General features: G+C 63.6%; 203 protein-coding genes, 5 tRNA genes, 1 other RNA gene and 2 pseudogenes (1 of these 211 running past the window's edge). 99 read left to right on the forward strand and 112 right to left on the reverse strand.

Translation table 11 applies throughout. From position 1 onward, the window contains the following. Positions 1-55: 55 nt before the first annotated feature. Genes CCD76_RS01940 through CCD76_RS01950 form a run of 3 tightly spaced genes read right to left on the reverse strand, consistent with a single transcriptional unit; the run spans position 56 to position 913 of the window. Positions 56-241, reverse strand: coding sequence for a tautomerase family protein (locus tag CCD76_RS01940; protein ID WP_087717880.1), 186 nt, complete (start codon positions 239-241; stop codon positions 56-58). An 11-nt stretch (positions 242-252) separates the two neighbouring features. Beyond that, positions 253-669, reverse strand: a complete 417-nt coding sequence (locus CCD76_RS01945) for a hypothetical protein (RefSeq protein ID WP_087717881.1) — start codon at positions 667-669, stop codon at positions 253-255. After that, positions 629-913, reverse strand: a complete 285-nt coding sequence (locus tag CCD76_RS01950) for an FAD assembly factor SdhE (protein WP_087717882.1) — start codon at positions 911-913, stop codon at positions 629-631. Before CCD76_RS01950 ends, CCD76_RS01945 begins: the two co-directional genes overlap by 41 nt. 193 nt (positions 914-1,106) lie before the next feature. Here CCD76_RS01950 and CCD76_RS01955 point away from each other — a divergent pair. The 3 genes and pseudogenes from CCD76_RS01955 to lapB form a co-directional block, all read left to right on the forward strand. Beyond that, positions 1,107-1,418: pseudogene (locus CCD76_RS01955) on the forward strand (integration host factor subunit beta); the annotation flags it as partial. Positions 1,419-1,514: 96 nt separating this feature from the next. Next, positions 1,515-1,820, forward strand: coding sequence for a LapA family protein (locus tag CCD76_RS01960; protein WP_071232838.1), 306 nt, complete (start codon positions 1,515-1,517; stop codon positions 1,818-1,820). Then, entirely contained in the window at positions 1,821-3,008 is a 1,188-nt protein-coding gene (lapB, locus tag CCD76_RS01965) for a lipopolysaccharide assembly protein LapB (protein ID WP_087717883.1), read from the forward strand. 5 nt (positions 3,009-3,013) lie between these two features. On the opposite strand, the gene pyrF is transcribed toward lapB, so the two are convergent. Then, complete coding sequence (gene pyrF, locus CCD76_RS01970) at positions 3,014-3,718, reverse strand: orotidine-5'-phosphate decarboxylase (RefSeq protein ID WP_087717884.1); 705 nt, start codon at positions 3,716-3,718, stop codon at positions 3,014-3,016. 229 nt (positions 3,719-3,947) lie between these two features. Here pyrF and CCD76_RS01975 point away from each other — a divergent pair, with 229 nt between their 5' ends. From CCD76_RS01975 to CCD76_RS01995, 5 genes are all read left to right on the forward strand, one after another. After that, positions 3,948-4,211, forward strand: coding sequence for a ComEA family DNA-binding protein (locus CCD76_RS01975; RefSeq protein WP_087717885.1), 264 nt, complete (start codon positions 3,948-3,950; stop codon positions 4,209-4,211). A gap of 100 nt (positions 4,212-4,311) precedes the next feature. After that, positions 4,312-4,794, forward strand: coding sequence for an FxsA family protein (locus tag CCD76_RS01980; RefSeq protein WP_087717886.1), 483 nt, complete (start codon positions 4,312-4,314; stop codon positions 4,792-4,794). A 204-nt stretch (positions 4,795-4,998) separates the two neighbouring features. Next, positions 4,999-5,292 (forward strand): co-chaperone GroES, encoded by a 294-nt coding sequence (locus CCD76_RS01985; protein WP_071232843.1) that lies wholly within the window; start codon positions 4,999-5,001, stop codon positions 5,290-5,292. Between the two features lie 75 nt (positions 5,293-5,367). Further along, a complete protein-coding gene (groL, locus tag CCD76_RS01990) occupies positions 5,368-7,011 on the forward strand; it encodes a chaperonin GroEL (RefSeq protein WP_087717887.1) in 1,644 nt (547 codons plus the stop codon). Between the two features lie 159 nt (positions 7,012-7,170). Further along, entirely contained in the window at positions 7,171-7,896 is a 726-nt protein-coding gene (locus CCD76_RS01995; RefSeq protein ID WP_087717888.1) for an RNA methyltransferase, read from the forward strand. 100 nt (positions 7,897-7,996) lie between these two features. Here CCD76_RS01995 and rpsA read toward each other — a convergent pair whose 3' ends face one another. The 7 genes from rpsA to CCD76_RS02030 all read right to left on the reverse strand — a co-directional run bounded on the left by rpsA (position 7,997) and on the right by CCD76_RS02030 (position 18,433). Continuing rightward, positions 7,997-9,673, reverse strand: coding sequence for a 30S ribosomal protein S1 (gene rpsA / locus CCD76_RS02000; RefSeq protein ID WP_071232846.1), 1,677 nt, complete (start codon positions 9,671-9,673; stop codon positions 7,997-7,999). Between the two features lie 225 nt (positions 9,674-9,898). Beyond that, entirely contained in the window at positions 9,899-10,594 is a 696-nt protein-coding gene (cmk, locus tag CCD76_RS02005; RefSeq protein ID WP_087717889.1) for a (d)CMP kinase, read from the reverse strand. Beyond that, a complete protein-coding gene (locus CCD76_RS02010; RefSeq protein ID WP_087717890.1) occupies positions 10,591-12,771 on the reverse strand; it encodes a bifunctional prephenate dehydrogenase/3-phosphoshikimate 1-carboxyvinyltransferase in 2,181 nt (726 codons plus the stop codon). The genes cmk and CCD76_RS02010 overlap by 4 nt, the downstream gene beginning before the upstream one ends. 58 nt (positions 12,772-12,829) lie before the next feature. Beyond that, the gene (gene pheA, locus CCD76_RS02015) at positions 12,830-13,930 is read right to left on the reverse strand and encodes a prephenate dehydratase (RefSeq protein ID WP_087717891.1); all 1,101 of its coding nucleotides are present in this window, start codon (positions 13,928-13,930) and stop codon (positions 12,830-12,832) included. A gap of 34 nt (positions 13,931-13,964) precedes the next feature. Further along, the gene (serC, locus tag CCD76_RS02020; protein ID WP_087717892.1) at positions 13,965-15,047 is read right to left on the reverse strand and encodes a 3-phosphoserine/phosphohydroxythreonine transaminase; all 1,083 of its coding nucleotides are present in this window, start codon (positions 15,045-15,047) and stop codon (positions 13,965-13,967) included. A gap of 87 nt (positions 15,048-15,134) precedes the next feature. Continuing rightward, entirely contained in the window at positions 15,135-17,840 is a 2,706-nt protein-coding gene (gene gyrA, locus CCD76_RS02025; RefSeq protein WP_087717893.1) for a DNA gyrase subunit A, read from the reverse strand. Positions 17,841-18,001: 161 nt separating this feature from the next. Then, a complete protein-coding gene (locus CCD76_RS02030; RefSeq protein ID WP_087717894.1) occupies positions 18,002-18,433 on the reverse strand; it encodes an acyl-CoA thioesterase in 432 nt (143 codons plus the stop codon). A gap of 175 nt (positions 18,434-18,608) precedes the next feature. On the opposite strand from CCD76_RS02030, the gene CCD76_RS02035 reads away from it, so the two are divergent. From CCD76_RS02035 to CCD76_RS02045, 3 genes are all read left to right on the forward strand, one after another. Continuing rightward, positions 18,609-19,535, forward strand: coding sequence for a recombination-associated protein RdgC (locus CCD76_RS02035; RefSeq protein WP_087717895.1), 927 nt, complete (start codon positions 18,609-18,611; stop codon positions 19,533-19,535). After that, a complete protein-coding gene (locus CCD76_RS02040) occupies positions 19,532-20,791 on the forward strand; it encodes a 1-acyl-sn-glycerol-3-phosphate acyltransferase (RefSeq protein WP_087717896.1) in 1,260 nt (419 codons plus the stop codon). The genes CCD76_RS02035 and CCD76_RS02040 overlap by 4 nt, the downstream gene beginning before the upstream one ends. Positions 20,792-21,118: 327 nt before the next feature. Next, on the forward strand, positions 21,119-21,901 hold the full coding sequence (locus tag CCD76_RS02045; RefSeq protein WP_087717897.1) for an RIO1 family regulatory kinase/ATPase domain-containing protein: 783 nt from the start codon (positions 21,119-21,121) through the stop codon (positions 21,899-21,901). A gap of 35 nt (positions 21,902-21,936) precedes the next feature. Here CCD76_RS02045 and CCD76_RS02050 read toward each other — a convergent pair whose 3' ends face one another. After that, positions 21,937-23,388 (reverse strand): TrkH family potassium uptake protein, encoded by a 1,452-nt coding sequence (locus CCD76_RS02050; RefSeq protein ID WP_256961040.1) that lies wholly within the window; start codon positions 23,386-23,388, stop codon positions 21,937-21,939. Positions 23,389-23,767: 379 nt separating this feature from the next. On the opposite strand from CCD76_RS02050, the gene CCD76_RS02055 reads away from it, so the two are divergent. After that, positions 23,768-24,052 (forward strand): hypothetical protein, encoded by a 285-nt coding sequence (locus CCD76_RS02055; protein WP_071232855.1) that lies wholly within the window; start codon positions 23,768-23,770, stop codon positions 24,050-24,052. An 85-nt stretch (positions 24,053-24,137) separates the two neighbouring features. Here the strand turns inward: CCD76_RS02055 and CCD76_RS02060 are convergent, their stop codons facing one another. Further along, positions 24,138-24,755, reverse strand: a complete 618-nt coding sequence (locus CCD76_RS02060) for a pilin (protein WP_218776947.1) — start codon at positions 24,753-24,755, stop codon at positions 24,138-24,140. A gap of 350 nt (positions 24,756-25,105) precedes the next feature. Between CCD76_RS02060 and pilB the strand changes: the two genes are divergently transcribed. The 5 genes from pilB to yacG all read left to right on the forward strand — a co-directional run bounded on the left by pilB (position 25,106) and on the right by yacG (position 30,239). Then, positions 25,106-26,833 carry a type IV-A pilus assembly ATPase PilB gene (pilB, locus tag CCD76_RS02065; RefSeq protein WP_087717898.1) on the forward strand — a complete coding sequence of 576 codons (1,728 nt, stop codon included), beginning with the start codon at positions 25,106-25,108 and terminating at the stop codon, positions 26,831-26,833. A 116-nt stretch (positions 26,834-26,949) separates the two neighbouring features. Beyond that, on the forward strand, positions 26,950-28,203 hold the full coding sequence (locus CCD76_RS02070; protein ID WP_087717899.1) for a type II secretion system F family protein: 1,254 nt from the start codon (positions 26,950-26,952) through the stop codon (positions 28,201-28,203). A gap of 199 nt (positions 28,204-28,402) precedes the next feature. After that, positions 28,403-29,275 carry a prepilin peptidase gene (locus CCD76_RS02075; RefSeq protein WP_373419396.1) on the forward strand — a complete coding sequence of 291 codons (873 nt, stop codon included), beginning with the start codon at positions 28,403-28,405 and terminating at the stop codon, positions 29,273-29,275. Further along, positions 29,272-29,913, forward strand: coding sequence for a dephospho-CoA kinase (gene coaE, locus CCD76_RS02080; protein WP_256961042.1), 642 nt, complete (start codon positions 29,272-29,274; stop codon positions 29,911-29,913). The genes CCD76_RS02075 and coaE overlap by 4 nt, the downstream gene beginning before the upstream one ends. 44 nt (positions 29,914-29,957) lie before the next feature. Further along, positions 29,958-30,239 carry a DNA gyrase inhibitor YacG gene (gene yacG / locus CCD76_RS02085; RefSeq protein ID WP_087717900.1) on the forward strand — a complete coding sequence of 94 codons (282 nt, stop codon included), beginning with the start codon at positions 29,958-29,960 and terminating at the stop codon, positions 30,237-30,239. Positions 30,240-30,376: 137 nt separating this feature from the next. On the opposite strand, the gene CCD76_RS02090 is transcribed toward yacG, so the two are convergent. The 4 genes from CCD76_RS02090 to CCD76_RS20300 all read right to left on the reverse strand — a co-directional run bounded on the left by CCD76_RS02090 (position 30,377) and on the right by CCD76_RS20300 (position 35,866). Continuing rightward, positions 30,377-31,327 carry a Nudix family hydrolase gene (locus CCD76_RS02090; protein WP_087717901.1) on the reverse strand — a complete coding sequence of 317 codons (951 nt, stop codon included), beginning with the start codon at positions 31,325-31,327 and terminating at the stop codon, positions 30,377-30,379. A gap of 96 nt (positions 31,328-31,423) precedes the next feature. Continuing rightward, positions 31,424-32,632 carry a bifunctional glutamate N-acetyltransferase/amino-acid acetyltransferase ArgJ gene (gene argJ / locus CCD76_RS02095; protein ID WP_087717902.1) on the reverse strand — a complete coding sequence of 403 codons (1,209 nt, stop codon included), beginning with the start codon at positions 32,630-32,632 and terminating at the stop codon, positions 31,424-31,426. Between the two features lie 48 nt (positions 32,633-32,680). Beyond that, positions 32,681-35,422: a preprotein translocase subunit SecA gene (gene secA, locus CCD76_RS02100; protein WP_087717903.1), complete on the reverse strand. Its 2,742-nt coding sequence runs from the start codon at positions 35,420-35,422 to the stop codon at positions 32,681-32,683. Between the two features lie 99 nt (positions 35,423-35,521). Further along, a complete protein-coding gene (locus CCD76_RS20300; RefSeq protein WP_256961043.1) occupies positions 35,522-35,866 on the reverse strand; it encodes a hypothetical protein in 345 nt (114 codons plus the stop codon). Between the two features lie 146 nt (positions 35,867-36,012). On the opposite strand from CCD76_RS20300, the gene CCD76_RS02110 reads away from it, so the two are divergent. Further along, positions 36,013-36,411, forward strand: a complete 399-nt coding sequence (locus tag CCD76_RS02110) for a DUF721 domain-containing protein (RefSeq protein ID WP_306298781.1) — start codon at positions 36,013-36,015, stop codon at positions 36,409-36,411. Positions 36,412-36,573: 162 nt separating this feature from the next. Here the strand turns inward: CCD76_RS02110 and lpxC are convergent, their stop codons facing one another. From lpxC to rsmI, 16 genes are all read right to left on the reverse strand, one after another. Then, on the reverse strand, positions 36,574-37,485 hold the full coding sequence (gene lpxC / locus CCD76_RS02115) for a UDP-3-O-acyl-N-acetylglucosamine deacetylase (protein WP_087718107.1): 912 nt from the start codon (positions 37,483-37,485) through the stop codon (positions 36,574-36,576). Between the two features lie 114 nt (positions 37,486-37,599). Then, the gene (ftsZ, locus tag CCD76_RS02120) at positions 37,600-38,769 is read right to left on the reverse strand and encodes a cell division protein FtsZ (protein WP_087717905.1); all 1,170 of its coding nucleotides are present in this window, start codon (positions 38,767-38,769) and stop codon (positions 37,600-37,602) included. Between the two features lie 30 nt (positions 38,770-38,799). Next, positions 38,800-40,071 carry a cell division protein FtsA gene (ftsA, locus tag CCD76_RS02125; RefSeq protein WP_087717906.1) on the reverse strand — a complete coding sequence of 424 codons (1,272 nt, stop codon included), beginning with the start codon at positions 40,069-40,071 and terminating at the stop codon, positions 38,800-38,802. 337 nt (positions 40,072-40,408) lie between these two features. After that, a complete protein-coding gene (locus CCD76_RS02130; RefSeq protein ID WP_087717907.1) occupies positions 40,409-41,128 on the reverse strand; it encodes a cell division protein FtsQ/DivIB in 720 nt (239 codons plus the stop codon). A 91-nt stretch (positions 41,129-41,219) separates the two neighbouring features. After that, a complete protein-coding gene (murC, locus tag CCD76_RS02135; RefSeq protein WP_256961070.1) occupies positions 41,220-42,629 on the reverse strand; it encodes a UDP-N-acetylmuramate--L-alanine ligase in 1,410 nt (469 codons plus the stop codon). A gap of 34 nt (positions 42,630-42,663) precedes the next feature. After that, positions 42,664-43,749, reverse strand: a complete 1,086-nt coding sequence (gene murG, locus CCD76_RS02140) for an undecaprenyldiphospho-muramoylpentapeptide beta-N-acetylglucosaminyltransferase (RefSeq protein WP_087717909.1) — start codon at positions 43,747-43,749, stop codon at positions 42,664-42,666. Continuing rightward, positions 43,746-44,960 carry a putative lipid II flippase FtsW gene (gene ftsW / locus CCD76_RS02145; RefSeq protein ID WP_256961044.1) on the reverse strand — a complete coding sequence of 405 codons (1,215 nt, stop codon included), beginning with the start codon at positions 44,958-44,960 and terminating at the stop codon, positions 43,746-43,748. Before ftsW ends, murG begins: the two co-directional genes overlap by 4 nt. Then, positions 44,954-46,336, reverse strand: a complete 1,383-nt coding sequence (murD, locus tag CCD76_RS02150; RefSeq protein WP_087717910.1) for a UDP-N-acetylmuramoyl-L-alanine--D-glutamate ligase — start codon at positions 46,334-46,336, stop codon at positions 44,954-44,956. Before murD ends, ftsW begins: the two co-directional genes overlap by 7 nt. A 34-nt stretch (positions 46,337-46,370) precedes the next feature. Further along, the gene (mraY, locus tag CCD76_RS02155) at positions 46,371-47,453 is read right to left on the reverse strand and encodes a phospho-N-acetylmuramoyl-pentapeptide-transferase (protein ID WP_087717911.1); all 1,083 of its coding nucleotides are present in this window, start codon (positions 47,451-47,453) and stop codon (positions 46,371-46,373) included. 9 nt (positions 47,454-47,462) lie between these two features. Beyond that, positions 47,463-48,818: a UDP-N-acetylmuramoyl-tripeptide--D-alanyl-D-alanine ligase gene (locus CCD76_RS02160; protein WP_179208817.1), complete on the reverse strand. Its 1,356-nt coding sequence runs from the start codon at positions 48,816-48,818 to the stop codon at positions 47,463-47,465. Then, positions 48,815-50,347, reverse strand: coding sequence for a UDP-N-acetylmuramoyl-L-alanyl-D-glutamate--2,6-diaminopimelate ligase (locus CCD76_RS02165; protein ID WP_087717913.1), 1,533 nt, complete (start codon positions 50,345-50,347; stop codon positions 48,815-48,817). Before CCD76_RS02165 ends, CCD76_RS02160 begins: the two co-directional genes overlap by 4 nt. Continuing rightward, positions 50,344-52,074, reverse strand: coding sequence for a peptidoglycan D,D-transpeptidase FtsI family protein (locus CCD76_RS02170; protein WP_087717914.1), 1,731 nt, complete (start codon positions 52,072-52,074; stop codon positions 50,344-50,346). Before CCD76_RS02170 ends, CCD76_RS02165 begins: the two co-directional genes overlap by 4 nt. Continuing rightward, complete coding sequence (gene ftsL, locus CCD76_RS02175) at positions 52,071-52,403, reverse strand: cell division protein FtsL (RefSeq protein WP_087717915.1); 333 nt, start codon at positions 52,401-52,403, stop codon at positions 52,071-52,073. The genes CCD76_RS02170 and ftsL overlap by 4 nt, the downstream gene beginning before the upstream one ends. A gap of 8 nt (positions 52,404-52,411) precedes the next feature. Then, positions 52,412-53,413 carry a 16S rRNA (cytosine(1402)-N(4))-methyltransferase RsmH gene (gene rsmH / locus CCD76_RS02180; protein ID WP_087718109.1) on the reverse strand — a complete coding sequence of 334 codons (1,002 nt, stop codon included), beginning with the start codon at positions 53,411-53,413 and terminating at the stop codon, positions 52,412-52,414. Positions 53,414-53,449: 36 nt separating this feature from the next. Continuing rightward, positions 53,450-53,800, reverse strand: an RNA gene (gene rnpB / locus CCD76_RS02185) — RNase P RNA component class A. Positions 53,801-53,964: 164 nt separating this feature from the next. Further along, positions 53,965-54,819 carry a 16S rRNA (cytidine(1402)-2'-O)-methyltransferase gene (gene rsmI, locus CCD76_RS02190; RefSeq protein ID WP_087717916.1) on the reverse strand — a complete coding sequence of 285 codons (855 nt, stop codon included), beginning with the start codon at positions 54,817-54,819 and terminating at the stop codon, positions 53,965-53,967. A 240-nt stretch (positions 54,820-55,059) separates the two neighbouring features. Here rsmI and CCD76_RS02195 point away from each other — a divergent pair, with 240 nt between their 5' ends. Genes CCD76_RS02195 through CCD76_RS02210 form a run of 4 tightly spaced genes read left to right on the forward strand, consistent with a single transcriptional unit; the run spans position 55,060 to position 58,504 of the window. Next, positions 55,060-56,940 carry a penicillin-binding protein activator gene (locus tag CCD76_RS02195; protein WP_087717917.1) on the forward strand — a complete coding sequence of 627 codons (1,881 nt, stop codon included), beginning with the start codon at positions 55,060-55,062 and terminating at the stop codon, positions 56,938-56,940. Next, positions 56,924-57,328 (forward strand): YraN family protein, encoded by a 405-nt coding sequence (locus tag CCD76_RS02200; RefSeq protein WP_087717918.1) that lies wholly within the window; start codon positions 56,924-56,926, stop codon positions 57,326-57,328. The genes CCD76_RS02195 and CCD76_RS02200 overlap by 17 nt, the downstream gene beginning before the upstream one ends. Before the next feature lie 22 nt (positions 57,329-57,350). Beyond that, on the forward strand, positions 57,351-57,944 hold the full coding sequence (locus tag CCD76_RS02205) for a phosphoheptose isomerase (protein ID WP_071232878.1): 594 nt from the start codon (positions 57,351-57,353) through the stop codon (positions 57,942-57,944). 5 nt (positions 57,945-57,949) lie between these two features. Beyond that, on the forward strand, positions 57,950-58,504 hold the full coding sequence (locus tag CCD76_RS02210; protein WP_087717919.1) for a BON domain-containing protein: 555 nt from the start codon (positions 57,950-57,952) through the stop codon (positions 58,502-58,504). Between the two features lie 122 nt (positions 58,505-58,626). Here CCD76_RS02210 and CCD76_RS02215 read toward each other — a convergent pair whose 3' ends face one another. The 5 genes from CCD76_RS02215 to zapE form a co-directional block, all read right to left on the reverse strand. After that, positions 58,627-59,124 (reverse strand): ClpXP protease specificity-enhancing factor, encoded by a 498-nt coding sequence (locus tag CCD76_RS02215; RefSeq protein ID WP_087717920.1) that lies wholly within the window; start codon positions 59,122-59,124, stop codon positions 58,627-58,629. Between the two features lie 36 nt (positions 59,125-59,160). After that, entirely contained in the window at positions 59,161-59,787 is a 627-nt protein-coding gene (gene sspA, locus CCD76_RS02220) for a stringent starvation protein SspA (RefSeq protein WP_087717921.1), read from the reverse strand. A 177-nt stretch (positions 59,788-59,964) separates the two neighbouring features. Next, positions 59,965-60,354 (reverse strand): 30S ribosomal protein S9, encoded by a 390-nt coding sequence (gene rpsI, locus CCD76_RS02225; protein WP_087717922.1) that lies wholly within the window; start codon positions 60,352-60,354, stop codon positions 59,965-59,967. An 11-nt stretch (positions 60,355-60,365) separates the two neighbouring features. Further along, positions 60,366-60,794 (reverse strand): 50S ribosomal protein L13, encoded by a 429-nt coding sequence (gene rplM, locus CCD76_RS02230; protein ID WP_087717923.1) that lies wholly within the window; start codon positions 60,792-60,794, stop codon positions 60,366-60,368. Positions 60,795-61,147: 353 nt separating this feature from the next. Beyond that, positions 61,148-62,329 carry a cell division protein ZapE gene (gene zapE, locus CCD76_RS02235; RefSeq protein WP_087717924.1) on the reverse strand — a complete coding sequence of 394 codons (1,182 nt, stop codon included), beginning with the start codon at positions 62,327-62,329 and terminating at the stop codon, positions 61,148-61,150. A gap of 187 nt (positions 62,330-62,516) precedes the next feature. Between zapE and CCD76_RS02240 the strand changes: the two genes are divergently transcribed. After that, positions 62,517-62,969, forward strand: a complete 453-nt coding sequence (locus CCD76_RS02240; protein WP_087717925.1) for a YhcB family protein — start codon at positions 62,517-62,519, stop codon at positions 62,967-62,969. An 87-nt stretch (positions 62,970-63,056) separates the two neighbouring features. Here the strand turns inward: CCD76_RS02240 and CCD76_RS02245 are convergent, their stop codons facing one another. Next, on the reverse strand, positions 63,057-63,815 hold the full coding sequence (locus tag CCD76_RS02245; protein WP_087717926.1) for a Nif3-like dinuclear metal center hexameric protein: 759 nt from the start codon (positions 63,813-63,815) through the stop codon (positions 63,057-63,059). Between the two features lie 283 nt (positions 63,816-64,098). Here CCD76_RS02245 and CCD76_RS02250 point away from each other — a divergent pair, with 283 nt between their 5' ends. Next, positions 64,099-65,394: a Do family serine endopeptidase gene (locus CCD76_RS02250; RefSeq protein ID WP_087717927.1), complete on the forward strand. Its 1,296-nt coding sequence runs from the start codon at positions 64,099-64,101 to the stop codon at positions 65,392-65,394. Between the two features lie 70 nt (positions 65,395-65,464). On the opposite strand, the gene hisD is transcribed toward CCD76_RS02250, so the two are convergent. The 9 genes from hisD to CCD76_RS02295 form a co-directional block, all read right to left on the reverse strand. Then, entirely contained in the window at positions 65,465-66,775 is a 1,311-nt protein-coding gene (hisD, locus tag CCD76_RS02255) for a histidinol dehydrogenase (protein ID WP_087717928.1), read from the reverse strand. A 75-nt stretch (positions 66,776-66,850) separates the two neighbouring features. Then, the gene (hisG, locus tag CCD76_RS02260; RefSeq protein WP_087717929.1) at positions 66,851-67,498 is read right to left on the reverse strand and encodes an ATP phosphoribosyltransferase; all 648 of its coding nucleotides are present in this window, start codon (positions 67,496-67,498) and stop codon (positions 66,851-66,853) included. Positions 67,499-67,516: 18 nt separating this feature from the next. After that, the gene (gene murA, locus CCD76_RS02265) at positions 67,517-68,779 is read right to left on the reverse strand and encodes a UDP-N-acetylglucosamine 1-carboxyvinyltransferase (protein ID WP_087717930.1); all 1,263 of its coding nucleotides are present in this window, start codon (positions 68,777-68,779) and stop codon (positions 67,517-67,519) included. 57 nt (positions 68,780-68,836) lie between these two features. After that, on the reverse strand, positions 68,837-69,091 hold the full coding sequence (locus tag CCD76_RS02270) for a BolA family protein (protein WP_087718110.1): 255 nt from the start codon (positions 69,089-69,091) through the stop codon (positions 68,837-68,839). A gap of 141 nt (positions 69,092-69,232) precedes the next feature. Further along, the gene (locus CCD76_RS02275) at positions 69,233-69,598 is read right to left on the reverse strand and encodes an STAS domain-containing protein (protein WP_087717931.1); all 366 of its coding nucleotides are present in this window, start codon (positions 69,596-69,598) and stop codon (positions 69,233-69,235) included. Beyond that, complete coding sequence (locus tag CCD76_RS02280) at positions 69,595-70,287, reverse strand: MlaC/ttg2D family ABC transporter substrate-binding protein (RefSeq protein ID WP_373419397.1); 693 nt, start codon at positions 70,285-70,287, stop codon at positions 69,595-69,597. The genes CCD76_RS02275 and CCD76_RS02280 overlap by 4 nt, the downstream gene beginning before the upstream one ends. Positions 70,288-70,313: 26 nt before the next feature. Further along, a complete protein-coding gene (gene mlaD, locus CCD76_RS02285; protein WP_087717932.1) occupies positions 70,314-70,775 on the reverse strand; it encodes an outer membrane lipid asymmetry maintenance protein MlaD in 462 nt (153 codons plus the stop codon). After that, positions 70,772-71,554, reverse strand: coding sequence for a lipid asymmetry maintenance ABC transporter permease subunit MlaE (gene mlaE, locus CCD76_RS02290; RefSeq protein ID WP_087717933.1), 783 nt, complete (start codon positions 71,552-71,554; stop codon positions 70,772-70,774). Before mlaE ends, mlaD begins: the two co-directional genes overlap by 4 nt. After that, a complete protein-coding gene (locus CCD76_RS02295; protein ID WP_071232894.1) occupies positions 71,551-72,366 on the reverse strand; it encodes an ATP-binding cassette domain-containing protein in 816 nt (271 codons plus the stop codon). Before CCD76_RS02295 ends, mlaE begins: the two co-directional genes overlap by 4 nt. Positions 72,367-72,567: 201 nt before the next feature. Between CCD76_RS02295 and CCD76_RS02300 the strand changes: the two genes are divergently transcribed. From CCD76_RS02300 to CCD76_RS02350, 11 genes are all read left to right on the forward strand, one after another. Next, positions 72,568-73,578, forward strand: a complete 1,011-nt coding sequence (locus CCD76_RS02300) for a KpsF/GutQ family sugar-phosphate isomerase (RefSeq protein WP_087717934.1) — start codon at positions 72,568-72,570, stop codon at positions 73,576-73,578. 183 nt (positions 73,579-73,761) lie between these two features. Then, the gene (lptC, locus tag CCD76_RS02305) at positions 73,762-74,388 is read left to right on the forward strand and encodes an LPS export ABC transporter periplasmic protein LptC (RefSeq protein ID WP_087717935.1); all 627 of its coding nucleotides are present in this window, start codon (positions 73,762-73,764) and stop codon (positions 74,386-74,388) included. Beyond that, positions 74,385-74,927 (forward strand): lipopolysaccharide transport periplasmic protein LptA, encoded by a 543-nt coding sequence (lptA, locus tag CCD76_RS02310; protein WP_087717936.1) that lies wholly within the window; start codon positions 74,385-74,387, stop codon positions 74,925-74,927. The genes lptC and lptA overlap by 4 nt, the downstream gene beginning before the upstream one ends. Positions 74,928-75,027: 100 nt before the next feature. Continuing rightward, entirely contained in the window at positions 75,028-75,753 is a 726-nt protein-coding gene (lptB, locus tag CCD76_RS02315) for an LPS export ABC transporter ATP-binding protein (protein WP_087717937.1), read from the forward strand. 149 nt (positions 75,754-75,902) lie between these two features. Then, positions 75,903-77,336: an RNA polymerase factor sigma-54 gene (locus CCD76_RS02320; RefSeq protein WP_087717938.1), complete on the forward strand. Its 1,434-nt coding sequence runs from the start codon at positions 75,903-75,905 to the stop codon at positions 77,334-77,336. Positions 77,337-77,464: 128 nt separating this feature from the next. Beyond that, positions 77,465-77,773 carry a ribosome hibernation-promoting factor, HPF/YfiA family gene (gene hpf / locus CCD76_RS02325; protein ID WP_071232900.1) on the forward strand — a complete coding sequence of 103 codons (309 nt, stop codon included), beginning with the start codon at positions 77,465-77,467 and terminating at the stop codon, positions 77,771-77,773. 9 nt (positions 77,774-77,782) lie between these two features. Beyond that, complete coding sequence (gene ptsN / locus CCD76_RS02330) at positions 77,783-78,262, forward strand: PTS IIA-like nitrogen regulatory protein PtsN (protein ID WP_087718112.1); 480 nt, start codon at positions 77,783-77,785, stop codon at positions 78,260-78,262. Between the two features lie 17 nt (positions 78,263-78,279). Beyond that, positions 78,280-79,236 carry an RNase adapter RapZ gene (gene rapZ, locus CCD76_RS02335; protein ID WP_087717939.1) on the forward strand — a complete coding sequence of 319 codons (957 nt, stop codon included), beginning with the start codon at positions 78,280-78,282 and terminating at the stop codon, positions 79,234-79,236. After that, positions 79,223-79,492, forward strand: a complete 270-nt coding sequence (locus CCD76_RS02340; RefSeq protein ID WP_087717940.1) for an HPr family phosphocarrier protein — start codon at positions 79,223-79,225, stop codon at positions 79,490-79,492. Before rapZ ends, CCD76_RS02340 begins: the two co-directional genes overlap by 14 nt. A gap of 108 nt (positions 79,493-79,600) precedes the next feature. Continuing rightward, positions 79,601-80,956, forward strand: coding sequence for a magnesium transporter (gene mgtE, locus CCD76_RS02345; protein ID WP_071232903.1), 1,356 nt, complete (start codon positions 79,601-79,603; stop codon positions 80,954-80,956). A gap of 72 nt (positions 80,957-81,028) precedes the next feature. Beyond that, complete coding sequence (locus CCD76_RS02350) at positions 81,029-81,418, forward strand: acyl-CoA thioesterase (RefSeq protein ID WP_087717941.1); 390 nt, start codon at positions 81,029-81,031, stop codon at positions 81,416-81,418. Between the two features lie 133 nt (positions 81,419-81,551). Here CCD76_RS02350 and pmbA read toward each other — a convergent pair whose 3' ends face one another. Next, a complete protein-coding gene (gene pmbA / locus CCD76_RS02355; protein WP_087718113.1) occupies positions 81,552-82,892 on the reverse strand; it encodes a metalloprotease PmbA in 1,341 nt (446 codons plus the stop codon). A 183-nt stretch (positions 82,893-83,075) separates the two neighbouring features. On the opposite strand from pmbA, the gene yjgA reads away from it, so the two are divergent. Continuing rightward, positions 83,076-83,591, forward strand: coding sequence for a ribosome biogenesis factor YjgA (gene yjgA / locus CCD76_RS02360; protein WP_256961046.1), 516 nt, complete (start codon positions 83,076-83,078; stop codon positions 83,589-83,591). Positions 83,592-83,654: 63 nt separating this feature from the next. Here the strand turns inward: yjgA and tldD are convergent, their stop codons facing one another. The 7 genes from tldD to CCD76_RS02395 all read right to left on the reverse strand — a co-directional run bounded on the left by tldD (position 83,655) and on the right by CCD76_RS02395 (position 94,130). Next, positions 83,655-85,109, reverse strand: a complete 1,455-nt coding sequence (gene tldD, locus CCD76_RS02365; RefSeq protein WP_087718115.1) for a metalloprotease TldD — start codon at positions 85,107-85,109, stop codon at positions 83,655-83,657. An 11-nt stretch (positions 85,110-85,120) separates the two neighbouring features. Then, positions 85,121-89,101: a YhdP family phospholipid transporter gene (locus tag CCD76_RS02370; protein WP_179208818.1), complete on the reverse strand. Its 3,981-nt coding sequence runs from the start codon at positions 89,099-89,101 to the stop codon at positions 85,121-85,123. 28 nt (positions 89,102-89,129) lie between these two features. Continuing rightward, positions 89,130-90,605: a ribonuclease G gene (gene rng, locus CCD76_RS02375; protein WP_087717943.1), complete on the reverse strand. Its 1,476-nt coding sequence runs from the start codon at positions 90,603-90,605 to the stop codon at positions 89,130-89,132. Between the two features lie 257 nt (positions 90,606-90,862). After that, a complete protein-coding gene (locus CCD76_RS02380) occupies positions 90,863-91,477 on the reverse strand; it encodes a Maf family protein (protein ID WP_087717944.1) in 615 nt (204 codons plus the stop codon). A gap of 104 nt (positions 91,478-91,581) precedes the next feature. Beyond that, the gene (gene mreD, locus CCD76_RS02385; RefSeq protein ID WP_087717945.1) at positions 91,582-92,061 is read right to left on the reverse strand and encodes a rod shape-determining protein MreD; all 480 of its coding nucleotides are present in this window, start codon (positions 92,059-92,061) and stop codon (positions 91,582-91,584) included. 2 nt (positions 92,062-92,063) lie between these two features. Further along, the gene (gene mreC, locus CCD76_RS02390; RefSeq protein WP_256961047.1) at positions 92,064-93,035 is read right to left on the reverse strand and encodes a rod shape-determining protein MreC; all 972 of its coding nucleotides are present in this window, start codon (positions 93,033-93,035) and stop codon (positions 92,064-92,066) included. A gap of 57 nt (positions 93,036-93,092) precedes the next feature. Then, a complete protein-coding gene (locus CCD76_RS02395) occupies positions 93,093-94,130 on the reverse strand; it encodes a rod shape-determining protein (RefSeq protein WP_087717947.1) in 1,038 nt (345 codons plus the stop codon). A gap of 270 nt (positions 94,131-94,400) precedes the next feature. Here CCD76_RS02395 and gatC point away from each other — a divergent pair, with 270 nt between their 5' ends. From gatC to CCD76_RS02450, 11 genes are all read left to right on the forward strand, one after another. After that, positions 94,401-94,691, forward strand: a complete 291-nt coding sequence (gene gatC, locus CCD76_RS02400; protein ID WP_087717948.1) for an Asp-tRNA(Asn)/Glu-tRNA(Gln) amidotransferase subunit GatC — start codon at positions 94,401-94,403, stop codon at positions 94,689-94,691. A 186-nt stretch (positions 94,692-94,877) separates the two neighbouring features. Continuing rightward, positions 94,878-96,335: an Asp-tRNA(Asn)/Glu-tRNA(Gln) amidotransferase subunit GatA gene (gene gatA, locus CCD76_RS02405; protein ID WP_087717949.1), complete on the forward strand. Its 1,458-nt coding sequence runs from the start codon at positions 94,878-94,880 to the stop codon at positions 96,333-96,335. Then, positions 96,335-97,786, forward strand: a complete 1,452-nt coding sequence (gene gatB, locus CCD76_RS02410; protein WP_087717950.1) for an Asp-tRNA(Asn)/Glu-tRNA(Gln) amidotransferase subunit GatB — start codon at positions 96,335-96,337, stop codon at positions 97,784-97,786. The genes gatA and gatB overlap by 1 nt, the downstream gene beginning before the upstream one ends. Positions 97,787-98,181: 395 nt before the next feature. Further along, positions 98,182-99,060, forward strand: a complete 879-nt coding sequence (locus CCD76_RS02415; protein ID WP_256961048.1) for an FAS1-like dehydratase domain-containing protein — start codon at positions 98,182-98,184, stop codon at positions 99,058-99,060. Continuing rightward, positions 99,057-100,244 (forward strand): acyl-CoA dehydrogenase family protein, encoded by a 1,188-nt coding sequence (locus CCD76_RS02420; RefSeq protein ID WP_256961049.1) that lies wholly within the window; start codon positions 99,057-99,059, stop codon positions 100,242-100,244. Before CCD76_RS02415 ends, CCD76_RS02420 begins: the two co-directional genes overlap by 4 nt. 24 nt (positions 100,245-100,268) lie before the next feature. Continuing rightward, positions 100,269-101,618 (forward strand): MmgE/PrpD family protein, encoded by a 1,350-nt coding sequence (locus tag CCD76_RS02425; protein WP_218776948.1) that lies wholly within the window; start codon positions 100,269-100,271, stop codon positions 101,616-101,618. Positions 101,619-101,667: 49 nt separating this feature from the next. Beyond that, on the forward strand, positions 101,668-102,867 hold the full coding sequence (locus tag CCD76_RS02430; protein WP_071232918.1) for a CaiB/BaiF CoA transferase family protein: 1,200 nt from the start codon (positions 101,668-101,670) through the stop codon (positions 102,865-102,867). 70 nt (positions 102,868-102,937) lie between these two features. After that, positions 102,938-103,762: an HpcH/HpaI aldolase/citrate lyase family protein gene (locus CCD76_RS02435; protein ID WP_087717952.1), complete on the forward strand. Its 825-nt coding sequence runs from the start codon at positions 102,938-102,940 to the stop codon at positions 103,760-103,762. 478 nt (positions 103,763-104,240) lie between these two features. Next, positions 104,241-105,272: a TRAP transporter substrate-binding protein gene (locus CCD76_RS02440; RefSeq protein ID WP_071232920.1), complete on the forward strand. Its 1,032-nt coding sequence runs from the start codon at positions 104,241-104,243 to the stop codon at positions 105,270-105,272. Between the two features lie 12 nt (positions 105,273-105,284). Then, positions 105,285-105,926 carry a TRAP transporter small permease gene (locus CCD76_RS02445; protein ID WP_071232921.1) on the forward strand — a complete coding sequence of 214 codons (642 nt, stop codon included), beginning with the start codon at positions 105,285-105,287 and terminating at the stop codon, positions 105,924-105,926. Further along, positions 105,923-107,206, forward strand: a complete 1,284-nt coding sequence (locus CCD76_RS02450) for a TRAP transporter large permease (protein WP_087717953.1) — start codon at positions 105,923-105,925, stop codon at positions 107,204-107,206. Before CCD76_RS02445 ends, CCD76_RS02450 begins: the two co-directional genes overlap by 4 nt. Positions 107,207-107,312: 106 nt before the next feature. Here CCD76_RS02450 and CCD76_RS02455 read toward each other — a convergent pair whose 3' ends face one another. Then, the gene (locus tag CCD76_RS02455) at positions 107,313-109,031 is read right to left on the reverse strand and encodes a bifunctional protein-serine/threonine kinase/phosphatase (RefSeq protein WP_087717954.1); all 1,719 of its coding nucleotides are present in this window, start codon (positions 109,029-109,031) and stop codon (positions 107,313-107,315) included. A 189-nt stretch (positions 109,032-109,220) separates the two neighbouring features. Between CCD76_RS02455 and ppa the strand changes: the two genes are divergently transcribed. Then, positions 109,221-109,751, forward strand: a complete 531-nt coding sequence (ppa, locus tag CCD76_RS02460) for an inorganic diphosphatase (RefSeq protein WP_087717955.1) — start codon at positions 109,221-109,223, stop codon at positions 109,749-109,751. A gap of 128 nt (positions 109,752-109,879) precedes the next feature. Here the strand turns inward: ppa and CCD76_RS02465 are convergent, their stop codons facing one another. Continuing rightward, on the reverse strand, positions 109,880-110,920 hold the full coding sequence (locus tag CCD76_RS02465) for a DUF2333 family protein (RefSeq protein ID WP_087717956.1): 1,041 nt from the start codon (positions 110,918-110,920) through the stop codon (positions 109,880-109,882). 331 nt (positions 110,921-111,251) lie between these two features. On the opposite strand from CCD76_RS02465, the gene dsbD reads away from it, so the two are divergent. From dsbD to purH, 8 genes are all read left to right on the forward strand, one after another. Further along, positions 111,252-113,324 (forward strand): protein-disulfide reductase DsbD, encoded by a 2,073-nt coding sequence (gene dsbD, locus CCD76_RS02470; RefSeq protein WP_179208819.1) that lies wholly within the window; start codon positions 111,252-111,254, stop codon positions 113,322-113,324. A gap of 250 nt (positions 113,325-113,574) precedes the next feature. Then, positions 113,575-114,018 (forward strand): type II 3-dehydroquinate dehydratase, encoded by a 444-nt coding sequence (gene aroQ, locus CCD76_RS02475; RefSeq protein ID WP_087717958.1) that lies wholly within the window; start codon positions 113,575-113,577, stop codon positions 114,016-114,018. A 103-nt stretch (positions 114,019-114,121) separates the two neighbouring features. Beyond that, positions 114,122-114,589: an acetyl-CoA carboxylase biotin carboxyl carrier protein gene (gene accB / locus CCD76_RS02480; RefSeq protein WP_071232928.1), complete on the forward strand. Its 468-nt coding sequence runs from the start codon at positions 114,122-114,124 to the stop codon at positions 114,587-114,589. 35 nt (positions 114,590-114,624) lie between these two features. Next, positions 114,625-115,968: an acetyl-CoA carboxylase biotin carboxylase subunit gene (accC, locus tag CCD76_RS02485; RefSeq protein ID WP_087717959.1), complete on the forward strand. Its 1,344-nt coding sequence runs from the start codon at positions 114,625-114,627 to the stop codon at positions 115,966-115,968. Between the two features lie 182 nt (positions 115,969-116,150). Continuing rightward, positions 116,151-117,050, forward strand: a complete 900-nt coding sequence (gene prmA, locus CCD76_RS02490) for a 50S ribosomal protein L11 methyltransferase (RefSeq protein WP_087717960.1) — start codon at positions 116,151-116,153, stop codon at positions 117,048-117,050. 194 nt (positions 117,051-117,244) lie between these two features. Continuing rightward, positions 117,245-118,279 (forward strand): tRNA dihydrouridine synthase DusB, encoded by a 1,035-nt coding sequence (gene dusB, locus CCD76_RS02495; protein WP_087717961.1) that lies wholly within the window; start codon positions 117,245-117,247, stop codon positions 118,277-118,279. 59 nt (positions 118,280-118,338) lie between these two features. Continuing rightward, positions 118,339-118,584 (forward strand): DNA-binding transcriptional regulator Fis, encoded by a 246-nt coding sequence (gene fis / locus CCD76_RS02500; protein ID WP_071232932.1) that lies wholly within the window; start codon positions 118,339-118,341, stop codon positions 118,582-118,584. Positions 118,585-118,785: 201 nt separating this feature from the next. Beyond that, positions 118,786-120,417, forward strand: a complete 1,632-nt coding sequence (purH, locus tag CCD76_RS02505; protein WP_087717962.1) for a bifunctional phosphoribosylaminoimidazolecarboxamide formyltransferase/IMP cyclohydrolase — start codon at positions 118,786-118,788, stop codon at positions 120,415-120,417. 136 nt (positions 120,418-120,553) lie between these two features. On the opposite strand, the gene CCD76_RS02510 is transcribed toward purH, so the two are convergent. From CCD76_RS02510 to CCD76_RS02530, 5 genes are all read right to left on the reverse strand, one after another. Further along, positions 120,554-122,068 (reverse strand): NAD-dependent succinate-semialdehyde dehydrogenase, encoded by a 1,515-nt coding sequence (locus CCD76_RS02510; RefSeq protein WP_179208820.1) that lies wholly within the window; start codon positions 122,066-122,068, stop codon positions 120,554-120,556. A gap of 270 nt (positions 122,069-122,338) precedes the next feature. Next, on the reverse strand, positions 122,339-122,785 hold the full coding sequence (locus CCD76_RS02515) for a hypothetical protein (RefSeq protein WP_087717963.1): 447 nt from the start codon (positions 122,783-122,785) through the stop codon (positions 122,339-122,341). 93 nt (positions 122,786-122,878) lie between these two features. Then, positions 122,879-123,436 (reverse strand): GTP cyclohydrolase I FolE, encoded by a 558-nt coding sequence (folE, locus tag CCD76_RS02520; RefSeq protein WP_071232936.1) that lies wholly within the window; start codon positions 123,434-123,436, stop codon positions 122,879-122,881. Positions 123,437-123,672: 236 nt separating this feature from the next. Further along, a complete protein-coding gene (locus CCD76_RS02525; RefSeq protein WP_087717964.1) occupies positions 123,673-124,659 on the reverse strand; it encodes a serine/threonine protein kinase in 987 nt (328 codons plus the stop codon). A 41-nt stretch (positions 124,660-124,700) separates the two neighbouring features. Then, positions 124,701-125,456: a ComF family protein gene (locus CCD76_RS02530; RefSeq protein ID WP_256961054.1), complete on the reverse strand. Its 756-nt coding sequence runs from the start codon at positions 125,454-125,456 to the stop codon at positions 124,701-124,703. A gap of 155 nt (positions 125,457-125,611) precedes the next feature. On the opposite strand from CCD76_RS02530, the gene CCD76_RS02535 reads away from it, so the two are divergent. Next, positions 125,612-125,696: transfer RNA gene (locus CCD76_RS02535), tRNA-Leu, on the forward strand. A gap of 229 nt (positions 125,697-125,925) precedes the next feature. Here the strand turns inward: CCD76_RS02535 and CCD76_RS02540 are convergent. Next, positions 125,926-126,597, reverse strand: coding sequence for a hypothetical protein (locus CCD76_RS02540; RefSeq protein WP_087717965.1), 672 nt, complete (start codon positions 126,595-126,597; stop codon positions 125,926-125,928). Between the two features lie 988 nt (positions 126,598-127,585). Between CCD76_RS02540 and CCD76_RS02545 the strand changes: the two genes are divergently transcribed. The 3 genes from CCD76_RS02545 (at position 127,586) to CCD76_RS02555 (ending at position 129,876) form a co-directional block, all read left to right on the forward strand. Beyond that, positions 127,586-128,368 carry an amino acid ABC transporter substrate-binding protein gene (locus tag CCD76_RS02545; protein ID WP_087717966.1) on the forward strand — a complete coding sequence of 261 codons (783 nt, stop codon included), beginning with the start codon at positions 127,586-127,588 and terminating at the stop codon, positions 128,366-128,368. 90 nt (positions 128,369-128,458) lie between these two features. Then, on the forward strand, positions 128,459-129,133 hold the full coding sequence (locus CCD76_RS02550; protein ID WP_087717967.1) for an amino acid ABC transporter permease: 675 nt from the start codon (positions 128,459-128,461) through the stop codon (positions 129,131-129,133). Continuing rightward, positions 129,130-129,876: an amino acid ABC transporter ATP-binding protein gene (locus CCD76_RS02555; RefSeq protein WP_087717968.1), complete on the forward strand. Its 747-nt coding sequence runs from the start codon at positions 129,130-129,132 to the stop codon at positions 129,874-129,876. The genes CCD76_RS02550 and CCD76_RS02555 overlap by 4 nt, the downstream gene beginning before the upstream one ends. A gap of 99 nt (positions 129,877-129,975) precedes the next feature. Here the strand turns inward: CCD76_RS02555 and CCD76_RS02560 are convergent, their stop codons facing one another. Both CCD76_RS02560 and CCD76_RS02565 read right to left on the reverse strand, forming a co-directional pair. Then, positions 129,976-131,460, reverse strand: a complete 1,485-nt coding sequence (locus tag CCD76_RS02560) for a sodium:solute symporter family protein (RefSeq protein WP_087717969.1) — start codon at positions 131,458-131,460, stop codon at positions 129,976-129,978. Then, on the reverse strand, positions 131,450-131,680 hold the full coding sequence (locus tag CCD76_RS02565) for a hypothetical protein (RefSeq protein ID WP_087717970.1): 231 nt from the start codon (positions 131,678-131,680) through the stop codon (positions 131,450-131,452). The genes CCD76_RS02560 and CCD76_RS02565 overlap by 11 nt, the downstream gene beginning before the upstream one ends. A 257-nt stretch (positions 131,681-131,937) precedes the next feature. Between CCD76_RS02565 and CCD76_RS02570 the strand changes: the two genes are divergently transcribed. Continuing rightward, the gene (locus tag CCD76_RS02570; protein ID WP_087717971.1) at positions 131,938-132,756 is read left to right on the forward strand and encodes a DUF1206 domain-containing protein; all 819 of its coding nucleotides are present in this window, start codon (positions 131,938-131,940) and stop codon (positions 132,754-132,756) included. 161 nt (positions 132,757-132,917) lie between these two features. Here the strand turns inward: CCD76_RS02570 and CCD76_RS02575 are convergent, their stop codons facing one another. The 14 genes from CCD76_RS02575 to CCD76_RS02640 form a co-directional block, all read right to left on the reverse strand. After that, a complete protein-coding gene (locus CCD76_RS02575; protein ID WP_087717972.1) occupies positions 132,918-133,523 on the reverse strand; it encodes a HupE/UreJ family protein in 606 nt (201 codons plus the stop codon). 32 nt (positions 133,524-133,555) lie between these two features. Next, on the reverse strand, positions 133,556-134,218 hold the full coding sequence (ureG, locus tag CCD76_RS02580; protein WP_087717973.1) for an urease accessory protein UreG: 663 nt from the start codon (positions 134,216-134,218) through the stop codon (positions 133,556-133,558). Between the two features lie 86 nt (positions 134,219-134,304). Continuing rightward, positions 134,305-134,955 (reverse strand): urease accessory protein UreF, encoded by a 651-nt coding sequence (locus tag CCD76_RS02585; RefSeq protein ID WP_087718121.1) that lies wholly within the window; start codon positions 134,953-134,955, stop codon positions 134,305-134,307. 45 nt (positions 134,956-135,000) lie between these two features. After that, positions 135,001-135,561 (reverse strand): urease accessory protein UreE, encoded by a 561-nt coding sequence (gene ureE / locus CCD76_RS02590; RefSeq protein ID WP_087717974.1) that lies wholly within the window; start codon positions 135,559-135,561, stop codon positions 135,001-135,003. Positions 135,562-135,656: 95 nt separating this feature from the next. Next, positions 135,657-137,363: an urease subunit alpha gene (gene ureC, locus CCD76_RS02595; protein WP_087717975.1), complete on the reverse strand. Its 1,707-nt coding sequence runs from the start codon at positions 137,361-137,363 to the stop codon at positions 135,657-135,659. Next, a complete protein-coding gene (locus CCD76_RS02600) occupies positions 137,363-137,749 on the reverse strand; it encodes an urease subunit beta (protein ID WP_087717976.1) in 387 nt (128 codons plus the stop codon). Before CCD76_RS02600 ends, ureC begins: the two co-directional genes overlap by 1 nt. A 182-nt stretch (positions 137,750-137,931) precedes the next feature. Continuing rightward, the gene (locus tag CCD76_RS02605) at positions 137,932-138,234 is read right to left on the reverse strand and encodes an urease subunit gamma (RefSeq protein WP_087717977.1); all 303 of its coding nucleotides are present in this window, start codon (positions 138,232-138,234) and stop codon (positions 137,932-137,934) included. A 127-nt stretch (positions 138,235-138,361) separates the two neighbouring features. After that, positions 138,362-139,300, reverse strand: coding sequence for an urease accessory protein UreD (locus tag CCD76_RS02610; RefSeq protein WP_087717978.1), 939 nt, complete (start codon positions 139,298-139,300; stop codon positions 138,362-138,364). Continuing rightward, positions 139,297-139,992, reverse strand: a complete 696-nt coding sequence (gene urtE / locus CCD76_RS02615) for an urea ABC transporter ATP-binding subunit UrtE (RefSeq protein WP_087717979.1) — start codon at positions 139,990-139,992, stop codon at positions 139,297-139,299. Before urtE ends, CCD76_RS02610 begins: the two co-directional genes overlap by 4 nt. Beyond that, a complete protein-coding gene (urtD, locus tag CCD76_RS02620) occupies positions 139,992-140,849 on the reverse strand; it encodes an urea ABC transporter ATP-binding protein UrtD (RefSeq protein WP_087717980.1) in 858 nt (285 codons plus the stop codon). Before urtD ends, urtE begins: the two co-directional genes overlap by 1 nt. Then, a complete protein-coding gene (gene urtC, locus CCD76_RS02625; protein WP_179208821.1) occupies positions 140,846-141,937 on the reverse strand; it encodes an urea ABC transporter permease subunit UrtC in 1,092 nt (363 codons plus the stop codon). The genes urtD and urtC overlap by 4 nt, the downstream gene beginning before the upstream one ends. Continuing rightward, positions 141,934-143,568, reverse strand: coding sequence for an urea ABC transporter permease subunit UrtB (gene urtB / locus CCD76_RS02630; protein WP_256961055.1), 1,635 nt, complete (start codon positions 143,566-143,568; stop codon positions 141,934-141,936). Before urtB ends, urtC begins: the two co-directional genes overlap by 4 nt. A gap of 92 nt (positions 143,569-143,660) precedes the next feature. After that, positions 143,661-144,980, reverse strand: coding sequence for an urea ABC transporter substrate-binding protein (gene urtA, locus CCD76_RS02635; RefSeq protein WP_087717981.1), 1,320 nt, complete (start codon positions 144,978-144,980; stop codon positions 143,661-143,663). A gap of 506 nt (positions 144,981-145,486) precedes the next feature. Further along, on the reverse strand, positions 145,487-147,289 hold the full coding sequence (locus CCD76_RS02640) for an acyl-CoA dehydrogenase C-terminal domain-containing protein (protein WP_087717982.1): 1,803 nt from the start codon (positions 147,287-147,289) through the stop codon (positions 145,487-145,489). Positions 147,290-147,711: 422 nt separating this feature from the next. On the opposite strand from CCD76_RS02640, the gene CCD76_RS02645 reads away from it, so the two are divergent. After that, complete coding sequence (locus CCD76_RS02645; protein ID WP_087717983.1) at positions 147,712-149,343, forward strand: BCCT family transporter; 1,632 nt, start codon at positions 147,712-147,714, stop codon at positions 149,341-149,343. 97 nt (positions 149,344-149,440) lie between these two features. Here the strand turns inward: CCD76_RS02645 and CCD76_RS02650 are convergent, their stop codons facing one another. The 5 genes from CCD76_RS02650 to serS all read right to left on the reverse strand — a co-directional run bounded on the left by CCD76_RS02650 (position 149,441) and on the right by serS (position 155,967). Beyond that, a complete protein-coding gene (locus CCD76_RS02650; RefSeq protein ID WP_087717984.1) occupies positions 149,441-150,163 on the reverse strand; it encodes a 3'-5' exonuclease in 723 nt (240 codons plus the stop codon). Continuing rightward, a complete protein-coding gene (locus CCD76_RS02655) occupies positions 150,163-152,124 on the reverse strand; it encodes a DUF294 nucleotidyltransferase-like domain-containing protein (protein ID WP_087717985.1) in 1,962 nt (653 codons plus the stop codon). The genes CCD76_RS02650 and CCD76_RS02655 overlap by 1 nt, the downstream gene beginning before the upstream one ends. Positions 152,125-152,260: 136 nt before the next feature. Further along, positions 152,261-153,190: a 2-hydroxyacid dehydrogenase gene (locus CCD76_RS02660; RefSeq protein ID WP_087718124.1), complete on the reverse strand. Its 930-nt coding sequence runs from the start codon at positions 153,188-153,190 to the stop codon at positions 152,261-152,263. 79 nt (positions 153,191-153,269) lie between these two features. Then, the gene (gene cobA, locus CCD76_RS02665; protein WP_256961073.1) at positions 153,270-154,121 is read right to left on the reverse strand and encodes a uroporphyrinogen-III C-methyltransferase; all 852 of its coding nucleotides are present in this window, start codon (positions 154,119-154,121) and stop codon (positions 153,270-153,272) included. A gap of 568 nt (positions 154,122-154,689) precedes the next feature. Then, the gene (gene serS, locus CCD76_RS02670) at positions 154,690-155,967 is read right to left on the reverse strand and encodes a serine--tRNA ligase (RefSeq protein WP_087717986.1); all 1,278 of its coding nucleotides are present in this window, start codon (positions 155,965-155,967) and stop codon (positions 154,690-154,692) included. 321 nt (positions 155,968-156,288) lie between these two features. Here serS and ydiJ point away from each other — a divergent pair, with 321 nt between their 5' ends. The 3 genes from ydiJ (at position 156,289) to CCD76_RS02685 (ending at position 161,853) form a co-directional block, all read left to right on the forward strand. Then, positions 156,289-159,507 carry a D-2-hydroxyglutarate dehydrogenase YdiJ gene (ydiJ, locus tag CCD76_RS02675; RefSeq protein ID WP_087717987.1) on the forward strand — a complete coding sequence of 1,073 codons (3,219 nt, stop codon included), beginning with the start codon at positions 156,289-156,291 and terminating at the stop codon, positions 159,505-159,507. 15 nt (positions 159,508-159,522) lie between these two features. After that, positions 159,523-159,966 (forward strand): thioredoxin TrxC, encoded by a 444-nt coding sequence (trxC, locus tag CCD76_RS02680; RefSeq protein WP_087717988.1) that lies wholly within the window; start codon positions 159,523-159,525, stop codon positions 159,964-159,966. An 87-nt stretch (positions 159,967-160,053) separates the two neighbouring features. Further along, positions 160,054-161,853: a cation:proton antiporter gene (locus CCD76_RS02685; protein WP_087717989.1), complete on the forward strand. Its 1,800-nt coding sequence runs from the start codon at positions 160,054-160,056 to the stop codon at positions 161,851-161,853. A 182-nt stretch (positions 161,854-162,035) separates the two neighbouring features. On the opposite strand, the gene trpC is transcribed toward CCD76_RS02685, so the two are convergent. The 6 genes from trpC to CCD76_RS02715 all read right to left on the reverse strand — a co-directional run bounded on the left by trpC (position 162,036) and on the right by CCD76_RS02715 (position 166,495). Further along, positions 162,036-162,851 (reverse strand): indole-3-glycerol phosphate synthase TrpC, encoded by an 816-nt coding sequence (gene trpC, locus CCD76_RS02690; RefSeq protein WP_373419394.1) that lies wholly within the window; start codon positions 162,849-162,851, stop codon positions 162,036-162,038. A gap of 75 nt (positions 162,852-162,926) precedes the next feature. After that, a complete protein-coding gene (gene trpD / locus CCD76_RS02695) occupies positions 162,927-163,946 on the reverse strand; it encodes an anthranilate phosphoribosyltransferase (RefSeq protein WP_087717990.1) in 1,020 nt (339 codons plus the stop codon). Between the two features lie 36 nt (positions 163,947-163,982). Further along, complete coding sequence (locus CCD76_RS02700) at positions 163,983-164,570, reverse strand: anthranilate synthase component II (protein ID WP_087717991.1); 588 nt, start codon at positions 164,568-164,570, stop codon at positions 163,983-163,985. Between the two features lie 317 nt (positions 164,571-164,887). Next, positions 164,888-165,646, reverse strand: coding sequence for a Crp/Fnr family transcriptional regulator (locus tag CCD76_RS02705; protein ID WP_087717992.1), 759 nt, complete (start codon positions 165,644-165,646; stop codon positions 164,888-164,890). A gap of 118 nt (positions 165,647-165,764) precedes the next feature. After that, positions 165,765-166,121, reverse strand: a complete 357-nt coding sequence (locus CCD76_RS02710; protein WP_087717993.1) for a hypothetical protein — start codon at positions 166,119-166,121, stop codon at positions 165,765-165,767. Between the two features lie 298 nt (positions 166,122-166,419). Then, positions 166,420-166,495 (reverse strand) — tRNA-Ala (locus CCD76_RS02715). A 366-nt stretch (positions 166,496-166,861) separates the two neighbouring features. On the opposite strand from CCD76_RS02715, the gene CCD76_RS02720 reads away from it, so the two are divergent. The 7 genes from CCD76_RS02720 (at position 166,862) to dusA (ending at position 172,076) form a co-directional block, all read left to right on the forward strand. After that, positions 166,862-167,509: a response regulator gene (locus CCD76_RS02720; protein WP_087717994.1), complete on the forward strand. Its 648-nt coding sequence runs from the start codon at positions 166,862-166,864 to the stop codon at positions 167,507-167,509. 80 nt (positions 167,510-167,589) lie between these two features. After that, complete coding sequence (gene uvrC / locus CCD76_RS02725; RefSeq protein WP_087717995.1) at positions 167,590-169,431, forward strand: excinuclease ABC subunit UvrC; 1,842 nt, start codon at positions 167,590-167,592, stop codon at positions 169,429-169,431. Between the two features lie 61 nt (positions 169,432-169,492). Beyond that, entirely contained in the window at positions 169,493-170,041 is a 549-nt protein-coding gene (gene pgsA / locus CCD76_RS02730) for a CDP-diacylglycerol--glycerol-3-phosphate 3-phosphatidyltransferase (protein ID WP_087717996.1), read from the forward strand. Positions 170,042-170,104: 63 nt separating this feature from the next. After that, positions 170,105-170,179: transfer RNA gene (locus CCD76_RS02735), tRNA-Gly, on the forward strand. 85 nt (positions 170,180-170,264) lie between these two features. Beyond that, positions 170,265-170,338: transfer RNA gene (locus CCD76_RS02740), tRNA-Cys, on the forward strand. Between the two features lie 99 nt (positions 170,339-170,437). After that, positions 170,438-170,524 (forward strand) — tRNA-Leu (locus CCD76_RS02745). A 526-nt stretch (positions 170,525-171,050) separates the two neighbouring features. Further along, positions 171,051-172,076, forward strand: coding sequence for a tRNA dihydrouridine(20/20a) synthase DusA (gene dusA / locus CCD76_RS02750; RefSeq protein WP_087717997.1), 1,026 nt, complete (start codon positions 171,051-171,053; stop codon positions 172,074-172,076). Between the two features lie 71 nt (positions 172,077-172,147). On the opposite strand, the gene CCD76_RS02755 is transcribed toward dusA, so the two are convergent. Next, positions 172,148-173,170, reverse strand: a complete 1,023-nt coding sequence (locus CCD76_RS02755; RefSeq protein WP_087717998.1) for a succinylglutamate desuccinylase/aspartoacylase family protein — start codon at positions 173,168-173,170, stop codon at positions 172,148-172,150. Positions 173,171-173,343: 173 nt separating this feature from the next. Continuing rightward, positions 173,344-174,033: a CDP-alcohol phosphatidyltransferase family protein gene (locus tag CCD76_RS02760; protein ID WP_179208822.1), complete on the reverse strand. Its 690-nt coding sequence runs from the start codon at positions 174,031-174,033 to the stop codon at positions 173,344-173,346. A gap of 436 nt (positions 174,034-174,469) precedes the next feature. Between CCD76_RS02760 and CCD76_RS02765 the strand changes: the two genes are divergently transcribed. From CCD76_RS02765 to CCD76_RS02785, 5 genes are all read left to right on the forward strand, one after another. Then, a complete protein-coding gene (locus tag CCD76_RS02765) occupies positions 174,470-175,441 on the forward strand; it encodes a zinc-dependent alcohol dehydrogenase (RefSeq protein ID WP_087718000.1) in 972 nt (323 codons plus the stop codon). Between the two features lie 168 nt (positions 175,442-175,609). Further along, the gene (locus tag CCD76_RS02770) at positions 175,610-176,008 is read left to right on the forward strand and encodes a 6-pyruvoyl trahydropterin synthase family protein (protein ID WP_087718001.1); all 399 of its coding nucleotides are present in this window, start codon (positions 175,610-175,612) and stop codon (positions 176,006-176,008) included. Then, complete coding sequence (locus CCD76_RS02775) at positions 176,005-177,069, forward strand: glycosyltransferase family 4 protein (protein WP_087718002.1); 1,065 nt, start codon at positions 176,005-176,007, stop codon at positions 177,067-177,069. Before CCD76_RS02770 ends, CCD76_RS02775 begins: the two co-directional genes overlap by 4 nt. Further along, positions 177,069-178,025 (forward strand): class I SAM-dependent methyltransferase, encoded by a 957-nt coding sequence (locus CCD76_RS02780; RefSeq protein ID WP_087718003.1) that lies wholly within the window; start codon positions 177,069-177,071, stop codon positions 178,023-178,025. Before CCD76_RS02775 ends, CCD76_RS02780 begins: the two co-directional genes overlap by 1 nt. Continuing rightward, positions 178,022-179,029 carry a lysylphosphatidylglycerol synthase transmembrane domain-containing protein gene (locus CCD76_RS02785; protein WP_087718004.1) on the forward strand — a complete coding sequence of 336 codons (1,008 nt, stop codon included), beginning with the start codon at positions 178,022-178,024 and terminating at the stop codon, positions 179,027-179,029. The genes CCD76_RS02780 and CCD76_RS02785 overlap by 4 nt, the downstream gene beginning before the upstream one ends. 8 nt (positions 179,030-179,037) lie before the next feature. On the opposite strand, the gene CCD76_RS02790 is transcribed toward CCD76_RS02785, so the two are convergent. Beyond that, positions 179,038-179,937, reverse strand: a complete 900-nt coding sequence (locus CCD76_RS02790; protein WP_256961056.1) for a RibD family protein — start codon at positions 179,935-179,937, stop codon at positions 179,038-179,040. A 173-nt stretch (positions 179,938-180,110) separates the two neighbouring features. Here CCD76_RS02790 and ribA point away from each other — a divergent pair, with 173 nt between their 5' ends. After that, positions 180,111-181,250: a GTP cyclohydrolase II RibA gene (ribA, locus tag CCD76_RS02795; protein ID WP_087718005.1), complete on the forward strand. Its 1,140-nt coding sequence runs from the start codon at positions 180,111-180,113 to the stop codon at positions 181,248-181,250. A 43-nt stretch (positions 181,251-181,293) separates the two neighbouring features. Here ribA and CCD76_RS02800 read toward each other — a convergent pair whose 3' ends face one another. The 4 genes from CCD76_RS02800 to recC are packed head-to-tail and all read right to left on the reverse strand — an operon-like array spanning position 181,294 to position 191,949. Then, positions 181,294-182,103, reverse strand: coding sequence for a creatininase family protein (locus CCD76_RS02800; protein ID WP_087718006.1), 810 nt, complete (start codon positions 182,101-182,103; stop codon positions 181,294-181,296). Then, positions 182,100-184,178 carry an exodeoxyribonuclease V subunit alpha gene (gene recD / locus CCD76_RS02805; RefSeq protein ID WP_087718007.1) on the reverse strand — a complete coding sequence of 693 codons (2,079 nt, stop codon included), beginning with the start codon at positions 184,176-184,178 and terminating at the stop codon, positions 182,100-182,102. Before recD ends, CCD76_RS02800 begins: the two co-directional genes overlap by 4 nt. Further along, positions 184,175-188,143 carry an exodeoxyribonuclease V subunit beta gene (recB, locus tag CCD76_RS02810; protein WP_087718008.1) on the reverse strand — a complete coding sequence of 1,323 codons (3,969 nt, stop codon included), beginning with the start codon at positions 188,141-188,143 and terminating at the stop codon, positions 184,175-184,177. The genes recD and recB overlap by 4 nt, the downstream gene beginning before the upstream one ends. Continuing rightward, positions 188,140-191,949 carry an exodeoxyribonuclease V subunit gamma gene (recC, locus tag CCD76_RS02815; protein WP_087718009.1) on the reverse strand — a complete coding sequence of 1,270 codons (3,810 nt, stop codon included), beginning with the start codon at positions 191,947-191,949 and terminating at the stop codon, positions 188,140-188,142. Before recC ends, recB begins: the two co-directional genes overlap by 4 nt. Before the next feature lie 231 nt (positions 191,950-192,180). Between recC and CCD76_RS02820 the strand changes: the two genes are divergently transcribed. From CCD76_RS02820 to CCD76_RS02830, 3 genes are all read left to right on the forward strand, one after another. Continuing rightward, positions 192,181-193,023 carry an EamA family transporter gene (locus tag CCD76_RS02820; protein ID WP_087718010.1) on the forward strand — a complete coding sequence of 281 codons (843 nt, stop codon included), beginning with the start codon at positions 192,181-192,183 and terminating at the stop codon, positions 193,021-193,023. 163 nt (positions 193,024-193,186) lie between these two features. Then, entirely contained in the window at positions 193,187-194,191 is a 1,005-nt protein-coding gene (locus CCD76_RS02825; RefSeq protein ID WP_087718011.1) for an amidoligase family protein, read from the forward strand. After that, the gene (locus CCD76_RS02830) at positions 194,191-195,000 is read left to right on the forward strand and encodes a gamma-glutamyl-gamma-aminobutyrate hydrolase family protein (RefSeq protein ID WP_087718012.1); all 810 of its coding nucleotides are present in this window, start codon (positions 194,191-194,193) and stop codon (positions 194,998-195,000) included. The genes CCD76_RS02825 and CCD76_RS02830 overlap by 1 nt, the downstream gene beginning before the upstream one ends. On the opposite strand, the gene CCD76_RS20305 is transcribed toward CCD76_RS02830, so the two are convergent. From CCD76_RS20305 to CCD76_RS02860, 7 genes are all read right to left on the reverse strand, one after another. Continuing rightward, entirely contained in the window at positions 194,975-195,334 is a 360-nt protein-coding gene (locus CCD76_RS20305; protein ID WP_256961057.1) for a hypothetical protein, read from the reverse strand. The genes CCD76_RS02830 and CCD76_RS20305 overlap by 26 nt on opposite strands. Positions 195,335-195,343: 9 nt before the next feature. Next, positions 195,344-195,880 (reverse strand): cation transporter, encoded by a 537-nt coding sequence (locus CCD76_RS20310; RefSeq protein WP_256961058.1) that lies wholly within the window; start codon positions 195,878-195,880, stop codon positions 195,344-195,346. An 83-nt stretch (positions 195,881-195,963) separates the two neighbouring features. After that, positions 195,964-197,268 (reverse strand): MFS transporter, encoded by a 1,305-nt coding sequence (locus CCD76_RS02840; protein ID WP_087718013.1) that lies wholly within the window; start codon positions 197,266-197,268, stop codon positions 195,964-195,966. Between the two features lie 102 nt (positions 197,269-197,370). Beyond that, on the reverse strand, positions 197,371-198,678 hold the full coding sequence (locus tag CCD76_RS02845) for an MFS transporter (RefSeq protein WP_087718014.1): 1,308 nt from the start codon (positions 198,676-198,678) through the stop codon (positions 197,371-197,373). Positions 198,679-198,924: 246 nt separating this feature from the next. Then, a complete protein-coding gene (locus CCD76_RS02850; protein ID WP_087718015.1) occupies positions 198,925-199,356 on the reverse strand; it encodes an OsmC family protein in 432 nt (143 codons plus the stop codon). Positions 199,357-199,493: 137 nt separating this feature from the next. Continuing rightward, positions 199,494-199,997, reverse strand: coding sequence for a thiol peroxidase (gene tpx, locus CCD76_RS02855; protein ID WP_087718016.1), 504 nt, complete (start codon positions 199,995-199,997; stop codon positions 199,494-199,496). 129 nt (positions 199,998-200,126) lie between these two features. Then, positions 200,127-200,765 carry a DUF1415 domain-containing protein gene (locus CCD76_RS02860; RefSeq protein ID WP_256961060.1) on the reverse strand — a complete coding sequence of 213 codons (639 nt, stop codon included), beginning with the start codon at positions 200,763-200,765 and terminating at the stop codon, positions 200,127-200,129. 159 nt (positions 200,766-200,924) lie between these two features. Here CCD76_RS02860 and CCD76_RS02865 point away from each other — a divergent pair, with 159 nt between their 5' ends. Further along, positions 200,925-201,842 (forward strand): aldo/keto reductase, encoded by a 918-nt coding sequence (locus CCD76_RS02865; protein ID WP_087718017.1) that lies wholly within the window; start codon positions 200,925-200,927, stop codon positions 201,840-201,842. 42 nt (positions 201,843-201,884) lie between these two features. Here the strand turns inward: CCD76_RS02865 and nfi are convergent, their stop codons facing one another. Further along, complete coding sequence (gene nfi, locus CCD76_RS02870) at positions 201,885-202,616, reverse strand: deoxyribonuclease V (protein ID WP_087718018.1); 732 nt, start codon at positions 202,614-202,616, stop codon at positions 201,885-201,887. A gap of 226 nt (positions 202,617-202,842) precedes the next feature. On the opposite strand from nfi, the gene CCD76_RS02875 reads away from it, so the two are divergent. Together CCD76_RS02875 and CCD76_RS02880 are read left to right on the forward strand one after the other, a co-directional pair. Then, positions 202,843-204,108 (forward strand): exonuclease SbcCD subunit D C-terminal domain-containing protein, encoded by a 1,266-nt coding sequence (locus CCD76_RS02875; protein WP_087718019.1) that lies wholly within the window; start codon positions 202,843-202,845, stop codon positions 204,106-204,108. Beyond that, positions 204,105-207,437: an AAA family ATPase gene (locus tag CCD76_RS02880; protein ID WP_087718020.1), complete on the forward strand. Its 3,333-nt coding sequence runs from the start codon at positions 204,105-204,107 to the stop codon at positions 207,435-207,437. Before CCD76_RS02875 ends, CCD76_RS02880 begins: the two co-directional genes overlap by 4 nt. A gap of 65 nt (positions 207,438-207,502) precedes the next feature. Here the strand turns inward: CCD76_RS02880 and CCD76_RS02885 are convergent, their stop codons facing one another. Beyond that, positions 207,503-208,693, reverse strand: coding sequence for an ROK family transcriptional regulator (locus CCD76_RS02885; protein WP_087718021.1), 1,191 nt, complete (start codon positions 208,691-208,693; stop codon positions 207,503-207,505). Positions 208,694-208,884: 191 nt separating this feature from the next. On the opposite strand from CCD76_RS02885, the gene CCD76_RS02890 reads away from it, so the two are divergent. From CCD76_RS02890 to CCD76_RS20320, 3 genes and pseudogenes are all read left to right on the forward strand, one after another. Then, positions 208,885-209,619, forward strand: coding sequence for an SDR family NAD(P)-dependent oxidoreductase (locus CCD76_RS02890; RefSeq protein ID WP_087718022.1), 735 nt, complete (start codon positions 208,885-208,887; stop codon positions 209,617-209,619). Positions 209,620-209,667: 48 nt separating this feature from the next. Further along, positions 209,668-210,276: pseudogene (locus tag CCD76_RS20315) on the forward strand (MFS transporter); the annotation flags it as partial. Positions 210,277-210,304: 28 nt separating this feature from the next. Beyond that, positions 210,305-211,060, forward strand: a complete 756-nt coding sequence (locus CCD76_RS20320; protein WP_256961062.1) for an MFS transporter — start codon at positions 210,305-210,307, stop codon at positions 211,058-211,060. A gap of 209 nt (positions 211,061-211,269) precedes the next feature. Here CCD76_RS20320 and CCD76_RS02900 read toward each other — a convergent pair whose 3' ends face one another. Further along, a complete protein-coding gene (locus tag CCD76_RS02900; protein WP_087718023.1) occupies positions 211,270-213,000 on the reverse strand; it encodes an SWIM zinc finger family protein in 1,731 nt (576 codons plus the stop codon). Between the two features lie 60 nt (positions 213,001-213,060). Further along, complete coding sequence (wrbA, locus tag CCD76_RS02905) at positions 213,061-213,666, reverse strand: NAD(P)H:quinone oxidoreductase (protein ID WP_087718024.1); 606 nt, start codon at positions 213,664-213,666, stop codon at positions 213,061-213,063. A gap of 291 nt (positions 213,667-213,957) precedes the next feature. Here wrbA and argE point away from each other — a divergent pair, with 291 nt between their 5' ends. Beyond that, complete coding sequence (gene argE / locus CCD76_RS02910; RefSeq protein WP_087718025.1) at positions 213,958-215,118, forward strand: acetylornithine deacetylase; 1,161 nt, start codon at positions 213,958-213,960, stop codon at positions 215,116-215,118. Between the two features lie 41 nt (positions 215,119-215,159). Further along, positions 215,160-215,552, forward strand: a complete 393-nt coding sequence (locus CCD76_RS02915) for a gamma-glutamylcyclotransferase family protein (RefSeq protein WP_087718026.1) — start codon at positions 215,160-215,162, stop codon at positions 215,550-215,552. 12 nt (positions 215,553-215,564) lie between these two features. On the opposite strand, the gene qhpR is transcribed toward CCD76_RS02915, so the two are convergent. Then, positions 215,565-216,635, reverse strand: a complete 1,071-nt coding sequence (gene qhpR, locus CCD76_RS02920; protein ID WP_087718027.1) for an AraC-like transcriptional regulator QhpR — start codon at positions 216,633-216,635, stop codon at positions 215,565-215,567. A gap of 174 nt (positions 216,636-216,809) precedes the next feature. Further along, positions 216,810-217,865: a phosphotransferase enzyme family protein gene (locus CCD76_RS02925; RefSeq protein WP_087718028.1), complete on the reverse strand. Its 1,056-nt coding sequence runs from the start codon at positions 217,863-217,865 to the stop codon at positions 216,810-216,812. A gap of 290 nt (positions 217,866-218,155) precedes the next feature. Between CCD76_RS02925 and CCD76_RS02930 the strand changes: the two genes are divergently transcribed. Both CCD76_RS02930 and eat read left to right on the forward strand, forming a co-directional pair. Beyond that, positions 218,156-219,478: an aspartate aminotransferase family protein gene (locus CCD76_RS02930; RefSeq protein WP_087718029.1), complete on the forward strand. Its 1,323-nt coding sequence runs from the start codon at positions 218,156-218,158 to the stop codon at positions 219,476-219,478. Positions 219,479-219,522: 44 nt separating this feature from the next. After that, positions 219,523-220,902, forward strand: a complete 1,380-nt coding sequence (gene eat, locus CCD76_RS02935) for an ethanolamine permease (RefSeq protein WP_087718030.1) — start codon at positions 219,523-219,525, stop codon at positions 220,900-220,902. Positions 220,903-221,095: 193 nt separating this feature from the next. On the opposite strand, the gene CCD76_RS02940 is transcribed toward eat, so the two are convergent. Then, entirely contained in the window at positions 221,096-221,851 is a 756-nt protein-coding gene (locus tag CCD76_RS02940) for a FadR/GntR family transcriptional regulator (protein ID WP_087718031.1), read from the reverse strand. A gap of 365 nt (positions 221,852-222,216) precedes the next feature. On the opposite strand from CCD76_RS02940, the gene CCD76_RS02945 reads away from it, so the two are divergent. The 8 genes from CCD76_RS02945 to CCD76_RS02980 form a co-directional block, all read left to right on the forward strand. Beyond that, positions 222,217-222,957: an SDR family oxidoreductase gene (locus tag CCD76_RS02945; RefSeq protein WP_087718032.1), complete on the forward strand. Its 741-nt coding sequence runs from the start codon at positions 222,217-222,219 to the stop codon at positions 222,955-222,957. A gap of 182 nt (positions 222,958-223,139) precedes the next feature. Next, positions 223,140-223,982, forward strand: a complete 843-nt coding sequence (locus CCD76_RS02950; RefSeq protein ID WP_087718033.1) for a fumarylacetoacetate hydrolase family protein — start codon at positions 223,140-223,142, stop codon at positions 223,980-223,982. Between the two features lie 117 nt (positions 223,983-224,099). Further along, positions 224,100-225,155, forward strand: a complete 1,056-nt coding sequence (locus CCD76_RS02955) for a zinc-binding alcohol dehydrogenase family protein (RefSeq protein ID WP_087718034.1) — start codon at positions 224,100-224,102, stop codon at positions 225,153-225,155. After that, positions 225,152-226,804 (forward strand): UxaA family hydrolase, encoded by a 1,653-nt coding sequence (locus CCD76_RS02960; protein ID WP_087718035.1) that lies wholly within the window; start codon positions 225,152-225,154, stop codon positions 226,802-226,804. Before CCD76_RS02955 ends, CCD76_RS02960 begins: the two co-directional genes overlap by 4 nt. Continuing rightward, complete coding sequence (locus CCD76_RS02965; RefSeq protein ID WP_087718036.1) at positions 226,801-227,943, forward strand: mannitol dehydrogenase; 1,143 nt, start codon at positions 226,801-226,803, stop codon at positions 227,941-227,943. The genes CCD76_RS02960 and CCD76_RS02965 overlap by 4 nt, the downstream gene beginning before the upstream one ends. Positions 227,944-227,990: 47 nt before the next feature. Beyond that, entirely contained in the window at positions 227,991-228,986 is a 996-nt protein-coding gene (locus CCD76_RS02970; RefSeq protein WP_087718037.1) for a C4-dicarboxylate TRAP transporter substrate-binding protein, read from the forward strand. Between the two features lie 197 nt (positions 228,987-229,183). Continuing rightward, on the forward strand, positions 229,184-229,720 hold the full coding sequence (locus tag CCD76_RS02975) for a TRAP transporter small permease (protein WP_087718038.1): 537 nt from the start codon (positions 229,184-229,186) through the stop codon (positions 229,718-229,720). Between the two features lie 5 nt (positions 229,721-229,725). Beyond that, positions 229,726-230,686, forward strand: partial view of a TRAP transporter large permease gene (locus CCD76_RS02980; protein WP_087718039.1) — the 5' portion only. The gene runs 323 nt beyond the window's last position; only the first 961 of its 1,284 coding nucleotides appear in the window; it begins with the start codon at positions 229,726-229,728; its stop codon lies beyond the right edge, outside the window.

A 230,686-nucleotide genomic window follows, 5' to 3' on the forward strand; every position in this document is an offset into this window, starting at 1 on the left:
CGATTCGAGAGTCGGGTACCCCACTGCCTGGTAGACGCAGGACAGCCTCTCAGGCTCAGGTCTGGTCCACTCCCAGACGACCGCCTCTTGCCCAATCTTCCTGCTCGGTTTCCTGAAAAAATATCTGCACCGACTCGGGCGACTGACCGTATGCCTGCACGAAAGCATCGGTGATTCGCTCGGCAAGCTCGCGCTTCTGCTCGACGCTACGGGGGAACTGCTGGATTGTCACAATGGGCATGAAGGACTCCTTCAGGATGAGAAATCGGCACGTTCGATCTGTTCGGCCAAGGCTTCGCGCAAATGGCGTAACGAATCCACATCGCTGCTGTCAGGCCAGAGCCACACTCGTCGCCCCGAAAGATCGATAGCGGAGAGCAGCGGACCCAGCCGAATCAGGCGACACGTCTTCGTTTGCCAGGTACGGGCATCGACCGAGCTTTCCCAGACCGGTCGTTCCCGTTCGTATGCGCAGCGCAGGTACAGCTTCTGCGGCGCCTCGAGATGCTGGCGATACCCCGCCACAATGGCCACCATCGCAATGATGGCAGCAATCCGATAATCGACCCACCAGCTCGCATAGAGTGCCAGTCCCCCTCCCAGCAGGAGTTGAAAGCCCAGCGATAGCCTAGAGCGCTTGATGACGACTGCGGTCAGTGGTTTCGGCATGTTCGACGATCATCTGGACGAGGCGACGCATCTCCGGATCCTGCGGCCATTCGCGACGCATCAGCCAGGTAAAGAGATCCTGGTCTTCCTGGGCCAGCAGCTCACGATAGAGCTCCTTGTCCCCGGCGGGCAGTCCGTCGTAGCAGGCCTCGAGAAACGGCATCAGAAGCAGGTCCAGCTCCCACATGCCGCGTCGGGAATGCCAGTAAAGCCGTCGACGCGTGACATCTTCGTTGTCTGACATGGACTATCCTCGATCCCGTGTACTGAATGAATGTGTCGCGCTGCATTATACCCAAGGGAATCCCCCACCACTATTCGGGAACGCGCGGTGACCGGCTAATGCGTTGTTTTCTCGAAAGTTGCGAAGTATGCTGAGACGACAATAACAGACGTCGGACGCCCATTGTGCGGTCTCCCACCGCCAGGCCGAGGCCTTACGGAGAATGTCGATGACCAAGTCTGAATTGATCGAGCAGATTGCCGCCCGCCGGTCGGAACTGTCGGCGAAGGAGGTCGAAGCCGCGGTGCGTGTCATCCTTGACGACATCACCAACGCCCTGGCAGAGGGCGGGCGCGTCGAAATTCGCGGATTCGGCAGTTTTTCCCTGCATTTTCGCGAGCCCCGCACCGGACGCAACCCAAAGACCGGCGACCCCGTCGATCTCGACGGAAAGTACGTCCCGCATTTCAAACCGGGAAAGGAACTACGCGAACAGGTCAATGCCAGCCGCGCGCTCGGCTATTGATCTTCCCAGTCACTGCAGCCGGCGCAGAGTCGGCGGCTGCCACCGCAATATGTAACGACGGCATGAGCCGTCGGCGGTGCGTCACCAGGAAAACCTATGCGCTGGCTCAAAGGCGTCATTCTCGCCATCATCTTGATCGTCGTGTTGCTGCTGGGCATTCTTTTTGCCGTCAATAACCAGCAGCCGCTGCCTCTGGATCTGATCTGGGTACAGCTGCCCCCGGCTTCGCTGTCGTTGTGGCTTCTGGTCGCTCTCGCCTGCGGCGTCATCCTCGGCATGCTCGCCATGACCGGCATGTATCTGCGGCTGCGAACCCTGCTGACTCGTGCACAACGTCACAACCAGCAACAACGCAAGGAACTCGATCGTCTCCGGACGCAGGAGTTCAAGGAAAGCCCCTGAATGAGCGATGTTCTGCTACTGGCGTTGCTGGTGGCAGCCATCGCCATCGGCTGGTTTCTGGGGCGATGGGAGTCCGGCCGGTTCCGGTCTCGTCCACAGCCGCCGCGCGGTTCGTTGCCGAGGGACTACTTCGTCGGCCTGAACTACCTGCTCAACGAGCAGCCCGATCGCGCGATAGAGACTTTCACCCAGGCCCTGGAAGTCAATAGCGACACGGTCGAAACGCACATCGCGCTAGGCAACCTCTACCGCTCACGGGGAGAAGCCGATCGGGCGGTGCGCATCCATCAGAATCTTCTCGCCCGCCCTGCCCTGACGCCCTCTCAGAGCGGGCAGGTACAGCTCGAACTCTCCCGCGACTTTCTCAATCTCGGCCTGCTGGACAGGGCGGAACGGCTGTTGCTGGCCCTGCAAAAAAGCCATGTCGACGACTCGCAGAAGCTCGCCGCCAAACGCCTGCTGGTCGATCTGTTCGAGCGAGAAAAGGAGTGGGCACAAGCTCTGGAGACCGCCCAGCCACAGCTGGTGCGCCAGGATGCCGATATCCGTCGAGCCGCCGCGCACTGGCATTGCGAACTGGCGAGCCAGCATCGCAACAACAGCAGCCCATCCTTGGCACGCAAGGCGTTGAAGCAGGCTCTGGGTATCGATGACCGCTGCGTTCGGGCCAACTGGATGCTGGGCCAGCTCGAATGGGACATCGGCCAGTATCGTGATGCAGCGCGGTTCTGGCAGCGCGTCCCCGAACAGGACGCCAGCTTCACCGCCATCGTGCTTGAGCCGTTGCGGGATACGTATCGCCTGCTCGACGACGACAACGGCTGGTGGCAGTTTCTGGAAAGGCAATTGCAGCACAACCCGCAGACCACGGTAGTCATGATGGCGGCGGACACACTGAGACAACGACAAGGCGCCGATATCGCCTGCGCCTTCGTCAGCGATCAATTGCGCGAGCATCCCAGCCTGCGCGGGATCGACTATCTGATGGATCTCTATCTCGACGACAGCGATCCTGCAGAGCGCGATCGCCTGGAGCTGCTCAAGCAACACACCCGCCAGTTGCTGAGCATCCGGCCTCGCCACCGCTGCCAACGCTGTGGTTTCGGTACCGAACAATTGCATTGGCAGTGCCCTCGCTGCCGCAGTTGGGGCACCACCAAGCCGGTCGCCGGTCTGGAAGGCGAATGATCACGCTACTGCCAAGAGAGTGAACGCTCGATCTCCGTCAGCGCCGACATCGGGTCTGCTGCCTGAGTGATCGCCCGTCCAATGACCAGATGCGTACTGCCGGCAGCCATCGCGGCCTCCGGCGTCATTACGCGTCGCTGATCCCCCTGCTCGGCCGTCGCGGGACGGATCCCCGGCGTCACCTTGAAAAAGGCCTCGCCACAGAGTTCCGTCAGCCTCGCGCTTTCACGTGCCGAGCAGACGACGCCATCCAGCCCGCTCTCCCGTGTCAGTCTGGCCAGCCGTTCGACCTGGGCCAGCGCATCGCCCGATACGCCTATCTCCTGCAGCTCGTCGTCCGACATGCTGGTCAGCACGGTGACCGCGATGAGATGAGTTTTCAGCCCTCGCTGCGCCAGCCGCTCGGCACTCGCCTCCATCATTCTACGGCCACCGGAGGCATGGACATTGACCATCCATACCCCCAGATCCGCCGTCGCCTCGACGGCACCGGCCACAGTATTGGGAATATCATGAAACTTGAGATCGAGAAAGACCTCGAACCCCCGTTGATGCATGGCCTCGACGGCTGCCGGCCCCGCCCGAGTAAATAGCTCCTTGCCGATCTTGACGCGGCAACGGGCCGGGTCGAGCGCATCGACCAAGGGCAACGCCTGCGACAGGTTGGAATAGTCGAGCGCAATGATGAGCGGCGAGTTCGGGGAAGGCATGAATCGTCTCCGGCATTCGAGTTCGAGCGGAGTATACCGAATGGAAGGCATCTGCGGGGCAGAAGCGAACCGAAGCGCCGCCTGGTACCGTCATGTAGCCATTGTCTTACAATAATCTGCGATATTTACCCATTAATTCCCGAGAACAGCCGTCGATACACAGAGTGAGGGCCGGCCAGAAGCATGACCGGCCTTCATTCATCTTCCTGTTCCGATCAAGGAAATCGATATGAAGACTTTGATTCACGCAGCACTCTTCTCGCTTCTCAGCTTCAGCGCCCTTCCCGCACTGGCGCAGGACGCCCCGGTCAATATCAACGAAGCGTCGGCAGAAGAACTGGCCACCCTCCCCGGCATCGGCGAAGTCAAGGCACAAGCCATCGTCGATGACCGGGAGGCCAACGGCGATTACAAGAGCCTCGAGGACCTGACTCGCGTCGACGGCATCGGTGAAACAACCGTCAGCAACCTGGCCGAAGAAGCGACGCTGTAATCAGCTCCGGGGTCGCCGACGGCCCCGGAACGTCAGTACTTGTAATCCTGTCGATCGTCTCCATCTTGGCTGAACAGGCAGCGTCAACGACGGAGACACCATGCCCCTGCTATTCCTACTGGCGCTTTTCGCTATTGCGGATTTCGCCTTGCTGTTCACCATTGGCGCCAAGATCGGTCTGCTGGCAAGTCTGGCATGGATCATCGTGAGTGCCGCCTTCGGTATTCATCTCATTCGCCGCGAGAGCCTGCTTACGCTTCAGAGAGCTCGTGAACGCATGGCCGCGGGCGAAATTCCCTCTGACGAACTGATGGCCGGCGCCTCGTTCCTGCTCGCCGGCATCCTGTTGATAGCGCCCGGTTTTCTTTCGGACATCGTGGGCCTACTATGCCTACTCCCCGGCAGCAGCCAGTTAATGCGCCGGTGGTCCGGACGCGGCACGCGACATGCTGGTGGAAGCGGACAGAAGATGCCCGGCGACTGGGACGTTCGCCGACACAAACCCGAGAGCGCTTCCCACCATGAGCAAGCTCCACATGGGAGCACGCCGATCGAAGGGGAGTATCTGGGCAAGGATCGCTGATCCGATCGTCTGCCACACAGACGACACCAGGCGAGAAAATTTTTGGCCCGCCCCTTGAAACCGACCGGCAAGGCCCAATCAAGGCAACAGCGATAGCTTTAGGCCATCAGGCCCATTAACCGGAAGGCTAAGCCTTCACCCCTTGAGCCTCGCTCATGTGGGAACGTGCATTTGCAACATGCAACCATCAGGAGAACGTGAGCAATGAAAATCCGTCCCTTGCACGATCGCGTCATCGTACGTCGCAAAGAAGAAGAGCAGAAAACTGCTGGCGGCATCGTGCTTCCGGGCAGTGCCCAGGAAAAGCCGACCCGCGGTGAAGTCTTGGCCGTGGGCAACGGTCGCATCCTCGAAAGCGGCGAAGTCCGCGCACTGGACGTCAAAGTTGGCGATACCGTGATTTTCAAGGAAGGTTTCGGCGTCGAGAAGCAGAAGGTCGACGGTGAAGAAGTCCTGATCATGAGCGAAAGCGACATTCTGGCCGTCGTCGAAGGCTAATCGTCGCATCGCTCGACGCTTCATTACGATTTCACGTATTACATATTTCACGTATTACATTAGGAAGATCGAACAATGGCAGCTAAACAAGTCAAGTTCTCTGATGATGCTCGCAAGCGCATGGCGCGTGGCGTCAACGTTCTCGCCGATGCCGTCAAGGCTACGCTGGGCCCGAAAGGCCGCAATGTCGTTCTGGAAAAATCCTTCGGCTCACCGACCGTGACCAAGGACGGCGTTTCTGTCGCCAAGGAAATCGAACTGAAGGACAAGTTCGAAAACATGGGCGCACAGATGGTCAAGGAAGTCGCTTCCAAGACCTCCGACGCTGCCGGTGATGGCACCACCACCGCAACCGTCCTGGCACAGGCCATCGTCAACGAAGGTCTGAAGGGCGTTGCTGCCGGCATGAACCCGATGGACCTGAAGCGCGGCATCGACAAGGCCGTCGTCGAGGCTGTCAAGCACATCCAGTCGCTCTCCGTGCCGTGCACCGACTCCAAGGCTATCGCTCAGGTCGGCACGATCTCCGCCAATGGTGATGCTCGCATCGGTGAGATCATCGCGGAAGCAATGGAAAAAGTCGGCAAGGAAGGCGTCATCACCGTCGACGAAGGTCGCGGCTTCGAAGACGAGCTGGAAGTCGTCGAAGGCATGCAGTTCGATCGCGGCTACCTCTCCCCCTACTTCGTGACCAACCAGGACACGATGGCGGTCGAGCTCGAAGATCCGTACCTGCTGCTGGTCGACAAGAAGATTTCCAACATTCGCGAACTGCTGCCGGTTCTGGAAGCCGTCGCGAAATCAGGCAAGCCGCTGGCCATCATCGCTGAAGACATCGAAGGCGAAGCGCTGGCAACACTGGTCGTCAACAACATGCGCGGCATCGTCAAGGTCGCTGCGGCCAAGGCGCCCGGCTTCGGCGATCGCCGCAAGGCCATGCTGCAGGACATCGCCATCCTGACCGGTGGCACCGTGATTTCCGAAGAAGTCGGTCTGAGCCTTGAGCAGGCCAACCTCGACCACCTGGGCAGCGCCAAGCGCATCACCATGTCCAAGGAAAACACCACCATCATCGATGGTGCTGGCGTCGAGTCCGACATCGAAGCCCGTGTCGCCCAGATTCGTGCCCAGATCGAAGAAACCTCTTCCGATTACGATCGCGAAAAGTTGCAAGAGCGTGTTGCCAAGCTGGCAGGCGGCGTTGCGGTCATCCGTGTCGGTGCTGCTACCGAGTTCGAGATGAAAGAGAAGAAGGCTCGCGTCGAAGACGCGCTGCACTCGACTCGTGCCGCTGTCGAAGAAGGTGTCGTGCCTGGTGGCGGTACCGCCATGGTTCGCGTCCTGACGCTGATCCAGGGTCTGACCGGCGACAACGAAGACCAGACTCACGGTATCGCCATTGCGCTGCGCGCCATGGAAGCGCCGCTGCGCCAGATCGTGACCAACGCTGGCGAAGAAGCTTCCGTCGTCGTCAATCGCGTCAAGGATGGCGAAGGCAACTTCGGCTACAACGCACAGACCGGCGAGTACGGCGACCTGTTCGAAATGGGCGTTCTCGATCCGGCCAAGGTCACGCGTACCGCACTGCAGTCCGCAGCTTCCGTTGCCGGTCTGATGATCACCACCGAAGCCATGGTGGCCGAAGATCCGGAAGACGCACCGGCAGGTGGCGGCGCACCGGACATGGGCGGTATGGGTGGCATGGGCGGCATGATGTAAATCATCGCCCCGCCATCACCTGATTTTTCAGACTGTTGAAAGGTTCAGGTATCATGGAAAGCCCCGCCATTGGCGGGGCTTTTTTTGTTCTCGAGCCGAGCGTTCGAGGCTACATGATCGTGCCTTTTCTCGCCCTTTTGCCTGCAGGAGTTTTCGCGCATGCTGAATCGCATCCGCATCGTTCTCGTCCAGACTTATCATCCTGGCAATATCGGTGCCAGCGCGCGCGCCATGAAGACCATGGGTTTGAGCGATCTGGTACTGGTCGCACCCCGCCAGTTTCCGGCCGAGGAAGCCACTCGGCTTGCCGCTGGCGCTACCGACCTCCTCGACAGCTGTCGCGTCGTCGGTTCTCTCTCCGAGGCCATCGGTGATTGCGTTCAGGTCATCGGCGCCAGCGCCCGCCTACGCAGCCTGCCATTGCCCTGCTATCACGCGCCGGATCGAATGGCCGCCGAACTCTGGCAGCGATTGCCGGAAGGGCCGGTTGCCATCGTCTTCGGGCGGGAGCGCTACGGATTGACCAACGAGGAAATCGGTCACTGTACCCACCAGTTGAACATCCCCGCCAATCCGGACTATGGCGTGCTCAACCTCTCCCAGGCGGTGCAGATCGTCGCCTACGAGACGTTCCGACAGTCTCGAACCCAAGAAGCATATCAAGCTCCCAGAGCCAATGGCCCCTACCCGACAGTGGAACAATTGGAATACTTCTACGATCACCTGCATCGCGCCTTGGATAGCGCCGGATTTCTGACACAGCCTCACGCCAAGACCGAATCTCATCTGCGCGCCCTGTTTACTCGCGCCGAACCCAGCCGCAAGGAGCTGTCGATTCTCCGCGGGGTACTCAATGCCCTGGAGAGCCGTAACCCATCCGAATGAAACCCGACGACAAAGGTCCTCGGCTCGCGCACAAAAAGCGCCCATAAAAAAACAGCGCCCGGAGGCGCTGTTTTTCATGAGAGAGAACGGATTCGGAGAATCAGTCCTGGCCCATCTGCTGCTTAATCAGATCACCGATGGTAGTCGGGCCGTTCGGCTCAGCTTCCTGATCCCGCTTGCCACCAGTACTGCGACGCGGCTCGACCTGATCCTTCGCCTTGATGGACAGGTTGATGACGCGGCTCTTACGATCGACGTTGACGATCTTGGCTTCGACGCTGTCGCCTTCGTTCAGCACGTTGCGAGCGTCTTCGACGCGGTCAGCGCTGATCTCGGAAGCCTTGAGCACGGCCACGACATCAGTCGCCAGCTCGACATGGGCTTCCTTGGCGTCGACTTCGACGATGCGGCCCGTGACGATGGAGCCCTTGTCGTTGACGGCCAGGAACTCGGAGACCGGGTCGGACTCGAGCTGCTTGATGCCCAGCGAGATGCGCTCGCGCTCCGGATCGATCGAGAGGATGACCGCTTCCGCTTCGTCGCCCTTCTTGAACTGACGAACGGCTTCTTCGCCGGTCTCGCTCCAGGAGATATCGGAGAGGTGAACCAAGCCGTCGATGCCGCCTTCCAGACCGATGAAGATACCGAAGTCGGTGATCGACTTGATGGTACCGGCAACGCGGTCGCCCTTGTTGTAACGAGCGCTGAAGTCTTCCCACGGGTTGGTGGTGCACTGCTTGATACCCAGGGAAATACGGCGACGCTCTTCGTCGATGTCCAGAACCATGACTTCGACTTCGTCACCGACCTGAACCACCTTGGACGGATGGATGTTCTTGTTGGTCCAGTCCATTTCGGAAACGTGAACCAGACCTTCGACACCCTCTTCCAGCTCGGCAAAGCAGCCGTAGTCGGTCAGATTGGTGACGCGGGCGTTGACTTTCATGCCTTCCGGATAGCGGTCGACGATATTGACCCACGGATCTTCGCCCAGCTGCTTCAGACCCAGCGATACGCGGTTGCGCTCGCGGTCGAACTTCAGCACCTTGACATTGATCTCGTCGCCAACGGCCACGATTTCGCTCGGATGCTTGATACGCTTCCAGGCCATGTCGGTGATGTGCAGCAGGCCGTCGACGCCACCGAGATCCACGAACGCGCCGTAGTCGGTCAGGTTCTTGACGATACCATTGATCTGCTGGCCTTCCTGCAGGGTGGCAAGCAGTGCTTCACGCTCGGCACTGTTCTCGGCTTCGAGAACGGCACGGCGGGAAACGACGACGTTGTTGCGCTTCGGATCGAGCTTGATGACCTTGAAGTCCAGCTCTTTGTGCTCCAGGTGCGCGGTATCGCGAACCGGACGCACGTCGACCAGTGAACCCGGCAGGAAGGCACGGATGGAGGCGACATCGACGGTGAAACCGCCCTTGACCTTACCGTTGATCACGCCCTTGACGATCTCGTCCTTCTCGAAGGCCGCTTCCAGTTCCTTCCACGCTTCGGCACGCTTGGCCTTCTCGCGTGACAGGCGGGTCTCACCGAAGCCATCTTCCACGGCTTCCAGCGCGACCTTGACTTCATCACCGATCGCGATGGTCATTTCACCATTGTCGTCGCGGAACTGCGCGACGGGGATCTGCCCTTCGGACTTCAACCCGGCGTTGACGGTGATCCAGTCGCCTTCGATGTCAACCACGGTTGCCATGACGATGGCACCGGGTTCCATGTTGATGTCCTGGAGAGACTGTTCAAACAACTCAGCAAAGCTTTCGCTCATGTGATTCCTACGTGATCAACGTTGATGACGGTCATACCGTCTTCCTCCGTACCACCAGCGAGCACGGGCCTTATCGACATATCCCTGGGGATGTTGGCGCTGGTTCGACCTGCAACGACTTGTCAGTCGGATCATTGCACGTCATGACATCTTGCCAGGGTCCCCGGTAGCGGAAGTGCGTCGTCGGCTTTTGCCACGAACCGGATGTCAGACCAAAAATTGGCGCTAGACCAGGTTTCGTTCGGCGAGCAGCGTCTCGATACGCTCCACGACTTCCGGTATATCCAGCTGCGTCGTGTCCAGCTCTACCGCATCTTCGGCGGGTTTGAGCGGGGCCACGGCGCGCTGCATATCACGCGCATCGCGCGCTTTGATTTCTTCCAAAAGGGTCGAGAGTCTAGCATCTTCACCCACCTGCTGCAATTGCAGCAGGCGTCGCCTGGCACGCTCTTCGGCGGAAGCGGTGAGATAGATCTTGAGCGGCGCATCGGGAAAGACCACCGTCCCCATATCGCGACCATCGGCCACCAGCCCCGGCGCCTGATAAAAATCGCGCTGACGCTGCAGCAACGCATTGCGTACCGGTGGCAGCGCCGCCACTTGGGAAGCGGCGTTGCCGACCCCCTCGCTGCGAATCGCCGTGGTCACGTCGTCGCCTTCCAGCAGGATCCGCATCGCGCCATTCTCGACCGCGAACACCACATCGAGATTCTGGGCCTGCTCGGAGAGCGCCTGCGCATCATCGACGGCGATGCCATGGCGCAATGCCGACAGCGCCGTCAAGCGATAGAGCGCGCCGGAGTCCAGCAGATGCCAGCCCATGTGCTCGGCAATCATCCGGCTGATGGTGCCTTTTCCGGCCCCGCCCGGACCGTCGATGGTCAGAACCGGTGCTAGCTGGGTCGGTGCTAGCTGGGTCATGTCGATGTCTCCGTCAGTTCCAGCCCCACCTTGTTGGCCAGCGCGACGAAACCCGGGAAGGAGGTCGCCACGTTGGCACAGTCATCGATCACCACAGGCTCGCTGGCACGCAGTGCGGCAACGGCGAAAGCCATGGCGATACGGTGATCGCCCAGGCTATCCACCTGTCCGCCACCGTAGTTGGCACCATCATCGGCCCGGCCGACGACATCGATGCCGTCTTCGTAGACCGTCGTGTCGACGCCGAGAACGGTAAGGCCGTCGGCCATCGCCTGGATCCGGTCGGACTCCTTGACGCGAAGCTCTTCGGCGCCACGCAGCCGCGTCGTGCCCTCGGCGTTGGCCGCCGCGACGAACAGCGCCGGAAACTCGTCGATTGCCAGCGGCACCTGATCGAGCGGGATATCGATACCCTTCAGCGGTGCGTAGCGGATGTGCAGGTCGGCGACCGGCTCGCCACCGACCTCACGCGGATTCTCCAACTGTAGATCGGCTCCCATCGCCTTGAGGATGTTGATCACGCCGATACGCGTCGGATTGACCCCGACATGCTCGAGCAAGAGATCCGATCCCGGCGTAATGGCCGCTGCTACCAGGAAGAAGGTCGCCGAGGAAATATCCGACGGCACATCGATGGGCGCACTGGTCAGCTCGCCTCCGCCCTGCAGCGTCGCCAGGTCGCCGTCGCGGACGACCTTGTAGCCGAAGCCATTGAGCATGCGTTCGGTATGGTCACGCGTCGGCGCCGGCTCGCGCACGCGCGTTTCGCCCTCGGCATAGAGACCCGCCAGCAGCAGGCAGGATTTGACCTGCGCGCTGGCCATCGGCATGTCGTAATGGATGCCTTTCAGCGGCTGCCCACCGTGGATCCGGAGCGGGGGACGCCCCCCTTCCGCGGTATCGATCTTCGCCCCCATCAGGCGCAGCGGATCGGCCACCCGGGCCATCGGCCGCTTGGTCAACGAGGCATCGCCGGTCAGCTCGGTATCGAAGGCCTGGCCGGCCAGCAGACCGGCAAACAGACGCATGGCGGTACCGGAGTTGCCTACGTAGATCGGCCCGGCCGGCTTTTTCAGCCCGTGCAGACCCACGCCATGGATTGTCACTCTACCCTGATGCGGACCTTCGATGGCGACACCCATGTCGCGGAAGGCTTGCAGCGTTGCCAGGCTATCCTCGCCCTCGAGAAAACCCTTGACCTCGGTGACGCCACTGGCCAGTGCGCCGAGCATGATCGAGCGGTGAGAGATAGACTTGTCGCCGGGAACGCGAATCCGGCCATTGACCGAACCGCCGGGCGACACCCGGTACTGAACCTGTCGTGCTTCCATGGTCTGATAACTCGTCTGATTCAACAGCGTTTCAAAATAGTGTCTGGCGTGACTGGCACGGTCGAACGTACCCAGCATGGCGTCGCTGTCGCCCTGCTCCACCGCCGTTCGCAGCCGGGAGAGCCCGGCCTCGAAATCGTCCAGCGCCGCCAGCAACGCACTGCGATTGGCGGTGAAGATATCGCGCCACATGACCGGATCACTGCCGGCAATACGGGTAAAGTCGCGGAACCCGCCGGCGGCATAGCGAAAGATCTCCAGCCGTTCGTCCTGCCGTGCCAGCGTATCGACCAGCGAAAACGCCAACAGGTGCGGCAGGTGGCTGGTTCTCGCCAGGACCTGATCGTGCCGGTCCACCGGCATTTCCAGCACGTCGGCACCGCAGCGTTGCCACAGCGCACGCACCGCAGCAACGGCTGTCGGCGCCGTGCCAGCCTCCGGTGTCAGGATGACCTTGTGATGACGATAGAGCGCCGGATTGGCCGCAGCCACGCCACTTTTCTCGGAGCCGGCGATGGGATGGCCAGGAACGAAATTGGTCGGCAGATGGCCGAAGGCTTCCCGTGCGGCATCGCAGACGCGACGCTTGGTACTGCCGACATCGGTCAGGATCTGCTCGTCGATCAGCGGCGACAGCTGCGCGAAGACCTGCTTCATGGCCAGCACCGGCACCGCCAGCACGATGATGTCGCTCCGAGCGACCAACGGCGCCAGTTCGCCACCGCCCTCGTCGATCACGCCCAGCTCGAGTCCGGTCGCGATCTCGTCCCGATCACGGTCACAAGCCAGGATGCGCCCGGCATAGCCGTTGGCCTTGAGCGCCGCGGCCAGCGAACCGCCGATCATGCCCAGCCCCACGATCAGCAGCGTCGCCTCTCCTGTTGGCGTATCTCCGGCCCGCACCTTACAGCACACCTACCGGGTAGGAGCCCAGCACTTTCATGTCCTGGGCACAGTTGCGCACTTCATCCAGCACACGGGCGATCTCGGGCTGATCGACATGTCCCTTGAAGTCGATGAAGAACACGTAGTTCCAGGCCCCGGTACGGGACGGACGCGTTTCCAGCCGCGTCATGTCGACACGGTGGCGATGGAACGGCTCGAGCAGATCGTGCAGCGCGCCCGGCTCGTTACGCATGGCGACCACGATGGAAGTCTTGTCGGTGCCGGATGGCGGGACCAACTCATTGCCGATGATCAAAAACCGCGTGGAGTTGTCCGGCCGATCCTCGATCTTCTCGGCGACGTGGTCGAGCCCGTAGAGCTGGGCGGCCATATCGCCCGCGATGGCGGCGCTGTGCCATTCGGTCTTGACCAGCCGCGCGGCCTCCGCGTTGGAGGATACCGCCACACGCTCGGCGTGCGGATAGTGCGCGTCCAGCCACTTGCGGCACTGGGCAAAGGATTGCGGATGCGAGTAGATGCGCGAGATCTTGTCCTGGCGCGTAATGCTCGATATCAACAGGTGATGATGGATACGCAACACGACCTCGCCGCTGATATGCAGACCGGAATCCATGAACGAATCCAGCGTGTTGTTGACCACGCCCTCGGTGGAGTTCTCCACCGGCACCACGCCATAGTTGACCGCGCCCGCCTCGACCTCGCGGAACACTTCGTCGATCGCGGCCATCGGCAGGCTGATCGCGCTATGCCCGAAATGCTTGAGCGCCGCCTGCTGGGTAAAGGTCCCCTCCGGGCCGAGATAAGCCACCTTGATCGGCTTCTCCAGCGCCAGGCAGGCCGACATGATCTCGCGGAACAGGCGTGCCATTTCCTCGCTGTGCAGTGGCCCGGGATTGCTTTCCATCACCCGGCGCAGGACCTGAGCCTCGCGCTCCGGCCGATAGAACACGGCGTCCGGATCATCCGCCGTCTTGACGTGGGCGACCTGCTGGGCGCAATCGGCGCGCTCGCTGATCAGCCGCAGCAGTTCGCTGTCGATGGTATCGATACGTTGCCGCAGGGCTGCAAGGTCCAGCGGCGAATTCGAGGAGTCACTCATGACCGTATCCTGAAGGAGGTGGGTGACGCCCCGCTTAACCGCGGCGGCGCTCGAAATCCTGCATGAACGTGGTCAGCGCCTGCACGTCGGCTTCGCTGACCGCATTGTAGAGGCTCGCACGCATGCCGCCGACGCTGCGGTGCCCCTTGAGATTCAGCAACCCTTCCGACTCGGCCTCACTGAGAAAGACCGAATTCAGCGACTCGTCCGCCAGCGTGAACGGCACGTTCATGATCGAGCGGTTGGTCGGGTCGATCGGGTTGGCATAGAAATCGCTGTTATCGATCATCGAATAGAGCGCCTCGCACTTGCGGCGGTTGATCGCCTCCATCTCGGCCAGGCCACCGATATCCTGCTTGAGCCAGTGAAATACCAGGCCGGCCAGATACCAGGCGTAGGTGGGCGGCGTGTTGATCATCGAGTCGTTTTCGGCGTAGACCTTCCACCCCAGCAGCGACGGCGTCTGCGGCAGAGCGCGCTCGAGCAGGTCGTCGCGGACGATAACCACGGTGATACCGGCAGGGCCGATGTTCTTCTGCGCGCCGGCATAGATGACGCCATAGCGGCTCACATCCAGCGGCGCCGACAGGATCGACGACGACATGTCGCACACCAGCGGCACGGAAACCTCTGGCGTGTAGTCGTATGCCAACCCGCCGATGGTCTCGTTGTGACAGTAGTGCAGGTAGGCGGCATCGCTCGAGAGCGAAATGTCATCCGGGCGCGGCACGTGGACGTAACCGTTGTTGCGCGTCGACCCGGCGATATGGGAAGCGGCGAGGTGATCCGCCTCCTTGATCGCCTTGGACGACCAGATGCCGGTATCCAGATAGTTGGGCGTACCGCCCTGCCCGAGCAGGTTGAGCGGCACGCAGGCAAACTGCATGGTGGCGCCGCCCTGCATGAACAGCACGCGGTAGTTGTCAGGAATCGCCAGCAGATCGCGCAGGTCCTGCTCGGCCTGAGCAGCGACTGCTTCGAACGTCGGGCTGCGATGACTCATTTCCATCACCGATAGCCCCTGGCCCCGATAGTCGAGCAACTCTTCGCGGGCGCGTTCCAGAACGGCGGTCGGCATCGCCGCCGGGCCAGCACAGAAATTATGCAGACGTGTCATCGTCAAGGTTTCCCGATTCAAGCCTAAAAGCCACTTACACCACTACTCAGAAACACGCCCCGGAGACGCTCTCGGGGCACCAGCTGCCTACTCGCGTTCGTCACCGGGCTCGGCAGCGTCCGCATCGGCAGGCGGCGTCTCTTCCGCCAGATCCACGGCGACCTCGTCTTCCGCCAACTCCTCCTCGCTCGGTTCGTCTACGCGAACCGTCTTCACCAGACGCTCGTCGTCGCCGGTGCGAATCAGAGTGACACCCTGGGTGTTACGCGAGCTGATCGAGACTTCGGAGACACGGGTACGCACCAGCGTGCCTCGATCGGTGATCAGCATCATTTCGTCGCTGCTGCGAACCTGCATCGCCGCGACCAGCGCACCGTTGCGGGCCGTGGCCTGCATCGCGATCACGCCCTGACCGCCGCGTCCACGGATCGGGAACTCCTCGAGCCGGGTGCGCTTGCCATAGCCGTTTTCCGAAGCCGTCAGGATATAGATCTGCTCGTCATTGACGCTGCCGCCTTCACCGTCATTGGCGTCGGCCTCGTTATCCGCATCCGCATCGATGGTCTGGCTCTGCGGAATGATCAGACTGATCACCTCGGCCCCATCGAGCAGGCGCATGCCGCGCACGCCGCGAGCGGTACGGCCCATCGGACGAACATTGCCCTCTTCGAAGCGGATCGCCTTGCCATTGGAGGACAAGAGCATGACATGATCCGAACCGGAGGTGATCGCCGCACCGACCAGACGATCGCCCTCGTCGAGATCCAGCGCAATCAGGCCCACGCTACGCGGCCGGGAGAACTGATCCAGCGTTGTCCGCTTGACCGTACCGTTAGCGGTAGCGAAGAAGATGTAGCTGTCTTCCCGATACTCGCGCACCGGGAGGACCGCACTGATCGACTCGCCGGCATCCAGCGGCAGCAGGTTGACCAGCGGCTTGCCGCGGGAGCCTCGGCTGGCATTGGGCATCTCGTAGGTCTTGAGCCAGTACACCTTGCCGCGGCTGGAGAACAGCAGCATGGTGTCGTGGGTCGAGGCCACTACCAGATGCTCGATGACGTCTTCGTCCTTCATGCTGGTCGCCGACTTGCCGCGACCGCCCCGTTTCTGCGCCTGGTAATCGGAGATCGGCTGCGTCTTGGCATAACCGCCACGGGACAGCGTGACCACCATGTCCTCCTCGGCGATCAGATCTTCCATGGACAGGTCGAGACGGCTGGTGTGAATCTCGGTCCGGCGCGCGTCGCCGTACTGGTCGCGGATCGCTTCCAGTTCCTCGCGGATCACCTCCAGCAGACGATCCGGCGAGGCGAGAATGTGATTGAGCTCGGCGATGCGTTCGAGAATGCTCAGGTACTCGTCGAGCAGCTTCTCCGTCTCCAGGCCGGTCAGGCGATGCAGGCGCAGCTCCAGAATGGCCTGCGCCTGGGCTGGCGAGAGCCGATAGAGCTGGCTGTCGTCGGTCAGGCCATAGCCTTCCTCGAGATCCTCCGGCTTGCAGGACGTCGCGCCGGCGCGCTCGAGCATGCCGGTCACCTGCCCCGGTTGCCAGTCGCGGGCGAGCAGCTTTTCCTTCGCTTCGGCAGCGTTCGGCGAGGCCTTGATCAGTTCGATCACCTCGTCGATGTTGGAGATCGCGACCGTCAGGCCTTCGAGAAGATGCCCACGCTCGCGGGCCTTCTTCAATTCGAACAGCGTGCGCCGCGTCACCACTTCGCGGCGATGCCGCACGAACGCTTCCAGCAGCTGCTTGAGGTTCAGTGTCTTGGGCTGACCATCGTCGAGGGCGACGATGTTGATCCCGAACACGTTCTCGAGCTGGGTATGGGCGAACAGGTTGTTGACGACGACATCGCCGGATTCGCCGCGCTTGACCTCGATCACCACGCGCAGCCCTTCCTTGTCGGACTCGTCGCGCAGCTCGGCGATGCCCTCGATCCGCTTCTCCTTGACCAGTTCGGCGATCTTCTCGATCAGCCGCGCCTTGTTGACCTGGTAGGGAAGCTCGGTGATGACGATATGGTCACGACCGCTCTTCTTGTCGAACTCGACGGTATGCTTGGCGCGCACGTAGATGCGCCCGCGGCCGGTGCGGTAGGCCTCGAGAATACCGGCGCGGCCGTTGATGATACCGGCGGTCGGAAAGTCCGGGCCGGGGATGTACTCCATCAGGTCATCGACCGTCAGCGTGTAATCCTCGATCAGCGCCAGACAGCCGTTGATCACCTCCACCATGTTGTGCGGCGGAATATTGGTCGCCATGCCGACGGCGATGCCGGAGGCACCGTTGATCAGCAGATTCGGCACCTTGGTCGGCAGCACCTCGGGGATCCGCTCGGTGCCATCGTAGTTGTCGACCCAGTCGACGGTATCCTTTTCGAGATCGGCGAGCAGTTCATGCGACAGGCGCGCCATGCGCACTTCGGTATAACGCATTGCCGCCGCGTTATCGCCGTCGATGGACCCGAAGTTGCCCTGCCCATCGATCAGCACGTGGCGCATCGAGAAGTGCTGTGCCATGCGGACGATGGTGTCGTAGACCGCACTGTCACCGTGGGGATGATATTTACCGATCACATCGCCGACCACGCGCGCCGACTTCTTGTATGGCTTGTTCCAGTCGTTGCCGAGCTCGTGCATCGCGTAGAGCACACGACGATGGACCGGCTTCAAGCCATCGCGGACGTCGGGCAGCGCGCGCCCGATGATGACGCTCATCGCGTAGTCCAGATAGGACTGCTTGAGCTCGTCCTCGATGTTGACTGGCAGAATTTCTCTGGCGATATCACCCATGGGTCGTCAAATCCTTTGCACCGCTGCCACGCCCGGAGTCCGGCCGTGGCAGCGTTAATAAAGCCCTGGCTAGGCGGCCAAGTGGCTCAGCCACACAATCACGGGATCATACCATTTCAGGGACTTCAAAGGCAGGCGTTGACGCGCTTTGACCCGGTTTTCTACTTCGTTTCAGCCACATCGACGACCAAGGGTCCCAATCGCTCCGCCCATTCCCCTTCCATCGGAATCACCTGGCCGCTTTGCTGGTCCAGCAACACGAAGGTCAGCTTAGCCGATGCGACCAGCTCACCGCTGCCGACATGGGTAATGCGATGGCCGACCACCCCGCTGCGCCCGCCAAGCCGGGTCAGGCAGGTCTCGACCTCGAGGTCGTCGTTCATGACGGCCGCGCGCCGGTAATCGATATTGAGATTGACCGCGACCAGCGCCACGCCTCTTGCCAAGCCTTCGGCAAACTCCGGGTGCGCGTCGACATAGGCCCAGCGCCCTTCTTCCAGAAACTCCAGATAGCGGGCGTGATTGACGTGGCCGTAGCCATCGAGATGAAAGCCGCGAACGCGCACGGCAGTCACGGTAGTGCGTGAATCCATGGTATCTCTCCTGTTGATGCAAAGTCTCGTCGTAGCTCGTAGCTCGTAGCTCGTAGCTCGTAGCTCGAAAACATACGCCCGTTTGAAACAGACGCGCAAATATCGACGCGCAACCTTGGTGGTAACACCTGGGTCGTTTCGCCATAATATGCCTCCTTTCAAACGGATCGGGCGCATGTGGTTCAAGCATTGTCATCTGTATCGCTGCCATGACACCGAGGTTCTCTCCGTCGAGGATCTGGAAACCGCGCTGGCAGAATTTGCGTTTCGCCCCGTCTCCCCGCGTGAAGCACGCCGGGTTGGCTGGAGCGCACCGGCCGGCCGCCGCAGCGAACAACGCGTACACGAAATTCAGGGGCATCGACTGCTGTCGATGCTGCGCCAGGAGCGTCTGCTGCCGGCCGCGGTCGTCAATGACGAAGTCAACGAGCGTAGCGAGGCACGCGAGCAGGCCGAAGGGCAGCCACTCTCGCGCCGGGAGCGCCAACTGCTCAAGGAGCAGGTGATGGAGGAACTGCTGCCGCAGGCCTTCACCCGGACGCAGCGCGTCGAACTGTGGTGGGACACCCGCAAGCAGCTGATCGGCATCAACGCCTCCAGCCGCAAGCGTGCCGAAGAAGTGCTCGATCTGCTGCGTCAGACGCTCGGCTCGTTGAAGGTGACACCGCTGGCGACGAAAACGCCGCCCTCTCGCGGCATGACCCAGTGGTTGAGCGACCCCGCCAGCCGCCCCGCCAGCTTGCTGCTCGGCGATCAGGTCGAGCTGCGCGCCGCCGAGGACGACGGCGTGCTGCGCGCGCGCCAGGTCGACCTCGACAGCGAAGAGATCCAGTCGCTGCTCGAGAACGGGCGCCAGGCGAGCCAGCTCAGTCTGGGCAGCGAAGGTCAGCTCCGCGTGATGCTGCATGACGACCTGGCGCTCAAGTCGCTGCAGTTCGACGACGCCCTGCTGGACGAAGCCAGCCAGAGCGACGACGGTGAAGATCCGATCATCAGTCTGGAGACGGACTTCGCCTTGATGTCCCAAACCTTGGCTACCTTCGTCACCCAACTGATCGAATGGCTGGGTGGCGAAGCCGACCCGGCAGCCCCGACACCATGACGCTCCGTTTCGATACCGACAAAGGCGCAGCCCCCTCCCAGGGCACCGCGGCCGGCAATTCGCATGGCAACCCGCACAGCGCCGAAGCGGCCATCGATCTCGATCGCTTTGCCGATATCCGCCCCTATCACGACGAAGAGGTAGCGGCGGTACTGGCCCGGCTGGCGCACGACAGCGAACTGCTGGATGCGATCACCCGGTACCGGCTGCCACGGCTGTCGCGCTTCGCCCCGCCGCTGGCGCGCAAGCTGGCCAGCTTCCGGATCCAGCGCGAGGTCCGCAACGTCTCGACGGTGCGCGACTTCCAGTTGCGCATCGCCGAATACATGGCGCACATGATCGCCAGCACCACCCGAGGATTCGAAGTCAAAGGTCTGGATCGACTGTCGTCGGATCAGGCCTATCTGTTCATCGGCAACCATCGCGATATCGCCCTCGACCCGGCCTTCGTCAACTACGCGCTCTATACGGAAGGGCATGACACCGTCCGTATCGCCATTGGCGACAACCTGCTGCAGAAGCCGTTCGTGACCGACCTGATGCGGCTCAACAAGAGCTTCATCGTGCCGCGCTCGGTCAAGGGCAAACGGGCGATGCTGGCAGCGTATCAGTCACTATCCGGTTATATCCGTCTCTCGATCACCGACGACAATCACTCGGTCTGGCTGGCCCAGCGGGAAGGCCGGGCCAAGGATGGCGTCGACCGCACCGACAGCGCCATCGTCAAGATGCTGGCCATGGCACGGCGCCTGGAAGAAGGCGACAGCGATATCGGCGCCGCCGTGCGCGAGCTCAAGATCGTGCCGGTCTCGATCAGCTACGAGTACGACCCCTGCGCCATCAACAAGGCCCGCGAGCTGCATGCCAAGGAGACCGACGGCGCCTACAAGAAGGTGGAATTCGAGGACATCCTCTCCATCGTCGCCGGGATCACCGGCGACAAGGGACGCGTCAAGCTGGTGTTCGGCACGCCGCTCTCGGCGGATTTCGACAACGCCGATGACGTCGCCGCAGAGATCGACCGTCAGGTGCTGGAAAACTACCCGATCTTCCCCAGCCATCGGCTCGCGCTGGCCGAAACCGGACTGGCTCCGGATCTGGTCGACCTTTCCGGCGTGACAGCGGGCGATCGCGAGCGTTTCCAGGCGCAGCTATCCCAAGTGCCGGACGAACTGCGGCACTGGTGGCTGATGCAGTACGCCAACCCCATTCTGAACCGCGCCGGCCGAGCCCACGGCCGGGAAGCCCAGTCCTGACACCCGCATACCGTTGACCCAACCGCCATCGCTCCTTGCGATGGCGGTTTTCCTGATGCCTCACCCCTTTTCCGCGCCCGCTACCCAGCCTTTCTCTTCTATCGAATCGAATCGAATCGAATCGAACCAAACCGAACCAAATCGAACCGAACCAAATCGAACCGTATCAAGCTCGGCTCGGCTCGGCTCGGCTCGGCTTGGCCAAAAACAGCTCCCCTGAGCTGACTTTATCGCTGCCCATCGATCCCGTGCTGGCGTGATCGCAGGAAATTTCTTAAAATACGCTTAAATTTAGCCAGCTAATTAGCATCTTTAACGTTTCCAGCCATGAATGCTCCTCTCGATTCCGCCACCACTTCCCCGGCCGAGGCCAGAACGCTCGATGCCGACAGCGTGCTTTCGGCAACCCAGCCGCCGCCACCGTCATCAACCTCATTTCCAACGATCCTGACGCCACCGCTGATCACGCCAAGGACACTGCAACGCGGCGAAGGTCTGCTCAAAGCCGATGTCGTCCTCAAGACCCATGCGGGCCAGCCCGTGATCTGCAAGGACTACGGCCGCTACGCCGGCAGCTGGCTGGCAGTTCCCGCACGCCTGCTGCTGCGCCACGAGGCACGCATTCTGGAACGCCTGCGCCACTGGCCTCACGCGCCCAAGGTGGTCGGTCAGGTCGGCAAGCTCGCGTTATTGCTGGAGTACGTGCCCGGCGAGATGCTGAGCGAAGCGGCAGATCCCACGAGCCCGATCTACTTCGCCCAGTTGATGACCGTGCTGACCTCCCTGCACCGCAGCTCGATCGTGCATAACGACATACGAGGTTCCAACATCATCGTGAGCCGGGGTCGCGTGGTGCTGATCGATTTTGCCTCGGCGATCTATCTGCCCGGCGGGCGACTGCTGCGCTTTCTGCTCCGCCCCCTGCGGCGCAGCGACCTCGCCGGCGGGCTCAAGCTCAAGGCCCGGCTGACTGGCGAAGCCCTCACGCCGGAGGAGGCTCGCCTGCGTCGCAAACCGGCCTGGATCAGAGGTCTCCAGCACGCCTGGAAACGCCGCTTGCTACCCCGGCTCAAGCGCCATTCGCGAGCGCAGCACGACGAAACACGGTGAGGCCATCTTATCGTTGATACTCGACGCTCTCCTGCCTACTTGCGCCAGAAGAACGGCATCAACAGCACCAGCACGGTGAGGATCTCGAGACGCCCCATCAGCATGCCGAGGGAAAGCAGCCATTTGGCGGCAGCCGGCAGCGAGGCGAAATTGCCGGCCGGCCCGATCGTCTCCCCCAGCCCCGGGCCGACATTGGCCAACGCCGTGGCCGCGCCGGTAACCGCCGTGACCATGTCGAGCCCCAGCACGGCCAGCGCCAGCGAGAGGACGGCCACGGTAAGAAAGAAGAAGAACGAGAACGCGATGACGGCGCGCACCACCTCGTCGTTGAGCCGCCGGCCGTTGTAGCGCTGGGCGAACACGCCGCTCGGATGGACCAGATAGCGCAGCTGATTGACCAGCAGCAGGCCGCCGATCTGGAAGCGGAAAATCTTCATGCCACCGCTGGTCGAACCGCTACAACCGCCAATGAAGGTGATGAAGAAGAACGTGGTGACCGCCAGCGGCCCCCATAGCGAATAGTCCTCGCTGGCGTAGCCGGTGGTCGTCACCACCGAAATCACATTGAAAGCGACTGCCGTCAGCGCCTCGAAGGGCGCTTCGGAAAACGCCAGGACCCGATAGGTCGTCAGCGCCATGATCACGACGACCAGCAACCCGACCAGCCCTCGCACCTGCTGGTCCTGCCACAGCGCGCCACGACTATCGCGCAGCAGCCGGATGTAGAGCACGAACGGCAAGGCTCCGGCCAGCATGAAAGCACAGCCCAGCCACAGGATCAGCGGCTGGTCATGATAGATACCGAACGAGGCGTCGTAGTTGGCGAAGCCGCCCGTGGAGACCGAACTCATCGCGTGCACGATGGCATCCAGCGTCCCCATGCCGGCCAGCCGGTAGCTCAGGATCGCCACCAGCGTGAATCCGAGGTAGATGATGGTGGACGCCTTGGCGATACCGCCGGCCCGAGGCAGCACCTTGTCCGACCAGTCCGAGGATTCGGTCTGGAACAGCCGCATGCCGCCGACCTTCAGAAACGGCAGGATCGCGATCGCCATCACGATGATGCCGATACCGCCCAGCCACTGCATCAGCCCGCGCCACAGCTTGAGCCCATCGGACAGATTCTCGATACCGACGAGCACGGTGGAACCTGTCGTGGTGATCGCCGACACCGATTCGAACACCGCATCGGTGAACGACAGCTGCGGCGCTCCCAGCACCAGCGGCAGGCTGGCGAAGGCGCTGATCACCGCCCAGCTCGACGTGGTCAGGATGAACATGTGGCGCGTCTTCAGTTCCACCGGCGTACGCCAGGTCCACGCCAGCAGCGATAGCGACACCACCAGCGCGAGCGCCATCGACTCGAGAAACGCCCACAGGTCCGGATCGTTCTCGAGCCCCAGCAGCACCACCGGTGGCACCATGAACAGCGACAGCACGATCAACAGCAGCGCCAGAATCTTGAAAATTGGCTTGGCGTCTTGCAAGACTTCCTCCCGGTCTTCGTCACGCGAGCTCGACTGGCGCTATCCGACCGCACTGCGGCCGAGTCCAACCCTACTGCATTCGCTATTGTCATTCGGCCGACGCCATCCCCGCCGAACGAATCGGAGCGATGATAGGCCATCCCGCCGTGCAAGACACGACTCGGCCTGCATTTCGCATCCGCTGTTCTCGCCCGGTCCATGAACGATGGTTCATCGACCGCACCGACTCTGGCCGCGCAGCGAGATATGCTATGGTGGCGCCATCGCAACGCAGGCGCGCCGGCCCGGCGTTGAAAGCTACGACGAACATTCATCTCGACGACGAGCCGGCGCCGAGACAGGCCGAATATTACAAGCTAGTCACTGGAGGAAAGCCCCCATGAGTTCCGCCTCGGAAATGCAGAAGACTCGCGTCATTCAGGAGCTTCGCGCCTTTATCAAGAAACTGCTGCAGGAGCCCGGCATTCTCGAGAGCTCTCTGGCCATCGCCAAGCGCCACTCCGACGGCAGCAACGACGCCCAGGCCTGGGCGACCATCGCCAACGAGATTTCGGATACCACCAGCGTGCATATTCCGGAAGACCCGGCCGAGCATTCGGAAGCGGATCGGCTGTTTCTGGAGGTGTTGCGGGAGGTCGTGGGGGAGGAGAAGGCACTTTATTAGAGCTGTAAGCTTTAAGTAGGAAGCTGTAAGAAGGAAGAAACAAAATGGGCCGGCGAATGCCGGCCCTGAAATACTGCGGGAGAGGTTACTTACAGCTTGCAGGCAAATACTGTTCAGGAACCCCACTGGAACTCCCAGTTTTACATTGCCACTCTTTGATTGGCTTGCTGCCAGTAAAGTCAGCCGCCTTCATAGGAGTACCACTGGTTGTGTCCGTACTCACTGTAGAGTGAGGCACAAAGTCAATTGTCGTGTTATCGACATTCGTAGCGATATTCTGCGCTGTAATAGTGATCACACCGTCTGCGCTAGAAGTGATTGACTTGACGTATTGAGACACAGCCTCATCAGTGGTGTTCTGATCGCAATTGAAAGCATCGGTGCCACTAGGCTTCTCGCTCAGTCCTACCATCGCCGCTTCGCTGATTGCAGTCTTACAACTTGAGGCGGCCAGAATCACTTCGGACATCTTGGCCCTGGCCGTGTAGTTCTGGTACTGCGGAATCGCGATGGCGGCGAGGATGCCGATGATCGCGACGACGATCATGAGTTCGATCAGGGTGAAGCCGCCCTGGCGGTGTGAAACGGGTTTGCGCTGCTGTTGCATCGTGGTTCCCTGCCTTGCCGATGTTGAAGCCGTTATTGAGCCGGTTGGCATGATGGTTTCCATCGTGCCGCCGGTCGTTTCTCTCTTTATGCTCATGCTATCGTTACGCTCACGCTGTTTTTGCGTTCACGCTATCGTTACATTCGTTCTATCCTTGCATTCCTTCCGCTTGCTTCCCGAGCGCTACGTCGGGTGTTCGGACGGTGCCGAAGCCTGTCGAACCCTGCCGAACCGCTCGCAAGCTCGCGCCTGCGAGGATACACAAATTTACCGTAGATGACATTCGACTGCTTTATCGGCAGATTGCCAAGAATACTTAAAGAAAAAAAGGCGTCAGCCGATAACGGATTCGTCGATCGAACCATTCGTGCCGGTGAACGCGGGGCTCCACGGGGCCGCTCCCCCGCCATCCGTTCGCCAGCCAGCTAGCCGGGGCTCTCATCTCCATGTCGGACGTCACCACATCGCGTACGCAAAGCAGTCTTGCCCAGCGCTTCATCGAACACGGACTGATCAGCGCGGAGGCGTGCGAGCAGGCGATCCGCGACGCGTCGGACAAGCAACTGACGCTACTGGAGCTGGTGGTCCGTGAAGGCAGGGTCGATGCCCGCGAAGCCGGCGTGCTGGCAGCGCGCGAGTATGGCCTGCCATTCATGGATCTGGAGCATGTCGACTGGGACAAGCTGCCGATCATCGAGCCGGTGGCGGACAAGGTCATCCGTCGCTTTCAGGTGCTGCCGCTGGCCCGCGACGATCGCCGTCTCACCGTGGCGATCGCCTTCCCGGTCACGCTGGCACAGCTGGACGAGCTGCAGTTCACCACTGGGCTTGCGATCGAGGGCGTCCTGGTGCCGTTCGATCAACTGGAGCGGGCGCTGGCTAGGCGTTACCAGCGCCATGAAACCTCCGGCATGCTGGAAGCGCTGGGGGAAGCCAGCGAGGCGCTGACGCTGGACACCAGCGAGGCCGATCTGGCCAGCGAAGCGGCCGCGCTCGACCAGATCGGGGAAGACGACGAGCCCGTGGTGCGTTTCGTCAACAAGATCCTGCACGACTCCATCCAGCGCGGCGCGTCCGACATCCACTTCGAGCCCTACGAGTCGAGCTACCGGATTCGCTTTCGCATCGATGGGTTGCTGCTCGAGATCGCACGGCCGCCGCTGAGCTTGCGCACCCGCCTCGCTGCCCGGCTCAAGGTCATGGCGCGACTGGATGTTTCGGAGCGCCGCCTGCCCCAGGACGGCTCGATGAAGATTCGGCTCGACAGCCAGCGTGCCATCGATTTTCGCGTCAACACGCTGCCCACCGTGTTCGGCGAGAAAATCGTCCTGCGACTGCTGGACGCCCGAACGGCCAGCTTCGGCATCGATGCGCTGGGCTTCACCCCGGAGCAGCGTCAACTGTTCGAGGCCGCGCTGGCCGAGCCCCAGGGGATGATTCTGGCCACCGGCCCCACCGGTAGCGGCAAGACGGTAACGCTCTATACCGGCATCAATCTGCTCAATACCGAGGAGCGCAATATCTCGACGGCGGAAGATCCGGTGGAACTCAAGGTGCCCGGCGTCAACCAGGTCAACGTGCAGCCGCGCATCGGCCTCGATTTCGCCAGCGCGCTGCGCGCCTTTCTGCGCCAGGACCCGGACGTGGTGATGGTCGGCGAAATCCGGGATCTGGAAACGGCCGAGATCGCGGTCAAGGCAGCCCAGACCGGCCACCTGGTGCTATCGACGCTGCATACCAACTCCGCCGCCGAAACCCTGACGCGCCTGCGCAACATGGGCGTTGCCAGCTTCAATATCGCCAGTTCGGTATCGCTGATCATTGCCCAGCGGCTGGCGCGCATGCTCTGCCCACGCTGCAAGGCGCCGGCGGAGATTCCCGAGGACGTGCTACGCCACGAAGGCGTCTCGCCGGAAAGACTGGCAAACGCCACGCTCTACCGCGCCGTGGGCTGCGATCAATGCACGCTGGGCTACAAGGGGCGCATCGGGATCTACGAGGTGGTGCCGGTGGACGATGCCATGAGCCGGCTGATCATGGCCGACAGTCACGCGCTGGAACTGGCCCGCGCGGCACGCGATGCCGGCTTCCCAGGGCTGCGCCAGAGCGGTATCGACAAGGTACTCCAAGGCGTGACCAGTCTCGAGGAGATCAACCGCGTGACGATCGACTGACGGCGATCCATCCGTTTTCGCTTGGACTCTGGCACAATCCGTGGTTCGCGGTTCGGGCCAATCTTCGATGCCACTCACGCTCGACGCCTCGTCGACTCATTGTCAGGAAAGCGATCATGGCGACCAGCCGGAAGTCAGCCAAGTCACTGAAGCCACCCAAGCCGCCTCGGCGGGTGGTCATGCACCGCTGGCAGTGGCGCGGCAAGAACCTGCGTGGCGAAGTCGTCTCCGGGGAACTCGTCGCCAGCGAGATCGACGAGGTGCGCAAGGAGCTGACCCGCCAGAAGATCATCGTCAAGCGCATCACGCGCAAGACCGGCATCTTCGGTCTGGGCCGAGTCAAGTCTCGGGACATCACCCTGTTCTCGCGTCAGCTGGCCACCATGCTCCGGGCCGGCGTTCCGCTACTTCAAGCCTGCAAGGTCGTCGCAGAGACGCTCAAGAACCCGGCCATGCGCAATCTGGTCGAGACACTGGCCAACGACATCAGCGCCGGCTCCAGTTTTTCGGAAGCGCTGGCCAAGCATCCATCCCGTTTCGATCGCATGTTCGTCAACATGGTCGCGGCCGGCGAGCAGGCCGGGGCACTGGACCAGATGCTCGAGCGCGTCGCCAGCTACCGCGAGAAGGTCGAAACCCTGAAGGGACGCGTCAAGAAAGCGCTCTACTATCCAACGGCGGTAGTGCTGGTCGGGATCGGCGTCACCGCGCTGCTGCTGGTCAAGGTCGTGCCCCAGTTCGAGAGTCTGTTTCAAGGGTTCGGCGCGGAGCTGCCGGTCTTCACCCAGTTCACCGTGCATTTGTCCCAGTTGACTCAAGCCTACTGGTGGCAGGCCATGCTGGCGCTCGTGGTGACGATCCTCGGCGTACGCCAGGCCATGAAGCGCTCGCCGGCATTCGCCTATCGCGCCCATCAGCTGGTGCTCAAGCTGCCGGTGATCGGCAATATCATCGACAAGGGCTCGATCGCCCGCTTCTCGCGCACCCTCGCGACCACGTTCAATGCCGGCATTCCGCTGGTCGAAGCGCTCGATACCGCCGCCGGCGCCACCGGCAACCAGGTTCATCAGCGCGCCATCGCCGAGATTCGCGAAGACGTCGCCACGGGGCAGCAGCTCAACTTCGCCATGCGTCGCACCAAGGTCTTCCCGGTGATGGCCGTGCAGATGGTCAGCATCGGCGAGGAAGCCGGCGAGCTGGACACGATGCTGGACAAGGTGGCGGAATTCTACGAGGAAGAGGTCGACAGCCAGGTCGACGCGCTGACCTCGCTGCTGGAGCCGTTCATTCTGGTGGTGCTCGGCACCATGGTCGGCGGATTGGTGGTGTCGATGTATTTGCCTATCTTTCAGATGGGTTCCGCCATATAGATGTCATTCAAGGCTGCGCGCGTCTGCCGCGTTGTTGTCCGCCACCTCGAAATCCTCACGGAACAACCACGTCCGCCCCGGGTTCTCGGTGGCGGGCGCCTGGCGGCAAAAGCGCTCGCCGATGAATCTCGACGTCAGTGCTCTCAAAAACCAGCTCTTATGTGCGTTACCCTTGGCGCTATCTTTCTATCCGATGTTCATGGAGCTTCCGTTGTCCGATCTTTCCCCTCTGCTCGTCTGGCCGCTGGCGTTCCTGTTCGGCGCGGCACTGGGCAGTTTTCTCAATGTCGTCATCGTGCGGCTGCCGGTAATGCTGATGCAGCGCTGGCGAGCCGAGGCGCTGGAAGCGCTGGAGCAGCCGGTGGAAGCCAGCCCTGCCTACAATCTGGCGACGCCACGCTCGCACTGCCCCGGCTGCGGACACTTCATCGCCTGGCATGACAACCTGCCGCTGGTCGGTTGGCTCAAGCGTCGCGGCCGCTGTGCCGCATGCGGTACGGCGATCAGTGTTCAGTACCCGCTGATCGAACTGGTCTCGGCTTTGCTGACGGTGGCGGTCGTGGCGCTGCATGGCGTGAGCTGGCAAAGCCTGTGGCTGGTCGGCGCCTGCCTCTGCCTGCTGGCGCTGGCGGTGATCGACTGGCGTACCCAGTTGCTGCCGGATGCGCTGACCCTGCCGCTACTCTGGGCCGGCCTGCTCTATCAGTGGCTGTTCACGCCATTGATGCTGGAAAGCGCCGTGCTGGGCGCCGTCGCCGGGTATCTGTCACTGTGGTCGGTCTACTGGCTCTTCAAGCTGGCGACCGGCAAGGAAGGCATGGGTTACGGGGATTTCAAGCTGATGGCGGCACTCGGCGCCTGGCTCGGCTGGCAGAGCCTGCCGCTGCTATTGTTGCTCTCGGCAGGCGTGGGCGCCGTGGTCGGCCTGATACTGATCGCCCTGCGCCAGCAGGATCGCAACCAGGCAATGCCCTTCGGCCCCTATATCGCCCTGGCCGGATGGATCGCCCTACTGATCGGCGCCCCGCTGCTGGCCGGCTATCAGGCACTGTTACTGGGAGGCTGGGGATGAACACGAACGTCACCAAGACGGAAGGCGAGCGCGGCACCTTGGTCGTGGGCGTCACCGGCGGGATCGGCTCGGGCAAGAGCGCGGTGGCGGATGCCTTCGGTGCCCTGGGCATCGGCTGGGTCGATGCCGATCACGTGGCGCGGGAAGTCGTGATGCCCGGCGAGCCGGCGCTGGCGGCCATTGTCGAGCGCTACGGCCCGGAGATACTCGACGACGACGGGACACTCGACCGGCGCGCGCTCCGGGCGCGGATCTTCGACGACGAAACCGAACGCCGGTGGCTGGAACGAGAGACGCACCCGCGTATTCGCCAACGGCTGCTGATGCATCTGGAGCGACTGCGCAACGCCGACGCCCCCTACTGTCTGCTGGTGTCACCGCTGTTGATCGAGTCGGGGCAGCTCGAGCTGGTCGATCGCGTTCTGGTGGTCGATGTGCCGCCGGAGATCCAGATTCAGCGCACCCTCGCGCGGGACGGGGTCGACCGGCGTCAGGTGGAGTCGATACTGGCGGCCCAGCTTCCCCGGGAACGTCGCCTTGCAGCCGCCGACGACGTCATCGACAATAGTCGCGACCGACAACACCTACTCGACCAGGTTGCCCGGCTGGACGCCCGGTATCGCCAACGGGTCTTCTGACCCTCGCGCCTGATGCAACGATCACCGACACGATACCCCTCGCCATGACTCGACGTAACGACCCAGACCGTCATCCGGACGCCAGTGCCGATAGCGGTGCCAGCCAGAATGCGAACAAACCCGGCCTGACCGTGCCCTGCCCCCAGTGCAAAAAATCCGTCGCCTGGACATCCGAGAACCCCTACCGCCCCTTCTGCTCGAAGCGCTGCAAACTGCTGGACCTGGGCGCCTGGGCCGACGGCTCCCACCGTATTGCCGGCGAACCCCATATGGACGAAACCGAACTCGACGAGCTGATCGACCGGCTCGAGCGCGGTCAGGAATAGCGGAAACCGCGAGCCGCGAAATTCAGCATGTGCTTGTAGCGAAGAAAAGGGCCAGCGATGTCAGTCGCTGGCCCTTTTCGTAGCTCGTAGCCACTGTCCACAGCGCCCCGAAGCCGGCGCTAGTCGTAGCCCGTGGCTCAGGCGTCGTCGCGCCAGAAATCCCGAATCGACGCGATTCCCTGGGCACCGACACCACGCGCCTGATTGGCATGATGCCGGGTCATGCCACCCAGCGCGAAGACCGGCATCGCGGCCGTTTCTACCATCTGCTGGAAATCGTGCCAGCCGATGGTCACCGCATCCGGATGCGACGGCGTCGGCGCCAGCGGCGACAGCGTAACGAAATCACAGTCGATCTGACCGGCCTGAGCGAGCTGCTCATCACCGTGAGTCGACGCTCCCAGCCACTTGTCGGCGGGAATGGGCCGGTGCTTGAGCTCCATGAGCCGCGCGCTGGTCAGATGGATGCCATCAGCATCGACGCGCTGCAGCCACTCGGGATCCGCATTGAGCAGCAGCCGGGCGCTATAGCGTCGGCACAGCGCCAGAGTCTTCTCCGCCCGCGCCTGGTAGGCGGCGTCATCCAGCTCCTTGGCACGCAACTGTACCAGGCGGACGCCGTCCTCCTTCAACGCCCGCTCGAGCCGCGCCAGGAAAACATCGTCGTCCGCTTCGGCGGTAATCAGATACTCCTGAGGCAGCGCTACCGCACGGAGAATCGGCATATTGGCTGCCGGGAACGGGTAATTGGGCAGATCGTCGACCTCGACCCAACGTACCGGCTGACCTTCCCGGCCGTACGGATCACCGTCGTATTCCCGCACCTGCCAGACGTCCAGCAGAATGTGCTTGTCGGCATATTCGTGATGAACGCGGATCAGCGGCTGAGCGCGCACGATCTGGATACCGAGCTCCTCGTTCAGCTCCCGCTTGAGCGCCTCGAGCCCGGTTTCGTAGGGTGCCAGCTTGCCCCCCGGGAATTCCCACAGACCGCCCTGGTCGACAGTCGCCGGGCGTCTGGCGATCAGCACTCGGCCGTCGCCGCGAATGACGGCGGCTGCCGCTACGTGGACCCGTCTTTTGATCATCTTGCTAAGTCTCTCGTACCACTGCAGTGTTTAACCTTGACGCGCGAGGTCGAGATAGCGCGCGACGTCTGGATAGCGTTCAACGTCTGAATTTCGTTAACTACGATAATCCGCGTTGATCGATACGTAATCGTGGGACAGATCCGATGTCCAGACCGTGGCGCTGGCGTCGCCACGACCGAGCTGAATGCGGATGACGATCTCTTCCTGAGCCATCACCCGGGCGCCAGCCTCTTCCGTGTAGCCGTCTGCGCGCCCGCCGTGCTCGACCAGACGCACGTCGCCGAGATCGATGACGATGCGCTCGACATCGAGCTCGTCGACCGGTGCGCGGCCCACGGCGGCCAGAATGCGCCCCCAGTTGGCATCGCTGGCGTAGAGCGCCGTCTTGACCAGCGGCGAATGGGCCACCGTGAACGCCACCGCCCGCGCTTCGTCGACACTGGTCGCCTGCTCGACCTGCAGCGTGACGAACTTGGTCGCTCCTTCGCCATCGCGAATGATCGCCTGGGCCAGGTCGGTCAGCACCGTCGTCAGCGCCTCGCGAAACCGCTGCTCGTCCTCGGGCGACTCGACCTTCGGCCCGCGTCCGGTGGCGATCAGGGTGCAGGCGTCATTGGTGGAGGTGTCGGAATCCACGGTAATGGCATTGAACGACACCCGCACAGCGTCGCGTAGCCATTGCTGAAGCCGGGCTGCGTCGATTGCCGCATCGCAGGCGACGAAGCCGAGCATGGTCGCCATGTTGGGCTGGATCATGCCCGAGCCCTTGCTGATGCCGTTGATGGTAACGGTACCGTCGCTCAGTTCGACCTGCATCGAGGCACCCTTGATACGGGTGTCGGTGGTCAGGATACCCTCGGCGGCCATCTCCCAGCCCGCTTCGCTCAACGACTCCAGCGCTGCCGGCAGGCCGGCGGCAATGCGCTCTACCGGCAGCGGTTCGCCGATCACGCCGGTCGAGAACGGCAGCACCTGATGTGCATCGACGCCAGCGAGGTCCGCCAGCGAGTTGCAGCAGCTCTCGGCATCCTGGCGGCCACGGGCACCGGTACCGGCATTGGCGTTACCGGTATTGACCAACAGATACCGTGGCGCCGTGTGCTGCAGGTGATCCCGGGCGACATGCACCGGGGCGGCGCAAAAGGCATTGCGGGTGAACGTTGCCGCGACCGTGGCGCCTTCCGGCACTTCGATCACCACCAGATCACGCCGATCGGGTTTCTTGATCCCAGCCTTCGCCGTGCCCAGACGCACGCCGTCAATGGCCGGCATTTCCGGGAATACTGACTTACCTACCGCCATCTCGATTCTCCTTGGCGGACTCGAGCCCGGCCCGAGTCCGAAGCCAACTCAACTCAGCGTGCCGTGGCACTGCTTGTATTTCTTGCCGGAACCGCAGGGACACGGGTCGTTGCGCCCGACCTTGGGGCCCTCGCGTCGAACCGGTTGCGCATTGTCATCACCGGACTCGGGGGCGGGTTCTTCCCCTTCGGCGGTCTGCTGCGCGGCGGCCACGGCATCTTCGTGCACCGACTGACTGGCAGCCTTCTCGCGCTCCAGCGCCTCGCGACGCTGACGTTCGAGATCCTCGACCTCTTCCTGGCGACGGACCTGAACGTGGCTGAGGATACGCGTGACATCATGCTTGATGTTGTAGAGTAGCGACTGGAACAGTTCGAAGGCTTCGCGCTTGTACTCCTGCTTCGGGTTCTTCTGCGCGTAGCCCCGCAGGTGAATGCCGCGACGCAGATGGTCCATCGACTGCAGATGTTCCTTCCAGCGGGTATCCAGCACCTGGAGCATCACCTGCTTCTCGAAGCGACGCATCATGTCGGCGCCGATCGCTTCGACCTTGGCCAGATACTGTCCACGATGCTGGTCCAGCAGACGCTGACGCAGCACTTCTTCGTTGAAGTTGTCGTCTTCTTCCGCCCACTGCACCAGCGGCAGATCGAGATTGAACTCCTGCTTGAGCTGATCCTGAAGCCCGGCGAGCTCCCACTGTTCCGGCAGGCTCTGCGGCGGTACGTAGTCGGAAATCGTCTGCTCGAGAACCTCGTCGCGAATGCTGGCGATATTATCGGAGATCTCGTCGGCCGCGAGAATATCGTCGCGCTGTTCGTAGATGACCCGACGCTGGTCGTTGGAGACGTCGTCGTACTCCAGCAATTGCTTGCGAATGTCGAAGTTGCGCCCTTCGACCTTCTTCTGCGCCCGCTCGACCGCATTCGAGACCATCTTGTGCTCGATCGCTTCACCCTCTTCGAGGCCCAGCGCGCCCATCAGACGCTGGACGCGATCCGAACCGAACAGCCGCATCAGGCTGTCTTCCAGAGACAGGAAGAAGCGCGTCGAGCCGGGATCGCCCTGACGCCCCGCGCGACCGCGCAGCTGGTTGTCGATACGACGAGACTCATGACGCTCGGAGCCGATCACGTGCAGACCGCCGGCTTCGAGCACCGCATCATGACGCTGTTGCCACTCGGCCTTGATGGCCGCGATCTGCTCCTCGCTCGGGTTCTCGAGCTTGGCGGCCTCGGCTTCCCAGTTGCCGCCGAGCACGATGTCGGTACCACGGCCGGCCATGTTGGTGGCTAGCGTCACAGCGCCGGGACGACCGGCCTGAGCGATGATCTCGGCCTCCCTGTCGTGCTGCTTGGCGTTGAGCACGTTGTGCGGGATGTTCTTCGCCTGCATCAGCTTGGAGAGATATTCCGAGGTCTCGATCGACGCGGTACCGACCAGCACCGGACGGTTGGCCTCTCGCTGGGTGTTGACGTCCTCGATGATCGCGTTGAATTTCTCCTTGGCACTGAGATAGACCAGATCGTTCAAGTCTTGACGCGCCAGCGGCCGATTGGTCGGGATGACCAGCACGTCGAGTCCGTAGATGTGGTTGAACTCGAAGGCCTCGGTATCGGCGGTACCGGTCATCCCCGCCAGCTTCTCGTAGAGACGGAAGTAGTTCTGGAAGGTAGTGGAAGCCAGCGTCTGGCTCTCGCGCTGAATCGGCACGCCTTCCTTGGCCTCGACCGCCTGATGCAGGCCCTCCGACCAGCGCCGCCCCGGCATGGTACGGCCAGTATGCTCGTCGACGATGACGACATTGCCGTCGGAGACGATGTAATCGACGTCACGGTGATAGAGGCAACGAGCGCGCAGCGCGGAATGAATATGCTGCAACAGGCCCAGATTCTGCACCGCGTAGAGCGAATCTTCCGACTTCAGCAACCCGGCTTCACGCATCAACTGCTCGACCTGCTGGTGCCCTTCTTCCGTCAGCTCTACCTGCTTCTGCTTCTCGTCGATAAGGAAGTCGCCGGTAGACGGATCCTCTTCATCGGTGCACTGCTTGAGCTGCTTCGAGAGCGCGTGAATCGTCCGGTAGAGCTCGACGTTCTCTTCGACGGGACCCGAAATGATCAGTGGCGTACGCGCTTCATCGATCAGGATCGAATCGACCTCATCGATGATCGCGTAGTGCAGCGGCCGCTGAACCTTGTCCTGCAGCGAGAACGCCATGTTGTCGCGCAGGTAGTCGAAGCCATACTCGTTATTGGTGCCGTAGGTGATGTCGCAGGCGTAGGCCTGCCGCTTCTCTTCGTTGGGCTGCCCGGAAGCGATGACACCGACACTCAGACCGAGAAATTCGTAGAGCGGGCGCATCCAGTTGGCGTCGCGGCTGGCCAGATAGTCATTGACCGTAACGACATGAACCCCCTTGCCGGATAGCGCATTGAAGTACACCGCGAGGGTGCCGACCAGGGTCTTGCCCTCGCCGGTCTTCATCTCTGCGATCCGGCCTTCGTGCAGCGCCATGCCGCCGACCATCTGGACGTCGAAGTGACGCATGCCCAGGACGCGCTTGCTCGCCTCGCGAACCGTGGCGAAAGCCTCCGGCAGTAGCGCATCGAGCTTCTCGCCGTCGGCAAGGCGCTGGCGAAACTCGACTGTCTTGGCCTGGAGCGATGCATCATCCAGCGTCTCGAAACTGGCTTCCAGGTCGTTGATCGCCGCCACCTGCTTGCGCATGCGCTTGACGTCGCGGTCGTTCTTGGAGCCGACCAATTTGTGTAGCAATCCGTTCAACATGATCCGTTTCCTGCCTGACTCTGTTCCTGCGTAGTACCAAGGCGAAGATGCGACAAAAAGCCGGCATCGACCACCGATAAACTGAGCTTCTGACGATGATCAGGCAGGAACGGGAGGACCACGACGGGAAATGACATCCAGCGCGGCACTGGCGGCGATAAGAGGCGGGGAATAACCCGGCGACTGGATAAAGGCAGCTGCCGCTTGCGGGTATACGGGACGCTTGGCAGCGACTCGAGCGACGCGTCGGGACTCGGCACGAATGGCCTCCGGGGCCATCAAGTAGACCTGGGTGAGCCGCTCGGCCAGCCGCATGGCTTCGGCATGCATCAATCCTGCAGGCAGCAGGCAACCGACCAGCACACTGGCCAACCACCAATGGGCTCGCTGCCGGGGGCGCCACACGGCACCACGCTGACCGGACTGCGCTTTGGCCGAAGTCATGCTGTCGACGAACTCCGCGTCGTGATAGGTTTAGCGGGTCTATCCCCACTGCGTGCAAGCCGATGAGTATAAAGGCTAAGCGTTTGCGAGCCCAGCCCGTTTCCCGACTCCTGGAACAACCAGGAGGGCTGGGTGACGTCATGCGCATGGCAACGCTGATCGAACGTGCCCAGAATCACCTGAGACGCCAGTTGCCGCCGGACGTTGCCGAACATCTCTATGTCGGCGGCTATCGCAATGGTGTATTGACGCTGATCACCGATCGCGCCGCCTGGCTGACCTGGCTGCGCTACGAGCAGCCGCGCCTGCTCAAGCTGCTGCATCAACTGCCGGGATTCGAGGCAGTCATGAAATTCTCGTTGAAGGTACGCCCGATCCGGCCGGTCAAGGCGATTCCGCGACAGACGCGGCGCCTGTCGCCGGCCGGCGCCGAGGCACTCACCCATTGCGCGGAAGGCCTGGAGGATTCGCCGCTCAAGCGTTCACTGAATCGGCTGGCATCACACGCCGATGCTACCGCAGAGCCCAGCGACGACCCCGCCTGACGATAACGGCCAATCCCGTCTCGACGACGCGCGCTCCGACCGCGGTAGCGCGGCCATTGGCATCGTTCAGACACGAAAACGCCGATCACAAGATCGGCGTTTTCTCCATCTAATCTCTCACGATCATCAGATCGTCACGACATCAATCGATGCTGGTCCATCTCAGGCCATTGCAGGCGCCGCATAGGAGATCGGTGCAGGCTGAGTCGCTTCTTCGAAGGTCACGATTTCGTATGCCTCCGGATGAGCGAGCAGCTCGCGGCAAAGCTGGTTATTGAGGCCGTGACCGGACTTGTAACCTTTGAACTCGCCGATCAAGCTGTGACCCAACTGGTACAGATCGCCGATGGCGTCCAGCATCTTGTGCTTCACGAACTCATCGTCGTAGCGCAAGCCATCCTGGTTCACGATGCGATAATCGTCGACGACGATGGCGTTATCGAGGCTACCGCCCAATGCCAGATTCTGCGACCGCAGAAATTCCAGATCGCGCATGAAACCGAAGGTGCGAGCACGAGAGACTTCCTTGACGAAGGAAGTGGTCGAAAAATCGACGCTGGCCGTCTGCTTCTGCTGCTCGAAGACGGGATGGTCAAAATCGATCGCGAAGCTGACCTTGAAGCCGTTATGCGGCAGAAACGTCGCCTGCTTGCCGTTATCATTGACGGTGACTTCGCGCTTGATACGAATGAACTGCTTCGGCGCGGCCTGCTCGGCGATACCTGCCGATTGGATCAGGAACACGAACGGGCCTGCGCTGCCATCCATGATCGGCACTTCGGGCGCGCTCAACTCGACATAAGCGTTGTCGATCCCCAGGCCAGCGAACGCCGACATTAGATGCTCGACCGTGGCGACCTTGACGCCATCCTTGGATAGCGCGGTGCATAGATTGGTGTCGGTCACGCTCTCTGCGTGCGCCGGGATATGCACTACCGGGTCGAGATCGGTACGCACGAACACGATGCCCGTATTGGGCGCCGCGGGCCGCAGCGTCAGATACACTTTTTCTCCGGAGTGGAGTCCCACGCCTGTTGCGCGGATCGTGTTCTGCAACGTTCGTTGTTTGATCATGAGCATCGACCTGACAGTCAAATGGTTTGGAAACGGTGTTCACTATAACACCAAACCACCGTTTCACCAATCATATTGACGTTACAGAATGATGACGGGCAGTTTAAAGCGCTATCAGTCAGCCTGACGACGCAGGAACGCCGGGATGTCCAGATAGTCATCCATGTCGGAGGTCTTGCGCTTCTCCTGCTGCGACTTCTTCGCTGCGGCTTCCTGCTCGGCGCGCGCCGCCTGCTGACGCATGACCGCCGGCTGCTGCAGTTTGCGATAATCGGTCGTTTCCGGACGGGCAGCCACGGTTTCACGCGGGATCGCCTTCTCTTTCTGCGCATCCAGCCCCGCAGCAACCACGGTCACGCGCAGTTCGTCGGACATTTCCATGTCGATGGCGGTACCCACCACGATGGTCGCATCCTGGGAAGCGAACTCCTGAACCGTCGCACCGACATCATTGAACTCGCCGATGGAGAGATCCGGACCTGCAGTGATGTTGACCAGGATGCCCCGGGCGCCATGCAGATCGATATCCTCGAGCAGCGGGCTGCGAATGGCCTTCTCGGCAGCTTCGCGAGCGCGGTTCTCGCCGGTCGCGGCGCCGGTACCCATCATCGCCATGCCCATCTCCGACATCACCGTGCGCACGTCGGCAAAGTCGACGTTGATGATGCCCGGACTGGTGATCAGTTCGGCGATCCCCTGAACGGCGCCCAACAGCACGTCGTTCGCGGCACTGAACGCAGTCAGCAGACTGGCGTTCTTGCCCAGTACCGACAGCAGCTTTTCGTTGGGAATGGTGATCAGGGAGTCGACATACTCGGAAAGCTCCTTCATCCCCTCTTCCGCTGCGCGCATGCGCTTCGGTCCCTCGAACGGGAACGGGCGCGTCACGACCGCGACGGTCAGAATACCGAGTTCCTTGGCGACCTGAGCGACGACAGGCGCCCCCCCCGTGCCGGTGCCACCGCCCATGCCGGCGGTGATGAAGACCATGTCCGCGCCTTGCAGCATGTCTGCGATGCGATCGCGATCTTCCATCGCGGCCTGACGCCCCACGTCCGGGTTCGCCCCCGCTCCCAGCCCTTTGGTGATCTCGCCACCCAGCTGGAGAACGGTCTTGGCCGCCACGCGCTTGAGCGCCTGGGCATCGGTGTTGGCGCAGATGAACTCGACGCCTTCGATGTTACTCTCGACCATGTGGTTGACGGCGTTGCCGCCGCCGCCGCCGACACCGATGACTTTGATGATTGCACTACTAGAAGGTGCATTATCTACTAGTTCGAACATTGCCCCGTCTCCAAGACCGCTTGCGGCCTGTCAGAAATTTCCTTTAAACCAGCCTTTGAGTCGCTCCAGCGCCGAAACCTCATCCCTGGTTGCGCGCCGGGGAAGTGAGTCTTCCCGTTGAGGCTGGGCTGATACTGCGCGAGAGTGCTTGGCGTCTTTCATACCGTAGAGTAGCAAACCTACCCCGGTCGAATAAATCGGGTTGCGCACCACGTCCGCCAAGCCGCGGACATTGTACGGACAAGCGATGCGAACCGGCATGTGGAATATCTCCTCGGCCAGTTCCACGACCCCCTCCATCCGGGAAGTGCCCCCTGTCAGCACGATCCCGGCTGCTACCAGATCCTCGTAACCGCTGCGGCGCAATTCCTCGCGTACCAGCGTGAAGAGCTCCTCGTAACGGGGCTCGACGACTTCCGCCAACGCCTGACGAGAGAGATCCCGCGCCGGCCGATCGCCGACGCTGGGAACCTTGATCATCTCGTCGCTGCTCGCCAGCTGCGTCAGCGCACAGGCGTATTTGACCTTGATCTCTTCGGCGTACTGAGTCGGCGTACGCAGCGCCATGGCGATATCGTTGGTCACCTGATCGCCGGCGATCGGGATCACCGCGGTATGACGAATGGCGCCTTCGGTGAACACGGCGATGTCCGTCGTCCCGCCACCGATATCGACCATGCAGACGCCGAGCTCACGCTCGTCTTCAGTCAGCACCGCGTGACTGGAGGCCAGCTGCTCGAGAATGATGTCGTCGACTTCCAGACCACAGCGTCGCACGCACTTCTCGATGTTCTGAACGGCATTCATCGCCGCCGTCACCAGGTGCACGCGGGCTTCGAGACGCACGCCGGACATGCCCAGAGGCTCGCGGATGCCCTCCTGGGTGTCGATCGCGAACTCCTGGGGAATGACGTGAAGTACCCGCTGGCCTTCGGAGATGGCTCGGGCGCGGGCGGAATCGATGACGCGGTCGATATCTGCGGGCGCGACCTCGCGCTCCTTGATCGCCACGACACCGTCGGAATTCATGGAGCTGATATGGCTGCCGGCGATGCCGACATAGACAGAGTGGATATCGCAGCCTGCCATCAGTTCGGCTTCTTCGACGGCGCGCTGAATCGACTGAACGGTTGATTCGATATTGATCACGACACCCTTCTTCATGCCACGAGAAGGATGCGAGCCGATCCCGGCGATTTCCAACCCGCCATCATCAGTGGGCTGCCCCACGATGGCAACCACCTTGGATGTTCCGATATCCAGCCCGACCACCATATTGGAAGCGTTGGATTGTCCTGCCATAGGTCGGGGTCGCTCCTCAAACTTCACCGATAAATCGGATAAAAATGGGTCAATAAAGATTCGGGCTTATTATAGGAACAAGACGACCTTTTTCACCAGCCCATCGTGAAAACAAAAGCCACAGTAAGCCCTTTTTCTTTGAAAAGGAAATAGGAAGGAAGCTTTACCGCTATTTAAGTAACGCTGGCATAACAGAATGCGCCGATAGTCGAGGCCAAGAACGGCGGTCAGCGAGCAAATGCCATCCGTCGTCGGTCGGACTTCTTGCCGGATGAGCCGCGCCGAGATGCCGCCAACCGCGGGACTCAGGCTTGTTTAACTGCCAATGAGTTTCAGACTAATCACTGGAGACCGCGGCCGTTTCACCATGCCTTGCCACCGAAACACCATTGGGATAACGAAGATCGATGTAGCGAATCTGCGACGCCTCTTCACCCAACTGTCGCTTCCACGCGGCAATAAAGCGAGCCAATCGCGCATCCAGGTCTGCACGCCCGAGAATGACCCAGACTCCGTCATTGACCTGAAAGCGCCAGGCACCGCGAGGCTCCAATCTCAATTGCGTTATGGAAAGCCCCAGCCCTGACAGCGCGCGACGCAGTGAATCATAGTAACCGAGCACTTCTCGTCCCGACCCGGCAGGGCCGCCAAGGTCAGGCAGGCGACGACCGAAATCGGTCACCGGTCCAGGCGAAAAAGGCTGTCCCCGAGTATTGAGTAGAAATTCATCGTTCCAGCGCGCGACCGGCTCCTGTTCGTAAAGCACGAATCGTAGGGTATTGGGCCATTCCCGAGAAACGGTGACCTCTCGCAGCCACCCGATCTCGCGCGCCTCGTTACGCAGGTCGGACAACGACAAGGAAAGCCAGGTGTGACCGCGAACCAGGGGCGCCAATTCCTTCTGCAGGTAATTCGCACTCACGTAGTTCAAGTCGCCACTGATCGACACGCGAGCGATGGGCTTGTCCAGCCACAGCCACAGCGCTCTGCCGCCGGCGCCGAGGAGCACCACGATCATGAGTATACCGAGCAGCGTTCCCCGCGCACTGGAATTCATGACGTCCGCCCTGCCCTCGAGCTGCCATGAAGCCGACCGACGGCTCCGAACCTCTTAGCCAGACGCGCGCCTTTGGACAGGATCGCCACACTCAAAGGACCACCTCGTCGAGTCTCAGCGCACTGTGTGCCAGCGCCTGCGCAATGCCGCCGATATCGCCGGCGCCCTGGGTAATCAGGATATCTCCGGGGCGCAGCACCCGCGCGAGAATATCCGGCAGGGCCGATTTTTTCTCGATGAACAGTGGGTCGACCTGGCCGCGCTGGCGAATCGACCCTGCCAGCATCTTGCCTTCGGCACCCGGAATCGGTGCTTCACCAGCGCTATACACATCGAGCAGCAATAGCGTATCGACCCCGGAAAGCACCCTGACGAAATCTTCGTAAAGATCCCGGGTCCGGGTATAGCGGTGCGGCTGATAGACCATCACCAGGCGTCGTTGCGGCCAGCCGGCGCGCACCGCACGGATGACCATCTCCACCTCCCGCGGATGATGGCCGTAGTCGTCGACGAGCATCACCTCGCCACCCTGCGGAAGCGAGTAGTTTCCATGAACCTGAAACCGTCGACCAACGCCCCCGAACGACGCAAGACCCTTGATGATATCGTCATCGCTGACACCGGCATCCGTAGCGACGGCAATCGCAGCGAGAGCGTTCAAGGCATTGTGAGTGCCGGGCATGGCCAGCGTGATGGTCAGCGGCTCGAATCCCTCGGGCCGTTCGGCGACGAACCGGATGACCCCCGCCGTCTGCTGGAAATCCCGCACGCGAAAGTCGGCCTCTTCACTGAAGCCGTAGGTCACGAACTGGCGCTGAACCTGGGGCAGCAATTCACGCACGTGATCGTCGTCGAGGCACAGCACGGCGCGGCCGTAGAAAGGCAAATTGTGCAGGAATTCGACGAAGGTCGTCTTCAATCGCGTGAAGTCGCCATCGTAGGTCGCCATGTGGTCGGCGTCGATATTCGTGACGATCGCCGTCATCGGTTGCAGGTGCAGAAAGGACGCATCCGATTCATCGGCCTCGGCAACCAGAAAGTCCCCGGACCCCAGCCGTGCATTGGTACCCGCGCTGGTCAGCTTGCCGCCGATCACAAAGGTGGGATCGAGTCCCGCCTCGGCGAACAGCGTCGACAGCAGGCTCGTAGTCGTGGTCTTGCCGTGGGTACCGGCAACCGCGATACCGTGACGAAAGCGCATCAACTCGGCCAGCATTTCGGCTCGCCGCACCACCGGCACGCGATGCTCGCGCGCCCACTGGATTTCCGGATTGGTCAGATCCACCGCCGTCGACACCACGATGACATCGGCCCCTTCGGCATTGACCGCCGCGTGACCGATGGCGACCCGAATGCCGCACTCGCGCAGATGATGAGTGACGGTCGACTCACGCAGGTCACTGCCGCTGACCTCGTAGCCTTCGTTGGCCAGGACTTCGGCAATGCCGCACATGCCGGCACCGCCGATCCCGACGAAATGAATGCCTCGAATGCGTCGCATGCCGAGATGCGAGCGCGCGGGACGCGTCTGAATGCTATCGCTCAAAACCGATCTCCATGCAGCCGTCGACCAGACGTTCGACGGCATCGAGGTGGGCTACCCGGCGTGCCTGACTCGCCATCCGCGCCAGCACGTCCGGCTGCAAAAGTGACTTAAGCGCCGCCTCCAAACGTTCAGGAGTGAGCTCGGCCTGCTGTATCAATTGCGCGCCGCCGGCCTCGACCAGATGACGCGCATTATGTGTCTGATGGTCATCCACCGCGTGGGGGAAAGGCACCAGCAAGGAAGGCTTGGCTGCCGCCGAGAGCTCGGCAATGGTGAGCGCGCCGGCCCGGCACACGATGATATCTGCCCAGTCGTAGGCGGCAGCCATGTCATCGATGAAAGCGCTGACCTCCGCCTCGACACCCGCCGAGCGATAGCCTTCCCGCGTGACCTCGTCCTTGTCGCGGCCGGCCTGATGGCGAACCTGCGGACGGCTCGAGGCGTCCAGCGCCGACAGCGCGACCGGCAGCTTCTGATTGAGCGACTGCGCGCCCAGCGACCCCCCGAGCACCAGCAAGCGCAGGGCGCGATCGTTCATCTGCTCCGCCGTTCTGGGATGCTCGCCCAGTGCGGCGATATCCGCACGCACCGGATTGCCGACCACCTCGGCCTTTCCGTCGGGGAAAGCACCGGGGAACGCGGCGTAGACTCTGGTCGCCAGACGCGCCAGCGACCGATTGGTCAAACCGGCAATGGCGTTCTGCTCATGAACGATTAGCGGCTTGCCGGCCAGGCGTGCCGCCAGCCCGCCGGGACCGCTGGCAAACCCGCCCAGACCGACCACCAGTTGTGGGTCGAAGCGCCGGATCACCTGACGCGACTGCCGGATGGCTCGCGTCAGTCGCCACGGGATCGACAGCCAGCCAGCCAGCCCATTGCCCCGCAGGCCGGACACGTCGATTCGGTTCAGCGCGATGCCGGCCTCGGGAACGAGGCGGTTTTCGATTCCCCTCGGACTCCCCAGCCACTCCACCGCCACGCCGCGCTCGATCAGCGCCTTGGCCAGCGATAGCGCCGGGACGACATGCCCTCCCGTACCGCCAGCCATGATCAGTACACGTTTCAGTTCGCTCATAAAGTCGGTTCCACCGCTTCGCTCGTGGGCTTGGCCTCGCCGCTTTCCTTCGCGGGCTTCGGCCGCCGCTGCAGTCGCCTGATCTCCACATCGACGCGGAACAGAATCGCCATCATGATCCCGCTGATGATGAGACTCGAGCCGCCGTAACTCAGAAGGGGTAGCGTCAACCCCTTGGTCGGCAGCATGCCGGAACTGACCGAGATGTTGATGAATGCCTGCGCACCAATGACGAGCGCGATGCCGTAGCAGAGGTAGGCCGCAAACGGAATGCCGGCCAGCTCCGCCTTGCGCCCGATGCGAAAGGCACGGAACACCAGCAGCGCGAACAGCAGGATCACGCCCACGGCGCCGAACAGCCCCAGTTCCTCGGCCAGCACGGCGAACACGAAGTCGGTATGTGCTTCGGGCAGATAGAACAGCTTCTGGACACTGTTACCCAGCCCCAGGCCGAACCAGTGGCCGCGACCGAAGGCGATCAGCGCCTGGGTCAGCTGGTAGCCGGTGTTGTACTGGTCCGCCCAGGGGTTGGCGAAGCTGGTGATACGCTGCAGGCGATAGGGTTCCGCCACGGCCAGCATGACCGCGCCCGACCCGACGACGACCAGGATCAGCAGGAACCGCCACAGCGGCGCCCCGGAAAGCAGCAGCATCCCCATGACGCAGCCGGTCAACACCACGACGGCACCGTAGTCGGGTTCGAGGATCAGCAGAAAGCCGATCAGCGCCATCACCGCCAGCGGGCGCATGAAGGCGCCCCAGCTTCGGCGCACCTCGGGCAGGTAACGCTCCAGATAGCCTGCGATGTAGACGATCAGGCACAGCTTGGCGACTTCCGAGGCCTGGATATTGATGATGCCGAGCGGAATCCAGCGCCGACTGCCGTTGATCTCGCGACCGACGACCAGGACCACGAACAGTAGCAGCAACGCCACGATCAACATCATCGGACCTTTCTGACGCCACCAGTCCAATGGCAAACGCACGGCAAACAGCCCCACCCCGATCGATGCGAGCACGAAAATGCCATGTCGGATGCTGAAGTAGTAAGGGTTGCCGGTCAGGCTTGCAGCGATTTCGGTGGAAGCGGAAGTCACCATCACCCAGCCGATCAACATCAACGAAAGCGTCGCCAGCAGCAGCCAGCCATCGAACGCCTGATGCCGCGTGGTCAGTCGCTCCTGCGAGGTCTTCAACATCGCCTTCAGCATGCGGCTTCCTGCCCTGGTTCGAGCGGTCCTTGATCAAGAAAGGCGCGGAACGCCTCGCCACGCGCCAGATAATTGGGAAATTGATCGAGACTGGCACAGGCCGGCGACAGCAGCACGCAGTCCCCCGCCTCGGCGATCGAGGCCGCCCGCTGCATGGCCTCGGCCAGGGTATCGACGCGATGTGTCGCCACATGTGGGGCCAACGCCGCCACCAGTTGCGGCGCATCCTGACCGAAGACGATCGCCTCGCGGGCATGCCGGGCCAGCGGTGCGGCCAGCGGTGTGAAATCCGCCCCCTTGCCGACGCCGCCCCCCAGCCAGATCAGTCTCCCAGCCAAGGTCTCGCCCAGTCCGGCGATGGCCGCCAACGTCGCGCCCACGTTAGTGCCTTTGGAATCGTTGACCCAGCGAACGCCACCGCGCTCGGCAACTACTTCGCCGCGATGCGGCAATCCGGCAAAGTGCCCGAGTACCTGGCGCATGACCGCCAGCGGCAGTCCGATGACATGCCCGATCGCCATCGCGGCCAGCGCGTTGGCCTGATTGTGACGCCCCGCCAGACGCAGCTCGCTGACCGGCATCAGCGGCTGCTCGCCGTGGCACAGCCACTCGCCGGCCTTGAGAGGCGAGATGCCCCACATCCCGTCCGCGGGGGCCTTCGTCGTGAAGCACTCGCAGGGTATCGACGTATCCTCCGGCCATGTTGCCTCGTCTTCGGCATTGACCACGACGTGCCTGGCCTTGTCGAAGATTCGCGACTTGACTTGCCGATAGCCGGCCATGTCGCCATGCCGGTCGAGGTGGTCGGAGGACAGGTTGAGGAAGGCAGCGCACACGGCGCCCAGTCCCTTGAGCGTCTCGAGCTGGAAACTTGACAGTTCCAGCACGAACAGTTCGGCATCGGGATGATCGATCAGTAGATCGAGCGCAGCGTCACCCAGGTTGCCTCCCACGGCGACCCGCTTGCCGGCCTGCCGCGCCATGTCGCCGACCAGCGTGGTCACCGTGGACTTGGCGTTCGATCCGGTGATGGCGACTATCGGCGCCTTGCAGTGACGTGCGAACAGCGCGATCTCGCCGATGACGCGCTCCCTCACCGCGGCCAGCCCGGACTTCTGCAGATCCACGCCGGGGCTGACGACGATCTCGGAGAACGCCTGCAGATCCAGCGCCTCGAGATCGCCCAGATGGATATCTACCGTCGGGAATGCCTCGCGGAAGGCCTCGATCCCCGGCGGAGCGGTGCGGGTATCGGCCACCACGAAGCGCTCCCCCCGGTGCTGCAGAAAGCGGGCGATCGCGCGGCCGGAGATCCCCAGCCCGACGACCAGCCACGGAGCCCCATCTCGACGATGAGGCTCCGGCGGGCGATGCATTGACGGGGTGGAATGCACGGAATCGCTCATGGCATCAACGCAGCTTCAAGGTTGCCAGGCCCAGCAGGACCAGCATGACGGTAACGATCCAGAAGCGCACGATCACTCGCGGCTCCGGCCAGCCTTTGAGCTCGAAGTGGTGATGCAGGGGCGCCATGCGGAAGATGCGACGCCCGGTCAGCTTGTAGGAGCCGACCTGGAGAATGACGGAGACCGTTTCCATGACGAAGACGCCACCCATGATGAACAGCACGATCTCCTGGCGCACGATGACCGCGACGATACCCAGCGCCGCGCCGAGCGCCAGCGCGCCGACATCCCCCATGAAGACCTGGGCGGGATAGGTATTGAACCAGAGGAATCCGAGCCCCGCGCCGGCGATGGTGCCGCAGAATACCGCCAGTTCGCCGGCGCCCGGCACCTCGGGAATATGCAGGTACTCGGCGAAAACGGCGTTACCGCTGGCATAGGCGAAGACCGCCAGCCCCATCGCAACGAGCACGGTCGGCATGATCGCCAGGCCATCGAGGCCATCGGTCAGATTGACCGCGTTGGAGCTGCCGACGATGACCAGGTAGCTCAGCACGATGTAGAACAGGCCCAGCGGAATCACCACGTCCTTGAACAGTGGCACGATCAGGCTGGTCTCGACCGGGCTCGCCGCGGTGAAATAGAGAACCAGCGAGGCGCCGAGGCCGATCACCGACTGCCAGAAGTATTTCCAGCGCGCCGGCAGCCCGCGAGGATTCTTTTCCACTACCTTGCGGAAGTCGTCGACCCAGCCGATGGCACCGAACCCCAGCGTGACCGCCAGCACCACCCAGACGTAGTGGTTGGTCAGGTCGCCCCAGAGCAGCGTGCTGACGGCGATGGAGATCAGGATCATGGCGCCGCCCATGGTCGGCGTGCCTGCCTTGGACAGGTGTGATTGGGGGCCGTCGTCGCGCACTGCCTGGCCGATCTGGCGTTCGACCAGACGGCGAATCATCTGCGGTCCCATCCACAGACTCAGGAACAGCGCGGTCAGCGTCCCCAGAATCATGCGCAGGGTCAGATACCCGAATACGTTGAAAGCACTATGGAAATGGGTCAGCAGTTCAGCCAGAAAAAGCAGCATGAGTCGGATTCACCTTGAGGCATCATCACGCAGTGCGGCGACGAGTCGTTCCATGCCGGCGCTGCGCGATCCCTTGACCAGCACGCTGGCCCGGGAAGGAAGCTGATCCTGGGCAAAGCGCACGAGCGCTTCCCAGTCATCGAAATGATGACCTTCGTCACCGAAGGCCGCGGATGCGGCACGCGCGGGCTCGCCGTACGTGCCCAGAAAATCGAGTCCGAGGTCGCGGGCCGAACGGCCGACCTCAGCGTGCAGACGCTCGCTGGCCTCGCCCAGTTCCCCCATCGCGCCGAGGAAACACCAGCGCGGCGACGGCAGCGACGACAACGCCTCGAGCGCCGCTCGCATCGCGCCGGGGTTGGCATTGTAGGTATCGTCGATCAAGCAACTGCCGCGAATGCCGCCGACCACCTGCATTCGCCCCGCCATGCTGCGGCAGGCTTCGAGTCCGGTCGCGATTTCCGCCGCGCCGAAACCCAGCGCATGCGTGGCCGCCGCCGCCGCCAGCGCATTGCGTACGTTGTGACGCCCCATCAGCGACAGCCCGACGCGTACCGATGCCTCGCCCGGCAGGCAAAGCGTAAAAGCATAACGCCCGGCCGAGTCGCAGACCAGATCACGGGCGGTGACACTGGCACCGTCATCGATGCCGTAGTCGACGACCCGGGCGCGCCCGGCCAGCGCCCGCCAGACGGAAAAATAGGCTTCGTCCCGATCGAGAACGGCATAGCCATCGCTGGAGAGACCCGCCAGGATTTCTCCCTTGGCCTGGGCTATCTGTCCCATGCCGCCGAACTCGCCGACATGCGCCCCCGTGACGTTGGTGATGATCGCCACCTGCGGTTTGGCCAGCGCCGTCGTCCAGGCGATCTCTCCCAGATGGTTGGCCCCCAGCTCGATCGCCGCATAGCGATGCTCGGCGGCGAGTTCGAGCAACGTGAGTGGCGCGCCGATGTCATTGTTCAGATTGCCCCGCGTGGCCAGCGTCGGCGCCCGCCGGCTCAGTATCGAAGCCAGCATCTCCTTGACCGAGGTCTTGCCACTGTTGCCGGTCACCGCGATCAGTTGTCCGTCCCAGTCGAGCCGATGCGCGCGGGCCAGCAGACCCAGCGCCAGGCGTGTGTCGGGCACGACGATCTGTGCCAGCGAATCGGTTACCGGATGATCGACGACGGCGCCGACCGCGCCTTTTTCCCGCGCCTGGGCCAGGAATTCATGGGCATCGAACCGCTCCCCCCGCAGCGCGACCAGCAGATCGCCGGGGCGGAGCGCTCGCGTATCGGTGACGATTCGCGAGACCGCGGTATCCGACCCTTCGAAAGACGCACCGAGCCGCGCAGCAACGGTGCTCAACCCCTCGCTCATGCGGTTTTTCCCTTTGCCCGGCATAGCGCCGTCGCGATGTCGATGTCACTGAACGGGTGGCGCACGCCGTCGATCTCCTGATAATCCTCGTGGCCCTTACCGGCAATCAATATGATGTCGTCGGCGCCGGCAGCCTCGATGACGCGCTCGATCGCCTGCCGTCGGCCATCGACGGACCAGGCCGTCTCTTTTGCCGAAAGCGACAAGCCGGCCACGATCTGGTCACGAATGCGGCTCTGATCTTCGCTGCGCGGGTTGTCGTCGGTGACGACGATTCGATCGGCGAGCGTTTCGGCCACGGCAGCCATTAGCGGGCGCTTGCCGCTGTCGCGATCACCGCCGCAGCCGAACACGCACCAGAGCTGGCCGCCTTTCCGGCTCGGAAGATGTGCGCGCAGTGCCGAGAGCGCATTCTCCAGGGCATCAGGGGTATGAGCGTAATCGACCACCACGACAGGCCCATCGCCATCGGCCGCCCCCGGCAGCCGCTGCATGCGCCCCGGCACCGGCTGGAGCCGGGACGCGGCTTGCCATAGCGAGTCCAGCGAATAGCCCAGCCCATAGAGCGTGGCGATCGCCGACAGCGCATTGTCGAGATTGAAACGCCCCATCAACGGCAATTCGAGGACGCCTTCGTTCTCCGGCGTCGCGACGATGGCGCGCAGTCCATCGGGCAACGCCTCGCAATCGACGACCCGCAAGGTCGTCGCCTCGCTGCTGCCGGTGGCCAATACCCGGACGCCGTCCGGTAGCCCCGCCAGCATCAGCCGCGCGAGCGGGTCGTCGCCATTGACGATCGCCAGCTTCAGCCCGTCGCGCTTGAACAGCCTGGCCTTCGCCGCCGCGTAAGCCGCCATGCTGCCGTGGTAATCGAGATGATCGCGGCTCAGGTTGGTAAAGACCGCCGTATCGATTCGCGTATCGCCCAGCCGCTCCTGCACCAAGGCATGCGACGACACCTCCATCGCCACGACTTCGACGCCCTCGCTCGCCAGTTCGCCGAGCATCTGCTGCAGCGCCAACGGCCCCGGCGTGGTCTGCAGCGCGGAACGCACAGCACCGGGCCGGCCATACCCCAGCGTACCGATGACGCCGGCCGGCGTACCCAGCGCCTCCAGCAACGCGGCGATATAGTGAGTCACCGAACTCTTGCCGTTGGTGCCGGTGACGCCGATCACCGTCAACGATGCCGGCACGTCGAACAATCGACGGCCCAGCGCAGCCAACTGCCGTCTCAAACCCGGCAGCGCGAGGATTCGTTCGTCACCCTGCCATTGCGGATCGAGCCCGTCGGCCTCGCACAACACGCCCGCGGCACCGGCCCCGAGCGCATCGGCGATGAATTGTCGCCCGTCCGCGCTGACGCCCGGCACCGCCAGGAACAGATCGCCCTCCTGCAGTTGCCGGCTGTCGAGGCACAGGGTCGAATCGGCAGCGGCAGGAAGCCAGGACGCCGACCGCTCGGGGCGAGCGATCTCCGGCCATAGCGAGGTCAGCGCGTCGGCCAGTCTTGCGGTATCGATCTTCATGGCGAGGACTCCTGTTCCGCCGCCTTGGGCGGCGCATCGGGAGGCACGTCCAGCAGGCGCAGGGCACTACCGACGACGCGACTGAACACGGGGGCGGCGACCAGGCCACCGTAGTAATCCCCCTTCTTGGGGTTGTCGATCATCACCACCGTGACGATACGCGGATTGGAAGCCGGGGCAATACCGGCGAACAACCCGCGATATTCGACTTCCTGATAGCCCGTGCTGGTCACCTTGCGTACCGTGCCGGTCTTGCCCGCGATCTGGTAGCCCGGCACCATCGCCAGATGCCCACCAGCGTTGGGCTGGACGATCTTTTCCAACATCGCCAGCAATTCATGGGCGATACGCGGCGGCATGACCTGCTCGCTATCCGGCTCGCCATTGAGCTTGAGCAGCGACGGAGACAGGCGCTTGCCATCGTTGGCGATGGCCGTATAGGCGCTCGCCAGTTGCAACGGCGTCACGGCGACGCCGTAACCGTAAGCCATGGCCGCCTGGGCGCTGCGTGGAAGGTTGATCATGGAGGGCAGGCTGCCGCTGTTTTCACCGGGGAAGCCGGTCCCGGGCGACTGCCCTAGGCCCAGTTCGCGATAGCGATTCCAGATGGCATCCTGGGGCAGCGACAACGCGATATGCGACATGCCGATATTCGATGAGTGAAGCAGGATGCCTCCCGGCGTCAGCTTGCCGTAGTTGCGGAAGTCCCGAATGGTATAGCCATCCACGACCATCCAGCCCGGCGAGGTGTCGATGATGCTCTCCGGCGAGAACTGGTCGGACGCCAGGGCCGCCGACATGGCCAGCGGCTTCATCACCGAACCGGGCTCGATGGCGTCGGTAATCGCCTGGTTGCGTAACCCGCGCACGTCGACGTCGCTACGGTTGTTGGGGTTGTAGGATGGCAAATTCGCCATCGCCAGCACCTCGCCGGTCCGCGCATCCAGCATCACCAGCGAACCGCCGTCGGCATCGTTCTTGCGAATTCCCGCTGCCAGTTCGCGGTACGCCATGTACTGCAGACGCAGATCGATCGACAACGTCAGATCGCCGCCCGGCTTGGCTTCCTCGATCAAGTGCAGGTCCCGAACCAGCCGCCCTTTTCGATCCTTGAGCACACGCCGTTTGCCGGGCTGGCCGGTGAGATAGCGGTTGTAGGCGAGCTCGAGCCCTTCCTGCCCCTTATCGTCGACATTGGTCACGCCGACGAGCTGCGCCGCCACTTCCCCCGCCGGATAGTAGCGCTTGTATTCATCGCGGGCGTAGACGCCGGGCATCTGCAGATCGAGCACCGGCTTGGCCGCGGCTGGCGTGAGCTGACGCCGCAGATACATGAATTCGTGATCCGAGTAACGCGCTATGCGTGCTTCCAGTTGCTGAGGGTCGACCTTCAGCGCCTTTGCCAGCAACGTCTGCTGGATGGGATCCTGGGGAAGTTCCTGCGGATTGGCCCACAACGTGATTACCGGCGTCGAGATCGCCAGGGGATCGCCGTTGCGATCGCTGATCATTCCGCGATGAGCGCCAATGGACTCGACACGCAGCGTGCGGGCGTCACCCTGATTCTGGAGGAAACTGCGGTCGATCACCTGAAGATAGACAACCCGTCCCACGAGGGCGGATAGCGCCACCAGGATGATGAACAACATGAACCAGTAGCGTCCCGCCCCCAGTGGTGCATTCGGCCGGCGTCTCCTGTCCGTGGCAGCGCGTCTCGCCGCACTCATGGATGGATCACCTTGACTTCATCGACGCTCGGTACGCGCATGTTCAGACGCTTGCTGGCCAACGACTCGATCCGTGCCGGCGACGACCAGGTACTCTCCTCGAGCAGCAGGCGCCCCCACTCCGTCTGCAGGGAATCCCGCTGATTCTCCAGCTTCTGCAACCGTGCATACTGTACCCGGGTCAAGTGAGACGTGCTGATGATGGCCAGCGCCGTCACCAGCACGGCGATGGTCACGATGCCGAGCAGTGTGGCGCGGAACCCCGGACGCCGGGCGAACGGCCAGTCACCGGTCTCCAACAGGCTGCGTCGTCGTCCTTGAACGGCCATGTTGCTCCTTATCTCAACTTCTCGACGGCAGGTCCCAGCTTCTCGGCGATGCGCATGACTGCGCTGCGCGCGCGCGGGTTCGCATCGACCTCGCTCTCACTGGCACGCATTGCCTTGCCTACCGGTTTGAGCCGCTTGTTGAGTTGATCCTCGCGAATGGGCATGCCACGAGGCAAATGCGTATCCCCGCGAGACTGATCGCGAATGAAACGCTTGGCCAGTCGGTCTTCCAGCGAGTGAAAACTGATCACTACCAGGCGTCCTCCCGGCTCCAGCGCATCCAGAGCGACCGACAGGGCACGTTCCAGCTGGCCCAGCTCGTCATTGAGATGGATACGAATGGCCTGGAAGACCCGCGTGGCGGGGTGCTTACCCTTTTCCCAGGCGGGATGCGCCGCCTTGACGACCTCGGCGAGTTGATGGGTCCGTTCGATCGGAGCCTCACGACGGGCCGCGACGATGGCCCGCGCGATTCGCTTGGCGAAACGCTCTTCTCCGTAGGTCTTGAAGATCCGCGCCATTTCCTGGTCGTCGGTGCGCGCGACCCATTCGGCAGCGCCAATGCCCGAGGTCGGATCCATGCGCATGTCCAGCGGACCATCCCGCAGAAAGCTGAATCCGCGTTCGGGGTCGTCCAACTGCGGGGAAGAAACACCGACATCAAGAAGAATGCCGTTCAAACGGCCATGGACACCGCACGCCTCGGCATGGCGGTCCAGTTCGCCAAATACGCCACGGCATACCGTCAGTCGCGAGTCGTCGATCTCGGCGGCAACTGCCAGCGCGGCAGGATCGCGGTCGATCGCGATCAGGCGCCCATCCTCGTCGAGACGGGAGAGAATCGCTCGAGAGTGACCACCACGGCCAAAGGTGCCATCGAGATAGACACCGGAGGGGGACTGCACCAACGCCTCCACGGCTCCGTCGAGCAGCACGCTGGTATGGCGAAAATCGGCGCGATTCGCCGCACCGCCTTGGGGTGCTTCTGGAGCGTTGTCGCGGTGCTGCATGAAGATCTCGGTGTCGAACGGCGGAAATCGAAAGAAAGAGGGAGCCGGCCGATAAGCCGGGTTCTGTCTAAGACAGTCATTCATCTAGGAAACGCGTCGCCACGTTTCTCAAGCAACCTACCCGGATCCAGCGCGGGCCGCGCCAAAGGATCCCTATTTGGTCTTGCTCCAGGTGGGGTTTACCGTGCCACGCACTGTTACCAGGCGCGCGGTGCGCTCTTACCGCACCCTTTCACCCTTACCGGCAGCGAATCGCTGCTTAGGCGGTCTACTCTCTGCTGCACTAGCCGTCGGCTTGCGCCGCCCAGGCGTTACCTGGCACCTTGCCCTATGGAGCCCGGACTTTCCTCCCCCGGCAATGCCGGCGGCGACTGTCTGGCCGACTCCCAAGCGCGCAAGAATAGCAGCCCCCCGTGACCCTCTCAAGACAGCATTGCCGCGTTGAGCAAAAGCCGTTGTCATCGGCACGAAAACGTCGCGTAATGCCGACAGTTTCAGACCCGCGGCAGCCCGAAACTCATCTGTGGAAACGTGGCAGATCGACCGTCGATCTAGGCGCCGGGCTTCTGAGTCAGCGCCATCTGATACCAGTGCTTGCGACGCCCGCCCAACAGGCGCACGACGACCGCCGCCGCGCTCTTGACCGCCACGCCCTCGGCCAGCATCGCCCGGAGCAGCGCTTCGCCCTCGGCGTCGTCGGCGGCTTCTTCCCGGCGCGGCGCACCGGCCAGCATGACCACGAACTCCCCCCTCGCCTGATCGGGATCTTCGTCCATGATGCTCAGCAGTTCGGCCGCGGAACCGTCGAGCAGAGTCTCGAAGGTCTTGGTCAGCTCCCGTGCGAGCACCACCTGGCGCTCGCCGACCACGGCGGCCAGATCCGCCAGCAGATCGCGAATCCGGTGAGGCGACTCGTAGAACACCCGCGTTTCTTCCCGCGATGCGCCGGCCTCCAGCTGCTTCCGGCGCGCGCCGGACTTGGCCGGCAGGAACCCTTCGAAAGTGAAGCGATCCGTCGGCAACCCGGCAGCGCTCAGCGCCGCGATCAGTGCGCAAGGCCCCGGGATCGGCACCACGCGACACCCGGCTCGACGCAGCTCTCGCACCAGGACGAAGCCAGGGTCGGAGATCAATGGCGTACCGGCATCGCTGACCAGCGCCAGCTGCGCGCCATCGGCCAACCGTCGGCGCAGCTGCTCGACGCGCGCCGTTTCATTGTGTTCGTGCAATGAAATCAGCGGCCGCTCGATACCCAGGTGCCGAAGCAGACGCTGCGTATGCCGCGTGTCCTCGGCAGCGATCGCATCGACCTCCGAGAGAACCCGACCCGCCCGGGCACTCAGGTCCTCAAGATTCCCAATCGGCGTAGCGACCACGTACAATACGCCTTCCTTTGTCTCGCTCATTCGGTACCATCCGGATTGACATGCATTCACATCGACGACCACCACTGGCAGACTCGATGTTCAGTTCGGCAAGGAAGCCTCCGCAAGGCCGCGATGGACGACCACAGGCCATCGATCGACAGACGCCTTCTAGCGGAACGGGTAAGGGTCAATGCTTCGGGCTACGATTTATCGCGGCGGTTTCATCGGCGATTCGTGTCCCGGGCGCAAGACCTCTCAACAAGTAAAGGGAAAGACACTATGTGCAACGCGCTGCGGCGACTCCTCCTGCCATTGGTGGCAACTCTGACACTGGCAGGCTGTGCGGGCCAGAGCATGATGCAGGGCATCAGTGGCCCGAGCGCCCAGGAGTTACTCCAGCAGGCCAATACCCAGAGCGGCCAACAGGCTGCCACTTCCCGCCTCGAGGCGGCGGATATCCTAGCACGCCAGGGCGACACGGCGCAGGCACTCCAGGTCGCTAGCCAGATCGACAGCACCCAGCTCGACGGCACCCAACGAATCCGCTGGGCCATGGTGCTATCCGACAGCGCGCTAGCCGAGGAAGATGGTCAGAGCGTGATTCGCGCCACCGACATTCTCGATAGCACGACCGAGCTCTCGACCGGCGATCGACAGACATTGCGCTATCGCCGCGGCCTTGCCCTGAACATGATCGGTGAACCGGAGGCGGCTGCCCGCCTGCTGATCGGCCTGCAGCGCGACAATGCCCCTTACGAGCTGAACGACGATATCTGGAAGCCGCTGTCGAGCCTCAGTCCCACCGCGCTGAATGCCCTGGCTGCGACGGATGGCGACCCGGTCACGCAGGGCTGGGTGGATCTCGCCCGCCTTTACCGTACCAGCGGCGGTGATATCTCCAACCTGTTCGATCGCCTGGATCAGTGGCGTAGCCGCTATCCGAACCACCCGGCCAATCGACGACTCCCGCAAGACCTGTCGACGCTACGTCAGCTCGAAGGCAATGAGGTCGACCAGATCGCCGTACTCCTGCCCGACAGCGGCCCGCTGGCCAACATTGCCTCGGCTATCCGCCAGGGTCTCGAAGCCCGCGCCAGCGACGCCGAAAGCCAGGGGGAACGCATCCCTCGACTGACCTTCATCGATTCCAGCCAGCAAAATCTCGACGCCCTCTACGCCCAGGCGACGATGAACGGCGCCCAGGCGGTGATCGGCCCGCTCGACAAGGACAAGGTCAGCGAACTGGAAACCCGCGGCAGCGTGCCTCTGCCCACGCTCGCGCTGAACTATGGGCAGCATGCACACAATCAGGCAACCAACCTGTTCCAGTACGGTCTGTCGGCAGAAGACGAGGCACGCCAGGTCGCCCATCGCGCGTATCTCGACGGTCATCGCCGGGCCGGCATCATGGTGCCGGATAACGAGTGGGGCTCACGTATTCTGGCGGCGTTCCACAACGCGTGGGAGGCCGAGGGCGGCAACGTCGATTCGGTGGTCAGTTACGATCCGTCGGGATCCGTGGCCACGGCGGTACGCAATCTGCTCGACAGCGACCCTTCGAGCATGGACATGCTGTTCCTGCTCGCACTGCCCAGCTACGCCCGCCAGGTACCACCAACTCTGGAGTTCTATTACGCCGGCGATCTGCCTGTCTACGCCACCTCTCACCTCTACGAGGGCACGCCACAGCCTCGCGCCGATCATGACCTGAACGGCGTACAGTTCCTCGACATTCCATGGATGATTCCGGATGCGGCCGTCGGCGGTGTCGACGCCCTGCCTTTCGTTTCCACCTTCCGCCGACTATCGCAGGAAGACAGCGACCCCGGCTTGCTCAAGCTCAACGCCATGGGCGTCGATGCCTACGAGCTCGCCCGCCGCCTGCCGCTGATCCAGGCATTGCCGAACACGCAGATCTTCGGCGCCACCGGGACGTTACAGGCGCGCGACGATGGCCGCATCCAGCGCACCCTACCCTGGGCGCTGTTCCAGTCCGGCACGCCACAACCGTTACTGATGGCACCGGCAGCCACGCCGACTCACTCGCCCTCGAATCCTGACGGCGCCGCCGGCAGCACATCGCAGGAAGAATCACGAAACTCGGCCAACAGCGATCTCAACGGATTCGCACTCGATACCGACGATGTCAACGCCAACTGATCGACCGAAGCCAGCCAACCAGGCAGCGCCCACTAGTCGGCGCCAACTCGGGCAGCAGGTCGAGCAGGCTGCTGCCCGCTGGCTCGCGACACAGGGTTTGACGCTGGTTGCCAGTAATCAGCACGCCAAGGGCGGCGAGATCGATCTGGTGATGCGCGACGGCGAGGATCTCGTGTTCGTCGAGGTGCGTCACCGCCAACGCAGCGACTACGGCAATCCGCTCGAAACGATCACGCCAGCCAAGCAGCGACGCATCATCAAGGCCGCGCGTTTTTATCTTCATGCGCAACAGCTATCATGCCCCTGCCGCTTCGACGTCGTGGGCGTGACCGGAAGCCCTCCCCTGCTCGAATTCGACTGGATTCGTGCAGCCTTCGACGCATATTGACCCAGGCCCTAATAGGCAGCCCATGGATTTTCAAACACGCATACTCGACCTGTTCAACGCCAGTATCGATACCAAGACCTACGCCAGCGAAGTCTTGCCACCTTTCATCGAAGTCGCCAGCCAGATGATGGTCCAGTGCCTGGTCAGCGAAGGCAAGATCCTGGCCTGCGGAAATGGGGGGAGCGCCGGTGATAGCCAGCACTTTTCCTCCGAGCTGCTCAATCGCTTCGAGCGCGAGCGGCCGAGCCTGCCGGCGCTGGCCTTGACGACCGACACCTCGACCCTGACCTCGATCGCCAACGATTACAGCTACAATGATGTTTTCTCGAAGCAGATCCGGGCCCTGGGCCAGCCAGGCGACATCCTGCTGGCGATCTCGACCAGCGGCAATTCAGCCAACGTGGTCCAGGCCATCCAGGCCGCGCATGATCGGGAAATGAGCGTCGTTGCCCTGACAGGACGCGACGGCGGAGACATGGCCTCGCTATTGGGTCAGGAAGATTGCGAAATCCGCGTCCCGGCAACCTCCACCGCACGAATCCAGGAAGTTCATCTCCTGGTCATTCACTGCTTGTGTGATCTGATCGACCAACAGCTATTTGGCAGCAACGAGTGAGACCCATGAAGAAGACACTGATCGTTTCCTCCTGTCTGATCGGCCTGCTGGCCCTTGGCGGATGCGCCACCGGAAGCCAGGAAGAGAACTACGCCGAGCGCACGCCCGGCGCCAAGGTCGAAGACAGCAGTATCCAGAGCAAGATTTTCGACGCTCTCAACGCCGCGGACGCTCGTTACGGCGACGCCCATGTCAACGTTGACAGCTACAACAGCAATGTCCTGTTGACCGGCCAGGTGCCCAGCGACGAGCTCAAGCAGCGCGCCACGGAAATCGCCCGAAACGTGCGCAGCGTTCGCCAGGTTCATAACGAGCTGATGGTATCGGCCAATACGCCGGTCAGCCAGCGCATGACCGACACCTGGATCACCGGGCGCATCAAGGCCAATCTGGTCGCCAACGAGGACCTAGACGCCAATTTGATTCGCGTCATTACCGAGAATGGCACGGTCTATCTGATGGGGCTTGTCACGCAACAGCAAGCCAGCCAAGCAACCGGCGCCGCCTCCGGCGTGGGCGGTGTCCAGCGCATCGTCAAGGTGTTCGAATACCTCAACTAATCACCCGGGCGCAGGTCCGTGACGAAAAAGCCGCTGCCGAATCTGATTCGGCAGCGGCTTTTTATGATTCCTCACTTGTCACTGGCATGAAGGCAGGCCCAGCGACAAATGCAAACGCCAGCCTACTTCACGATACGCAACGACGGCTTGCCCTTTTCGGGCCGGTTTGGCGCTTCGTCACTTTTCTTCTCGTCGGCAGGTTCGGACAACTTCGAAGAGGTATTTTCCGAGCGGTTCTCGACGCTTTCCAGCGTCGGGCGTCCCTCCTCCTCCAGCTCTTCCTCCTCTCCACCAGAGAAGTTCGGCATGACCGGCTCCTGGCCGAAGACCATACCCACACCATTTTCGCGAGCATAGATAGCGATCAAAGCGTCCATCGGCACGACGACCTGCATCGGCTGACCGCTGAAGCGCGCCCCGAAAGTGACCGCCGCATTGTCGATCATCAAGTCGCGCACGGCTGCCGGCGCGATGTTCAACACGATCTGACCATTCTGCACGAACTGTTGCGGCACCTTGACGTCGGGCTTCCCGGCATCGACCACGATATACGGTGTTTGCTCGTTATCCAGCAACCACTCATAAAGAGCTCTTGCCAGATAGGGACGGCTAGTCAGCATGTCATCTCCTTTCAGGCAGCTTACGACAGGCGCCGTTCAGCTACGCATCTCACGTTCGGATTCGGATAGCGCCACCTTGAAAGCGTCACGCGCGAAGACCCGCTCCATGTAGCTCATCAACGGAGCGACCTGCTTCTCCGGCAACTCGACGCCCAGCGCCGGCAGACGCCACAGGATCGGTGCAATGCAGCAATCCACCAGGGTGAACTCTTCACTCATGAAAAACGGCATGTCTTCGAAGATTGGCGAGATCCCGGTCAGACTCTCACGCAGTTCCTTACGCGCCTTGTCGGCATCCTTCTTGGAACCCTGCTGGATCTGCTCCACCAGCGGACACCATTCACGCTCGATGCGATGCATCCACAGACGACTCCGCGCACGCGCTACCGGGTAGACCGGCAACAGTGGCGGATGCGGGAAACGCTCATCGAGATACTCCATCATGACTTTGGACTCGTAGAGCACCAGATCACGATCCAGCAGCGTAGGCACGCTGTTGTAAGGGTTCAGATCCGCCAGCTCAGCGTTATGCTCGTCGGCCGAGACGTCCAGGATATCGACAGCCACGCCCTTTTCCGCCAGCACGATTCTGACGCGATGGCTGAAATGATCTTCACTGCCGGAGTAAAAGGTCATCGACGATCGCTTGGCCACTACACCCATGAAACTTTCCTCGCATTAATTCAACGACCATGATAACACGACGGGCAACCCGGCCGGGCGCCTCGCCGACCACGGGGAGCTAGAATGCACACCCGCCACGCACCAACAGCCATATACCAACAGCAAAACGCCCGACTGAATAAGTCGGGCGTTGAGCGCAGAGGCGATCCTGCAGGATCAGCGCTTGGAGAACTGCGGACGACGACGAGCTTTGCGCAGACCCACTTTCTTACGCTCGACTTCACGAGCATCGCGGGTCACGTAGCCAGCCGCACGCAGCGGACGACGCAGTTCCTCGTTGTATTCCATCAGCGCGCGCGTGATGCCGTGACGAATCGCGCCGGCCTGAGCGGAACCACCGCCGCCCTTGACCGTGACGTAGACGTCGAACTGGCCGGTCGTTTCGGTCAGTTCCAGCGGCTGACGCACGACCATCTGTGCCGTGACGCGACCAAAGAACTCGCCCAGTTCGCGATCGTTGACGGTGATCTTGCCGGTGCCCGGCTTGAGAAACACACGAGCGGTAGAGGTCTTGCGACGCCCGGTGCCGTAATACTGTTGTGCCATGACGGTTACCCTCAGATGTTCAGTTCTTGCGGCTGCTGCGCGGCGTGCGGATGCTCGGTACCGGCATACACCTTGAGTTTGGCGTGCATGGCACGACCCAGCGGGCCTTTGGGCAGCATGCCCTTGACGGCGCCTTCGATGATTCGCTCCGGCGCATGGTCGATCAACTTCTCGAACGACATGGTACGGAGACCGCCCGGATACCCGGTGTGACGGTAGTAATTCTTGGCTTGCGCCTTGTTACCGGTCACGTGCACTTTCTCGGCATTGACGACGATGATGTAATCGCCAGTGTCGACGTGCGGGGTGTATTCCGGCTTGTGTTTGCCACGCAGGCGGCGAGCGATTTCTGTCGCCAGACGACCGAGCGTCTTGCCCGATGCATCAACGACATACCAATCGCGCTGCACGGTATGCGGCTTGGCACTGAACGTCTTCATGAGTGTTTCACCAAATAAGCGTATTTGGGCGTCGAAGCGGATGCTTCTCGGCCATCCCTATTTTTCTTGGGTTACTCGCCCACCGAAGGCTGCAGAACAGCTCCCGTTCAGACGGTAACGAATCGAAGAGCGCGCATTGTACACGAGCCCTCTGGGCGGCGAAAGAGGTAGACGAGCCTGTCTCGCGCCACCCCGTCATGCCCTGCCTTCAGAGGGTGTTTACAAATTCGGCGAGCGAAGACAAGACAAGGCGAAATCGGCCGAAAAAGCGGAGTTTACAAGGGCTAAATGAGTATTTTGAGACCGATTTCAACGCCGTATTGTCGAGCGCAGGCATTTTGTAAACAACTCTCTCAGGGCTTGTGCGCCAGCGCCAGATAGTCACGGGATTGCATTTCCTGAAGGCGCGACAGCGTACGCTCGAATTCGAAACTGAGGTTGCCCCCTGTGTAGAGCGACTCGACCTCGGTCTCCGCAGAGAGCAGCAGCTTGACCGCGCGATCGTAGAATTCATCGACCATGCTGATGAAGCGTCGCGCCTGATCGTCATTACTCCCGCCCATGCGCGGCACATCCGACACCAGCACCGTATGGAATTCCCGCGACAGCTCGATGTAATCGTTCTGGCTGCGCGGTCCGTCGCAGAGCATCTTGAAATCGAACCAGACGACGCCTTCATGGCGACGGCGCGCTTTCAGCTCGCGATGGTTGACCGTCAGCGTCTCCTCGCGCCGCCCCTCGCTACCGGCCACTGAACGGAAGCTCCTCGCCAGCTGCTTTTCGGCATCGGCATCGAGCGGAGAATGGAATATCTCGACCTGCTCGAGTGCCCGCAGGCGATAGTCCACGCCGGAATCGACATTGACCACCTCGCAGTGGCGCTTGAGCAGATCGATTGCCGGAAGAAACCGGCTCCGCTGCAGGCCGTCCTTGTAGAGATCGTCAGGCACGATGTTGGAAGTCGCCACCAGCACGACACCCTGCGCGAACAGCGCCTCCATGAGATTCCCCAGGATCATCGCATCAGTGATGTCCTTGACGTAGAACTCGTCGAAACAGATCACGCGCGCCTCTCCGGCGAACTTGGCCGCGATCTGCGTCAGCGGGTTCTTCTCGCCCTTGTGCACCTCGAGCTCACGATGCACGCGCTGCATGAACCGGTTGAAGTGCGTGCGCATCTTGCGATCGAACGGCAACGATTCGTAGAACACATCGACCAGGTAGGTCTTGCCGCGGCCGACACCGCCCCAGAAGTAGAGCCCCATCACCTGCGGCTTCTCGGGTGCCTGGGGCTCCGACGCCTTGCGCTTGCCGAACAGCCCCGCCACCTTGGAAAGCTTCGACTCCCCGGAGACAGCCGCGGACGGCTTGGGAGCCGGGCTTCGCTGGAGATCGTCATACAGGCGCTGCAGATGTTTGACGGCATTCTCCTGCGCGGCGTCGTAGCTGAAGTCATCACGTTCCAGATCGGCACGGTAGCGTGACATCGGCGTCATGGCGTTCGGATTTGACGTCGCAGACTGGGGAGAACTCATGGCGGTATCGTGACCTCACGTCGAAACAGGTGGCGGCATTATAACCTCCGACGAAAGTCTTGACAGTGGCAATCAGACAAGGAAGGTTTGACCCGGTAGCCGAGCGGGTCGATATAATGGCCCCGCACCGACCCCGAGAACGGTCTATGAGAAAGGTCGTGCCCAGCACGACGACGAGGAGCGCATTGTGAACGAAAGCAATATCGACTGGATTCTGGCAATCGCCTGCTTCCTGGCGGGCATCGGTATCGGCGCCCTTTGTTATCATCTGCTGAATGCCAACGTGGCCCGCAACCAGAAAGTGCGCCAGCGCTTGGCCGAGACCGAACTGGAACTCAATCAGGTCAAGGATGCCTTGAACGATCACTTCGCCAAGGTAGCCGATCTGGCTTCCAGCATTCAGCGCCAGAGCCATGATCTCGAGCAGCATCTGATCAATGGCGCGGACAAGCTGGTCGATGACCTAAAACTGAAACGCCGGCTGCACGGCACTCAGGACGAAAGCGAAGACGTCGATGCGCCGCAGGTACCGCGTGACTACGCCGACGGCACAGGCGGCACGCTAGCCGAGGATTATGGCGTTCGTCAGCGCAAGACGGCAGAGCAGCAGGAGAACACTCCCCAACCGCCTCGCTATTGATGTCTTTCACTCCCGTCGGCAGTCGAAATCCGGCTTCCGACGGGTCGTCCCTTCTATTTTTTCTCCCTTCACGCCGGCCTTCTTCCTTCACGCCGGATTGTCGATATCCACGAAACGGTGCTCGACGTCGAAACGGCTCTTTAGCCACTCGCCCAGAGCCTGGATACCGTCTCTTTCGGTGGCATGATGCCCCGCCGCAAGGTAGGTAATACCCATTTCGCGCGCCATGTGCGTGGTACGTTCGGAAACCTCGCCGGAAATGAAAACGTCCGCTCCCGCCTCGGCCGCCAGTGGCAGCATGTCCTGCGCACCGCCGGTACACCAGGCCACGTTTCGGATGGTACCGGAATGCCCTTCGATCAATAGAGGCGTGCGGCCCAGCGCCTGTTCGATGCGAGCCGCAAGCGCCCGGCTATCCAGTTCGGTGTCGGGCTTACCCATCCACAGCAGCCCCTGCCCGAGCTCGCCATCGAGACAGCGTTCCACCTCGAAGCCCAACCGCCGCCCCAGGCAGGCGTTATTGCCCAGCGTGAGGTGTGCATCCAGCGGTAGATGATAAGCCAGCAGGTTGAGATCGTTGCTCAATAAGGTGGCGAAACGGCGGCGCTTCATCCCCGTCACGCTGACCGGCTCGTTCTTCCAGAAATACCCGTGGTGCACCAGTACGGCATCGGCTCCCCACGCGACGGCCTCGTCCAACAGCGCCTGGCAGGCCGTCACTCCGGTCAGAACCCGACCGATCGACTCCCGTCCCTCTACCTGCAACCCATTGACCGTGTAATCCTTGAACGCGTCGGTACGCAGCTCCGTATCGATAGCCGCCTGTAGCGTCTGCCGCGAAATCATACTGTCTCCCAGCGGAAAGCCTTGGTGAATGTTACACTTATGTCACTTGTCGCCATGGCCTCGTCCACGTTGCGAGATGTCATGACGGACGTCGTTTCTCTCTCGTCTCCTCTCGATCGACGAGCCTGATGTGATTGCGTATCCGATCGCTTGCCGCAGTCGACGAGGCTTCGATAAACCGCCTTGCGGCATCATCAAGTCACGAGGATGACATACCGACTCGATGACGCGGCAATACGGATTTAACGAGACCACCCGGGTTTTCAGTCTAAGGACTCAGCACATGCGCCGCCACCTAGCCGCCTATCTGTGGCCCGCCCTTTGCGGCATTCTGCTTGCCGTCGTCTTGCTCTACGCGTTTCCATCACTGCTGGGACGAGACACACCCGACGAGACCTCCCGGCCAACTGGCATCGCCACCACGACCGGCTCGCAGAACGCCGACCGGCCGCCACCCGATGTCGTCGACGCGCCGGCACTGGATCGTCACGAAGGCCCGGTCAGCTACGCCAGGGCCGTCAATCGCGCCGCCCCCGCGGTCGTCAACGTCTACTCGTCGCGCGTCGTCGACACCAACCAACACCCATTGATGTCAGACCCCTTCTTCCGCCAGTTCTATGGCAAGAACATGCCGCAGCGCCAGCGCATGCTGTCGAGCCTCGGCTCCGGCGTGGTAGCCAGCGAAGAAGGCTACATCCTGACCAACAACCACGTCATCAACGACGCCGACCAGATCCAGGTCGCGCTGCGAGACGGGCGCGAAGCCATTGCTCGGGTCATCGGGACCGATCCGGACAGCGACCTGGCCGTACTCAAGATCGACATGGAAAACCTGCCGGTCATTCAACTGAGCAACTCTGAAGACATCGCCATCGGTGACGTCACGCTGGCCATCGGCAATCCTTTTGGCGTCGGCCAGACCGTGACCATGGGCATCATCAGCGCCACCGGGCGCGATCACCTCGGCCTGAGCCGTTATGAAGATTTCATCCAGACCGATGCTGCCATCAACCCGGGCAATTCCGGCGGCGCGCTGGTGGATGCCAACGGCTCTCTGATCGGTATCAATACGGCGATCTTTTCCCGCTCCGGCGGCTCGCAGGGCATCGGCTTCGCGATTCCGGCCAATCTGGCACGCGGCATCCTCGACGACATCGTGACCCACGGACGTGTCATCCGCGGCTGGCTGGGCATCGACGCCCAGCAGATGACCCCGGACCTGGCCGCCTCGTTCGGCCTCAAGACACTGAGCGGAGTCATCATCGCCAATGTGGTGCCCGGCGGCCCTGGAGACGAGGCTGGGCTAAGACCCGGCGATATTCTGCTGGCGATCGATGGCAAGCCGATCCTCGACCCGCGGGAAACCCAGGTCGACATTGCCGAAATTCCGCCCGGCGCCCAGCTCCCGCTGACCATCGTCCGGGGCGGTGAAAAGCGGGAGATCACCTTGACCGTCGGCGAGCGCCCGCAACCTGTCGAGCCCGGCCACGATGCCGCCCGTCAAGCCAATGCACCGGCGGACGCCGATGATTCAGCCTCCCCTGCCCCAGGCACCGACACGGAAGGCACCTCTCCATAGCATCATAGGCCAGAAACGACATCGCCGCCCCGGCAAGGGCGGCGATCGAACCGGTCCGAACGGTGGCTGCTCAGCGCTTCAGGCGATTCTCCGCCGAGCGCGCGTGCGCCGTCAGCGACTCCCCTCGCGCCAGCACGGAGGCGGTCCGGCCCAGCGTATCGGCCCCTTCCGGGGAGCACTGAATCAGTGAAGAGCGCTTCTGAAAATCGTAGACACCCAGTGGCGACGAAAAGCGTGCCGTGCCGGAGGTCGGCAGTACGTGGTTGGGGCCGGCGCAGTAGTCGCCCAGCACTTCCGCGGTGTAGCGCCCCATGAAGATGGCGCCGGCGTGGCGCACCTTCTCTGCCATCGCCTGTGGCGCCTCCACGGAAAGCTCCAGGTGCTCGGGGGCGATCCGATTGATCAGCTCGACCGCCTGCTCGGGACCGTCGCACAGCACCAGCGCACCGCGCCGCGCCAGCGATTCGCGGATGATCGCCTCGCGCTCCATGGTCGGCAGCAGCCGCTCGATGGAGGCCTGAACTGCCTCGAGATGCCCGGCGTCCCAGGTGACGAGAATCGCCTGCGCATCTTCATCGTGTTCGGCCTGCGAGAACAGATCCATTGCCAGCCAGTCGGGATCGGTCCCGCCGTCGGAAACGACCAGGATCTCGGAGGGGCCGGCGATCATGTCGATGCCCACCTGCCCGAATACCGCGCGCTTGGCCGTCGCCACATAGATATTGCCCGGCCCGACGATCTTGTCGACCCGAGGAACGCTCCGAGTGCCATAAGCCAGCGCCGCCACGGCCTGGGCACCGCCCAGCGTGAATACCCGGTCGACCCCGGCAAGATGCGCCGCAGCCAGCACCAGTTCGTTGACGATGCCATCCGGCGTCGGCACGACCATGATGATTTCGCGCACACCGGCCACGTGCGCCGGCACGGCATTCATCAGTACCGACGAGGGATAGGCGGCCTTGCCGCCGGGTACGTAGATACCGACCCGATCGAGCGGCGTCACCTTCTGGCCCAGCACGGTGCCATCCGGCTCGCTGTACTGCCAGGATTCCGGCTTCTGGCGCTCGTGATAGAGCCGGATGCGCTCGGCGGCATGACGCAGCGCCTCGCGCTGTTCCGCCGGCACGCCCTCGAATGCCGCCTCGAGACGTTCCGGGCCGATCACCAGCTCGGCCATGTCGGTAGCGGACAGACGGTCGAAGCGGTTGGTGTACTCGATCACGGCGTCGTCACCGCGCTGGCGAACGGCGGCGATGATCTCCGCGACCCGCCCCCCGACCTCATGGTCGGAGACACCTTCCCAGGCCAGCAGTGAATCGAGACGCGTATCGAAATCGGCATCCCGCGTGGTGAGGCGGGCAATGGTAGTCGTTTGGCTCATCTTTGCATTCTCTCTACGTTCGGCCGATCGCCGTCCACCGACCGGCACGCCATTCACGCTTGACGGATCGACGTCTCAGGCGGCTGGAAGACGCGTTGCCACGGCTTGACGCAGGCGCTCGATCAGCGGCCTCAGCCGCTCGTGCTTCATCGTCATCGACGCCTTGTTGACCACCAGTCGCGTGCTGATGTTCTCGATCAGCTCACGCGGTTCCATGCCGTTGGCCCGCAGGGTATTGCCGGTATCCACGATATCGACGATTTCGTCCGCCAGGTTCATCAGCGGCGCCAGTTCCATCGCCCCGTAGAGCTTGATCACCTCGGCCTGGATGCCCTGCTCCGCGTAATAGCGGCGCGCCACATTGACGAACTTGGTTGCGACCCGCCGCTTGGCATGCGCCGGCTGCGCGCCCACGATGCCCGCCGTCATCAGGCGGCAGCGTGAAATTCCCAGGTCGAGCGGCTCGTAGAGCCCCTCGGCGCCATGCTCAAGCAGAACGTCCTTGCCGGCTACCCCAAGGTCGGCTGCACCGAGCTGGACATAGGTCGGCACATCCACCGCGCGAATGACCACCAGCTTGACGTCGGGCAGGTTGGTATCGAACAGCAGCTTGCGGCTCTTGCCGAAATCGTCCGCCGGCGTGATACCCGCATCCGCCAGTAGCGGCAGTGTCTCTTCGAGAATACGGCCCTTGGACAGGGCCAGAATCAGTTGGTTGCTCATGTTCTCTCTTGCCGTCACCTAACTCGGCACGCGACGAATGCGCGCGCCCAGTAGCTGCAATTTCTCTTCGATGCACTCGTAGCCGCGGTCGATATGATAGATCCGGTCTACCATCGTCTCCCCCTGGGCTACCATCGCCGCGATGACGAGACTTGCCGAGGCACGCAGATCGGTCGCCATCACCGGCGCGCCGGACAGCTTCTCGACGCCAGTGACTACCGCCGTGTTGCCCTCGAGAGCGATATGCGCCCCCATGCGGTTGAGCTCCTGCACGTGCATGAAGCGGTTCTCGAAGATCGTCTCGACCACCGTGCCGGTTCCTTCGGCCACCGCATTCAGCGCCACGAACTGCGCCTGCATGTCGGTGGGAAAAGCCGGATAGGGCGCGGTACGAAGGTTGACGGCCCTGGGCCGGCGCCCACCCATGTCGAGCTCGATCCAGTCCTCGCCGGTGGTGATGGTCGCCCCGGCTTCCTCGAGCTTGGCCAGCACCGCCTCCAGTATGTCCGCACGGGTCTTGCGCACGCGAACCCGCCCACCGGTCGCCGCGGCGGCGACGAGAAACGTCCCCGTTTCGATACGGTCAGGCATCACATCGTAGTGGCAGCCGTGGAGACGCTCGACACCTTCGATGGTGATGGTATCGGTGCCCTGCCCACGAATGTTGGCACCCATGGCGATCAGGCACTCGGCCAGATCGACCACTTCCGGCTCGCGCGCGGCGTTCTCGAGGATCGTCGTGCCCTCAGCCAGAGTAGCCGCCATCAACAGATTCTCGGTGCCGGTCACGGTCACGGTATCAAAGAAGATCGTGGCCCCCTTGAGCCGACCGTCGACACGGGCGCGAATATAGCCCCCCTCGACGGTAATATCGGCACCCATCGCCTCAAGCCCCCGGATATGCAGATCGACCGGCCGCGAGCCGATGGCGCACCCTCCCGGCAACGACACATCAGCGGTACCGAAGTGCGCCAGCAGCGGGCCGAGCACCAGGATCGAGGCGCGCATCTTCTTGACCAGTTCGTAGGGGGCGTGACAGTCACGCACCTGCGAACCGTCGATCTGGATGCTCATTTTTTCGCCCATGACCGGCTCGATGCCCATTCGGCCGAGCAGCTCGAGCGTCGTGGTGATGTCCTGAAGATGCGGCAGGTTACCGATGGTAACGGGCTCGTCGGCGAGCAGCGTCGAAGCCAGAATCGGCAGCGCGGAATTCTTCGCCCCGCTGGCCCAGACCTCGCCGTCGAGCGGTCCATTACCGGTGATGATCAGCTTGTCCATGAAGGTTCGCTATAGAATCGAATAGAGATGACCGGCCCGAGAGGCCCGGAAGAAAGATCAGACGCCGGGATTCTCGGGCGCCGTTTCCCACTGGGCAGGCGTAAACGTCTTGATGCTGATGGCATGCAGCGCGCCGGAAGCGATCTCGTCGGCCAAGGCACCGTAGATCAGTTGCTGGCGCTTGACGGGACTCATGCCCTCGAAAACCTCGCCCACGGCAATGACCTGGAAGTTGCAGCCTTCGCCCTGGATATGAAACTCACAGCCATCGATCTGGTTCTCGAGACGGCTTTTGACATCGCTGGGTTGCATGACGATCGGGCTCCCTTGTGACTGCTGCGCCGGATGCGCAGGGAAAGCGCCACATGGTAGCGGAAAGCGCCCCTTCTTGGCGATCTTGGCCGCATGCAAAAACATCGCAAGCGTTCGCCAAGACGGGACGATGGAAGCAGGTTAGTCGTGGCGGGGTGGCGTCGACTCGACGCAAGTGGTTTCGACCGCGGGCAGCAGCGGTGCCAGCTCGGTGATATCCATCAGCCGCTTCAACGCCGATGACAGCGACACCCGCTGCAGGCTCAGCGAGTGGCGCTGCACGCTGCGCACCCACACCAGCAGCACGCTGAGCACCGCGCTGCTGGGAATCTGCACGCCGGTTAGGTCGAAGGAGACCTTGGCATTTTCCGGCTGATCCGCCAGCCAGTGACGCCCCGCCTGGGCCAGCGGGCCGGCGCTGTCGAAGTCCGCCTCGCCGCGAATCGTCAGCACGTTGCCGTCGACGACTTCCAGCGTGGCGTCCTCTCGTTCGAGCAGCAGACTCACGCGTCGCCGCCCTTTTCGAGCTCGTCGGTACCGACTTCCGGCGCCCAGTTGTTGATCACGGTCTCGATGTCACGATTGTTGTCCCGCATTGATTGATCGAACTGATTACGGAACGTCAGACCGAGGTTAATACCATTGACGATCACGTTGATCACCTTCCACTGCCCATCATTCTGACGCAGCGTGAAATTGACCGGAAAGATTTCACCATTGGTGGAAACCACCTCCATGGGAACCGATGCCTGATCCTCGTAGCGTCCGGCGTTCTCGCTCTCCTTCACCCGGAGCGTCTGGTAGTCGAACGTCACCAGCCCCTTGGCATAGGTGTCGATCAATGTCTTGCGGAAGACGTTGACGAACCGAGACCGCTGCTCCGGCGTGGCACCACGGAAATAGCGCCCCATGACGCTGGCGCCGATGTAACGGAAATCGGCCACTTCCGCCATGTTGGTATCGACGAGCTTGGCGAGCTCACCATCGTGCTGAGCATAGTAGTCCTTCTTGCCCTCCAGCTCGGACATCAGCGAATCGACACTCTGCTGAATCACCTGGGTCGGCGATTGCTGGGCCTGGGCCACCGGCGCGACGCTCGCCAGACACATCGCAACGAGGGCAACACCCGCCATCCAGGCCCTGCTCAGGCCTGAGACGCGCTTCGGCGCCGCCGAGTCATACCGCGCAAAACTCATTTTCATCATCGACTCCTCGTCTGAAATCAATTGGCCATGTTCGACACGAACTGCTGGATGAGTTCCTCCAGCACCAGCGCCTGCTGGGTGTCGTGGATGACATCACCGTCATGCAGCATCTCCGGCGCCCCGCCCACGGTCAGGCCGATGTACTGCTCGCCCAGCAGGCCGGAGGTCAGAATGGCCGCGGTGGTGTCATTGGAAAGCTTGCCTTCGTATTCCGAATCCAGCTCCATGGTGACCTTGGCATCGAACCACTTGGGGTCGAGCTGGATATTGGTCACCTTGCCGACGCGCACACCGGACATAGTGACCTTGGATTGCGGCCGCAACCCGCCAATGTTGGCGAAATTGGCCGTCAGCGTGAAGGTGTCGTTGGGCACGCCAACGCCCAGACCGCTGACCCTGAGCCCGAGGAACACCAGCCCCAGAATGCCTGCCAGCATGAAAATGCCGACGCCCAGTTCCAACAAGTTGTTGCGCTTCATCCGAGGTCTCCAAACATCAGCGCGGTGAGCACGAAATCGAGGCCCAATACCGCCAGCGAGGCGTATACCACCGTGCGGGTGGTCGCGCGCGAAATACCTTCCGAGGTGGGAATCAGGTCATAGCCCTGGAAGACCGCGATCCAGGTCACGACCAGCCCGAACACCAAGCTCTTGATCATGCCGTTGAGCACATCGTCGACGAAGTCGACGCTGTCCTGCATGTTGCTCCAGTAGGAGCCCTCGTAGACGCCGAGCCAGTCGACGCCGACCAGATACCCGCCCCAGATGCCGACCACGGCGAACATCACCGTCAGAATGGGCAACGAGACGAAACCGGCCCAGAGTCGAGGCGCCACGATGCGACGCAGCGGATCGACGCCGATCATCTCCATGCTGGTGAGCTGCTCGGTGGCTTTCATCAGGCCGATTTCGGCGGTCAGCGCCGATCCCGCACGGCCGGCGAACAGCAGCGCGGCGACCACGGGAGCCAGCTCACGAACCAACGACAACACCACCATCTGCCCCAGCGCCTCGTCGGCGCCAAAGCCGACCAGGATGGTAAAGCCCTGTAGCGCCAGCACCATGCCGATGAACAGCCCCGACACCAGCACGATCGCCCCCGACATCACGCCGACAAAGTGCATCTGTCGGACCCAAAGATGAAAGCCCTCGCGAGACGGCAGGCAAACGATCGACTGGATCAGAAACAGCCCGGCCCGGCCGATCGAACTCACGATATCGAGCGTCGCCCGCCCAAGCGCATGGATATGTCGCATCATGAGAACTGCCCCGCCGGCGCCAGGATGTCGTCGAAGAAATCCGGTGCCGGGTAATGGAACGGCACCGGGCCGTCGGGTTCGCCATGCACGAACTGTTTCACATGGGCGTCATCATTGACGTCCAGCGTCTGCGGAGTGCCGTGCGCCATGACCTTGCCATCGGCGATGATGTAGACGTAGTCCGCGATCGACAGCGTCTCCTTGATGTCATGGGAGACCATCACGGCGGTCAGCCCAAGCGCCTGGTTGACCTTCTTGATCAACTGCACCAATACCCCCATCGAAATCGGATCCTGGCCGACGAAAGGTTCGTCGTAGAGCACCAGATCCGGATCCAGCGCCACCGCGCGAGCCAGCGCCACCCGTCGAGCCATGCCGCCGGACAGTTCGGATGGCATCAGGTGGCGTGCGCCACGCAACCCGACCGCCTGAAGCTTCATCAGCACGATGTCACGCACCATGGCGTTCGGCAGCTCGGTATGTACACGCAGCGGAAACGCGACGTTCTCGAACACGTCGAGGTCCGAAAACAGTGCGCCGCTCTGAAACAGCATGCCCATGCGACGGCGCAGCTTGAAAAGCGAACGCCGCGATAGCTGGTGTACGTCCTGGCCGTCGATCAGAACCTGCCCCCTGTCCGGCACCAGCTGACCACCGATCAACTTCAGCAGTGTCGTCTTGCCGGTTCCGCTGGGCCCCATGATGGCAGTTATCTTGCCAAGCGGAATCTGCAAGTCGACACCACGGAAGATATCCGTGTTGCCGCGGGAAAAATGCAGATCCTTGACCTCGACCATAATCGGATCATCCATGCAGCATCCACCAATCCAGTGAGATCAATTATCGAACATTGTATCTTAACCTAGATGGTACCGACCAGCCGTCACTGATCAGCCGTCACACCTGCTATCCTGCAAAGGGACGAATCGCCGGACGATCGAAGGTATACTCTTGCGTATCGCGCCGCGCCGAAATCGCCCAGCGCCCACCATTCCACGACCGACATTCATGCCATGACCGATCCCCGAGTCGCTTCCGCCGTGCCTCAGAGTGAACCCGCTACGCTAGACTTCCGCGCCAGCGCCAGACGCACGCTGACGCTGGAACAGCAGGCCATTGGTGAGCTCGTCGAGAAACTCGACGACTGTTTCGACGCTGCCTGCAGACTGCTGCTCGACTGTCGTGGCCGCCTCATCGTGACCGGCATGGGGAAATCCGGCCATGTCGCCCGCAAAATGGCAGCCACCCTGGCCAGCACCGGCTCGCCGGCCTTCTACGTGCACCCCGGCGAAGCCAGCCACGGCGACCTCGGCATGATCACCGGGGACGACGTGGTCATCGCCTTGTCCAATTCGGGCGAAACCCAGGAAATCACCGGTCTGCTCCCGCTGTTCAAGCGCCTCGGCGCGCCGCTCGTCAGCCTGACCGGCCGGCCCGCATCCACTCTGGCACGGTACAGCAATGTACACATCGATGTCGGCGTCTCTCGCGAAGCCTGTCCGCACGATCTCGCGCCGACCTCTTCCACCACCGCCGCACTGGCGATGGGCGACGCGCTGGCGCTGGCGCTGCTCGAGGCGCGCGGTTTCAGCGCCGACGATTTCGCCCTGTCGCATCCGGGCGGCACGCTCGGCAAACGCCTGCTGCTGCGCGTCGCCGACCTCATGCACGAGGGCAGCCGGCTCCCCAGCGTCCCGACCGGCAGCCCGTTGCGAGAGGCGCTGCTGGAGATGACGCTCAAGGGCATGGGGTTCACCTGCGTCGTCGATGAACACGGCCTGCTGGTCGGTGTCTATACCGACGGCGATCTGCGCCGAACGCTCGACCAGCGTGGCGATTTCAGCCTGCTTCGTGTCGATGACGTCATGACTCGGGGTGGCAAGACGGCAACGCCGGACATGCTGGCCGCGGAAGCGGTACGGATCATGGAGGACAACCGAATCACCGCACTGGCCGTGATCGAAGATGGCGTCCCCGTGGGGGCGCTGCACATGCACGACCTGCTGAGAAGCGGAGTCATCTGATTCGTCGTCGAACATCCGATTCATCGTCGAAGTTGTACCCTGATGGCATCGTCTCAATGAAATGGCCATGTCGTTTCCAGCACCGGAATCCAGCACTGGAATAACGATGCGGTTCGAGCCGCCAGAGCCCATATTCATCAACGCCAGTTCGATCAAGGCTTTCGTTCAAGACAAGGAGCAACCGTGGCCAAGACAGCCGGATTTCAGTCACCCTGGTGGAGGCGCCTCGGCCTGTTGGCACTACTGCTGATTCTGGGTGGCGGGCTGACCTATCTGGATCAGCGTGGAGAAAACCAGCAGGAGTCCGCAACCAGCAACATGACTGGCGAGCCCGACTACTACCTCGAAGAGGCCAGCATGACGCGCTTCGATGCTCAGGGGCGCGCCTATCAACGCCTGGATACGCCGCGGCTGGTACACACGCCCGCCGACGATGTCATTCGTACCGAGACACCCCACGGCTACCTCATCGACGACGAGCAGCGCCAGTGGCAGGTGACCAGCGACACGGGGGTAATGGATCGCAGCGGCGAGCAGTTGACCCTGGAGGGCAATGCGCGCCTGATACAACCGGAGCAGGCGTGGAGCCTGGAAACGCAGACACTGCATTACGATAATCGCGAAGCCCATGCCTGGAGTGACACACCCGCCGTGTTGCGTCAGCATGACCAGCGCATGCGTGGTGATCACTTCGATGCCTGGATCAACGAAGACCGTATGCGCCTGACCGACAACGTGCAGGGGCACCTGCCACAGCAACCCCAATCACAGCAATCCCAGTCACAGCAATCTGAGGATCAAGGATCATGAGGCGAGAACTCGGCCAACTCCTGGTGCTTACCGCACTGGGCTTCACCAGCCTTCCGACCATGGCACTGGAAAGCGATGCCAGCTCGCCGATCGAGATCGCCGCCGATCAGTTCGAGCTCGACGACCGCCAGGGCACTGCCGTCTACACCGGCAATGTCGACATGCAACAAGGCAGCATGAAACTGAAGGCTGCACGCGTCGACATCCAGCGGGGTAACAACGGCGAGGTCAACCAGGTCACCGCCAAAGGTGGGGGCGGAGAGCGCGCCTACCTCGAACAGAAACCGGCGCCCGACGAAGAGATCGTCAAGGGCTGGGGCGACACCGTCGTCTATCACGCCGCCGAGCGCCGCGTGGAACTGGTCGGCAACGCCGAGCTGCATCAGGCCGGCGATACCTTCGATGGCGCCTACGTCGAATACTATCTCGACTCGCGCCGCGTCCAGGCTCGTTCCAGCCAGGACGGCGACGGCAGCGGCGACGGTCGCGTTCGCATGACCCTCACGCCGCGCAACGCTTCCGAGCAGCCGTCCCAATAGTTCTTACAGTCATGACTCCAGAGAAGATTCGGGCTCTGTTTCCGACCATGCCCACCGGGCCCGAATCGCTCTGCGCCGCGTCGCCACAAGGACCGTATCCATGAAAACGCTAACGGCCGCCAATCTGGCCAAGAGCTACAAGGGACGTCGCGTCGTCCACGATTTCAGCCTGACCCTGCGCCAGGGCAGCATCGTTGGCCTGCTCGGCCCCAACGGCGCCGGCAAGACCACCTCCTTCTACATGATCGTCGGCCTGGTCAAGGCCGATGCCGGCAGCGTTCATATCGACGACCACGACCTCAGCCGTGCACCGATGCATGACCGGGCGCGAGCCGGGATCGGCTATCTGCCCCAGGAAGCCTCGATCTTTCGCAAGCTGAGCGTCGCCGACAACATCATGGCCATTCTCGAGACGCGCAAGGATCTGGACCGCGCCGGGCGACGCGAACAGCTCGAGCGGCTGCTCGCCGATTTTCACATTGACCACATTCGCGACAACCTCGGCATGAGCCTGTCCGGCGGCGAACGCCGGCGCGTCGAGATCGCACGCGCGCTGGCCACGGAGCCGGCCTTCGTCCTGCTCGACGAACCCTTCGCCGGCGTCGACCCGATTTCGGTCGGCGATATCAAGAGCATCATCCGCCAGCTACGCGACCGGGAGATCGGCGTCCTCATCACCGATCACAACGTGCGCGAAACGTTGGATATCTGCGACAACGCCTATATCGTCGGTGACGGACAGATCATTGCCGAGGGTCGCCCGGAAGCCATCCTCGACAACCAGCGCGTTCGCGACGTCTATCTTGGCCACGAATTCCGGTTATAATCCGATCTCCCGCCCCACCAGGTTGCTTTCCAGCGGCCAGCCTAGGCTAGGCCGCCTTGAGTGGCATGTTTCTTGCATAAATCGTTGCATGTCGCCAGATCAATGAGTAACGTGGTTATTCCCTCGTTGATTGTGACGACCGTTTCGCCATGTCCATGAAGCCTTCGCTGCAACTCAGACTCGGCACGCAGTTGACCATGACGCCTCAGCTTCAGCAGGCGATTCAACTGCTGCAGCTGTCGACGCTCGACCTGTGCCAGGAGATCCAACAAGCGCTCGAATCCAACCCGATGCTGGAGCTGGAAGAGCAGTACTCGGAGCAGGAGACCCAGGAAACCCCGGAAGACGACTGGCCCAGCGACATCCCCGATGAACTGGCGCTCGACAGCGACTGGAGCGACACCTACCAGGACGCCACCGCCGGATCGCTCGGCAGCAGCAGTGGCAGCGAAGAGGCGCCGGATTTCGATCGCAACGCCGCTGTCACCAGCCTGCACGATCATCTGCTGTGGCAGATGGCGATGGGCGATTTCGACGACCGCGAGCGCGAGCTGGGCGAATGCCTGATCGATGCGATCAATGACGACGGCTACTTCACCGGCTCGCTCGACGAACTGGCCCTCAGCCTCCGTGCCCAACGCAGCGACCGCGTGACCACGGCGGATCTCGAACGCGTGCTGATGCGCCTGCAGCAGTTCGACCCCACGGGCGTCGGCGCCCGCGACCTGCGCGAATGCCTGCTGCTCCAGCTCGGCACGCTGGACCCGGACACCCCGCTGCTGCCACAAGCCAAACGTCTGGTACGCCAGTTTCTCGAGGCCCTGGCCGGCGATGATCGTCGACTGCTCAAGCGCCGGCTGCGGCTCGAGGACGACGAACTCGACAGCGTCATCGCGATGATCCGCATGCTCGAACCACGCCCCGGGCAACGCTTCGATACCAGCCGCGACGACTACGTGATTCCCGACCTCGTCGCCACGCCCTCTCCCGACGGCTGGCGCATCGAGCTCAACGCCGAGGCGCTGCCACGTCTGCGCATCCAGCCCGACTACGCCGCCCTGATCAAGCGCGCCGACAAGAGTGACGACAACACCTTCCTGCGCCAGCATCTGCAGGAGGCCCGCTGGCTGCTCAAGAGTCTTTCGAGCCGCAACGACACGCTGCTGCGTGTCGGCAGGGAGATCATGTCGCGCCAAGTCGATTTCCTCGAGCGCGGCGAAGAGGCCATGAAGCCGCTGATCCTGGCCGATATCGCCGGCAGCGTCGACATGCACGAGTCGACGATTTCCCGTGTCACGACACAGAAGTACATCCACACGCCTCGCGGCGTGTTCGAGCTCAAGTACTTCTTCTCGAGCCAGGTCGGCGGTCAACGCGGGGAAGGTGACAGCTATTCGAGCACCGCGATTCGCGCCCGGATCAAGAAGTTCATCGGCGAAGAGCCCCCCAGAAAGCCGCTCTCGGACAGCAAATTGGTCGAATTGCTCGCCCAGTCCGATATCTGCGTTGCCAGGCGTACCGTGGCCAAATACCGGGAAGCCATGGGCATTCCTTCATCCAGTGAGCGCAAGCGCCTTTCCTAACGGTGCGGCTGCACGAGGCAAAATCAATCCAGGGCTCGCCAAACCGGGCGATATCGATCACGATGCCTTTGCAGTGACCTGAAAAGGGTTACAATCAAAAGTGCCATCTGCCGCAACAGGAGTGTGTCATGCAAGTGAACGTTACCGGCCACCATGTCGAGCTGACCGATGCCCTCCGGGACTACGTCGGAGAAAAACTCGTTCGTTTGGAGCGTCACTACGACAACATCACCAATGTTCAGGTCACCCTGAGTGTCGAGAAGGAGCGCCAACAGGCAGCCTGTACCCTGCATGCCGCAGGCGGCGATCTACACGCCGAAGCCAGCGATACCGACATGTATGCCGCCATCGATTCACTGGCCGACAAACTCGACCGCCAACTGGTCAAACACAAAGAGAAGGCACAAGCCCGCGCCCAAGGCGCCGGCGCCCGTTAACGCCTGATGATGACACTGGAAAGCATTCTGCCCCCCGAACGCATCCTCTACGGGGTCACGGGGGGCAGTAAAAAACGTCTGCTGGAATTCTTCAGCACCTTCATCGCCCAAAACACACCCAGCCTGGATAGCCAGGAAGTCTTCAGCCGTCTGATCGGACGTGAGCGACTGGGCAGCACGGGGATCGGCAACGGCGTTGCCATCCCTCACGCGCGCAGCCCTCACTGCAAGGGGCCGATCGCGGGATTCATGCGCCTGAAGGACGCCATCGACTTCGACGCGATCGACGGTGAACCGGTGGATCTGGTATTCGTGCTGCTGGTACCGGAAGAAGCGGACGATACCCACCTTTCGCTACTGGCCGAGGTCGCCGGCGTCATGAATCAGGGCAGCGTCAGACAGCAGTTGCGTCACGCGGAGACTCAGCAGGCGCTGCACGACGCGCTGATCGATGCCATTCGTCATCATCAACCCAACGACGACGACTGAACCAGGACACACTAGGCATGCAACTCGTCATCATCAGCGGCCGCTCCGGCTCGGGAAAATCGATCGCCCTGCAGGCGCTGGAAGATCTGGGCTACTACGCCATCGACAACCTCCCGGCCAATCTGCTGGCACCGCTGATCGACGAACTGCGCAGCGCTCCGCCCACGCGCCCCAACGTGGCGGTCAGCATCGATGCACGCAACCTGCCGGAATCGCTCGAACGCTTCCCGGTCCTGCTGAATGCGGTGCGAGAGCGCAGGATCGACACGCAGGTCGTCTATCTCACCGCCGACGCCAAGATTCTGCTGGAGCGCTACTCGGCCACCCGCAGGCGTCATCCGCTGACACGCGGCAACGACATGACGCTGGCCGAGGCGATCGATCACGAGCAGGAATATCTCGCACCGATTCGCCGCATGGCCGACCTGGTGATCGATACCCAGGGGCTTTCGGTACACGAACTGCGGGCGCGGATCGGGGAACAGGTCGCCAAGCACACCGGCGGCCGTCTGACGTTGACCTTCGAGTCCTTTGGCTTCAAACGCGGCGTGCCGCTGGACGCCGACATGGTCTTCGACGCGCGCTGCCTGCCCAATCCGTTCTGGGACCCCGGCCTGCGCGCCTATGACGGCCGCGATGCCCAGATCGTCGAGTTTCTGGAATCCTACCCCGACGTCCACGCCATGGCGGGCGATATCCACGCCTGGCTGACTCGCTGGCTGCCCGCCTACCTGGCCAGCCATCGTAGCTACCTGACGGTGGCGATCGGCTGCACCGGCGGCCAGCACCGCTCGGTCTACCTGATCGAACGCCTGGCTCGCCACTTCCATCATGAATCCACCGACATTCGACTTCGCCATCGCGAACTCGGTATTCAGACCGCGCTCCCGCAGGATTCGGAACCGCGCGAGCCGGCGCCGCAGGATGCACCAACAAAAGACGCAGGATCACTCAAGCGCGATGCCGACACGTGAACTTCGCCTGACCAATCGTCGTGGGCTGCACGCCCGCGCCGCCACCAAACTGGTCCAATGCTGCCAACCCTTCGACGTCCGTGTGGCGATTCAACACCGTGAGCGGCAGGCCGATGCCGCCAATATCATGTCTCTGCTGATGCTAGCCGCGCCTTGCGGCACCGAGTTGACCGTGACTACCGAGGGCGACGATGCAGACGCCGCCATGGACGCGATCGCCGAACTTTTCGAAGCGCGTTTCCACGAAGACGAGTAGCTCCCACTCTCTTCACACCGTTCGTGAACAGCGTTTTCCATCCTCGTCATTTTGCTCGACGATGGTAGAATGCTCATCCCGCCAGTCGTTCAAGGATGACCGTTCAGGATGAGCAACAATCCCGAAAAGCTGCAGCCACGGCTGGCCAAGCTCAACGAAGCTCTCGAAAGCGGCGCACTGGATCAGGCGCGGCGCATGCTCAATCGCGGCCTGGCGCCGGTGGATGTCGCCCACCTGCTCGAGTCCAGCCCACCCAAGGAGCGCGAGATTCTCTGGGGCCTGCTGGACCCCGAGCTGCATGGCGACGTGCTGCAGTATCTGGGCGATGACGTCCAGATCGAATTCCTCAACCGCATGGATGCCGAGCAGCTGTTGACGGCGACCGAGGGTCTCGATGTCGACGACCTCGCCGACCTGCTGCAGCAGTTGCCCAATACCGTCATCCAGGAAGTCCTCCAGTCGATGGAGGCGCAGGAACGCCAGCGGGTCGAAGCGGTCCTCTCCTACCCGGAGGATACCGCCGGCGGCCTGATGAACCCGGACGCGATCACCATCCGCCCGGATATCACTCTGGATGTCGTCCTGCGCTACCTGCGCCGCCACGAGCGCCTGCCGGATGCCACCGACACCCTGCTGGTCGTCACGCGTCGTGACGAGCTGATCGGCATCCTGTCGCTCAACCGCCTGCTGGTCTCGGATGTCTCGGTGCTGGTGCGCGAGGTCATGGAGACCGACTTCCACTCCATTCAGGCCACCGCCTCGGACAGCGACGTCGCGACGCTGTTCCAGAAGCATGACCTGATCTCGGCGCCGGTAGTCGGCATCGACGGCAAACTGCTCGGCCGCATCACCATCGACGACGTGGTCGACGTCATCCGCGAGGATGCCGAGCATCAGGTCATGAGCATGGCCGGTCTCGACGAGGACGAAGACACCTTCGCCCCGGCGCTGCGAACGAGCCGTCGCCGGGCATTCTGGCTCGGTATCAATCTGATCGCGGCAACGATCGTCTCTATCGCCATCGGGTTCTTCGAGGACACCATTCAGCAGATCGCGGCTCTCGCGGTGCTGATGCCGATCGTCTCCAGCATGGGCGGCATCGCCGGCTCGCAAACGCTGACCGTGCTGATTCGCGGCATCGCGCTGGGCCACGTTTCCGGCGCCAACGTGCGATGGCTATTGATCCGCGAACTGCTCGTCGGCATGACCAACGGTCTGATCTGGGCCGTGGTGGTGGGCACCATGTCGGTCTTCCGCTTCGACGACATCCGGCTGGGGCAGATCATCGCCATGGCGATGGTCATCAACCTGACCGTCGCCACGATGGCCGGCACCCTGATTCCGGTACTGCTCAAGAAGTTCAAGATCGACCCGGCGCTGTCCGGCGGCGTGCTGCTGACGACCATTACCGACGTGGTCGGCTTCGTCGCTTTCCTGGGTCTGGCGACTGCCTTTTATCTGTAACGACCCGGCAGGCCCGACCACCGAACGCCAGGGCGGGCCACGACGCCGGGTGATGCCAACGAGGAGCAGCGGATGAACTTTCATACCCGCAAATGGATCAAGCCCGAGGATCTCAATCCCAACGGTTCACTGTTCGGTGGAAGCCTGCTGCGCTGGATCGACGAGGAAGCGGCGATCTACGCCATCATTCAGTTGGGTAACGCCCAGGTCGTGACGAAGTACATCTCCGAGATCAACTTCGTCTCCAGCGCCCGTCAGGGGGACATCATCGAGCTCGGCATTACGGCCACGCACTTCGGCACCACCTCGATCACGCTGGAATGCCACGTGCGTAACAAGATCACCCGCAAGAGTATCCTGACGATCGACAGAATGGTCTTCGTGAATCTCGGCGACGACGGGACCCCCGCGCCCCACGGCCGCACCGAGATTACCTATATCAAGGACCGCTTCGAGGGCTGAAGCCGTAAGCCGTAAGCCGTAAGCCGTAAGCCGTAAGCCGTAAGCCGGGATGCAACCATTTACCTGCATAACCAATCGGCTTACGGTTTTACTTACAGCTTAAAGCTCACAGCTCCGGGCGAAGCCCGGGCAACTACTGCCCCGCAATCGTCATCGAATCGAGCAGCCAGCTGCCGGTCTGGATGCTGCCGCGTCGGTCGATGTCATCGCCGATTCCCCGCAGGCCGGCAAACATGTCGCGCAGGTTGCCCGCCACGGTGAACTCTTCGACCGGATGGGATATCTGGCCATTCTCGATCCAGAAGCCCGCAGCGCCCCGCGAGTAGTCCCCGGTCACCGGATTGAGCCCCTGGCCCATCATTTCGGTCACCATGATGCCCGTTCCCATCTGCTGCATCAGGTCCTCCAGCGAGGTCGTCGGCGCCTGAATGCGCACGTTGCGCGCGCCACCGGCGTTGCCGGTGGTCTGCAGTCCCAGTCGCCGAGCGCTATAGGCGGCCAGCATGTAGCTCGCCAGCTTGCCTCGATCGATGAAGACATTGTCGCGCGTGGCCACGCCGTCGCCATCGAACGCGGCGCTCGCCATGCCACCGATCTCGCGCGGATATTCGCCCAGCGAGAACCACTCGGGAAACAGCGTCTCGCCCAGCTGGTCACAGAGGAAAGAAGACTCGCGATAGAGCGCTCCGCCGGCAATGCTGTTGAGCAGGTTGCCGACCAATCCGCGAGCCATGTCCGGCGCCAGCAGCACCGGCAATCGGCCGGTCTTCGGGCGCTGACCGCCCAGCCGGCGCAGCGTGCGCTCGGCGGCGCTGATGCCCACCGATTCCGGGCTGGCCAGATTGCTGGCCCGGCGCGCCGTGGTGAAATCATGATCGCGCTGCATGCCATCGCCACTGCCCCCGATCAGCAGGCACGAAAGCGAGTGCCGCGTGCCACGCTTGCTGCCCAGGAAGCCGTGACTGTTGGCGTAGACCGTGACCACCTCGGAAGAAGACAGGCTCGCTCCCTCCGAGTTGGTGATGCCCGCCTGCTCGCGGCCGGCCGTTTCGCAGCGTAACGCCAGCTCGATCGCTTCGTCCGTGCTCAACGCCCAGGGATGATGCAGATCCAGATCCGGCAGATCGGTCGCCATCAGTTCGGCGTCCGCCAGCCCCGACGCCGGGTCCTCGCCGGTATATCGCGCGATCGAAATGGCTTTCTCGACCGCGGCACGAATGGAGGCATCGCCCGCATCCGACGAGGAGGCGTTGCCTTTGCGGTTGCCCACGTACACCGTGACCGCAATGCCTTGATCGCGGGAGAGTTCCACGGTCTCGGTCTCGCCGAGCCGCACGCTCACGCCCAGCCCCTGGTCGACGCTGGCACCCACCTCGCAGGCGTCCGCTCCCAGTCGTTTGGCGAGCTCCAGCGCCATGCCGGCGCGCTCCTCGAGACGCGACTGCTGCGCCTCGGCATTGAAAGCTTGACTCATCTCGGACTCCTGATTCATGAAACTCGGATCGTGGACATTCGGATCACAGCCCGGGGTTGCCGGTAACGCAGGCCATCGAAGCGGCCTTGCGGCCCGGCTTCACACGCATGATGCACCCCATGCGTTGGCGTGCGGGTTCACGCTGATATACTGCGGCCTTCATTCGTCGCTTGGGGTAACAACATGGGCAAGGGTTCGGACAACGACATGGCTTTCGAGGACGACGCGCCTCCCAGCAAGAGCCAGCTCAAACGCGAAATGCAGGAGCTGCAGGCACTGGGCGAGCGCATCATCGCGCTGGACCCGGCCGTGCGCGCTCGACTGCCGCTCTCCGACGACATGCGTGACGCCGTCGAAGAAACCGGACGCATCCGTTCCCACGAAGGCCGCCGTCGCCACATGCAGTACGTCGGCAAGGTCATGCGCAAGGAAGATCGCGAAGCGATCCGAGCCGCCTTCGAGGAGATCGACCAGGAGCATGCCCAGCGCAACGCGGCTTTCCACCGGCTCGAGCAGCTCCGCGATCGATTGATCGACGATGACGAAGCACTGGAGCCGTTCATCGAAGCGCACCCCCAGGTCGACCGCCAGGCACTGCGCCAGCTGATTCGCAACGCTCGCAGCGAGAAGCAGCGTGCCAAGCCGCCCGCCAGTTCGCGCAAGCTGTTCCAGCTGCTCCGCGATACCGTCGGGCTCTGAGCGCCAGCCACGACGACCCGGCACCGGCAAACGGTCGAGTTACGCATCCTCTGCACTCGTGGCCTAGGATGCCGTACCACCGACCGTGATCTCGTCCAGCTTCAGCGTCGGCTGGCCTACGCCAACCGGCACCCCCTGCCCCTCTTTTCCGCAAACCCCGATGCCGCTATCCAGCGCCATGTCGTTGCCGATCATCGAGACATGCGACATGGCCTCAGGACCATTGCCGATCAGCGTGGCGCCCTTGACCGGCGCCGTGATCCTGCCGTCCTCGATCAGATACGCCTCGGAGGCGGAAAACACGAACTTGCCGGACGTGATGTCCACCTGGCCGCCGCCGAAGCTGACCGCATAGATGCCGCGCTTGACGCTCTTGACGATCTCTTCCGGATCGTCCTGGCCCGCCAGCATGTAGGTGTTGGTCATGCGCGGCATGGTGACGTGGGCGTAGGATTCGCGGCGCGCGTTGCCGGTGGGTTTCATGCCCATCAGCCTGGCGTTGAGCTTGTCCTGCATGTAGCCGGTGAGAATGCCATCCTCGATCAGCGGCGTGTACTGACCCGGCGTGCCCTCGTCGTCGATGCTGAGCGACCCGCGGCAGTCGGTGAGCGTGGCGTCGTCGACCACCGTGACGCCCTTGGCGGCGACCCGCTCGCCCAGACGGCCGGCGAAGGAGGAGCTCCCCTTGCGGTTGAAGTCGCCCTCGAGCCCGTGGCCCACCGCTTCATGCAGTAGAATGCCCGGCCAGCCATTGGCCAGCACCACCGGCATCTGGCCCGCGGGCGCGGCCACCGCGTCCAGATTGACCAGCGCCTGACGAACCGCTTCGCGAGCGTACTTGTCGGCCACGTTCTCGTCGCGCAGCCGCTCCATGGAATAACGGCCGCCGCCGCCGGCACTGCCCCGTTCACGCTTGCCGTCCTTCGCCACGATCACGTTGACGTTGAAGCGCACCAGCGGACGGATGTCGGCCGCCAGCGTGCCGTCGCTGGCGCACACCAGCACCACCTCGTGAACACCGGTCAACGACGCGCTGACCTGCGTCACGCTGGGGTCCGCCGCCCGCGCCACGCGATCCGCCTGCTTGAGCATGGCGATCTTGTCCTCGGCACTCAGCCCGCTCAGCGGATCGATGCCCTGATAGCGAGAGGCCGCCGCGGCGACCTGGATCGACTTCGGGGCGCGCCGATCGCCGCTGCGGGCGATACCGGAAGCCGTGCGCCCGGTATCCAGCAGCGCGTCCTGGCTGATCTGGCTGGAGTAGGCGAATCCGGTCTTCTCGCCGGAGAGCGACCGCACGCCGACGCCGCCATCGATGCTGTAGCTGGCGTCCTTGACCTCCCCATCCTCCAGCACCCACATCTCGTGCCAGGTGCGCTGGAAAAAGAGATCGGCGTAATCGATCCCGACGCCCATGGCGTGGCCGAGGCCGACATTCAACGATTCCACGTCCAGCCCACCCGGGGTCAACAACAGCGTCGACGCCTGCTTCAGGGCATCATCACTCGTTTGTCTCATCGGACTCAGTGTCATTGGGCACTTTCCAGGTTGATGTTCGGCGAGGACCAGGGGCCCTCGATGCGATAGTAAATCTGCGTTGCCCGATCCAGCCAGCGGCCGAACAGCTGGTCGAAGACGAATAGGCCAACGCCGACCTGCGGCGCGCCGGCCATGACCGCGACAAGCGGCAGATTCTGGCTTACGGGAACGGTGATCCCGAGGCGCTGATCCAGCGTCTGGCGGTTGAGATCGACGCTGCCGGCCAGCGTGAACCGCGTCGCGGTGCCATCGATCACGATCGGCCCTTCGGTCTGCAGACGCCCGTTGTACAGGGTAGCGCTGCCCTTGAGGCCATTGAAAGAGGTACCGCCGCTGGTGACGTCGGAGAAGTCCAGTTGCAGGCGCCGCAGGATATTGTCGAGGTTGAAAAGCCCCACCAGCTTGGCCCCGGACGAATGGATCTGACGCAGCCGCCCGTTGCTCATCGTGGCCTGGACCCGCCCCGTCGACAGCGGCAGGGCAAACTGCCAGGGCGCGCCCGGCCAGGATAGCTGGAGATCGACCTTGGCGCTTTCACTGGTGATCGGCACCTGCTGATCCAGCACACGGAACACGCTCCCGACATCGCCGCCGTTGGCCTGCAACCGGGCCCGGCTCAGGCTCGCGCTCCCGGCGGCCTCCCAGTCGAGCGATCCCGACAGATCCAGCTCGCCCAGGGAAAGCGTCAATGGCTCGACGGTCAGGCGTTGCTCGTCGGCCCGCCAGGTCGCTTCCAACGGCCCGAATCGCTGCCCCTGACGCTCGAGCTCCGCGATACGCACGTGGCCCGCCGGTGCCTTGGCCAGTTCCGCAGGCAGCGCAATCGGATGAGGTGCGGTTTCGATCGCCTCCATCAGGCTAGAGGAATCCTCCGCTCCCTTGTCGTCGGGCGTCAACGCATCGAGATTGAGCCGCTGCAGATCGACATCGATCGGCATCGCCGACTCCGACTGCCAGCTTGCCTCGCCAGCGGCGATGCCGCCATCGAGCGAAAGCCGCCAACCATCGGAAAGCGGCGCGGCGTCGACCTGCAAGCCCCCGAGACAACGGCCTTTTACTAGGACGCATGGCGTCGACAGTGCCACCCGTTTGAGCCCGCCACCATCGCTCACAGGCTGGGCGTCTGGGTTGTCGGCGTCGTTTTCGAGCGTGGTCTCGAGGCGGTTTTCTGGCGCCGAAGCCGCATCGGTAGCCTCCAGTTGGGTCAGCGCCTGAACCCACCGCTGCGTATCTACGCGGTCCGGACGCCACAGCACATACCAGCCCGGCTCGCTGGGCCAGGCCGCCTGTTTGCCCGGCCACCCTTCCAGCCATACCTGCCCCTGGGCCTGATCCTCGATCGTTCGCCAGCGCGCACGCCCCCAGCTCCCTAGCGTCACGCTGCCGGTACCCGCGGCGATATCGGCATCGATTGTCAGGGCTTCTTCGGACTTGGGCACTTTACCGAATGGCGGCGGCAGCGCTATTTCCAGCCCCTGCAGATCGCTACGCAGTGTCAGGCTGGCACCGTTCTTGGAGTCGCCCTGATCGTCGAAGTCCATGCTGGCCTGATAGGGGAAGGAACCGCTCAGCAGACCGTCGACACGGCCCAGACCGGCCCACTCGAGTAGCCCGCCCCCCTGAACCTCTCCTTCGAACGCAATACCGCTGGAGCCATTCTGGTAGCCACCGATGTTGAAGTGAGCCTGGGTCGGCCCATCGAAAGCCCGGGCGTTCAGATTCCCCGTGACGTAGTCCTCGCCTTTTTCACGACGATAACGCAAGTCGCCGCCGATATCGGCCAGCGTCAGTTGCAGCTCGGGAAAGGTCAGCCTCTTCGCGTCGATCTGCCCCTGGATGTCGACTGCCATGTCGGTCTCGGCATCGCTCCCGTCGGTCATCGGCATGGCGACATGGAGCCTCGCATTGACCGCGCCCTCGCTCTGCCAGCGTCCAAACGTTTCGCTCATCGATTCCAACGGTGCGTGAGCCAGAAAATCGAGCACGCCGCCGCTACTGCCATCGACGTCGCCATCGATGGTCAGCTGCTTGTCGGCCAGCTTGACCACGGCGTTTCGCGTCGTCAGGCCATGGCTGGTGGCGTGCTCGATATCGGCATCGAGATTCATGTTTTCCATCTGCAGGTGGCCGTAGACCCGCTCCAGCGCCGGCCACTCCGGTGCGTACTGCAGTCGCCCGTCGGCAACGTCCAGCGACAGCGTGAAGTAGTCGTCCGGGTTGACGAACATCTTCCCTTCCGGCGCCTCCTTGTCGCTCAAGGTGACCGATAGCCCCAGCTTTCCCTGCTTGACGATGCCGCCGATATCACCGCCGAACCACTCGCGCAGCTGCTCGTCGTCGATCACTCGCGTCGGCAGCCACGACAGCACTCGCGAGTTTCGTGCATCGGCATTGGCAAAGGCGAGATCGAGGAGGAAGGTGCCGGGCTTGTCCTGGGCATCGTAGAGCGTCAGTCCGAATCGCCCCTCGGCACTGGCGCCACGCCACCCCGCCTCGAGATTCTCGCCGCTGATGACGGCGCCCTGCTGCGTCAATTCGAAGTCGATCTGACCACTGGCATGAGAGAGATCCAGAGGGTCGGCGTAGACGATGGGGATCGAGAACTGCGTCGAGTCATTCCCGGCAAAAGAGACCGTGCCGCCACGCCCGCGAAAGGTGACCCACGCATCGACAGGGCCGCCGCCGGGGATCTCGTTCCAGGCCGTTACCGAGGCCCCCTCGAGGGCACTCTGCGCGTACCACTCTCCCTGATCCTGCCCCACTTCGAAGCCGGCAACGTGACCGCGCGGGTCGAGCTGTATCAAGGTCTGGGAAAGCTCGAAAGGCAGCGGCAGATAGCGCAGGTAATCCGTCATGCCCGCCAGGTCGAAAGGTGCGCTGCGCAGCCGCCAGCCGCTGTCGGTGGACCGCGCCTGCAACTGCTGCGGCCAATCGATCGCCGCCAGCCCGGCGTGGGAGAGTTTCAGGCCATCCAGCCAGGCCTGCCAGTGACCGTCCGCTCGCCGCTGTAGTCCGGCATCGAGGCCCAGCTGCGTCAGCGTCTCGGAGATTTCATTGCTGGTGTCGACCACTCGGAGGGTTGGGATATCCATGGACAGACGACCATCGCGCAGCCCGCCATCACGCCATGCGCCCGTCACGGACGCCTGCCCGTCGATCAGGCCCAGCGCCTTCGGCCAGCCCGAACTCGCCACCGCCAGCGCCGGCGACAGTGCAGCCAGATCGAGCTTTCCGGCGAAGCGCGCCTCGGGATGGCTGGCGCCGCCGGGCGTATCCGCTCCAGTGCCCGTCTCCTGGTCGCCGCTCTCGATCGTCAGATGCAGCTGTCCGGCGTTTTCGTCACTGGCATTCAGCGAGGCCTGAATCGACGCCTGACTGCCTCGACTGGCCAGCGTCAGCCGGGATACCGCCACCCGCGCCTGCTCGCGCTGTCCATCCTGCTCGCGCGGCCCATGCAGCACCAGCGTGACATCCTCGAACGTCGCCTGCTGGCGCATCAGCGTGCGCAACCAGCCATCGACGCCGAGTGACGATGAGGACTTCGAATCGTCGGGCCCGCCGAACCAGCGGCTGCCCGCGCCATCCGGCCACGCCCACTGGCCATCGGCGGTCTGGTAGAGATGCAGCGTCATGCCGGCGACCTCGCCTTCCCGAATCACCGGCGCGCCCAGTTGCCAGCTCGCCAGCGTCTCGAGACGACCTGCCGCGTGGTTGATACTGAGCAGTGGCCGTCCACTTTCGCTCGTCAAGCGGAGATCGTCGACTGCCAGGCGGGGATTCCAGTGGCGAACTGCCAGCGACAGCCGGCCGAGTTCGGCCTGGGCATCGAGCTGATGTTCCAGCGTCGAGGCAAGCCAGGGACTTAGCCGGTCGATCTGCCACGCCGCCAGTCGAACGCCGGTCGAGAGCACGGCGACGACGATGGCGACGAGAGCGACCAGCATCAGCAGCCAGCGCCATGTCAGTCGCAAACGAGTGATCCACGGACGGCTCATCGGCTCACATCAGTACGATGTCGTACTGTTCCTGGGAATAGTGGGCCTCGACCTGAAAGCGGATGGTCTTGCCGATGAAGGACTCGAGATCGGCCACGGCGGCGGACTCCTCGTCCAGCAGACGATCAACCACGGATTGCGATGCCAGCACCATGTAGGTTTCCGGCGAATAGGCACGCTCTTCGCGCAGAATCTCGCGGAAGATTTCGTAGCAGACCGTCTCCGGCGTCTTCAGCGAGCCGCGCCCCAGACAGGTCGGACAGGGTTCGCACAACGTCTGCTCGAGGCTCTCTCGGGTGCGCTTGCGGGTCAGCTGCACCAGGCCCAGTTCGGTAACGCCGGTCAGCTTGTTCTTGGCGTGATCCCGCTCCAGCGACTTCTCGAGCACGCGCAGCACCTGACGCTGATGCTCCAGCTCTTCCATGTCGATGAAATCGATGATGATGATGCCGCCGAGGTTGCGCAGCCGCAGCTGGCGGGCGATGGCGGTGGCCGCTTCGAGGTTGGTCTTGAAGATGGTCTCTTCGAGATTGCGATGGCCGACATAGCCGCCGGTATTGACGTCGATGGTGGTCATCGCCTCGGTCTGGTCGATGACCAGATATCCTCCGGACTTGAGCTGCACCTTGCGCCCCAGTGCCTTCTGGATCTCGTCCTCGACGCTGTAGAGATCGAAGATCGGCCGCTCGCCGGGATAGTATTCGATGCGCGACTCCATCGTCGGCATGAACTCCCGGGCGAACTCCTTGAGCTTGAAGTAGTTCTCGCGGGAGTCGATGCGCACCTTCTCGATCTGGTCCCGCATCACGTCGCGAAGAGTGCGAATGAACAGCGGCAGATCGTCGTAGATCGGCGTCGCGACCGGCGCCGTGGTGCGTCGCTCGGCGATCTTCTGCCACAGACGCTGCAGAAAGACCATGTCGGCGAACAGCTCTTCCTGGCCGACGCCTTCGGCGGCGGTGCGAATGATGAAGCCACCGCAGCCCTCGTCCGGCAGCTCGGCCTTGCCACTCTCGACCAGGGCCTTCAGTCGCTCGCGCTCGGTATCGTCCTCGATGCGCTGCGACACGCCGACATGGGGCGAATCCGGCATGTAGACGAGATAGCGGGAAGGAATGGAGAGATGGGTCGTCAGCCGCGCGCCCTTGGAACCGATGGGGTCCTTGGTGACTTGGACCACCAGCGGCTGCCCGGCGTGGAGCAGATGACTGATGGAGGCCGGCTCATCGCGCACCGAATCGTGCGGCGCATCCGGCGGCAGCACTTCGTTGACGTGGATGAACGCCGCGCGTTCGAGTCCGATATCGATGAAGGCGGCCTGCATGCCCGGCAACACGCGAACGACCTTGCCCTTGTAGATATTGCCGACGATACCGCGGCGTCGGCTGCGTTCGATGAAGGCTTCCTGCAGCACGCCGTTTTCCACCACGGCAACCCGCGTCTCCATCGGCGTCAGATTGATCAGTACTTCACCGCTCATGCGGGCATCCTTGTCAGAACCTGCCTACGATCTGCTGCGCGTCGGCCAAACATTGTTGAGTCGGAGCTTCGCGGAGACAACAGCCGGAGGCTGGCCCGTAGGGCGAGCGAAGCGAGGCAAACACTTTCGGAATGCTCATTTAACCCCATGTAAACTCCGCATCCTAAAGTGTTTTCGCCCCGAATTATCCAGAATCGAGACTCTAGCTCGCGAGATCGTAAACAGATTCTTGCGAGTTGTTGGGGCCATGCTCGAGATTATGACACAGCCCCGACACCATCCCACAAGGCGATGCCCTGAGCGCGCAGGAGTCCCGCCGTCTCGTAAAGCGGCAGCCCGACGACCGCGGAATAGCTTCCCTCCAGCCGTTCGACGAAGATGGCCGCGTGTCCCTGGATCGCGTAGCCGCCGGCCTTGTCCGCCGGCTCTCCCGTCGCCCAGTAGGCGGCCATTTCCGCCTCGTCGATTCGGCGCATGGATACGCGAGTGGCAACGAGACAGTCACGCATGCCGTGGGCGCCGATCACCGCCACGGACGAGAGTACGCGATGGGTCCGCCCGGACAGCGTCGCCAGCATCTCGCGGGCGTGCGCCTCGTCGTTCGGCTTGCCGAAAATGGCACCATCGCAGACCACCACGGTGTCCGCACCCAGCGTCGGCAACGAACTGCCGACATGGCCCGCCTTGGCCTTCTCGCGGGCCAGCCGGGAAACGAAGTCCTCGGGCGATTCACCCTCGCGGCGCGACTCGTCGATATCCGCGGGTGAGACCTCGACGGCAACACCGATCGAGGCCAGCAGCTCGCGCCGACGCGGCGAGGCCGATGCCAGGCGCAGGACAGCCCGGGAAGTGGATTGAAGAAAGGAGGCCATCGTGATTCCTCGTCGGAAACCTGAGAGTTTTCGGGCCGCGGCGGCACCGCAGCCGAGAAACGCCGATCGGGCCGGAGGCGCCTCGACAGCGCCGATTGCCGAACCTAACCGATACCCAGCCGGCGCCTCACCGCCTGCATCATGGTGAAGAGCCACGGCCACAGCAGAGACCCGATCAGCGCCGGCAGCAGGAATTCCAGGCTGACGGAGATCGGCCCGAAGATCGTGCGCAGCCACTGTTCCACCAACTGCGCGATACCCAGGAGGATGAACACCAGCACCGCCTGCTGCCAGATCGAATAGACCCGAAAGCGCTGATAGAGCAGCAGGAAAAGATAGGCCAATAGCGAGAGCACCAGTGCATTCTGCCCCAGCGGCGCGCCCTCGATCAGATCGAGCATCAGGCCCAGCACGAACCCATGCAGCACACCGACCCGCTGCGGCGTGGCGACACACCAGTAGGCCAGCAGCACACCCAGCCAGTCCGGACGCCATACCAGCCAGGCATCCGGCAGCGGCATCACCTGCAGGCAGAGCGCCAGCAGCAGCGTGAACCAGACGAAGAGATAACCGAAAGGCCCCATGCTCACTCCTGCTCCGTCGACTGCAGCATCAGCGCGGCGGTCAACGCCGCTTCACTGATACGATTGGCGTCGGGGTGCGCCGGATCGCCCGGCCAGACCACCTGCCGCGCCATGCGCTCCGGTCCGCTGAGGTTCTCGTCGGGACGCTCGGGGGGAAACAGCAGCAGGAAGTAGCGCGATCGCTCCGGCTGGGCAATCGGCTCGGCCGACACCTCCATGAATGCCTGGCTCGACTCGCGCTTGACCTCGTCGACTCGAGCCACCGGATATCCCTGCGGGAAACGCCCTCCTAGACCGGAAGTCACCAGCAAATCGCCTTCGCGAATGTCCGCCGTGGCCGGCACGCTGGGAATATTGAGCGTATCGAGTTGGCCGGTGCCCTGAGCGATGAAGCGCAGACCGTTACGATTGATCTCCACCGGCACGGCGTGGTTGGCATCGGCCACCATCAGCACGCGACTGGTATAGGCGGATACCGATACCACCTGACCGATCAGTCCAGAGGCGTCCATCACCGGCTGGCCGATGTAGACGCTGTCGCGGCGACCGCGATTGATCACCATCTGCTGGGTGAACGGATCGGAGTCCAGCGACAGCAGCTCGGCAGTGATGTAGGGCACATCGGCAGGATTGGGCGCGTTCAGCAGCTCGCGCAGGTGGATGTTCTCGGCGGTCAGGCTCGCCATGCGCTGCACGCGGTTGGAGAGCGTCAACAGCTGCTCGCGCAGCCGCCCGTTCTCGTCGATCAGCGCCTGCTGATCGGAGATCGCCATGGCGCTCCAGCGCATACCCTCACTCGGCAGCGCCACCAACCACTGAATGGGCGCCACGACCGTGGTCAAATGAGAACGCGCCGTCTCCACCGCACTGAAGCGATGTTCGGCAAACATCAGCCCGAATGCCAGCACCGCACACAACAGCATGCGGTACGTCGGTATCGGGCCGTAGGAAAACAGCGGTTTGATAGGCCTCACCCCCACCTACCGTGGACGGATGGCGCCACCCGGCGGCTTCATCCGTCGCGGCTGGCCTCAATCGCTGGAGAGCAGTTCGAAGGTATGCTGATCGATCATCTCGAGCGCCTTGCCGCCACCGCGTGCCACGCAGGTCAGCGGATCCTCGGCGATGATGACCGGCAGGCCGGTTTCCTCGGCAATCAGCTTGTCGATATCCCGCAGCAGGGCCCCGCCACCGGTCAGCACCAGGCCACGTTCGGCGATATCCGAAGCAAGCTCCGGCGGTGACTGCTCCAGCGCGCTCTTGACCGCGGTCACGATGGACGCCAGCGGCTCCTGCAGCGCATCGAGAATCTCCTGGGAGTTGAGCGTGAAGCTGCGCGGAATGCCCTCGGCCAGATTGCGGCCGCGCACATCGATCTCGCGCAGCTCGCCACCCGGATAGGCGCAGCCGACCTCTTCCTTGATCCGCTCCGCCGTGGCTTCGCCGATCAGGCTGCCGTAGTGACGGCGCACGTAGGAGGTAATTGCCTCGTCGAAACGGTCGCCACCCACACGCACGGATTCGGAATAGACCACGCCGTTGAGCGAGATGATCGCGATCTCGGTCGTGCCACCACCGATATCGACGACCATCGACCCCTGAGCCTCCTCGACCGGCAGACCGGCACCGATCGCGGCAGCCATAGGCTCCTCGATCAGATAGACATCACGCGCTCCGGCGCCCTCGGCGGACTCCTTGATCGCGCGGCGCTCGACCTGCGTGGACATGCAGGGAACGCACACCAGCACACGCGGACTGGGTGTCAGGAAGGTGCTTTGATGAACCTTGCGTATGAAGTGCTGCAGCATCTGCTCGGTAACGGTGAAGTCAGCAATCACGCCATCCTTCATCGGACGGATGGCGGTAATGTTACCGGGCGTGCGCCCCAGCATCCGCTTGGCGTCGAGGCCCACGGCCGCAACACTGCGCATGTTGCCGGATTGGCGAATCGCCACAACGGAGGGTTCGTCCAGGACGATACCGCGACCGCGGACGTAAATCAGCGTGTTGGCGGTTCCCAGATCGATCGACAGATCGCTCGAGAACAGCCCCCGTAAACGTTTAAACATGGAAACTTTTACCTAGTCCAGACCGGAACCCTGTGCGGACGCAAACGGTATCACCGTGGGGGTAAAGCAGCAAGCGCGAGCCTGCCAGATGGGGCGTGAATATGATAATGTCTCCTCCATTTCTTGACGTAGCGAACATGAGATCGCGAACCTTCGCGGCCTTTTCGCGACGAACGCTCCAGAGACGAATCGTTCCGGAGACGGAACCGCCGCTGATGCGGCGTCTTCGACACCAACGACGCGATGTCCCAACGAGAGGACCTTCACTACATGGCAATCGAACACTCGGACGTGTTGCGCGCAGCGCATCTGGCACGCCTGGGTCTCAACAGCGACGCCGAAGCGGCCGGCTATGTCGACGACCTGACCCGGATTCTTGAAATGGTCGACCGCCTGCAGGCCGTGGACACCGAAGGCGTAGCCCCCCTGTCTCATCCGCTCGACGCCACTCAGCGTCTGCGACCGGACGAAGTCACCGAGACCAACCAGCGCGAAACCTTCCAGGCCTGCGCGCCGGAAACGGCCGATGGTCTCTATCTGGTACCGCGCGTCGTCGAATAAGTTCGACGCTATGAGTAGCCGAATAAGTTCGACGCCGTGAATAGCCGAACGAGTTCGACGTCATGAACCGACAAACAAGTTCGACGCCGATGGCGAGACGATCAGGTTCGGCGCCACTTCTTCGATGGGCCGGCACCATTCGCCCCCCATTCTGCGTAGCGATTTGATTCAGGGAACTGCGACCCCATGCACCATATGACGCTCACAGAGCTCGCCAAAGGGCTCAAGGCCGGCGACTTTTCCAGTCGAGAGCTGACCACCAGCCTGCTCGACCGCATCGAGCGGCTGGATGGCGACATCAACAGCTTCATTACCGTCACTCGTGACCAGGCGCTGAGCGCCGCCGATGCCGCCGACCAGGCCCGCGCCAAGGGCGATTCACGGGCGCTCGCCGGCCTGCCCCTGGCGATCAAGGACATCTTCTGTACCCAGGGCATCCGTACCAGCTGCGGTTCGAAGATGCTCGACAACTTCCAGGCGCCCTACAACGCCACGGTGGTCGAGAAACTCGAAGCCGCCGGCATGATCAGCCTCGGCAAGACCAATATGGACGAGTTCGCCATGGGCTCGTCGAACGAATCGAGCTTCTACGGCCCGGTGAAGAATCCGTGGGACCGCACCGCCGTACCGGGCGGCTCGTCCGGCGGCAGTGCCGCCGCCATCGCTGCCGGCCTGGCCCCCGCCGCGCTGGGCACCGACACCGGCGGCTCGATTCGCCAGCCCGCCGCCTTCTGCGGCATTACCGGGCTCAAACCGACCTACGGCCGCGTCTCCCGCTACGGCATGATCGCGTTCGCCTCGAGTCTCGACCAGGGCGGCCCGATGGCCCGGAGCGCGGAAGACTGCGCCCACCTGCTGGGCGCCATCGCCGGGCATGACCTGCGCGACTCCACCAGCGTCGCCCGCGTGGTGCCGGACTATCTCGCCGAGCTGGACGCCCCGCTGGACGGACTCAAGATCGGCCTGCCCAAAGAGTATTTCGGCAACGGGCTCGATGCCGAGGTCGAAAGCGCCATCCGCGAGGCGATTCGCGTCTACGAATCCCTCGGCGCCAAGGTGTGCGAGGTGAGCCTGCCGCACACGCATCTGGCCGTCCCGGCCTACTACGTCATCGCCCCGGCGGAAGCCTCCTCCAACCTATCGCGCTACGACGGCGTGCGCTTCGGCCATCGCTGCGAGAATCCGGTCGATCTCGAGGATCTCTACAAGCGTACCCGCGCCGAGGGCTTCGGTGACGAGGTCAAGCGCCGAATTCTGATCGGCACCCACACTCTGTCCGAAGGTTTTTTCGACGCCTACTACCGCAAGGCCCAGCAGGTTCGCCGCCTGATCCGGCAGGACTTCGTGGACGCCTTCGAGGAGGTCGACGTCCTGATGGGGCCGGCCGCACCAACGCCGGCATTCGACCTGGGCGCCAAGAAGGACCCGGTCTCGATGTACCTGCAGGATATCTACACCATCGCCATCAACCTGGCCGGCATTCCGGGTATAAGCGTGCCGGCCGGGTTCGCCGGCAAGCGCCCGATCGGCCTGCAGATCCTCGGCCAGCATTTCGCCGAAAGCCAACTGCTCAACGTGGCCCATCAGTTCCAGCAGGCGACGGACTGGCACCGTCGGCACCCGACCGATCAGGAGACAACCTAATGCAGTGGGAAACCGTCATCGGGTTGGAAGTCCACGTCCAGCTCGCCACCCAATCCAAGATCTTCTCCGGCGCCTCGACCGCCTTTGGCGCCGAGCCCAATACCCAGGCCTGCGCCATCGACCTGGGCCTGCCGGGCGTACTGCCGGTATTGAACGAAGGCGCCGTGGCGATGGCCGTTCAGTTCGGCCTGGCGATCAATGCCGAGATCCCCGAGACTTCGCTGTTCGAGCGCAAGAACTACTTCTATCCCGACCTGCCCAAGGGCTACCAGACCAGCCAGATGGCCCAGCCCATCGTCGGCAAGGGCGAAGTGGAAATCGTGCTGGATGACGACGTGCGCAAGCGCATTCGCATTCATCACGCGCATCTGGAAGAGGACGCCGGAAAATCTCTGCATGAAGACTTTCATGGCATGAGTGGCATCGACCTCAACCGCGCCGGCACGCCGCTGCTGGAGATCGTCTCCGAGCCCGACATGCGCTCGGCCAAGGAAGCGGTAGCCTACATCCGTGCGATTCACGCCATCGTCACGTATCTGGGTATCTCCGATGGCAACATGGCCGAGGGCTCGATGCGCTGCGACGTCAACGTCTCGGTCCGCCCCAAAGGGCAGGAGACGCTGGGCACCCGCGCCGAGATCAAGAACGTCAACTCCTTCCGTTTCGTCGAGCGCGCGATCGAATTCGAGGTCGAACGCCAGATCGAGCTGATCGAGGATGGCGGCAAGGTCGTTCAGGAAACCCGGCTCTACGATCCGGACCAGGACGAAACCCGCAGCATGCGGACCAAGGAGGAAGCCAACGACTACCGTTACTTCCCCTGCCCCGACCTGCTGCCGGTGATGCTCGACGAAGCCTACATCGAGCACCAGCGCTCGACGCTGCCGGAGCTGCCCACCGAGAAACGCAACCGTTTCGAAACCAGTCTGGGGCTTTCCACCTACGATGCCGGCGTACTGTCGTCGACGCGCCCGATGGCCGAATATTTCGAAGCCGTACTGGCCGTCTGCGGTGACGCCAAGCAGGCCGCCAACTGGGTCCAGGGCGAACTTTCCGGGCATCTCAACCGCGAGAATATCGACATCAGTAACAGCCCGGTGACGCCGGAACAGCTCGGTGGCTTGATCAGCCGCGTGCTCGACGACACCATCAACGGCAAGGCTGCCAAGCAGGTCTTCGCCGCCCTATGGAACAACGAAGGCGCGAGCGCCGACGAGATCATCGACACCCGCGGCCTCAAGCAGGTCACGGATACCGGGGCCATCGAAGCGATGATCGATCAGGTGATCGCCGACAGCCCGGTTCAGGTCGCGCAGTACCGCGAAGCCGACCCGGAGAAGCGCGGCAAGATGATCGGCTACTTCGTCGGCCAGGTGATGAAAGCCTCTCGCGGCACCGCCAACCCGCAGCAGGTCAACGGCCTGCTCAAGCAGAAGCTGGACGAGGCTTGAGCGCCGTAGCGACCAGCCAACACTGAAAGAGAGGCCGACGGTGAAAGCCGCCGGCCTCTGTGGGTATTCATGATCGTCAGTCTTCGGTGACTGCCAGCGTTTTACCCTTCATCTCGCTGCCCGCCTTTTCCTGCCATCCGCTTCACTTCCCCTCTTCTCACTATTCGCTTCGGTTTATTCTTCGCGTCGTTTCACTGTCTGCCTCGTTTCATGACTCGTCTCGTTTCATGGCCCGAGGACTATCGACACGAGTATCACGCCAACTTTGGCGCTCGATGAGCTACGCCAAAAGTCGTATTCAGCAAAACCAAAGCCCCCTGCCACGAAAGACAGATTTCGCCGGGAATCGAGTCCGGCCATGCTAGCGACACCTTACGAGACTGGTGGATAGCCTCATGTCCGACAGCATGCCCCACAACACGCTCGAACGCTGGATCGGTAATCGGGAACAGAGCACGGATCATCTCGACAGTGCGCTGGTCGCCCGCGTCGCCGCCACCTTCGGCAAACCCTGCCCGGCCCCGGGCGAACCCTTGCCGCCACTGTGGCATTGGGCCTTCTTCCAGAACCCGCTCCCTGGCGATCAGTTGGGCGGCGACGGTCATCCGACCCGCGGCGGTTTTCTGCCCCCGGCAGACGACCGCAACCGCATGTGGGCCGGCGGGCGGCTCGCGTTCCTGACGCCGCTGAAAGCGGGCATCGAAGCCGAGCGTGCCTCGACGGTGACCGACATCCAGGAGAAGCACGGCCGCACCGGCTCGCTGCTGTTCGTGACCGTGCAACACGATTATTACCAGGCTGGCGAGCTCGCCATCCGCGAAGAACAGGACATCGTCTACCGCCAGCCAGCACCGCCCAAGCTGTCGCTCGACGAACCGATGCCGGCCGCGGACTGGACGCAGACCATCGAGCCCGATCCGGTTCTGCTGTTCCGCTACTCGGCGGTCACCTTCAACGGCCACCGGATTCATTACGACTGGCCCTACGTCACCGACACCGAGGGGTATCCGGGCCTCGTGGTGCATGGGCCGCTGATCGCCACGCTCCAGTTGCAAGCCTTCTGCGAGGCCAACCCCCAAGCCCGGCCCACACGCCTGGAATATCGCGGCCTGCGCCCGCTGATCGCCAACAAGCCCTTCCAGACCACCGGACGGATAACCGACGCCGGCCGTGCCGAGCTGACGGCAGGCAACGCGGACGGACCGGCGCAGCGCGCCACGGTCGAATTCCACAATAACGACAGCGCCGAACCCCAGGAGCCGACACACTCATGAACCAGCCCCCGACCATGAGCCATGATCCGATCGACCACGAGGCGCTGGAAGCGATCCGCGACGGCGTGCGCAGCCTGTGCCAGCAGTACGATGGCGAGTACTGGCGCCAGATCGACGAAGTCCAGGGCTTCCCCGAAACGTTCGTGACCGAGCTGACCGAAGCCGGCTGGCTCGGCGCGATGATCCCCGAGGCGTTCGGCGGCTCCGGCCTGGGTCTGCTTGAGGCCAGCGTGATCCTCGAGGAGGTCAACCGCTGTGGCGGCAACGCCGGGTTCGTGCACGGCCAGATGTACAACATGGCGACGCTGCTCAAGCACGGCAGCGAGGCCCAGAAGAGCGCGATACTGCCCAAACTCGCCAGCGGCGAGCTCCGGCTGCAATCGATGGGCGTCACCGAGCCCACCACCGGCACCGACACCACCAAGATCAAGTCCACGGCCGTGAAGCGCGGCGACAAGTACGTCATCAACGGCCAGAAGGTGTGGATCTCGCGCATTCAGCATTCGGACCTGATGATTCTGCTCGCCCGCACCACACCGCTGGCCGAGGTCAAGCGCAAGTCGGAAGGGATGTCGATCTTCCTGGTCGACCTGCACCAGGCGATCGGCAACGGCATGACGGTCCAGCCGATCGCCAACATGGTCGGCCACGAGACCAACGAGCTGTTCTTCGACAACCTCGAGCTGCCGGCAGATAGCCTGATCGGCGAGGAAGGCAAGGGCTTCCGCTACATTCTCGATGGGCTCAATGCCGAGCGCACCCTGATCGCGGCCGAGTGCATCGGCGATGGCCGCTGGTTCATCGACAAGGCCAGCCGCTACGCCAACGAGCGTATCGTCTTCGACCGGCCGATCGGCCAGAACCAGGGCGTGCAGTTCCCCATCGCCGAGGCGCATATCGAGGTGGAAGCCGCCGACCTGATGCGCTGGCGCGCCTGCCAGGAGTTCGACGCGGGCCTGCCGGCCGGCGCCAGCGCCAACATGGCCAAGTACCTGGCGGCCAAGGCGTCCTGGGAAGCCGCCAATGTCTGCCTGCAGACCCACGGCGGATTCGGCTTCGCCACCGAGTACGACGTCGAGCGCAAGTTCCGCGAGACCCGGCTCTATCAGGTCGCGCCGATTTCCACCAACCTGATTCTCTCCTACGTGGCCGAGCATCTGCTCGATCTGCCACGTTCGTTCTGACGCCGCAACCGCGAGGGAATGACCATGGATGCCACCCGAACCCTGGCCGCGTTTCTGGCCGAACTCCGTTACGAGCAACTGCCCGGCCATGTCGTCGAACGCTGCCAGGCGCTCTACCTCGACTGGCTGGGCTCGGCCCTGGCGGGCAAGGATCATGCACCGATCCCGCTGTTCGAACGCTACAGCCAGCTCATGGGCCCGAGCGACGGCGGCTGCCAGCAGCTGACCGACCGTCGCATGACCTCGCCCCACTTTGCCGCCTTCGTCAATGCCGCCGCCTCGCACGTGGTCGAGCAGGACGACCTGCACAACAGCTCCGTGCTCCACCCCGCCACCGTGGTCTTCCCCGCCGCGCTGGCGACCGCCCAGGATCTGGGTTGCAGTGGCCAGGATCTGATCACCGCCGCCGTCGCCGGTTACGAAGCGGGGATTCGGGTCGGCGAGTTTCTCGGCCGCTCCCATTACCGCATCTTCCACACCACCGGCACCGCCGGCACCCTGGCTGCCGCCGTGGCCGCGGGCAAGTTGATGAAGCTCGACACCGACGGCTTCGTGAACCTGCTTGGCAGCGCCGGTACCCAGGCCGCCGGGCTGTGGGAGTTTCTGCGCGACGCCGCCGACTCCAAGCAGCTCCACACTGCCAAGGCCGCGTCCGACGGCCTGCTCGCCGCCTACATGACCCACAGCGGCCTGACGGGCGCCCGACATGTTCTCGAAGGCCCCCAAGGCATGGCTGCCGGCATGTCCACCGATGCCGATCTCGACCGGCTGACGGATCGGCTCGGCGAACGCTGGGCGCTGGTCGAGACCTCGTTCAAGTTCCATGCCTCCTGCCGGCACACACATCCGGCAGCGGACGCCTTGCTGGCCCTGATGCAGCGAGAAGCCCTGGCTCATGACGATATCGAAACCGTCACGGCCAGAGTGCATCAGGCCGCGATCGACGTACTCGGCCCCGTGACCGACCCTCGCACCATTCACCAGGCCAAGTTCTCGATGGGTAGCGTGCTGGGGCTGATCGCCGTCCACGGCGATGCCAGCCTGGCCAGCTTCCGCGACCATGCGCTGCAGGACGAGGCCGTAGCCGACTTCCGCCGGCGGGTGTCGATGGTGCTGGACCCTGAGGTGGATGCGGCCTACCCGCGCCGCTGGCTGGGCCGGATCGACGTCACGACCCGCGACGGCCGCCAGTTGAGCGCAGCGATCGACGAACCCAAGGGCGACCCGGGCAACACCCTGAGCCGGGACGAACTGGAGGCCAAGTTCCGCCGTCTCGTGACGTTCTCGGGCGCGGCCAGTGACGATGAAACCGCCAAACTGATCGCCCATGCCTGGAACCTGCCGGCGCTCGACCGTCTCGAGCCGCTGCTGTGACCCGGCTCCTTACCCCTATCGAATTTCCGCTTTCCGGACAGGATCTGCCATGACTGCTCATCCCCCTCGTCCATTGGACGGCATCACCGTGGTCAGCCTCGAGCATGCCATAGCCGCGCCTTTCTGCACGCGGCAACTCGCCGATCAGGGCGCTAGAGTCATCAAGATCGAGCGCCCCGGCGTCGGCGACTTCGCCCGCGGCTACGACGAGCGCGTCCACGGTCTCTCCTCGCACTTCGTCTGGACCAACCGGTCGAAGGAGAGCCTGACGCTCAACCTCAAGCACGACGCTGCCGAACCGATTCTCTCCGATTTGCTCGCGGAAGCCGACGTGCTGGTGCAGAACCTGGCGCCGGGCGCCGCCGCCCGCATGGGGCTCGACTTCGACACGCTGCATGCGCAGTTTCCGCGCCTGATCGTGTGCGATATCTCCGGTTACGGCGAGGGCGGCCCCTACGAGACGAAGAAAGCCTACGACCTGCTGATCCAGAGCGAAGCGGGCTTTCTCTCCGTCACTGGCGGCCCGGGGCCGGACGAAATGGCCAAGGCGGGCTGTTCGGTCGCCGACATCGCCGCCGGCATGTACGCCTACAGCAACATCCTCTCGGCATTGCTGCTGCGCGGGCGTACCGGAGAAGGCTCTCACATCGACGTCTCGATGCTGGAGAGCCTGGTCGAATGGATGGGCTACCCGATGTACTACGCCTTCGACGGCGCAACCCCGCCGCCTCGTGCCGGCGCGTCCCACTCGACGATCTATCCCTATGGCCCCTTCCCCACCGGCGACGGCGGCACGGTCATGCTCGGTCTGCAGAACGAGCGCGAATGGCAGCTGTTCTGCGAGAAGGTAATGGAGCAACCGGCGCTGGCCCGGGACGAGCGCTTCGATGCCAACTTCAAGCGCTCCGAGAATCGTGCCGCGCTGCGCACGCTGATCGACGAAGTCTTTGCCGAACTCAGCGCAGAGCAGGTGATCGAGCGTCTCGAAAGCGCTCAGATCGCCAACGCCCACGTCAACGACATGGCGGGCGTGTGGCAGCATCCGCAGCTGGCGGCGCGGGATCGCTGGCGTAGCGTGATGACGCCCGGCGGAGAGGTGCCGGCAGCGCTGCCGCCCGGACGCAACGCGGCATACGAGCCCCGCATGGATGCCGTCCCCGCGCTCGGCCAGCATAGCGAGGCCATTCTCAAGCAGCTGGGCTATGCCGACGAGGACGTGGACAAGCTGCGCCAGGCCGGTACGATCTGAGCGGACCGGCTAATTCTCTCTCTATCGCCTTCGCCCGCGCCCTCATCCGCTCACACAAGGAAATGCGCCCATGACCTCGACCACCCTGCCCCGCTCGGCACTGTTCGTGCCGGCCAATCGTCCCGAACGCATCCCCAAGGCGCTCGGCAGCGGTGCCGACATCGTCATCGTCGACCTGGAAGATGCCGTCGCCCCCGAAGCCAAGCCGGAAGCGCGCCGCGCGCTGGAAGCCTTCCTCGACCAGGCGCCGGAAAAGGCCGTCTGGGTGCGCATCAATGCCGCCGATACCGCCGATTTCGACGCGGATCTGGCGCTGTGCCGGGATCGGCCCGGCATCGCCGGCCTCGTCGTGCCCAAGGCGGAGACGACCGAGGCACTCGCCCAGGCTGGCACCCTAGGATTGGCGCTGATGCCACTGATCGAAAGCGCCAGGGGCTTGCAGGCACTGCCCGAGCTCGCCCGCTCTCCCGGCGTCGTGCAGTTGAGCTTCGGCGCGCTGGACCTCGGCCTGGATCTGGGGATCGAGCCGGGTAGCGAAGGCGGCGACTGGATCTTGAATCAGGCCCGCTATCAACTGTTGTTGCAATCGCGCCTGGCCGGGCTCGCGGCACCGATCGAAACCGTACACCCCGAATTTCGCGACATGGCCGTCGTCGAACGCGCTGCCGGGCTGGCCGTCGAGATGGGTTTCAGCGGCATGCTCTGCATTCATCCGCGTCAGGTTGCGGTGGTCAACGATGCTTTCCAGCCCACCGTCGACCAGCTGGCCTGGGCGACACGCGTACTCGAAGCCGCCGAACGCGATGCTGGCGCCGGCCAGATCGACGGCCAGATGATCGATGCGCCGGTCATGGCCCGTGCCCGCCGGCTCATCGCCAGCGCGAAACGGGGCTGAACCCGGATTTTGCCGGAAGTCGGGAGGAGTATTTCCGTTCGACTTCCGGCTCTTCGAACGTCCGGCTCTCCACGCAACGGGGACGACGGTCAATTTCCGTCACGAGACGTTTTTCCACCAGCGCAACCTGCCGGAATATTTTCGATTCCCCTCGGCTCATCAACCCCGCATTTAGATCGACGACAATACCGGCGACGCCGCCTTTTCGATATTCCATAATCAATGTTAATCATTGAATTTAATGGATTTTTAATTCTCAAAGCGACGCAAAAATAATTACATCGCCCTATCTTATATCGACTTTTTAAACTTTTTAAACCAGAAAACGATGTTATCTTCCCTGATTTTCAGCGCCTCGACTCCCGCCAAAGGTTGAATATACGAGTCCATGTAATTCTCCGCATACTCCGCATGGCATCGCCAATAAGGTGTCTTCAAAGACGCCAAGACGACAGAACAAACTCAGGAGTGAAATGCCATGTCTCTCATCAATCCAAAAACCGTGGCTGGCGCGATCGGGGTTGCCATCCTGATGGGTGGCGTTGCTAGCGCTCAGGCGCAGGATCCCATCGTCATCAAGTTCTCCCACGTCGTGGCCGAGAACACGCCCAAGGGCCAGGGCGCGAAGATGTTCGCCGAGGAAGTGAAAGAAAAGCTCGGCGACCGCGTGAAGGTCGAGGTCTATCCCAACTCGTCGCTCTACGGCGATGGCAAGGAGATGGAAGCCCTGCTGCTCGGCGACGTGCAGATGCTGGCGCCTTCACTCGCCAAGTTCGAGCAGTACAGCCCCAGCCTGCAGCTCTATGATCTGCCGTTTTTGTTCGACGACATCAACGCCGTCGACCGTTTCCAGCAGTCCGACGAGGGCCAGGGCCTGCTCGATTCGATGCAGGATCGCAATATTCAGGGCCTGGCCTACTGGCACAACGGCATGAAGCAGCTTTCCGCCAACAAGCCGCTGCGTGAACCCGGTGATGCCCGCGGTCTCAAGTTCCGCGTGCAGGCCTCGGACGTGCTCGACGAACAGTTCAAGGAACTCCGTGCCGTCCCCCGCAAGATGAGCTTCGGCGAGGTCTATCAGGCGTTGCAGACCGGCGTGGTCAATGGTCAGGAGAATACCTGGTCGAACATCTACAGCCAGAAGATGCACGAAGTGCAGCCTTACATCACCGAGTCGAACCACGGGATCATCGACTACATGGTGATCACCAACGCCGACTTCTGGAACGGGCTGCCGGACGACGTTCGCACCCAGCTTGAAGAGATCCTGGCCGATGTCTCGCAGAAGGTGAACCAGCAGGCTTACGATCTCAACCAGGACGCCAAGCAGTCCATCGTCGATGCTGGTACCAGCGAGATCATCCAGCTGACTCCCGAACAGCGTAAAGAGTGGCGCGACGCGGTTCGTCCGGTGTGGGAGAAGTTTCAGGATGATATCGGCGAAGACCTGATCAAGGCTGCCGATAGCGCCAACCAGTCCGACGCCACCTCGTCTGAAAACAGCCAGTAATCGAGCCGAACCATGACACGTTTCCTGCGTGCCTGGGCGCATCTGGAGGAGGGCCTGGTGGCCTTCCTCCTCGCCCTCATGACCCTGGTGACCTTCAGCTACGTGATGGTCAACAACCTCTATACCGTCTTCTACGATGCGGCGGACCTGTTCCCGTTCGCGGAAACGCCGCTCTTCGCGATCGGTGATTTCATCATCGATCTGGCCCAGGAGATGACCTGGAGCATCGCCCTGACCAAGGCGTGCTTCGCCTGGCTGATCTTCCTGGGCATTGCCTACATCGTGCGCATCGGCGCCAACATCGGGGTCGACCTGCTCGTCAGGCTGCTGCCGGAGCGCTTGCGTCGCGCCGTGGGCATCCTGACGTGCCTGATCTGCATCGCCTACACCGCCCTGTTCGCCGTCTCCAGCTACACCTGGGTACAGGCACTGATGCGCGCGCGGATCGGGGCCGAGGATCTCGACCAGTACGGCGTGCTGCAATGGCATATCACGATCATCGTGCCGATCGGCTTCACGCTGGTCCTTATCCGCCTGATCGAGGTGCTGGTGCGCATGCTGCGCGGCAAGCAGATCACCATGGAATTGAGCAACGAGTCCACGGACGCCCTGAAGCTCAAGGAAGAAGCCAGCACTGAGGAGAAGTCGGCATGACCATCGCCTTTCTGTTCGTGGTGCTTTTCGGCCTACTCTTCCTCAACGTGCCGATCGCATTCTCGCTGGGCATTGCCAGTTCGTTGACGATCCTGCTGTTCAGCCAGGATTCCCTGAGCTCGCTGGCGATCAAGCTGTTCGAGACCTCAGAGCACTATACGCTGCTGGCGATTCCGTTCTTCATTCTCGCCGGCGCCTTCATGACCAGCGGTGGCGTGGCAAGAAGGCTCATCAATTTCGCCAACGCCTGTGTCGGGCACATTCGCGGCGGCCTGGCGATCGCTTCGGTACTCTCCTGCGTCATGTTCGCGGCGCTTTCCGGCTCCTCCCCGGCGACGGTCGCGGCAGTGGGCTCGGTGGTCATCGCCGGGATGGCGCGGTCCGGCTACACCAAGGATTTCGCCACCGGCATCGTCTGCAACGCGGGGACGCTAGGCATCCTGATCCCGCCGTCGATCGTGATGGTGGTCTATGCCACGGTCACCGAAAGCTCTGTCGGCAAGATCTTCGTCGCGGGTATCGTGCCCGGGCTGCTGCTGGGCCTGATCCTGATGGTGGCGATCTATATCGTCGCCCGCGTCAAGAAGATGCCGGCCCTGCCCCGCCCCTCGATCGGTGAATTTCTCTCCACGGCCCGCAAGGCCAGTTGGGGGCTGTTGACCATCGTGATCGTGCTCGGCGGTATCTACGGCGGCTTCTTCACGCCCACCGAGGCTGCGGCGGTAGCCGCCGTCTACGCCGGCTTCGTGGCCCTGTTCGTCTATCAGGACATCACCTTCAAGCAGTGCCCGGGCGTGCTGCTCGACGCCGCCAAGTTGTCGGTGGTGCTGATGTTCATCATCGCCAACGCGATGCTGTTCGCCCATGTGCTGACCACGGAGCAGATCCCGCAGACGATCACGGCATGGGTCGTGGATCAGGGCTTCTCGCCGATCACCTTCCTGCTGGTAGTCAATATCGTGCTGCTGGTAGCAGGATCGTTCATGGAGCCGTCGGCGATCATTCTGATCCTGGCGCCGATCCTGTTCCCGGTGGCGGCACAACTGGGCATCGATCCGATCCATTTCGGCATCATCATGGTGGTCAACATGGAGATCGGCCTGGTGACGCCGCCGGTGGGTCTGAACCTGTTCGTGGCTTCCGCCGTTACCGGCATGCCGCTGACGCGCACGATCCGGGCGGCTTCCCCCTGGCTGTTCTTGCTGCTCGGCTTCCTGCTGCTGGTCACCTACGTGCCATTCCTGTCGCTGGGCCTGCCCAACTGGCTGGGCATGCCTTAGCGAACTGGAAGAGGATCACACAACGCAACCACAGAGGGCGCCATCACGGCGCCCTCTTCGTTGAGCATGCCATCGCCCGGCTAGCCCAGCCACATGGGTCACATCGCTACTTGAACCACCAGGAAAGAATCAGCAACAGCAGCAGTACGGTGGCGATCGCCTGCCACACGTTCGCCGGCTCCCGCCACGGCGGGCGCCGGCTTTCGTCGTCGCCCTTGGGGGTCGCCCGCAGATGGTAGGCGAGCTCCGTGAGCCGCCGGAACCGCAACGCACGCAGCGGATCGAGCGAGCGCCGTAGTGCGTCGTCGAGATCCGTGCTGATCGCCGGATTGCTCAATTGGGCGCGGCGATAGGTCATCTGCTCCAGATCGGTATGGCTGCGCAGATGGTTGGGCAGCAGGGTGTAAGGCAGATGCCCGGTGAGCATCCAGTAGACGGTGGATGCCAGCGAATACTGATCGCTGCGACGGCCGACCTCGGTATCCAGCGCGTACTCCGGCGCACTGTGCTCGGTCAGGCCGACCTGACGCGCCAGCTGGCGTGCCTCGCCCTGGGCATCGCCTTCGCGCTTGTGACAGGCGCCGAAATCGGTCAGCACCAGATTGCCATGCCGGTCGATGAGAATGTTGTCCGGGTGGATATGCTGATGCAGCACGTCGTGACGATGCAGCGCCTGTACCGCCTTGACCAGCTGCCGCGCGATGTCGAGCCGCTGGTCGAGACTGGCCTGCGGATGCCTTCTCAGCCATTCGGTCAGCGTTTCGCCGTCGACATAGCTCATCAGGTAGTAGAGATAGCGGCGCGTTCTGGCCGGCTCCATCACCTTGACCACGAACGGCGAGTTGACGCGTTCGACGACCCACTGCTGCAGGCCGAAGTGTTCGAGATAGACGTTACGGGTCGAAAGCTCCGGACTCGGCGCCTTCATCACCATGTCGCGTCCGCTGCGCACGTCCCGCACATGGTAGAGACGCGCCTTGGCAGTGCGCGACAGCACCTCGACGACTTCCAGGCCATCGAGACGCTCGCCCTTGGCCAGCTCCGGCGGCACCGGCAGATGATGAAAGACGCGGGGCTGTTCGTCCGGTTCGTCGTCGGAGAGGCGATCGACCCTGACCAGCTGGAAGCAGAACTGGTTGGCGTTGTAGCCCCGCTCGATGGCACGCTGGTTGGCGGCTTCGGCCAGCCGTTCGCAGGCGGCGTCGAGATCGCTGACATCGGCGCGGATCAGTTGCACGTACTCTGAGGGCACCAGCGTGCCGCGGACGGCCTGGGTCATGAACAGGAAGAGATCGCCCTGCTTGAGAGGAAAGGTGGAGTAGTCGATATCGACATGGCCATCCATCCCCAGCGCCCGCGAAGGATAGCGATAGCCGCCCAGGTCGGTGACATGGTCGCGGGTCAGCTGTTCGAACTCCGCACCACGGATTCGATAGACCAGGGTATCGCCCATGTGGAAGAGATGCGCATCGTGCTGATGAAAGATCATCGCCGACAGCGAACAGATGTAGCTGCCGCCCTCGATATAGCCGCTCTGACTGTGGCACCAGCTATTCAGCGCCCGCAGCACGCGAGTGGCCGAGGTCTTGATGTCCCAGTGATCCGGCGTCGAGTAGTAGTCGGCCAGAAAGCCCCTGACGCTGAGGTCGCCGGCCTGCTTGGCGATCGAGTTGCGCCAGGTGGAATCGCTGATCAGCGCGCAGCCCCCCTTGGAGATCAGCTGCTCGCCCTGAGGGATTTGCACCGACATCGAGCTGCGATGACGATGCAGGTCCGGCGCGACGAAGGCCTGGCCATAGGTCAGTGACAGCGAACTCTTGGACAACGGGTTTCTCCCAATGGATCGACGAACGGCGAGTGATCGGGCAATCTCGGATTCACGACTGCAGGCGGCATCGGCTATCCCGCATGAACGGACGCCAATGCCCAGGTTGGTAATCGGCCTAGCCAGTTCGTATAATTCCCCCGATTTTCGCCCGCTGGTGTTCAACCTGCAAACCGCAAGGACTCAACGATGAGTTTCGACAAGATTCCCGCCGGAAAGGATCTCCCCAACGACGTGTACGTGGCGATCGAGATTCCCGCCAACCACGTGCCGATCAAGTATGAAATCGACAAGGACATGGACGCGCTGGTGGTCGACCGCTTCATGGCCACGCCGATGTTCTACCCGGCCAACTACGGCTTCATTCCGAACACCCTGGCCGATGACGGTGACCCGCTCGACGCGCTTGTCGTCACTCCCTACCCGGTCCAGCCCGGCAGCGTGATCCGCGCCCGCCCAGTCGGTGTGCTGAACATGTCCGATGAGGCTGGCGAGGACGCCAAGCTGGTCTGCGTGCCCCACGAGAAGCTGAGCACGCTCTACAACGACGTGCACGAGGTCACTGACCTGCCCGAGCTGCTGCGTCAGCAGATCGCGCACTTCTTCGAGAACTACAAGGATCTCGAGAAAGGCAAGTGGGTCAAGATCGACTCCTGGGACGGCGCCGACGCCGCCCGCAAGGCCATCGAGAAGGCCGTCGCCGCCTACGAGAACGAATAAGCGCCGCGACTGCTCATCGAGCCTCGGCGTCCGATCGAGGCTCTGATGAAACGATGAAAAAACGCCGTCCCGGCATCGAAACCGGGGCGGCGTTTTGCGTTACGGCTCATCGGCCGGTCAGGTCAGGCTCACAGTTGATTGCGGATCTTCTCGACCAGCTGAGACGCCCGCACCGTGTAGTTGGCCATCATCAGCGAGTGGTTGGCGAACAGCCCGAATCCGGAGCCGTTGAGAATGACCGGGCTCCAGACCCGCGCCTGGGAGCTCTCCAGCTCCGCCACCAGCTGATCGAAATCGGCGCCGACGCCGCTGCTTTCGATGGCATCGGCGTAATCGATTCTGGCGGCCTGCATCAGCTGCGCCAGCGCCCAGGTGGTGCCGCGGGCCTCGAAGAACACGTTGTCGATTCGCAGCCACGGCGTGCTGTCGTCCTGCTCATCGCCGTTCGGCGACTGACCGACGTTGGCGGCCAGCTGCCGGGTCTGGGCCTCCAGTCGCTGCTGAACCTGCGCCAGCCAGTCGGAGAGCGCCGAAGCATCGAGCGAAGCGGGTGCGTCAGTCGAAGCGGCAGCGTCCTGATTGGGCGCCCCCGGGCCGGCAGCATTCTCCACGGCGGTGAAGGCTTCGCCGAGATTATTGCGCGCCGCGCGCAACACGGTTTCGGAGGCCGGCCAGCGCCAGCTTTCCAGATCGCCGGCGAGCGATTCGTTGGCCTGCGCCAGCGGCGCATCGCCCGCGCTCAGCGCTTCACCCAGCAGGGTTACCGCATCGCGGACCTGCCGGGTCACGCCGGCTTCCCAGTTGGGCATGTTGTCGAGCCACAGACCGGGCGGCATCACATCGTTGCGAAGGTAGCCGCCGGGCTTGTCGAGCAGCGTATCGAGAATCGAGATGTTGCTGGCAAGAAGCGCTTCGCCAGGCGCGATGGCCGGCGGCGATTGGGCGTCATCGCCGCCGGTATCCACGCTCTGCGGGAACCCGCGCTGCATCTGGACCGCCTGCCTGGGGTCCGTCGGTGACGGCGTCCAGCTCCACCAGATGCCAAGAACGATGCAGACCAGCAGATAGATGACGACCAGTGCCACCAGCGGCTTCCAGATCCAGCCGTACTGGGGCGTTTCGAGAACCTCGGTGCGCGATAGCGGCGCCTTCTTGCGAAACAGGGCCATGGACGATCCTTGTGATTGCTGAGAGTGTGAAAGCCGGTCGTGACGATCGATCGTAAAACCGGCCCGGGAGGCCAGCGTCAACGGAAACAGGGTTGGGATAGGATTGACTCTATCCTATCATGCTCCCCGTCACACGCAGCTCGTCTTTCGCTGCATATCGGCCTACTGCGCTGTCGCCGCGGCACTTTTCTCGCACCTTGCGATCAAAGCGTCATTCGCCTTTTGATAAGTACGTACGCGGTAAGCACGTACGCGGCATGCCTTGGTTCATCATGTCACCATCGCCGGGCACGCCAGGTCTGCGCTTTCATCGTTGTCAGGAATTCATGTTTTGACGTCACGCTTTTACGGATGTCTCCTGGTGCTCGGCTACTGCCTGTTGGCAGCCCTTGCCCCAGCCCAGGCCCAGGACTCTCCCGCTTCTTCGAATCAGGTCGCCTTTTCCGCTCGCGGCGGCAACGAGTTCCTGCCGGTCGACCAGGCCTTTCATGCCTACGCCTGGCATGACGATGAACGGGTCTATGTCGGCATCCGCAACCAGCCCGGCTACTATCTCTACCGTCATCGCTTCGGCCTGGAAAGCCGCCAGCCCGAGATCGCGTTAGGATCGCTCCGGATCCCGCCCGGCCAGTTCAAGCACGATCCCTATCTGGGCGATGTCCACGTCTTCCATGATCCGGTCGAGATCAGCGCACCGCTGGCCGACAGCGCACATTTCGATCCCGAAGCACCGATACCGATCACGCTCTCCTTCCAGGGTTGTGCCGATGCGGGGCTCTGCTATCCCCCCGAGCACTGGACGCTGACCGCCAAGGCCGGGCCGCCGCCCGCCGCCTATCGCGATGCCAGCAGTGACGCCAAGGCCTCGCCGATCCTATCGCCGGCTTCCGGTCCCGAGGCCACCCGCGATCCTTTTTCCGCATCGCCCGGAGACGAACCGCTCTCGAATTCGGCCGCCGTCCCCGAAGCGTCCATCTCCGAAACGTCTATCCTCGAAGCGTCTATTCCCGAAACGTCTAGACCAACGGTGGCCCCGTCGCCCGATTCAGCCAGCGAGAGCTCCGCGCTGCCGATCGCCACCGCCGATGGCCAGTTTCAATCCCTGCTCCGTGAAGGCCTCGGAGCGAGCACGCTGGGGCTTTTCTTCCTCGCGGGGCTAGGGCTGACCTTCACCCCTTGCGTGCTACCCATGCTGCCGATCCTGACCTCCATCATCGTGGGCCAGAGCGCGCGTCGCGGGCGGGCGCTGCTGCTGTCGACGAGCTATGTGATCGGCATGGTCTCGACGTTCACGCTGCTCGGCACGTTGATGGGCGTCTTCGGCGCCTCGCTCAATCTCCAGGCGCGGCTGCAATCCGGCTGGATACTGATCCCCTTCGCGCTGCTGTTCGTGCTCTTCGCGATAGCGATGTTCGGCGCGTTCGACCTGCGGCTGCCCAACGGGATCAGCCAGCGGGTCGATACCTGGCAAGGCCGACTGCAGCGTAGCGGCCCGCTCGGCCTGGCCGCGGCCGGCGCCCTGTCGGTGCTGGTGGTTTCGCCCTGCGTCTCCGCACCGCTGGCGGGCGCGCTGGTCTTCATCTCCTCCACCGGCGACGCCCTGGGCGGTGCACTGGCGCTACTCGCGCTCGGCGCCGGCATGGGGGTGCCGCTGATTCTCGTCGGGACTTTCGGCGGGCAGTGGCTACCCCGCACCGGCGCCTGGATGAAAGGCATCAAGGCGTTGTTCGGCGTGATGCTGCTGGGTGTCGCGATCTGGCTGGTCGAGCGCCTGCTGCCGGCACCGGCGGTCTTGCTGCTGTGGGGAGCGCTGACGCTGGGTTGCGCGCTGGCACTGGGCGCGCTGGATCGACAGATCGGCGGCGGCTGGTCGCGGGTCCGCCAGGCGGCCGGCTGGGTACTGCTGGTGTGGGGCGTGGCGATGATCTGGGGCGCGGCCCAGGGCAGTGGCGATCCACTGCGCCCGCTATCGGGATCGAACACCGAGGCATCTTCGGAGGCATCGAACCTGACCTTCGAGACCGTCAATCACCTCGACCAGCTCGAGTCGGCGCTGGCCTCGGCGCGAGCCAGCGGGCGGCCGGTGATGGTCGACGTCAGCGCCGACTGGTGCATCTCGTGCAAAGTGGTGGAGCAGACGGTCTTCCCCGCGCCGGCCGTGGCCGAACGCCTGGCGGATTTCACATTGATCCGCGCCGACGTGACCCAGGACACCGCCGCAAGCCGCACGCTGCTCGAGCACTACCAACTGTTCGGCCCGCCGGCGCTGCTGTTTTTCGCCGACGGCACGGAGCTTCGACGGGCCCGCATCCAGGGGGAAGTCGACGCCGAAGCGCTGGCTCGCCACCTGAACGCGGTGAATCGGCTGGCACATGACCGCGCTTCAGCGGCGTCCGGTTCTTAGTTCTTAGTTCTTGGCTCTCGGTTCCTGGCTTTCTGCTCCAGTTCTCAGTTGCTGTTCAGGGTTCTTCGCCGTTAACCCTCGGCAAGGGGAACCAAGCATTAACGAACATCGTTCGATGGTGAGGGTGGACACTCTCAGCATTTTTCGGCAAACTTCGACACCAACGAAAACGGTGCGCCGAGACGGCATCTTGCAGCAAAGTGACGCGATCTTGACAATCCATGAAAGGGTTAACAGCGCAAGGACAGTTATGGCTAGACTCCTGGTTCTCAACGGTCCCAACCTGAATCTGCTCGGCACACGCGAGCCGGCTGTCTACGGCACGACCACCCTGGAGGACATCCGGATTCGCTTGACCGAGCGCGCATTGAGCGCCGGTCATCAACTGGATTGGCTACAGTCCAACGCCGAGCATGAACTGGTCGAGCGAGTACACCGCGCGAAGCAGGAGAACATCGATTTCATCCTGCTCAATCCGGCCGCCTTCACCCACACCAGCGTGGCCCTGCGCGACGCGCTGACCGGTGTCGCCATCCCGTTCATCGAACTGCACCTTTCCAACGTGCACGCGCGCGAACCGTTTCGTTCACATTCCTATTTCTCCGACGTCGCCCGTGGCGTCATCGCGGGATTCGGCGCCGATAGCTACGTGCTGGCGCTGGATGCCGCGTTCAGGCAGCTGGATCGAGACTGATCCCTTTTTTCGCCAGCGGACGTTTAGCGACACGCGTCGCACGCTACTGTCATATCCGACTTCCATATCCAACTATCGCATTCAACCAAACCGAGACATCGCCATGGATATACGCAAGGTCAAGAAACTCATCGAACTCCTGGAAGAGTCCAACATCAGCGAAATCGAGATCCAGGAAGGCGAAGAGTCCGTGCGCATTAGCCGCCACCCTAACGGTTTCGGCGCCATGCAGCAGCCAATGGTCATGCAACAGCAGCAGCCGATGGCACCTTCCGCGCCAGCGGCACCGAGCGCGCCGGTTGCCGAAGCCGGCGACGCGGCACCGGCCCAGCCTGCCGGTCACGCAGTGACCTCGCCCATGGTCGGCACCTTCTACCGCTCCCCGGCGCCGGGCGCCAAGGCGTTCGTCGAAGTCGGCCAGAGCGTCAAGAAAGGCGATACCGTGTGTATCGTCGAAGCGATGAAGATGATGAACCAGATCGAAGCCGACAAGGATGGCGTGATCGAAGCAATCCTGGTCGAGGATGGCGAGCCGGTCGAATTCGACCAGCCGATGATCATCATCAACTGATCATCTTCCACTAGGGCCACACGAGCGAAACCATCATGTTGGACAAGGTACTCATCGCCAACCGCGGCGAGATCGCCCTTCGCATCCTGCGCGCCTGCAAGGAGCTGGGGATCAAGACCGTGGCGGTTCATTCCAAGGCCGACCGGGAGCTGATGCACGTGCGCCTGGCAGACGAAGCCGTCTGCATCGGCCCCGCTTCCTCGGCGCAATCCTACTTGAACATCCCGGCCCTGATCAGCGCGGCCGAGGTGACGGATTCCAGCGCCATCCACCCCGGCTACGGCTTTCTCGCCGAGAATGCCAACTTCGCCGAGCAGGTGGAGCGCTCCGGATTCACCTTCGTCGGGCCACGCGCCGAGACCATCCGGCTGATGGGCGACAAGGTCAGCGCGATCAACGCCATGAAGGCAGCGGGCGTGCCGACGGTGCCGGGCTCCGACGGCCCGCTGCCGGACGACGACGCCGAGATCCGTCGTATCGCCGGCCGTATCGGCTACCCCGTGATCATCAAGGCGGCAGCCGGTGGTGGCGGCCGCGGCATGCGCGTGGTGCGCAACGATGATGAAGTCGCCAAGGCGGCCAGCGTGACGCGCTCCGAAGCCGCAGCGGCTTTCGGCGACGGCACCGTCTACATGGAGAAGTTCCTCGAGAACCCGCGCCACGTGGAAGTCCAGGTGCTGGCCGACGGTCAAGGCAACGCGATCCATCTCTTCGATCGTGACTGCTCGCTGCAGCGTCGCCACCAGAAGGTGCTCGAGGAAGCCCCGGCACCGCATCTCGACCCGGAAGCGCGCGCCAAGGTCCTGAAGGCCTGTACCGACGCCTGCATCGAGATCAACTACCGTGGCGCCGGCACCTTCGAATTCCTCTACGAGGACGGCGAGTTCTTCTTCATCGAGATGAACACCCGCGTCCAGGTCGAACACCCCGTGACCGAAATGGTCACCGGCGTCGATATCGTCAAGGAACAGCTGCGTATCGCCTGCGGTCAGCCGCTGTCGATCCGTCAGGAAGATGTCGAACTGCGCGGCCACGCCTTCGAGTGCCGCATCAACGCCGAAGACTCCCGCACCTTCATGCCCTCCCCCGGCAAGATCAATCTCTACCACCCGCCGGGCGGTCTCGGGGTACGCATGGATTCCCACATCTACACTGGCTACAGCGTGCCGCCGCATTACGACTCCCTGATCGGCAAGCTGATCACCTGGGGGGCGGATCGCGAAATAGCCCTGGTGCGGATGCGCAATGCGCTGGACGAGCTGCTGGTCGAAGGCATCAAGACCAACATCGATCTGCAGAAGGATCTGGTGCGTGACAGCGCCTTCCAGCGTGGTGGCGTCAATATCCACTACCTTGAAAAGAAGCTCGGGCTGAGCTGAGGAAGCACTGCCTAAATGTCTACGCAGACGAATCGCTGCGTTGCGCTTCATCCTGCTCGACGACTTATTCAGCGCTTCCTTGATTCCTGGTAAGTGGTGATGGGGCGGTCATCCGGTGATGGCCGCCCTTCTTCTTATCTCAATCTCGACTGGATTATCTCAATCTCGACTGGAGAGCCGTCATGGCGTGGCTACAACTCAAGGCATCCATTGCCCCCGAGCAGGCCGAATGGCTGGAAGAACTGCTGCTTGCCGAGGGCGCCAGCGCGATTACCCTGCAGGACGCCCACGACGAGCCGGTGTTCGAACCCGACCGTGGCACGACCCCGTTGTGGTCGGAAACCGTACTCACGGGGCTTTACGACGACCTCAACGAGGTCGAGGCGATGATCGAACGCGTTCGGCGCGCGTGGGCCGAGCAGTTGCCCGACGACCCGGCGCCGCAGATCGAGTACGAGCTTCTGGCCGATCGCGACTGGGAGCGCGAATGGATGGACGGCTTCGAACCGCTGCGCATGGGCCAGCGCCTGTGGATCGTGCCGAGCTGGCACGAGGCGCCCGATCCCGATGCGGTCAACCTGCTGCTCGACCCCGGCCTCGCCTTCGGCACCGGCACCCATCCCACCACCGCACTCTGCCTCGGCTGGCTGGACGCACAGGATCTCGCCGGACGACAAATTCTCGACTACGGCTGCGGTTCCGGCATTCTCGCCATCGCCGCGCTCAAGCTGGGAGCCGATACCGCCGTCGGTGTCGATATCGACCCGCAGGCGTTGCAGGCGAGCCGCGACAACGCCGAACGCAACCAGATCGACGAGGCGAGCCTGATCCTCGATTACCCGGAAAAGATCGGCCGGGGCGAGTTCGAGGTCGTCGTCGCCAACATCCTGGCCGGACCGCTGATCGAGATGGCCTCGACGATTGCCGCCCGGGTCCGCCCCGCCGGCCAGCTGGCGCTGTCGGGCATCCTCGCTGCCCAGGCGGAATCGGTGCTGGATGCCTATCGCGCCCAGGGCATTCTCATGGATGCGCCGCAGGAAAAAGAGGGCTGGGTTCTGCTGACCGGGCACCGGCCGGGCTGAGGTTTTGTAAAGCCGCTCCCTCGTCTCGGCCCTCCGGCTGTGAAGACATTCATGCGGCATTGCCCACGCCTGAAAGTGTTTCATGCGGTATCTCTGCGCGCTACGGCTTAGGTCGCGAGTCGACAAACAGCGCTTCAACAACGCCGGGGTGATCGGTATCATAGCCTCCCCGTTTTGCCTGAGCCTCTGTAACGATGCGTGATTTGGTGTCACCGCAGACCGATCGCCCGTTACCCCGCATCGGCCATCACACGCTACCCAACCGCGTGATTCTGGCCCCCATGGCCGGGGTAACCGATCGCCCTTTCCGACAGCTTTGCCGCGAGCTGGGCGCCGGGCTGGTGGTGTCGGAAATGGTGACCTCCGACAGTCGGCTGTGGCATACCCGCAAGTCTCGCCAGCGCATGATCCATCGCGGCGAGCCGGGGCCACGTTCGGTACAGATCGCCGGCGGCGACCCGCAGATGCTCGCCGAAGCCGCACGACTCAACGCCGAAGCCGGCGCCGAGATTGTCGACATCAACATGGGCTGCCCGGCCAAGAAAGTCTGCAACAAGGCGGCGGGCTCTGCCCTGCTGCGAGACGAGAAGCTGGTCGCGGAGATTCTCGACGCCGTGGTGGCGGCAGTCGACATCCCGGTCACGCTGAAGATTCGCACCGGCTGGTGTGCCGAGAGCCGCAACGGGGAACGTGTCGCCAGGCTTGCCGAGGACGCCGGCATTGCCGCGCTCGCCGTGCATGGCCGGACCCGCGAGCAGCGTTATACCGGGACGGCCGAATACGACACCATCGCCGCCATCAAGCAGCAGGTGTCGATACCGGTCTTTGCCAACGGGGACATCACGACGCCGCAACGCGCCGCCGAAGTACTGGCCTACACCGGCGCCGATGCGGTGATGATCGGCCGCGGTGCCCAGGGCAACCCGTGGCTGTTCAGAGAGATCGAGCATTACCTGCGTACCGGCCGCGAACATGCGCCGCCCAGCGCGGAAGAGATCGCCACCACCATGCAACGTCACCTGCGCGCGCTGCATGAGCATTACGGCGACTATCTCGGCGTCAGAGTCGCCCGCAAGCATGTCGGCTGGTATCTCGCCGCGCGTGACCCCGGCCGCGAACACCGTGCCCGTTTCAATCGTCTCGAGCAGGCCACGCAACAATTCGAGTTTCTCCATGAACTCTTTCGCGGTGACGCCGCCGCGATCGGTAACGGAACCCACGCAGCATGAATAGCCGGCAGCCTTTAGCCCTCGATGGAGAATCCCCATCCGAGGTCGATCCTCTTCAGATGCCCGATGCGCTGTCTCACACGACGTTGCGAGAGTGCGTCGAGCGCGTCATGGAGCGCTACTTTTCGCACCTCGAGGGGGAATCCGTCTCGAATCTCTACACCATGGTACTGGCGGAAGTCGAAGCGCCCCTGCTCGAGGTCGTGATGCGCAACGTCGAAGGCAACCAGACCCGCGCTGCCGAACTGCTCGGTCTCAACCGTGGCACGCTGCGCAAGAAGCTCAAGCAGTACGATTTGATCTAACGGTGCGATTGATCCAGCGGCGCGGTTCGATCCACCATGATGATTCGACCCAGCCGGCACGATCCGAAACAATGACACGACCGTACGACCTGACCCGAATCTCCTTCGCTTCGCTCCAGCGGAGCCTATCCGGACGGGCGATGCCCTGGGCGCCAGCCGTCTCATCGTCAACCGTCTCGCCGTAAAAAAGAGTGGACTGGCATGTCTCAAAATTCTGCTTCTACTGCCCCCCGGGCCATCCGTCGCGCACTGCTCAGCGTGTCCGACAAGACCGGCGTTGTCGACTTCGCCCGTGAGCTGGCAGCTCGCGGCGTCGAGCTGCTCTCGACCGGCGGCACCTACCGCCTGCTCCAGGAAAACGGCATCGCCGTGACCGAAGTCTCGGCCCACACCGGTTTCCCGGAGATCATGGATGGCCGGGTCAAGACGCTGCACCCGAAGATTCACGGCGGGATCCTTGGCCGGCGCGGGCAGGATGACGCCGTCATGGCGGAACACGGCATCGATCCCATCGACATGGTCGTGGTCAATCTCTACCCGTTCGAGCAGACCGTCGCCAAGCCGGACTGCACGCTGGAAGACGCGGTCGAGAACATCGATATCGGCGGCCCGACGATGGTTCGCGCCTGCGCCAAGAACCACGAGCACACCACGATCGTGGTCAGCGCCGACGACTATTCCCGCATCCTGAAGGACATGGCCAGCCATGAGGGCGGCGTCAGCCACAAGACCCGCTTCGACCTGGCAATCAAGGCGTTCGAGCATACCGCTGCCTACGATGCCGCCATCGCCAACTACTTCGGCCAGCGCGTGGGTAACGGCGAGCCCGATTTCCCGCGCACCCTGTCGTTGCAGTTCACCAAGAAGCAAGGCATGCGCTACGGTGAGAACCCGCACCAGAAAGCCGCGTTTTACATTGAATCGGGCACGGTCGAGTCAGGCACGGTCGAGCCCGGCCAGCAGGAAGCCAGCATTGCCACCGCCGAACAGCTCCAGGGCAAGGCGCTCTCCTTCAACAATGTCGCCGATACCGATGCAGCGCTGGAGTGCGTCAAGTCCTTCACCAAGCCGGCCTGCGTGATCGTCAAGCATGCCAACCCCTGCGGCGTCGCCGTGGTGCCGGAAGCCGACGGCGGCATCCGCAAGGCTTACGACCTCGCCTTCGCGACCGACAGCGAATCCGCCTTCGGCGGCATCATCGCCTTCAACCGCGAGCTGGACGGCGATACCGCCAGCGCGATCGTCGCGCGCCAGTTCGTCGAGGTCATCATCGCACCGCGCATCTCGGCGGAAGCCCGCGAAGCCGTCGCCAGCAAGACCAACGTGCGCCTGCTGGAGTGCGGCGAGCTGCCCGCGAAGAGCGCCGAAGGCTGGGACTACAAGCGCGTCAACGGCGGCTTGCTGGTACAGAGCCGCGACACCGGCATGATCGCCGCCGAGGATCTCAAGGTGGTCACCCAGCGAGCGCCGACCGAGCAGGAGCTGCACGACCTCGTCTTCGCCTGGAAGGTCGCCAAGTTCGTCAAGTCCAACGCCATCGTCTACGCCAGGAACCGCCAGACCGTCGGCGTCGGTGCCGGCCAGATGAGCCGCGTCAACTCCGCCCGCATCGCCGGCATCAAGGCCGAACACGCCGGCCTGCAGGTCGAAGGCTCCGTCATGGCATCGGACGCCTTCTTTCCCTTCCGCGATGGCCTGGACAACGCCGCCGCCGCCGGCATCACCGCCGTCATCCAGCCCGGCGGCTCGATGCGCGACGAGGAAGTGATCGCCGCCGCCAACGAAGCAGGCATCGCGATGGTGTTTACCGGCATGCGCCACTTCCGGCACTGAGCCGCGAGCCGCGAGCCGCGAGCCGCGAAAAGCAGCGTGACTGTGGAAACGAAGAACGCCAGCGACATTGTCGCTGGCGTTCTTCGTTCGAAGCTCGAAGCCCGAAGCTCGAAGCCCGAAGCCCGAAGCCCGAAGCTCAGTCTGGCTCTTTCCCCAGATCGATACAGAGGTACTTGGTCTCGAGATACTCATCGAGCCCGTACTTGGAGCCTTCGCGGCCGAGGCCGGAGGCCTTGACGCCGCCGAACGGGGCGCTGGCGTTGGAGATCAGGCCGGTGTTGATGCCGACCATGCCGTACTCGAGCGCTTCGGCGACGCGCCAGACACGCCCCAGATCCTTCGAGTAGAAGTAGGAGGCCAACCCGAACTGGGTGTCGTTGGCCATGCGCACGGCTTCCTCTTCCGTCTCGAAGGGGAATACCGCGGCCAGGGGACCGAAGGTCTCTTCGCTGGCGACCTTCATCTCCGGCGTGGCGTGGCTGACCAGCGTCGGGGAGAAGAAACGCCCGCCCAGAGAATGCTCGTGGCCGCCGAGCAGCAGCTGCGCGCCCTTGTCGGTGGCGTCCTTGATGTGATCAGTCACCTTGGCCACGGCATCGTCATCGATCAGCGGGCCGATGTTTACGCCCTCCTCGAATCCTTCACCGACCTTGAGCTCGCTGTTCATCGCGGCCGCCAGCTTCTCGCTGAAGGCGTTGATCACGCTCGACTGGACGAGGAAACGGTTGGTGCAGACGCAGGTCTGTCCGGCATTGCGGAACTTGGAGGCGATCGCGCCTTCGACCGCGGCGTCCAGGTCGGCATCCTCGAATACCAGGAACGGCGCGTTGCCGCCCAGCTCCAACGATATCTTCTGGATGTGCTGCGCAGCGCCGGCCATCAACGAGCTGCCGACTTCGGTCGAGCCGGTGAAGGTGACCTTGCGTACCACCGGGGAGTCGGTCATCGCCTTGGCGATCTCGCTGGCCTTGCCCGGCACGACGTTGAACACGCCACGCGGAACACCGGCCTGCTCTGCCAGTGCGGCCAGCGCGGTCGCGGAGAACGGTGTCTGGCTGGCCGGCTTGATCACGATGGTGCAGCCCGCCGCCAGCGCGGCAGCGGCCTTGCGCGTGATCATCGATGAGGGGAAGTTCCACGGCGTGATGGCGCCGACGACGCCCACCGGCTGCTTGGTGACCACGATGCGCTGCTGGTTGCTGGCCGCGGGGATGGTGTCGCCATAGATACGCCGCGCTTCCTCGGCGAACCAGCGCATGAAACTGGCGGCATAGACGATCTCGCCCGCCGCTTCCTTGACCGGCTTTCCCTGCTCGGCGGTCATGATCGCCGCCAGCTCATCCTTGTTCTCGAGCATCAGCTCGTACCACTTCATCAGGATGTCGGCCCGCTCCAGCGCGGTGTGGTTGCGCCACGCCGGCAATGCGGCCTCGGCAGCGTCGATGGCACGCTCGGTCTCGGCGCGGCCCAGTCGCGGCATGTGCCCCAGGATCTCGCCCGTGGCGGGGTTGTCGACATCGATCTGCTCACCGCTGTCGGCGGCAACCCAGTTACCATCGATATAGGCAAACGGTCTGAACAGCGCGCTCTCTTTGACAGACTGCACCTTGAGGGACTGTGCTTTGTCGGACTGTGCTTTGTCGGATTGCATGACTCACTCCTTCCTTGATGTGCTTGCCGATCGCAGGCATTCGGCCCACGCAGGCCGGTCGTTGCCGTGGTGCGACGAGCAATGAAATCGTTCATGACGACGGCGTGTGACAGTGATGCCAGTGTCACGACTCCTGCGTCAAGGATGGCGCGTTAGCGTCACCTGTGCCAGTCACGATCGGTCACGCCGCGAGTCATTCATAAGCGCGTCATTCGTGACCGGACCGATGCCGTGGCAGCATCATCGCGATGCCACTCGGGGCCAGGGCGATTACAGCTGCGACCAGAGCGTCACGCCGACGGCAATCGCGATCGCGGTGCCGCTCAGCCAGTAGCCGTTGAACCGCTGGGGCTGGCGATGCACGTGACGCAATCCCAGCCAGGCCAGCACGATCGCCACGACTTCCACCACCGGCGCGTAACGCCCGGCGCTCAGCCCGACGACCGACACCACGAACGCTGCCAGCGCCCAGTGGGAAAGTCGTTTGCGCCGTGTCTTGCCGTCGACGCCGCGAGTGCTGCTGGCGCGGCGCTGCGCCTCGGGGCGATTGAAGACCTGGATCGCCTGTCCGTCGCGGAGCTCGAAGCGAACCGGGGTGCCGGCGCTGGGCAGGCCGCGACCACGCCACTGTGCGAAATCGAACGGATAGCGCTTGCCGTCGCTCTCCACCTCGCCGGTCTGGGCTTCGTCGTCGAAATGAAAAAGGCGACCATCCATGCAGCTATCCTTGTGGCTCTCTTTAACGGCTCTCTTTACCGACTGGCTTTACCGGCTGGCTTTTGACGAGTGCGACGACCGACGGCGCCTCTGTCAGCGACCGTTGACCAGCATCAGGAACTCCTGACGCGTCGTCTGGTTCTTGCGAAAACTCCCCAGCATCACCGACGTGGTCATGCTGGAATTCTGCTTCTCCACACCGCGCATCATCATGCACATATGCTGCGCCTCGATCACCACGCCAACACCGAGGGCTCCCGTGACCTGCATGATCGCCTCGGCGATTTCACGGGTCAGGTTTTCCTGAATCTGCAGCCGGCGGGCATACATATCGACGATCCGTGCGAACTTCGACAGCCCCAGCACCTTGCCCTGGGGCAGATAGGCAATGTGGCACTTGCCGATGAACGGCAGCACGTGATGCTCGCACATCGAATACATCTCGATGTCCTTGATCAGCACCATTTCATCGGTATCGGAAGCGAAGACCGCGCCATTGACCAGTGTCTCCAGCGACTGGCTGTAGCCCTGGGTCAGGAACTGCATAGCCTTGGCGGCACGCATCGGGGTATCGCGCAGGCCCTCGCGCTGGGGATCTTCTCCCAGCTTCTCGAGAATCCCGTGGAAGTGGCCTGCCAGTTGCTCTGTCATGTTGCTGCCTTGTCTATCGGTATCGTCATCGAATGCTCGCGGCCGCGATCACATTCGGCCCCCAAATCGGTGTCAGCCGATTCTAGCGAAACTCCGGCGGCACCACTATCTCGTCGATCCAGGCAATTGCGTCGATACGGACAATTTCGCCGACACAGACAGTCTCTTCGATACGGACAATTCGCATCGCGACTCGCCACGGGGCGAGTCGCGCACTTCGACAGGACGCTAGCCGATCAGGCCAGCCAGCGCGGCGAGTCGAGGGCCACGCGTTGCTGTTCGAGATGGCGAATATGCTGATCCCAGTAGCCGCTCTCGGCGACGTAAGGGAAGGCTCGGGGAAACGCAGGATCTTCCCATCGCGCCGTCACCCAGGCACTGTGACGAATCAGGCGCAAGGTTCGCAGGGCCTCGATCCAATCGAGCTGGCGGCGGTCGAATTCGCGGGTCATCTCGTAGCCTTCGATGATTTCGGACAGCTGCATCTGCCACTCTTCGGGAAACTGGGCGGTCAGCAGCATCCACAGATCCTGCACCGCCGGCGCCATCAGGCAGTCATCGAAGTCGACCAGAGAGAACTGCTCGTCACGCCCCAGCATATTGCCGAGGTGACAGTCGCCGTGAACGCGCTGCATCGCGCTGTCCGGCCAGGCGTGATCCGCCAGCAGCGGTAGTAGCGAATCGATTACGCGGTCGTAGGTCTTGCGCTGTCGAGCATCGAGCCAGCTCGCCTGGAGAACTCGGCTGCGACTCTCCTCGATCATCGTGTTCGGATCGAGCCGCAGCCGATACCGGAAAGGCTGGCGAGCCCCGACCTCATGGACCCGGCCGATCAGTTCGCCGAGAGCAAAGAGATGCGCCGGGTCTTCGAGCTCCGGGGCCTGGCCGACGACATGCGCGAACAGGGCAAAGCGGAAACCCTCGAAGTGATGCAGCGTCCGACCCGTATCGTCTGCCCAAGGCGCCCCCACCGAGATCGACTCCGCCGCGAGCGCCTGCAGAAATTCATGCTCTTCGAGAATCTGCTCGTCGCTCCAGCGCTCCGGGCGATAGAACTTCACCACCCAGCGGCGGCGGTCGTCGTCGGTCAACGAGTAGACACGATTCTCGTAGCTGTTGAGCGCGAACGGCTCGCCGGGCAACCAGAAGCCGAGCGACTCGACGGCCTCGACGACCCGCTGCGGCGTCAATGTCTCGAACGGATGCAGGGAAACGGCGCTCATACGGACCTCGACTGACGGCGGAGTTGCATGCGCGCATGCTATCAGATTCGTGCCGAGGGCGTACGCGCGAAGGCCAGCACCGTGACCCGCCGCGCCCCCGCTTCCCGGCAGGCGATCGCCAGCGACTCCAGCGTCGCGCCGGTGGTCATCACGTCATCGACGACCACGACCGCCGGCGGTAACGGCTGGGCCACGGTGAACGCACGCTTCACATTGCGCCGCCGAGAGAGGCGGTCCAGGCCACGCTGGGATGGCGTCTCGCGCCGTCGTTCGGCCTCGATCACCGGCATTTTCAACCGCGCGGCCAGACGCTTCGTCAGCCACGCCGTGTGGTCGAATCCACGCTCCCGGGTCCGCTCGCGGTGACCGGGGACACCGATCACCGCCTCGCCGACATCGGGCGATCGGCTCAGGGTGGCAAGCATGAGTTGAACCAGCACCTCGCCAGCCCTCGCATCCGCCGAGAACTTGTAGCGCTGTATCAGACGAGCCACCCGCGACTCGTAGCGCAGCGGCACCCACGCGGCCTGCTGCGCGGGGGGATGCTTCAAGCATCGCCCACACTGGCGCGGCGCTGACGACGCAGAGGAGAGCATCGGCAGCGGTTCGGCGCAGAGAGAACAAGCGCTCTGGTTCCAGGGCATATCCGCAAAGCACTCGACGCACCAGGGCGAACCGCCAGCGACGGCCGTATGGCAAAAGGCACAGTAACCCGGCAGCGCCCGCTTCAACTGCGCGTTGATCCAGTCCACCAATCCGCGAGCCATTGGCCGCACCACTTCCAGACGCCGCATCATTGGTATTCTCTCGACTGCTCCGCTCTCGATCATCTCAATGATGATGTCGACCGCGGCGGCGAAAACTGAAGCGCCGGCAGCTAGCCACCAGGGTTCGATCGAGCAACGATTGACATCGATGAAGCCGCCAGTACAATGAGCGCGCCTATCGAATTGCGGATGTGGTGGAATTGGTAGACACGCTAGATTTAGGTTCTAGTGCCGAAAGGTGTGGGAGTTCGAGTCTCCCCATCCGCACCAAGCAAGTTTCCTGACTCTCCTCTGAAGTAACGCCAATCCCGAAAAGCCAGCATCCAAGCGGCTTTACCGCCCTGATCGCACTAGATCAATCTGGTTCATCCCATCTCGCGCGGTACATCGATATGTATATCGAAAGTTCGTGTGTACAAGCATGCGCTGGGGAACGCTATGGAGCGCTCGCGGTGCCAGAGGCGACCGAGCCCGCCATACTCTTCCGCTCGAGGAACGATCACTCGTCGAGATGACGTATCCATTGCCGGACGCGCCATCGCTGGAGCCGATTGGCATAGCGTTTGGTGTCCAGCGATACCGGTACCAGAGTGCAGCTATCACCCTCTTTCATATGCAGGCGGAAGCGGCGCTCCGCACCGATCGGGTGATCTTCACTGCCGTAGATGGCGACGACGCGGATATCGAGAAAGTGAAACACAGTATCATCCATCGGGCGATTGCGTTCGAGCTTTACACCGTGGACGCTGCACAAGCGCTTCAGAATGGCCTCGAAAGTCCCGACGTGGCTGTAGCTCCCGGAGAGCATGGGCCCTTGGCTGGACTGCATGCCCTGCCTACGTTCCTCGTGTTCCGCTTCCGACGAGTCCTCGGAATCGGCCTTGTCCTGCCGATGGTCGGCCTCGAAGTCGATCATGTCATTGGTCAACGAACCCTTGCTGGTGTGCAAGGTCACGATGATATGTTCCAGAAAGATCGGCTCGGAGCTCATGTTGCTGATCAGGCAAAGCGAGGTCAGGTCGTTGCCGTGACCACGATTGATAATGATGCGAGGGCGCCGTGTTCGGGCGAAGTTCCGGTAGAGGATCTGGGCGTAAAAGAACCATACAAAGAGCGTCAATATGCTCGTGATGGCGGTAATCGCTTTACTGTGTTCTGACAACCATTCCATGGTCGTGATCGGCTCCTGCCTGCTTGACTCGAGAAGGCGTCAATGTAGGCGAGAACGATGGCGGGCGATATAACTTAGTTTGTGTAACAGAGCACGGACGAGGCCAGGCCTCGGAAATACGAAAGGCGGGCCTCTCGGCCCGCCTTTAACTAACCGCCTGAACCCGGACTTCCTGTCCTATCGTTGCGTCATCCTGACGAAGCGTGGTTCACGGTAATGCTTGAGCCTTGTCATCCCCATCCTGAGTCCGACAGGCTGGCAGTCTTCCGTGACTGCGGATCCAACTCACCTGGTACGTCCTTGAGCCCATCCTTGGGTACGGTGAGTCAGCTAACGGGGATAAAGTTATACAAGAGTTATCTTCGGGTCAAGTTTCCATCAAATTTTTACTGCCTGGAATGACAGTCATGCCGGAATCGCGCGAGAGAGCCGGAAAGAAGAGAGAACCCGCCGAAGGGGATCGAGTATCCGTTGGAGAAGAAAACCGACGGAAGGACGCCGGCTTTCGGGACACCTGCCTACACTTGCGCCATGGAGCTCAATGCCAGAGGCGAAAGAGACCACACAGCACCTCCGCCAGCCACGCGCCAACCCTTCCTGAGCTCCTGAGCCTTGCGACTCGTTCCCTGGCCCATGCCACTAACCAACGCCGAGCGTAAGTCCCTTGGTCACGTCCCTGCAGCAGCCTTCACAGAAAGAATTGGGCAAATGTTAGATCAATACATTACAGACAGCAAAGCGAGGTACAGACTATTGTCCAACAATGAGTAGCATGCAGACCACGCGAACGGCGAAGGCGGACTCTGACAGGCGTGCAGTTCAGGCAGCCGAAGCGCCTGCCCGCCCTCCTATAGCGCCAAACAAATGGGCATATCAATTAATTCTCTTATTACCAAAAACGGAAACTGCGCTATCCTGCGCGCATGACCGTGACGGATGGCATTGACTCATCCATCACCCAATTCTGCTTCAGGGGGGATCTGTTCTCATGGCAAAACGATCGACTTCAACCGCGCCGTGGCGCCGAACCACGCTGGCCTTGGCACTGGGCCTCGCCACGTCTCTGGGCGCGATGACAACGCAGGCCGATACGCTGCGAGTCGGCATGTCGGGCGGCTATTATCCCTTTACCTACGTCGAACAGGATGAGCTCAAGGGCTTCGAGGTCGATCTGATGAACGCGATCGGCAACATCACCGGCGACGATGTCGAATTCGTGACCGCCAGCTTCTCCGGGCTGGCCGGCATGCTGGACTCCAGGCGGATCGATACCATCGCCAACCAGATCACCATCACGCCGGAACGCCAGGAGAAATATCTCTTCAGCGATCCTTACGTCTACGATGGTGCACAGGTCGTGGTTCGCAAGGGTAACGATGCCATCCACGGCGTCGAGGACCTCAAGGGCAAGACGGTCGCGGTCAACCTCGGTTCCAACTACGAGCAATTGCTGAACGAGCTGCCCTACGCGGATGACATCAACATCAAGACCTACGACTCCAACATCGAACAGGACGTCGCCCTGGGGCGCGCCGATGCGTTCGTCATGGATCGCGTCAGCGCCACGCAGGTGATCAAGGACAAGCCGTTGCCGCTGCAGCTGGCCGGCCAGCCCTTCTCCCGGATCGAGAACGCCTACCCGTTCCGCGACGACGAAGCAGGAGCAGCGATGAAGGACAGGATCGACGAGGCGCTCGCCGAGTTGCGTGAAAGCGGCAAGTTGAGCGACATTTCGGAGAAATGGTTCGGGACCGACATTACCCAACCGTGATCGACGTTTCACAGCAACGGCCCATGGCGCTGACCGGCGCCATGGGCTTTTCCGTTATCTGAGGTCGCCAAGCGCGGAGCGCCACGCACTATGCACGCACTCGATTTCGACTACATGCTGGGCCTGGTGCCCATTCTTCTCGGTTATCTGCCCCTGACGCTCGAGATGGCAGCCGCCGGCATGGCCTGTGCCCTGGTGCTGGCCTGCCTGCTCGCCGTCATACGGGTGACTCGTATTCCCGGCCTCAACGCCGTTGCGCTGCTGTTCATCTCGTTCTTTCGCGGCACGCCGCTGCTGGTCCAGCTGTTCCTGTTCTACTACGGACTGCCTCAGGTACTGACCTTCCTGGTGGCGATCAACGGTATCACCGCTACCATCCTTGGCCTGACGCTCCATTTCTCCGCCTACATGGCGGAGTCCATTCGCGCCGCCATCGTGGGCATCGACCGGAGCCAGACCGAAGCCGCACTCTCCATCGGCATGACACGAGCGCAACTGATGCGACGGATCGTGCTGCCGCAGGCGACCCGGATAGCAACACCGACACTGATGAACTACTTCATCGACATGATCAAGTCGACATCGCTGGCCTTCACCCTCGGCGTCACCGAGCTGATGGGGGCGACCCAGAAGGAAGCCGCCGGAAGCTTTCTCTACTTCGAGGCCTTCCTGGTGGTCGCGGTGATCTACTGGATCGTGGTCGAGGCACTCTCCTGGGTGCAAAAATGGCTGGAACAACGACTCAACCGGGCGTATCAGCGATGATCGAACTCAAGGGCATTCGCAAGCAATTCGGCGACCACGTCGTCTTCGACGACATCGATCTCACCCTCGAGCGCGGCGAGATCATCGTGATCGTCGGCCCCTCCGGGACCGGCAAGTCAACCCTGCTGCGCTGCATCAACTTTCTCGAGACGCCCGATGCCGGCCATCTGACCGTTGGCGATCTCAGTCTCGACGCGACCCGCGCGACCCATGAACAGATCCTCGCGCTGAGACGACGCACGGCGTTCGTGTTCCAGAACTATGCGCTGTTCGCCAACAAGACTGCGCTGCAGAACATCGCCGAGGGCATGATCGTGGTCGACGGCATGCCCAAGGCCAAGGCCTACGCCAGAGGCCGCGAGATTCTCGAGCGCATCGGCCTGGCCGACAAGGCCGATGCCTATCCCGCCTCGCTCTCCGGAGGCCAGCAGCAGCGCGTGGGCATCGGCCGAGCGATGGCGGCCAATGCCGACGTGATCCTGTTCGACGAGCCGACATCCGCGCTGGACCCGCAATGGGTGGAGGAAGTGCTCGGCCTGATGAAGCAGCTCGCGGCGGAACATCAGACCATGATCGTCGTCACTCACGAGATGCAGTTCGCCCGCGAGGTCGCCGATCGCGTGGTATTCATGGACCAGGGCCGCATCATCGAGCAGGCCCCGCCTGCGGAGTTGTTTAGCCAGCCCAGGGACGAGCGCACGCAGCAGTTTCTGCGCAAGATCCTGGCGGCGAACGCCGTCTGATCGACGTTCGTCGCCAGCGGGATCAGCGCGTCGAAGACGGTCTTGAAAACGTTGGCGCGCTGCTGGCAGAAAATCGTCGGGAGCGATTTTCGACGCCGCCTAGCGGCGTCCCGAAGGGAGCCTGCCAGGGATGGCAAGCTCAAAGAAGCGCTCCACCACGTCGTCTCTCACGGGCGGCGTCAGGCAGGAGACGATCACGAACAGCGGCAGGTTGATCATCAAACCCCAGAACCCGGCGTGAATGCCGAGCGGATTGGGCCAGATCAGCGTGAACGCCAGCGTCACGCTGAACCCGCTCACGATCCCAGCCAGCACACCCCTCCGTGACGCGCGGGTCCACAGGAACATGCCGATGAATGCCGGCAACACTTGCGTCGCGAACCCCAGTCCCACCAGCAGGATCATGATCAGATTGCTCGGCTCGCTGATCGCCACCGGTGCCACGATCAACGCCATCACCGGAATCAGCAAGCGACGAGCGAGGCGCGCGGTGGCCGCATCGCCGAGGCGAAACAGCGGCTGAGCGATATCCTTGGCATAGGCCATCGACACCGAATGCAGAAACGGCTCGCAGGATGACATGGCAGCGGCCAGCGTTCCCGCTCCCAGCAGGCCCACCAGCCAGCTCGGCAGGTTCTGCAGCGCAAATTCGAGTGCCACGGTATCGGCCCGGCCCAGATTGGGGAGCGCGGTGATGCCGATGAAGCCCACCACCACCATCGGCAGCACGACGATATAGTAGGTCGGCAGCCAGGTCGCGCTGCGGCGAATGGTGTCGGCCGAACGCGCGCTCATCCACTGGCTCCAGACCGGCGGCATGAACGAGAGCATCGAGACGATGATCGACGTGGTCCAGAACGCGAAGCTCATCTTGCCATCGGCCCCCGGCAGGGTCAGAAACGCCGGCCGTTCGGCAGCCAGGCGCTCGAAGACACCCGCGAACCCCATCTCGCCGGTAGCGTGATGAGCCGCCCACAGCCCGACCGTCCAGGCCACGACCAGCATCAGGATGCCCTGAAAGGCGTTGGTCAGGCCGATGGCCCGTTGACCGCTGACATAGAGATAGATCGCGATGACGCTAAGAATCACGATCACGCCGGCCCAGACCGGGATCCGCCCGCCGCTCATCACCGACAGAATGTAGGCGGACCCCATCGTCTGGAGTACCGCATAGGCCAGCGAGCCGATCGACATCACCAGCGCCGCCAGCCCGCCGAGCAGCGGACTCTGGTAGCGGTCGGCAATAGCCGCGCCCTGGGTGACATGTCCGAAGCGCTGGCCGAAGGCCCACACCTTGGGGCCGCAATACCATGCCACCAGCGCCAGATAGGAGAGATAGATCACCACGTAGAAGACGGCAACGCCCTTGCTGTAGGCCCAGCCGGGCGCGCCCATGAAGGTGTAGGCGCTGATGCTGCCCGCCGCGATCAGCAGATAGAGCGTTATCGGCCCCATGCTTCGCCCGGCAACGCCCCACTCCTCCAGGCTATCCATCAGGTGCCCGCCACGTGCGCGCAACCCGATGAACAGCGCAACGCCGATGTACCCCAGGGTGATCCACAGCGGCAACAGACTAGTCGTCATGAGAAGACACCCGCAGCCAGCGATTGGCAAGGAGCATGACCAGCCAGCACCCCAGCACGATCACGTAGGTCCATACCGCGAGCCACGGCAGCCCCAGCCATAGCCGCGGCTGGTTGAACCAGCCGATCACCGGCCACAGTCCCAGAGCGATCAGCGCCACGAACGCCAGAGTCAGGATCCATCCCTTACCCGAACGTGGGCGGACGACATAATGTTTCATCGATGTGTCTAGCCTTTGCAAAGTCTGGCCTGTGAAGAATCTGGCCTTTGAAGAACCTAGTCGTTGAAAGAGTCTCGTCTTTGGAGCGTCTCACCTTTGGAACGTCTCGTCTTCGAGGAGACTCGTCCTTGAAGTGTCTGGCGCCGCAAGCCCAAAGCGCCATAGAATCATACCGCATCGGGCATTGACGCCCGCCCGCCGTATCGTGAAGCCATTTTCTCTTCTAGGCTAGTAGCCGCTCAATCATAGGGAACGGCATGAAAAGGATTCACTTCAGCCTGCGCGAGTGGCTGCAACATACTGCATCGGCAGGCTATGTCGCCAAGGGAATCATCTACCTGACGATCGGTTGGTTGGCGCTACTGACCACGATAGGGCTTGGCGGCAGCGAAAGCGGCGCTTCGGACGTCATTCGCAAAATCGCGCTGTGGCCGTTCGGACGCGTGCTGCTGGCGCTGATGGGTCTGGGGCTCACCGCTTACGTCCTGTGGCGCCTGGCTCAGGCGTTCTGGGATACCGAGCGCAAGGGCAACGACTGGAAAGGCTGGCTTCAGCGGCTGGGGTTCGCGATCAGCGGCGGCCTCTATACCACGCTGGCCTGGCAATGTGCCACGCTGATCTTTCAGAGCCTCTCCCAGTCGCAAAGCAGCGGATCCTCCCAGAACACCGAACGGCTCATGGGTCTCCCGGGCGGCCGCTGGCTGCTGCTGGCCATCGGCCTCGTCTTCGTCGGCGTCGGTTTCCATCAACTGGTGCGCGCCTGGCGACGCGCCTATCGCAAGAACTGGCACCTGCAAAGCCGGCCCAATCCGCCCCTGCCCCTGCTCGAAGCCATCGCCCGGCTCGGTCTGGCGGCCCGCGGTGTCACCTTCCTGCTGATCGGCGGGCTGCTCGCACTAGCTGCGTGGCGTCTCTCGCCCGGCGATGCGCAAGGTCTCGGCGCGGCCCTGGACCTGCTGGCGCATCAGCCCTTCGGCGACTGGCTTCTCGGCGCGGTGGCCGTCGGCCTCATCGCCTATGGCGGCTACTGTTTCATCAATGCCGGCTATCGCCGGGTACGTCATCCGCGGCACTGATCGATTATCACGAAGCATGTGGCTCCGGAACGACCGGTCGGAGATCGAAGACAACTGGGGCCGATAGAGAAAGCCGCCCATGATGGGCGGCTTCCAGAGGCTGGCACCTGATGGCCCCAGAGAACTTTTCCGCTTCTGATACGAGGCGGCTCGGCCGACAATCAGCCCAGCATCAGCGCACCGCCGGCGGCGGCGATGGCGGCGCCGATACCGCGCATCCAGCGGTTGTCGCGCTGCATCAGCCAGCTGCCGGTCAAGCGACCCAGCAGCGTGATACCCACACTGGCGATGACGAAGCCGAGCGCGTAGAGCGCCGCCGACGCGCCCGGTGCGAGCTCGCTGCCGTGGGCGTGGCCGTGCAGCAGGATGAACGCGAAGACCAGCGTTCCGCCCAGCGCGCTGGGGAGCTTGACCAGACTGGCCAGCAACGCCCCTGCCAGCAGAACGCTGGAGGCGATACCGAACTCGACGCCGAGCAGCGGCACGCCACCCCAGGCGAGCCCGGCACCGGCGACCATGCCCAGGGCAATCAGCAGCGGCATGGCACGGCGCAGCGCGGGTGCCTGACGGCAGCTCCACAACCCGACCGCCAGCATGGCGAGCAGATGGTCCAGGCCGGACAGCGGATGCATCAAGCCGGCAAGAAAGCTGCCGCCGTGGGTGTGCGGCAGCGCTCCGGGATGCGCCATGGCCGCCGAAGCAGCCAGCATCGTCACCGGTGCGGCCAGCCAGGCCAGACGCCGAGCAGTGAGAAGGGATGAAGTCATGACGGTTCTCCTTGAATGAAACGGACGCAAACTCAGTTGGCGCTCAGCAACGCCTGATCCTCGATGTCTCTACACGCCTTACCGCGTCGCTCCGGCAACATGCCGCGGTCGAGGATGAAACGGACGATCGTCTCGACACCGACGCCGTCGTGCAGATTGGTGAACACGAAGGGGCGTTCGCCGCGCATCTTCTTGGCGTCGCGCTCCATCACCTCGAGCGACGCATGAACGTAATCGGCGATATCGATCTTGTTGATGATCAACAGATCCGATTTGGTGATACCCGGCCCTCCCTTGCGCGGAATCTTGTCGCCGGCGGAGACATCGATCACGTAAAGCGTCAGGTCCGACAGTTCGGGACTGAACGTGGCGGCCAGATTGTCGCCGCCGGATTCCACCAGCACCAGTTCCAGCGAGGGATGTAGCGAGTGAAGGTCATCGATGGCCGCCAGATTCATCGAGGCGTCCTCGCGAATCGCGGTATGCGGGCAGCCCCCGGTTTCCACGCCGATGATGCGATCTGCGGCCAGGGCATCGTGGCGCAGCAGGAAGTCGGCATCCTCACGGGTGTAGATATCGTTGGTCACCACGGCGATATCGTAGTGTTCGCGCAGCGCCAGACAGAGCTGCTTGAGCAGCGCGGTCTTCCCGGAGCCTACCGGGCCGCCGACACCGACGCGTAAACAGTGCTTCATCTTGTTGCTCTCCTATTCCCTTCACCTTCAACGGCTATCTCGTCCGAAGACGCTGAATGAATCGCGGCATTCGGACGGCGTCTTCGTCAGCTGCGGAACAGCCGTGAATACTGTGTCTCGTGCAGAGCGCTTGCCAGCGCCAGGCCCGGCAGAACCGGACCCAGCTCGGCATCCGATAACCGATTGGCCACCTCGACGGCGCTGGCCAGCTCGGGCCGTAGCCGCTCGATGAGCCGCTGCGCAGCGGTCTGCCCCAGAGGCAGCGCCTTGCAGGCAGCCGCCAGCTGGTTTTCCAGCCACGCCCAGGCGAAGCCGAGCTGGGTATCCTCGACAGCAACACCGCGCCGATGGGCCAGCCAGGCGAATAGCGTGACGTAAGTCGGGCGCTGCGGTAGCCAGCCGGACACCGGCAACAGATCGAGATCATCCAGCAGGCGGACCAACGCCTGCCCCAGACGCAGATCCTCCTCTGCCAGCTCGGCGGTCTCGCGGTTGGCCTGGAGCCAATCGTTCCAGTACTGCAACGCCTCGTGATCCTCCACCGCCCAGGCGGCCTGAAGCCGGGCCAGCACCGGCAGCTCACATGACGTCAGACCGTCTTCCAGCACGCCGGACAACCACGCGTTCAGGCTCTCTTCGTCGCTCACCCAGTTCAGCTCGAAGGCGCTCTCGAGACCTTGCGACCAGGCAAAGGCACCGATCGGCAAGGCCGGGCTGACGAGTTGCATCAACCCCATCAGCGCCAGCGGATCACGATCCCGTATCGAATCGACTACCACCGTTCAATGCTCATGGTTGTGGCCATGACGGTGGGACAGGTGATGCTGGAAGTCGTAGACCTGCCCATGGCCGCTCGCCGGATCGTGATGATGGCCATGATCGTGCCCATGTCCGTGCCCGAGCCCCTCGGCGTAGGCGCCTGGCTCGGGGTCGAACGGCGCCTTGTGCCGCTCCAGCGCCGCGCCCAGCCTCGCTGCCAGCGCCTCGAGAACGTGGTCTGGCGGGAAGCGTACCCAGCCGCCTTCGTCGTCCTGGCCGATCGCCAGTTGCACGTGCCGGTTACCCAGGTGATAGCAGAGCCGAGCCAGCGCCAGACCGGACGGCACCGATGCGGTCACGACCGGTTCATCGGCGGCCCGGACGGCGACGATCTCGCCGGTTTCGGCGCGCAGCAGCGCCCCATCGCGCAGCACCGGCCCGCGATCCAGAAAAATGCCGATCTCGCGCCCACTGTCGCTGGTCGCCTTCAACCGCCCCCGCATCCGCAGTTCGAACGGTAACGTCACGCTGTCGACAGCTTCGGCGTCGGATGTCGCCTCCAGCCGTTCCATTAATTTCCACATGTCTGTTCGCCTCATGCAGGCCAATACCGGGCACCCGGAATAACCAGACGATAGATAATCGAAAAAGTGCCCTGGCCGACGGTTGAATATCCCACTCAAAAAAGGTGATAACGCTGGGCCAGCGGTAGTTCGGTCGCCGGTTCGCAGGTCAGCAGCTCGCCATCGGCACGCACTTCGTAGGTCTGCGGGTCGACGGTGAGATGCGGGCAGGCATCGTTGAGTTTCATGTCCTTCTTGCGCACGCCCCGCACCTGCCTGACCGCAGCGAGCTCGCTCTCCAGCCCCAGCCTTGCCTTGATCCCGGCATCCAGCGCCGCCTGACTGACGAAACTCAAGCGGGTCGCACTGGCGGCCTTGCCGAAAGCGCCAAACATCGGCCGATAGTGTACCGGCTGCGGCGTTGGAATCGACGCGTTGGCATCCCCCATCGGTGCGGCCGCGATCATGCCGCCCTTGATGATCAGCGCTGGTTTGACACCGAAGAATGCCGGGCTCCACAGCACCAGGTCCGCCAGCTTGCCGACTTCGACGGATCCCACTTCGTGGCCGATGCCATGGGTCAGCGCCGGGTTGATAGTGTATTTGGCAATGTAGCGACGAGCACGGAAATTATCCGCGCCCAGCGCTTCGTCTTCCGGCAGCAGACCACGCTGCACCTTCATCTTGTGGGCGGTCTGCCAGGTGCGGCAGACCACCTCACCGACCCGCCCCATCGCCTGCGAATCGGACGAAATCATCGAGATCACGCCCATGTCGTGGAGGATGTCCTCGGCGGCGATGGTCTCGCGACGAATGCGCGAATCGGCGAAGGCCACGTCTTCGGGAATGTTCGGGTCGAGATGGTGGCACACCATCAGCATGTCGAGATGCTCGTCGATGGTATTGACCGTGTACGGCCGGGTCGGATTGGTCGACGACGGCAGCACGTAGTCCTTCGAGCAGGCGGTGATGATATCGGGCGCATGGCCGCCGCCCGCGCCTTCGGTGTGGTAGGTGTGAATACCGCGCTCCTTGAACGCGGCGATCGTGTCCTCGACGAAGCCGGATTCATTGAGCGTATCGGTATGGATCGCCACCTGGACATCGTATCTTTCCGCCACGCTCAGGCAGTTGTCGATCGACGCGGGCGTCGTGCCCCAGTCCTCGTGCAGCTTGAGCCCGATCGCACCGGCGACGATCTGCGCTTCCAGGGCTTCGGGCAGGCTGGCGTTGCCCTTGCCGAGCAGGCCGATGTTCATCGGCAGGGTATCGACCGCCTGCAACATCTTGCCCAGATGCCATTCGCCTGGCGTACAGGTGGTGGCATTGGAGCCGGTGGCCGGCCCGGTACCGCCGCCGAGCATCGTCGTCACCCCGCTCATCAGCGCCTCTTCCACCTGCTGCGGGCAGATGAAATGGATATGCGCGTCGATACCGCCGGCGGTCAGGATCTTGCCCTCTCCGGCGATGACTTCGGTACCCGGACCGATGACGATCTCCACGCCTGGCTGCACGTCGGGGTTGCCGGCCTTGCCGATGGCGGCGATCCGCCCCTTCTGCAGGCCGACATCCGCCTTGACCACGCCCCACCAGTCGAGAATCAAGGCGTTGGTAATGACGGTATCCATGACCGAATCGTCGTGCCGCTGGCTCTGCCCCATGCCGTCACGGATGACCTTGCCGCCGCCGAACTTGACCTCGTCGCCGTAGACGGTGGCATCGCGCTCGACCTCGATCCACAGCTCGGTATCGCCCAGGCGGACCCGGTCACCGACGGTCGGGCCGTACATGTCCGCATAGGCTTGTCGGGTGATTTTGACCATCAGTCGGCCCCTCCATTCTTATCGCCTGCAGGCACATCTCTTGACGGAGATGCCCTTCGCGCGTCCTCGGGCGCGTTAGGGAGCAGCGAGCCCATGACGTCGCCACGGAAACCGTAGACGCGGCGTTCGCCGACGTAGGGCACCAGTGTTACCTCACGGGTCTGTCCCGGTTCGAAGCGGATCGCCGATCCCGCCGGCACGTCGAGGCGGTAGCCCCGGGCCTTGGCGCGATCGAAGGTCAACGCCGGGTTGGTTTCGGCGAAGTGATAGTGGGAGCCCACCTGCACCGGCCGGTCACCGGTGTTGGCCACCGCCAGCGTGAGCGTCTCGAGACCGGCATTGAGCTCGATCTCGCCGTCCTGAATCTGCATTTCACCGGGAATCATCGATTTTCCCTTGTTATCGGTTGTTCGTCACATGGACAGCACCTGGACAGCCAACTGCCATTATCTGACGCGATGCAAGCGAAGGTCAGGGTAGGCGGCAAGCTTCGAAAAAGCGCAGTTGGCTTCAGCCAATGAGCATTTTTCGAAGCGCAGCCAACATCGCCTGACCCAGCGCAGCCGCGTCAGACAATAGGGTCGTGAACCGTGACCAGCTTGGTACCGTCGGGAAAGGTCGCCTCGACCTGCACTTCCTGAATCATCTCGGCGACACCGTCCATGACGTCCTCGCGGGTCAGGATCTCGCGGCCATAGCTCATCAGCTCGGCCACGCTGCGTCCGTCACGCGCCCCTTCCAGGATTTCGAAGCTGATCAGCGCCATCGCTTCCGGGTAGTTGAGCTTGAGCCCGCGCGCGCGCCGCCGTTCCGCCAGCTGTGCCGCACTGAACAGCAGCAGTTTGTCTTTGTCTCGGGGTGTCAGTTCCATATCGATGTCCTGTCTGTAAGCTACGAGCTACGAGCTACGGGCATTGCAATGATGCGCCGGCTTCGGGGCAGCGCAGACGACAGTGCTGGGCCGCTTCGACCAGTATCCGTCGCCGTCGGCATGATGACTACGTGTACCAGATTCGCGGCTCGCACGCCTCGCGGCCGACCAGTAGCGGCCTGAGCGCATGCCAGGCAGCACAGCATAAATCCCACGCTTCATTGCGCGAACCGCCGAGATAACGCAGCAGCAGCACGCCATGACGCTGGGTCACGGCCCAGTTCGGGTTTGCCGGCAGCGCGTCTCGCACCGCTTCAACCGCCTGGCGCGGATCCGTCAGGCCGGCCGCCCACAGCGTCGCCTGGACCGTCGCGCCGCCCTGCCCCCAACGCCCCGAAAAGCGCCGGTGCAGCGGGTCCAGCGGTTGCCGCTCGAGCCATAGCGGCCGACCGTCGTGAAGTAATTGAAAGCGCTGCTCGATGCGACCACTCTCGAACGGGAGATGGCTGGCCGGACGCCCCAGCGCCATGATCTCCCACCCCAGGCAGCGCGCATTGCCCGTCAGCGAGATCTCGGTGCGCTGCTCTCCTTTCGAGCCGTCGAAGGCGATCGTCTCCTGGGGCAGCCACTCCAGTGTCCCGCCATCCTCGACCTCGAGCCGGTTGGTCTGGGACCAGACCACGCCGTGACTGTCTGCCCGATAGAGCTTGGTCGCCGCCGGCGTGGTCAGCACGGCATGCGCCGAAGCCTCGACGTTCACGTCGATCTTCAGGGCATCGCCGCTGACCAGCCCCCCCGGCGGATGCAGCAGGTAGACATGGCAAGGATCGGCCAGCCCGGCCCGATACGGCTCCGGATAGAACGGCCGCTGCACCCGCAAGGGGCCGTGATGTCGCGCTCGGGTCAACCGCGTGCGCCTCATTGGCGCCGCGCCGGTGGATGCCGTGCCCATGGTGCGAGCCGCAAACGCGAGCGACAGCGACGCCTCCCAACGTCGGGTCGCATCGAACCGATGCCCCGAATCGGCGGGGGCCGCCTGCCAATGGCGTGAAGGATCTACCGTCATACTGTCAGGTGTCGCTTGATCAGGTCGTCGCTCAGTTCGGCAATATCGCCACCGGCCACCGCCTGCCCACGATCCATGATCATGAACCTGTCGGCATACCGCCGCGCGAAAGGCAGCTTCTGCTCGACCAGCAGCACGGTCAGGCCATCCTCGCGATTGAGACGCCGGATGACTTCGCCGATCTGCGCGACGATGTTGGGCTGAATGCCCTCGCCCGGCTCGTCGAGGATCAACAGCCGCGGGTCGAGCACCAGCGCCCGACCGATGGCCAGTTGCTGCTGTTGACCGCCGGAAAGATCGCCACCGCGACGATGGCGCATCTCGTTGAGCACCGGGAACAGCTCGTAGATACGCTCGGGAATCCGGCGCTGCCTGTCTCTTCTCGCCGGCAGGCCGATGCGCAGATTCTCCTCGACCGATAGGGTGGCAAAGATCTGGCGCCCCTGGGGCACATAGCCGATCCCCATGCCCGCCCGCGCTTCGGGTCGCCGCTTGAGCAGCGCCTCGCCGTCGAAGCGAATCGCCCCGCTGCGCGCCGCCACCTCGCCCATCACGGTCTTGAGCAGCGTCGTCTTGCCGACGCCGTTGCGCCCCATGACGCAGGTACAGCGGCCGGCAGGCACCTCAAGCGACAGATCGCGGAGGATGTGGCTTTCGCCGTAGTACTGATTGAGCTTGTCGACACTCAGCATCAGGCCGCCTCCTCGTCGCCGCCGAGATAGACCTCGATCACCCGCGGATCGCTGGCGACCTCGTCCATGGTTCCTTCCGCCAGCACGCTGCCCTGATGAAGCACCGTGACCTGCCTGGCGATCGAGCGCACGAAGCCCATGTCGTGTTCGACGACCACCACCGACTGCTGGCCGGCGAGCCGCGTCAGCAGCTCGGCGGTGCGGTGCATCTCCGGCTCGGTCATGCCGGCGACGGGCTCGTCCACCAGCAGCAGCCGGGGCCGCTGCATCAGCAGCATGCCGATTTCGAGCCACTGCTTCTGCCCGTGCGACAGCACGCCGGCCAGGCGATGCCGTGCCGAGGTCAGGCCGATGGTCTCGAGCACCTCGTCGATACGCGCCTGGCCTTCCCGGTCGAGCCGGGCCAGCAAGGTCTTCCAGACCCGCCGGTCGCCGGCCATCGCCAGTTCCAGGTTCTCGGTCACGTCGAGTGCTTCGAAGACCGTCGGTTTCTGGAACTTGCGGCCGATTCCCAGATTGGCGATCTGCGGCTCGTCCAGCGTCAGCAGATTGTGGCGGCTGCCGAACCAGACCTGCCCGTGATCCGGCCGGGTCTTGCCGGTGATGATGTCCATCATCGTCGTCTTGCCAGCCCCGTTGGGGCCGATGATGCAGCGCAGCTCGCCGTCATCGATGGTCAGGTTGAGCTGATTGATGGCTTGAAAGCCGTCGAAGCTGACGCTGACGTCCTCCAGGTAGAGAATCGGACCGTGCCGCACGTCCACTGGCGACTGCGCCGGCGCCATGAAGTCGAAAACACGATCCGGACGGGCGAACTCCCGCAACCTGTCGAAGCGAGTGCTATCGATCACGCTCATGCGCTCACCTCCTGTCGATCCTGCTCTTCGCCATCGTGACGCTTCCCGCGCCAGGTCGAGATCACGCCGGCAATGCCCTGCGGCAGCAACATCGTGACCAGCACGAACAGGCCGCCGAGAATGAACAGCCAGGCATCCGGCATTACCCCGGTCAGTACCGTCTTCAGGTAATTGACCACCAGCGCCCCCAGCAGCGCCCCGTAGAGCGTCGCCCGGCCGCCGAGCGCCACCCATACCACCACCTCGATCGAGAACAGCGGCGCGAAGGTGCTCGGATTGATGATGCCGACCTGCGGGACATAAAGGGCGCCGGCCACCCCGGCGATCATCGCCGACACCACGAACAGCGCCAGCTTGACGTGGTCGACCCGGTAGCCGATGAAGCGCACCCGCGCCTCGGCATCGCGGGTCGCCACGCTGACCCGCCCAAGGCGAGACACCGTGATCGCCCGGCACAGCCAGAACGCCAGCAGCACGGCCATGCCGGATGCCACGAACAGCGCCACGGTCATGCCCTCGCTCGCGAGCGAAAAGCCCAGCAGCTCGTAGAAGCGCGTCAGTCCGGTGCTGCCGCCCATGCCCATCTCGTTGCGATTGAACGCCAGCATCAGCGCAAAGGTCAGCGCCTGGGTGATGATCGAGAAGTAGACCCCGGTCACCCGCGAGCGAAACGCCAGCCAGCCGAATACCAGCGCCAGCAAACCCGGTGCCAGCAGAACCGCCAGTGCCGCCACCGGAAAGTAGGTCATGATCGACTGCCAGCCGGGCAGCGGTGAGGTCTGCGCGTTGAGATAGAGCCCCATCGCATAGCCGCCCAGGGCAAAGAAGGCGCCATGCCCCAGGCTGAGGATGCCGAGATAGCCCCAGATGAGATCTACCGCCAGCGCCAGCAGCATGTAGGTGAAATACTTGCCGAGCAGCGATACCGTCGCGTTGCTGACGTGCCAGGCGCTCGATTCCGGCAAGGCGTTCAATACCAGCACCACGAGCATGCCGACGATCAGCACCAGGCTGGTCAGGAGCGTCGAGCGGGACAGGAACGCCTGACGCGACCGATCACGTTCATGCAGTAAGGTTTGGGTCGTCATGAGGTCCGCCCCTTGGGTGCAAAGATGCCCTGCGGGCGCTTCTGGATGAACAGGATCACGCCGACCAGCACGATGATCTTGGCCAGTACCGCGCCGACCCACGGCTGCAGCACCTGATTGATCACGCCTAGCGACATGCCGGCGACCAGCGTTCCCCACAGGTTGCCGACCCCGCCGAAGACCACGACCAGGAAGGAGTCGACGATATAGCCCTGGCCCAGGTTGGGGCCGACGTTGGTCAGCTGTGACAGCGCCACGCCGGCGAGTCCGGCAACACCGGCACCCAGCCCGAACGTCAGCATGTCGACACGGGTGGCACGTACGCCCATGGCGCGGGCCATCGCCCGGTTCTGGGTCACTGCACGCACCTCCAGCCCCAGCCGGGTATAGCGCATCAGCGCCCACAGGCCGGCAAAGACCACCAGGCAGAAGAGCAGCACCGCCAGCCGGTTGAGGGTCAGCGACAGCGCCTCGTTGATCTGCCACGCCCCCTGCAGCCAGTCCGGCGAGGTAACGCGACGATTGAGCGGCGAGAACACGCTGCGCACCAGCTGCTGCAGGATCAGGCTGAGGCCGAAGGTGGCCAGCAGCGTCTCCAGCGGGCGTCCCTTGAGAAAGCGGATTACCGTGCGTTCGATCACCACCCCGAACGCACCGGCGACCAGGAAGCCGCCGGGAATGGCCAGCGCCAGCGCCAGCCCCGGCTGCCCCGGTAGCGCCTGCTGGATCATCCAGGTGGTATAGGCGCCGATCATGATCAGCTCGCCATGGGCCATGTTGATCACGCCCATGACGCCGAAGGTGATCGCCAGGCCGATCGCCGCCAGTACCAGAATCGAACCGGCACTGAGACCGAAGAACAGCGTCTGCGCGCGGTCGTACCAGGCGCGCTTGCTCTCGATGCCGCCAAGGACCGACTGCGCCTCGGCGGCAAGCTCGGAATCACCGGCGGCGATCGGGGTCAACGTGTTGCGGACCCGCGTATCGAGATTGCCGCGTAGCGTCTCCAGCGCGTCGATATCACCCTGCTGGACATCGTAGAGCGCCAGCGCGACATCGAGCTGGCCGCGAACGGACTGGCTCTCCTCGTCGTCGCGCATCGCGCGCACGCTATCGGCATTGTCGGCCGTCACCTCGCCGACCAGACGCTCGGCGGCCGCCAGCCGAGAGGTCTCGTTGCCAGCGCTCAGGGAGAGCGAGGCCAGCAGCCCCTGGATACGGGTGCGCAGATCGTTGTTGATCTTGAAGACTTCGACCGTGCGCCGCGTGCCGGTGCCGGCGTCCTCGAACGTGATGGCATCAATGATCGGCCACTCGCGGCCGCTATCATCGGTGACGATGTAGAAGCGCTCACCGCGACGCTCCTTGCCCAGGCGGCCGTCGAGCAGCGCCTGCAGCCAGCGCGTCTTCTGCTCGGCATCGCTCTCGGCGATCGCCTGAGCGGCATCGCCCTTGGCCTGGAAGCTGCGCGTATCGAGCGCCTCCAGCAGCGCTCGGGACTGCGCATCACTGACAGCGGCCGCCGCCGTCTGGCTGACGGAAAGGCCCCATGCCATCAGCAGGCACAGCAGCACGGAATGCATCAGCAGGCGCGTCAGAAAACGGCCTGTCGAATGTTGAATCTTGGTCATGTTCTTTCCTCGACACCGCCCTTTCGGTGTGGCGTCAGACCCAGGTTCTGCTCGATGCCGCCGGCGCCCGTTCGAGCGCCGGTGGCCTGGCTTCATTCGGCGCCCGGGCCGTCTTCGCAGGTCATCGACTCGACGTCGAGCTTGCCGCAGCGCAGCGGTGCTCTCCAGTCGCTGATCAGGTTCTTGGAGTCCGGCAGGTAGTCCGACCAGGCATCGCCGGCAACCGTCGTCGGCGTCTGCCAGACCACGCTGAACTGCCCATCGTCCTGGATCTCGCCGATCATCACCGGCTTGGTGATGTGGTGGTTGGGCATCATGGTGGAAGCGCCGCCCGAGAGATTGGGCACGGTCACGCCGATGATCGAATCCTTGACCGCGTCGACATCAGTGGTCCCGGCCTTCTTGACTGCCTGGGCCCACATGTTGAAGCCGATGTAATGCGCCTCCATCGGATCGTTGGTCACCGCTTCGTCATTGCCGGTGTAGGCGACCCAGTCGTCGATGAAGTCATAGTTGGCGTCGCTGTCGACGCTCATGAAGTAGTTCCACGCCGCCATGTGACCAACCAGCGGTGCGGTATCGATACCGGTCAGCTCCTGCTCGCCCACCGAGAATGCGACGACGGGAATGTCGCTCGCGGAGATGCCCTGGTTGGCGAGTTCGTTGTAGAACGGCACGTTGGCATCGCCGTTGATGGTCGAGACGACGGCGGTCTTCCTGCCCTGGCTGCCGAAATCCTTGACCTGCGAGACGATCGACTGCCAGTCGCTGAAACCGAACGGCGTGTAGTTGATCATGATGTCGTCGCCGGCGACGCCGTTCGCCTTGAGATAGGCTTCGAGGATCTTGTTGGTGGTGCGCGGGTAGACGTAGTCGGTGCCCAGCAGCGCCCAGCGCTCGACGCCCTGGCTCATCAGGTAGTCGACGGCCGGGATCGCCTGCTGATTGGGCGCGGCGCCGGTGTAGAAGATATTCTCCGATGACTCCTCGCCTTCGTACTGCACCGGGTAGAACAGCAGCCCGTTGAGCTCCTCGACCACCGGCAGGACCGCCTTGCGGGATGCGGAGGTCCAGTTGCCGAAGATCACGTCGACATGATCGTCGCCGGTCAGCATGTCGCGCGCCTGTTCGGCATAGAGCGACCAGTCCGATGCCGGATCCATCACCACCGGCTCGAGCTGGCGACCGAGCAGACCGCCGGCTTCGTTCTGCTTGTCGATCAGCATCAGCATTTCGTCCTTGAGCGTCGACTCGCTGATGGCCATGGTGCCGGAGAGCGAATGCAGAATGCCGACACGAATCGGGCCATCGTCCTGCGTCTGTTCCTGGGCAATGGCAGCACTACCGAAACCGGTCAGCCCCAGCGCGATGCTGGAACCGGCAATCAACTTGCGAAGGGAGGTTGTTGTCATTGGGTTCTCCTGGTCATGACCCTTGGTGATCGGCCTGATGATCGTAAATATCCGCGCACCAGACGCGACTATCGATCGAAGAACCCTATGCATTTTTCGTGCCTTGATCGCCGCCCTCGTGATTCTCGCATACAAAAAAGAGCGAAAAGCACGGTAAATTCCGTCAACGAGCCAGAAATTGGTGCAAACGAAATCCCTTGGGCACCGCAAAATTGTCGTTAATGGTGCATTCACTGCCGAAGCTGCACAGTCATTGCACCCTTTTCGAGCAAAAAGATAGCGCCATTACGATTGGCGCTTCATGAGAGTGCATGGGGACATTGGCAGGCCGCCGAGGTCGGCTCGAAAAGTCCTCGAACCGATACGGCGATGAGACACGAAGCGGCGGCGCTCGATGCGCGCCGCATGCCAGGGTCGATGGGCCGGAATCGACGGGGCCGGGAGCGACGAGGCCGGGGTCGACGAGGCCGGGGTCGACGGGGCCGGAACAGCCGGCAGAGACAGAACTAGAACAGATGCCGATCCAGTGCCATCAGCCCTTCCGGGCCGGCAGCGATCTGGCGCTCCAGCGACTCGTTCCGCGGCAACTGGCGCTCCAGGAAGTGCCGCCCCACGATCAGCTTCGCCTGATAGAAGTCTTTCCCGGCCGGGCCGTTTCCGGACAGACCGCGATGCGCCGCGTGGGCGGCCTTGAACCACATCCAGGCATAGAGGGCATGGCCCAGCAGATGCAGATAATCGTGGGCCGCCGCGCCCGCGGCAGCCGGATCCTTCCCGGCGGCCTCGATCAGCGCGGCGCTGACCCGCTCGAGCCTTTCCAGTTCACGCACCGCCGCCTCCCGGAACGGTCGTAGCGGCGACGCCTCGATATCCTCGCCGCCTCCGAGATCTTCCCGCACCCGCTCGGCGAGACGCTTCACGTATGCCCCTTGATTGCGCGTCAACTTGCGCCCGACCAGATCCATCGCCTGGATGCCGTTGGTGCCTTCGTAGATCATCGCGATCCGGGCATCGCGCACGTACTGTTCCGCGCCCCATTCGACGCAGTAGCCATTGCCGCCATAGAGCTGCTGCGCCTCCACCGTGGCCGCGAAGCCGCGATCGGTCAGGAACGCCTTGGCTACCGGGGTCAATAACGCGACCAGATCCGCCGATGCTTCACGCACCTCGTCATCGGGATGGTACTTGGCACGGTCGAGCTCGCTTGCCACGAACGCCGCGAACAGTCGCCCCCCTTCGTTCCAGGCGCGGGCGTCGAGCGCCATGCGGCGCACGTCGGGATGGACGAGAATCGGATCGGCCGCCTGATCCGGTTCGGCAGCGCTGCCGGGCGCCCGGCTCTGGCGCCGCTCGCGGGCGAACGCCATCGCGCCCTGATAGGCCACCTCGCCCAATCCCAGCCCCTGGAGGCCGATCGAAAGCCGCTCATAGTTCATCATGGTGAACATCGTCGCCAGCCCCTGGTGCGGCTCGCCGATCAGAATGCCGCTGGCCGCTTCGAAGTGCATGACACAGGTGGCGCTGCCCTTGATGCCCATCTTGTGTTCGAGGCCGCCACAAACCACCCCGTTGGGCTCGCCGAGCGAGCCGTCCTCCAGCACCTGTCGCTTGGGCACCAGAAACAGCGAGATGCCCTTGGCGCCTGCGGGCGCCTCCGGCAGTTTGGCCAGCACCAGATGGGCGATGTTCTCGGTCAGGTCGTGCTCGCCGCCGGTGATCCAGATCTTGCTGCCGGTGATGGCGTAGCCGCCGCTGCCATCGGGCACGGCGCGGGTCTTGATCAGCCCCAGGTCGGTGCCACAGTGCGGCTCGGTCAGGCACATGGTGCCCAGCCACTCGCCGGCGTAGAGCCGCGGCAGATAGAGCGCCTTGGTGGCCTCGTCGGCGTAGGCATCGAGCAGCAGCCCGGCACCGTTGTTGAGCGTCATATAGAGGGCGAAGCTCGCGTTGCTGGCATAGAGCATTTCGTCGAAGGCCTGCGTCAACAGCTTCGGCAGCCCCTGCCCGCCATGGTCGGGATTGCCTCCCAGCCCGCACCAGCCGCCTCGGGCCAACTCGAGAAACGCCTCCCTGAACCCGGCCGGCGTCCGTACCTCGCCGCCTTCGAAGTGGCAGCCTTCGGCGTCTCCGCGCTGGTTGAGCGGAAACAGTTCGGCCTCGACGAGACGCCCGGCCTCTTCGAGAATGGCATCGGCGAGCTCGGCGTTGAGTTCGGCGGTGGGCGGCATCGCCTGCCATTCCTGATCGGCATGGAACACTTCGTCACGAACGAAGCGCATATCTTCGAGCGGTGCACGATAATCGGCCATTGGAACTCTCCCGGCGGGCTTCAAACATTCGTTTCAATATGGCCATGACTATAGGTGAGAAGAGCGGCGGCCTTCACTCTGACCTTGGTCTAGGCTTTGCCTGAAAAGTGCCTGCGCTCACCGGCTTCTCTCACCGCATCCGGTTTCCCTCCCGTGCCGAACGCTACCATTGGCGACGTTTTTCACCGTATCAGCGGCAGTAAGCGCGAAGATTCCTTCGGGACGGTTGGAACGACCGACTTGATTCAGGATAATTGGCAACTTGCGTGTTCCCGCGGATACGCCAGACTGAGTGCTCTCCCCCACAGGCCGAGCGCTCTCTGGCACGACGCCCGAACGACGCAAGGGAGCGCAAGGGAATCGTCGCCATTCGCCGTGCGATTGCGACTTGGAATAGACTCATCAAAGAATGGAGACGGCTAGTGGCTCAAGACGCCGACAATCAGCCGGATGCGCCGCAGGAAGGCATACCGGCACCCGAGGGTCCCGCCAATCTCATCGATACCGATTATGTGATTGGCCAGGACAATATCCAGACCAACAAGTTTGGTTTCAATGTCGATCTGCATGGCAAGGTCTTCTCGATCTCGTCGCTGCTGATTCTGTTTTTCGTCATCATCACGTTGGCGCTGCCGGACCAGATGGGTCCGCTGTTCAACGGAGCGAAAGGCTTTCTGACCGACAACCTGAGCTGGCTGTTCTTGTTCGCCGCCAATATTTTCGTGCTGGTTTCCGTCGTGCTGATCTTCACGCCGCTGGGCAAGGTGAGAATCGGTGGCCTGCATGCCAAACCGGATTTCAGCTACGCCGGCTGGTTTGCCATGCTGTTCGCAGCGGGCATGGGTATCGGGCTGATGTTCTACGGCGTCTCCGAACCGATCACGCACTTCGGCACGTCCATTTCCGGTGATTCCTGGGCGCCGCTGGGGGGTGCCGAAGGCGACCAGGCCGCCGCGCAATCCCTGGCCATGGCTGCCACCATCTTCCACTGGGGTCTGCACCCGTGGGGTATCTACGCGGTCGTCGCGCTGTCGCTGGCACTCTTTTCCTTCAACAAGGGCCTGCCGCTGACCATGCGCTCGATCTTCTACCCGATTCTGGGTGAGCGGATCTGGGGCTGGCCGGGCCACGTCATCGATATCCTGGCCGTGTTCGCCACGCTGTTCGGCCTGGCGACCTCTCTGGGTCTCGGTGCTTCCCAGGCCTCTGCCGGCCTCAACTACCTGTTCGGTATTCCCAATACCGACGTGACCATGGTGCTGCTGATCATCGGTATCACGCTGGTTGCGCTGATGTCGGTCATGCTGGGTGTCGACAAGGGCGTTCAGCGTCTGTCGCAGATCAACATGGGCCTGGCCTTCCTGCTGCTGCTGTTCGTGATCATCGTCGGCCCGACGCTGCTGATCGCTACCGGCTTCATCGAGAACATGGGCTCCTACCTCGCGAACCTGCCGGCGCTCTCCAACCCGTTCGGTCGTGACGATACCAACTTCGTCCATGGCTGGACCGCCTTCTACTGGGCCTGGTGGATCTCCTGGTCACCGTTCGTGGGCATGTTCATCGCCCGCGTCAGCCGGGGTCGTACGGTGCGCGAGTTCCTGATCGCCGTGCTGCTGGTGCCCACCGTCGTTTCCGTTCTGTGGATGACGGCCTTCGGTGACACTGCGATCGACCAGCTTGCCAACCAAGGCTTCGAAGGCGTCAAGAATGCCGCGCTGGAGCTGCAGCTGTTCACCATGCTGGGCCAGTTGCCGCTGACGACGATCACCTCGTTCGTTGGCATCATTCTGGTCATGGTGTTCTTCATCACCTCTTCCGACTCCGGCTCGCTGGTCATCGACTCGATCACCGCTGGCGGTAAGGTCGACGCACCGAAGCCGCAGCGCGTGTTCTGGGCCTTGATCGAAGGTGCCATTGCCATCGCGCTACTGCTGGGCGGTGGATTGACGGCACTGCAGGCCGCAGTGATCGCTACTGGCCTGCCGTTCACCATCGTCCTGCTGGCCGCGTGCTATGCGATCATCCAGGGGCTGCGTTCCGAACCCCGCGGCTGATGGCATCGTAGACGGTGGATCCAAAAAAGCGGGCGGCTCATGGAGCCGCCCGCTTTTCGTTGAAGTCCTCGATATTCCCTTCCCGGCTCGTGCCGGCTTACCGCCACAGCGCGCTGACCGGCGTGTTCCAATCGTAGTGATAGAGAATCTGGGCCTGCAGCAGTTCTGCCGTAGCCAGTGAGTCGACCAGGGCGTGATGGCCGGTATAAGCGGGAAGATGGTAGCGCTGGCGACTCTCGTGGAGGCGAATCGAGGCCATGGGCCGCCCCGCCCAGCGCCGCAGCCTGGCCCACCAGGGCTGGCGATGGATCCGCGCTTCCAGTGACATGGTGTCGATCATCGGCATCAGCAGACCATCGCCCAGACGCTCGCGAATCGCGGCATCCAGGAAAGTCCGCTCCAACTGACGATAGTGCACCACGGCCAGCCGACCGGCGAGCACCGTCAGCAGCTCGTCGATGATCGATGCAAAATCAGGAGCATCCGCCACTTCTGCATGGGTGATGTGATGAAAGGCGACCGATTCATCGCTCAACTGGCGCCGGGGCGACAGCACCCAGTAGCGGCCGTCCGCGGGGCGGATTCGCGACAGGGTGAACGGCATCACGCCGACGCTGACGATGTCGTGGCGGTTGCCGTCCAGGCCGGTGGTCTCGAAATCCATGGCCACCAGCGGCGCCTCGCCGATCGGCATGTCGGGGTCCAGCGTACCCTGCGCGAAGAAGCTGGCCAGCCGCGGCACCTGGGTCTGTTGCGCGCGGGCTGCCATGTAGTCGGGCCAGTTCGGCCGAGTGCTTCCTTTCGAGCTCAGGCGCGGCATCAGCGACGACTCCGGGACGAGGCATTGCCGCCCGGCTGGGCAGCACCCTTCGACGCCCCCTGCCTGGACGGCATGGTGTAGCGAAAGGAGAGAAACTTCTGGGCGTTGCTGATCGCTTCGAAGGCATCCTTGAGATGGTGACGCTCACGGCTGTCGATGTTTTCGGGATCGATGCTGTTGTCGGGCTCGGCGCCCTGCTCGATCGCGTCGGCCTGATGGCGAATGCGCACCATCGACATGAATTCGAAGGCGTAGCGAAGGCGCTCGGTGACGCCGTCCGCCAACAGCTTCGTCTGGGCGATATCGTCGAGACGGGCGAAGCTGTTCTGGGCTTTCGAGCCGCAGGCCAGCGCATGGACGCGCACCAGATCCGTCAACGGCGCGGTGCCACGGCGCTTGAGATTGATCGACTTGCGGTGCTCGCCATCCTGCTCCATGACGAACTTGCGGAAGAAGCCCAGCGGCGGCGTCCGGTTCTTGGCGTTGCGCGCCAGCGCCGCGAGAAAGACAGGGCGCTGCGGCGCCAGTTCGGCGATCAGATCCTGCAGCGACTCGACCATGGGCGCCTCGCCATGCACCGGGGCCAGATCGAAGAAGATGGAGCTGTGCAGCAGCCGTTCGCCGTTGGGTTCGTCCATCCACTCGGTGAAATAGCGCTTCCAGACCGCCAGCGGCTGCCGCCAGCGCGGGTTGGTCGCCATCACGTCGCCCTTGCAATAGGCGTAACCGCAGGCGGCAAGGCCATCACAGACGAACTTGGCCAGGGCTTCGAAATAGGCTTCGTGCTGTGCCGGATCGTAGCTGTCGTCGAGCACCAGCGCGTTGTCCTGATCGGCGTTGATGGTCGGCTCTTCCCGCGCCATCGAGCCCAGCACCATGAAGCAGTAGGGAACCGGCGCCGGCCCCAGTTCGGCTTCCGCCAGCTCGAGCAGACGCTGTGTGAACGCCCGGCCGATCGTTGCCAGCGCCCGGCAGACCATCTCCGAATTGGCACCGTCGGCGACCATGCGCACGAACCCCGTGCGAACCTCGGGGGACAGTCTGGCGAGCTGTTCCGGCGTGTTCTGAACGAAGATGTTGTTGACCAGAAACAGGCTGCTGTGGGTCTCGTGACGCACGATATCGGAGAGATGCAGCACGCCGACCGGCTGGCGACGATGCAGCACCGGCAGATGGTGAACCTGGTTGCGCAGCATGCTCAGCATCGCTTCGTAGACCGATTCATCGGACTGGGTCACGATCAACTTCCGCGACATCACCTCGCCCACCGCCGTGTCGGGCGACTTGCCCTCCGCCAGCACGCGGGTGCAGAAATCGCGATCGGTGAGAATGCCGTTGAGCTGCCAGTATCGGCCGTCCCGCCCGGTGAACGTATAGGCGGACTGCGTCTCGGTGACATCCACCACCAGCACGCAGGTCGCGTTGGCGTCGCGCATCTGCTGCGCAGCCTGCTGCAGCGAAGTGCTGGCCTCGACCATTTCCGGCTGGCGCGTGATCAGCTTGCGCACTCGCGTGGTCATCAGGCCGCTGTCGTCGCGCTGCTGTTCGACCGTCACCTTGAGTCGCTGGCCGCCGGTCTCCACGAATTCGGAGAAGTCGTCGTCTTCCTCGCAGACCGCTTCGAACACATCGCCGGGGATGAAATAGATCAGCGTGTCCTCGATCGCGCTGACCGGATAGCGCACCCGGCGATTGCTGCGCAGCAGGTCCGCGTAACCGAAGATATCGCCCTCGCTCAGGCGATTGAACAACCGGCCACTGCGCTGATACATCTCGACCGCGCCGCTGCGGATGTACCACAGGGAGTCGATCGGCTGATCCTTGACCAGCAGCTCGCTGCCGGCCTGGAAGTAGCGAATCTCGACCTCGCCGGCAATGCGATCGAGCAACGCATCGGGAAGATTGTCGAACGGCGCGAACTGCGCCATATGGCTGCGGATATCCAACTGCTCAACGTTCATGCGCCCCTCCCCGTCGCGAAGGCTTATTGTCGAAGGGCCGGGAGATGGCGTCAACGACGGCTTGTCTGCTATCCGTTTGATCCGCCGGTAAAAACCGCCGTTGTCGCCATCGGCCTGAAGAGCACGAAGCGCCGGGTCAGTCACCCTCGCGCGCGAGTGCGCGCAGCCGATCGCTGGCGATTTCGAAGATTCCCTGGGTCGAGACGTCGGTCATGCCTCCGACATGCGGCGTCGCGATCACGTTCTGGGCGAATATCGGATCCGCGGGATCGGGCGGCTCTTCCCAGAACACGTCGAGCCCGGCGCCACCCAGCCGGCCCGAGCGCAGCGCCTGCAACAGCGCGTCCCGCTCAACCAGCCCGCCGCGCCCCAGGTTGATCAGAAAGCTGCCCGGCTTGAAGGTCGCCAGGGAGGCCGCATCGATCAGATGATGGGTTTGCGGCGTATCCGGCAGCGTCAAGACGACGAAATCCGCCCGCGCCAGCAGCGTCGGCAGCTCTTCCAGCGTGCCCAACCAGGCAAGCCCGTGGCGTTCGGCGACTGCGGGATCGGCGTGGCGCTTGATCCCCAGCAGGGTCATGTCGAAAGCGTGCAGTCGCCTGGCCAGCGCCTGGCCCAAACCGCCCAGCCCCACGATTCCCGCTGTCTTGCCCTTGAGCCCCATCCCGATCGGCCCGCCCAATTGGCGGTCGGCCAGAAACTCGGGAATTCGCTTCGCCTGTCGGGCCAGCCCCAGCATCATCCAGATGCCCAGCTCCGCCACGGAATCGGCGTTGCCCGAGATATCCGTCGGCACATTGGCGACCTCGATGCCCCGCGCCTCGGCCGCCTGCCGGTCCACGCCCTCCAGTCCGGCACCGATCTGCTGTATCAGCTTGAGGCGGTCGGCCGTCGCCAGCAGCGGCGCATCCACGCGGCTCATGGTCGGAATCAGCGCATCGAAACCCGCCAGGGTCTTCAACTCGTATCCGCCGGCCGCCACGAACTCGACATCGGGCAGGGCCTGCCGGAACTTGGCGAGAATGCCGCCCCAGGCATCCTCCTCGGCTGCAAATAGTACGCGCACGGGCACCCTCTCATCGTGAATCGGAGAAAAATACCATGCCGGGTAACGGGTTCGGAGTAAATGGCAGGGCCAGCGCTCGTCAGGCGCTATCGGCCTTCGACAACGGCGTGGGATGCTTGCCTTCGATCCAGCCGAGACTGCCGCTGTCGCTCAGCTGGAACCAGTCGAAACGAGCCGCCAATTCAACCACGCTGCCGATAACGATCAATGTCGGCGGCCGTGGCTGATACTGGTCGAGGTTCGAGGGCAAGCGCTGGAGCGTGCCCAGATGCACACGCTGATTGGCCGTCGTGCCCTGCTCGACCAGCGCCATCGGCGTGGCGGCATCGAGCCCGTGCGCCACCAGCCGCTCGCGAATGAGATCCAGCGCTCCCAGCCCCATGTAGAAGACCAGCGTCTGGCCGCCGCGGGCCAGTGCCGGCCAGTCGAGGTCGCAGCTGCCGTTCTTGAGATGACCGGTGACGAAGCTCACCGACTGGGCGTGATCGCGATGGGTCAACGGTATCCCGGCGTAGGCCGCGCAACCGGACGCCGCGGTGATCCCCGGTACCACGTCGAAATCGACGCCGGCTTCGACCAGCGTCTCGAGCTCTTCGCCACCGCGACCGAAGATGAACGGATCGCCCCCCTTCAAACGAACCACCCGGTTACCCGCTTTCGCCCAATCGACCAGCGCCTGATTGATCCCCTCCTGCGGCACGCTGTGCCGGGAGCGCGCCTTGCCGACATAGAAGCGTTTGGCCTCGGGATTAGCCAGCGCCAGGATTTCCTGACTGACCAGCCGATCGTGAATCAGCACATCCGCGCGCTGCAACTGCTTGAGCGCCTTCAGCGTCAGCAGTTCCGGATCGCCCGGCCCGGCGCCGACCAACGAGACATGTCCCCGCTGCCAGTGCGTGCCGGAAGGTGCCGCCGCGTCCTGAACGGTCACTCTCGGCGGTAGCCGGACGCTGCATAGCGCCGGATGCGACGGCACGAAAACGGCCACGCCTGCCTGGCGGGCCAGCGTCACCATTCGGCGATCGCGCTCGCCGTCACCACTGGCGACCAGCCATAGCTGACCGGCCGCGGGCACCGGTTCCGCGTCGTCCATCTTCCATCCTTGCGCCTGGCACAGGTGCGCCAAGGCCGGCATCGCCGAAGTGGCGTGCACGGTCACCGCCGGCACCAGCCCGGCGATACGATGCGCCAGTGTCAGCGCTTCGCTACCGCCACCGATGAGATGCACATCGAGACAGGCAGGGTCGTATTGAAGAGTGAGCGAGTCGGTCACGAGTCGGGCCGCTGGTCGGAAAGAAGAACGTGGCGCGCCGGGCTGAAGCGTATCCGGTCGAAGAACGCGCGACTGAAGCACAGGGCTGAAGCATAGCCGGCAACGCCACCCTGGTGGGCGGAGTGTAAGGCTTGGCATTCGCACGACGAAGTAACGGTTTTTTGTAGAGTTATAACCAAACGATCCCTCATAGCCAAATGGCATGAGGGATCGCCTGCGACGGAAATCAGTCGGCGTTGAAGCGAGTGACCCCGCCCATGTACGGCGCCAGCGCCGCGGGTACGTCGATGCCGCCGTCGGCGTTCTGATAGTTTTCCAGCACCGCCAGCAGACAGCGCCCCACCGCCAGGCCCGAGCCATTCAGGGTGTGTACCAGTTGCGGCTTCTTCTGATCCGGGCTGCGGAAACGCGCCTGCATCCGCCGCGCCTGGAAATCCTCGCAGTTGGAAACGGAGGATATCTCGCGATACGTCGCCTGGCTCGGCAACCAGACCTCGAGATCGTAGGTCTTGGTGGCACTGGCGCCCATGTCGCCGGTGCACAGCGTCACCACGCGATACGGCAGCTCCAGTGCCTGCAGAATCGCCTCGGCGTGGCTGCGCATCGCCTCCAGCGCCTCGTAGCTGGTCGCCGGGTCGACCACCTGCACCATCTCGACCTTGTCGAACTGGTGCTGGCGAATCATTCCGCGGGTGTCGCGACCGTAGGCGCCGGCCTCGCTGCGGAAGCACGGGGTATGGGCGGTCAACTTCAATGGCAACGAGGCGTGATCGAGAATCTCGTCGCGCACGAAATTGGTCAGCGGGACTTCGGCGGTCGGGATCAGGTAGTAGTCGCTGTCGGCGAGCTTGAAAAGATCCTCGCCGAACTTGGGCAACTGGCCGGTGCCCGTCAACGTCTCGGCATTGACCATGTAGGGCACGTAGCACTCTTCGTAGCCGTGATCCTGGGTCTGCTTGTCGAGCATGAACTGGATCAGCGCCCGGTGCAGGCGGGCGATCGGCCCGCGCATCACGGCGAAACGCGAGCCGGTCAGCTTGGTTGCCATCTCGAAATCGAGATAGCCGAACCGGGCCCCCAGGTCGACATGGTCGCGAACCTCGAAGTCGAATTCGCGTGGCGTTCCCCAGCGATGCAGCTCGACATTGTCGCCCTCGTCGGCTCCCTCGGGAACGTCTTCATGAGGCAGGTTGGGCAGCCCGGCCACCAGATCGTCCCAGGCCTGTTGCACTTCGCCCAGCTCGCGCTTGGCACGGTCGAGATCATCGCCAAGCTGACCCACTTCGGCGAGCAGCGGCTGGATGTCTTCCCCGGCGGCCTTCGCCTTGCCAATCGATTTGGAACGCACGTTACGCTCGTTCTGCAACTGCTCGGTCCGCGTCTGCAGCTCGCGACGCCGGGACTCGAGCGACTCGAGCTGTTCGGTATCGAGAGTGAAGCCCCGCAGGGCCAGGCGTTGGGCGACGAACTGCGGATCGCTACGCAACAGCTTCGGATCGAGCATGACTGAGTTCCGTTAGTTGAAAGCAGAGAATCTTGATCTGGATACGACCAAAAACGCGGCGCAACCCAATGAGAGTCACGACGCCCCGGCCGATTATTCTATGGTCAGCGAAGACCAGCAAAGGCCAGCGAAGAGCGCTCATTGTAAGGAAAACCCCACCCCGGCACCATGCACCACCGGGGATTCGTGTCACAGCGCTGTTTGGCGCGCTAAACTATCCGCCCTCGAGCGCTCCGGCGCCAAGAACCGATAACCTGCCGGATGGAATCCGTCCGGCGACGGCCGCCCGACCGGCCCGACGTGATGGCTTGATGCATGACGATGATTACACGCCTAGATCCGGCCAGTGCCGATCTCACCCTGCCCGAGCGCTATCGCCGGTTCCTCGCCGAGCTGGCCGATGCGGGTTTCCGGGGAGACATCGGCGACGATGCCGCCAACCGTACCGTGCTGGCGACGGACAACTCCATTTACCAGCGCCTGCCGATGGCGGTGCTCTATCCGCGCGACGCTGCCGATCTCGAACTGATCGCCCGCCTGCTCGGGCGCGAGGCGCACCGCGACATCGTGCTCGCCCCGCGCGGCGGCGGCACCGGCACCAACGGCCAATCGCTGACCGACGGGCTGGTAGTGGATGTCTCCCGTTACATGAACCGGATCCTCGAGATCGACGTCGAGAACCGCCGGGTGCGGGTTCAGGCCGGCGTGGTCAAGGATCAGTTGAACGCCGCGCTCAAGCCCCACGGGCTATTCTTTGCCCCGGAGCTTTCCACCTCCAACCGCGCCACGATCGGCGGCATGATCTCCACCGATGCCAGCGGCCAGGGCAGTTGCGAATACGGCAAGACGCGCAACCACGTGCTCGAGCTCGATGTCGTGCTGCCCGGCGGCGAGCGGCTCGAGAGTCGGCCGCTGGACGAGACAGCACTGGCGGCCGCCTGCGAGCGCGACGACCGGATCGGCGAGATCTACCGCGCGGTGAGCGACATAGCGGCCACCGAGCGGGAGCGCATCGCGGCGACCTTCCCGCCGCTCAACCGCTGTCTGACCGGCTACGACCTGGCGCACCTGACCGACGACCAGGGCCACTTCGATCTCAACAGCGTCTTGTGCGGCGCCGAAGGTTCGCTGGCGCTGCTCAACGAGGCGACGCTCAACGTGTTGCCACTGCCCAAACACTCGACCCTGGTCAACGTGCGCTATACCGGCTTCATGGACGCGCTGCGCGATGCCAAGACGCTGATGGCGGAAGGCAACCCGACCTCGATCGAAACCATCGACGACCGGGTACTGCAGCTGGCGATGGAAGATTTCGTCTGGGACAGCGTGGCGGAATTCTTCCCCGCCGTGGCCGATGACGCTGTGCCCGATAACGCCGTGGCCGATGACAATGGCGAGCGCGGGACGCCGATTCGCGGTATCAACCTGGTCGAGTTCAACGACGACGATCCGGCGCGGCTGGCCGAGCGCGTTCAGGCATTCGTCGAGCATCTCGGCTCAGATACCGGCGTCGAACGGCTCGGCTACACCCTGGCCGAGGGCCGCCCGCAGATCGCCCGGGTCTATGCCATGCGCAAGCGTGCGGTGGGCCTGCTCGGCAATGCCAAGGTCGATGCCAAGGGCGAGAAACGTCCGATCCCGTTCGTCGAGGACACCGCGGTGCCGCCGGAGCAATTAGCCGACTACATCGCCGAATTTCGCCAGCTGCTGGATGTCAGGGGGCTCGAATACGGCATGTTCGGCCACGTCGACGCCGGCGTGCTCCATGTGCGCCCCGCCATCGACATGAAGGATCCGGCGCAGGCGCGCCTGATTCGCGAGATTTCCGACGAGGTGGCGGCGCTGACCCAGCGCTACGGCGGGCTGCTGTGGGGTGAACACGGCAAGGGGGTGCGCTCCGAATATACGCCGCGCTTCTTCGGCGAGCTCTACCCCGCGCTGCAACGGGTGAAGGCCGCCTTCGACCCGCACAACCAGTTCAACCCGGGCAAGATCGCGACACCGCTGGCTGAAGGCGAGGCTGGCATCGTTGACGGACACGATCCGGGCCTGCTGGCGATCGATGGGGTAACGACACGCGGAGAGCTGGATCGTCAGATCGATGAGCGGGTCTGGCAGGAGAACGCCAGCGCCGTCTACTGCAACGGCAACGGCGCCTGCTACAACTACGACCCGGCCGATGCCATGTGTCCTTCCTGGAAGGCGACACGTGAGCGCATCCACTCCCCCAAGGGCCGCGCCAGCCTGATGCGCGAATGGCTGCGCCGCCAGGGCAACGCCGGTGTCGACGTGATCGAGGTGAGCCGAGCCCAACGTCGCGGCGGCCTCGGCGCCTGGCTCCTGGCCCAGCCCGGCAAGATCGGGCGGTCGATCGCCCGGCGGCGCGGCGAGGCCGACTTCTCGCACGAGGTTCACGACGCCATGGCCGGGTGTCTGGCGTGCAAGTCCTGCGCCGGCCAGTGTCCGATCAAGGTCGACGTGCCGGATTTCCGCTCGCGCTTCCTGGAGAGCTACCACAGCCGCTATGCGCGCCCGCTGCGCGATTATCTGATCGGCGGGCTCGAGTTCGTCGTGCCGCATCTTCAACCGGTGACGCCGCTCTACAACGCCCTGCTCGACAACCGCCTGGTCGACCGCTTCCTGGCGAAGGGTCTCGGCATCGTCGACAGCCCGAAACTCTCCCGCGCCAGTCTCGGGAAAACGCTCGCCGCCTGGGGCGTCGCCGAAGCCACCCCGCTGACGTTGGGGCGACTCACGGCGGCCCAGAAAAGCCGCAGCGTGGTGCTGGTGCAGGATGCCTTTACCAGCCACTTCGAGTCGCGACTGGTGATGGATGTGGTCGAGTTGCTGGCACGCCTGGATATCCGGATGTTCGTGGCGCCGTTCCAGCCCAACGGCAAGCCGCTGCACGTGCAGGGCTTCCTCGGTCGCTTCGAGCGAGTAGCGGCAAGGCAGGCGGCCAGGCTCCGGACGCTTTCCCGCTTCGGCGTACCGCTGGTGGGCATCGACCCGGCGATGACGCTCACCTACCGTCAGGAATACGTCAAGACGCTGGGGCCGCAGGCGGTGCCGGAGGTACTGCTGCTGCAGGAGTGGCTGCTGTCGCTGGGGCAATCGATTCTGCCGCGAGGCTGGCGCGACGAGGCGACCGGCACCGACCCCGGCTATCGCCTGATGAGCCACTGCACCGAGAAGACCAACGCGCCGGGCAGCCCCAAAGGCTGGCAGCAGCTGTTCGCGCACTTCGGGCTTCAGCTGGATCTGATCGCCACCGGCTGCTGCGGCATGTCCGGCACCTACGGGCACGAAGCGCGCAACCGCGACACCTCGGAAAAAATCTACGACCTCTCGTGGCGCGAACCGGTGGAAGATGACGCCAATGCCGGTCGTCTGCTCGCCACGGGCTACTCCTGTCGCAGCCAGGTCAAGCGGCTCTCCGATCAGGCACTGCCGCACCCGTTACAGGCGCTGTTGAAATGGATCAAGATCGCTGGCACGCCCACGTCTCCCTCATACTCATCGACCGCCAGCTTTCGTTAACAAGGAGCCGATCTCATGACCGAAGCGAAACACGTCGTTTGTCCGCACTGCCACGCCGTCAATCGGGTCGCTGGCGCTCGTCTGGCGGACGCTCCCAATTGCGGTCGCTGCCATAACGCCCTGTTCAGCGGCGAGCCGTTGACCCTGGATTCGGCCAATTTCGATCGTTTCGTGTCGCGTAGCGATCTGCCGATTCTGATCGACTTCTGGGCCGACTGGTGCGGCCCCTGCAAGGCGATGGCGCCAGGGTTCGCCCAAGCCGCCAGGGCGTTGTCGCCGAACGTCATCCTGGGCAAGCTGGATACCGAAGCCGCGACGGATATCGCCTCGCGATTCGGCATTCGCAGCATCCCGACGCTGATTCTGTTCCGTGGCGGGCAGGAGATCGCGCGTCAGGCCGGTGCCATGGGCTCCGCGGATATCGTCAACTGGACCCAGCGACAACTCGCCACACCCTGAAGTCTCCTTTGCCTTCGATCCGGCATTGCATCGTTGCAATGCCGCCGCTAGTCTGCGCGCCTTTTGTCACACCCTGGAGAGACTGCCATGGAAAACGCTGCCCTTGCCCTCACCGGCATCGGCCTGCTGGCGCTGGTCTGTCAATGGCTCGCCTGGCAGCTCCGGGTGCCGGCCATTCTGCCGCTGCTGATCGCCGGCATCGCCGCCGGCCCGGTGACCGGCATCCTCGATCCCGACGCGGTGCTGGGCGACCTGCTGTTCCCGCTGGTCTCCCTGGCGGTAGCGGTGATCCTGTTCGAGGGCGCATTGACGCTGGATTTCCGCGAGCTACGCGGCCATGGCCGCACGGTCAGCCGGCTGGTGACCTGGGGCGCGCTGATCACGGCGCTGATCGCCATCGCCGCCGCGCATCTGGTACTGGGTCTCTCCTGGGAGATGGCAAGCGTGCTGGGGGCGTTACTGGTGGTGACCGGGCCAACGGTGGTGCTACCGCTGCTGCAGACCCTACGCGCGCGGGAGCACGTCAGCCAGATCCTGCGCTGGGAAGGCATCCTGATCGATCCGATCGGGGCCATCGGCGCGGTGCTGGTCTACGAGTTCGTCGCCCTGGGGCTCTCCAACGGCGCGGCGGCGCACACGCTTTTGAGTTTCACCCAGACCGCAGTGATCGGCTTCGGCCTGGGCACGGCCGGCGGCTACCTGTGGGGCAGCGTGCTGCGTCACTACTGGCTGCCCCAGCGGCTGCACAGCTTCGGCACCCTGATGATCATGCTGACGCTGTTCACCGCGTCGAACCTGCTGTTCCACGAGTCCGGCCTGCTGACCGTCACCGTCATGGGCGTATGGATGGCGAACATGCGCGGCGTACCGACCCAGCCGATCCTGGAGTTCAAGGAGACGCTATCGATCCTGCTGATTTCGGGGCTGTTCATCCTGCTGGCCGCGCGCCTGAGCCTGGCTCAGCTGAGCCTGCTGTCGTGGGAAGCGTGGGCGTTTCTGGTCGTTCTGGTGTGGGTCGCGCGGCCGCTGGCAGTATGGCTGTGCACCTGGGGCAGCTCGCTCAACTGGCGGGAAAAGGCGCTGCTGGCCTGGCTCTCTCCCCGCGGGATCGTCGCGGCGGCTGTGGCGTCGCTGTTCGCGATTCGCCTCGAGACGCTGGAGGTTCCCGGTGCCGAGCTGCTGGTGCCGGTCACGTTTCTGGTGATCATCAGCACCGTCGTCGTCCAGAGCCTGTTTTCGCGCCCGCTGGCGAGGCTGCTGAAGGTGAACGCTCCTACCGCATCGGGATTCCTGATCATCGGCGCCAACCCCGTCTCGCGGGCATTCGGCAGCGCGCTTCAGGAAGCCGGTTTCGCGGTGCGGCTGTGCGATCACAACTGGGACGCCATCCAGGAAGCGCGGATGACCAATATCCCGACCTACTACGGCAACCCGCTGTCGGAGCACGCCGCCCAGCATCTGGGGCTGACCGGCATCGGCCACCTGCTGCCGCTGTCGCCCTACCGCGAGCTCAACAATCTGGCCGCGCTGCACTTCGAGCACGTCCTCGGCCACGGCAAGGTCTTCCGGCTGGCGGTGGAGTCCTCCCGTAATGCGCGGCGTCACCATCAACAGGCGCTGGCGCACCTGCCGCTGCTGTTCGACGGCAATACGACATTCACCCGCCTGTCGAGTCTGATCGGCCAGGGCGCCGTGGTTCGCCACGCCAATATCAGCGACAACTTCGATATCGACGATTATCGGCGTATTCATCACGATCGCCTGCTGACGCTGTTCACGCTCTCGACCAGTGGCCGGATCCGTATCGCCACGGCCGAAAAACCGCTCAACCCGAAGGCGGGCGATACGCTGATCAGCCTGATATTCCCGGATTCGCCCGAGTTCTGAATTTCGGGCTCTGAATTTCGGACTCTGAATTTCGGATTCTGGATTTGGGACTCTGGATCATGAGTTCCGACCGGGCCACATAACGACGAACCCCGCTTCCCGAGTCGACGATCGGGAAGCGGGGTTCGTACGTTGCCGCCGTGCGTTCGTTAGCCCGGCGCGGACGTGTGACGCGGTCCGGGCTAAAAGAACATTCGGCGAAGCGCGCTACCGGGTTCTTGCTCGCGCATGAAAGCCTCGCCGACCAGAAAGGCATTGACGTCGAATTCGCGCATGCGCTCGACATCATCCCGGCCATGAATGCCAGACTCGGTGACGACCGTCACGCCTTGGGGGATTCGCTTGAGCAGCTCGAAGGTCGTGTCCAGCGAAGTCTCGAACGTGCGCAGGTCGCGGTTGTTGATTCCCACCAGCGGCAGATCGAGCATCAGCGCCCGTTCGAGTTCGAAGATATCGTGCACCTCGACCAGCACGTCCATGCCCAGTGCCGTCGCCTGCTGGTAGAGATCCTTGAGCTGCTCGTCGCTCAGCGCCGCCACGATCAGCAGGATGCAGTCCGCGCCGATACCCCTGGCTTCCGCCACCTGGTAGCCGTCGATGATGAAGTCCTTGCGAATCACTGGCAGGTCGCAGGCGTTCCGGGCGGCGATCAGGTAATCCTCGTGCCCCTGGAAGTAGTCGGCGTCCGTCAGCACCGAAAGACAGCTGGCACCGGCCGCGGCGTAGTCGGCCGCAATCTCGGCGGGCTGGAAGTCTTCACGGATGACACCCTTGGAGGGCGACGCCTTCTTGATCTCGGCGATGACGGCAGGATCGCCGCCATCGATACAGGCATTGAGCGCCGAGACGAAGCCTCGCGGCGCGCCCTGCGCCGTTGCCCGCTCCAGCCAGGTCTGCTCGCTGGCGACCGCGCGGCGTTCGGCGATCTCCTCGCGCTTGCGTGCCAGGATCTTGGCCAGAATGGTAGGCAGTTCACTATCGGCGGCGTCGGTCATCATGGAGATTCCTGTTGAGCTGGTTCTGATTCAGCGAAGACGCTGTTTCGGCGAAGACGCCGGTTTTGTCGCGAGCGGTCAGTTGGCGAAGACCCGGGTGAAGTCGGAAAGCTCCTTGAGCTTTTCCAGCGGCAGCTTGGAGGCCTGGGCGTCCTGCGCCATCAGCACCCCCTCCTTGAGCGAATCCGCCACACCGGAAGCGAACAGCGCCGCCCCGGCGTTGAGCGCAACGATGTCGCCAGCCACACCCTTGCCGACCAGCGCCTCCTTGACCAGCTTGAGACTGTCTTCGGCGGTCACGACCTTCAGCGGATCGAGGGATTGACGCTCGATGCCCAGCTCCTCGGGCGTGATCGTGTATTCACGAATCTCGCCGTCGCGAAGCTCGGCCACCTGCGTCGGCGCCGCCACGGAGATTTCGTCCAGGCCATCCTCGGCATGAACCACCAGCACATGCCGGCTGCCCAGCTTGCGCAGCGACTCTGCCACCAGCGGCACGAGATACGGTGCATAGACGCCCAGCAACTGGTTGGGCGCCCCTGCCGGATTGGTCAGCGGGCCAAGGATATTGAAGACCGTGCGAACCCCCATATCCCTTCGCGGGCCGATGGCATGGCGCATCGCCTGGTGATGGCGCGGCGCGAACATGAATCCGACCCCGACCTGCTCGATGCAGCGCGCGATGGTCGCCGCGTCGAGATCGAGATAGATCCCCGCGACGTCGAACAGATCCGCACTCCCGGCGGAGGACGAGACGCCCCGATTGCCGTGCTTGGCGACGTGACCGCCGGCAGCCGCGACCACGAAGCTCGACGCCGTGGAGACGTTGAAAAGGTTGGCGCCATCGCCACCGGTGCCGACGATGTCGACGATGTTGTCGCAGTCGATCGATACCGGCTGCATCAGTTCGCGCATGACCTGCGCCGCCGCCGTGATCTCGTCGGCGGTCTCCCCCTTCATCGCCAGCCCGATCAAAAAGCCGCCGATCTGGGCCTCGGTCGCTTCACCCGTCATGATCGCCTTCATGACGGCGTGGGTATCTTCGTAACTGAGATCCTGACGGCGCATGACCGCACCAATGGCATCCCGCATTTGCATGTTGGCTCCTCGCCGGTTCCGGCTAGCTATGTCAGATCAGGCGCGCCGTTTCAGGAAGTTCGCCAGCAGCTCGTGGCCTTGGCGAGACAGAATCGATTCGGGGTGAAACTGGACCCCTTCGATATCCAGCGTCTTGTGCTTCAAGCCCATGATCAGCCCTGGCGTCGGGTCGTCGTCATCGGCCCAGGCCGTGATCTCGAGACAGTCCGGCAGGGTAGCAGCATCGACCACCAGCGAATGGTAACGGGTGACCTCGAGCGGGTCCTCAAGCCCTTCGAAAACCCCTTCACCGCGGTGACGAATGCGAGACGTCTTGCCGTGCATCACCTGTGGCGCGCGGATCACGTCGCCACCATAGACCTGACCGATGGCCTGATGACCGAGACAGACACCCAATATCGGGATCCTGCCAGCGAAATGGCGAATCGCCTCCATCGAGATACCCGCTTCGTTGGGTGTGCACGGCCCGGGCGAGACCACCAGGTGAGTCGGTTCGTGGCGCTCCAGCTCGGCAAGATCCACGTCGTCGTTGCGCACGGTGACGACATCAGCCCCCAACTCGCCCAAGTACTGAACGATGTTGAAGGTGAAGCTATCATAATTGTCGATCATGAGGACTGACATGGGAATAAACTCCTGATATATCGATTAAATCGACTCTTGGCTCGAGATTTACCCGAATGCGATCCAAGTCGATCGCTGCCTCTATGCCGACCTCACGAAGCGAAACGAACACACAAAAATGCCGCCCCGTGGGGCGGCATTCTTTTCAAACGTCAATTGACGGACGTAGGCGTGCCACCCTTGAATTAAAGGCGCCACCACCACTGGTTATGCTTGCGTATTCGGTTCGTGATCATGGGAAATATAGTGCCGCGTCGTCACGCAGGGTGTCAACGGCGTTATCGCCTGTCTTCCAAAAGGAATCGGGCCAACGCCGTTCAATTCGAGACATTCTTGATGTGGTGAAGATAGAGCGGGTCGAAGTCCCCCTCCTCTTTCAGGCGCTTCTCCTCCAGTATGGTCACCTTCCCTCGTTTCGCTTCGATCAGACCGTCCGCGCGCAGCGCCTGGAATACGCGATTCATGTGAACCGGAGTGATACCTATCGCGTCTGCCAGTTCGGCCTGCGTAATCGGCAGACGGAAAGAGTCATTATCGGCAAACCCTACCGCCTTCAGCCGTACCAATAGCTCGCAGAGCAGGTGAGCTACTCGCGGATAGGCGCCCCGCTGCCCGATATTAAGGATCCAGTCACGGTATATCGATGCATCGACCAGTGTCTCGCGCCAGAAGGCCGCGGTAAGACGGGGAGAACGTTCGCAGGCCTGCTTCAAGGCGTTATGCTGGATGAATCCGACCATGCTGGTACTGATCGATGCGATGCTCATGTCCATGACCTTGAGATGCAGGCTCTGCAGATCCGGCATGTCTCCAGGAACATGTACCGCCATGATCTGGCGCTTACCGTCCGAGGTCAGCTTGTAGACACAGGTAAATCCTTCCAGCAGCAGGCAGCTTCGAGAAGCATGCTCGCCGATGCGGACGATATCCTGCCCGGGCTTGAGCGACTCCACTTGCACCGGCAGGTCCTGGAGCACTTGCTTCTCATCGTCGGAAAGCCTGAAGATGCTCTCCAGTTTCCGAATCATCAGGTCGTTGGGAGAAAGACGATTGGTAAAATGAACGCCTGATAGCATGGATTCGCACCTTTGCTTCTCAAAGTCAAAGAAATGAAGCTGCTGCCTCAGTATCTCTGTTCATGTGATTAAAACGCCTGTCTCGTCCATGAAGTGTGGTTCACGCTTCGGGAGCTGGCTACTCGTCGACGCCATTTCCGTCGAGGCGTGTCAACAGTTCGTCGATATCGGGAAAGATGGGTTCGATCGCTAGCTGGCCAGACCTCAAGGGGCCCAGGCGGATACAGAGAAACTGCCAGAAGACCAGCCCGTAGCGGCTCATGTAATGGCCGACTCGGGATTGCAGGGGAACGCCCTCCCCCTTTGCGAGCCGCTGAGCCAGAAAAGGAATGATCACGTCCTGGAGACGTTCGAAAGCCTTCATATCGGTCGAGGCTTCTGCCGTCAGGCCGGGCAAGGCCGGCACCAACGCCTCCCAGCGTTGCCGTGACGAACCTGCCGGCCTGATCGCGACATCGAAAATGAACTCTCGCATACAGCCCCCGCAATGCGCTTGGCTACTCAAGGTCAACCGCTGGCTCATCGCGGCGAATCACTGCATTGTGTGAGTCGCTCGACGTGGCAAAGAGAGAAGTACCTGCAGATAATTAGGCTAATTCATCGCCGTAACCGAGCCTGGCAGGCCACTGCATTGCGTAGTGCCAGCGCTATCGCTCGAACGCGTTCCAGCCGGATGCTCCGGCTCGATGGAATGATGACAAGGACAGATGTTCGGATACGAAAAAGCCGCTTCGGCATATCAAGCTCGAAGCGGCTAATTCGAGAGGAATTCTTGGTGGAGCCTAGCGGGATCGAACCGCTGACCTCAACACTGCCAGTGTTGCGCTCTCCCAGCTGAGCTAAGGCCCCAAATGACTGCTGCCCCGGAGGACGCGACGCACTATAAAAGCTCGACAGATCAAGGTCAACCCCTGATAGACAACGCATAAGCAAATTCATTGTCGAACAGACCGATCGGAGCGATTTCCCAAGTACAAATCTCGATATCGAACAGGAAGTATTTGGTCCGATAACATGTCACACTACGTAACAGAGGAACGGGAAACGACTCGCGGCAACGGCGCCGGTTTCACGATTTGCTCACATCCCCGCTTTCGTGAAGAAGCCAACATCGGCGCGTTATAACGATAAAGGCCCGAGGCGTTCCATTGCGCCGATTGTCTGCACATTTGCCACAGGCAGGGTTTCAAGGACAGCAGGAATCCAGGAGTTATCTTGATCAAGGTATTGGTAGCCGACGATCACCATCTGGTGCGCACGAGTATCGCTCGCGTATTGGACAGCGAGCCCGACATCGAGGTCATTGCCGAAGCCGACAGCGGGGAGGCTGCATGGCAAGGCTGCCGGGATCATTTGCCGGACATCGCGATGATCGACATCCGCATGCCGGGAATCGGGGGCCTGGAAACCATCCTGAAGCTTCTCAAGGCGCCATCCGGCATTCGAATCGTTGCGCTGACGGGACAGGTTGACGAGGGAACGGCGCAACGCCTGATCAACGCCGGCGTGGCGGGGTTCATCAGCAAGGGGACCGAGCTGGATCTGATGATCGACGCGGTACGCCGAATAGCGGATGGCGAGCGCTTCATCAGCGCCGACATTGCCCAACGCGTCGTGCTGGCCCGAAGCGAAGGCCGCCACAATCCGTTCGACCAGCTCTCGCACCGGGAACTGCAGATCGCGACGATGATCATCCACTGCTACAAGGTGAGCCGCATTTCGGAGCAGCTCGCGCTCAGTCCGAAGACCGTGAATACCTACCGCTACCGAATCTTCGACAAGTTGCAGGTACAGTCCGATGTCGAGCTGACTCATCTCGGTCTACGGCACGGTTTACTGGGCAGTCTCGAACCTCGGACCTGAACTTCGGCCATGACGCGATGGGCTCGGTGGAAATGTTCGATCCTCGCAGTGCCCGCCCGGGTTTTTGATATACTGCGAGGATGAGTGAATCCTCGATCGATACCCCATCGCGCTTCGACGCCAAGCATTTCCTGAAGTCGGTCTCGGAGTCCCCGGGCGTGTACCGCATGCTCGACGAGCAGGCCAACGTGCTCTACGTCGGCAAGGCCAAGCGACTCAAGCCACGACTGGCCAGCTACTTCCGTGGCGCACTGAACGCCAAGACCCAGGCGCTGGTCGCCCGGATTCATGACATTCAAGTCACGATTACCCGTAGCGAAACCGAAGCGCTGCTGCTCGAGCAGACCTTGATCAAGGAGTTGCGGCCCCCTTACAACATCCTGCTTCGCGACGACAAATCGTACCCCTATGTCTTCGTCACCGATCGGCACCCTTACCCCGCGCTCGAGTTCAAGCGTGTTCGGCAGAAGCGTCGCGACGGCCGTTACCTGGGCCCCTACCCCAGCTCCACCGCGGTGCGCGAGAGCCTTTCGCTGATGCAGAAGATCTTTCGCATCCGCAACTGCGAAGACAGCGTGTTCGCCCATCGCCAGCGACCCTGCCTGCAGTACCAGATCAAGCGCTGCAGCGCGCCCTGCGTCGACTACATCAGCGAAGCCGACTACCGCCAGGATGTAGAGCACGCCGTGATGTGCCTCGAGGGGCGCAGCGAGCAGGTCACGCAGCAGTTGACTGCCAGCATGGAGCGCGCGAGCGATTCCCTCGATTTCGAGGAAGCCGCCCGGCTGCGGGATCAGGTTCAGCAACTGCGGAGACTGCAGGAGAAGCAGTACGTCGACAACACCGATGGCGACGCCGATGTCTTTGCGCTGGCGGAGCAACCGGGCGGGTTGTGCATCAGCGTACTGGCCATTCGTCAGGGGCGCATGCTGGGCGCGCGGCACCATCAACCCGATAACGGTCTGGATCTTGGCGCCAGCGAACTGCTGAGCGAGTTCGTCAGCCAGTTCTATCTCGGCCAGTCCAAGGAGATCCCGCTCGAGATCATCGCTTCGCATCCGATGACGGACAGCGAACTCCTCCAGTCGGCATTGAGCGAGCACGCCGGCCGCCGGGTCCGGGTGACGTCGCAAGTCCGCGGCCATCGTGCCCAGTGGCGTCGACTGGCGATCACCAACGCCGAGCAGCATCTGGCCACCCAGCTCGCCAACCGCAGTCAGCTGGGCAAGCGCTTCGAATCTCTGCGAGCAGCCCTGGACATGCCGACGGCGCCCGCGCGGCTGGAGTGTTTCGATATCAGCCACAGCCATGGCGAAGCAACAGTGGCTTCCTGCGTCGTGTTCGACCAGAACGGCCCGGCCAAGTCCGACTATCGGCGCTTCAATATCGAGGGCGTGGCCGCCGGTGACGATTACGCGGCCATGCGACAGGCGCTGTCCCGCCGTTTCAAACGACTGCAGAAAGGCGAAGGCAAACTGCCCGATATCCTGATCGTCGACGGCGGCAAGGGCCAGTTGAACATGGCCCGGGAAGTTCTGGTCGAACTGGAAGTCGTCGGCGTTGCGCTGATCGGTGTCGCCAAGGGCACGACACGAAAGGCCGGCCTGGAGACGCTGTTCATCGAAACCGTGGACCGCACGCTGAATCTCGACACCAGCTCGCCGGGACTGCATCTGATCCAGCATATACGCGACGAAGCCCACCGCTTCGCGATCACCGGCCACCGCCAGCGCCGCGACAAGCAGCGCCGAACGTCTTCATTGCAGGATATTCCCGGCGTCGGGCCGAAACGTCGCCGAGAACTGTTACGCTTCTTCGGTGGTCTGCAGGGCGTGCGCAAGGCAACCCGAGACGATCTTTCCCGCGTTCCCGGGATCAATGAACAGATGGCGGCTACCATTCATCAGGCGCTCCATGGATGAGCGTAAGCAGCAGGCGTAAAATGCCCGACTTTCAACCCCCAGTAAGGACGCTAGCGGCACGATGAACATTCCCAACATGCTCACTCTGGCAAGAATCGTGTTCATCCCGCTCATGGTGGTGCTGTTCTATCTCCCCTACGCCTGGAGCCTCCCGCTGACCGCAGCGCTTTTCGGGCTGGCCGCGATCACCGACTGGCTGGATGGCTACCTGGCCAGACGCTGGAACCAGAGCACTCCCTTCGGCGCCTTTCTCGACCCCGTGGCGGACAAGGTCATGGTTGCCGTCGCCCTGGCATTATTGATAGAGCGCTACGAGGCGATTTGGCTGACACTTCCAGCCTTGGTCATCATAGGCCGCGAGATCGTGATCTCCGCGCTACGTGAATGGATGGCCGAGATAGGTCAGCGCAAGCGCGTCGCCGTCTCCTGGATCGGCAAGTCCAAGACGACGCTGCAGATGATTTCTCTGCTGCTGCTGCTGGGCTTTCCTCCCGGTTCCCCGATCGCCGATCTCGCCATCGCTCTGCTCTACGCCGCGGCCGGCCTGACGCTGTGGTCGATGATCCAGTATCTCAAGGCGGCCTGGCCGGAATTGACTCGCTCGCTGTGACTAAAAATTGCCATAAGCGTTTGACACTTACGAAGTTATCCTTATAATGCGACGGCGTGTTCAGCGGGAATAGCTCAGTGGTAGAGCATCGCCTTGCCAAGGCGAGGGTCGGGAGTTCGAATCTCCTTTCCCGCTCCAAAACACGATTTTCGATCCTACTGAATTGACGCAGGTTGTACTGGCCAGACCAGTTCGAGCAGCAGTCCTTGGTAAATCGATGAAAGGCTGGATGGCAGAGTGGTTATGCAGCGGACTGCAACTCCGTGTACGCCGGTTCGATTCCGACTCCAGCCTCCACTTCTTCTCAGCATCGAATCACGCAGGTTCGATCGCTTCCTAGGTCACCGGCGCCTTGCCTTTCAAAAGGCCACCGGATAGTTTGACCGAATGTCGTTGGCCCGGATGGCGAAATTGGTAGACGCAAGGGACTTAAAATCCCTCGACCGTTAGGTCGTGTCGGTTCAAGTCCGACTCCGGGCACCATTTTCCTGACCATTGACGTTTCCTGCTTCCATATCGATCGCTTACGCAGACCGAATACCAGCTGTGTGATACCTCTTTTCCGTCTTTCCGGGATGACGCATTCTCCAGGCAATACCGCGGTCCACCACGACGAGAAGCCACGGCGGACAAGCGGTTTTCGAAGACAGTCAGTTGAACATTCGATGCGGAATCGGCGAGAAAAAGCGACCCGTCGCACACGAGGATGGTTGCCATGTGCGCCGGGTCGAAGCAGTCGCAGGGAAGCGACACAAAGTGGTAGGCGAATTCGGCCAGAAGACGCCGAAAAACATACCCGGCTACTGGCGCTCATGCGCGCACCAGACCGTTGGATGAATACTCTATCGGCAGATAGCCATGCGACTTTAGCCCGCCCCTTGCATTCGTCTCGAGTCATGCGACCTGCTCGAAAATATGCGACACTCTCGCGCCCTGTGGTCCGCCGGATCACTCGTCTCGCTATTCGGATCCCGCTGCCAAGACATCCTGCCAACTCGACCTCGATGCCATGACTGACCTTCAAACCAATACCACAGCGCCACAGCTCGACCGCACCTTCTCCGTCGCCCCGATGATGGATTGGACGACCCGCGATTACCGCGCGCTGGCGAGATGCCTCACGCGGCGTGCGCTGCTGTACACGGAAATGGTGACTACGGGCGCGATCCTGCACGGCTCGCCGCGAGAGCGTTTTCTGGGCTACAGCGCCGTCGAACATCCGCTGGCGCTGCAACTGGGGGGCAGCGATCCCGGGGAATTGGCCGAATGCGCGGCTATCGCCGAGGCGTGGGGCTACGACGAGGTCAACCTGAACGTGGGCTGTCCCAGCGATCGGGTCCAGAACAACCTCATCGGCGCCTGCCTGATGGGCTATCCCGACAAGGTTGCCGATGCGGTGGCGGCGATGCGTGGCGCGGTATCGATCCCGGTCACGGTGAAGTGTCGTATCGGCATCGACGACCAGGACGAGGATGCCGATCTCGAGCGCTTCATCGAGCGGGTGGCAGCCGCCGGCTGCGATACCTTCATCGTGCATGCCCGCAAGGCCTGGCTGCAGGGGCTCTCCCCCAAGGAGAACCGGGACGTGCCGCCGCTGAACTACGAACGGGTCTATCGCCTCAAGGCCGCCCACCCCGAGCTGCATATTGGCATCAACGGCGGCATCAAGACGCTGGAGGCGTGCCGGGCGCATCTGGAGGCCGGCGTAGATAGCGTGATGGTCGGTCGCGAGGCGTATCAGAACCCCTGGCTGCTGGCCGAAGTCGATAGCCAGCTCTATGGTCAGACGCCGCCAGCATCCAGCCGCCACGACGTGGCACGCGCCTTCCGTCCCTACGTGATCGAGCGGCTCGCCGAGGGCGCCAGGCTCAACCACGTGACCCGGCATCTACTGGGGCTGTTCCAGGGCTGCGCGGGCGGAAGACGCTTCCGTCGTCACCTATCGGAGCATGCCCATCGGGAAGGTGCCGGCATCAGCGTCTACGACGATGCCGTCGGCCTGATAGACGAAAGCCGGCTGGCACAGACGGCCTAGCTGCCGCAGGAAAATGGCCCGCAAGGAACGGACCAAAGACAGGGCACCGCTCGCCGACTTTTCGTACCAACCTAGAAGCCGGTCGTCTCGTAGCGCGACTGGAAATTCTCCACCATGTTCTCGACGTCATCGATTTCCTGATAGCGGGCAACGTGAAGCAGCGCCTCGCCTTCGTTGACCAGTGGCAGGTTGCTCATCCCGATGACGATACCATCGGCACTTGCGACGATCGGCGCTTCATCGTTGCCGAATGGATCGGCGACCACGCCCAGTACCTGCTGCTTGGCGACCCGCACACCCAACCTCACGCGCGGTCTGAAAATGCCGTCGATCGGCGCCCGCGCCCAGCTGGAACCGTTGGCGATCTCGGCCGCCGGCGGCGCCCGTCGCCGGCTGTCTGCCGGCAGCATGCCGATCAGCCGCATGACACGCCGGATCCCTCTGACGCCGGGCGCTATCGCCCACTCATCGAATCTCAGCGCCTCGCCGGCCTCGTAGGTCAGCACCGGCACGCCGCGATTCTGGGCATACTCGCGCAGGCTCCCCTCGCGCAGCTCGGCATTCAGGATCACCGGCACCCCGAACGCCTCGGCCATGGCCTGGGTTTCCCGATTCTGACGCAGCTGGGATCGGATCTGCGGCAGGTTGGTACGGTGAATGGCCCCGGTATGCAGGTCGATGATATGCGTGGCCCGATCGACCATCTCCTCGCGCAGCAGCGCCGCGATTCGTGAACCCAGAGACCCGCTCTCGCTCCCCGGAAAGCAGCGGTTGAGATCGCGCCGATCCGGCAGGTAGCGCGACTGCTGCACGAAGCCGAAGACGTTGACGACCGGAACGGCGATCAGCGTTCCGCGAAGCCTCGACAGGTTCGGCAACTTCAACAGTCGACGGACGATCTCGACACCATTGAGCTCGTCGCCATGAATGGCACTGCAAACCAGCAGCACCGGCCCGGGCTGGCGCCCGTGAACCACTTCGACCGGAATATGCATCGGAGCATGCGTATAGAGCTTGGCGACCGGTACATCGATCTGGCGACGCGTACCGGGCTCGATTCGTTCGCCCGCAAGTGTGAAAGCTTCCTGCGCCATGACAACCCTTGGTAATTGAAGATCTTATGATCGTAAAGCCATCGCACGATCAAGGCGAGTCATGTTGCTGCCCGGCTTCCCGCCCGATAGGCGCGGCCCCTCCCCTCCTCCCCTCGATCCGAAAGCATTCGAAAGCGGATCACGGCTGCGCGAGGCACCGGCAACGAAGAAAGTCAGAACTCGGCATCGTCGGCCGGGCGATGGCGCCAGAGCCAGACGACATCGCGGCCGAAGGAGAGCAGCAGCAGCGTCGCCGCCAGAAGCGCAAATCCGGTCGCCCACGCCGGCTCGACGAAAGGCAGCAGACAGACCATCAACGTCGCCACCTGCCATACGCAAACCGTCTTGCGGAAATAGCTCTCGGGCAGCGCCCGATTGAGCCAGGGCGAGTACATCCCGGCGATCACGAACGCGTAACGAGCCAGGCCGATGACCAGCACCCACACGCCGACCTTCTCCAACGCGATCAGCGCCATACACAGCACGACGATGAAGAAGGCGTCCAGTTCCATGTCGAAACGGGCACCGAAAGCGCTCGATGAACCAGTGCGGCGCGCCACCCAGCCATCGATACCGTCGAGCGACAGCGCCAGCAAGCAGAGCGAAGCGATACCTTCGGCGTGGCGCTGGATGAAATCCGGATAGACCACCACGCCAGCGACGAACGCAATCAACGCGGCGCGCAGCAACGTGACGCGATTGGCCCAACCCAGGCCATGACGGGCGGCGGGCCAGACCCACAGCACGGCCGTCGCGATCGCCAAGTAAACGCCACCGGCGGTGAACCGCAGGCCCGACGGCGCGGAAAACGCCCACTGCACCCACTCGACCAGCAGCGCCACCAGAGCCAGGCCCGCCGCCATCTCCATCCAGCCCCGGACGGACCGAAATCGCCGTGAAGACGGAGTTGCCCGCATACGTGCCGATGAATGTCGCATCGCCGGTCTCTCCCTGGTTGCCATGATCGCCCCTCCTTCGCCACCTCATCCCGTCCAGGGACGCAGTAGTCAGGCATCGTTACGCACCTCGTACAAGTCTGGATGCACTTTGACCGATTTGCGAGAAACGACTTCCTGTCGGCTTCGTTACCGGAAGCGGACGGTGCCCTATCCGGCTCTGCACCATCCCGCGAAGTTCTGGGTAGAAAGCAGATATCCAACCCGGGTTCGATGACTCCTGCTTGCAGCTCCTTTATTGTACATTACTTGTACAATGCTAAATCGTCATACTCTGCCATACTGCCATTCAGAGCGACAGCAAGCCGGACATCCCGATCTGTATCAAGGAGCGGATATCTCAATGACGACGCCTTACGCCCATGCTTTCTGGTCGCTCGGCGACGGTACCGGCGAAATTCGCCAGGCCGAGCTGAGTGTCAGCGGCGATCTCATGGTAAGAACCTGCTACTCGGCCATCAGCCGTGGCAGCGAAACCTTGGTCTTCAAGGGCCAGGTACCGGTCAGCGAATACCAGCGAATGCGCGCGCCGTTCCAGAGCGGCGAGTTTCCGGGGCCGGTCAAATACGGCTACTCCAACGTCGGCGTCGTCGAGCAGGGAGCCCACGACTGGCACGGCCGATACGTCTACTGCCTGCATCCACACCAGACCCACTACCGCGTGGGTGCCGACGATGTCGTTCCGCTGCCGCCGGACGTGCCTCCCCAACGCGCAATTCTCGGCGCCAACATGGAGACGGCGCTCAACGCCCTGTGGGATGCCGCCCCGGGAATCGGCGACCGAATCAGCGTCGTCGGCGCTGGCGTGGTCGGCGCCCTGGTGGCCTGGCTTTGCGCCCGCCTGCCCGGTGCCCACGTCCAGTTGATCGATATCGACGAGCGCAAGCGTTTCTTGGGGGAGGCGCTGAGCGTCGACTTTCATACCCCGGAAACGGCCGCCGCCGAGCAGGATCTGGTCATCCACGCCAGCGCCTCGGATGGCGGCCTGCAGACCGCCCTCTCGCTGGCCGGGTTCGAGGCGACCGTGCTCGAGATGAGCTGGTACGGCAGTCGCGAAGTGAATCTGCCGCTCGGCGAGGCGTTTCACGCGCGCCGCCTGACGCTGCGGTCGAGCCAGGTCGGCAGCGTTTCCCCGGGGCATCGCCCGCGCTGGGATCACAAGCGGCGGCTCTCGCTCGCCCTGTCGCTGCTCAACCACGACTGCCTGGACGTGCTGATCAGCGGCGAAAGCCACTTCCGGGATCTGCCCGAGACATTGAAACGGCTGAGCCAGTCCGACGACGATACGCTCTGTCAGCGCATCCGCTACGGCTGAAGCCGCGTAACCGCCTTGGCACCGGCAGTATAAGAATGACCTAGTGAAGAATGACCGGCGGCGAGGATCGAATCACCACGGGCTCATGCACCAAGGGCTCGTGTATCAAAGGCACACACATCAAAAGGCACATGCCTCAAAGGACTCATGCCTCAAGGAGCGAAAGGAATGTTCAGCCTGACCGTCCGCGATCACATGATGATCGCTCACAGCTTCCACAGCGAAACCTTCGGCCCGGCACAGAAACTGCACGGCGCGACGTACGTGGTCGATGTCACCTTCAAGCGCCCCGAGCTGGATCATGACGATCTCGTCGTCGACATCGGCCTCGCCAGCGAGACCCTGAAGCGCATTCTCGGCGAGTTCACGCTGAACAATCTCGACGAGATCGAGGAGTTCAAGGGCCGCAATACCACCACCGAATTCATGGCCCGGGTCGTTTTCGACCGCCTGTCCCACGCCATTCGAGAAGGCGCCCTGGGCGATGGCGGCCGCCACCTTACCGCCATGACCGTCACGCTCCATGAATCCCACATCGCCTGGGCAAGTTACGAAGGGGGCCTATGAGCGACTTCACGCTTATCGTTGCCGGCGACCCCGGCCAGCTGACCGGCGGCTACGTCTACGACGCACGAATCGTCGAAGCCCTGCGCGCCAGCGGCTGGAAGATCGATGTCGTCGGGCTCGACGGGCGCTTCCCGGAGCCGGATGCCGTCGCCTCCCATGCCCTGGACAGTGCCTTGACCGCCCTGCCCGACGGCAGCCAGGCCGTGATCGACGGGCTCGCCATGGGCGGCCTGCAGGCGATCGTCGAGCGTCACGCCTCGCGTCTGGCGATCACGGCACTGGTCCATCACCCGCTCGCCGACGAAACCGGTCTGGGGGCGCCCGAGCAGCAACGTTTTCGTATCAGCGAAACCCGCGCTCTGGCCGCCGTCGGCCACGTGATCGTCACCAGTGTCTACACCGCCCGCCGTCTGGCCGACTTCGCCGTACCGGCGGAGAAGATCGCCGTCATCGAACCCGGCGTCGAGCTCGGCCAGCTGGCGAGCGGCGACGGCAGCGGAACGCCTCGCCTGCTCTGCATCGCCACGATCACCCCGCGCAAGGGCCAGGATCTGCTGGTCGAGGCGCTGTCGGGCCTCACATCTCTGCCGTGGCAGTGCGATCTGATCGGCGCCCTCGATCGAGCCGACGCCTACGTCGACGAGGTGCGCAAGGCCATCGATGCACATCAGTTGAACGAGCGCATTCGGCTGCTGGGCTCCCAACCCACCGATCGTCTGACAGAGCATTATCGGCAGGCCGACCTGTTCGTGCTGCCGTCACACTATGAAGGCTACGGCATGGTGATTACCGAAGCCCTCGCCCATGGTCTTCCCGTCGTTACCACCACGGGCGGCGCCCTCGCCCACACGCTGCCGGACGCAGCCGGTATCAAGGTCCCGCCGGGAGACGTGACCGCACTTCGCGACGCGCTGAAACGCATGCTTGAAGAGCCGGAAACCTATCGGCGCTATCAGACAGGTGCGCGGGAGATTCGCGACACGCTCGGCGACTGGAACCGTGCCGCCGAGGCCTTCGGTCAGGCGTTGAAACGCACCAGGGCCGCGGAGGCGACGCACTGATGTCGAAGCCGTCCACGCCCGCCGCCGACGCCCTGTTCAGCGATGCCTTGTTCAGCGATCAATGGCTGACACTGCGCGAGCCCGCCGATCATCTGGCGCGCGACGCCCAGCTCGCCCACGCCGCGGATCGCTGGCTGACGCAGCGCGCCACCCCGGCCCGACCGCTCGAGGCCCGACCGCTCGAGGCTCGGCCATTCGAGACGCGGCGCACGCTGGTCGATCTGGGGTGCGGCAGCGGTTCGAATCCGCGCTACCTGGCGCCAAGACTTCACGGCGCCCAGCACTGGCGTCTGATCGATCACGATGCAGCACTGCTGGCCCAGGCCCGACTGCGCTGCGAGCCGTTGACCAGCGCCGACGGCCAGCCGATTCACCTGGAGACCCGCAATCTGAGCCTCGCCGATGCCTGGAAGCACGGCCTGCAGGGTGCGGACCTGGTTACCGCCTCGGCGCTGTTCGACCTGCTGACAGCCGCCGATATCGAAGCGCTGGCCGATGCCTGCCGGGCCAACGATTGCGCCGTACTGTTCGCGCTCAGCGTCGACGGCCAGATCCGCTTTCACGACCCCAGCGGCACCCCGCTGTCCAGCGACGACGACCGATTCATGCTGGCGGCACTGCAGGCGCATCAGCAGCGCGACAAGGGCGGCGGTCCCGCCATGGGCACTCAGGCGCCGCGCCATCTCCGCGAGAGCTTCCATCGTCGTGGCTACCACATCCGCGAGGCCACGACGCCCTGGCGTCTCGGGTCGGAATCGCTGGCCCTCGCCGAGGCCCTGCTGGCCGGCTGGCGCACCGCCCTCCACGAGCAACTGCCGCAGCAGCGCAGCCGCGTCGACCGCTGGCACGCCCAGCGGCTGGAGGGGCTGATGCGTGAAAAACTGACGGTGACGGTCGGGCATCGGGACCTGTTCGCCACACCCATCGCGAACGCCGTCCCGGGAGCGCCAGAGTGAACCGTTGGTTATCGCCTGCGCTGCGCCTGGCCGTGACGCTGGCGCTGCTGGGGATGCTCGCCTGGCAACTGGATATCGACCGGTTGCTGGCGCGACTCGGTGACCTGTCGCCGGGCTGGGTTCTGCTGGCCGTGCTGATCGGCCTTCCCCAGGTCGTGCTGTCGGCCTGGCGCTGGCGCATGACGGCTCACCAGGTCGGGATCGCGCTGCCGTGGCCGACCGCCATCCGCGAATACTATCTGGCAACTTTTCTCAATCAGGTCTTGCCGGGCGGGGTGATGGGCGACGCGGCGCGTGCCTGGCGTCACGGCAGCGCCCGTGAACGGCCGGGAGCCCACGCCAGTACGCCATCCGGGGCAGCAATCCGTGCCGTCATCATCGAACGTGCCTCCGGACAGCTCGCGCTGCTGCTGGTCGCGGTCGCCGCCATTCTGCTCTCGCCGGCGCTGCGCGTCGGCATCGCCGGACTGTGGACAGCGCACCGGGAAGCAGGGTCGTGGATCATGCTGGCGATTCTGCTGCTGTGCGCCATCGCCACCCAATGGCTGCGCCATCGGCCCTGGGCCCCCTTGGCAAGCTTCGGCCGGGATGCCAGGCGGGCGCTGCTGGCGCTCTCCGTCTGGCCGGCACAGTTGATCGGCTCGCTGCTGATCGTCGCCACCTACGTGGCGGTATTTCTCTGCGCCGCCCAGGCGCTGGGACTGCCGCGATCGGTGCCGGAACTGCTGCCGTTGATCCCGCCACTACTGATGGCGATGGCGATTCCGCTGACCGTCGCCGGCTGGGGGTTGCGGGAAGGCGCCGCCGCCGTGATCTGGCCATTGGCCGGCCTGCCGGCACAGGAAGGCGTGGCACTGTCGGTGACCTACGGCCTGCTGATTCTCGCCGCCAGCCTGCCAGGCCTGGCGGTGCTACTGTGGGGTCGCCGGTCGAACCGGCAGGCCACGCGGCTGGTTCGAACGCCCGCGCGGGGCGAGTCCGCTCCGGGAGGGCACCCCGGATGACATCTCGATCACGTCACGCCGCGATCACGCAGATCCAGATCGAACAACATGTCCTGGCCCAGGCAGAAGTGCCGGCAAGCCGGCCGCAGCGCCCCGTCCAGCGTCTCGATTTCCGGCAGCGTCAGCGCCGGACGGCCGGAGCCGATCAGCATGGGCGCGACCACGCTGTGCATTCGGTCGAGGCAGTCCGCTTCGAGAAAGCGCGAGATCGTCAGCCCGCCGCCCTCGATCAGGATCCGGCGATGGCCATGTTCGGCCAGCAGCGAGATGACCTGCACGGGATCGATACCCGCCGACCCCGGCGTCACCGACTTGACGCTGACATGATCGGCGCCACCGTGACCGGCAACGCCTTCGCCGACGAGATGCCAGGTCGGCGCCGCCGGCCGCCGAAACACGCCGCGCTCGGCAGGGACCCGGCCTCGCGGGTCGAGCACCACGCGCAGCGGGTTGTCGCCCTCGACATGGCGCACGGTCAGTTGCGGGTCGTCGGCATCCACCGTGCCGGCGCCTACCACCACGGCGTCGACCAGCGCCCGCATCCGGTGGAGATGAACCAGGCTCTGCGCACCGGTGACGTAGTGGGAAGCCCCGCTTACCGTCGCGATTCGGCCGTCGAGGCTCTGGCCGATCTGCGCGATGACACGCGGGCCACGAGTGATGTCCGCCATGCACCACGGCAGCCAGATCGACAGCAGTTGCGCGGCCTCCTCGTCGACCTCGTGGGTACAGCGCCAATCGCCCCGGGCATCGATATCGAGCCGGTAGCGCCCATCGATGATAGCTCCCTCGAAGACGCCGTCACGGTTCAGATCCGCCGCATGACGAATCCAATTCCAGGCCTGCGGAGTATGTACAGGAGGAGCAGGAGGAGTACGAGAAGAGGAAGTACGAGAAGAAAAAGTCATGGTCATTCCTTGGCCAGACGGCACCACAGCGTAGCAAAGATCGCCCCTCGGGCGGAGGCGGCTCGATGAGGAATGCCAAGGCCGCCAACGACACGCACCTTCGATCATGGATGACGATCACGGCTCTCGATCATGCAGAGACGGATCATGGATGACAGGATAAGGAGACGAGCATGCGACAGGTAGAACGCGCGATTTTCGATCTGCGACGTGGCCTTCCGGTTCTCGTACGCGCCAGCCATGGCGACGTGATGGTTCACCCGCTCGAGGGCTGCGACGACGAAGCCCTGGCAGCCCTGCACGCCTTCAGCGGCAATCAGCCCGCGCTGGCACTGACCCGGCACCGCCTCTCGCGGCTGGGCATCGACTTCGAGCCCAGGGTCGGGCTGGTACCGATCGACCCCGCCGACCGGGCGAACGAGGTCATTGCCTGGGCCAGTGCGGAGGAGCAGCGCTTCTCGCTGGAGAACCGGCCGCTGACCGCCAACGACGGCAGCGTGGCGGCGCTGGACCTGATGCGCATCGGCCTGCTCATCCCCGCCGCGATCGTCGCCAGCGTCAGCGATGGCAAGCGCGCCCAGGTGGAAGCCCTCGTCGCCGAAGGCACCGTGCTGGCCGTCGCTGCCGAGCAGATCGCTGCCTATTCGGAAACGCGATCGCATTTCCTCAAGCGCACCAGCGACGCGGAAATCCCGCTGTCCCACGCCGAACGCGCCAGATTCGTGATGTTCCGCGAGGCCGACGGCATGCGCGAACACATCGCCATCATCATCGGCAAACCCGAGGAGTGGAACGACGCCGTGCCGGTACGGTTGCACTCCGCCTGCCTGACCGGCGATCTCTTCGGCAGCCTGCGCTGCGACTGCGGCGAACAGCTCCGCGAGAGCGTGCGCACCATCGACGAACGCGGCGGCGGCGTGCTGCTCTATCTCGCCCAGGAAGGGCGCGGCATCGGCCTGGCCAACAAGTTGCGCGCCTATACGCTGCAGGACGGCGGGCTGGATACGGTGGACGCCGACCAGGTGCTCGGATTCGGCGAGGACGAGCGTACCTACGGCGTGGCGCTGGAGATGCTGGAACAGCTCGACATCACCCGCATCGAGCTGTTGACCAACAATCCGGAGAAGATCGCCGCCATGGACCAGGGCGGCGTCGAGGTCGTCAACCGCCGCGGTGTCTACGGCAAGCTGACCAAGCAGAACCGGCGCTACCTGGACGCCAAGGCCAAGCGCGCCGGCCACTGGCTGGAAGAGGTGCTCAACGAGGGCGAAAGCGGGCCGGTGACGCCGCTCAAGCGCCCCATGGCCCGCTGACAGGCGCCTCGGACGAAGACCGACGTCCGGGCGACGCCGATCTTCAGGCATCGCCCGGATCCCGACCGCGCAGCGTGGCCAGGTCGAAGCGCCCCGCTTCCTCGATCACCCCCGCCAGGCGGGCGCCGAAATGCTCGACCAGTCGCTGCCCGATGTCGGCATCGGCCAGCGTCGCGTTGCCGGTGACACCGCTCGGGTGCAGATCCTGGGCCATCCAGGCGTAGCCGGCATCGCCTTCAGGGCCTAGCGTGGAGCCGGCCTGCTCGCGAAGACGGCCTTCGGAGACGGCATCCGCCAGATGATCGAGACGAACCTTGTGGGGCGCGAGGTGCAGCATCATCGACGTTTCCAGCGCGCCACCGTGCAAGCCATGACGCAGCTCCTCGGCGGGCAGCGCCTGCTCCGGGGGCGCGAAGCGAAAGTAGTTGGCCTTGACCACCAGCATGCCATGGGCGGCGCGCAGCTTGAGTGCCGCCAGATCGATGACCGCCTTGTTGCCGCCGTGGCTGTTGAACAGCACCAGACGCTGGATGCCGGCCCGATGCACCGCCTCGCCCAGCGCCTCGATCACAGCCATCGCCGTCTCCGGCATCAGGCTCAGCGTTCCCGCGAAATCGGTATGCTCCAGACTCGAACCCAGCGCCAGCGGTGGCAGCGCGATCACGCCCCGGGTCGGCTCGAGCTGCCCCGCTGCTGCCGCGAGCAGCCCCAGCCCGATATCTAGATCGGTCGAGAGCGGCAGATGCGCGCCGTGCTGCTCGATCGCCGCCAGCGGCAACACCGCCACCGTCGTCTCGTCGACCAGTCCGGCAAGCTCGGTGCTGGTCAGATTCTGCCACTGATGAAGACTCATGCTTCCCTCCCTGACGAATCGGTTGCGATGGATACCGCCGACGTCTTCAGCAACCGCTCCGCGATTGCACTGTCCCTGACCACCCGTCGCGCCACGGCGTCGCGCAGCATCCGCTCGTCGTTGCCACCGCGGGGCTGAGTCTTGGCCAAGGCCAGCGTCAACCGCGAGCGCGCTCGGGTGATGCCGGTGTAGATCAGCTCCCGCGTGACGATGGGGTTGGCCCGCGCCGGCAGCGCGAACAGCACATGCTCGAATTCCGAACCCTGCGACTTGTGGACGGTCATGGCGAAGGCGGTCGCCGCCGCATCGAGCCGCGACGGCAGCACCTGACGCACGCCGTCGCCCTGCGGGAAGCAGACCCGCAGCCGCCCTCCCTCGTCGGGCAGCGTCAGCCCCAGATCGCCATTGTAGAGCCCGAGCTGCGGGTCGTTGTGCGTCACCATCACCGGGCGCCCGGCGAACCAGCCGTCGGTGCGCGAGATCCAGCCCTGCTGCCACAGCGCCCGCGCGATCCGCTCGTTCAACCCCTCGACGCCCCACGGCCCGCGTCGCAGCGCGCACAGCACCTGAAAGCGGCTCTGCAGCGCGAGGATCGCTGACGGCGAAGCCCCGGTCCGCAGCGCTTCGAACAGCTCCCGGTAACCTGACACCACTGCCCGCTCGAACGCCGTGGCGTCGATATCCAACGTCGCCAGATCCTGGAAACCGTCTTTCAACACCTGGACAAAGCCGCGACCGTCGCCGGCATTGGCGGCTCTGGCGAGCGCTCCGATGCCGCTGTCCGCCCGGAAGCGAAAGCTCTTGCGCAGCATGGCGACGTGGTCCGCCAGCGGCTTGGTCTCGGCGGCGGCGGGCAGCGGCTCGCCGGCCACCGCCTGCAGATAGTCACGCAGGGACTCGGAATATCCCGTGCCGTCGCCGACGCCGGCGCCCGCGCACAGATCGCCCAGGACCGAACCCGCCTCCACCGAGGCCAGCTGGTCCTTGTCGCCGAGCAGAATCAGTCGGGCGTCCGCCGGCATCGCCTCGAGCAGCGCCGCCATCATCTCCAGGTCGACCATCGAGGCCTCGTCCACCACCAGCAGATCCAGGCTCAACGGCGCCTCGGCGTGATGGCGAAAATGGCGCGTGTCCGGACGCGCCCCCAGCAGGCGGTGAAGCGTCTGCGCCTCCTGCGGAATCGCGTCGCGCACGGCCGCCGGCACCGCCAGGCGCCCGACCGCCCCGGCGATCGACTCGGACAAGCGGGCTGCCGCCTTGCCGGTGGGTGCCGCCAGCCGGATACGCAGCGCCTCGCCGTCCCGCGCCAGCGACTGCTGCTGCAGCAGCGCCAGCAGTCGCGTCACGGTAGTGGTCTTGCCGGTGCCGGGGCCGCCGGAGATGATCGTCAACCGCTGGCGCAGCGCCAGTGCGCACGCCACGCGCTGCCAGTCAGGGTCGTCTCCCTCGCGCTGGTTGCCGGCGAACAGTGCCGCCAGCTGCTCCGCCAGTTCGTCGGCGACGGCCAGCGGCTGGCCCAGGCGCTGACGCAGGTGCGCCGCGACGCCGCTCTCGGCCTGCCAGTAGCGGCGCAGATAGAGTCGTTCGCCATCGAGCACCAGCGGCGTGGCGAGCCCCGAGGCCTCCCCGGCCAGCGCGACGATGGAGGACGCCGCCAGCACCGCCGCCCACCGCTGTGGCGTGACGCCCTCGAGCAGGGATTCCGGCAGCACCACGGCCTGCGCGGCGTCGTTCCTCTCCTCCAGCGGCGGCAACGACAGCGCGGAACGCGGCGCCTCCAGCACGCGGGATAGCGACAGGCAGACGTGACCGCGCCCCACCTGGTGGCTGGCGAGCGCGGCCGCCAGCCACAGCAACGGATCGTCGTCCGGATCGCGCTCGGCGAGAAAGATCGCGAAGTGGCGGTCGAGCTGGCGCAGCCAGCCGAGCTCCACCCACAGCGCCAGCGCCTCGAACAGCGCCTCTCGCGTCAGCGCCGGCTCGTCGACATCGAGCGCCAGGGTGAACTGATCCGCCTCGCGGGAATGCGGATCCGGCTGTCGGTCGGGTTTCTGCGACGAGGGTCGGCGGTTCATGAATGAGTCTCCCTGGACTGACGCAACAAGGCTCTCGCCGGCTCGGCGTCCCCTTCGAGCCAGGCATCCAGCGCCTCGATCAGCGCCCGGTCGGGGCGGCGATGGAACACCCCGGGGGCGACTTCGGACACCTCTTTGGGCGCATCTTCGGGTGCATCTTCGGGCGCGTCTTCGGGCGCCATGGAGAGCGGCGCCATGGAAAGCGACGGCTCGGCAAGCCCCCGAAGAAAGACATAGCAGGCACCGCCCACATGCCGGTCGTAGTCATAGTCCTCCAGCCGCGACTTGAGCAGGCGATGCAGCGCCAGCACGTAGAGCACGTACTGCAGGTCATAACGGTGATCCACCATCGCCGCGGCCAGCCGCTCGCCCTGATAATCCGCCGGATCGTCGCCCAGATGGTTGGACTTCCAGTCGAGCACGTACCAGCGCCCGCCCGCTTCGAAGGTCAGGTCGATATACCCCTTGAGCATGCCGTTGAGCTTGCGCGGCGCCAGCCGGGGCCGCAGTCCGGGCAACGGTTCGAGCCGGGTGACGAGCCGGTCCAGCGGTTCGCTCCACGCGTCCGAGGCCGGCAGCCAGAACTCCAGCTCGGTACGCCACGCCTCGAGCCGGTCGAGACGCACCGGGTGACCATCGACATGCATCAGCGGCAGCCGCAGCCGTTCGAGCAGCCAGGCGTGCAGCAGCGACGCCCAATCGGCGTCGAAGCCGCTCATCGCCAGGCGCCGTTCGATATCGCGGCGCAACGCCACGGCGTAGGCCGGGTCTTCCAGGCGATCGAAATCGAGCCTTTCCAGCAAGCCGTGCAGGAAGGTGCCCGGCCGCGGGCCTCGCGGGAAGTCGAGCAGCGAACGGATGCTGGGCCGCGGTACTGGATCGCGCTCGCGGCTGACCTCGATGTCCAGCGTCGCCGGCAAATCCTCGCTGGCTGCCGCCGCATCCTCTCCGCCGCCTTCGCCGTTCGTGTCGCGGTGCCACGCCTCCTCTCCCCGGTCGGTATCGCCCAGGGCCCGGCGCGCGTCGGCAATCAGCGAGGTATAGGAGGCGATCCACCAGTCGTCATCGATCTGCCCCCGAAAGACGCGTGCCGGCTTGGTCTGCGGTGCGAACGCATCGATTCGCAGCCGGTGAACCGGCGCCTCGGGCGGGGGCTCGATCGCCAGCCACCCGGCTTGCTGGCCTTCTTTCAACCGTCCCAGCAGCGCCGCGCCGTCGTCTTCCTTGTCGCTGCCCAGCAGCCGCCCCAGCGCCGTCTCGTGCAGGCAGCCGCTCTTGCCACGACCGCGGCCGACATGCGCCACGCCCAATCGGCAGGCGTAGGCGGCGCGGGTCAGGGCGACATAGAGCAGCCTTACATCCTCGTCGAGACGGGCCAGATCGGCCTCGCGCTGCTGGGCGTCGTCCGGCGACGCCACCATCACGCTGCCTTCGCCCTCCGGCGACTTCAACGCCAGCAGCCCGGTCTGGCGGTCCGGCTCCGCCGGGCGGTGCGAGCAGATGAACGGCAGCAGCACGATGGGATATTCGAGTCCCTTGGACTTGTGCACCGTGATCACCCGGACCAGATCCTCGTCACTCTCCAGACGCTGGCTGAGCGCCTGGCTGTCCAGCGTCTCGACGCCTTCCTGCAACGCGCGATGCCACCAGCGCAGCAGCGCCTGCTCACCGTCGAGCCGCTGCTGGGCGTTCTGCGCCAGTTCGCCGAGATGCAGCAGATCGGTCAGCGCCCGCTCGCCGTCGGTACGCTGGGCAAGCCGCTCGGCGATACGGAAGTCCCGCATGACGGTGCGTAGCATGGGCAGCACGCCGCGCCGCTGCCACTGGCGGTGGTAGTCGCTGAAGCGCTCGACCTCGCGCTCCCACGCCAGTTCGTCGGCCAGCAGCGGCTCCAGCGCCCGGGGCGAGTCGTTGAGGAGCTTGGTCGCCAGCGCCGCCTTGAGCCTGGCGTCCTGACGCGGCTGGGCCACGGCTTCGAACAGCTGCAGCAGCTCGAACGCCTGGGGCGTATCGAACACGCTCGAGCGCTCGCTCAGGTAGACGCTGCGGATACCGCCTTCGGCGAGCGCCGCGCGAACCTTGAGCGCCTCGCCGCCATGGCGGACCAGAATGGCAATGTCGGCGGGCTGCACCGGGCGCTCGCCCTTCGCCCCCTCGAACCGCCATGCGCCTTCCAGCAGCCGCTGCACCTCCGCCCGCGTCGCCGCCGCCATCACGTTCTGGTATTCACCGCGGGAATGGCGCTCGGTATCCGGCCACCAGACGCCCAGCGCCGCTACCGGCTGGCCGCCCCGGTCGACCAGCCGCGTCGACTTGGGGTTCGACTCGACGGCGACGAACGGAATCTCGTCGCTGCCGAAGGGTTGCGGATGACCCCGGAACAGCGCATTGGTGGCCTCGACCATGGCCTGGGTCGAGCGGAAATTGCGCATCAGCGTGAAGCGACTCGGCGTCGCCCGGCGCGCGCGCAGGTAGGTATGGATATCGGCCCCGCGAAAGGCGTAGATCGCCTGCTTGGGGTCGCCGATCATTAAAAGCGCTGTCGTGGCCGGATCGCTCTCCGGCGCACGGTAGATGTTCGAGAAGATCCGATACTGGACCGGATCGGTATCCTGAAATTCGTCGATCAGCGCCACCGGCAGCTCGTGGCGGATGCGCGCCGCCAGCCGCAGCGCCGCGCTGTCGTCGGCTCTCGTTTCGCTCTCTGTAGCCACTATGCCCGCTGGCCCGTCCGATGACGGGGCCGGCCGTGCCAGGGCGGCATCGAGATCATTGAGCAGGTCCGAGAACTCCCACAGCCCCTGGCGGCGCTTGTCGGCAGCGAAGCTCACCGCGATGCGGTCGCGGGCGTGGGCCAGCACCTGTCGGGCGACCGCGTCGAAGGGCCGGCCGTGGGCGGCGAGGCGATCGAGATGGGCAAAGAACGGGTGCGTTGGCGCTGTCAGCCCTTTCTGGGCCGCGCTCTTCAGCAGCGCCCCCGCGAGCTTCTCCTGACTCAGCCAGAAGCGCCCGCTGCTGTCGGTGATCTCCTCGGCGGCCTCGAACTCGCCCCGGGCCAGCCAGCTTTCGAACGCCGCCAGCCGATCGGCCAGCTCGTCGGGCTTGAAGCTCCTCTTGTTGAGCACGCCATCGTGGAATGCCTCGGCCATCAAGGCGCCGATGGCATCGCGATCCCAGGCCGCCGCCAGCGCCGCTTCGATGGACTCCCGTTCGTGCAGCCCGCTTTCCAGCTCGGCGAACAGCGCGGTCAGGGAGTCCGGCGCTTTTACCGCCTCGCCGGCGACCCACAGCGGCTGGGGTTCGCCATCCTTCAACAATGGCCGCAACGCGGCCGCCAGCGCTTCCGGCCCGCTCCACTGCGAACGGATCTGGCGCTGCCAGCGCTCGTCGAGCGGATAGAACTCGCACCGCCAGTAATCCTCCACCGCCCGAGCCAGCAGCGCCTGACCATCCTGCAGCAGCTCGGCGGAGAAGCGTGCGCCGGCGTCGAAGGCGTGGCGGGTCAGCATGCGCTGGCAGAAGCCGTGAATGGTGAAGATCGCCGCCTCGTCCATCAGCCGCGCCGCCTGGTCCAGCCGCCGGGCGCCGCTGCGGCAGGCCGTCTCGCCCGCCGTGGCCAGCGGCTCCAGCAGTTCGGCCAGTACCGGATCGTGGCGATCCTCGGCGCTTGCCAGCAGCCAGTCGCGGGCCTGCTTGAGACGCGCCCGGATACGCCCGCGCAGCTCGGCAGTGGCGGCTTCGGTGAAGGTCACGACCAGGATCTCGGGCGGCGTCAACGGCCGGGGGAAATCCACCGTCTCGCGGCCGGGCAGCGGCCCCAGCACCAACCGCACGTAGAGCGCGGCCAGGGTGAAGGTCTTGCCGGTGCCGGCGCTGGCCTCGATCAGATGATGGCCGATCAACGGCAGGCCGACGAGCTCGAGCGGGACGGTTTGTTCCCGGTTTTCATTCGTGACACCGCTCATTCGCTCGCCCCCCCTCGAGACCGGGTCGATGAGGGTTTCGATAACGGCTTCGATGACGCTGGCGTTGCCACCGCCTGGGAACGGAAATGGGAATGGGTCTGCTGGGACGCTCGCAACAGGATCTCCAGTATCGGTTGATAGTGGGCCACGCTCTCGCGGACGCCACCGGCCGCCTCGAACGTCTCGAAATCCGGCCACAGCTGGCCAAGTCCGCCTTCGCGCTGGGCCAGCGACGGCATGCCGAAGCCGCCCTCGTCGTACGCTTCCGCCAGCTGGTCGCGCCAGCCGGGATCGAGCGATTCCCCCGCCGCCAGCCCGCCGAGCGCCTCGCGATCGGCCAGGCTCCACAGCGTCTTGACCAGCGCATCGCTGGCGGGCAGCGGCGCGCACCAGGCGCGCCACCAGGTGCGAAGCCAGTGGCCGAGACTCGCCCGCGCTTGCGCCCTCTCCAGCGTCGGGAACTCCAGCCAGCGGTCCTCGAAAATCGCCGTCCACCGGCAGGGTGACTCTCCGCTGGCGTTGACCAGCAGCCAACGAACGTAGCCCGCGTAGAGTCGATGCGGCTTGCCAAGCTTCTTCCACGGGCCGTCTCCCGAGCCCTTACCATCGGGTTTGAAATGGCCGAAGTGGCTGGTCTCCAGCGTCACCAGGCCAAGACTGCCTGCCTTCCCGCCGTCATCGTTTTTGTCACCCTCATCGTTTTTGTCGCGGTCATCGCTTTTATCGAGATAAAGACCGTCGACTCTGGCCTCCAGCGCCAGCGCGGGACAGTCGGTCGTCGCGTCGATCGCGAACCGCAGCATGGGCGGTGTCAGCGCTTCGGCGCCGTCGACCCGGCGATGCCAGCTCTCCAGTTGGGTCTGCAGGCGCCTGAGCGGCGGCTCGATCGTCGCCAGGCCGAAACCCGCCGCCGGCAGCCGCCCTGCCAGACGCAGCCGGTCGGCGACCTGCGCCAGCGGCTCGTGGCGACGGCCGGCATCCAGCAGCTCGCGCTTGAGCGTGTGATCCTCTAGGGCATCGAGAATGAACGGCTCGCTGTCCTCGTCGGGCACGTCGGGATCCTGGAAGCGCACTCCCAGGCGGCCAAGGTAGACGCTCCAAGGCCGGCGCAACAGCCGCTGCAGATCGGCAAGCCCGAGCGCTTCCGCTGGCGCGGGCACGGCATCCGGCGCCGCTGGCTGCGCCATCTCGGTGTCTGGGTTCTCAGCCAGCAGATGCAGTGGCTCCCAGCTGGTATCGAAGGTGTAACGCGGATCGTCGGCGTGAAAATAGCGCCGCGAGAACGGCTGTAACGGATGCGCCTCGATCAGTCTCGCCGCCAGCGCCGCTTCGTCGTCCTGTATCGAAGCGTCGCCCGAGTCCGGCCGCCAGCCCTGCTCCAGCGTGTCGAGCAGTTCGCCGATCAGCACCGAGGGCGGTCGTGGGGTGTTGTCGCGCTGATCGAAGCCGACCCAGGAGAACGTCAGCCGTTCGCGGGCGGAGAGCAGTGCCTCGAGCAGCAGGTAGCGGTCGTCGTCGCGGCGGGAGCGGTCCCCCGGACGCGGGCGCTGCGCCATCAGGTCGAAATCCTGCGGTTGGTGCGTGCGGGGATAGGCGCCGTCGTTCATCCCCAGCAGGTAGACCTGCCGGAACGGAATGGCGCGCATCGGCATCAGCGTGGCGAAGTTGACCTTGCCGGCCAGAAAGCGCTGGGCCAGGCCGCCCTCGTCGAGCTCCGCCCTGAGCGCGTCGCGCACCACGGCGAGGCCGATCGGCTGGGTAAAGGCGGCCAGTTCGCAACTCTGCTGCCAGCGGCCCAGCGCCTGATCCACCCGCGCCAGCACGTCGTGTTCGTCCAGCGCCGTGGGGGCGAACAGCGTGTCGATCAGGTGTCGCAAGCGCGCCAGCCACCCCTCCGGCGTGACGGCGGCGCTCAACGCCTCGCACTGGGCGGCCATCATGCGTATCAGCTCGGCCAGCCGCCCGGCGAGATCCGCTTCCAGCCCGCCCACCTCGTCGTAGGGCACGATCTCGTCGAACTGCCACGCGGCGCTGGCGGGTAACGGGCCGGTGGAATACCCCAGCAACATGCGCTCGAGCCCGAACGCCCAGCTGTTTTCATGCAATGCCGGAAAGCCGAGCGAGCGGCGGTGCGCGCCGGATAGCCCCCAGCGCACGCCGCTTTCCGCCAGCCATTGGCGCAGGCGCGGCAATTCCGACTCCTCGATGGCGAAGCGTGCCCGGAACGCCGGAACGTCCAGCGCATCGAGCAGCTCGCTCACGCCCAGCCGCCGTTCGGGAAGCTCCAGCAGCGACAGGATCAACACCATCATCGGATGCGCTTCACTGGCGACCTGATCGGCGATGGTGAACGGAATATGGCGGGGATCGTTGGACGGCAATTGACCGAAGACCGCCTCGATGTAGGGCGCGTAGACGTCGATCTCCGGCACCATCACCAGAATGTCCCGGGGCCGCAGCGGCGTACCCTGGCTGCTGGCTTCCTCGAACGCCGCCAGCAGCCGATCGTGCAGTACCTCCACCTCGCGCAGCGGCGAGTGCACGCTGACCAGTGACAGCGAGGCGTCGTCCGGGGCGATCAGCCGTTTGCCGCTTTCCCGGGTTCGTTCTCCGGGATGCCTGAGATCGAGAATGTCCTGCTGCAGCTGGTTGAGCAGCGGCGCCCGTTCGGGATGCGCTTCATCGACCGGATCGCGGAACAGGTCGGTCTCGACGTCGAAGCCGCCATCCTGGCTCTCGAACTCGTAGAGGCCGACGATGAAATCCCGCCCTTGCGCGCCCCAGGCAGCCAACAGCGGATTGGCCTGAAGGTGCAGCGCCTCCTCGTCCAGCGCCTCGAGCCATGGCGCTTCCGGGTGCCGGGACTGCTGTCGTGCCATCGCCTCGGCGGAGAGCCGCCCGGCGCGCTTGATCGCCTCCCGGTCGGAGACGATGTCGCCCCAGTAGTGGCGACACGGATTGGTGATCATCAGGAAGACGTCGATGACGCCGGAAAGCGCGTGCAGCGCCTCCAGCGTCTGGGAAGGCAGCGCCGAGATGCCGAACACGAAGAGCCGGGGCGGCAACCCTGGCGGGCAGCTCTCCTGCTGTCTGGCGGCGCGCAGAAAACGACCATGCAGGCTGGCGCGGTGAAACGCTCGCTCGGTCGGGTCGGCGTCGGCGATCAACGCTCGCCATAGCGCCGGCTGCCAGCGCTGGTCGGCGGGCAGGTCGGCCGGAGCGTCCTCCCCCGCTTCCCAGGCGGCCAGCCAGTCGGGGCGGTAGTTGAGATACTGGTCGAACAGATCCGCCAGACGCACCGCCAGTTGCCAGCGCTTGCGCTCGGCCTGCTCGGCGGCCCGGCGCTGCGTGCCCTCCTCCATCGCCGCAGACGATTCGGCACCCTCGTCGCCGTGCGGTCGGCCCGCCGTAGCGCTTTCCAGCCCGGCGCTCAGATAGTGGGCGAGCGGCGCGAAGGTGACCGGGTCGCTGGCGATCTCGCCTTCCAGCAGCCGCAGGATGCGCCATGCCAGCGGGCGCTTGTCGAACGGCGAATGCAGCGGAATCGGCCGGCTTTCGCCGTCTTCTCCGGCCTGTTCGAGCACCGCACGATAGGCACGCCAGACGAAGCTCGACGGCAGCGGGAAATCCACCGAGGCGGCGATGCCGTCGGCCTCGGCCAGCGAGAGGCGCAGCCATTGGGCCATGCCGTTGGACTGCACCAGGAAGGTTTCCGGGGTCAGCGGCGGCAACCGGTGGCGCTTGATCAACGCCAGTGCCAGATCGTGCAGGTCTTCGAGGTGATTGGCATGCAGGACGCTGAACATCCGCTCTCCCGGGTTCTTGGATCGAGGGTCGATGAGGCTTCGACAAAGACGCCATCCTACCGTGGTGCGGGACGACGATCACCCGGTGCCTGTGGCAAGATGGGACGTTCTCGTGTCAACCATGTCGTCGCCGCCATCACTGCCTCCGTGGCAGCCAATGGCAACGTTCACGGTAGCCATGACGACCTCCGCAGTGACTAATAACAATAACCGTAGCAACAAGGACTTCCATTGACGACACCCGTCTTCCTCGCCGTGCTGGCCGGTGCCCTGATGCATGCCAGCTGGAACGCTCTGGTCAAGGTCGGCCTGGACCGACTGCTGAGCATCTCGCTGATCCAGGCCGCCTGCGCCGTGATCGCGCTCGCCGGCGTGGCCTTCGTGCCGCTGCCTCAGCCGGCCGCCTGGCCGTGGCTGGCCGTATCGACGCTTTTGCATATCGGCTACAACGTGTTCCTGGCCCGCGCCTATCGGGTCGGTGATCTCGGCCAGATCTACCCGATTGCTCGCGGTTGCGCGCCCCTGCTGGTCACGCTGATCAGCGTCTTCGCGCTCAGCGAACATCCGTCATGGATCGGCTATCTGGGTATCGCGGTGCTGGTGCTCGGCATTCTGTGCATGGCCTTTCGCGGCGGCACGGGGCCGCGGCTGGAGCGCGCCTCGCTGATCAACGCGCTGACGACCTCCGTCTTCATCGCCGGCTATACGCTGGCCGACGGCAGCGGTGCCCGCGCCAACGGCGATGCGATCGGTTACGTGGTCTGGCTGTTTTTGTTCGATGGCTTCGGCATGCTGCTGGCGCTGGTCGCCATGCGTGGCGTCCGCGCCCTGCCCGAGCTGACCCGCTACTGGCGGGTCGGCCTGCTCGGCGGCGCCCTCTCCATCGGTGCCTACGGCATCACCATCTGGGCCATGACCCAGGCGCCGATCGCGCTGGTGGCGGCGCTGCGGGAAACCAGCGTGCTGTTCGCCATTGCCATCGGTATCGTCTGGCTGAAGGAGCCGTTGCACCGCGAACGCTTGCTGGCCGGCGGCCTGATTCTGGGTGGCGTCATCCTGGCGCACTGGGGTTGATCGTCGACTGTCATCCTGCGTCAGGACTGCTAGGCTAGGAGCAATGACTTCTCGCTCTGCCAACGCCGCTTTACCCGCTTCCGGCGCGCATTCGCCCCATATCCGGACTCGAGCCATCGAGGCGACAGCCATCACCACGACAGCGATCGGCAAGGAGCCCATTTTGCCTCTCACCGCTCCACCGCACGCCACCAACACCGACGGCCAACCGCGCCGGGTCGGCGTCGAGCTCGAGTTCGCCGGCATCGGGCCGATCCAGGCGGCGCGTCTGGTCGAAATGACCTTCGGTGGTCGTGTCGAACAGCACAGCGCGCATCGACTGCAGGTCACCGGAACACCATGGGGCACGTTCCACATCGAGCTGGACAGCAAGTATGTCCACCCGGACGAACAGCTGCTCGATCGCGCTCGTACCACTGATGGTCAGCCGCCGGGTTTCGGCGAGCACCTGCGCGCCAGCGTGCACAGCCGTACCCGCGAATGGCTGGGCGATATGGTCGCCGGCCTGGTGCCGACGGAGATCGTCTGCCCGCCGATTCCCTGGGACGAGCTGGCGCGCCTGGACGAGCTGTTCGCGGCGCTGCGCCGCCACGGCGCGGAAGGCACCGATGCCAGCCTGCTCTACGGCTTCGGCCTCCATCTCAATCCGGAAATCCCTTCTCCCGAGGTGGAGAGCATACTGGCCTATCTGCGAGCCTATCTGATCCTGGCCGACTGGCTGCGCGACGAGATCGTCGTCGACGTGACCCGGGACATGCTGCCCCATACGCGGCCGTTTCACAGCGACTACACCCGCAAGATACTGGCACCGGACTACTGCCCCACCCTGCAGGCTCTGATCGACGACTACCTGGTCGCCAACCCGACCCGCAACCGGGAGCTGGACCTGCTGCCGCTGTTCGCCTGGCTGATGCCGGATCATCCCAACGCGCTGCTACGGGAAACGCTGGTCAAGCCACGGCCGACCTATCACTACCGCCTGCCCAACGCCGCGCTCTCCGACCCGGAATGGGGCGTGAGCGTGGAGTGGAACCGCTGGGCGGAGGTCGAACGTCTCGCCGCCGATCCGGATCGCCTGGCGGAGCGCAGCGCAGCCTATCGCGAGCATCTCGCCCAGCCGACCCTGAGCCGCTGGCTCGATTCCCTGCGTCACTGGATGCGTCATTGATGGCTTCACCGAAACACGCGGCGATAGCCCTGGGAAACGACAAAAGCCGTCCGCTGATCGGCATCACCACCTCGGATCACAAGAGCCTTCTGGCCTGGTGGTGCGACTGGATTTCGGTGTGGCGCGCCGGCGGCAGGCCGGTGCGGATCTCTCCGGCGCGCCCGCTACAGCAGGCGGTGGATGGCCTGATCATCGGTGGCGGCGACGATATCGGTGCCCAACGCTACGGGGGCGAGGTTCAGTTGAATGTCCGCGTCGACCCCGCCCGCGACGAGCTCGAGCTCGACCTGCTGGCCGACTACCTGCCGACCCGCGTGCCGATCCTGGGTATCTGCCGTGGCGCCCAGATGATCAACATCCACTGCGGCGGCAGCCTGATCGAAGACATCCAGACGACTTATAGCCACATCAAGAACCGGCGCACGGTGCTGCCCCGTAAGCGAATCGAGATCGAACCGTTCAGCCAGCTGGCCGACATTCTCAATCGCCGCTACTGCCACGTGAACAGCCTGCATCACCAGGCGGTGGATCGCCCCGGGGACGGCCTCAAGGTGGTCGCCCAGGACCGCGACGACCTCGTGCAGGCGATCGAGAGCGAACGCCACCCGTTTCTCATCGGCGTGCAGTGGCACCCGGAATTCCTGCTCTTCAGCCGTTCCCAGCAGCGACTGATCCGAGCGCTGGTAGAAGCCGCGAGGCACCGCGAGGCTGAATCCAGAGAGGCCACAGCCAGAGACGTCAACATCAGCGACGTCGAGGCCAGCGAGGCCACAGGCAGCGAGGTCAAAGCCAGCGCGGATCCGCCGTGAAGGAGACGGTAAACCAGCGCTGTTCGGCGGGGATGGAGAGACCTTCGGCGATCTCTTCCCGGATCCGGTCGAGTTCGGCGATCCCGCTACCGCTGGCGAAATCCGGTGTGGTAACGATGTGGATCTCGATGTTGTGCACCCGCCCGGTCTTGGCGACATAGCTCTCGAAGCGCTCCAGCCCCGGCCGCTGCATGACTGGCGCCATCGCCTCGCGAACCTCGCGGTCGAGCCGCGATGGCGCCATCATCAGTACCTCCCGCATGGCGCGATACACGATGCCTGCCGGCACCGGCATGAAGCCAAGCGTCAGCACCACCAGCAGCGTCGAATCCACGTAGGGTATCTAGGGCGCGAGAGCCGTCCCCTGCATCACCAGCGCCGCGGCAAACGCCACCAGCAGGGCGCTGGTGATCAGTGCCGCCATCAGCCAGTTCTGGATGTCGATCTTCACGAAGTCGGACCGGGCCTGACGGTTGAGCCGACGTTCGACGAACACCATCACGTAGCAGATCACGCAGACGATCAGCGAGTAGCCGATCGCCATGTCGACTGCCAGCGGGTTGCCGCCCTGAAGCAGCGTGCTGAGCGCATTGAGGAAGGCGTAGAAGCACAGCAGCAGCAGGATCGCGCCGTTGAGCGCCGCCGCCATCGGCTCGAAATGCCAGTAACCCAGCTGGAAACGTCGCGTCGATTCACGGGCGACCAGTTTCGATACCATCAGTGCCAGCAGCGACATCGCCGCATCGATCGACGAGAAGACGCCGTCGAACAGAATCGAATGCGACCCCGACAGCAGCCCGAATCCGACGCCGAGTCCCGCCACGACCAGCGTCGTGACGATGGATAGCTTGAGTGTCTTCTGCTCGAGGGAGACGTCCACGCCACACCCCTTTTCGTCTTGTTATGTGCGACTTGTCGTGTGCACCCTGGTACGCGGAACACCGGCCACGACGATGCCGAAGCTCAGGAAGGCATCACGGCCAGCCGCCGCCCTGCCGGGGAACGCAGCAGAAACAGGCCGATGACGACGCCCATGGCCGATAGCGCAACGACATAGATCGCCGGCGACATCGGGTACCAGCGCATCAGCGTGGTAACGATGATCGGCGTAAAACCGCCGAAGATCGCATAGGCGACGTTATAGGAAAACGAGAGCCCGCTGAAGCGAACCGCGGCCGGGAACGCCTTGACCGCTACCGCCGGAATGGCGCCGGTAATCCCCACTGCGAAGCCGGCCAGCGCATAGAGCGGCATCAGTTGATCCGGGCGCTGGCCAACGACGCTCATCATCAGCCAGTAGCTCGCCCCCAGCAGCGCGCTCCAGCCGATCATCGTCGCTCCGCTACCGAAACGATCGGCGCACCAGCCGGCGATCACGCAGCCCACGATCAGACACAGGATCGCCACCACGTTGGCCAGCGAGGCATCCAGCCCGGCGTACTGCGCCGCCAGCAGCGGCGGCGTCATCAGCATCACCACGACGATCGCCGCGGTCAGGATCCAGCTTACTGCCATGGCCAGCAGCACGCCGCCCAAGTGATCGCGAAGCACCGCCTTGACCGGCATCTCGGCGGCCAACGCCTGGCGTTCACGCATCTCGGCGAAGACCGGCGTCTCGCGCAGCCAGCGGCGAAGATAGACCGCCACCAGCCCGAAGATGCCGCCGAGCAGGAACGGGATTCGCCAGGCGCCGCCGGCCAGTTCCGCCGGGGTGAAGTAGGACTTCATGATCGCCGCCACCAGCGAGCCGATCAGAATGCCGGCCGCCAATCCTCCCGACAGCGTGCCGCAGGCGAGACCGACATGGCGACGCTGGACATGCTCGGTGACGAACACCCAGGCACCCGGCACCTCGCCGCCCACGGCCGCGCCCTGCAGCATGCGCAGCAGCACCAGCACCAGCGGCGCCAGGTAGCCGATGGCGTGATAGGTCGGCAGGCAACCGATCGCCAGTGTCGGCAGCGCCATCAGCAGGATCGATAGCGTGAACATCCGCTTGCGCCCCAGCAGGTCGCCGAAGTGCGCCATGACGATGCCGCCCAGCGGCCTGACCAGATAGCCGGCGGCAAAGATGCCGAAGGTCTGGATCTGGCGCAGCCATTCCGGCATGTCGGGTGGAAAGAACAGCTGGCCGATGACCGTGGCGAAGTAGACGAAGATGATGAAGTCGTAGAATTCCAGCGCGCCGCCGAGGGCCGACAGCGAGAGCGTCCTGATATCGTTGCGGGAGAGCGGGCGCGACGGGATCGTCGTGGGATCGTGAGCCATATCGGTGTTCCAGAAGGACGACGCCCCAGGGCGCCGTCACGGTCATTCCGGGCGAAGCCCGAGCCCCGCGCGTCGGCGTGGCGCGGGGCTCGAGAATCGGTTTCAGTGCTGCATCACCGCCAGGCGCTGGCCGCTCGGCGCCCGCAGCAGGAAGATGCCGATCACTACGCCGAGTAGCGCCAGCGCGGCGATATAGTATGCCGGCGCGGCGGGATGACTAGCCATCAGCGTCGAGACGACGACGGGCGTGAAGCCGCCGAAGATGGCGTAGGCGACGTTGTAGGAGAACGACAGCCCGGAAAAGCGCACCGCGGCCGGGAACGACTTGACGGCAACGGTGGGCACGACGCCGACGATCCCCACGCCGAAGCCGGCCAGGCAGTAGAGCAGCATCAGCTGGTCGGGCTGAGACGGTACCGTATGCATCATGATCCAGTAGGTGATTCCCAGCAGCAGGCTCCACAGAATGATGGTGATGCCGCTGCCGATACGATCGCAGCACCAGCCCGAGACCACGCAGCCGATGATCACGAAGACGATCGCCCACACGTTGGCCAGCGAGGCATCGATGTCGTAGAGCGACTGCAGCAGGCTCGGCGTCATCAGCACGACCACGACGACGGCCCCGGTAAGGATCCAGGTCACCGCCATCGACAGCACCACGCTATCCAGATGCCGGCTGAGCACCCGCTTGACCGGCAACCCTTCGGACAGCGCTTTCTTGGCACGCATCTCGGCGAACACTGGCGTCTCTTCCAGATAGCGGCGCAGGTAGACGGCCAGGAAGCCGAACACGCCGCCGATCAGAAACGGCACGCGCCAGCCGTAGGCGGTCATCTCTTCGGGGGTAAAGTACGACTTCAGAAACGCCGAGATGATCGAGCCGATCAGGATGCCGGCCACCAGCCCGGCGGCCAGCGTGCCGCAAGCGAGGCCGACGTCCTTGCGCGAGACGTGCTCGGTGACGAAGACCCAGGCACCCGGGACTTCACCGCCAACCGCCGCACCCTGCAGGATACGCATCAACACCAGCAGCAGCGGTGCCAGATAACCGATGGTTTCGTAGGTCGGCAGGCAGCCGATCAGCAGCGTCGGCACCGACATCAGGAAGATCGACAGCGTGAACATGCGCTTGCGGCCCAGCAGGTCACCGAAGTGCGCCATGATGATGCCGCCCAGCGGACGCGCCAGATAACCCGCCGCGAAAATGCCGTAGGTCTGCACCATCCGCAGCCATTCCGGCATGTCGGCGGGAAAGAACAGGTGGCCGATCACCGTGGCGAAATAGACGAAGATGATGAAGTCGTAGAACTCCAGCGCGCCGCCCAGGGCGGATAGCGACAGGATCTTGATGTCACCGCGTGACAGCGGACGCGACGGAGCCGCATCGTATTGAGGTGCGTTAGCCATAGCCGTGTTCTTTTTTCTGAGGCGTTGAAACGTGCGAGTGTCCAGTAGCCAACGTGCGTCACGGATGCTCGACAGAGGATGCCGTCCGCCGCATGAAGGGGCCATGACATTACCAGACTTTAAAAGTTCCGTCAGTGTGGGGTTGTCAAGCGACAACCCCTTCGGAGGTATCGCCGAGAGCGTCGGTTTTCCCGATCGACACAAAAAAGCCGGCCTCGCGGGGCCGGCTTTCGACATCACCGATGCTCAACTTTCCAGTTTGGCATCCAGCGAGATCCTGGCGTTCAGCAGCTTGGAGATCGGGCAGCCTTCCTTGGCCTTCTGAGCGGCGCTGTCGAAGGTTGCCTGGTCGGCCCCCGGAATCTTGGCTACGGTCTTGAGCTGGACTTCGGTAATGGTGAAGCCGCTGTCGTCCTGCTCCATGATCACGGTGGCATCCGTCTTGATGCTGTCCGGCTCGATGCCCTCTTCGCCCAGCATCATGGAGAGCGCCATCGAGAAGCAGCTGGCATGAGCGGATGCGATCAGCTCTTCCGGGTTGGTGCCGGGCTGACCTTCGAAACGGGTATTGAAGCCGTAGGGGCTCTCCTTGAGCGCGCCGCTCTCGGTGGAGACGACACCCTTGCCTTTCTTCAGGCTGCCTTTCCATTCGGCAGATCCGAATTTCTTGATCGTCATCGTCAACTCCTTCTGGTTTGCTATGACGTTTCGACGTCATCGGCCATCGCGGTGGATGGGATGAGGATCAGTGTAGACCACTTGCGCCAGACGTCATCCGCCCCGACTCACCGACTCCCGCGTGAGCCGCGAATTCGCTACGCCTTGAGCGCATCCAGCGCCGCGTCGTAATCCGGCTCGTTCTTGATCTCGCTGACCAGCTCGGCATGCACGACCTTGTCCTGCTCGTCGATCACGATGACGGCCCGCGCGCAGAGCCCCGCCATTACCCCGCTCTGCAAGGCGACGCCGTAATGCTCCCGGAATTCCGGATGGCGAAAGCAGGAGAGCGTGACCACGCGGTCCAGCCCTTCGGCGCCGCAGAAACGGCTCTGCGCGAACGGCAGATCCGCCGATACGATCAGCACCGCCGTGTTGTCGAGCCCGCTGGCATATTCGTTGAACTTGCGCGTGGACATTGCACAGGTCCTGGTATCGACGCTGGGAATGATGTTGAGCACCTTGCGGCGCCCGGCAAAATCCGACAGCGACACGCCTTCCAGCTCGCCACCGGTCAGGGTAAAGGCAGGCGCCGTCTCGCCGACGACCGGAAAGTCGCCTCCCACCTCGACGGGTACGCCGCCTCGCGTCACGCTCTGCATGGCTGTCTCTCCAAAAAACGATTCAAACAAGAGGAATGGATTTAAACGAAAGGAATGATTCAAGGGCGAAGCGATTGAAAGGATCGCAGCGGCGTATCCGGTGACACCCGCGCCACCGACCAGCATAGCCTATTCCTGTGCTTCGCACCCCGCCCGCGCCAGGACACGGCGCGATACCTTCAGCGCCTCTGAATCTGGCGCTCGCAACTTTGCCATGTTGCGCTGCGGGATCGATTCGGGATCGGGATAGCTCGCCAGCGCTCGTTCGAGCTCCGCTTCCCGGAGAATATGCACCATCGGGTAAGGCGAACGATTGGTGGCATTGGCCGGGTCGGCCGCCTCGACGCCGTCGAAGACGTAATCCGGGTGGAAGCTGGCCAACTGGTAGATGCCGGTGTATTCGAGCTCCTCCAGCAGTTGCTCCGCCAGCTCGAGCCAATCCAGATAGTCGTCGAAATCCTCCATGCCGGCCGGCGCGATCAGCAGCGTGGTGGCAATTCCGGGCTCGGCATCCAGGCGACGGCACTCCGTCACCAGTTCGTGGAGCAGCCCCTCGAGATCGGTGGCATCGGCCACCGCGTAGCGGATGGCGTCCCGTCGCGATTCGCGGCCAGCAAAGGGGCAGATATCGTGGGCGACGACGAAGGATTCCAGCCAGGCCCGCGTGCGGCCGATAAATGAAAGGTCGATGACGGAGAGCTCCTGAGTCAGGGACGTGAACCGAATGAGGCGATCGTACCCGTCGAAAAACGATTCACATGAAATCAATCGACGTCTCGCGGGCACCCGGCGATATTAATCGATTGTCGAGATAGACGGTTGCCGAGATAGACGATCGTCGAACCATAGGGTGATCGACAAAGCCATTTGCGAAACCCGCGAGTGGCAGCCAGCATAACAGCAACGCCTTAACGAACAGGGGGTTCCATGCCAAGTACGCCATCGCGCCCAAGTACGCCACCGTGCATCGTGCTGCCAGAGAGCCAGGCAGCGCCCTCGATATTCCTTCCGGCCATCGGCCAGGGGACCTGGTACATGGGAGAAAACCAGGTGCCGCGCCGGCAGGAAGTCGCGGCGCTGCGCCATGGGCTGGATCTCGGGCTGGAGGTCATCGATACCGCCGAGATGTACGGCGACGGCGGCGCCGAAGAGGTCGTCGGCGAGGCAATCCGCGGGCGGCGCGACGACGCCTTCATCGTCTCCAAGGTCTACCCCTGGAACGCCGGCCGGGAGAGCGCCATCGCGGCCTGCGAGCGCAGCCTCGAACGGTTGGGCATCGACACGATCGACCTCTATCTACTGCACTGGCCCGGCAACATTCCCCTCGAAGAGACGTTCGAGGCATTCGAACGGCTGCGTGACCAGGGCAAGATCCGGCGCTTCGGGGTTTCCAACTTCGATGCCGGCAACCTCAGAGCCATGGAGGCGCTGCCCGCCGCCGCCGACTGTGCCACCAATCAGGTGCTCTACCACCTCGGCTCCCGCGGCACCGAAGTCGATATCGTTCCATGGATGCAGGATCACCATATTCCGGTGATGGCGTACTGCCCGCTGGCGCAGGGCGGGCGGCTGCGATCCAAGCTGCTCTCCTCGTCCGTGGTCAACGACATCGCCGACAAGCACGGCGTCAGCGCTGCCCAGGTACTGCTGGCCTGGGTCATTCGCCCCACCAGTGTCAGTCAGGATGGAGCACGAGGCGTCATCGCGATTCCCAAGGCATCGAGCCTGGCTCATGTCGAGGCCAATGCCGCCGCGCTGGAGATCGAGCTCGACAGCGACGACCTCACCCAGCTCGACAACGCCTTTCCCGCCCCGAAGGAGCCGGTATCGCTGGATATCGTTTGAACCGCCCCGAGGTCAGAACGATCCCCATGGCGACACCGTTTCCTACAGCGGCAGCTGACCGGTGGTTGCCACCGAACCGCGCCGGGATGCCAGCCGATCCGCCAGCCGGGTCGGCTCCGGCAGCTTGGTCTTGCCCAGGCAGCGCACCACCCAGTCGACGGCGCCATCGAGGGACATTCGATGCCCCGGCGACACGAACAGCGGTTTCACCCCCTCCCGCGAACGCAGCACCGCGCCGATGGTGACGCGGCCACGCTCGTCGAGGGCAACGTCGTTCGGGTCCTCTTCGCGCCGACGGTCGGTCAACGGCGTCCATGCGCCCTTCTCCAAGGGCACGTCGCCAAACTGACCGCATAGCCGGCTCTTGCCCACGCCGATGGTGGGCAGATCGAGCCAGAGCCCCAGATGCGAGGCGATGCCCAGACGGCGCGGATGCGCGATGCCCTGGCCATCGACCATGATCAGATCCGGGCGCTGCGACAACTGCTCGAACGCCCCCAGCGCCGCCGGAATCTCGCGAAACGACAACAGCCCCGGCACGTAGGGCATGCGCGTCGGCTCGCGATGCACTACCTGCTCGATCAAGGTGAGCGACGGCCATTCGAGCAGCACCAGCGCCGCCCGCGTGGTCTCCCCGCCATCTTCGAAGCCGATATCCATGCCGGCGATCAGGCCGACCTCTCCCAGCGCCTCCTCGCGGACGATCCGTGGTGCCAGCTGCTTCTGCAAGGCGATCGCCGCCTCGGGCGTGAGATTCCATTCATGTAGCGCCATCCTGCGCCTCCCGCCATCCAGGTTGAGGACATCAGCCTAGGGCCTGTTGCCGTTTCATGCACGGCCGCGCCGCTCTCCGACCTAGACTCATCTTTCAATCCCGATTCGCCTTTCAATCCCGATTCGCCCTTCAAGTCCGATTCGGCCTTCAACGGACGCGACGTCGCGTTACACTTGGCGACGCTTTTGCCGCTTCACTCTCTCAGACGCAACAGGGCGCCGCGCCGTGAAACTACTCCACACCGCCGACTGGCACCTGGGCCAGTCCTTCCATGGCCAGGAACGCCATGTCGAACATCGCGCCTTTCTCGACTGGCTGCTGGGGACACTCGTCGAGCGCCAGCCCGACGCACTGCTGATCGCCGGCGATATCTTCGATGTGGTCAATCCCTCGCTACGCGCCCAGGAACTGCTCTACGACTTCATCGTTGCCGCCCACGCCGCGCTGCCGGCGCTAGAGATCGTGATGATCGCCGGCAACCACGACAGCGGCTCGCGCATCGAGCTGCCTGCGCCGCTGATGAAGAGCCTCAGGACGCACGCCCTAGGGCGCGTGCACTGGCTCGACGACGGCCGCCTCGACAGCGACCACCTGCTGGTGCCGCTGCACGACGCCGGCGGCGCGCTCAAGGCGTGGTGCCTGGCGCTGCCCTTTCTGCGCCCCGCGGAGGTGACCGGCGGCGAGATCGACGACTATCGCGACGGCATCGCGCGGGTGCATGGCGAACTGATCTCAGCCGCCGAGGCACGCCGCCAGCCGGGCCAGGCGCTGGTGGCGATGAGTCACGCCCATCTTCAGGGCGCCGCCGTCTCGGAGGCGAGCGAGCGTCCCATCGTCATCGGCGGCGAGGAGTCGGTTTCGGCGACGCTGTTCCCCGAATCGATCGCCTACGTCGCGCTTGGCCACCTGCATCGGCCCCAGCAGGTCGGCGAGCCACGCATCCGCTACAGCGGCTCGCCCCTGCCGCTCGATTTCAGCGAGAGCCACTATCCGCACCAAGTGATCGAATTCACCCTCGACGGCGAAGCGCTGGGCGGGATCGAGACGCTACCGATCCCGCGACACGTCGCGCTGCAACGCGTGGGGCCGGGCAGTCTCGAAGAGGTCGAACAGGCGCTGGAGACGCTGGAGACGGACGCCGCGCTCCCCGATGCCACGATGCCTCGCGAACGCTGGCCGTGGCTGGAGATTCGGGTCGATCTCGATGCGCCCCGCCCCGATCTGCGTGCGCGCATCGAAACCGCCCTGGATGGCAAGCCGCTGCGTCTGCTGCGCATTCACAGCCGCTATCCCAATGCCAGCTCGCAGGATGATGCGGACGCCAGTGTCGATCTCGACAGCCTGACCCCACAGGAGATCTTCGGCCGCACCTGGCAGGCGCGCTACGGCGACGCACCACCGGAAGAGGTGATGACGGATTTCGCCAGCCTCCTGCAGCAGGTTCAGGACGCGGAAAGCCAACAGGAGAACGATGTGGAAAACAAGGCATGAAGATTCTCGCCATTCGCCTGGAAAACCTCGCCTCGCTGGCCGGACTCCACGAGATCGACTTCACCGCCTCGCCGCTGGCCGACCAGGGTCTGTTCGCCATCACCGGCCCCACCGGCGCCGGCAAGAGCACGCTGCTCGATGCGCTCTGCCTGGCGCTCTACGGCAGCACGCCGCGCCTGCGTCAGGCGCCCCGACGGGACTCCCAGATCGCCGATATCAACGACGACACGCTGACCACCGCCGATGCACGCACCCTGCTGCGGCGGGGTTGCGCCAGCGGCTTCGCCGAGGTGGATTTCGTCGGCCGTGATGGCCGTCGCTACCGGGCGCGCTGGTCGGTGCGCCGTGCCCGCAACAAGGTCGACGGCAGCCTGCAGAAGACCGAGCAGTCTCTCACCGACCTGGACGCCAACCAGTTGCTCACCGCCCAGACGCGGGAGTTCGAAAAGCTGCTGCCCGAGCGTCTGGGTCTCAAGTTCGACCAGTTCACCCGCGCCGTGTTACTGGCCCAGAGCGAGTTCGCCGCCTTTCTCAAGGCCGACGACAACGAACGCAGCGAACTGCTCGAGCGCCTGACCGATACCCAGCACTATTCCGAGATCTCGAAGGCCGCCTATCGACGGGTGCGCGAGGCCAAAGCGACCCTCGAGGCCATCGAGACCCGCTTGGCGGACGCCCTGCCGGTGGACGCCGACACCCGTACCACCTACGAGCAGCAGGCCCGGGCCGAGGAGCAGGCGCTGGCCGAGTTGCAGGCGGAACTGTCGCGCCACCAGGCCCAAGGCATCGAGCTCGAACGCGATGCTCAACTCCTTCAGGCGTGGCAGCAGGCGGAAGCCGGCTGGCGCCAGGCCGAACACGAGTGGCAGCAGAACCAGACCGAGCGCCACCAGCTCGCTCAGCTCGACGAGCTGGCCCCGTGGCGGGAACGGGCTCGGCGACGCCAGGCGCTTGAGCGTATCTTGACCGCCAATCGCCAGACCCTGGCGGAACAGCGCCGCCTGTCCGAAGATGGCGACCGCGAACGCGAAGCTCTGGAGCCCCGGCTGGCCGCGGCGCGCCAAGCCCACGAGCAGGCCCGGCAGGACGAACGGGAAGCCCAGCCGCTGCTGGACGAAGCGCGCCGGCTGGCCGCCGATCTCGAATATCAGCGGCAGCAGCTCACCCAGCAGCAGCAGGAACACCGCCAGCTCGCCGACTCCGCACTGGCCGATGACCAGCGCCACGAAGCACTGACACGGACACGCCAGCCGCTCGAGGCGCGTCTCGATGAACAGCGGGCCGCGCTGGCGCGCTTGCTGGAAGCCACCGACGAGCCCGGCGAGCACGCAAACGAACACTCAAGCACATACCCAAGCGCCCACGAGCTGCGTGCGAGCCTGAACCGTCGACGCGACCTGGCCCAACATGAGCTGCAAACGCTGCAAAGCCTGCAGCATGACTGGCGCGAAGGCGAACGCCTGCACCGCGAGCAGACCGCGACACGCCAGCAGCTCGATGCCGAACGCCACCGGCTAAAGACGCTGGAAACCGAAGGCAGACAGGCCGCGGAACGGCTCAAGGCCGCCGAGTCCGAAGACGAGACGATCCGCGATCAGATCGAAGCGGCAAGAGCGGCCCGGAGCGAGAGCGTCGAACAGCTGCGCCAATACCTGCGGGAAGACGAGCCCTGCCCGGTCTGTGGGGGAACGGATCATCCCTTCCGGCACGCACCGCCAGCGCACCCCGGCGTCGCCATGATCGAGGCGATCGAGCGCCAGGAGCGGCAACGGCTCGAAGGCCAGCGCCAGCAGGTCGAGCGTGCCCAGCAAACCTACCATCAGTGCAGCGCCGACTATCGTGCCTGTCGCCAGGGCATGCAGGAAAGAGAGCGCCAGCTCGAGACGCTGTCCCGGCAGCTCGATCAGGCCCGCGCGGCGATCGATGCCCACGACGACGCCCCGGCGCTTCGCCGGAACGAGTCGGCCGACGGCTGGTTCGAGAGCCGGCGGGAACGGCTGAATCGGCAATGGCAGGAGGCCAGCGACCGTCTCGCCGCGCTCGACGACGCGGAGCGCCTGCTGCAGCCGCTGGAAGCCGACTGGCAACGGCTGTCGCTCGAGCTGGGCAAGCTGGAAGAGCGCCGCGCCCTGAATCGCCAGCGCCTGCAGGCGCTCGAGGCGTCGCTACCCTCATGTCAGCAGCAGGTGGAAGATACCGGCCGAAGACTGGCGGCCCGGCTCGGCAGTCACGAATCCGTCCTGGCCTGGCAGGCCGCGCTGGAACGGCAGTGCCGGCAGGCGGAAGCGACCCTCGAGGAGCATCAGACGCGCTGGCAGACGCTGGCCCAGACCCATGCGCAGCTGAGCCAAAAGCTGGCGGATCTCGAACAGCGCCAGCAGGACGCCCAGGCGGAGTTCGACGAGCTCGATGGCGGCTGGCAGGCCTGGCGTCGGGAACGCCCTGCCCTCGACGACGAGACGGTCGAGGCGCTGCTGGCAGTGAGCGAGGCGGATCATCGTCGGCGGCGGGAGGCCCTGACCAGGCTGGAGCGCGACCTCGCCGCCGCGACCGTCAAGCAGGAGGAGCGCCGACAGGCGCTGCACGACCAGCGCCGCCGGCTACTGCCGGCATCGGACGAGAAGGACCTGCTCGACGAGGCCAACAGCCGCGAGCTGGCGGGGCAACTGGCCCGCCAGCGCGAGACGCTCCAGGCGCTGGAGCGGCAGCGCGACGAGCGCCAGGAGAGTCGCGATGCGGCCCAGCACCGGCTTCGCGAGGACGACCGCCGCCGCCAGGCCCAGCGCGAAGGCGCCCAGGCGCGCGAGGCGGCGCAGCACGAACTCAATCGCTGGCGATTGATCGGCGACCTGATCGGCAGCGCGGATGGCAAGCAGTTCCGGCGCATCGCCCAGGCCTACAATCTCGATCACCTGTTGACCCACGCCAACCAGCACCTGCGGGCGCTGACGCCCCGCTACCGGCTGACGCGCGGCGGCAGCGAGCTCGGCATTCTGGTGATCGATGGCGACATGGCCGACGAACGCCGCTCGGTGCATTCGCTCTCCGGCGGCGAGACGTTCCTGGTCTCGCTCGCCCTCGCCCTGGGCCTGGCTTCGATGGCATCGCACCAGCTGGCGATCGAATCGCTGTTCATCGACGAAGGCTTCGGCAGTCTCGATCCGGAGTCGCTGGCGCTGGCGATGGATGCCCTCGACGGCCTGCAGGCACAAGGGCGTCGGGTCGGGGTGATCTCCCACGTCCAGGAAATGCACGAGCGAATTCCGCTGCAGATACGGGTCGAACCCAGCGGCAACGGCGCCAGCCGAGTGACGCTACGGCACCGTTGAATGTCGCTACGGCATCGCTGAGAACTTTCCCGTGGCGTTGGCTCTCGATCGGGACAGCGGCCCCTTCACACCTCGATCGCCGCCCGGGCCATGACCTGGGCGGCGGCGCCTCTGGCAGCGGTGAACGTGCTGTCTTCGATGATCTTGATCGGAACGGATTGGGACTTCCTGAGCAAATCGTTCTGATGGTCGTGGAAGTAGGCCAGGGCCGGCTCTATCAGACGCGCTTCCAACCGCATCAAAGAGCCCCCCAGAATCAGCATCGAGGGGTTGAGCGTGTGGTGCAGATTGAGCATCAAGAGCCCTAGCGCTTCTCCCGCACGCTGGATCAGGGCTTGAACGGCTTCCTCGTCGGCCCGGGCCTGTACCGCCGCGCTGAGACTGGCCTCCGGCTCGACGTTCAGCGCTTCGCGCAGCGCCCACCCGCTTACCAGCGTTTCCGCACAGCCGCGGTTGCCGCAATGGCAAAACGCGCCGCCAGGCTGGATCACGGTATGTCCGATCTCGCCAACCAGTCCCTGATATCCCCTCGGTACCACGGGGAAATGTTCACCGCTGACCACGCCGCAGCCGATACCGATGTCGGCGCTGATGTACGCGATCGACTCGGGCGGCACACCGTCGAAGAAGTAGAACTCGCCGAACGCAGCGGCATTGGCCTCGTTGTCCAGCAGCCATACGCCACCCGGCAGATCCGGCTGTTCCCGCAGTAACGCCAGAAAGTCGATGTCGGTCCAGCCCAGATTGGGCGCCAGCCTGAGAATGGGGGCGCGGGGAGAAACGGGGCCGGGCACGGAGACGCCGAGCCCGAGGCAGGAACGCCCTCCCAGGGCGGGATCCTGACGGAGCTGCACCAGCAGCTCTGCAAGGCGCGTTGCCGTGGCCTCGGGCGTGGTGGGAGAAACTTCCTGGTGAAGGCTCGCCAGGATCTCTCCCACCAGATTGCAGGCAACCAGCCGCAGGCCCTTGACCCCGACCTCGGCGCCCAGCATGTAGTGACGATCACCATCGAGATAAAGCGCTCGCCCCGGGCGCCCGCCACCACGTGAATGCAGCTCACCCTCACGCAGCCAGCCACCCTCGGACAACGCCTGTACCACGCTACCGACGGTGGCCTTGGTCAGACCGGTCTGGAGGGCGATATCCGCCCGCGACAATCCAGGACTGCGCCTCACGGTGCTGAGAATGGTGCTGCGGTTGAGACTCTTCAGATAGTTGAGATCGCCAGCGACTTGCGGCGTGAAGGAATTCGGCATGGGCGAGGCGGCAACATCGAGTAATGGCTGATTGAGACGACTATACCAAAGCCCGACGAGTTCGGCCGAAAAGCGTCTGCCATGGCGGGACCTAAGTCTTAACACTAATGGTCAATGGCAGCCGTTCTCGCAAACGCGCATGCTCCTTCCACAACTTAGTTAACAGTTTTTACTAATCAGCAGGAACCATCATGCCAACAGCCATCTACCCCTGTCTCGAGACCAAGCGCGTCGTCATCACTGGCGGCGGCTCCGGGATCGGAGAGGGTTTGGTACGCGCCTTTGCCGAGCAGGGCGCCGAAGTCCATTTCCTCGACATTCTCGAAGAGGCCAGGGCCCTGGCCGAAGCGCTGGGGGACAACGTGCATTTCCACCACTGCGATCTTACCGACGCCGAGGCCCTGATCGGCACGCTCAATGCCATCGGCGAGGTCGACATACTGGTCAACAATGCCGCCAACGACGACCGCCACCGCCTCGAGGACGTCACCCCCGAATACTGGGACGACCGCATGGCGGTCAATTTGCGCCATCTGGTGCTGGCCGCCCGTGAAGTCGCCCCGGCGATGCGCCGTCGTGGCCAGGGCGTGATCGTCAATCTGGGCTCGATCAGCTGGCACCTCGGCCAGCCCGGCATGGTGCTTTACGAGACCGCCAAGGCCGGCATCGAAGGCCTGACGCGCGCGCTGGCCAGCGAACTGGGCAGCGACGGGATCCGTGTCAACTGCGTGATCCCCGGCAACGTCAAGACCGCGCGTCAATCGCGCTGGTATACCCCCGAAGACGAGGCACAGATCGTCGCCGAGCAGAAGCTCAAGGTACGCATCCACCCCCACCACGTCGCTGCCACGGTGCTGTTCCTCGCCTCGGACGCGGCAGCAGCCTGTACCGCTCATAACTACTGGGTCGACGCCGGCTGGCTCTGATCGCGAGCCGCCCCAGGACCTTCATCGACACGCCACCGGAGTTCAACAATGCCAATATCAAGTGCTTCACAACACCCCATCGTGGTTCTGCTCATCTGCTGCGTGGCCGCCATCGGCGGCTTTCTGTTCGGCTTCGATAGCGGGGTCATCAACGGCACCGTCGACGGCCTCCAGCAGGCTTTCCAGTCGGAGAGCGTCGGCACCGGCTTCAACGTCGCCTCGATGTTGCTTGGCTGCGCCGTCGGCGCCTTCTTCGCCGGGCGCCTGGCGGACAAGTTCGGTCGCCGCACGCTGCTGCTGGTTGCCGCCGTCTTCTTCATCGTCAGCGCCTGGGGCTCCGGCATTGCCGACGGATCGCTCGAATTCGTGATCTATCGGATCCTGGGCGGCCTGGCGGTGGGTGCAGCCAGCGTCATGTCACCGGCCTATATCAGCGAGATCGCTCCCTCTCATCTGCGCGGCCGACTGGCGACGATCCAGCAGGTGGCGATCATCGGCGGCCTGTTCTTCTCGTTTCTCAACAACTACATCCTCGCCAATGTCGCGGGCGGCTCCACGGCGCCATTGTGGTTCGGCTTCGAAGCCTGGCGCTGCATGTTCTGGATGGAGCTGATCCCCGCCGGGATATTTCTGATCGCACTGCTGTTCATCCCGGAAAGCCCACGCTTCCTGGTCAGTGCCGGTCATGACGACAAGGCGGAACGGGTTCTGCGCCTGGTCTACTCGCAAGCGCCTGGAAGACATCCGCACGTCACTGTCGAACCGTCACAAGCCTCGCCTGTCGGATCTGATCAACCCCGCTACCGGCAAATTGCTGAAACTGGTCTGGATCGGCATCGGTCTGGCCGTGTTCCAGCAGTTGGTCGGGATCAACGTGGTGTTCTACTACGGCGCCGTGCTGTGGCAGGCAGTCGGTTTCTCCGAGAGCGACGCATTGATGATCAACGTCATCAGCGGCGCCGTCAGCATCGCGGCCTGTCTGGTCACGATCGGCCTGATCGACCGCATCGGTCGCAAACCGCTGCTGTGGGGCGGTTCCGTCGGGATGACGATCACCCTGGCGATTCTGGTCTATGCGTTCTCCACCGCCGACATCGTCAATGGCAGCCTGGCGCTCTCCTCCGGTAACGGCGTTCTCGCCCTGCTCGCGGCCAACGTCTACGTCTTCTGCTTCAACGTCTCCTGGGGGCCGGTGATGTGGGTCATGCTGGGCGAGATGTTCCCCAACCAGGTACGCGGCTCGGGCCTGGCCGTCGCCGGCTTGTTCCAGTGGGTCGCCAACTTCGCCATTACCATGACCTTCCCGATCATGCTGGCATCGATCGGCCTCACCGGGGCTTACGGTTTCTACGCGATCTGCGCCTTGCTGTCGGTCATCTTCGTTGCTCGCTTCGTGCGCGAAACCAACGGCAAGGAACTCGAAGAGATGGTTTACGAGTAAGCGTTCGCCAAATGGGGAACTGAACGCCACAATAACGTGGTACGCAACGAACAAGGCCCGCGTCAGATGGCGCGGGCCTCGTCGTTGCCGCTGAGCAGCGTCCCCCTTTCACCCTAACGGAAGGACGCCTTTGCCGTCATTTTGGGCTGAATGAGGGTAGGAAAAGCTATCGCTTTGCCGTCACCCCGCTGATATCTTGTCGCACCTCCTCAAGCCGAAAACGCCTCATTCAGCCACTTGATAAAATTACGTTTTTGCTTGAAATCGATGCGTAGTTGCATCAGGACTTCCGCGAAGATTTCATGCTGAGCCGGTGTTTCCAGCGTGTCGCGTAATTCTTTCAATAAGGCAATCCCCTGCTGATAGCCTTGGTTATTGGTCTTGCTCACTTCACTACGCACCAGACGCAAATATAGCGGCAAGCTCTCATCGGGGATTTTCAGCGCTTGCGCCAGGGCGTGTAATAAACCCGACGCCACTCGCCGCTGAGCACAGAGGGCCTGAGCCTCAGTCAGGCGACCCTCGTACAGATAGATTTCCAGCAAGCTATTTTCCGGCGCCGGCGCCCAAGCAAGGCGAGGCCCGGCAGTCTCACCGAGCCGCTCGGTCAGCCAGTCGATAGCAAGCTGGCGATAGTCGACGGGCAAGCCATGCGCTTCCGCCAGCTCCACCAGGTAGCAATAATCCTCAACCCGCTGCGTAAGTCGATATATCTCCCACTGCAGTTGCGCCGCTGCCTCGACGTCTTCCTGATGCAGACGTAGGCGAATTTCCAGCCGTTGGCGTTCGTTTTCCCAGCGGGGCCGGTCCTTCGACTCCACTTCGGCCGCGCGAGAAAGCCACTGCTCGACCTGATCCCAGCCGCCATGATCGATACACGCTCTCGCGGCGTCTAGGCAGTCCTTCTCGTCGTTAGCGGTTTTCTGATAAAGCGCCAGGATGGTGGATAAATCACCTGCAGCTTCGGCGCGCTTGAGCATGGGGTCGCGCAGCCGCAGGTAGCGGTACCGCTCCGACCAACTGGCATTCCTCGGCAGGTTCGGCAAGTCATCCCAGGCCCGCTGCAAGCAAGCGTGATAGGCTTCTAGCCCGGCCTGGCCCAGCACCTCGGCATAAGCGTCGGGGATCGGCGGAAACCTCTCACTGCGTTCGCCGAACGCCAGCTCATAAAGGTGCGCCGCCAATTTTTCGGCCGACCAATCGAGCCGCTGCACGGTCTCGACATGCAATGTCTGCAAATCCGCCTCGCAGTGGAGTCGAAAGCCGCCCGAATCATCAATGGTTTCCAGCGCCCGGTCCAGGCGCGACAGCGCATGATTCACCAGCATCAAGGCTTTATCAGCCGGCAACTGCGGCGCTTGCTCGACAAGCTGATCGACAACCGGCTCCGCCTTGGCGAAGTAGGCATGCACCTGCCCAAAACGAAACAGATCGCGGTTGACGGGAAATGCCGCCGTGATGCGTTTTTTCAGCGTCTTGTGATCCAGAACACCGAGTACCGCATCGGCGCGCATCGACCACTTTTGGTACAGCACCGGGTCACTCTCGATGAGTGACTCAAGCGCTTCGACCAGCGAGACCTTGTCCATCTGCTGTAGATAAGCATGCAGGCGATCCGAGACATCGCCTTCCGTCAGGCGCGTTTGCTCGGCCTGCTCCGCCCGATATGTCAAGGCAACCGCCACGCAATGCTTGCAGAAGTCGATGCCCTCCGAGGCCGGGCAATCGCATCCACCGTCCAGGCCACGCTTGCTCAGCTTCAGTGTCACGGTATAGCGCTCGCTGCCCTCCACATCGGCAGTGATGGTGGCCCCTTGCTTGATCCAACCGAGCACCATGCCCTGGCGGTAATAATCTAGACCCCGGCCAAACGCCGCCTCCCCGGCAAGCACGACCAGTTGCCGATCGGCCAGAAGCGCCGTTTCATCGTGTTGTGCCATCGCGATCCTGCCTTACTGTTATTGATATTGCTGTGTAAGGTGATGGCGCAAGCTGCGCGCTCAACCTGCCAGCCTGAACGCGATCTCGGCCACATGCTTGCCCTGGAAGCGGGCGATCGCCAGTTCGTTCTCGCTCGGGGTACGGCTGCCATCAGCGTTGGCCAGCGTCGTCGCGCCGTAGGGCGTGCCACCGGTGATCTCGTTCATGTTGGAGAGCTCGGGGCAGCTGTAGGGCACGCCGACGATGACCATGCCGTGGTGAAGCAGCGTGGTGTGAATCGAGGTCAACGTGGTTTCCTGCCCGCCGTGTTGCGTCGCGGTGGAGGCAAACGCGCTGCCGATCTTGCCGATCAACTTGCCCTGCGCCCAAGGGCCACCGGTCATGTCCCAGAAATTGCGCATCTGGGAGGCCATGTTGCCGAAACGGGTCGGCGTGCCGACGATGATCGCATCGTAGTCGGCCAGCGCCTCGGGCCCTTCGATCAGCGGCGCCTCCTGATCGGTCTTGTAGCCGGACTTGACCGCTACCTCCTCCGGCACCAGTTCGGGCACTCGGCGAAGATCGACCTGCGTACCATCGACGCCCCGGGCGCCTTCCGCCACGGCCTTGGCGAGGGTTTCGATATGGCCGTAGCTTGAGTAATACAACACCAGCACTTTGCTCATGGCATTTTCCTTGAAAGACAGGGTTTCCCTTGAAAGGCAGGGCTTCCCTTGAGAAGACAGGGTTTCGAGACGAAACATTTCCAAGGCTAGCCCGCGCGCCCAGCCGATGCCATGGCAACAATACTGCGTTTTTTGGTGGCGAAAGGCCGAAAAGATCGAACGCTCTGCGAACGCGCGATCATCGTGCCATCCGTCTGCCTCGGGCCGGCATTTGTTGCGGTAGCGGGCTAGCCGCTATTCTGTGCGCTCACTCACCCAACCGTGGTCCACGCTGGTGGATCGGAGCAAGCCATGACGACTTCCCGCGATCTCCTGGCCAACCTGGTCGGCTTCGATACCGTCTCCCGCCATTCGAATCTCGCGCTGATCGATTTCGTCGAGCACTATCTCGCCTCTCATCGGGTGCCGGCCCAGCGCATCACCAACGCCGATGGCAGCAAGGCCAACCTGCTCGCCCGCGTTGGCCCCGCGGTCGAAGGCGGTGTGGTGCTTTCCGGTCATACCGACGTGGTGCCGGTCGACGGCCAGCCGTGGCGCAGCGATCCGTTCACGCTGACCGACAGGCAGGATGGCCGACTCTATGGCCGCGGGAGCTGCGACATGAAAGGCTTCCTCGCCTGCGCCCTGGCCCGGGTGCCCGAGTGGCAGGCGCTGGACCTGAAGCGACCGATCTATCTGGCTTTCTCCTATGACGAGGAGATCGGCTGTCTCGGCGCGCCGGCGATGATCGAACGCCTGATGGCGGACGAGCCACTGCCCGGCGCGGTCATCATCGGCGAGCCCACCTCGATGCAGCCGGTGGTCGCGCAGAAAGGAATCACCACGATGCGCACCACGGTGACCGGCCGGGAGTCGCACTCGAGCCAGATCAACCAGGGCGTATCGGCGATTCACGTCGCAGCCAAACTGGTGACGCGGATCGAGGCGATCATGCAGGAGCTGGTCGACGAGGGCGCGCTGGAAAAGGTCTTCAACGTGCAGCACTCTAGCCTGCACGTGGGCCTGATCGAGGGCGGCACCGCGATCAACATCATGGCCCGCCACTGCCAGTTCGACTGGGAGATTCGTCACCTGCCCAGCGACGGATTCGAGGCGGTCTTCGCCCGCTTCGACCGCTACGCCAGGGCACTGGAAGCCGAGCTCCAGCAGCGGGTGCCGGATGTTCGTATCGTCACCGAGCAGCTCGTCGACACGGTGCCGGCGCTGGCCGATCGCGACAACGCCCCCACCATCGAGCTCTGCCGCGAGCTGCTCGACGACCCGAACGTCGACACCGGCGGCGTTGCCTACGCCACCGAAGGCGGCCAGTTCCAGCGCGCCGGCCTGCCGACCATCGTCTGCGGCCCGGGCAGCATCGAACAGGCCCACCAGCCGGACGAGTACATCGACATCAGCCAGCTCGAAGCCGGCGACCGCTTCATGCAACGACTGGGCAAGCGAATGGCGCGTTGAGCACCGTCGCTACTCTATTCCTTTAGCTACCGGGACGAATCATGCATACCCCTGTTCTCGCCGTTCGCCGCACTGCCCTGGTCGCGGTCTATGGCACCTTGAAGCGCAGATTGCGCAACCATCACTGGCTCGACGGCGCCGAGTTCGTTGGCACCGATATCCTCACCAGCGTCACGCTCTATGATATCGGCCCCTATCCGGGCGCCAGGGCCGAGCCGTCGCGAGGCGTGGAGATCGAAGTCTTCCGCGTCGATGCGGCTGGTCTGAAAAGGCTGGATTGCCTGGAGGATTACCGGGTAAGACGGCCGAAGTCCGGCACTTACGATCGCGCCGTGCATGACACCGCCTTCGGCCCCGCCTGGCTCTATCTCTACAACCGGGACGTGACCGGCTGCCCGGTGATTCGCCAGGGAGGCTGGCCGGCCGTGGCGTGAGGAGTCGTCTCGTTACTGCATATGGTTCCGCCATTGCCGCGGGCTGACATCATGCCAGCGTCGAAACGCGCGTGAAAAGGCACTCACTTCCGAAAAGCCCAGCAGCAACGCTATCTCCGAGATACTCAAGTGGGGTTGTCGTAGATAATGGGTTGCCATCTCCCGACGAACTCCATCCAGAAGTTGGCTGAAGCTGACGCCCTCACGACTAAGGCGACGCTGCAACGACCAGTTCGAGAGATCGAGACGATGGGCTGCGTTCTCTAGCGTCGGTTCTCCCATCGAGAGCATCTGGCGGACTTGGTCCCGCACGCGGTCGAGGAGCCCCTGCGGCGCGCGCTGGCCGTCGAGATGGCGAATGGCATCGACGAGCACGCCCAGCAGCAGTGGATCACTATCCGGCATCGGCCGATTCAAGTCGCGCTTCGGGATCAGCATCGAATTGACCGGTTGGTCGAAGTAGACCTGAGCGTCGAAGGATTTGCAGTGGTCATGCCACTGTTCCGGGCGCGGGTGCTCGAACATGACTGCCCGCGGCGCCCAGTTCGACCCGGCCGCGTGCCGGATCAGATTAAGCGCCATACCCATGGTCAGCTCGGCATCCTGGCGCCGACATAGAATTCGCCCGTGGCGTACCTGATAGTCGAGCCGCCAGCAATCGTCGGCATCCACCAGTCGGATCAGCGTATCGTGCTGGTGATAGGGAAAAGCGGCAACCCAGTTGTGCAGCGCCGCCTCGAGAGTCGACGAGCAGAGCCCGATATAGCCGATCAGCCCCAAGGCCTGCGGCTTGAACTGCTGCCCGTAATAGAGCCCGAAGTTGTCGCACCGAGACTCGCGCGCGGCGTTTTCCATCACTTGGCAGTAACTGCCGAGATCGAGACTCAGCGTGGGCTGCACCAGCAGCTCCGGGTCGACACCGCTACTGCCGAGAATGCGATCGGCGTCGCCGCCGTGCCGCTGGATGAAACCGCACAGACCGTTCGCCGCCGCCGAGAGCACGCCCCGGTTTCCCGTTGCGGCGGCGCCGATTTCTGTCCCGAGAGCCGTGCCGGTCGAGCCCGAGAGAAGCGATAAGTCCATGAGCGTTAACCTGCCGATGCGATTTTGTTATTGAGCAGCAAGTTTCGTACCACTGCCGAGGCCGTGACCGCGTTGCCCGGTCTTGAGCGGCGCTCGGCAGTTCTCAGACGGCCATCGGCCGCGCCGTTGTGCACATTTTCAATACAAGCGTCGCCACCCGCGCACCATTTCGGGTCATTCGGCGCCCACCGGCAGCTTGCCATCCAGATATCGCTGTACCAGTCGGACCGAGTGATCGGCCCAGTCCGGACCGAGGTCGGCGGCCTGCTGCGTCTGGGCATGGGAGCCGGCCCACGCCAATAGCTGAATGCGCCGCTGGGCGATCATCGCCGGCACGATGGCCAGATCGGCCTGATCCAGCGGCGCGACCCGCTGATAACCGGCGAGCCACTCATCGACCCAGGCCGCGGCGTTCGGGTGGTGCTCCTCGAAGCTCAGCGCCGCGGCCAGATCGTGCAGGTACCAGCCCAGCCCGCAGTCGTCGAAGTCGATCACCTTGGTCTCGTCGCCATCGAGCAGCAGATTGGTGAGGCGCAGATCGGCGTGGATCAGCCCGTAGCGCGCGGGCGACTGCCCGTAGGCCTCCATCTCGTGAGCGATGCGCGCGATCGCCGCCTCGATCACCGGCCAGTCGGCACGGGCGAGTCCTGGCGCATCACGCCAGCTCCCCCAGTGCCCGTTCTCGCTGACCATGGTGTGGTGGTTCCAGACGATCCGCTGGAAGCCTTCGGGGCGCTGCCATTCGCGGCTGTGAAGGTGCAGGCGCGCAGTGATCTCGCCGAGCTGGCGAAAGGCCTGCGGGTCGACCGCGTTGGTCGGCATGTCGCCCGATATCCAGCCGAACAGCACCGCATGGCGATGGCCGTCCTCATCGTCGATGGCGTGACGATCGGCCTCGTCCAGCGGTAGCGTCAGCACCCACTCGCCATCGCTGGCAGCAATCGGCTCGGGCACCTGAAAGCCGGCCTCGCGCAGGGCGTCGAGCCAGGCCAGCTCTCCCAGAATGTCCTCTCGCCGATGATAGCCGCCGCGGTGCAGGCGCAGCGCATACCGCTCGCCCGACGCCCGCTCCATCACGTAGGTGGCGTTTTCGGAGCGGCACAGCAGCCGCACCTCGCCGCGCACGCTCTCCGGGTAGCGTGCACCGGCTGCCTCGGCCAGACGCTGCAGCGTGGCGTCGTCGAGAGCGTCAGCCTGGGGCGCGGCCGCGAGCGATGCACTATCAGCCATGAGAAATCTCCTGTCTGCCATGGGCCTGTGAATCAGGCGTTATCGATGAGCACAGGATGAGAGTCTCGGGGCGCATTCGGCTTGACCCTGGGCCGCGAACCGTTGACCGCAGAGGACAGTCCGGCGTTTGCCGCACCGGGGTTGACCGCAAGACACAGCCGACGGTGATCTGCGGTCAAGTCTTCATCGCACCCGCCGGGGCATCATCCGGAACATCGAGTCGCTTCCAGACTCATCGAGCCGCCACACAGCTCGATATTTCATTGGCTCAGAATTTCGGAGAGAGAACGATGCTCAAGACCAATGCCTTCGACGCCAGCGCCGGCGATACCGTCTCGCCACACAAGCTCGACATGATCGAGCGCCGTCGGCGCCTGCTCGGTCCGGCCTATCAGCTTTTCTACAAGGATCCGCTGCATCTGGTCCGCGGCGAGGGAGTCTGGGTCTTCGATGTCGATGGCAATCGCTATCTCGACGTCTACAACAACGTGCCCTCGGTGGGCCACTGTCACCCCCACGTGCTCGCGGCGCTCACACGTCAGGCCGGCGAGCTCAACACCCACACCCGTTACCTGCATGACAACGTGCTGGATTTCGCCGAGAAGCTGATCGGCACCATGCCGGAAGCGCTGAGCCAGGTGATGTTCACCTGCACCGGCAGCGAAGCCAACGACCTGGCCCTGCGCATCGCCGAGGACTACACCGGCGGTACCGGCATGATCGTGACCGACTACAGCTACCACGGCATGACCAAGTCGATCGCCGCGCTCTCCGCCTCGATGGGCCCTTACGTCAAGCTCGACCGCGATGCCCGCGCCATCCCCGCGCCGATTCACGACCCCGCCAATCCGGAAGCGGTGGGCAAGCGTTTCGCCGCCGACGTGCGCGCCGCGATCGCCGACATGCAGCGTCACGGCATCAAGCCCGCCGCCCTGCTCATCGACACCTTCTTCACCAGCGACGGCGGCTTCTTCGATCCGCCCGGCTTCCTGCAGGAAGCGGTCGAGGCGATCCGCGAGGCGGGTGGCCTGTATATCGCCGACGAAGTGCAGCCCGGCTACGGGCGTAGCGGCGAGCACATGTGGGGCTTCCAGCGCCACGGGCTGGTGCCGGATCTCGTCACCCTGGGCAAGCCGATGGGCAACGGTCACCCGATGGCCGCGACCGTGGTCAAACCGCACATCCTCGAGCGCTTCGGCAGCGAATCGAGCTACTTCAACACCTTCGGCGGCAACACCGTCTCCGCCGCCGTGGGTCTGGCCGTCCTTGAAGTGATCGAGAACGAGAACCTGCTGCCCTCCATCGCCAAGGCCGGCAAGGCGATCGTCGAGGGGATCTCGGTGCTGGCATCGCGATACCCGCTGCTCAGCAACGTGCGTGGCGTGGGTCTCTACGCGAGCGTCGACATCGTCGATGCCGAGGGCAATCCCGATGCCGCGATGGCGCTGGCTATCGTCAACGGGCTGCGCGACGAAGGTATTCTGATCGGCGCCATCGGGCCGCACGCAAACGTGCTCAAGATTCGCCCCCCCTTGGTGTTCACCGAAGAGCACAGCGGGATTCTGGTCGAGGGCCTAGCGAAAGTTCTGGAAAAAGTGCAGCCGCAGGTTTGACGCCGCGGCCTATTGGGTAGACATCCATCACGATGGAGAAAACGATGACCTCATCGACGACAACAACAAATGCGCTGAAACCGACCCTTGGCCCGATTCAACTCTGGGGAATCGCCGTGGGCCTGGTGATTTCGGGTGAGTACTTCGGCTGGAGCTACGGCTGGGGCGTCGCCGGTACACTGGGCTTTCTGGTGACCACGATAATGATCGCCACCATGTATAGCTGCTTTATCTTCAGCTATACGGAACTCACCACGGCGATCCCTCACGCCGGCGGTCCTTTCGCCTTCAGCCGCCGCGCCTTCGGCGAGTTCGGGGGCATGATCGCCGGCATGGCGACGCTGATCGAGTTCGTCTTCGCGCCGCCGGCCATCGCGCTCGCCATCGGCGCCTATCTCAACGTCCAGTATCCGAGCCTGAATCCGCAGGTGGCCGCGATCGGCGCCTACGTCGTCTTCATGACGCTCAATATCCTCGGCGTGAAGCTGGCCGCGATGTTCGAACTGTTGGTGACCTCGCTCGCCGTGATCGAGCTGCTGGTGTTCATGGGCGTCGTCGCACCAGGCTTCAGCATGGCCAACTTCGTCGCCAACGGCTGGGCCGGCGAGAACGTCTTCAGTGGCCAGGCCGTCGCCGGCATCTTCGCCGCCATTCCCTTCGCGATCTGGTTCTTTCTTGCCATCGAAGGCGCCGCCATGGCCGCCGAGGAGACCCGCGATCCCAGGCGCACGATTCCCAAGGCGTATGTCAGCGGCATCATCACGCTGGTCATCCTCGCCTTCGGGGTGATGCTGATGGCCGGTGGCGTTGGCGACTGGCGCACGCTCTCGGACATCAACGACCCGCTGCCTCAGGCGATGAGGATGGTGGTCGGCGACAACTCCCGCTGGATGCACATGCTGGTGTGGATCGGCCTGTTCGGGCTGATCGCGAGCTTCCACGGCATCATCCTCGGCTACTCGCGTCAGTTCTTCGCCCTGGCACGCGCCGGCTACCTGCCAAGCGGGCTGGCCAAGCTGTCGCGCTTCCAGACACCGCATCGCGCGATCCTCGCCGGCGGTGCGATCGGTATCGTCGCCATTCTCAGCGACGGACACATCGACCTCCAGGGCATGAGTCTGACCGCGGCGATGATCACCATGGCGGTGTTCGGTGCCATCGTGATGTATCTGATGAGCATGCTGAGCCTGTTCCGCCTGCGCCGCAGCGAACCGCAGCTCGAACGCTGGTATCGCGCTCCCGGTTATCCGGTAGTGCCGCTGATCGCGCTGGTCCTGGCGCTGGTCTGCCTCATCGCCATGCTCTGGTTCAATCCGATGATCGCCCTGCTGTTCGTCGGCCTGATGGTCTTGGGCGGCATCTACTTCTCGCTGACCAAGGCGCAGCGCCAGGCAGCGGAGGACTCGCTGGCCGCCACGCCGTGAGCGATGCGTCGTCAAGGGAAAAACAGAGAAAGACTTCAATGGGGCGCCGCGAGGCGCCCTTTTCCTTGCCATACGATGTTTGCCATACAATCTTTGCCATCCGCCGTATTCTGGGCGCCCGACCGACTCAAGGGGCGTCACCGACCTAGGTGATGTGGCAGGTTAGGCCCGCTCGTCGGGTCCCGATCGCGTATCAGGCGTCGAAGAACACCCGCAGCACGTGATCCATGTGCACTTCCATCGCTCTCCGGGCCGCATCGGGATCATGGCTTTCGATTGCCGTCAGGATGCGCTCGTGATCGTCCTGGGACTGGCGCGGCATGTCGGTTTCCATGAACAGCTCCTGAAGACGTCGGAACATCTTGCCGTACTGGTGGCCAAGCAGGTGCTTGATGGTCATGGCATAGGCGGCGTTGCCCGAGGCCTCGGCAATACGAATGTGCAAAAGCCGGTCGCCGGCCTGGTTTCTTCCACCGTGGCGATTGTCCTCGACATTGCGCGCGTAGGCGGCACGCATCGCGGCGAGATCGTCGTCGCTGGCGTTGATCGCCGCCAGCGCCGCCGTTTCCGGTTCCAGGTAACGGCGTGCCTGCAGCAACGAAAACGGCGGGATTTCCTGATCCAGATCGAGCTCGATCTCGCTGGCGAACTCCGGGTCGAGCCCCCACTCTTCCTGGCGCCGGGCCGCGCTCATCACCGAGCTGCCCACCTCCTCGTCGCGTTCAAGCACCAGTACGCCATGGCCGACACGAACCTCGACCTGGCCCACCACCTCCAGCGCGATCAGCGCTTCGCGCACCGACGCCCGGCTGACCCCCAGCTGCTGCGCCAGATCCCGCTCCGGCGGCAACAGCGTACCGGGGGGAAATTCCCCCTGGCGGATCAGCACCAGCAACTGGTCGGCAATCTGGCGATAGAGCCGCTGTGCACGAATGGTCTGGATCGGCATCCATCGATCTCCCGGTTTCATGAGCAAGACGAATTAGGCTTTGTCTGAAAACTGTCTGCGCTCGGCCATACGGCGTTAAAAATCGGCTCAAAGTACTCATTTACACCGCGTAAACTCCGTCTTTTTGCCGATTTTTGCCTTGCCTGACCTTCGCTCGACGACTTTTCAGACAAAACCTAGACATTGGTCGCAATTTCCAACGCTTTTACCGGCTTGGCCGAGGCTATTAGACGTTTGGCGATTTGCGGGCCGTTTCCACAAAGGATAATACTCGGACCAAAGGTCAGGCCTTTAGACATTAGAACCAACCCTGCCCTAGGAAGCAAAAAACTCGGAATCCAAACCGCCTTCAGGAGCCATCGGCCATGCGACTCGCCAACAAGACCGCGTTGATTACCGCCGCCGGCCAGGGTATCGGCCGAGCCACCGTCGAGCGATTTCTGGCCGAAGGTGCCCAGGTCATCGCCACCGACATCGATGCGGCCAAGCTGGAGGGGCTGGCGGGGGCTCAGTGCCATGCGCTCGATGTCACCGACGCGGAAGCCGTGCGGAGTCTGATCGAGTCGCTGCCGCCGCTGGACGTACTGTTCAATTGCGCCGGCACGGTGCCGAGCGGTTCGATCCTCGAATGCGAAGATGCCCAATGGGCCTTCGCCCAGCGGCTCAATGTGGACTCGATGTTCTACACCATTCGCGCTGCGCTGCCGGCAATGCTCGACAATGGCGGCGGCAGCATCATCAACATGTCGTCGCTGGCCTCCAGCGTGAAAGGCGTGGTCAACCGCTTTGCCTACGGCACCACCAAGGCTGCCGTCGTCGGGCTGACCAAATCCGTCGCCGCCGACTACATGACCCGCGGCATCCGCTGCAACGCGATCTGCCCAGGCACGGTCGACTCCCCCTCCCTGCGCGAACGGGTCGCCGAGCAGGCGCGCCAGCAGGGCCGCACCACCGACGAGGTCTTCGCCGAATTCATTGCCCGCCAGCCCATGGGCCGCCTGGGCAAGGTGGAGGAGATCGCGGCACTGGCGACGCATCTGGCCAGCGACGAATCCTCGTTCATCACCGGTACGGTGCAGTTGATCGACGGGGGCTGGTCGAATTGATGAGGGCACCTACAAACTACTGCGCTAGCCCATGCGGCGTTGGAATCCAGCTAAAACTGCTCATTTACAGACTCGTAAACTGCGCATTTTCGCTGGATTCCGCCTTGCCTGGCCTTCGCTCGCAACGTTTGTAGATACCCTCATTACGAATCATCCCATTTTTTACGTATAAGGAACTCCGCATGAAACTGCTACGCCACGGCCCCAAGGGTCAGGAAAAGCCCGGTATCGTCGATGCCAACGGCACTGTTCGCGATCTGTCCGGCAAGATCGATGACATCGCCGGCGACGTACTCTCCGATGCGGGTCTGGCGCAACTGGCGCAAATCGATACCGCCAGCCTGCCGGAAGTCGCCGCGGGTACGCGTCTCGGCCCCTGCGTCGGCCGCGTCGGCAAGTTCATCTGCATCGGCCTGAACTACTCCGACCACGCCGCGGAAACCGGCGCCGAGGTGCCCGCCGAGCCGGTGATCTTCAACAAGTGGACCAGCGCCATCTGTGGCCCCAACGACGACGTGGAGATCCCCCGCGGCTCGGAGAAGTCCGACTGGGAAGTCGAGCTCGGCGTGATCATCGGCAAGGGCGGGCGCTATATCGACGAAGCGGACGCCATGAACCATGTCGCCGGCTTCTGCGTGGTCAACGACGTCTCCGAACGCGAATACCAGCTCGAACGCTGCGGCACCTGGGACAAGGGCAAGGGATGCGACACCTTCGGCCCGCTCGGCCCGTGGCTCGTCACCCGTGACGAGATCGCCGATCCGCAGAATCTTTCGATGTGGCTCGAAGTCGACGGCAAGCGCTATCAGGACGGCTCGACCCAGACCATGGTGTTCCAGGTGCCGCATCTGGTCGCCTATCTCAGCCGCTTCATGAGCCTGCAGCCGGGCGACGTGATCTCCACCGGTACCCCGCCGGGCGTCGGCATGGGTCAAAACCCGAAGGTCTTCCTCAAACCGGGCCAGACCATGCGACTAGGGATCGAAGGGCTCGGCGAGCAGCAGCAGCGCTGCGTCGAGAGCTGATGGACTAGAACTGGACGCCCCCTCCGCCGGCATGCCGGAGGGGGTAGCAGGCCACTATTGGCCTGACCATTGGTCCTATAGGTCAATTTTAAGATCGCCATTCTTGGGAGCGCATACATGCAAGTCGTCGTCTGCTCGAAGCCGAACGAGATGACCCTCATCGACCGGCCGGTGCCCGATTGTGCGCCTGGCGAGGCCTTGGTAGCGATCCGCCGTGTCGGCATCTGCGGTACCGACATCCACGCCTTCGGCGGCAACCAGCCCTATTTCGTCTATCCCCGCGTGCTGGGCCACGAGCTCAGTGGCGAGGTGGTTTCCGCCGCCGACGGTGTCGATTCCGGCCTCGTCGGCCAGGCGGTCTACGTCATTCCCTATCTGCACTGCGGCGAGTGTCGGGCGTGTCGCCAGGGGCGCACCAACTGCTGTCAGCGTCTCGAAGTCGTTGGTGTGCATCGCGATGGCGGCATGGCGGAATATCTGAACGTGCCCGCCTCGCACTTGATTCCGGTGCCGTCGCTGTCGCCGAAACAGCTGGCCCTGGTCGAGTGCCAGGCGATCGGCGCCCATGCCATCCGGCGTGGCCAGGTCGAGAAAGACGAACTGGTCGTGGTGGTGGGCGCCGGGCCGATCGGCATCGGCGTGCTGCAGGTCGCCAGGAGTCGCGGCGCGCGGGTGGCAATGATCGATACCAATCGCGATCGCTTGGCCTTGTGTCGCGATGAACTCGGCGCGGACGCCGTCTGGCATGCCGTCGAAGACGACGTGATCGCGGAGATCGAAGCGATGAACGACGGCGCCCTGGCCGATGTCGTGTTCGATGCCACCGGCAACCCGAAGGCGATGAATCGCGGCTTCGATTTCGCCGGGCACGGCGGGCGCTACGTGCTGGTCAGCGTGGTCAAGGCCGACATCACCTTCAGCGACCCGGACTTCCACAAGAAGGAGCTGACGCTGCTGGGCAGCCGCAATGCCACGCGGGAAGACTTTGAGACCGTCACTCGCCTGATGACCAGCGGCGACATTCTCACCGAGCCGCTGATCACCCACCGGGGGCGACTCGAGGACCTGCCGACGTTGATGCCGCAGTGGTGCGCGCCCGGCAGTGGCGTGATCAAGGCAATGGTGACGCTCGAAAGCGCGGGCCACGACAGCACAGCGGAGCATCAAGCATGAATGACACCATCGGCACCGACAGCCCGGCTCGTATCACCCTGCGCATTCATCCACACGACAACGTGGCGGTGGCGCTGACCGACCTGCCCGCCGGTCGTCAGGTCGTCATCGACGACCACGCCGTCACGCTCGCCGACAACATCCGCCACAAGCACAAGTTCACGCTCGCGGCGCTGTCGCCGGGCGATATCGTCACCATGTACGGCGTGACCGTGGGCAAGGCAACGCGCGACATTCCCGAGGGCGGCGTGATCACCGTGGACAACGTCGCCCACGCCACGGAAAGCGACGAGGTCCGCCCCGGCAGCAAGTCGTGGACGCCGCCGGACGTGACGCGCTTCCAGGGCATGACCTTCGACGGTTTCCATCGCCCGGATGGTGGCGTCGGCACGGCCAACGTGTGGCTGGTGATTCCGCTGGTGTTCTGCGAGAACCGCAACATCGAGGTGCTGCGCCAGTGTGTCGCCGATGCGCTGGGCGATGACCCTTATCGTGACTACAAGCGCATGGCGCGCCAAATGCTGAGCGGCCAGAGCGACACGCCGGAGAGCGCCGATTCGTTCGACGCCACCGCGCCCAGACGTTTCCCCAACGTCGACGGCGTGCGCTTTCTGACCCATACCCTGGGCTGCGGCGGCACCGACGACGATGCCGAAGCGCTGTGCCAGTTGCTGGCCGGCTATATCTGCCATCCCAACGTGGCCGGCGCGACGGTACTGAGTCTCGGCTGTCAGAAGGCGCAGATTCAGATGCTCAAGGCGGCGGTGGCCAAACACGATCCGCAACGGTTGCGCACGGTGGACTATTTCGACCAGCAGTCCTCACCCAGCGAAGAAGCGCTGATTCGCAACGCCCTACAGTCGATCTTCGACGGTCTGGCAGCCGCCGACCGAATCCCGCGCCAACCGGCGCCGCTGGCCAAGCTCACGCTCGGCGTCGAGTGTGGCGGCTCCGACGGCTTTTCCGGCATCTCCGCCAACCCGCTGGTCGGCGCCGTGGTTGATCGCCTGGTCGCCCTCGGCGGCAGCGGCATTCTCAGCGAGTTTCCGGAACTGTGCGGGGTCGAGCACGAACTGGTCGCCCGCTGTACCGACGCCGCGGTCGCCGAACGTTTCCGCGATCTGATGCAGGCCTACCAGCGCCATGCCGCCGCGGTGGGGGCCGATTTCGCCATGAACCCGTCTCCGGGCAACATTCGCGACGGTTTGATCACCGATGCGATGAAATCCGCCGGTGCGGCCAAGAAAGGCGGCGACGGGCCGGTAGTCGACGTGCTCGATTACACCGAGCCGCACCGTCGCCCCGGTCTCAGCCTGCTCTGCTCGCCGGGCAACGACGTCGAATCGACCACCGCGCTGGCCGGCTCCGGCGCCAACCTGATCGTGTTCACCACCGGTCTCGGCACGCCCACCGGCAACCCGGTGACGCCAGTGCTCAAGATCGCCAGCAACAGCGAACTGGCGACCCGCATGCGCGACATCATCGATTTCGACGCCGGCCCCATCGTGCGCGGCGAACGCGGCATCGACGAGCTGGCCGAGGAGCTGCTGGCGCTGTGCATCGAGGTCGCGTCGGGACGCCATCGCTCGCATGCCCAGCGTCTCTCACAGCACGACTTCATTCCCTGGAAGCGCGGGGTGTCTCTATGAGCGCTTCGACACGGCTCTCGACGAGCGCGTCCGATTACCGCGACGCCGGTATCGTCCAGTTCGGCACCGGACGCTTCCTGCTCGCCCATGTCGATGCCCTGGTATCCGAATCGCTGGAGAAGGGAGACAGCGATGAGCGCATTCTGGTGGTGCAGAGCTCGACCCGCGAGGAAGGCAAGCGCAAGGCGCGCTTGCTCGCCGAGCAGCGCCGCTATCCCGTGCGGATTCGCGGTCGGCGCGACGGCGAAACGATTGATCGCAAGCAGACCGTCGACAGCATCGCCGGCTGCCTGATCGCCGCCGAACAGTGGGACGTGCTCAAGCGACACGTGGTCGAGCACGCCCGCATCATCGTCTCCAACACCGCCGACAACGGCTACGACATTGGAGACGACTCGAGTCTCGCGACAGTGCCGGCGAGCTTTCCCGGCAAGCTGACCCACCTGTTGCGGGCCCGCTTCGAAGCCGGTAACGATGGCCTGACGATCCTGCCCTGCGAGCTGATCGAGCAGAACGCCCGGCAGTTGAAGTCGCTGGTGACGACAATGGCCCGCCGCGACGGCGAGGCGACAGCCGATAACGCGGCGTTTCTCGACTGGCTGGACAACCGCTGCGTATGGGCCGACACGCTGGTCGACCGCATCGTCTCGGCGCCGCTCGAACCGCTCGGTGCCATCGCCGAACCCTATGCGCTCTGGGCCATTGCCCGCCAGCCGGGCATGGCGATCCCCTGCGTGCATCCGGATGTCGAGATCGTCGACGACCTGACCCCGCAGGCGATGTGCAAGCTGCACATTCTCAACCTGGCCCATACCTATCTGGTCGACCGATGGCAGCAAGCCGGTCGCCCGGTCGAGTTCGTGCGCGAGGCGATGGAGTGCGCCGCGCTGGTCGATCCGCTGCGTGCCACCCTCGAAGAGGAGGTGCTGCCGACGCTCGCCGCCGAACTGCCCATGAACCAGCTGGAGCCGTATCTGGCGGTAACGATGGAACGGTTCGCCAACCCCTTCCTCGATCACCGCCTCGACGATATCGCCCAGCATCACGCCGCCAAACTGCAGCGACGCCTGCAGCCGGTGGTGGATAAAGCACGCCTCCAAGGGCGCGCCACGCCCAGGCTCGACGAGGCGTTGAGCTGATGGCGACAACACGAAGCATCCAAGACGACAACATCCGGAGCACGCCAATGATCACCCAACGATTCTTCCGCTTCACCGCTTCACTCACCCTGGCCGGTCTGAGCACGCTCGCGCTCACGGGCATGGCCCAGGCTGCGACCGAAATCCGCGTCGCCTACGGCAATCAGCCCGGCGAGCCGGTCGATGTCGCGGTCAAGGAGTGGGCGAAAAGCGTCGAGAAAGCCAGCGACGGCGAGCTGACGCTGAAAGCCTTCCCCGCCAGCCAGCTCGGCGGCGAGACCGAAGTGATGGAGCAGGCGCGCTTCGGCTCGCCGCTGATCACCATTACCGCCTACTCCAACTTCATGAGTTCGGTGCCGGATCTGGCGGTACTGGACGCGCCGTATCTCTCCGACGATTTCGACAGCAAGCTCAAGGTCTTCGAGTCCGACTGGTTCGCCGAGCAGGAAAAGAAGGTCGAGGAATCCGGCTATCACATCGTGATTCCCAATTCCGTCTACGGGGTGCGCCACCTGCTTTCGCGAGAAGCGGTCTCGACGCCGGAGGATCTGGCCGGGGTCAAGGTGCGGGTGCAGAACTCGCCGATGTACGTCGCCGCAATCAAGGCAATGGGCGCGGTGCCCACGCCGATGTCGCTGGGCGATGTCTATCCGGCGCTGGCCCAGGGTTTGGTCGACGGCGTCGAGAACCCGCTGCCGGTGCTGTATGGCGGCAAGTTCTACGAGGTAGTGAAGAATCTCAATCTCACCGCCCACATGCATACGGTCGCGCCGTTCGTCACCGGTGAAGCGTTCTGGCAACAGCTGAGCCCGGAAGACCAGAAGATCCTCACCGAGACCGGTCAGGAGATGGCCAAGAACCTGCGCAGCCTGGTCGAGAAGGAGACCGACAAATCGCTTCAGCAGTTGAAGGATGCCGGCGTCCAGGTGCACGAGGTGGATACCGCCCCGTTCCGCGAGCGTGCCCAGCAGGAAGTCCCGGCGGCATTCCCGCAGTGGAGCGACGGGCTGTATCAGCAGGTCAGCGATATCATCAACGGCTGACAAAATCGCCGGGAGCGATTCTGGACATCGCACAGCGATGGTCCGAAAGGCGACCGTCAGGAATGGCGGTCGCAATCTCGAATCTTGCGCGGACTCGGCGTCCCCAGCGAATCGAGGCGTTGCGCGGGACTATCGACCCTCCTTTGTTTAACGCTGCGAAGTGAGCTGTTGCTCACGTCGTTAGGAGTTGAATATTCATGCAAACGTTTTTCAAGGCGCTCGACCGCCTGATGCGACTCGATGAGGTGATCGCCAGCCTGGCGCTGTTCGGGCTGTTCGTGGTCGCCATCGCCAACGTCTTCATGCGCTACCTGTTCTCGTCGCCGCTGGCCTGGAGCGAGGAGATCCTGCAGCTGTTGATGGTGTGGGCGACATTCCTCGGCGCCAGCGCACTGGTACGGCGCAACGAGCACGTGCTGATCGGCCTGCTCAACGACAGGTTGCCGGCAGCCGTTGCGCACTGGAACACGCGCATTTTCAACATCGGCATTGTCATGCTTTGCGCGGTGGCGATGCTTTTCTGGGGGCTGGAACTGCTGCCCTTCTCGCGTTTCCGCAGCACGCCGATGCTGCAGATCCCCTACTACTGGATTCACGTATCAATCCCCATCAGCGCAGCGCTGATGCTCTATCACAGTCTGGTGCGCCTGATCACCAATGACCGATTGATTGCCGACGAACGGGAACTGGCTCCGCCGCAAGCCACCCGTGACGTCGTTACCGCCAAGGAGTGATATCGATGGCCGTTGGAATCGCGCTCGCCGCGCTCTTCATCCTGTTCTGCCTGGGCACGCCGGTGGCCTTCGCGCTGTTTGCGTCGAGTCTGACCTACTTCCTCGTCGGTGCGGATCAGCCCATGGTAATGCTGATCCAGCGCCTCGCCGGCGGGCTGGAGTCCATTTCACTGCTGGCCATTCCGTTCTTCATCATGGCCGGGGTGTTCATGAACCACTCCGGCATCACCGAACGGCTGCTGACGCTGGCCGAACTGATGACCCGTCGAATGCACGGCGGTCTGGCGCAGGCCAACGTACTGTTGAGTACCTTCATGGGCGGTCTTTCCGGCTCCAACATCGCCGATGCCGCCATGAACGCCAAACTGCTGGTGCCGAGCATGACGGCTGCCGGCTACCCCAAGGCGTTCTCGAGCGCGATCACGGCCTCGTCGTCGCTGATCACGTCGACCATCCCGCCGGGGATCGCGCTGATCGTCTACGGCTACGTCAACAACGTCTCGATCGGGCGGCTGTTTCTGGCCGGTGTCGTGCCGGGCGTGCTGATGGCGGTCGCGATGATGGTACTGGTGTCGATCCAGTGTCGCCGCCTCGGCTATCAGAAGCCGCGCCGCGAACGTGTCACTCGTCACGAATGGATCAGCGTGACCCGCGCCGGGATCATCGCGCTGCTGCTGCCGGTGGTCGTCATCGGCGGCATCCGCGTCGGCATCTTCACGCCCACCGAAGCAGGCGCGATGGCCGTACTCTATGCGCTGATCGTCGGGCTGTTCGTGTATCGGCAGATGGGGCTGGGCAGCGTTGCGCTGGCGACGCGGGAGTCGCTGATGGCGTCGGTCAACGTGCTGTTCATCATCGCGGTCGCCTCGGGCTTCGCTCGCGTGCTGACCTGGGAGCAGATTCCCCAGCAGATCGCGCTGATGCTCTCCTCGGGCGTCGGCAGCGCGGTGGCGTTTCTACTGATCG

The organism is Salinicola salarius, assembly GCF_002179555.1.
Lineage (GTDB): Bacteria > Pseudomonadota > Gammaproteobacteria > Pseudomonadales > Halomonadaceae > Salinicola > Salinicola salarius_A.

Coding starts and splice junctions, on each gene's coding strand:
- murA (WP_087717930.1), bottom strand. CDS start 68,779: ATGGACAAGCTGATCATCACCGGTAATGGACCGCTCGACGGCGAGGTC.
- CCD76_RS02685 (WP_087717989.1), top strand. CDS start 160,054: ATGGAAAACGCTGCCCTTGCCCTCACCGGCATCGGCCTGCTGGCGCTG.
- CCD76_RS02350 (WP_087717941.1), top strand. CDS start 81,029: ATGAACTTTCATACCCGCAAATGGATCAAGCCCGAGGATCTCAATCCC.
- CCD76_RS01995 (WP_087717888.1), top strand. CDS start 7,171: ATGCTGAATCGCATCCGCATCGTTCTCGTCCAGACTTATCATCCTGGC.
- pheA (WP_087717891.1), bottom strand. CDS start 13,930: ATGAGTGACTCCTCGAATTCGCCGCTGGACCTTGCAGCCCTGCGGCAA.
- mlaD (WP_087717932.1), bottom strand. CDS start 70,775: ATGAAGCGCAACAACTTGTTGGAACTGGGCGTCGGCATTTTCATGCTG.
- CCD76_RS01940 (WP_087717880.1), bottom strand. CDS start 241: ATGCCCATTGTGACAATCCAGCAGTTCCCCCGTAGCGTCGAGCAGAAG.
- CCD76_RS02165 (WP_087717913.1), bottom strand. CDS start 50,347: ATGAAGATCGATACCGCAAGACTGGCCGACGCGCTGACCTCGCTATGG.
- urtA (WP_087717981.1), bottom strand. CDS start 144,980: ATGACAACAACCTCCCTTCGCAAGTTGATTGCCGGTTCCAGCATCGCG.
- dusB (WP_087717961.1), top strand. CDS start 117,245: ATGCGTGATTTGGTGTCACCGCAGACCGATCGCCCGTTACCCCGCATC.
- CCD76_RS02060 (WP_218776947.1), bottom strand. CDS start 24,755: ATGAGCATAAAGAGAGAAACGACCGGCGGCACGATGGAAACCATCATG.
- CCD76_RS01980 (WP_087717886.1), top strand. CDS start 4,312: ATGCCCCTGCTATTCCTACTGGCGCTTTTCGCTATTGCGGATTTCGCC.
- serC (WP_087717892.1), bottom strand. CDS start 15,047: ATGACACGTCTGCATAATTTCTGTGCTGGCCCGGCGGCGATGCCGACC.
- CCD76_RS02705 (WP_087717992.1), bottom strand. CDS start 165,646: ATGCTATCAGGCGTTCATTTTACCAATCGTCTTTCTCCCAACGACCTG.
- eat (WP_087718030.1), top strand. CDS start 219,523: ATGACCTCATCGACGACAACAACAAATGCGCTGAAACCGACCCTTGGC.
- CCD76_RS02955 (WP_087718034.1), top strand. CDS start 224,100: ATGCAAGTCGTCGTCTGCTCGAAGCCGAACGAGATGACCCTCATCGAC.
- yacG (WP_087717900.1), top strand. CDS start 29,958: ATGACTCGACGTAACGACCCAGACCGTCATCCGGACGCCAGTGCCGAT.
- CCD76_RS02925 (WP_087718028.1), bottom strand. CDS start 217,865: ATGGCTGATAGTGCATCGCTCGCGGCCGCGCCCCAGGCTGACGCTCTC.
- mraY (WP_087717911.1), bottom strand. CDS start 47,453: ATGCTGCTTTTTCTGGCTGAACTGCTGACCCATTTCCATAGTGCTTTC.
- CCD76_RS02525 (WP_087717964.1), bottom strand. CDS start 124,659: ATGAGCGCCGTTTCCCTGCATCCGTTCGAGACATTGACGCCGCAGCGG.
- CCD76_RS02850 (WP_087718015.1), bottom strand. CDS start 199,356: ATGACGATCAAGAAATTCGGATCTGCCGAATGGAAAGGCAGCCTGAAG.
- CCD76_RS02440 (WP_071232920.1), top strand. CDS start 104,241: ATGTCTCTCATCAATCCAAAAACCGTGGCTGGCGCGATCGGGGTTGCC.
- CCD76_RS02940 (WP_087718031.1), bottom strand. CDS start 221,851: ATGCCGATCCAGACCATTCGTGCACAGCGGCTCTATCGCCAGATTGCC.
- CCD76_RS02130 (WP_087717907.1), bottom strand. CDS start 41,128: ATGAATTCCAGTGCGCGGGGAACGCTGCTCGGTATACTCATGATCGTG.
- CCD76_RS02545 (WP_087717966.1), top strand. CDS start 127,586: ATGGCAAAACGATCGACTTCAACCGCGCCGTGGCGCCGAACCACGCTG.
- argJ (WP_087717902.1), bottom strand. CDS start 32,632: ATGGCGGTAGGTAAGTCAGTATTCCCGGAAATGCCGGCCATTGACGGC.
- trpD (WP_087717990.1), bottom strand. CDS start 163,946: ATGCAAATGCGGGATGCCATTGGTGCGGTCATGCGCCGTCAGGATCTC.
- CCD76_RS02775 (WP_087718002.1), top strand. CDS start 176,005: ATGAGCGACTTCACGCTTATCGTTGCCGGCGACCCCGGCCAGCTGACC.
- CCD76_RS02960 (WP_087718035.1), top strand. CDS start 225,152: ATGAATGACACCATCGGCACCGACAGCCCGGCTCGTATCACCCTGCGC.
- lptA (WP_087717936.1), top strand. CDS start 74,385: ATGAGGCGAGAACTCGGCCAACTCCTGGTGCTTACCGCACTGGGCTTC.
- rplM (WP_087717923.1), bottom strand. CDS start 60,794: ATGAAGACGTTCAGTGCCAAGCCGCATACCGTGCAGCGCGATTGGTAT.
- CCD76_RS02070 (WP_087717899.1), top strand. CDS start 26,950: ATGGCGACCAGCCGGAAGTCAGCCAAGTCACTGAAGCCACCCAAGCCG.
- CCD76_RS02540 (WP_087717965.1), bottom strand. CDS start 126,597: ATGGAATGGTTGTCAGAACACAGTAAAGCGATTACCGCCATCACGAGC.
- CCD76_RS02610 (WP_087717978.1), bottom strand. CDS start 139,300: ATGACGGTAGATCCTTCACGCCATTGGCAGGCGGCCCCCGCCGATTCG.
- CCD76_RS02380 (WP_087717944.1), bottom strand. CDS start 91,477: ATGGCCTCCTTTCTTCAATCCACTTCCCGGGCTGTCCTGCGCCTGGCA.
- CCD76_RS02585 (WP_087718121.1), bottom strand. CDS start 134,955: ATGGGGTTGATGCAACTCGTCAGCCCGGCCTTGCCGATCGGTGCCTTT.
- ureE (WP_087717974.1), bottom strand. CDS start 135,561: ATGTGGAAATTAATGGAACGGCTGGAGGCGACATCCGACGCCGAAGCT.
- lapB (WP_087717883.1), top strand. CDS start 1,821: ATGAGCGATGTTCTGCTACTGGCGTTGCTGGTGGCAGCCATCGCCATC.
- dusA (WP_087717997.1), top strand. CDS start 171,051: ATGACTGACCTTCAAACCAATACCACAGCGCCACAGCTCGACCGCACC.
- ftsA (WP_087717906.1), bottom strand. CDS start 40,071: ATGGCAGGACAATCCAACGCTTCCAATATGGTGGTCGGGCTGGATATC.
- purH (WP_087717962.1), top strand. CDS start 118,786: ATGTCTCAAAATTCTGCTTCTACTGCCCCCCGGGCCATCCGTCGCGCA.
- CCD76_RS02205 (WP_071232878.1), top strand. CDS start 57,351: ATGGATTTTCAAACACGCATACTCGACCTGTTCAACGCCAGTATCGAT.
- CCD76_RS02340 (WP_087717940.1), top strand. CDS start 79,223: ATGCCGACACGTGAACTTCGCCTGACCAATCGTCGTGGGCTGCACGCC.
- qhpR (WP_087718027.1), bottom strand. CDS start 216,635: ATGGACTTATCGCTTCTCTCGGGCTCGACCGGCACGGCTCTCGGGACA.
- trpC (WP_373419394.1), bottom strand. CDS start 162,851: ATGATGACCGACGCCGCCGATAGTGAACTGCCTACCATTCTGGCCAAG.
- rng (WP_087717943.1), bottom strand. CDS start 90,605: ATGAGCGGTGAAGTACTGATCAATCTGACGCCGATGGAGACGCGGGTT.
- CCD76_RS02560 (WP_087717969.1), bottom strand. CDS start 131,460: ATGACGACTAGTCTGTTGCCGCTGTGGATCACCCTGGGGTACATCGGC.
- CCD76_RS01985 (WP_071232843.1), top strand. CDS start 4,999: ATGAAAATCCGTCCCTTGCACGATCGCGTCATCGTACGTCGCAAAGAA.
- CCD76_RS02430 (WP_071232918.1), top strand. CDS start 101,668: ATGACTGCTCATCCCCCTCGTCCATTGGACGGCATCACCGTGGTCAGC.
- CCD76_RS02250 (WP_087717927.1), top strand. CDS start 64,099: ATGCGCCGCCACCTAGCCGCCTATCTGTGGCCCGCCCTTTGCGGCATT.
- ribA (WP_087718005.1), top strand. CDS start 180,111: ATGCGACAGGTAGAACGCGCGATTTTCGATCTGCGACGTGGCCTTCCG.
- murD (WP_087717910.1), bottom strand. CDS start 46,336: ATGCATCGCCCGCCGGAGCCTCATCGTCGAGATGGGGCTCCGTGGCTG.
- mlaE (WP_087717933.1), bottom strand. CDS start 71,554: ATGATGCGACATATCCATGCGCTTGGGCGGGCGACGCTCGATATCGTG.
- CCD76_RS02090 (WP_087717901.1), bottom strand. CDS start 31,327: ATGATCAAAAGACGGGTCCACGTAGCGGCAGCCGCCGTCATTCGCGGC.
- CCD76_RS20320 (WP_256961062.1), top strand. CDS start 210,305: ATGACGACAAGGCGGAACGGGTTCTGCGCCTGGTCTACTCGCAAGCGC.
- rpsA (WP_071232846.1), bottom strand. CDS start 9,673: ATGAGCGAAAGCTTTGCTGAGTTGTTTGAACAGTCTCTCCAGGACATC.
- CCD76_RS02970 (WP_087718037.1), top strand. CDS start 227,991: ATGATCACCCAACGATTCTTCCGCTTCACCGCTTCACTCACCCTGGCC.
- CCD76_RS02965 (WP_087718036.1), top strand. CDS start 226,801: ATGAGCGCTTCGACACGGCTCTCGACGAGCGCGTCCGATTACCGCGAC.
- urtC (WP_179208821.1), bottom strand. CDS start 141,937: ATGACGACCCAAACCTTACTGCATGAACGTGATCGGTCGCGTCAGGCG.
- CCD76_RS02890 (WP_087718022.1), top strand. CDS start 208,885: ATGCCAACAGCCATCTACCCCTGTCTCGAGACCAAGCGCGTCGTCATC.
- rapZ (WP_087717939.1), top strand. CDS start 78,280: ATGCAACTCGTCATCATCAGCGGCCGCTCCGGCTCGGGAAAATCGATC.
- CCD76_RS02565 (WP_087717970.1), bottom strand. CDS start 131,680: ATGAAACATTATGTCGTCCGCCCACGTTCGGGTAAGGGATGGATCCTG.
- ftsZ (WP_087717905.1), bottom strand. CDS start 38,769: ATGTTCGAACTAGTAGATAATGCACCTTCTAGTAGTGCAATCATCAAA.
- sspA (WP_087717921.1), bottom strand. CDS start 59,787: ATGGGTGTAGTGGCCAAGCGATCGTCGATGACCTTTTACTCCGGCAGT.
- CCD76_RS02245 (WP_087717926.1), bottom strand. CDS start 63,815: ATGATTTCGCGGCAGACGCTACAGGCGGCTATCGATACGGAGCTGCGT.
- hpf (WP_071232900.1), top strand. CDS start 77,465: ATGCAAGTGAACGTTACCGGCCACCATGTCGAGCTGACCGATGCCCTC.
- cmk (WP_087717889.1), bottom strand. CDS start 10,594: ATGACCCAGCTAGCACCGACCCAGCTAGCACCGGTTCTGACCATCGAC.
- fis (WP_071232932.1), top strand. CDS start 118,339: ATGCCCGATGCGCTGTCTCACACGACGTTGCGAGAGTGCGTCGAGCGC.
- ydiJ (WP_087717987.1), top strand. CDS start 156,289: ATGATTACACGCCTAGATCCGGCCAGTGCCGATCTCACCCTGCCCGAG.
- CCD76_RS02930 (WP_087718029.1), top strand. CDS start 218,156: ATGCTCAAGACCAATGCCTTCGACGCCAGCGCCGGCGATACCGTCTCG.
- lptB (WP_087717937.1), top strand. CDS start 75,028: ATGAAAACGCTAACGGCCGCCAATCTGGCCAAGAGCTACAAGGGACGT.
- pyrF (WP_087717884.1), bottom strand. CDS start 3,718: ATGCCTTCCCCGAACTCGCCGCTCATCATTGCGCTCGACTATTCCAAC.
- CCD76_RS02320 (WP_087717938.1), top strand. CDS start 75,903: ATGTCCATGAAGCCTTCGCTGCAACTCAGACTCGGCACGCAGTTGACC.
- CCD76_RS02040 (WP_087717896.1), top strand. CDS start 19,532: ATGACGCTCCGTTTCGATACCGACAAAGGCGCAGCCCCCTCCCAGGGC.
- argE (WP_087718025.1), top strand. CDS start 213,958: ATGACGACTTCCCGCGATCTCCTGGCCAACCTGGTCGGCTTCGATACC.
- CCD76_RS02840 (WP_087718013.1), bottom strand. CDS start 197,268: ATGGCTCACGATCCCACGACGATCCCGTCGCGCCCGCTCTCCCGCAAC.
- pilB (WP_087717898.1), top strand. CDS start 25,106: ATGTCGGACGTCACCACATCGCGTACGCAAAGCAGTCTTGCCCAGCGC.
- nfi (WP_087718018.1), bottom strand. CDS start 202,616: ATGGCGCTACATGAATGGAATCTCACGCCCGAGGCGGCGATCGCCTTG.
- folE (WP_071232936.1), bottom strand. CDS start 123,436: ATGACAGAGCAACTGGCAGGCCACTTCCACGGGATTCTCGAGAAGCTG.
- CCD76_RS02035 (WP_087717895.1), top strand. CDS start 18,609: ATGTGGTTCAAGCATTGTCATCTGTATCGCTGCCATGACACCGAGGTT.
- rpsI (WP_087717922.1), bottom strand. CDS start 60,354: ATGGCACAACAGTATTACGGCACCGGGCGTCGCAAGACCTCTACCGCT.
- CCD76_RS01950 (WP_087717882.1), bottom strand. CDS start 913: ATGTCAGACAACGAAGATGTCACGCGTCGACGGCTTTACTGGCATTCC.
- CCD76_RS02210 (WP_087717919.1), top strand. CDS start 57,950: ATGAAGAAGACACTGATCGTTTCCTCCTGTCTGATCGGCCTGCTGGCC.
- pmbA (WP_087718113.1), bottom strand. CDS start 82,892: ATGAGTCAAGCTTTCAATGCCGAGGCGCAGCAGTCGCGTCTCGAGGAG.
- serS (WP_087717986.1), bottom strand. CDS start 155,967: ATGCTCGATCCGAAGCTGTTGCGTAGCGATCCGCAGTTCGTCGCCCAA.
- hisG (WP_087717929.1), bottom strand. CDS start 67,498: ATGAGCAACCAACTGATTCTGGCCCTGTCCAAGGGCCGTATTCTCGAA.
- CCD76_RS02830 (WP_087718012.1), top strand. CDS start 194,191: ATGGCTTCACCGAAACACGCGGCGATAGCCCTGGGAAACGACAAAAGC.
- CCD76_RS02510 (WP_179208820.1), bottom strand. CDS start 122,068: ATGCAATCCGACAAAGCACAGTCCGACAAAGCACAGTCCCTCAAGGTG.
- CCD76_RS02215 (WP_087717920.1), bottom strand. CDS start 59,124: ATGCTGACTAGCCGTCCCTATCTGGCAAGAGCTCTTTATGAGTGGTTG.
- CCD76_RS02880 (WP_087718020.1), top strand. CDS start 204,105: ATGAAGATTCTCGCCATTCGCCTGGAAAACCTCGCCTCGCTGGCCGGA.
- CCD76_RS02295 (WP_071232894.1), bottom strand. CDS start 72,366: ATGGATGATCCGATTATGGTCGAGGTCAAGGATCTGCATTTTTCCCGC.
- CCD76_RS02270 (WP_087718110.1), bottom strand. CDS start 69,091: ATGCAACCCAGCGATGTCAAAAGCCGTCTCGAGAACCAGATCGATGGC.
- CCD76_RS02945 (WP_087718032.1), top strand. CDS start 222,217: ATGCGACTCGCCAACAAGACCGCGTTGATTACCGCCGCCGGCCAGGGT.
- ptsN (WP_087718112.1), top strand. CDS start 77,783: ATGACACTGGAAAGCATTCTGCCCCCCGAACGCATCCTCTACGGGGTC.
- CCD76_RS02555 (WP_087717968.1), top strand. CDS start 129,130: ATGATCGAACTCAAGGGCATTCGCAAGCAATTCGGCGACCACGTCGTC.
- hisD (WP_087717928.1), bottom strand. CDS start 66,775: ATGAGCCAAACGACTACCATTGCCCGCCTCACCACGCGGGATGCCGAT.
- groL (WP_087717887.1), top strand. CDS start 5,368: ATGGCAGCTAAACAAGTCAAGTTCTCTGATGATGCTCGCAAGCGCATG.
- CCD76_RS02915 (WP_087718026.1), top strand. CDS start 215,160: ATGCATACCCCTGTTCTCGCCGTTCGCCGCACTGCCCTGGTCGCGGTC.
- CCD76_RS02600 (WP_087717976.1), bottom strand. CDS start 137,749: ATGATTCCCGGTGAAATGCAGATTCAGGACGGCGAGATCGAGCTCAAT.
- CCD76_RS02045 (WP_087717897.1), top strand. CDS start 21,119: ATGAATGCTCCTCTCGATTCCGCCACCACTTCCCCGGCCGAGGCCAGA.
- CCD76_RS01945 (WP_087717881.1), bottom strand. CDS start 669: ATGCCGAAACCACTGACCGCAGTCGTCATCAAGCGCTCTAGGCTATCG.
- CCD76_RS02845 (WP_087718014.1), bottom strand. CDS start 198,678: ATGGCTAACGCACCTCAATACGATGCGGCTCCGTCGCGTCCGCTGTCA.
- CCD76_RS02950 (WP_087718033.1), top strand. CDS start 223,140: ATGAAACTGCTACGCCACGGCCCCAAGGGTCAGGAAAAGCCCGGTATC.
- prmA (WP_087717960.1), top strand. CDS start 116,151: ATGGCGTGGCTACAACTCAAGGCATCCATTGCCCCCGAGCAGGCCGAA.
- CCD76_RS02770 (WP_087718001.1), top strand. CDS start 175,610: ATGTTCAGCCTGACCGTCCGCGATCACATGATGATCGCTCACAGCTTC.
- tldD (WP_087718115.1), bottom strand. CDS start 85,109: ATGAGACAAACGAGTGATGATGCCCTGAAGCAGGCGTCGACGCTGTTG.
- trxC (WP_087717988.1), top strand. CDS start 159,523: ATGACCGAAGCGAAACACGTCGTTTGTCCGCACTGCCACGCCGTCAAT.
- recC (WP_087718009.1), bottom strand. CDS start 191,949: ATGTTCAGCGTCCTGCATGCCAATCACCTCGAAGACCTGCACGATCTG.
- CCD76_RS02395 (WP_087717947.1), bottom strand. CDS start 94,130: ATGTTTAAACGTTTACGGGGGCTGTTCTCGAGCGATCTGTCGATCGAT.
- CCD76_RS02195 (WP_087717917.1), top strand. CDS start 55,060: ATGTGCAACGCGCTGCGGCGACTCCTCCTGCCATTGGTGGCAACTCTG.
- recD (WP_087718007.1), bottom strand. CDS start 184,178: ATGAACCGCCGACCCTCGTCGCAGAAACCCGACCGACAGCCGGATCCG.
- CCD76_RS02765 (WP_087718000.1), top strand. CDS start 174,470: ATGACGACGCCTTACGCCCATGCTTTCTGGTCGCTCGGCGACGGTACC.
- zapE (WP_087717924.1), bottom strand. CDS start 62,329: ATGAGTTCTCCCCAGTCTGCGACGTCAAATCCGAACGCCATGACGCCG.
- mreD (WP_087717945.1), bottom strand. CDS start 92,061: ATGGGGCCTTTCGGTTATCTCTTCGTCTGGTTCACGCTGCTGCTGGCG.
- CCD76_RS02650 (WP_087717984.1), bottom strand. CDS start 150,163: ATGCCGCGCCTGAGCTCGAAAGGAAGCACTCGGCCGAACTGGCCCGAC.
- gyrA (WP_087717893.1), bottom strand. CDS start 17,840: ATGGGTGATATCGCCAGAGAAATTCTGCCAGTCAACATCGAGGACGAG.
- ftsW (WP_256961044.1), bottom strand. CDS start 44,960: ATGCTGAAGGCGATGTTGAAGACCTCGCAGGAGCGACTGACCACGCGG.
- CCD76_RS02655 (WP_087717985.1), bottom strand. CDS start 152,124: ATGAACGTTGAGCAGTTGGATATCCGCAGCCATATGGCGCAGTTCGCG.
- CCD76_RS02170 (WP_087717914.1), bottom strand. CDS start 52,074: ATGAGTGCGGCGAGACGCGCTGCCACGGACAGGAGACGCCGGCCGAAT.
- urtD (WP_087717980.1), bottom strand. CDS start 140,849: ATGAGCGTGATCGATAGCACTCGCTTCGACAGGTTGCGGGAGTTCGCC.
- CCD76_RS02280 (WP_373419397.1), bottom strand. CDS start 70,287: ATGAGTTTTGCGCGGTATGACTCGGCGGCGCCGAAGCGCGTCTCAGGC.
- CCD76_RS02710 (WP_087717993.1), bottom strand. CDS start 166,121: ATGCGAGAGTTCATTTTCGATGTCGCGATCAGGCCGGCAGGTTCGTCA.
- CCD76_RS02445 (WP_071232921.1), top strand. CDS start 105,285: ATGACACGTTTCCTGCGTGCCTGGGCGCATCTGGAGGAGGGCCTGGTG.
- murC (WP_256961070.1), bottom strand. CDS start 42,629: ATGCGACGCATTCGAGGCATTCATTTCGTCGGGATCGGCGGTGCCGGC.
- CCD76_RS02605 (WP_087717977.1), bottom strand. CDS start 138,234: ATGGAACTGACACCCCGAGACAAAGACAAACTGCTGCTGTTCAGTGCG.
- yjgA (WP_256961046.1), top strand. CDS start 83,076: ATGGGCAAGGGTTCGGACAACGACATGGCTTTCGAGGACGACGCGCCT.
- CCD76_RS02465 (WP_087717956.1), bottom strand. CDS start 110,920: ATGGCCCTGTTTCGCAAGAAGGCGCCGCTATCGCGCACCGAGGTTCTC.
- coaE (WP_256961042.1), top strand. CDS start 29,272: ATGAACACGAACGTCACCAAGACGGAAGGCGAGCGCGGCACCTTGGTC.
- gatC (WP_087717948.1), top strand. CDS start 94,401: ATGGCAATCGAACACTCGGACGTGTTGCGCGCAGCGCATCTGGCACGC.
- CCD76_RS02570 (WP_087717971.1), top strand. CDS start 131,938: ATGAAAAGGATTCACTTCAGCCTGCGCGAGTGGCTGCAACATACTGCA.
- CCD76_RS02450 (WP_087717953.1), top strand. CDS start 105,923: ATGACCATCGCCTTTCTGTTCGTGGTGCTTTTCGGCCTACTCTTCCTC.
- CCD76_RS02760 (WP_179208822.1), bottom strand. CDS start 174,033: ATGGCGGCGGGCCTGGCTCTGGTGGCGCTGCTGGTCGAGTGGGTGCAG.
- gatB (WP_087717950.1), top strand. CDS start 96,335: ATGCAGTGGGAAACCGTCATCGGGTTGGAAGTCCACGTCCAGCTCGCC.
- uvrC (WP_087717995.1), top strand. CDS start 167,590: ATGAGTGAATCCTCGATCGATACCCCATCGCGCTTCGACGCCAAGCAT.
- CCD76_RS02515 (WP_087717963.1), bottom strand. CDS start 122,785: ATGGATGGTCGCCTTTTTCATTTCGACGACGAAGCCCAGACCGGCGAG.
- CCD76_RS02975 (WP_087718038.1), top strand. CDS start 229,184: ATGCAAACGTTTTTCAAGGCGCTCGACCGCCTGATGCGACTCGATGAG.
- CCD76_RS02435 (WP_087717952.1), top strand. CDS start 102,938: ATGACCTCGACCACCCTGCCCCGCTCGGCACTGTTCGTGCCGGCCAAT.
- rsmI (WP_087717916.1), bottom strand. CDS start 54,819: ATGAGCGAGACAAAGGAAGGCGTATTGTACGTGGTCGCTACGCCGATT.
- urtE (WP_087717979.1), bottom strand. CDS start 139,992: ATGCTGAGTGTCGACAAGCTCAATCAGTACTACGGCGAAAGCCACATC.
- CCD76_RS02030 (WP_087717894.1), bottom strand. CDS start 18,433: ATGGATTCACGCACTACCGTGACTGCCGTGCGCGTTCGCGGCTTTCAT.
- CCD76_RS20300 (WP_256961043.1), bottom strand. CDS start 35,866: ATGACTTCGGCCAAAGCGCAGTCCGGTCAGCGTGGTGCCGTGTGGCGC.
- CCD76_RS02755 (WP_087717998.1), bottom strand. CDS start 173,170: ATGGCGCAGGAAGCTTTCACACTTGCGGGCGAACGAATCGAGCCCGGT.
- CCD76_RS02700 (WP_087717991.1), bottom strand. CDS start 164,570: ATGTCAGTCCTCATGATCGACAATTATGATAGCTTCACCTTCAACATC.
- CCD76_RS02010 (WP_087717890.1), bottom strand. CDS start 12,771: ATGATCGGCGGTTCGCTGGCCGCGGCGCTCAAGGCCAACGGCTATGCC.
- CCD76_RS02790 (WP_256961056.1), bottom strand. CDS start 179,937: ATGACTTTTTCTTCTCGTACTTCCTCTTCTCGTACTCCTCCTGCTCCT.
- pgsA (WP_087717996.1), top strand. CDS start 169,493: ATGAACATTCCCAACATGCTCACTCTGGCAAGAATCGTGTTCATCCCG.
- CCD76_RS02110 (WP_306298781.1), top strand. CDS start 36,013: ATGGCAACGCTGATCGAACGTGCCCAGAATCACCTGAGACGCCAGTTG.
- CCD76_RS02550 (WP_087717967.1), top strand. CDS start 128,459: ATGCACGCACTCGATTTCGACTACATGCTGGGCCTGGTGCCCATTCTT.
- tpx (WP_087718016.1), bottom strand. CDS start 199,997: ATGCAGAGCGTGACGCGAGGCGGCGTACCCGTCGAGGTGGGAGGCGAC.
- ureC (WP_087717975.1), bottom strand. CDS start 137,363: ATGGTCAAAATCACCCGACAAGCCTATGCGGACATGTACGGCCCGACC.
- CCD76_RS02885 (WP_087718021.1), bottom strand. CDS start 208,693: ATGCCGAATTCCTTCACGCCGCAAGTCGCTGGCGATCTCAACTATCTG.
- wrbA (WP_087718024.1), bottom strand. CDS start 213,666: ATGAGCAAAGTGCTGGTGTTGTATTACTCAAGCTACGGCCATATCGAA.
- CCD76_RS02075 (WP_373419396.1), top strand. CDS start 28,403: ATGGAGCTTCCGTTGTCCGATCTTTCCCCTCTGCTCGTCTGGCCGCTG.
- CCD76_RS02160 (WP_179208817.1), bottom strand. CDS start 48,818: ATGAGCGAGGGGTTGAGCACCGTTGCTGCGCGGCTCGGTGCGTCTTTC.
- CCD76_RS02420 (WP_256961049.1), top strand. CDS start 99,057: ATGAACCAGCCCCCGACCATGAGCCATGATCCGATCGACCACGAGGCG.
- aroQ (WP_087717958.1), top strand. CDS start 113,575: ATGGCTAGACTCCTGGTTCTCAACGGTCCCAACCTGAATCTGCTCGGC.
- CCD76_RS02530 (WP_256961054.1), bottom strand. CDS start 125,456: ATGATGCGGCGTCTGGAAGTGGTGCGGCCAATGGCTCGCGGATTGGTG.
- secA (WP_087717903.1), bottom strand. CDS start 35,422: ATGTTGAACGGATTGCTACACAAATTGGTCGGCTCCAAGAACGACCGC.
- CCD76_RS02575 (WP_087717972.1), bottom strand. CDS start 133,523: ATGACTTCATCCCTTCTCACTGCTCGGCGTCTGGCCTGGCTGGCCGCA.
- CCD76_RS02200 (WP_087717918.1), top strand. CDS start 56,924: ATGTCAACGCCAACTGATCGACCGAAGCCAGCCAACCAGGCAGCGCCC.
- CCD76_RS02900 (WP_087718023.1), bottom strand. CDS start 213,000: ATGGCACAACACGATGAAACGGCGCTTCTGGCCGATCGGCAACTGGTC.
- CCD76_RS02300 (WP_087717934.1), top strand. CDS start 72,568: ATGACCGATCCCCGAGTCGCTTCCGCCGTGCCTCAGAGTGAACCCGCT.
- ftsL (WP_087717915.1), bottom strand. CDS start 52,403: ATGGCCGTTCAAGGACGACGACGCAGCCTGTTGGAGACCGGTGACTGG.
- CCD76_RS02415 (WP_256961048.1), top strand. CDS start 98,182: ATGTCCGACAGCATGCCCCACAACACGCTCGAACGCTGGATCGGTAAT.
- rsmH (WP_087718109.1), bottom strand. CDS start 53,413: ATGCAGCACCGCGACAACGCTCCAGAAGCACCCCAAGGCGGTGCGGCG.
- CCD76_RS01960 (WP_071232838.1), top strand. CDS start 1,515: ATGCGCTGGCTCAAAGGCGTCATTCTCGCCATCATCTTGATCGTCGTG.
- CCD76_RS02780 (WP_087718003.1), top strand. CDS start 177,069: ATGTCGAAGCCGTCCACGCCCGCCGCCGACGCCCTGTTCAGCGATGCC.
- gatA (WP_087717949.1), top strand. CDS start 94,878: ATGCACCATATGACGCTCACAGAGCTCGCCAAAGGGCTCAAGGCCGGC.
- accC (WP_087717959.1), top strand. CDS start 114,625: ATGTTGGACAAGGTACTCATCGCCAACCGCGGCGAGATCGCCCTTCGC.
- ureG (WP_087717973.1), bottom strand. CDS start 134,218: ATGAAGCACTGTTTACGCGTCGGTGTCGGCGGCCCGGTAGGCTCCGGG.
- mgtE (WP_071232903.1), top strand. CDS start 79,601: ATGAGCAACAATCCCGAAAAGCTGCAGCCACGGCTGGCCAAGCTCAAC.
- CCD76_RS02865 (WP_087718017.1), top strand. CDS start 200,925: ATGCCAAGTACGCCATCGCGCCCAAGTACGCCACCGTGCATCGTGCTG.
- accB (WP_071232928.1), top strand. CDS start 114,122: ATGGATATACGCAAGGTCAAGAAACTCATCGAACTCCTGGAAGAGTCC.
- murG (WP_087717909.1), bottom strand. CDS start 43,749: ATGAGCGAACTGAAACGTGTACTGATCATGGCTGGCGGTACGGGAGGG.
- CCD76_RS02055 (WP_071232855.1), top strand. CDS start 23,768: ATGAGTTCCGCCTCGGAAATGCAGAAGACTCGCGTCATTCAGGAGCTT.
- lpxC (WP_087718107.1), bottom strand. CDS start 37,485: ATGATCAAACAACGAACGTTGCAGAACACGATCCGCGCAACAGGCGTG.
- urtB (WP_256961055.1), bottom strand. CDS start 143,568: ATGACCAAGATTCAACATTCGACAGGCCGTTTTCTGACGCGCCTGCTG.
- ppa (WP_087717955.1), top strand. CDS start 109,221: ATGAGTTTCGACAAGATTCCCGCCGGAAAGGATCTCCCCAACGACGTG.
- CCD76_RS02425 (WP_218776948.1), top strand. CDS start 100,269: ATGGATGCCACCCGAACCCTGGCCGCGTTTCTGGCCGAACTCCGTTAC.
- CCD76_RS02800 (WP_087718006.1), bottom strand. CDS start 182,103: ATGAGTCTTCATCAGTGGCAGAATCTGACCAGCACCGAGCTTGCCGGA.
- CCD76_RS01975 (WP_087717885.1), top strand. CDS start 3,948: ATGAAGACTTTGATTCACGCAGCACTCTTCTCGCTTCTCAGCTTCAGC.
- recB (WP_087718008.1), bottom strand. CDS start 188,143: ATGAGCGGTGTCACGAATGAAAACCGGGAACAAACCGTCCCGCTCGAG.
- CCD76_RS02640 (WP_087717982.1), bottom strand. CDS start 147,289: ATGGCCGATTATCGTGCACCGCTCGAAGATATGCGCTTCGTTCGTGAC.